The organism is Cytobacillus gottheilii, assembly GCF_001636345.1.
GTDB lineage: Bacteria > Bacillota > Bacilli > Bacillales > Cytobacillaceae > Cytobacillus > Cytobacillus gottheilii.
This window is the reverse complement of the sequence record NZ_KV440945.1, coordinates 3315290-3545975: the sequence shown is the minus strand read 5'-3', so window position 1 is coordinate 3545975 and position 230686 is coordinate 3315290. Positions and strand designations below refer to the sequence as shown.

Here is a 230686-nt window from a genome sequence, read left to right as displayed (position 1 = left end):
GTCGGTCCCAAGGGTTGGGCTGTTCGCCCATTAAAGCGGTACGCGAGCTGGGTTCAGAACGTCGTGAGACAGTTCGGTCCCTATCCGTCGTGGGCGCAGGAAATTTGAGAGGAGCTGTCCTTAGTACGAGAGGACCGGGATGGACGCACCGCTGGTGTACCAGTTGTTCTGCCAAGAGCATTGCTGGGTAGCTATGTGCGGAAGGGATAAGTGCTGAAAGCATCTAAGCATGAAGCCCCCCTCGAGATGAGATTTCCCATAGCGTCAAGCTAGTAAGAACCCTGAAAGATGATCAGGTTGATAGGTCAGAGGTGGAAGCGTGGCGACACGTGCAGCTGACTGATACTAATCGTTCGAGGACTTAACCACAATATATTTCAATGAACTTGTCTGCCATTATCTAGTTTTGAAGGAATAACCTTTCTTCTTAAAATGGTTGTAAAAAATAAGTCAAAACTTATCTTTTTATAAAACCATGAGGGAAGCGAGAAGCAAACAGGTCGAGGAATCGAGTGAGGAAAGGCCGGAACGTACGTAGTTGGTACGTGAGGACCTTGACGAGTGAGATGACGAAGAGATGTGCAGCTGATCGATTTCCGAACAATAGTCTGGTGGCGATAGCGAGAAGGTCACACCCGTCCCCATCCCGAACACGGAAGTTAAGCTTCTCAGCGCCAATGGTAGTTAGGGGCTGTCCCCTTGTGAGAGTAGGACGCTGCCGGGCAACAAGGAAAGCACATCTGCATAGACGTGCTTTTTTTGTAGTAAAATTTTAATTGAAGACGAATATTAATTTTTTAAAGGAAGACAGTCACTTGTGAAAGTAGGACGCCCTAGGCAAATACATAGAAAAGAGTTAGCACTTCAGCTAACTCTTTTTTTTCGTTCATTCAAAAGCATTTAACTTCACAGAAGTTGAATTGTACGAAATGATATAGTATTATATGGGTAATTAGAGTCGCATTTTTCTGACAACTTAGGGGGGATTTATTTGACGAATATAATTAATCTTTTCTCTCAAAAGCAAATTGAAGAAGGTAGAACACCAGGTACAGTAAAAACGTATGTTGGTGTCCTCGAAAAATTCCAAGCTTGGTTAACAGCCAGGGACACAGAACTTAATCACATTTCAAAGAATGATGTTCAATTATTTATGGATCATTTGGAAGAACAAAAAAAGGGTGCAGGCACTATTGAAAAGTATTTTGCAGCCATAAGTGTTTTTGCACGATTTTTAGGAAAATCTGAAATTATGTTAAATATTCATCGTAAAGAAAAATTAAAGGAAAGCGATATACCTGATTCACTTGAGGATAAGGAAGAGAAGAAGATATTATCAGAAGTTGAATTAGATGGTAACCTCCGAAATACAGCAATTGTTTATACTCTATTATACACAGGCATCCGTATTTCAGAATTATGTGCACTAGATCTTAACGATATTGATTTAACTGAAAATAAGCTTTTTGTAAAAAATGAGGATGGACAAATTGAAAGGGGGATTCCTCTTTCATCAGAAGTAAACAAACATTTAAGAAACTATGTAGATTCTATAAATAATCCGAATCGGGAAGCATTATTTGTTTCGAGTGTAAATAAGAGATTATCTACAAGAGCAGTACAATATATGCTGCAGAAATATAATGTGAATCCTCATAAACTAAGACATACATTTTGTCAGAAGCTGATAAATAAGGGGATTGATATTCACACGGTGGCTAAATTAGCAGGGCATAAGGATATCAATGTTACAAAGCGTTATGCTAGTGTATTAGAAGCAAATTTGGAAGATGCAATAAATAGAGCTTTTTCTTAAAAATGATACACTTCGGCACAATTTGTCGTATATATATTGACCATCTATAAATTGTGCCCCAAAACCAATTCTTACTTAATCGGTTCTTTTTGCTCAAACGATAGGTTCTTTAAGGAAAGATGCAACTTTATTTAACACACTATTCTATATATTTGGACTCATTAATGGCAGGTTGATCAGTAATAAATTCTATATGAAGCTAGTCAGGAATATTGTTGGAGTGCTGTGTTGTTTGCTGATGTATTCACAGCCTGTTAACAATGAGCGAGAAGTTGCTGCCACAAGATAGAGATCTATCTTAATATTTGATGAGGAGAGAAGAAAATGAAAATTTATCAAGCCACGAAAGAAGATTTAGAAGAAGTATCCGTGTTATTTAATAAATATCGTTTGTTTTATCAGCAGACCTCAGATTTAGAAGGTGCTTTGGCTTACATAAAAGAACGCTTAGATAACATGGATTCTGTTATCTTTGTAGTGAAAAATGATCGCGGATATGCAGGATTTACCCAACTTTATCCCACATTTTCATCTGTAAGCATGAAGAGAGCCTGGATCTTAAATGATTTATATGTAGATGCAGCTGCCAGAAAACAGGGAGTAGGAGAAATGCTCTTGCAAAAAGCAAAAGACTTTGCTGTTGAAACAGGCGCGAAAAGCATTAGTCTGGAAACTGCGTCAGATAATATTACTGCTCAAAGATTATATGAAAAGAATGGATACATAAAGCCATCACAAATTTTTCATTATGAACTAGATTTGACTGGTAAGTAGCCTTATTTAAAAATGGTTTAATTGTATATTTTAAGAACAAGCTGTCAAATGTGACAGCTTGTTTTGTTTAAGTAGGAGATAAAAATTGTCTCAGCTGTGATTAGGTATTTAGGCATGGTTAACTCTGCCGGTCACCTAAAAAAACCCGTCAATCCAGCCATTCTACATAAAAAAGAGCTGAATCGAATAAAAACCAACTCTCTAAGTGAATAGGAATTTTCTTACTTTTATTGTAAAAAATAATTAATTGTCTATAAGTATTTTATAAAGGGGGATACTATCCAGAGTTATTAAATTGGGGGGATTACTTTGGAAACTCATCATATTCGCTTAACTTCATCTGAAGTGGGCGGTCTATGGGCAAATTATATAGCAGATTCTATGTTTGTATGTGTTTATAAGTATTATTTAGAAAAAGTTGAAGATGAGGAAATCAAAAAAGTCCTTGAACATGCTTTAGATTTGTCCCAGCAGCATGTACAAGTGGTTACAAAAATCTTTAAAGAAGAAGGACATGCTATTCCTCTTGGCTTTACGGAAAACGATGTTCATGTGGATGCTCCAAGGCTTTTTTCTGATGAGTTCTTTTTAATCTTTACGAAACAAATGACGAAAGGGGCTTTAGTTACATACGGGGCCGCTTTGCCACACGTTTTTCGCAATGATATTCGAGAGCATTTTATGTCTTGCATTTCTTCAACAATGGAGTTATTTAATGAAGCAACAGACGTGCTACTTTCCAAGGGCCTCGAGGTTAGGTCTCCATATATACCTTATCTGCGGGAAGCGGATATGGTTGAAAAACAGCATTTCTTAGCTGGCTGGTGGGGAAAACAAAGACCAATAACAGCCTTGGAAATCACCCATCTTTACTCTAATATTCAAACGAATCATATGGGAACAGCAACCATAACTGGTTTCGGTCAAGTGGCAAAGAATAGTGATGTCCGGGATTATTTCAAAAGAGGCAAAGAAATTTCCAAGAATCAAATTCAAGTTATCATTAATTACTTACATGAAAATGACCTGCCGGCACCTGTAACCTGGGATGCAGAAGTTTACGACTCAACCGAATCCCCTTTTTCCGATAAACTAATGCTATTTATGATTTCGATGATGACTGCTGCTGGCATGGGTAACTACGGTACCGCACTTTCAGCAAGTCCAAGGCGTGACATTGCTGCTGATTATGTTCGATTTCAAGGGGAAATTGGACTCTATGCGGAGGATGGGTTAAATCTCCAAATTAAGCATGCGTGGCTGGAAAGGCCTCCACATGCAGCTGACAGAGATCAATTAATGAAATGAAAAAATCATAGTCCGCACATCCTTATAAAAATTTAAAAAAGAGGTTAGACAGATGTGAATCCAAAAGAAAAATTGTTATGGAGCATAGCTTTTCCAGGTTTTGGTCAATTGCTTAACGGTAAGTATCTGAAAGGTTTTCTTTTTATTCTATTGGAATTTATCATCAATGTTCAATCAAATTTTAATCAGATTATTTTCTTTAGTTTTAATGGAGAAATCAATAAAGCAATTGAATATACCGATTACCAATGGCTGATGTTTTATCCTTGTATCTACTTCTTTTCCATGTGGGATGCTTATAAGGATGCAGGTGGAGCAAAGGAACAATATTCCTACTTGCCTTTTGTCGTTCCTGCATTTTTTGTTACGATTGGGCTTATGTATGCAGAGAGGGTAAGGGTATTTGGTGTATGTCTGGGAACCGTTTGGTTTCCGATGTTGTGTGCAATTCCAGGAGTGGTGGTAGGTCTTCTGCTGAGAAAGATATTCAGGAATGTGTAGGAAGCACTGAAATACTGGTACATAAATCTAGGGCATTCGTAAGGTTTAACGTGTCTAATTCGAATGCCAAGATTGGATGAAAAAATGGGTGAAGAAGCATTCATATTTTTTACCATTAAGGATTAAACTTAATTGAATAGCCTTAATTTATATCAGCTGCTTTATATTGATGATACATCAGTCAATGAAGCAGCTGTTTTCTGTCCGCAAAGATATAATGAATGAAATAAAATCCATTTTTATATATAATAATTCCATTATATGGAGTATTTTGTAACCATCTTGAAGTTTAATAAGTGTTGAAGATTAGGAGAGTGGAAAATGGATTTATTTGCAATGTTTTTAATATGGGGGATCCCGGTTTTATTGGTGTGGAGCTTTATTTTAAGTATTCGCCATATGCTAAGAGAGCCTAAAGGGGAGCAATTTTTAGGGCGAACCCTCACGTTTATTGGCTCCATTATTTCTTATACGATCCATTCACTGGCTGCTTGGTTTGGGCTCATTTGTATCATTTTTGGCATTACTGCTTTTACAGTTGGCGGACTTATAACCCCGATCCTATTTATCCTATTTGGTGGATTTTTGGTGCGCAATTATTTTCCGCGCTTTAATATGCCAGAGTAAGGCATGGTAGCTACTATTCTATTAAACTTTGGAGCAGAAAGGTGACTGTTATTGTCTAAAGAAAAGTACAATGAATTATTTAAGCTCGTTAAAAAAACAATAAATGAATGGGACCCAATTGGTGTTTTACCTGATGCTCCCGACGATGAATATGAATTTGAAGTGGCCCAAATTGTCACTTTGCTTGATAAGGTTGATACAGAAGTAGCACTTTCAGAGGGGATTGCAGAGATTTTTAATAAGGCTCTGGGTTGTCATTATACTGTAGAAGAATGTTTGCCAATTGTCAGGGAAATAAGGATTTTAACAGAATAGCTTTTTTACTAAGCTGCCAAGTTAGGCGGCTGTTTTTTTGCGGAATGGGAAGATTACTAGATTCGTAGGAAATAACGGATTCAAATGTTTTTATTTGCAGTGTCTTTCTAGCTTATAATATCTATTAACAGTATATAATCTTTTTTACCAAGGAGAATCACTATGGAAACAGTCTATTTTGCAGGCGGATGTTTATGGGGTGTGCAAGCTTTTATTAAAACTTTACCTGGAGTAAGGTTTACAGAAGCAGGACGAGCGAATGGAACAAGTCAAACACTACATGGTGATTATGATGGCTACGCGGAATGTGTAAAAGCAGAATTTGATCCACAGGTTGTATTGATCACAGAATTAATGGGCTATTTTTTCGAAATTATTGATCCATACAGTTTGAATAAACAAGGCCAGGATGTTGGGAAGAAATACAGAACAGGGGTATATAGTGAAAATCCTGAACATTTAATCGAGGCGAAAACTTTTCTTAGTGAGAGAAGTGATTATGACCGTATTGTGGTGGAGGTACTGCCTCTTACAAACTATGTGAGAAGTGCAGAGGAACATCAGGATCGGTTAGCTCGATGTCCGGATGATTATTGTCATATTCCAGAAGAATTATTAAACAAATATAAGTAAGTAAAGTTGGAGGGACTATACATGATACGATTTGAAAATGATTATGCAGAAGGTGCACATCCGCGGATCCTGCAGCGGCTCATCGATACGAATGAAGAACAGTCACCTGGTTATGGCATGGACGAACATTGTGCAAAAGCCAGAGAGTATATAAGAAAAGCGTGTGACAGAGAGAATGCAGATGTGCATTTTTTAGTTGGAGGCACACAGACAAATACAACGGTTATTTCTTCTATCTTGCGCCCGCATCAGGGAACAGTGGCTGCCGTTACAGGACATATTGCTGATCATGAAACAGGTGCAATTGAAGCCACCGGTCATAAAGTGCTTACTCTGCCTAGTGATGATGGGAAAATTAAAGCAGAGCAGGTAAAAGAATTATACGATGCTCATTGGAATGATGCCGCACATGAACATATGGTTCAGCCGGGATTGGTATACATATCGCACCCTACTGAAAATGGGACGACCTACAGTAAATCTGAATTGGAGGAATTAAGCAAAGTTTGCCGGGAATGTGATTTGCCGCTCTTTATAGATGGTGCTCGCTTAGGATATGGTCTCGTTTCAGAAGACAGTGATTTATCCTTAGCGGATCTGGCTAAACTTTGTGATGTATTCTATATCGGAGGAACCAAATTAGGAGCAATGTTTGGGGAAGCAGTAGTGATCATGAATGATACTCTTAAAAAAGATTTTCGGTATATGATCAAGCAAAAAGGCGGAATGCTGGCTAAAGGGAGATTATTAGGCATTCAGTTTGAAACTCTGTTTGAAGATGGCTTATATTATGAAATATCTCAACATGCAGTTGAAATGGCGATGATGATTCGAGAGGCGCTTGTGGATAAAGGGTATTCATTGCGATATGATTCCAAAACCAATCAGCAGTTTCCGATTTTACCACATGAAGTGTTATCGAAATTAGGTGAAAAATATTCGTTTTCCTATTGGGGAAAAGTGGATGATGGGAAAAGTGTTGTGAGATTCTGCACCAGCTGGGCTACGAAGAAGGAAAATGTTGAAATGCTGATTGAGGATATTAGGAGTTTGTAATATTGGTGTGCAGATAAAGGAAGGATACTCCATTTTGAGCGAATTTTTCTTCAAGGTGGAGTTTTTTTTGCGGTCGGGGAGGCAGTTCTCAGCAGTTGGGTGGGGAACCTGGCTGCAGAAACCCAGTGGGACGAGGAACCTGCCATTTGCTCCCAATTTGAGAATGAGCTTATTCATAAGCGGAGAAACTACCCTTATTTCTAAAATCACGCTAAAAATGACCAAAATAGAGGGAGAAATTCCGACTATTTGCTCAAAAAAGGTGAAAAAGGGCGGTTTTGTGGGAGTTAACCGGAATTTCTCCGCTTATTTGAACCAAAAATAGCGCTAAAATGAATATAAGCGGAAAAGCTCCGCTTATTTGAGTCTGGGTTGAGCCTTAAAGAGATTGGGTCGAGGAACCTGTCCCTAAAAACCCATGTGAATAAAGCGAGCATGTTTATAATAAGCGGAGAAACTACCCTTATTTCTAAAATCACGCTAAAAATGACCAAAATAGAGGGAGAAATTCCGACTATTTGCTCAAAAAAGGTGAAAAAGGGCGGTTTTGTGGGAGTTAACCGGAATTTCTCCGCTTATTTGAACCAAAAATAGCGCTAAAATGAATATAAGCGGAAAAGCTCCGCTTATTTGAGTCTGGGTTGAGCCTTAAAGAGATTGGGTCGAGGAACCTGTCCCTAAAAACCCATGTGAATAAAGCGAGCATGTTTATAATAAGCGGAGAAACTACCCTTATTTCTAAAATCACGCTAAAAATGACCAAAATAAGGGGAGAAATTCCACTAGCATTGCATATGTATCCACAGGCCAAAAATTACCTCCTATTAATTGAAAAAATAGGAGGCTATTTTATGGACGCAAACAAAAAAGTCTCCTAAAGTAGAAGCTGAACCCACGTTATCCGTGACTGCTACTAAAGGAGACTTTCATGGATAACATTATATCAGATCAGAACGTATTTAGTAAATTCCTATCTTTCTTACCGTTTGAAACATTTAAGTGTTCATTTTTAGACAATGGTGTAAAAAAACTGACCACCGCAAATTTAATGAAGATTTGTGTCACCATGCAATTGGGAAATTGGAAATCCTATGAGGAAACAGAAGAACGTATTCGTGCCATGGAAGGGACAGAGGAACTGTTTGGTCTCACTAGTATTAGTGCTTCTCAACTATGTCGACGAGTCAATGCTTTACCTTCCATACTTCCACGGCAGTTATTTCTTGCCGCTGTTAGCCAATTGAGTAAGCTAACAAGTAACGGCAAAGGGATCCCTTCTTTGGGACGTCTTCATCTTGTAGATTCTTCTTCTCTACTTCTTGGACCTACACTCGGAAAATGGACGTATTTTACAAAGCACAGTAATTGTGTGAAGCTCCATACTCGGATTGTCATAACGGATCCTGGTACAGCTTATCCTGACATGGTCATTCCTTCTACAGGTAATGTGGATGATCGTGAAGTTATGCTTGAGCTCGTGACAGATGCTCATGCGACCCATGTGATGGACCGCGGGTATGTGGATTACAAAAAAATGGACTATTGGGTGGAAAACCAGATTCCGTTCGCGATGCGTATCCAAGCTAAGCATAAGGCTAACGTGATAAAATCCTATGAAGCCCCCGATGGGGGCAGGGTTAAGCTAGACGCCTTAGTCGTCATGGGGAGTAACTTCAGATCCATGGAACAACCCCTTCGTCTCGTTGAATTTACGGATGAAGAGGGGAAAGAATACCGTGTTGTAACCAATCGATGGGATTTGACATCAGAAGAAGTAACCGAATTGTACCGGCATCGTTGGATCATTGAACTGTTTTTCAAGTGGATGAAACAGCATTTGCGTCTAGTTAAACTACAAAGTACCCAACCACAAGGAATTTGGAATCAGATTTTCTTTGCGATGACGGCGTACTGTGTCACTTTATATATTCGGTTAGTTGAGAAAACGAAAAAGACTACCTGGAAAGTACTTACCTTACTCCGCATCCATTCCGATAGGACATGGAAAAGTTTTCTCCAAGAGTTACACCGTATACCAAAAAGAACATCGAAAGGAAGACAAAAGAGCCAGCACCCACCAAATGAAATTGAACTTGATGATGCAGGTGTGGCCATTGTAAAACCAGTGGGGGTAAGTACTAGCTCGATGGCAAAATATAAGAAAAAAAGAAAATAATATCCAAATTTTGGGTAACTGGGTTCAATTACAACCCCCCTTGACTTTTTGGCTCAGAACCAAGAAATCAGAATGGGAAAATCATACATAAAAGTAATATAAAACAATCCCGGTGCGCCATTGTGGATATTTTTGCAATGCTAGTGGAGAAATTCCGACTATTGGCTCAAAAAACGTGAAAAAGGGCGGTTTTTTGGGAGATAACCGGAATTTCTCCGCTTATTTAGTCCGAAAATAGCGCTAAAATGAAAATAAGCGGAAAAGCTCCGCTTATTTGAATCCGGGTTGAGCTCCACTCTCTTATTTAAGATGTGTCGAGGGTGCTGTCCCCCTAAAAACTCACAAACCTAGCGAGACAAGGAACCCGTTCCCTTACCACATGACCAAGGAGAGTAGATCATGCAATACCAATATGAACAGATTAACTATCAAGCTGATTTGCCAGTTAATATATTCACTCAAACTGTTGAACGTTTTCCATATCATTGGCATGAAGATACAGAAATTCTTCTAATTCTGGATGGAGAATTGGAGATTCGAATTGACCAGGATCGCTATAGACTTGAAAGCGGAGATATTTTTCTTGTTAATGGGAATGAGCTTCATTTTATTGATTCATATACGGACTATGGAAAAACTCAGGTGTTAGCCATGCAGATGGATAGCCGGTATCTGAAGAATTTGGGCATTGATATGGAACAAAAGCGATTCTACCTAAATTCAAGAGATGAAAAGAATACACCAAAAGGAATTATGGATGATCTAAAATATATTCTTGCCAATATGATGGATTTGATTATTAATAAAAAGAGTCATTACCAGCTAAAGATGAAGAAGTGGTTATTGGAGCTAGCGGTAATTCTGCTGGAGCATTTTGAGGTACAACACAGAACAGACGATGCTCAGCCCGATCATGATAAGAGGCTGTTAGAAATTTTAAAGTATATGAACAAGAACTGCATGAAGGCTGGTTTAAGTTTACAGGATATTGCGGATGAATTTACGCTGAATCCTCAATATTTATCCAGGTATTTTAAGGCCAAGGTAGGCGTGTCCTTTAAAAAGAAATTAGATAATATGCGATTAAACAAATCTTTAATAGCCCTGCAGACAACCGATCAAACAGTCACTGAAATAGCATTGCAATATGGGTTTCCAGATAGCAAAGCGTATTACCGTGTTTTCAAAGAAGTGATCGGGACAACACCTAAAGAGTTTCGCGATGCCTTTAAGGTGGAAGTCGAAAACAACATCGCTAAGGATTATCTTAGTATTAATAGCAGTGAATCACTGGCAAATTTGTTTAAATATCTTCAAAGAGAGCGAAATAACCAAGAGGTATATAAACAAAAGTCGAGGTCTTTTATGGTTGATTTAACACAATCAAAAAGACCAATCCATCATACATTTACGAATTTGCTGACGTTTGGCTATGCTCCACTTGCTTTAAGACATGATTTTAATCAGCAGCTTACGCAGATTCAAAAGGAAATAGGCTTTAAATATGTTCGGTTTCATGGCATTTTCGCCGACCAGATGCACGTATACAATGAAAACGCCGATGGAAGCTATTATTTCAATTTTAATTATATTAATGCAGTTATAGATAATCTGCTTGAAGCAAATGTGAAACCTTTTATTGAAATAGGATTTATGCCAAAGGATTTAGCTTCGACTGAGCATACGATTTTTGTATGGGAAGCTTACGTCTCACCGCCAAAACTAATGGAGAGATGGAAAGAGTTAATGGAAGCATTTGTCCGGCATTTGATTAATCGGTATGGATTGGATGAAATTAGAACGTGGTATTTTGAGTTTTGGAACGAGCCGGAAGTGCCATTCTTCTGGAGAGGAACCAGAGAGGAATTTTTCACCTTATTTGTGGAGACATATGAGTCGATTAAATCCATTGATTCTAAAATTAAAATAGGCGGATTCAGCAGTATTAATTTTGTTAAATACCAATCATGGATTGACGACTTTCATTATGTCACTGCAAAAAAAAATATAGATTTAGACTTTTTCACTTTTCATGTTTATAACCTGGCTCGTAAACCAAACTTTGAACCACAAGCTCATAAAAAGACACCTGTTGAGAATATACAGAGTGTGACAGATTTTAAGTCCATCATGCTTGGTGATGAGCATAATCTTTCGTCGAATATAGACTCTGTTTTGGAGAAAAGCAGCGCCTTACACAAGGATACAAAAGAAGTTTGGATTACTGAATGGAACGGAAACAGCGATAGCCAGGATTTACTTCATGATACATGTTATATGGCGGCGTTTATCGCTAAAACAGCAATAGAAAATTTTGAAAAAGTTAATGGAATGGGATACTGGACGTTTACTGATGTATTTGAAGAGTTTAGCCCAAAAATGTCCTTGTTTCATGGAGGGTTTGGTCTCATGACCTACAATGGGGTTAAAAAAGCAGGATATCATGCTTTCTATTTTCTATCCCAACTTGGCAATGAGCTGATAGCAAAAAGGGAAGATATGATCGTGACGAAAAGAGGCGAAGATTATCAGATTTTAATCTACAACTACAGTCATCCTAACTATTTATATCGCTCTTTCGACTACTCACAATTGTCACAGGAAAGTCGGTATTCTGTTTTTGATGATGAAAAAGTCCAAGCTTTTCAAGTCACTTTAAATGGTATGAATGGCGATTATCGCATGAAAAAGCAATATGTAAACCGCGAGCAAGGCTCCTCCTACGATTCCTGGGTTGATATTGGTGCACCGAGCGACCTAGACGATGAAACGGTTGGTTATTTAAAAGGAAAAGCAGAACCCGGCATAAAGATCGAGGATATAAACGCAAATCAATGTTATACACTTATAACTGAACTACAGCCCCATGAAGTTCAATTCATAGAGTTTAAAAAACATTATTAAATATGTAATCAGACCATTCGCAAGAAGATAAAGCGGATGGTTTTTTTGTTCAATTGGGTACCTGCAAATTAGGTGTATGTCAAAAATCGTAACAATTATTTATATATTCCACCTCCATTAAAAGATAGTTTTAACAGCTTGTTTAAAAATAGGTCATTAATTGGAGCAAGAATTCTATTGTATTGGAATGAACTATATCCTAGGACTCTATATACTTGATTTACCTGCTTCTGCAGGTGCTGCAATGATTTGATAACGTTTTCTAAGTACCGCTTTAATGTGCAAGGAGAAAATAAACTATGTAAAGTAGAGATTTTTCGTAATAATGGAAGCGCTCACTTAAAGGGGAGATTCATTAGAGATGGTTCAATTGATGATGGTAAACTTTTAATTCAAAAGCATGGTTCAAAGTTACCATCGAGTTTGTATTGAAAACAAATTAAAGAGCAAAAAGGCAGGAGGGGTCATTTTGTTAGAATACTTTAAAAAGAGAAAAGCCTGGAAGCAGGAAATATCGGAACAAGTGAAAAAGGATCGTGCAAAGCGCAAAGAAAGAAAGCAGGAGATCTCAGCGCTGCCTGAAGCAGAACAGAAAGCAGCAATGAACAGCGATAAATTGTTGCTAAAAGATCAGAAGCAGCAAAGAAAAGCAGAACTTAAATCTTTAAGCCGCAAAGAAAGAAAAGCAAGGAAAAAAGAGATAAAAATGTACAAAAAAATCAAGAATAGACCGAGACGTATTGCTGGTTGGTCAGTTATTGCTATCTTGCTGCTGACTGTTGGGGTAACTTTAGGACCGACAGCTTTAAGCGCAGTTGAAAATATGACTGGTAAACATATTAACATTGATACCACAAGCACAGAGGCCGTCAAAGCCAGAGAAGCGGCTGATGCCATCTCAGAAGAAATTGCTAATGAAGGAATTGTTTTATTAAAAAATGAAAATAACTCACTTCCATTAGCAGATAAAAAACTTAACATATTTGGTTCCAATGCCTTTAGTTTTAAATATGGCGGGGGCGGGTCTGGTGCAGCCGACCAAACACGTGCAGTTCCTTTATTTGATGCCCTTGAGAATGCAGGAATACAATATAATCAGGAATTATATGATTATTATGCGAGTCTGCCAGAATTAGAAGGAGCAGCAAATGAGGCAGATGCTGGTTTTGTTCAAGTCGTTAAAGGGATGTTAGGCGGTGCAGAGGCAGCTGGTGAACCAGATGTATCGGATGCTGCTTTAGCTCAAGCGAAAGAGTACTCTGAAAATGCAATGATTATTATTCAAAGTGACTCTGTAGAAGCGTCCGATGTAAGCAGTGATCAATTAAAGTTATCTGAGGAGATGCATGCTTTAATTGAGAAAGTAGCTGAAACCTTCAGTAATGTTACGATTGTGGTGAATGCTGGGAATACATTGGAATTAGGAGTTATTGATGAATATCCAAGCATTCAGTCCGTCCTATGGGTTGGAACACCGGGACCTTTTGGAACGGTTTCACTTGCAAAAGTACTATCAGGCGAACTGAATCCATCTGGGCGCATTACGGATACGTATGTGTATGATGTAGGGTCTGCACCAGCAAGTGAAAACTTTGGAGATTATCAATATGAGAATTTAGACAAAGCTTACCTTAATTATGAAGAAGGAATTTATGTAGGCTACAGATTCTATGAAACTTACTATCAAGGCAATGAAGAGGGATACAAAGAAACCGTTCAATTTCCTTTCGGTTCAGGTTTAAGCTATACAACATTTGATTGGAATATAACAGAACAGCAATTAAACAATGAATCTATTCAATTGCAAGTAGAAGTGACGAATACTGGTGAAGTGGCTGGAAAAGATGTCGTTCAAGTGTATTATTCTGCTCCTTATACGCCGGGAGGAATTGAGAAGTCTGCTATTAACTTAGCTTCCTTTTCAAAAACTCAATTACTTGAGCCAGGAGAGTCTGAAGTAGTAACGATCCATTTTGATACTAGAGATATGGCTTCTTATGATATGGAAAATGAGAACTATATTTTAGAAAGTGGAACATACCTAATTAAACTAGGGAAAAATGTCCATGAAATTGACAGTACACTAGACTTTGAATTGGCTGATGACATTGTGTATGAAACAGATGCGGATACAGGAACAGAATACAAAAATCGCTTTTCTGAATCAGGTAACGAACTGACGGTACTTTCCCGTAATGATTGGGAAGGAACATACCCTTCAGATGAAGATGATTCAAAAATGGCTTCAGATAAAGTGATTGAGAGAGTTCAAGGTCATGAGTTTCATGACGATGTGGAAATGCCTGTTACAGGTGCTGACAACGGACTTAAATTAGAAGATTTAAAGGGATTAGATTATGATGATCCTAAGTGGAATGAATTCTTGGACCAGCTCACGGTCGATCAAATGATTGATTATGTAACAGAAGGGGCTTATCATACAGGAGCAATTGACGAACTTGGAATACCGAATACCGTTTTAATGGATGGACCTGCAGGATTCAATTTCTTCTTTAAAAAATTTGAAGCAGGTGCATATCCAAGTGAAATTGTTATCGCATCAACTTGGAACCATGATTTAGCCTACGAGATGGGTGAAGTAGTTGGAAAAGAAGCAAAAGCATACGGAATACACGGATGGTACGCTCCTGCTCTTAACATTCACCGCTCAGCTCAAGGTGGAAGAAACTTTGAGTACATGTCAGAAGACCCTGTATTAAACGGACTGATTGGCGCGAATCTGTCAAAAGGTGCTGTTGACCAAGGGGTTATCGTCTTCATGAAACACTTTATTATGAATGAGCAAGAAACGAATGCACGCTCTGGGATGCTAGTATGGTCTAATGAACAAGCCATGCGGGAATTACACCTGCGTCCTTTCGAAATGACGGTAAAAGAGTCTGGTGTAACAGGTGCCATGTCCAGTTTCTCTTATATCGATGGAAAATGGGCGAATCCAGCATTATTAAATGGAATGTTAAGAGAAGAGTGGGGATTTGAAGGCGTAGTTTCTTCGGATGCGGTATTCGGGTTTATGGAACCACAAAAGGCCATTACTTCTGGCAATGATCTGATGCTGGATATTCTCTCGGTTCCAAACAATCAGAAACAGTTAGAAGAAGCATATGCTGAGCATCCAGAAGCGATTACAGCAGGACTGCGAAATAGCATGCATAACTCACTATTTGCAACACTTCAAACATATTTATTTGACTAAACTTATTTTGATATATAAGGAGAAGGCGGTCTAAGTTCGCCTTCTTACTATTTTGTCTAGAGCGGCGGTGCAGTATGAAATATAAAGACTTAATTAAACAAATGACATTAGAAGAAAAAGCTTCTCTCATGTCTGGAGAAAATTTTTGGAACACAAAGGCAATTGAACGCCTCGGCATTCCATCCATTATGCTAACCGATGGCCCACACGGACTGCGTAAACAAGGCGGGAAGGCTGATCACCTTGGCTTAAACAAAAGCTTGCCAGCCACATGTTATCCTACTGCAGCAACGCTGGCAAATAGCTGGGATAAATCACTTGTATACAACGTAGGACAAGATATTGGCAAGGAAGCAAGCAGTGAAAAAGTAAGTGTCTTGCTTGGCCCGGGTTTAAATATTAAACGCAATCCGCTATGCGGACGTAATTTTGAATATTTTTCTGAGGATCCATACCTGACTGGTGAACTGGCAAGTGAAATGGTAAAGGGAATTCAGGCAAATGGCATTTCAGCCTGCCCGAAGCATTATGCGGTTAATAGCCAGGAACATATGCGAATGACGATTGATGAAATTGTAGATGAACGTTCGCTCCGGGAAATTTATTTAACTGGATTTGAGAAAGTTGTAAAAGAAAGTAATCCATATACGATGATGTCTTCTTATAATAAAGTAAATGGTGATTATGCAAATGAAAATCAGCATTTAACTGACATTTTATATAATGAATGGGGATTTGATGGCGTTATTGTAACAGACTGGGGCGGGAATAATGACCGTGTTGCGGGGTTAAAGGCTCATAATCAGTTAGAAATGCCATCCACTAACGGCATCACAGATAAAGAAATTGTGGATGCCATACATGCAGGAACACTTGATGAATCTATATTAGATGAAGCGGTCGATCAATTGCTGACACTAATATTTATAGTTAGTTTTGAAAATAAAGAACCGGTGCAAGTTGATTATGAAGAACATCACAGCAAGGCAGTTGAAGCTGCCCGTCAATCAATCGTACTTTTGAAAAATGAAAATCGAATCCTTCCACTTAAAGCGGGAACAAACGTAGCGGTGATTGGTGATTTCGCAAAAAATCCAAGATATCAAGGTGCAGGTAGCTCTTTAATAAACCCCTATAAATTAAGCAATTCACTTGATTATTTACAAAAGTCTTCTTTAAATATAGCTGGATATGCGCAAGGATTTAAGCGGATGGGAGCGAGCAGCAGTAAATTGGTGCAAGAAGCAGTAAGTCTTGCTAAATCTGCTGAAGCAGTCCTTTTATTTATTGGTCTTGACGAAAGCAAAGAAGCAGAAGGAGTAGACAGAGAGGATTTAAAACTAGCTCAAAATCAATTAGAACTTGTGGAAGCTATAACTAAGGTAAATAAGAACGTAATCGTTGTACTAGCTGGCGGCGGAGCCCTTGAACTGCCATTTGCAGATCAGGTGCAAGGCATTATACACACGTACCTTGCTGGTCAGGGCGGCGGTGAGGCAGTCGTGGATTTATTGCTTGGCAAATTCAATCCAAGCGGCAAACTAAGCGAAACATTCCCAATACAGTATACTGATGTTCCATCATCGGATTATTACCCTGGAAATCAAGCAAGTAGTGAACATAAAGAAGGCCTATTTATCGGTTACCGTTATTTTGAAACAGCGAATGTACCTGTGCGTTATCCGTTTGGATATGGACTATCTTATACAACATTCGAGTATTCCGATATTGTGATAGATGGCTTACATGTGTCGTTTAATTTGACCAATAGTGGTGATGTGGCGGGAGCCGAGATTGCACAACTGTATATTGAAAAGGCAGATTCGGTCATTTTCCGCTCTAAGAAGGAATTAAAAGCTTTTGATAAAGTCTACTTGGAACCAGGCGAAACGAAGAAGGTATCGTTAACATTAACAGATAGAGACTTCTCATACTATAATCCCGAGATCAAAGATTGGGAGATTGAGTCGGGGAATTACATGATTCAGATTGGCAGCTCTATTCAAGAAATTCATTTAGAGGGCACAGTTGAAATGGCTGGTGCTTCACCATCTGTATTCTTAAAAAGTAGTTACCCTCACTATGCATCGGCGAATGTAAAGCAAATCACTGATTCAGAATTCGAACGTTTACTGGGGAGGGAGCTTCCGTCAAAAAGTTGGGATCCTCATAAAGATCTCGGAATGAATGACACCATTAACCAAGCACAATATAAAAACTGGGTAGGCAAATTATTATATAACTCCATTATGTTCGTCCACCACTTCTTAAAAAAGATTGGAAAACCGCTAACAGCAAACAATGTATACTTTGTGATTAATATGCCATTCAGGCAAATTGACCGCTTTTCAGGCGGGAAAGTGAGTAGAAACAATGTAGAGCGATTGCTGCGATGGATTAATCGATAAGTTGTAAAAGAACTAACTCTTTCGCCAAAGACAGTAGGTTATGGTGGAAGAGTTTTTTTGTTGGAAATGCCGGAGTGATTTTGAGCGTTTTTGAAAAATTAGGGTTGAGCGTCAAAAAGAGTGGGTCGAGGGACCAGTCCCCAGAAATTCTGTGGGTTGAGGAACCTGTCCTTAAACCCGTATGGATAAAGGGGAGCTTGTTTATAATAAGCGGAGAAAGTTCCGTTATTTTAAAAATTACGCTAAAAACAGCCAAAATAAAGGGAGAAATTCCGGCTATTGGATCAAAAAAGGTGAAAAAGGCCGGTTTTGTGGGAGATAACCGGAATTTCTCCGCTTATTTAGACCAAAAATAGCGCTAAAATGAAAATAAGCGGAAAAGCTCCGCTTATTTTCCCCTAGGAAAGAGCGCCAAGAGTGGGTCGAGGAACCTGTCCCTAAAACCCATGTGAATAAAGCGCGCATGTTTATAATAAGCGGAGAAAGTTCCCTTATTTATAAAATTACGCTAATAACAGCCAAAATAAAGGAAGAAATTCCGACTATTGGCTCAAAAAAGGTGAAAAAGGGCGGTTTTGTGGGAGATAACCGGAATTTCTCCGCTTATTTAGACCAAAAATACCGCTAAAATGAAAATAAGCGGAATATCTCCGCTTAATTTCCCCTAGGAAAGAGCGCCAAGAGTGGGTCGAGGAACCTGTCCCTAAAAACCCACCCAAAAACCCACGCCCAAAAACCCAGTGGGTCACTGAACCTGTCCCCAAATCCCATTCTCAATCATCTTCATCCGATAAAAATACCCTCTCATCTCCATCAATTCCTGATATGTCCCGCTTTCAATAATCCTGCCCTGATCCATCACGATGATTTGGTCCATGTGTTCTAAGCCGGTTAGGTTGTGGCTGATGAGCACAATGGTGTTGTCTTTTGCTCCAGTAAATAGTCTGTTCATCACTCGCTGTTGGGTAATGGGATCAACAGACGAGGTTGGTTCATCCAGCAGCAGAAGACTTCCCTTTTTCAGCATCGCTCTGGCGATGGCAAGTCTCTGTTTTTCGCCACCGGAGAGATTTGCGCCTTTCTCCAAAACCACAGAATCCACGGATAAATGGTCTAGTTTTACATATGAAAGAACTTCATTCATTTTATCATCGGAAATATTGTCACCCGCAAGCCTTAGGTTTTCTCGAACACATCCATAAAAGAAGTGATTGCCCTGAAGAACAGGGGAGATGTTCTTCCAGAGCTGATCTTCATCCAGATGGGCTAGATCCTGCCCCTGTATACGAATGGTTCCGCTGGATGGCGGATAGAGTTTTAATAAGAGATGTAGTAATGTCGATTTTCCGGAACCGCTTGGTCCAACAATCGCTGTTTTGGACCCGCTCGGTAATTGCAAAGAAACATCTGTTAGAGTAGGGCGCGCTTCACCTGGAAAACAAAAATGCACGTTTTTACATTCTATTTCCGGGGGACCATCTAGCTCTGTCAATCTGCCATTACTTTTCAGCTCTTGTTGTTTCTCTGCTTCATTGATGATTGAAGACAGCCGTTCGGCAGCATGTCTAGTATCTTCAAAATAACCCGGTACCTCGGTCATTGGAGCTGCCGTCTCAAATACCGTCAAGGAAATAAGAACAAGCATTGCCAAAAACACGCCATCAACCTCCCCGGCAGATACCAGGTAAGCCCCTAAAGCGATCACAGACCAGGAAGTAAGCAGAGAAAACCAGTGATTAACGGCGGAGTTTAATTGTTCTTTTTTTCCCTTAACTTCCTGCTCTTCAATATAAACGTCTGATGTTTGACTCAGCTTCTTTTCTTTAGAAGATAGCCTCTGATAGAGTTTTAAATCTAAAAAGCCATATAAAAATTCGGTTGTATCAGTAGATAGTTCAGTGCGAAGCTGCCGAATTTTTGCTTGGATGCCACGCTGTTTGATGGCAAATATAAAGGGAATACAAAAGCCGGTTATCACCAGCCCTAATAAAAGAATTAATGCAACAGGCCAGGAAAACATAGCAGTGAAAAGAACCGTTGTCAGGAAAACAACGAGCATCACGATCGGCGGATAATACACACGAAGGAAAAAATTCTGCAGGCTCTCTACATCGCCCACAACCCTCGCCAACAAGTCACCGCTGCGAAAGCGCTGAAAAAGGGATGGCGCAAGTGGCTCTAGTTTGGTAAAAAAGTAGGTTCTTACATTACTAAGAATCGTAAAAGTAGCTCTGTGTGAGTAATAGCGTTCCGCATAACGGGCAAAGGCGCGAATGACGGTGAATAATTTTAACAGAGCAACAAAAATGGTCAGGATATAAAGCGGCGGAAGCAGTGCTGCCTTCGAAACGAGATAGCCGCTGTCGGCAAACACAGCAACCGTGGATAATCCAGCCAGTACGCCATAGATAATCGAAATGTACATATCTTTTCGTTCGATGAACATTAATTTGATTACGAATCTTAACTCCGTCATCCGGCCGCGCCTCCTTGATGTTCTTCTACCATCGTCAAATAATCCTTCGTCTGTTCCAATAGCTCTTTATGAGTACCTTTTCCAACTAACGTTCCTTTTTCAAGATACAAAATACAGTCTGCCTGTTTGATGGTATGTAATCGGTGTGCAACGGTAATGATGGTTGCAGTCTGGGCAAGCTCTGCAATCGACTTTTGCAGAATGCTTTCTGTATAAAGATCCAGTCCGACAGTTGGTTCATCAAACAGGATAATGGAAGGTCTTTTTAAAAAGGCACGGGCAAGTGCAATCCGTTGCTTTTCCCCGCCGGATAAGCCTCTGCCAGCTTCTCCAATAGACGTATTTATGCCATTTTCTAATTGCTGTATAAGCTCAGTGAGTCCTGCTTTTTCCAATACAGTGCCAAGCTCGTTTTCAGAAATCTTTTTCTCAGGACACGCAATAAGAATATTATCTTTAATGGTTCCTGAAAAAATATAAGGATCTTGTGATATATAAATAAGCTTGTCGAACCATTCGCGTTCATCATAGGTAAATAGCGGCTCATCATTGACTAATACTTCTCCAGTTGCGGGCTTGTAGATCCCAGCTAGTAAGTGAAGTAAGCTTGTTTTGCCAGCTCCGCTTGGTCCAATGATCGCAATTTGGCTGTTGGGTTCAAATTCTGCGTTAATGCCATGTAAAGAAAAATGATCCTCACCATATGTAAAAGATAGATTATTTAGTACCATGCTGGGGGGACAGGCTGTGTCCGACAGCATTTTATTTCCCCATTTAATAGTCTGGTGGGAGCCTTCAAGCTCATCTATTATTTTCTCCGCAGCAGCCATACTGCCTTTTCCTGCATGAAAGGCACTGCCGACATCCTTCAGTGTTTTATAAAATTCAGGCGCAATCGCTAAGACAAAGAAGGCTGGGAAGAAAGAGATATTTTGATATATGACAAGGCGGAGTCCAACTTCCAAAGCGATTAGTGCAGTCCCTAGCATTGAAATGAGCTCGAGCACAAGAGAAGAGAGGAAGGCGAATTTAAGGACATCCATTGTTGCTGTCCGATAATCAATGCTGCTTTTTTTAATAAGAGCTGCTTCTTCCTTCACTTTTCCAAAAAGCTTCAATGTGACTAATCCTTGCAGGCTATCAAGAAATTTCCCTGCAAGGACAGTGAGTTTCTCCACATGCTGAAGGGCCTTTTTCTCTGTTTTTTTTCCAATGATAATCATAAAGACTGGAATGAGTGGAGCCGTCACAAGCATAATGACTGCTGAAACCCAGTTTTGCCAAACTACGGCTGCTAATAGAATGATTGATACAATGGAAGATAAAATCCGCTGTGGATAATATTTGCTGAAATAAGGGTCAATTTCGTCCACAACATCTGTCACCAGCGTTACTTTTTGACCTGATTGCCCTTTGATCGATGCCTGAACAGGGTTATGGGAATACTGTGTGATCAATGCTTGTCGAAACTGTTTTTTTGCTTGAGATGCCATCGCTATCCCGGTTTTTCCGTGAATATAGGCGCATAATCCTCTTACTGAAAACACAGCTAAAAGAGCTGCTAGTTGTAAAATAACAGCTGAAAACGGCATCTCTTCTAAAAAAATGTTCGTAACGATGGATACAATCAATAATGCCTGCAGTACTGTCATGCAACCTATTACAAACGCCGTAAACGAAAGAGAATACATGCTCCTTTTCTGTTGTTTGGCAAGATCTTTTAGCTGCTTCACCTTTTGTCCTCCTAGCTACCGTACATCATCCACTTTTTTGTCTGTAAGATATCGTTTATCTTTGAGAAATAGTCGCCAAAACCAATAGAATAATGGCACAAGGATTGCCATGCCGATTGCATATCCCCACAGAAGGGAAAGATACATTTGCTTATTTGTCACTGCTTCATAAATCGTCAGATCGGGATAGACAATATAGGGCATATGCGCCCAGCCGTAAGCAAAGCTTGCTAAGCCAATCTGCGCCACCATGAATAGAACTGCAACCCGCGGCTGCCCGACCCGTCCTTTTTTAGATGGCCACCAGAGAGCACTGTATCCAATGGAAAAAACAACGAGGCTTAAGGCAAACAGATGCCATTGTCTGGCCATATTTTCAACCATCCACATCGCTTCCGGCATCAGTGTCATGGTTGCCGCAACAGCCATACTAAGCATGATCGGACCGAGGATAATCGCATTTTTTCGATACACCTCATATGTTTCCATTGCTTTTGCTTCTCTGGCATAATCGCTCAGGAAGAGGGAGGACAGAAACAATTCAGCCGCTAAACCAAACCCGATATGTGCATAAAGAGTTGGGCTGGAAAGCAGTCTGTCATAAAGAATATAATGATTGCCGCCAACAATCTCCACAAACCCGCCAATAATAATCGGAAGGATGCTTAGCATTAAGGCAGGAATGAGCAGACCGGTAATGCCGGAAATGTAAGTAAATAGCTTTGTATACTTTTGCACTGAATAGGAATACACCATAAAGGCACTTCTGATGATCAGCAAAATAAGGACGAAGCTGACCGGAACAATCATGAACGACCCTAACGCAAAAGCTGCATGAGGAAAAAAGCCGACTAAAGCAACAACAAATAAAACTAAAAAGACATTTGTTACTTTCCAGGAAGGATTTAAATACAAGTTCGCTATGCTTGCTGCGGTCGTATCTTTCCGGCCAAAATAAAACATCGACCAAAAACCGGCACCAAAATCAATCGCTCCGCCTAAAGCATATAGGAACAAAAACAGCCAGATCACTACGATGGCAACATTGGCTTCCATTAAGTTTCCTCCCTTCTAAACCGTTGTGGTTTGACTTTCAAATTCTTTTATAAGCGGATTGCGGCGGAAATAATAACGCATCACAAGCGCTGTCACGACTAATAGAAAACCATAGAGCGAAATAAAAATGATAAAGAAGGTTCCAAGATTTGCTGATTTTGTTGCAGCTTCTGCAGTCCGCTGAATGCCATAAATGGTCCAAGGCTGTCTTCCGATACAGGCAAAAATCCAGCCTGTCTCAATGCCGAGCATGGCTAAAGGTCCGCTTGCAACTAAAGGAATGAGCACCCAATTCGGGTATTCTCGTTTTTTAAAAAAGATCCGATAAGCTAACGCACCAAATGATAGCGCAATGAGTGCAGATCCAATGCCGACCATGATGTTAAATAAGGTATGAACAAAAAGTGGCGGCCACTCGTCCCGTGGATATTCATTGAGTCCAACAACGACTCCATCAAGAGAACCGGTTGCCAGATAGCTGAGCATGCCTGGCACTTCAATCCCGCCGACAACTCGATTTGCTTCAGGGTCTGGTGTACCAAAAATGGATAGTGGAGCATTTGACTGTGTTTCAAATAATCCCTCAGCCGCTGCTAATTTAACGGGTACGTTGTTGTGCAAACCAACAGCTGAATGATGCCCATTTGTTGCTGTCCATAGAGATGTAATCGCTCCAAAAATAAGTGCCATCATTAACCCTTTGCGATGATACGTTTTTTCACTTTGTTTCAGGTTCGGTTTTAACAATTGATAAGCGGCATAGGAAGCAACGACAAATGCAGTCGCTGTATAAGCACTACTTGCAACGTGTATAGCTGTATAACCAAAGGCTGGATTTAAGACCGCTTCCCATGGACGTACATCGGTAATATCTCCGTTCACGATACTGAATCCAGTTGGCGTATTCATCCATGACTGGACGTTGGTGATTAAAACAGCAGAAGCCGTAGCTCCAAGTGCGACGAAAAAGACACTGATGATGCGCATTGTCGAACTTAAGCGGCTGGCCGCATACACGTAAATAGAAAGAAATAAAGCCTCAAAAAAGAACGCAAAAATTTCTAACGTAAAAGGCAGGGCAATAACTTGTCCGACTACTTCAATTAAACCCGGCCACAACAAAGCAAGCATGACAGCTACAATGGTGCCAGATGGAATAGCTACCCCAAGTAAAATTGCAACTGCTTTAGTCCACCGCTTTGCAAGAATTCCATAATCATTATCTTTTCTAACGACCCTCAATATTTCAGCGATGAGAATCATCAGCGTAAGCCCAACTCCCAATGTCGCAAAAATAATATGAAAGATAAGGGATGACCCAAACAGCATTCTCGCAAGCAACACATTATCCATCGTTCTCATCCTTTCAAACTTCATTCATATGGTTATTCTTGTTCAGGATGGATATTTTATGCATTGGTTTTTTGCATTGGTTTTGGGAAAGAGGGACTTGAACAGGCGTGATTTTGGTGGAGGAGGGGTGGATATTGAGGGGCGGAGCGGATTATCTAGAGATTATTATAAAACGGGTGGGTCAAACGCTTGGTCAAGCGGTGGGTCAAGGAACCTGTCCCCTCAACCCAAAATAAGCGGAGAAATTACTCTTATTCATGAAATTCCACTGAAAATAGCCCAAATAGACGGAGAATTTCCGGCTATTTCATCAAAATGCGTGGAAATGACTGGTTTTACGGTGTTTAACCGGAAAAACTCCGCTTATTTTAAGCGAAATTAGCTTATTTTTGCATTTAACGGTAAAATCTCCGCTTATTTAAAAGCCCTATTTTCAGTGAGAAGGATGTCTCCTTATAGGTACAGAAGGATTATGAAAAAGAGATAGAGAAGATTTAAGAACCTGTAGAAAGGAGTGGATCTAGAAATGATAAAAGCTGTTTTATTCGATTTGGACGGGACCTTATTAAATAGAGATGAATCAGTAAAAATGTTTATACAAAATCAATATGACAGACTGAATAAATGGCTGGGGCATATACCAAAAGAGAGGTATATAAGAAGGTTTATTGAATTAGACCACCGTGGATATGTTTGGAAAGATAAAGTATATCAGCAGCTAGTCAGTGAATTTAAGATTACTGATATTACCTGGGAGGAACTGCTTCAAGATTACCTAAGTCATTTTAAAAATCATTGCATCGCTTTCCCAAATCTCATTCGTATGTTAGCAGAATTAAAGACTAAAAACCTTGCTTTAGGCTTGATTACCAATGGTAAAGGACAATTCCAGATGGATAACATCAAAGCATTGGGCATAAGAGATTATTTTCAAACGATCCTAATTTCTGAATGGGAAGGGATAAAGAAACCTGATCCTCAACTATTTAAGCGGGCATTGCAGCAACTTAATGTAACACCTAACGAAAGTATATTTGTGGGCGACCATCCGGACAATGATATAAAAGCTGCCCAAAATATAGGAATGAAGGCAATCTGGAAAAGGGATTCTCAATGGAATCATGCTGCAGCAGACGAAATGATTGATGATTTGGGAGAAGTATCTTTTATTATTGAAAATCTAAATTAAGCAGGATTATAAAAATTGTAGGAAAATAACTGTTATCAAAAAATCCCTATATGTTATAATTGGTGTAAAATTACACTAATATCAGAAAGGGGAGTATAAAATGAGGAAATTTCAAAGTGGTATCCTCATACTCATTCTATTTTGTTTTCCATATGTCTATTTTTCTATGTATCAGGATTTTGATAACAGATCAATGCTCGGTTATTTATTTATGATTATAGTGACCTCACTTCTTGCTTTCTTCAGCAAACGATCTAATAATTTGTTCTTTCTTGTATTAGGGAATATCTTGTCAGCTATTATTTCATATATTTATATAAGTGATATGGCAGGAAACGACCGGTGGGAGGGTTATTTTAAGCCGCTTGCTCCAAATGACTTATTGATCTTGGTTAGTTTGTTGAATTTGATTCCTCAATTCTTTGCTATATGGATAGCGAGAGATTCCAAAAATAAAGAGCAGCAGTGAGCTGCCTTTTTTTATTCATTCTAATATGAATAAAGTTCGTACCCCCACCCAGATTTGGGTCAAGGAACCTGTCCCCCTAACCCAAAATAAGCGGAGAAATTACTCTTATTCGTGAAATTCCACTGAAATTAGCTAAAATAGACGGAGAATTTCCGACTGTTCCCTCAAAATCCGGGAAAATGACTGGTTTTACGGTGTTTAATCGGAAAAATTCCGCTTATTTAATCCAAAAAAAGCTTAATTCTGTATTTAACCGGAAAATCTCCGCTTATTTTAATCTGCTGCAGGACCAGGCCCCCAAGCCCCCAAGCCCCCAAACCCTACCCAACAACCCTCCGATAAGTCTCCTCATCACACAAAATAAACAGCTGCGCACCATTAGGAATAGATTCCTGATGCCTCCGCGCGATATCTAAAGAATTCCCATCAGAAAGCAGTACAGCTCCCATATCAAAAAGGTCCATAGCCGCATCACGGTAGGTTTTCCATTGTGGTTTTACAGAGATAGCATAGAGGTTTTCGCCATCTTTGTTGCTGAGCATCTGGTTGAATAGTTTGCTTGAACCATGGTGGAGGGAGGCTTGTGCCATGAGGCGGGAGACAGAATCATTGGAAAGAATAAATTCATCGACATTGGCATGCTCGAACAGGGCGATATGTTTATCTTTTTTGACTTCGACGATGGTATAAATATTGCGGTTGTATTTTTTAGAGATATGTTCGACGCGAGAGGCAGTGAGAAGGGTTTTGCCATCGGCATATTCTGCCTGATCGTTTCGGTCATCGGAAAAGATTGCGACCGATTTCGCTTCAAGAATATTGGCTTTCAGTAACACTTCTTCTTCAGCAGGATTGCCGCTGATAAAATGGACCTGATCGCCTTCGATTGGTGCACGTTCCAGATGGTCAATGATGACGATTTCCTTTTTCGGACCGCTGCTGGTGATTTCCTCAATGACATTAGCTAACTTTTCTTTTGTGCCGCCAATTAAAATATAATGCTCTTTCCCGGAATACTGCAATTTTCCTTCCTCCTTCCATTTGCGGTAAGTGGTGAACCCTTCAAATAGTTTTCCGATAATAATCCCCATTCCGCCGATGCCAAATGTATAAACAAGGAGCATGGTGAAAACCCTGCCGAGATCACTTGTTGGATAATAATCGCCATATCCAACAGTGACGAGAGTTGTCATCGTCCACCATAAGGCATCGATATAGCGGGGAAAAGTCTCAGGCTCCACCAGCTTCATCGTCACGCTGCTGATAAGAATCATCGCAGCAGCCAGCAGAGCCGCATCAATCAGTCTAATTTTCGTTAGCTTCGAAAAGATTTTATGTAGAATATACATGCTCTACCTCCTGATTCCCGCAGGAAGATAATAAGATAGGTTATTGGTGATGGTTTCGCCAATCCGATAACCGATAGCTCCAGGCTTCCCATTTAGCAGAAAGCTGCCGAGAAGCAATTTGCCATTTTGTTTGCCTTTCTCACTCTGAAAATCCATGGCCGGATGCTCGATATATTGCTGATATACGGGGAGATATTCGGTATAAGAGCTTTGCGCATCCGCTAAAACAAGATTTCCGCTACGATTAAAAATCTCAACCGTATCGCCTTCACGCCCAAAGATCGGCTTTTTCACAAAAGGAATGCCATTTTGGATGAAATAATCTGCTTCCAGATAGGTTTGAAGGAAGTACTCTCCAATCCAGCTATGCTCTTCCTCTGTAAAAAAAGGATGATCTTCTTCATGTAAGCCCCAAATAATTGCCTGAACCGCTTTGTTTTGCAGCAGAAAAGCGGAGGGAGGATTAATAACAGTAAGCTTTCCATCCTCAATCAGCTCTAGTAACCAAAGTCCGATCAGATTTCCTTTGTCATCCTCATCTTTAATCAGGTTTTCAATCGGAAACGTTTGGCGATAGAGAATATCGATTTGTTTCCCTCGCTCATCAAATAGCCCCACACCTTTTTCAATGTGAAGCTTATGGAGAGGGGTGAACTTGGAATCTATTCCTTTTTGCAGATATAGAACCGTTTCCCGATCCTCAATATTGTCTTCATGAGCGGTGAACACAATATGAGGTTCTTTCTTTTGCGAGCTTTGTTTAATGCTTTCCTGTACGGCATTTCTTAACTTTGCTTCCATGCCTTCATTCGGATCGATCATCCCAAACTCCCGGCAGATTTCACCGTTAATCGAAAAGAGCTCTTTAATGAAGGTAGGCGTATCTGCATTAATCTCAATGCATTTATAGCTGTCGCCGGAGGGTATCAGATCTAGCCTGGCGACCACGCTCTCAGAATCCATCGTTTTCAAACCAATATAGGAAAGGGTTTCAGCTGGAAAACCCATTTCAAGAAGTGTTTCATTTGGAACTCTGCGAAGAAGGGAGGCGGTTTTAAAGAAAACAGCTCCAATTCGTTCGCTGATCAGCCGAATGTGATCTGCCTCAGCCTGTTCCAGCGGCTTGATATCATAAAGGGCATATTCCTCCCCATAAAGATCGTGCCAGAAGCCTTCGATTTTTTCATAAAATTGTTTTCGTTTTGTTCGGTAGTCAGTAGTATTCACCATGCTTCAAATTCCTCGACATACAGAACATAGACGCCTCTGTCCTCATCGATCTCTGTCGAAGTCACTTTTCTTTTTCCGAGCTGAGGAATGTCGACAATGTCTTTCAGCAGATAGCGCAGAACGTCAAAGTGAGTATCACAAGGAATACGCGAAAGAAGGCGATAATTTTCCCGCACATTTGGGCTTCGGAACTCGATATGTATTCCTTCTCCCCGAAAGCTTTTTTCTTCTTCACCAGATAAATTTCGACCAATCTCTTTCAGAACGAGAATCTCTTCCTTGCCGTCCATTTCATTCGAGATTAATTCATACTGTGACCCGCGCAGGATCAGGTATGTGCAAAGCTGTCTGGCGTAGAATTCGTCTTTTCCAACAGAGGAAGTTTTATATTCATAGAATGGATCATATCGTCCGTTGCCACGGTCAATATAGTAAGTTAATGCGTCCAACACAGGTCCCACCCTTAATTTAGTAAGATAAACACTTCGCGATAATCAGACCGATGGCCAAGGATAAGGAGAGAAGCATCACACCTACCGCCCGATTATCTTCTTCAATCGCCTTCGTAATGCTAAAACGGATTGTCACCAATTCGGCAATCAGGAATACAAGAATTTGCGAGACAATGCCAATTGCTCCCCAAATCACCATATCCATCAGGTCAATCGAATATTCCGCTGCAGCGCCAAGCACAATCGCAAGTCCTAAAACCTTCCCGCCCAAAAACAAGGCAGCAGTTACATTCTTTTCACCAATCAGGCGAAATTCCTTTAACTTCGGGGTGCTCAGCGTAAAAATAATCATGCCTGCAATAAGAAGCAATAAAGCTACCCCTAAATAAGAAGCAAAATTTAAATATAAATTCATCTTTTCATCCTCCTTTTTCTAAAAGCCATTATCCGCCAGAACTTGAAGACCCACTTCCAAACCCTGAACTCCTGTTTTTCGAATCTCCGGCAAACGAAGAACTGCTTTTATAACTTTTATAGGCAGAGCTATTCAGCAATGCATTCTTCCCTTTGTAAAACGTCCCGCCATAAAAAAAATGCCCATAATGCCGGGAATGATCATCATCACATTCATATACACCATCATCCTCATCCCATTCCCAATCATCACAATCCGTATCAGTGGGAGGAGGAGGAACTTCCGCCTGCGAGCTGCAGCCCGAAAGACCGATTGTCAGAGCAGTCGCCGTAATGCCCGCCATGACTAACTTCGTCTTACCCATACTTTCACCTCGTTTCATATTTCATATTATCTTACGGAGGAGGGCGGGAAAAGATTCGGTTTTTTAAGTTAATACAGAAATATTGCATAGGTAAAAAAATACCCCAAAAGGTAGAAGGACTCGCTCACTCTAACCTTTGGGGCAAATAACGTATTAATCTCGGTAAGAAGTAAACCAAGCAGGCTGTCTATTGGTTGATTTACTGCCATTATAAGCGTATGTGAAGGCAATTCCATCTTTACGCAGGTCGTCGATCATACTCGAAAGTTCCTGACCTCCAATTAACCAAAGAGCACCTTGTTTATCCCTCATATCAACAACCTCAAGTCCTTTGCTGATTAAGAATTGTTTAAGGTTGGCTTTTGGAGATAACTCGGCTTTCACTGTATCTTGTACAGGATTAATAACTGTACTATTTTCTTCGGTTGCAGATTCAATTGTAGTTGCTGGAATGCGCTCAACCACAGTGATAACTTCTTCCATTGAGGCAGCTATACTCGATTTTGTTTCTTCCATAGCGGCAATTGGATCAACATCAGAAAAACTTGCAGATGAAGATTCATTTTCTTCTATAGTAGCTGCTTCGCTTTCAGTTATAGAAGACTTAGTTTCCTTTTCATATCCAATTGGCTCAATTTCATAATATTTCAATGTATCCCATAAGGAAGACAGGGCTTTCTCTGGATCGTAATAGTAATCACTGCCTCTTACTCTCCAGAATTTCCAGCCGCATCTTTCAAGGATTCTTTGGCGATTCATATCATAATTGTATTGGTCCGGACCATGCCATTGATCTCCGTCACATTCAACAGCAATTCTGCCTTTATCTCCTTCAACAACCATATCAATTCGATAGTTGGCCACTTCATGCTGTGGGATAACTCTGTAGCCTCTTGCTGTAATTTGATCAAACACAGAACGTTCAAAGTCGCTTTCACAAAGAGCACGGTTGGATTCCAATATTTCTTTTGCTGGGTTTTCACAGTAAGAAATGAGTTGGTATCTTAAGCATTCTTTATTGCGGAAATCGTTGACACTTGGCGTATGGTAAAGCCAGAGTTGATCTTTGGCACGGCTGACTGCAACATTAAATCTTCTTTTATCCTTTTCCGTTGTGACAGCTCTCATAGCCGTTTGTCCAGGAGCAGCTACCATACTCAGGAACATAATATCTCGTTCGTCACCTTGGAATGCATATGCATCACCGCAAATGATGTTTCTTTTCTCAATTTCTTCTGTTCCAATTTCGTCAACTAATAATCGTTCAATTAATTGTGCTTGTCCTTCACTCTGTAAAGAGATGACCCCAATGGATTTATCTTTATATAGCGGATCTTTAATACATGACTTAATTTGTGAAACAATCGCTTCTGCTTCAGGCTGATTAAATACTTTTGATCCAGCACCTTCTCTATAGCCGGTTGGCACATGCACGGTTCTGACCGGTTCCAGACGGTTAGGCGGGTATTGTCTTAATGGAATCAGGGGTGTATTGGTATAACTGATTCTGTTTGAGAATTCAATGATTTCCGGCATACATCTAAAATGTTCCCGTAAAGTAATACGGCCGCCAAAGAGCACATTAGCAAGATCAAAGAATGAGTTTTCGATGTCCAGCATGTCTGCCAATTTAAAGTCATTTAAATATTGGCTGCGTAGATACTGAATGTCTTCACGTTTAATCCCTACATACTCAGGACTAATTTGCTTATCATCTCCAACGACAATCAGCTTTTTAGCAATATACTGAAGAATGACAGCATCTGGACCAGATTGACTTGCCTCGTCAATAATGACAACATCAAATAAGTTTGGCTTCACATCAAAGGTTTCAAACACACGGTAAAGAGGCATGATCCAGGCTGGAATTGCATCACGGCATTCTGACATATGTTTTTGCGCATCGCGCAGATGAACATGTGCATTTTTACCTGTTCCTTTTCCAACTTTCCGCATCGAAGTTGTCCAGGCAAGCAAATGCTGTCGCTGACCCTCTGTCATGGTGCTCAATGTGGAATACCATGCTTTATGTGCACCTAAGTCTGTAATGGTTTTGTGAATTTGCGCTTCTATCTCATTCAGACCCTTTAATAATTCCGTTTCACTGCTTTTAGAAAAATGAATGAGCCATGAATTCACTTTTGCCCAGTTCATTGCATTTTCTAAAACAGTAAATCTCTCAGTCCATATTTGTGCATCAAATGAATGAAGAAGGTCTGCATAAACTTGAGGCAGAATGGCTTTAAATCTCTGTAAAAGCTTGTCACATCGCAAACTCATTTTTCCGTACTGATCAAGTTCAACCACTTTTGTAATGCTATCCTTGTAGTTTACAATATCTCGATTCAAAACTGCGTTTATTAGCTGATCGACCAGTATATGTTTTTCATTTTGATCAACGGAGCGCTGTACCTTTTCAATCAGCTGCTGGAACATATCTCGAATTGCCTTTAGCTCTTCATTTAATGAAATGGCTTTTAAGAAAGACAATATAGCCGTTACATTCTTCTCACGAAGAGGCTGATCCATAATAAATGGTATGTCTGTGTACTCTTGCTTGATTTGATCAATGTGCCCCTTCGCTGCCAGCAGCAGTTTAAATGGCTCAATGATGTCTTCTATATTCGCCATATTTAAAGAACGTGATTGAGCTAGAGTCATCTGAACCTTAAGATGATCAAGGATCATCATTTCCATCTTTTTAAGTGTATGATCCACTCTAACCGTTTCTTCTAATAGACTGACAGACTCGAGTGTGTCACACTTGCGTCCATCAATGCGAACATCTTTCACAATATACCATGCATCTTTTACTGCTTTTGGACGCATCATAGGCAGGCCCATACCTTTACCTTCTTTTAAGTGAGCATGCAGCATGGATACATCTGCAAATAATTGTGAAAGCGGGGTTTCACCAATTCCATGTATTTCAGCTAAGCTATGTTTGGCTGCCAAGTCTTTAACGGACCCAATTGACTGGATCATTTGATTATAAAACTCTTCCCAAGGTCTGAATTTTGAATTCTCCAGGTCATCTATAGCAGTAAATACCCACTCACCATTTAATCGATTAAGCCCTGTGTATACCGCTGATAATTCATGCAGTGTTTGACTTAATGATTCTCGTTTTTCTGAAGTTAAAATGGATAACTGATTATATTCTTCGCTATGAACTTGTCCATATTCTTTTAATTCATCTAATATAACCTTTTCTCGGTTTGCATTTTGAGTAAGAACTTCTTCGTTTTCTAAAACCTCAACAGGTGGAAAAGAGGATTGAATCTGCTCTTGCACATTGTCATCCAAAACCTGCAGCAAGTTAAGCAGTTCAGTCAATTCAGCTTGCGATAGCGGGCACTGAGCATCCATTGCTAGCGTATCTTTTAACCAGCTATAGCGATCGCGCTCTCTCCTAATCTGGTCAGCGATTGTTTGGGCTGTACCCTTATATGCGCCATTTAGGAAATGGTGTTCAAATGTGTCCTTTTCGCGAATAGATCTGAGCTGATGGCGAGTGGATGCTTCCTTTTCTTTCAGTGATTTTAGTTGAGCCGTAAGTCTGGTAATTTCAGATTGAACAAAATCACTATCCCATGTATCCCGATTGTTTGAAATAATTTGCACAACCTTCTCTAAATCTTTAAACGATTTTGTATCGGCTCCTAACAAACTTACGCAAAGATCTTGCAGGTCACTTGGAATTTTATCTTTTAGTACTTTCAAAGCGCGTGCCGTTTCACTTGTAATTAGCACTCTTTGACCAGAGGAAAGAAGATGAGAAATCAAATTGGCTATCGTATGACTTTTCCCAGTTCCGGGAGGACCTTGAACAAGGACACCGTTTCGAGTTTCAAGATTAGAAATGATCTTTCGCTGCTCATCATTCGCTTCAAGCGGAAAATAAACAGTTTGATCCTCCATCTCAAAATTGGCAGAACCTTCAGCTGATAAACCTGCAGAATCCTGATAATCATCCATTTCCTCGAAAATTCTCTTAATCCCGAATGGTATAGCGTCAGCAGATTCTTTCACATTTTCAATAATCTTTGAGCAAGCTTGCTGGAAACCCTTTTCTGTTTTCTTTCTAAGAATCAGAGCTGGGCTGTATAGAATGTCAGGCTGCTTTGGACTATCTTTTTTATTGTTTAATTCTGCTTCCTTATAAGTCCCATTAGCAGATAGTGAAAATACAAATGATCTGCAAATAGAATCAATCAGCTCTTTATTCCAGAAATCCATTTGTAATTCTTCAAGTATGTCCTGAATCGACTTTAATGCAGTATTATCAAGGCGATTCTCGAGTTCAAGCATATCTTGCTCCAGTTCAGCCTTTACGCCTTCAGATGTTGGAAGCACCCTGATCAAGCCATTGTTTGAATCAAATTCAAATGAACAAGAAGTCGTTAAAATATGACGGTGCACAAGCTGGTCATCTGGCGCCTTCCAATTTAACAGACCAGCGCAAGCGATCAATTCATACTGTTCACCAAGCTTTTTTTGCTTTTGATAAACCGAGAATAATTTAGTATAAATGTTTTGAACCTTTTCATACCGTATATATTCTTCTTTCCATGGCTGCCATAGATCAAACATGTAAGTATCATAATTTCGCTGAATATCCGGAAAGTCACTCAAATAAAGATATTGATCCTCACTATCAGAAGTATCATCATCCTCATAATCTGGATTCGTGATTCTGTCCAGCAAGCTTGGTTCAGGATCAATGTTCTCAGGCTTATATGAAGGAGAGATCCAATCACTTAGTGAAATTGGAATAGAAGGAAATTCGGGTCTTACCGGTTTCTTAATTTCAATCCATATATCCTTAGCAGTACTAGTCAGTGGAGAAATACAATCTTTATCATCTGGAATTTCATTGAGGAATACATAATTTTCGTAGTTTTGAATATCCCGAATCAAAGGTGTCTTTAACAATGACAACTCTCTTAAGTAAGTAAATAATCGAACTGTTTTATCTATCTGTAAAGCAGAAGAATCCACAATACCATCCTTCCTATAAATCGCTATATTTTTACAAAAACTGCCTAATACAAATGTATATTATATCATGGGAAAAATGAAATGAATTTATGGGATTGTTTCCAAAAAAGTCTTTTTTATGTGAAGATTTACAGGGGAGTGAGGAATGGTAATGAAGAAGGTATATGATTAAGTGGTTAAGACAGTAATTTTATGTTAAAACAATATAAGAATTTAAAAACTTAAATTACACTGATCTAATTAATTTAAATATACACTTTTTAAAATTGTAATGTTATTAGCAGAGATAATCGCTACCATCATTAGCTGTTTAGAAAAATAGAGGCCAGAACAATAAGTGGTCTGATAATACAAAAAATAGCCATTCCAATCGGAGTGGCTATTCCCTATTCTATTATCTTTTCGGAGCTCTATACCCAGCAGCTTCCGCTTCTTCAACCGAGCAAAACCATACTTCGGCTTTTGTTCGATCATAATAAGTACTTCCAGGCACATGGTAAATGCCGCTTTGATTCCCTTTAATATCACATGCTGGAGCTGGTTCAGATTCAGTTGTAGTAGTTTCTTGAGTTTTTGGTGGTTCTACAGTTTTAGTGGCAGCCACTTCTTTTTGATCCAAATCACCTTTCGTTGTTCCGCTCTCACCGTAAGCCCACAAACCAGTACCTTGATTCCGAGCTTCACGAGCAAACTTTACAAACTGTTCACTATATTTTACGTCTGGAGGATAGGTAGAAGGCTCTGCATATCCATTTAGAACTAAATCAGCATTGAACATTTTTGTTTTAATTTCATTTTCATCCATAACGTTAGAAGGAAGTTCCATCCAAATGATCCGTAATAACCGGTTATATCGATCTGCTTCAGAAACATCCTTTTGCAGCCAAACTTCTTTTCCTTCAAGCTTAGACTTTGTATAATCGCTAGCTTCCTTACCGTACTTTTCAGTTCGAGTTGTTGACTCAGGCGTGTTGACACCAATCAAACGAACCTTACTTCCGTCTGATAGCTCAACTGTATCTCCATCAACCACACGAGAAATGGTTGCAGCAACTAAACCCATTTCCTCTGCAGCTGCCAGTTTTTGTTCTTCAGCCTTCTTTAATGCTTCCTGTTCAGCTTTTTCCTCGGCTTTTTTCTGTTCTTCCAGTTTAGCCTTTTCTTCAGCTTCTTTTTGCGCTATAGCTTCTTCTTCCTGCGCTAATTTTTCTTCTTCTGTTAATTCAGCACTTTCTACTTCTTCACTTGTTTCTTTTACAGGGGTTGAAGCTTGTTCTGTTGAACTAACTCCCATAGAAAGACCAACAATCATTAAAATAAAACCAGAAGCAATTAGAGTTAGGAAGTTTTTCTTAGCAAACCTCTTTTTAATAAGAGTAATAACCAAGTAAAGGAACGAACCCAAAAACAAAAAAAGACCTAATAAAAATAACAGTATATCCACTGTTATAACCCCCTCAATATTATCAATGTAGCATATGAATTTTATATGATGTGTTAGGGTTTGACTATACATTCGACATAATTAGACATTTGGTATATTTTAGAGGGGAATAAATAGAAAAAGGACCGCTCAAAAGAGAGGCTAGGTTTAGTTATTTTCTCTATAAACTTCAACTAAACATTTTTTTCAACACTATAACAACCATTAATATTTAAGTTATAATATAATCATTTAAACTTAATGTCAGAGCAAGCTTTATTTACAAGGAGGACCCATGAAAAAAAACATCCATGTTGTCGGTGCAATCATTATCGATAACGATAAAATTCTATGCGCACAAAGAGGCCCAGGGAAAGCTCTTCCTTATAAATGGGAATTTCCAGGTGGGAAAATTGAGGAGGGAGAATCTCCACAAGAGGCATTAAAACGAGAAATTAGAGAAGAAATGAATTGTAAAATTGAAATAGGAGAGCAGGTCGATCATACGGTGTATGAGTATGACTTCGGAATTGTTCATCTAACGACCTTCAGTTGTAAATTGGTCGAAGGAAAACCGGTGCTAACCGAACATGTTTCAATTGAATGGTTATCAGCGAATGAACTTACTTCACTTGATTGGGCACCTGCAGATATCCCAGCAGTCGAAAAATTATCTGGTACTTTAAATATTAAATAAAATAGAGACAAAGAAGCTACTCACAATTTGTGAATAGCTTCTTTTGTTATAAAAATAAATTGCATCCAAAAAATATGGGTATTAAAATTAATATATGGATCTGAGTCAAATTTTTGGACACAAATAAGTTAACATTTTTTGAACACTTGCCTCAATTATAGTGGGTTGGCCATGACGCTTGACATGGAGCCTCTGCGGGCATATGTTCCCTGCCGAGAAGCCAGATGTCACAACATCGGCATCGCCAGACGAGGCTATCATGCCCGCCACTCCATGTAAAGCGGGTGCACAATCTCAAGTTAGAGATTAAGCGACATGCCGAATGCTGTACTCTACCTCTTGTGGTGTTCGATAGCCGATGCTGCTATGAATTCTTTTGCGATTGTACCAGCCTTCAATGTATTGAAATAGAGCCATTTTGGCTGAATTATAATCTAAGTATCTGACACGGTGGACTTCTTCTTTCTTTAAAATGGCATGAAATGATTCAATACAAGCATTATCGTATGGGCAACCTTTTTGACTGAATGACTGCTTCATGCCTCTTGATAGAACAATATTTGAGAACTCTTCACTTGTGTATTGAGATCCTAAATCCGTGTGGATAATGAGTCCTTCCTTCGGGTTTTGAGTTTCATATGCATTATCTAATGCATGAATCACCAAGTCTGTTGTCATTGTGCGTGAAAATGAATATCCAACAATCTTTTTAGAATGTAAATCCAGCACAGAAGCTAAATAGCACCAACCATCTCTAAGTGTATGGATATACGTAATATCTGCCACCCATTTCTCGTTAATGGTTGTAGTAGAAAAGTCCCTGTTTAATAGGTTATCACGTTCTTCCACCTTACATTTACTTGAATATGGGCGATATTTCTGCTGAATAATGGATCTGATACCTGCCTTAGTCATTAAACGCTGCACTCTTTTTAGGCTCACTAAATAACCTTCTTTTTGAAGGATCTTATGAATCTTTGGAGCCCCATAACGCTGTTTACTTTCTGCGTGAATTTCAATAATTCTTTTGGTTAGCTCTTTATTTTCACGTTCACGATTAGACTCAACAGCTTCAAAAGATTGATAATACGTACTCCTTGGGATTTCTAATACATCACATAGAGTTTGAACAGCATATTGATCCTTATGTTGTTCAATGATGGTGGATAGCTCAGTAATGCTTACTTTCTCGCGAATATGGCCATAGCCTTTTTTAAGATTTCGTTTTCCTCTTGAAGACCGCGCATCTGCTTTTTTAACTGGATGAAGTCATCCGTCGTAACAGAAGTCCCATCCTCCAAGTTCATAGGAGTGAACCTCTTAATCCATTTGTAAATGGTTACTTCAGATACGCCATATTCGCTACTTAAATCTTTTACTGCACTACCTGAGCTATAAAGATCAACCACCATTTTTTTGAATTCTTCATTAAATTTTTTGCTTACATTTTGGTTACCCATAAAGGACACATCCTTTCATTTACATTTTAGTCAAATATGGAAAAACTTAACTAAGATGTGTCCATGAAACTATACTAGCATCAATATATAAATGGTAAACGAATGGAGATTATATGGATAATTTGATTCAAAGCTTAGAAGCATCATTGCATAAGGGATTTATAGATAAACAATTTAATAAATCTGGTGGTTATAAACCAAAGCTATTAGTAAATAATTTTAAGAAAAATGAAAACGTTCTTTCGACATTACTGGAAGAACTTGATCAAAGTAAATCCTTCATTTTTTCTGTAGCTTTTATTACAGAAAGCGGTCTTGCTACACTTAAATCACATTTTCTTGATCTTCACCGAAAAGGTGTAAAAGGCCGTATTCTAACCTCGACATTTCTACAATTTAATCAGCCTAAAGTGTTCAGGGAACTAATGAAGATCAAAAATGTAGAAGTGAGATTAACAGACTTAAAAGGCTTTCACTCGAAAGGCTACATTTTTAACCATGATACCCATTATTCACTTATTGTAGGCAGCTCTAATTTAACTGCACATGCATTAAAGATTAATTATGAGTGGAATGTAAAATTAACATCACTTGAAAACGGCGAAATTGTTCATCACTTTAAAAGCCAATTTGAAGAAGTATGGGAGCAGTCAAAGATTCTAACAGAAGAATGGATTGAGGAATACGAAAAGACATTTTCTCAGACTGTTGAAAACAGAGAGTTAGAAAAAGTTATAGAAATGCCTACCCCATATCAGACGAATGCGATTGAAGAGTCACTAAATATTGCTCCGAATAAGATGCAGCAAGCAGCACTGCAACAAATCGAATCAGTCAGAGCAGCAGGTAATGATAAGGGATTAATTATTTCGGCAACTGGAACAGGAAAAACCTATCTTTCTGCTTTTGATGTGAGGCGTTTTGCTCCTAAGCGTTTGCTTTTTATTGTACATAGAGAGCAAATCTTAAACAAGGCGAAATCAGACTTTAAAAAAATTCTAGGTGGAATAGACGAAGACTTTGGGATCTTATCGGGATCGAATAAGCAAATAAATGCTAAGTACTTATTTGCGACCATTCAAACGATTTCTAAACAAGATACTTTAAATGAATTTGATCCACAGGAATTTGACTATATTCTAATAGATGAAGTGCATAAAGCGGGTGCCCAATCGTATCGAAAGGTGATTGATTACTTCCAACCGAAATTTTTTATGGGCATGACTGCCACGCCTGAACGTTCAGATGACTTCAATATTTACGAACTATTTGATTACAACATTGCCTATGAAATTCGATTACAAGAAGCACTTGAAGAAGATATGCTCTGTCCTTTTCACTATTTTGGTGTTACGGATCTTGATATAAATGGAGAAAATGTGGATGATGCAACCATTTTAACGAAGCTTGTCAATGAGGAACGTGTTAAGCATATTATCGAGAAGATTGAGTATTATGGTTTTTCTGGTGAAGAGGTAAAAGGACTTATATTTTGTAGTCGTAAAAAAGAAGCAGAAGAATTATCAGCAGCCTTGAATGATAGAGGGTTACGAACAGTTGCGTTAACGGGCGATGATTCTCAAGAAGAGAGATCCCTTCAAGTTAATCGCTTAGAAAATGGTCAATTGGACTATATATTAACTGTAGATATTTTTAATGAGGGAATTGATATCCCCTGCATCAATCAGGTTGTGATGTTAAGACAAACTCAATCTAGTATTATATTCATTCAGCAGCTTGGCCGCGGACTTCGTAAACATAAGACAAAGGATTTTGTGACGATAATTGATTTTATAGGTAACTACAAAAATAACTATATAATTCCAATTGCTTTATCTGGAGATAAATCGCAAAACAAAGATAATATCCGCCGACATACGAAGGATACAAGCTATATCAAAGGTGTATCAACGATCAATTTTGAAGAGGTCGCAAAAAAGCGGATATTCAGTGCAATAAACAACAGTAATCTGACAACACTTAAAATCTTAAAGGATGCCTTTACTGAGTTGAAAAATAGACTTGGGAGAACACCATCCCTTTATGATTTTATTGAGCATCATTCTATCGATCCTGTGGTCATTGTTGATAAATATTCTAACTACTATCAGTTTTTATTAAAAATGAAAGAAGAAGTACCAGCTATTACAAATTATGAAGATAAAGTTTTAACAATGCTTTCAATAGAGCTGTTGAACGGAAAGCGTAAGCACGAAATTGTATTGTTGGATTTGCTAATGCAGCACGGCAAGGGAGAGCAAGAGGAATTAATAAATCGTTTAACTAAAGAAGGTTGCAAAATTGATGAAGATACAATTGCATCAGTCAAAAGCATATTTGATTTGTCATTTTTTACGCAAGTCTTTAAGAAGAAATATGGGGACAAGCCAATTGTCACTTTGAAGGATAATTGCTTTTTGTTTAATGAAGAGATCCGTGAAAGTCTTGTAGGGAATCCTTACTTTAAAACAATGGTAATGGACTTATTATTATGTGCAAAAGAAAAAAGTGAAAAATACGATTGCGTTCATTCTCTTACATTGTATGAAAAGTATTCAAGGAAGGATGTTTGTAAACTATTGAATTGGCATAATGACGAAAGCGGCACTATATTTGGATACAAAACCAAACACAGGACGTGTCCCATATTTATTACCTATCATAAAAAAGATGAAATTGAATCGAGCGTAAACTATGGTGATGAGCTTCTAAGTCAGGATGTACTTAAATGGTATACACGTAGCAACCGAACAGTAAATTCAGAAGAAGTGAAAACAATCATTAATGCAGAAGAAAATAATATTGATCTCCATATCTTTGTCAAAAAAGATGACGATGAAGGCACCGACTTCTATTATCTAGGCAAAGCGAAGCCTGTTAAGAATACGGTTCAGCAAGATGTGATGAAAGATGGTAAACCTGTTGTTCATATGAATATGGTTATGGAAGATACTATTGACCAGAATCTATATAGTTATATTGTTGAAGGTAATGAGATTTAAGCCGTAATTAATTTATAATTTTAACTGTATAATACGTAAATATTCTATTGGAGGTTTAAGGAATGCCAACCTACTACAAACTTGTCAGAGACCACATCCCAGAGATCATTGAAAAGACTGGTAAAAAGTTTACGACGAAGATATTAAATAGTACAGAATATATAGAAGAACTTAAGAAAAAGAGCTTTGAGGAACTTGAAGAGTATGTGAATGCAACAAATAAAGAAGAGGCGATTGAAGAATTAGCAGATGTTCTTGAAATTATCCGAGCTCTAGCAGATTACCATGACATTTCTTTTGAGAGGCTTGAAGAGGTTCGACAAGAAAAAGCTAATAAGCGAGGCGGTTTTAAAGAGAGAATTTTCTTAATCGAGGTTGAAGATGAGTGATGTTCAATTAATTACAAACCAGCTTGGTAAATACTTATTAAAGCAGATTGAGACAGCCTCTACTATTTGTATATTGACTTCGTTTACGATGAAGTCAGGTGTTGAATATTTGTCTAATGCATTAAAGGTAGCTGCTGAGCGTGGAGCAGATATTAAGATTTGTACAGGGAATTATTTGTTCATTACACAACCTGATGCACTTGAAGCTTTATTGTCCATTCATGAAAATATTATGATCCGTTTCTGGAAAAGCAATGGGAGTTCGTTTCATCCAAAAGCCTACCTTTTTAATACAAATGACCAAGAAAGTGTTATTGTTGGTTCATCCAATTTATCACTTTCTGCTTTAAGTCATGGTGTAGAATGGAATCTATCGGTAAGTAATCATACTGATACTTATAATGAGGCATTACAACAATTCTTACATATCTTCTATGCCGAACACACTGTCTCCTTAAATAGAGAAACGCTGAAAGAATATCGGTATGAATATGAGGAATACCATAAGAAGCATCCGGATCTAGCAAAAGAGTGGACGAAAACAGAGGAGCAGGATTTAATGCTTCCCTCCGAAATAGATAATAACTTTGAAATGCAAGCAGAGCTAGTTAACGAAAATAAAGAATCATATAGTGTAATTCAGCCGCGTTTTGCACAAATTGAAGCATTAGAAGAGCTGAATAAAACGCTAGATGAGGGATATAATCGGGCTCTTGTTGTCATGGCAACTGGACTTGGAAAAACATATTTAGCGGGTTTTTTTGCTCAACATTTTAAAAGAATCCTTTTCATTGCACATCGAGAGGAGATTCTAAATCAGGCAAAACATTCTTTTAAAAAAATTATGCCTGATAGGTCGTATGGAATTTATAATGGCAAGCAAAAAGAAAGCAACAATAATATAATATTTGCCTCAATTTATACGCTTAGTATGATGCCGCATCTGCAGGTGTTTGGGCCAGATGAATTTGATCTAATTATTGTGGATGAATTTCACCATGCAGCTGCTGCATCTTATAATAGGGTACTCGACTATTTTCAGCCAAAATTTCTTTTAGGTATTACGGCCACTCCAGACAGAAATGACAATAAAGATGTCTATGCAATATGTAATGGAAATGTTGCCTTTCGATTAGATTTTCTTGATGCGATCGAAAGAAAATGGCTTTCTCCATTTAAATATTATGGTGTATACGATGATACGGATTACAGTCAAATTACTTGGCTTGGTAATCGTTATGATGAGGAAGAACTATTGCAGGTTCAGATCCATGATAAAATGGCAGAGAAAGTTCTTAAGGCTTGGCTGGAGAAAAAACAGTCAAAAACAATTGGCTTATGTTCCTCTATTCGGCAGGCCAATTTTTTATCTAATTACTTTAACAAAAGCGGCTTTAAAACAGTGGCTCTCCATTCAAAGCAAATGGAAGTAGGAAGACAGGATGCGATTAAACAGCTTGAGGATGGAAAGTTAGATGTCATCTTCACAGTAGACCTCTTTAATGAAGGGGTCGACATACCAGCTGTAGATACACTATTATTTGTTCGTCCAACTGAATCGTTAACTGTCTTCACACAGCAAATTGGTCGTGGTCTCCGACTGCATAGTGGAAAAAGTCATTGCAATATCATTGATATGATTGGCAACTATCGTAATGCTGATATTAAGCTAAGCTTGTTTGACATTACAGAAAAAGACACAAAAAGAACATTCGAGCCTATGCTGCCAGAATTGTGTGAAATCAACCTTGAGGTAAAGGTTGTTAATTTATTGAAAGAAATGATTAGAAAAAAACAGCCTAGAAAAGAAAAACTATATCAGGATTATAAAGATTTAAAACTTGAATTGGGAAGAAGACCAAGTTATTTAGAATTACATTTAAAAGGGGCATCAGACTCAGTCCAATATCGTCAGGAGTTTAAATCCTATCATGGATTCCTATCCTGGGCTAAAGAATTAAGTGAAGCAGAGGAAAGAGTGTTTGAACGATATAAATATTGGTTTATAGAAGCAGAAAAAACAGGAATGGCCAAGAGCTATAAAATGGTCGTGCTGCTTGCTATGCTGGACAGAGGAATTGGTCATTGGTACGAGAGCATAACACCTGAAGAGGTTGCACCCTTCTTTTATCAATATTTAATGGAAAAAGAATACCGAAAACATATTGATTTCTCAGACAAAGCTTCTAAAAAACTCTGGGAATATGATAAACCGGGACTTAGCAGCCTAATTTCTAAAATGCCTATGTCTAAATGGAGCGGTAATTCGAAAGGATTAATAAGTTTTGACAATGAAGTATTTAAGTTGGAGTTTGAAGTACACAAAATGGATGAAGAAATACTCTACAATTGGACAAGACATATTTGTGAATATAGGTTGCATTATCATTTTGAGAGGAAAGAGCGTCTTGGTGGTTCGTTACTATCGCCATAGAGGTATTCATAAGCAAAAAAACATATACCTTAACATTTATTTAATTTGATAATGGCTATTGATTGCTTAATTTTACTTTCATCTTTATTAGACTTTTTTATCACTATAAAATTTTTTATATAAAATCAACTTCAAAACGCTTCTCTAAATACGAGCAAGCGTTTTTTGCATTACAATCGCAATCTAAATAACGTCATTAAATCATGGGTAATTCTAACTATAAATTGAAAATAATGATAAAATATATAGTAATAATATTGTTCAAATGAACTTTTTTAAAAATCTTGTTACTAGATTAAACGAGGTGATACTATGAAAATCCTACAAAACTATAAATCATTTTTTAAAATGCCTAATCCAGTGAAGATTACTGGTCGAAGCTCTAGTATTACGAATGCCTTTGTTAATGGAATTATTCCATGTATTGAACCATCTGAAACAGAAATTAAGGAAGTTCTTAGTATGTTAGGTATGACGGAATCGATAAGGTGCTCATATTGTGGAGACTCTTTTTCAGAGTGGGATCATTTTAGACCTTTAATTCATAAGAGAAGGCCAACCGGGTATATATCCGAGATTAATAACCTGGTTCCTTCATGTGGGAAATGCAATCAATCCAAAGGAAATAAATATTGGAAAGATTGGATCCAAAGTGACGCCCCACTATCCCCTAAAACCCGCAATGTCAGTCATTTAGATCAGATTATTGCTAGACTAGAAAATTATGAGGCTTGGAGTAAGCCAATAATGATTAACTTTGAGGAAGTTATTGATAAAGAATTATGGGAAGAACATTGGGCAAACTGGGAAAACCTTCTTAATTATATGAAAAAGAGTCAATTGTTATCAGATCGGATTCAAGAGACATTAAAACAAAGTGTACAACCCGGTGCATCGACTATTACATATATAAAGCCTCCAACTGAGCAGAGGGATATACCATTATTAGAAGAGAAAGTCGTAAGAAAAATAGGAGTAATTGTAAGAGATGAGTTAATTGATATTCTGGTTAGTAACCAGTTGCCATTAGAAAAAATACAGCTATTACAAACTTCAAAATACTCTAAACAACAATTAAATCTAAATTTTCCGATGTTATTAGAAGTAGACGAAACAAAAGATCTACAACTACAAAAACTAGATGCAAGAGGATATAGTAGATACTATAAAAAACCCATAAGAATTTATGGGAAGTTGTATTTCCTGTGTTCTCAATGGTATGAAAATAGTAGAGCTCACCTTTTGCGTTGGATTGAATGGAATAAGGTAAGGTAGGAATTAAGTTTTTAATTGCTGTTTAACAATTGAAGTATTTAATCGCAAGGAGGTCCACCATGAAAAGAGTTCCAATAGAAGAAATCAGAAAGAACCCAGAAAAGTTCAATAAAGAGCTGCTAAAGCGAGTCAAAGACAGAAGAAAGCCTCAACTCAAGCTTATTATTGGCGGTAAAAAGTAAGTACTTATAAATAACCGTATTTCTGTTGATAGATCAGAATATACGGTTATTTTTATATAAGAAATCTAGCATTACTGCTGTGTTGTTCCTTAATTTTGCCTGGTAAAAAAGAATCGTACAGCCCATAATAATTCATTTCAACTTAATCTTATGTTACGATACCAATATAAAATCTAATCCAAATCCGCTTTTCAAACAGCGGTAGAGGTTCTAGCACCCCTCTCTAAAAAAACTAAGATGAAGCAGCACTTCGATCTTGGGGTGCTGTTTTTTCTTGTGTTTTAAGGAAGGGGAGTATTTACATGTTAAGAGATGAAAAAGCAATTGTCGTTTTTAGCGGCGGGCAGGATAGTACAACTTGTTTGTTTTGGGCTTTAGAGACGTTTAAAGAGGTTGAGGTTGTTACGTTTAATTATAATCAGCGCCATAAGGAAGAGATTGAGTGTGCGAAGCGGATTGCAGAGGAGCTAGAGGTGAAGCGTCACCTGTTAGACATGCAGCTGTTGAATCAATTAGCTCCAAATGCGCTGACAAGAGATGATATTGAGATTAAAGAGGGAGAAGATGGGGAGCTGCCATCGACGTTTGTTCCTGGGCGTAATTTGATTTTCCTTTCGTTTGCAGCGGTTTTGGCGAGTCAGGTGAAGGCGAAGCATATTATCACGGGTGTATGTGAAACGGATTTTAGCGGATATCCGGATTGCCGGGATGCGTTTATTAAGTCGCTGAATGTGACGATCAATTTGTCGATGGATCAGCAGTTTGTGATTCATACGCCGTTGATGTGGCTGGATAAGGCGGAAACATGGAAGCTAGCGGATGATTTAGGTGCATTAGAGTTTGTTCGTGAGAAGACGCTCACCTGTTATGAAGGAGTTATTGGCGATGGCTGCGGTGAATGCCCGGCATGTAAGCTAAGAAGAAATGGTTTGGAGAAGTATTTAGAAGGAGCTGCTGCACATGACAGATAATTTTTTTGGCTTTCGAATCGTGGAGAAGCTTCAGAAGCTGGATGAAGATATAAAGAAAAGTGATTTAAAGTATCATCACAAGCGCGTTCTTGTCAGCAAGGAATTTACGTTTGATGCGGCCCATCATCTTCATTGCTATGAGGGGAAATGCAAGAATCTGCACGGGCATACATACAAAGTTGTGTTTGGCATTAGTGGTTTTGTTGATGAGGTTGGTCTTGTGATTGATTTTGGGGATATCAAAGAGATCTGGAAAGAGGAGATTGAGATTTATCTGGATCATCGTTACCTGAATGAGACGCTGCCTAAAATGAATACAACAGCAGAGAACATGGTTGTATGGATTTATGAAAAAATGGTGGAATCCTTGAATAAGAGATCGAATCAATATAAGGATTCAGTAGTTGAATTTGTGCGTTTATATGAAACACCTACGAGTTTTGCAGAGGTTAGACGGGAGTGGATGGAAGCTTGAGTAAGGTGCCAGTAATGGAGATTTTTGGACCGACGATTCAGGGAGAAGGAATGGTGATCGGCCAGAAGACGATGTTTGTAAGAACAGCCGGCTGTGATTATTCTTGTTCGTGGTGTGATTCTGCTTTTACATGGGATGGGTCGGGGAAAGATCTCATCCAGCAGATGGAGGCAGAGGAAATTTGGGAAGAGCTTGTAATGCATGGTGGAGATGGCTTTTCTTTTGTGACCATATCAGGCGGCAACCCGGCATTGCTAAAAAATCTTAGTTATTTAATCCAGCTATTAAAATCGAAGAATATTAAAATTGGGCTGGAAACACAGGGCAGTAAGTGGCAGGACTGGTTTATGGAGATTGACGAGTTAACACTCTCTCCCAAACCGCCGAGTTCTGGGATGACAACAGATTTTAATATGCTGGATACCATAATCGGAAAGCTTCAGGCAACAAACACAAGTTTAAAAGTGGTTGTGTTTGATGATGAAGATTATCTTTATGCCAAGAACGTGCATCTTCGGTACCCTGAAGTGCCGTTTTTCCTGCAGGTTGGAAACAGTGATAATCAAACGGCCGACAACCAGCAGCTGTTGGCTCAATTAATAGAGAAATATGAGTGGCTGATTGATAAAGCGATGGTGGATGACGAGCTGAAGGATGTTAAGGTGCTTCCGCAGCTTCATACGTATATCTGGGGCAATAAGCGGGGCGTGTAATTATATTTTTCAGGAAAGAGATACTTCTGCGGGAGTATCTTTTTTTCATATTCGAGATATTAGCATTATGAGATCTTAATACATCGGTATTTATTTTCTCCGATTAGAATAATGTAAAAAGGACTAGGAGGAGAGCGAGATGAAGGCGATTGTTTCGGATAGGTATGGCAGGGCAGATAGTCTTACAGTAAGGGAAGTGGCTATTCCCAGTCTTGAGCGCAATCAAGTGCTTGTAAAGGTTCATGCATCATCCATCAATTTTGGAAATCTTGTACTATTAACAGGCAAGCCGCTGCCTGCCCGTCTTGCATTTGGGCTTTTGAAGCCGAAGTACAGAATTCCAGGCGGGGATGTAGCAGGTATTGTTGAAGCTGTTGGTGAGAATGTGACTGGTTTTCAGATTGGCGATGAAGTGTTTGGAGATTTGTCCACCAGCGGCTGGGGTGCTTTTGCAGAATATGCAGCTGCCAATGAAACATCCTTGGCTTTGAAGCCCAGCAATCTGACATTTGCCGAAGCGGCCGCAGTGCCGATGGCAGGGGCAACAGCACTACAGGCGATCAGGGACAGTGGAGAGTTAGCTGCTGGTATGAAAGTGCTGCTTCATGGAGCTTCAGGGGGAGTTGGAACCTTTGCCATTCAAATTGCGAAAGTGTATGGTGCTGAAGTAACCACTGTCGTGAGTACTCGAAATACAGAGATGGCAAGAACCTTAGGTGCTGACCATGTCATTGACTATCAAAAGGAAACCATAGAGAAGCATGATCAAACCTATGATGTTATTTTTGGTGTGAATGGCGCACAACCTCTTTCCACTTATAGCAGGTTATTAAAAGAGAATGGACAATTTATCCACGTTGGAGGGGAAAGCAGCCAGATGTATCAAACGCTCCTAAAGGGCTCATGGTTATCCATGGTTGGGAAAAAGAAATACAGCACATTTATGCACAGAACAAAGCAGGAGGATTTATTTTTTCTTAAAGAACTAATAGAAACGGAGAAAATACGGCCGATTATTGATCGGGAGTATTCCCTGCAAGAGGTTCCAAAGGCCATTCAGTACTTTGAAAAAGGTCGTTCTCAGGGGAAAGTCATTATTTCTGTTTTAAATGAATGAAAAGCTATGTTTGTTTTGTTGTACTTAAAAAGTGCAAAGTATCTACGTTCACAACTAAACGATACAGGCACCCATTTTTTCGATTTCAATATGATGAATTTGAAGGAGTGATGACGATGCCGTGGCAACAAAAAATTAGTTATTTGATCGGCCAGTCTGTTGGTATTTCAATGGCCAACGGACAGGGAACTTCAGGTATTCTGTGCGGTACATCTAATGGAAAGCTGCTTGTGATTGAATATTTGTATCAAGCACAATTCGCCTTAAAGCAGTACGATTTTTATATGATTCAGGATATTAATGGATTTCCAGTTTGTCAGAACCAGCAGCCCTTATATTAATGAAGCGTCCCTTCTATCGAGGGATTTTTTTGTTTACTGTGCAAAAGAATTAAATCTTTATTAACTCTTAGGAATTCCCGCAAACACTTTTATGAAGTCTCTCTTTTTAAATTTGCAAACAATTTTGTTATCCTTAAATGGAAAAGAACTGCCTAGAGGATAGAGAAGGGAGGCGGATATTTAATGGACATAGAAGAATATAAAACTCGAGCAGAACAGCAGGAGGATTGGGCACCAGGCTGGGAAGCGATTGATATGGTGTTTGATCAGCTTTATGATAATCAAAACCCGGCTCATTATGGAACAGAATTACATAAGCGGGCGATGTTCGGCGGTGATCAGTATTTGGACGGGTTTAGTATCTATGAATCTCGTAATGGCTACAAACACATTCTGACATATGGAATGAGTGAGCTGTATGTGAACGAGGAAGCGTTCGGCGGAGAATGGAGCGGCTGGGGATATGAGATGACGTTCAAGCTGCAAGCTGAATCGGCGGAAGAGTGTTTGTGGGCCTGTGATATGTTGGCCAATCTTGCCCGCTATACGTATACACAGCAGCGATTTTTTGAACCATCGCAATTTGTGGCAGGCAATGGAACGTCTATTCATTACGAAGTGGAATCTGACATCACGGCATTGCTGGTGGTCAATGATACAGAGGCTGAGGGAATCGATTCGGTACATGGCAGAGTAGAGTTTCTGCAAGTAGTTGGCATTACAGAACGAGAACTAGAGCTGCTGAAAGAGGATTTTACATTGGCGGCAAAGCTTGTTGAAGAGATGAAGAAGGATAATCCATATTTGGTGACGGATATGGGGCGGAAGAAATCTTACTTATAGAAGTAATTTCAATAAAAATTGGTTATTAACGATACATAGGGAAGGAGAGTTTTATCATGACAGAACTAGTAAGACGCTTTGAAAATAAGGTTGCACTTGTAACAGGCGGGCGTTCGGGGATTGGGCAGGCAATTGCACGCCGTTTGCGTGACGAAGGAGCAACCGTGATTACGGCGCAGCGCGGGGAGGACAAGGAATTTGACTGGATTTCAGCTGATTTTTTTGATCCTGAAACGCCAGAGCGGATTATCGAAGAGGTAATCGCAAGGACAGGACAGCTTGATGTGCTGATCAATAATGCGGGGATGATGCAGGAGGCAGCGATTGAGGAAATGAGTCTGGAGAATTGGCAAAGAAATCTTACGTTGAATCTGACGGCTCCTTTTCTCATGATCCGGGCGGCATTGCCTTATCTCCGGAAGACGAAAGGCAGTATCGTCAACACCGGATCTGTTGAGGGATTGGCTTCTAATCCGCTGCATGCTGCTTATGGTGCCACTAAAGCTGGACTTCATGGACTGACACGTGCCGTTGCTGTGGACCATGGGCATGAAGGGATACGCTGCAATGCGGTAGCACCAGGCTGGATCGATACGGATTTGAATCTTGATTTAATTGCAAACATGCCTGATCCCGATGCGTTTCAACATAACATTGGGCGAATTCATCCAATTGGCCGCACAGGTTCTCCAGAAGAAGTGGCAGCACTTGTGGCCTTTCTTGCGGCTGAAGAGTCAGGGTTTATTACTGGACAGATCTATCCAGTTGATGGCGGCAGAATGTCCAAGCTGAGTCTGCCATAAATGATGTAATGGAAAAAAACGCTCGCTGAAAGCCAGAATGATTCATGGTTGCTTTCAGGAGCGTTTTTTAAAAAATAAGGAAGTTTTTGAGTGAGAAGGAAAATGGGTGAGAAAAGATAGATGATGCAATACAAGCAGGTTTAGTTATCGGTAGAGAATGCTGTTACTAGTTCAACAGCTGGTGTTTGAGGAAAGTTTTTTTTCCTCATTAGGCAAAAAAAAAGCTGGCAGCCACCAACTTGTTTATAAAACTTATATCTTTTTTACATGCCACTTATGAGACGGAATCGTATTCTGATTTAGCCTTTTTGCCATGTCGTCAGCTTCCGAGTAGTCTTCAAAGGTTTTGCTCGATTGGCTGTTTGAATTCTTTAAATGTTCTGTTGTTCCGCTAATGTTACGTATTAAAACGAACATTGGATCAACTCCTTTTATCCTTATAAATTTAAGGATATGTTAAGCCTAACATAATTCGCGGTAAAATTATAGGAAAATTAGGAAACTTATTCAAATTTTCGACATTTAAAAAAGAATAACGAATAACAGGTGCTTTATCATATAGAATTTTATGACATCAAATGTGATTGTAATGCAGCCACTACTAGAATAAAAAATGCCAGACACCATAGGAAAGGTACCTGGCATTTTTTTAGTTTAATTAAGGTTTTTCGGTCTGAAAATCAACTTCAAAATTTCCATCAGCACAAGTGCTCCGAATGCAAGACCCAATGCTGTCAGGAATTCCTGGAATCCAAATGTGGCTGGAATCGAGAAGATGTCACGCGTGAACGGTAATAGAGTGATTCCGTAAAGTACAAATCCTAATGCAACGGCACCAATTACATATTTGTTGCTGAAAAGTCCTGCTCCAATGGCTGTTTGTGTCGCAGAACGGGCAGCAAATGTCTGCAGGGTACGAGCTAGGATTAGTGTAGAGAATGCCAATGCTACTCCCATTTCTTCTGAATGCTGCAAGCCAAGGTAGTGTGCGATAATAACGGCGATTCCGATTAGAATACCTCTTGTTAACACTGCCCGCAGTGTACCGCCGGCAAAAATACCTTCATCAATATTACGCGGTTTCTTTTTCATGACACCAGGTTCAGATTTTTCCATGCCAAGTGCAATGGCTGGCAGAGAGTCGTTGACTAGGTTGATAAATAACAGCTGAATCGCTGTAAATGGGTTGGCCCAGCCAATGATCACTGCGAACAAGATCGCTATGATGGCGCCCAAGTTTCCAGCGAATAAATAGCCGATCGATTTTTTAATATTATCGAAAACGGTCCGTCCGACACTGACTGCGTTCACAATCGAGACAAAGTTGTCGTCTGTTAATATCATGGAAGAGGCGTCTTTTGCTACATCCGTACCGCTTCCCATTGCAATACCGATATCTGCCTGCTTGAGAGCAGGGGCGTCATTTACGCCATCACCGGTCATGGCAGTAATGCGATTTTTCTTTTGCCATGCACGGACAATCCTGATTTTATTTTCCGGTGAAACACGTGCGTAGACAGAGATGTCTTCTAATTTCCGGTCGAGCTCTTCGTCGGAAAGAGCATCTAATTCCTGACCTGTGAGAGCAATATCATCTTCATCCATCAGACCAATGTCTTTTCCGATTGCCTGTGCGGTCGTTTTATGATCACCTGTGATCATGATGGTGCGGATACCAGCCTGCTTTGCTTGCTCAATAGAACCATACACAGCTTCACGAGGCGGATCCATCATCGCCGTTAAGCCAACTAGTACTAAATCATTTTCATCTTCGTGTCCAATGCCGTGATGCTCCGGCAATTTTTTATACCCATAAGCGAGAACACGAAGGGCTTGCTTAGAATACTCTTCATTCATATCTTTAAACTGCTGCAGAAATTCATCTGTTAATACTTCTTCATTTCCATTGATCAGTACATGGCTGACCCGATTAAACATCACATCTGGACCGCCCTTTGTTAAGATCATCCGAGAGCCATTGATCGTGTAGACAGTCGACATTAACTTCCGGTCCGAATCAAACGGCAATTCTGCTTCGCGTTTGTTTTGATCACGGATTTCCTCAAAATCGTCTACATAGTTAATCAGCGCCACTTCAGTCGGATCGCCAACTTCTTTTCCTTCGTTGTTAATATAGGAATCATTACAGAGGACCATAATGTTGAAAAGCATTTCCTCACTGCTGTTCGGGTTTTCGAGCGGCTTATCTTTATTTCCTTCGCCAGGGATGTAATAGTTTGTCACTGTCATTTTGTTCTGTGTTAGGGTTCCTGTTTTATCTGTACAGATAACACTTGTAGATCCAAGCGTTTCGACTGCCGGCAGCTTTCGAATGATAGCGTGCTGTCTCGCCATTTTATTTGTTCCAACAGATAAAACAATCGTGACAATGGAGGACAGCGCTTCTGGGATCGCTGCTACGGCCACGGCTACTGCGAACATAAGAGACTCTAGGATAGCTGTTGTCATATCAGCTGTATTGCCGCCGAACCAGATTCGGCCTACCTCAACGGCAAAAATGAGAATACAGAGAATAAGGATCGCGATGCCGAGCTTCTTGCTGAACTCATCTAGCTTTCTCTGCAGAGGAGTTTGTTTCTCTTCTGCTGTGGCAATCATGTCGGCAATTTTACCGATTTCGGTTTTCTCCCCAGTGCCTGTCACCACAAAGGTGCCGCGTCCGTAAACGACTAACGAGCTGCTGAATACCATATTGCGGCGATCACCGAGTGGAGCATCTTCGCTGAGCGTATCGGTGTTTTTCTCAACCGCCTCCGATTCGCCCGTCAGCATGCCTTCATTCACCTTTAACGAGCCGCTTTCAAGAATCCGGCCGTCTGCAGGGATATGATCACCTGCTTCAAGGAAAACGATATCGCCCGAGACAAGCTCGCGAGCTGGTATGGTTTGTCTTTCACCGTTCCGGATCACTTTTGCATTTGGTGCCGACATACTCTGCAGGGCTTCAAGCGAACCTTCCGCCTTTTTCGTCTGAACAACACTGATAATTGAATTAATAATGAGCACTAGGAAAATAATTAAAGATTCAACGACTTCTCCAAGAACAAGTTGAACACCAGCCGCAATTAAAAGCACAATGACCATCGAGTCTTTAAATGTCTCTAAAAATAACTTCCAAGTCGGGACTTTTTCCTTCCCTTTAATTTCGTTATATCCATCTCTTTCTAAACGCTTATGTACTTCTTCCTGTGAGAGGCCATTTTCATTCGCCTGCAATTGCTGCAGTACATCTTCCTGATTTTCACGATAAAATTGCATTATATGGCTCCTTTCCTTTCCACTATTATTCGTATCCTATTCCCTTTTCATGCTTTTATTTAAACAGAAAGGGAAGGGATAAAAAAAGAGCAATAAACTAAAAGAATTATTAAGAAAATGTAAAAGGGTGAAGGAGGAATTCGTGTTTCAATAGAAAAGGGTAATAGAACCATTTTATTATGTATTCTGGATGGTGTACCAAATTAAGAAGATTGCAAAGGAAAATAATCGCCTTGAAAATAAAAAAAAAGCACCTTCTAAAGGAGCTTGATTAATTATCCAGTTGGCGTTCAATTTGGTAAACCTTACGTTCGAGTGTATTAATCTTGCTGTTTAAAAAATCATGATCTAAATCTGTTTTCTTTTTTTGATGTTGCAGGATTCCGACACCGTCTTCCGTTTGAGAAACTTCAATTCTGTTTACCGTATCTTCAACTCTTATAAGTCTAGAGTCTATTCCTTTAATGTCTGTATTCATCCCTTTGATATCACTTCGCATAACCTTCATATCACTTTGCATAACCTTCATATCACTCTGCATATCCTTCATATCGCTCTGCATCTGCAGCAGTAGATGATAGATTTTCTCTTCCATTAGGTTCACCTCCTCCTAGAATTCATTATATCGTAATTTGACATGGCCTTAAAGGTTTAATAGGCCGCTGGAGATTTATAACTATTAAGAGCATTAATATCGTATTTAGTCAGTTTTACTTTACAAATATAATCCGATTGTATTTAGAAGATTCTGTTACATCTCATGCGTTAATATGAAATTTTTCATTCAATCCTGTATGATAAAAAATAAAAGGAAAGGTTGATGACAATGAGCAAAACCATCACTTTACCCGACGGAACATCGCTGCCAAGTGTGGGACAAGGCACATGGTATATGGGTGAAAATTCACAAATGAAATCAAAGGAAGTCAAAGCACTGCAGCTTGGCATTGAGTTAGGCATGAATGTCATTGATACGGCGGAAATGTATGCTGAAGGAGGAGCGGAGCTGGTTGTTGGCGAAGCGCTCAAAGGAAGAAAAGACGATGTTTTCTTAGTATCCAAAGTTTATCCGCATAATGCTGGATTGAATTCTATTGAAAGAGCATGTGAAAACAGTTTAAAACGGCTGGGAACGGATCATCTCGATTTATATCTTTTACACTGGAGAGGTTCTGTCCCTTTAGCAGAAACCATTGAAGGAATGGAGAAGCTTAAGAAGGATGGAAAAATTGCGAGGTGGGGCGTATCGAATTTTGATACAGCGGATATGAAAGAGCTATGGAGTACAGAGAACGGCCAAAATTGTATGACCAATCAAGTGCTCTATCATTTAGGTTCTCGTGGAATTGATTATGATTTGGTTCCGTGGCAGCATGAGCATAATATGCCGATTATGGCCTATAGTCCACTCGCACAGGGTGGTTCCTTAAGACAGCAGCTGTTAACAGATCCAGTCATAAAGGAGATTGCAGAAAAGTATAATGCTGAGCCTTTGCAAATTGCTTTAGCATGGACCATACGGGCAGGCAATTGCCTGGCGATTCCTAAAGCAGTGCAGGAAGAACATGTACGGGCAAATGCTGCAGCAGCTGGTATCCCCTTAACTGATGACGATCTACACAGACTTGATGAGGTATTTCCGAAACCTACACGAAAAATGCCTTTGGATATTATTTAAAAGAGAAAAGGTGGCTGAGATCTTCAGCCACCTAGCATTATCTGACCTTCATTTCCGTGTTTAGCATAACTCGGTCTCGTCCTGCATTTTTAGCTCGGTACAAACATTCATCAGCTTCCAGAATCATATCCTTGATGGAAGTAATGCTGTTTCCTTTGTGAACACTAACGCCAATGCTGACTGTTAAAGACAGAGCTTGATTTCGATTTAAGAAAAGCGGATGTGAATGCAGTGACTTCCTCAATTCATTGGCCACATTGAGAACTTCCTGTTCTTTGACATGGCTAGTGACTACTATAAATTCTTCGCCACCATATCTGCCGACAAACCCATAATCCTTAAAGGTATCCACGATTCGATTGGCAACAAAGATAATGGCCTGATCTCCAATCGTATGACCGTATGTATCATTGACACGTTTAAAGTGATCAATGTCAATTAGTAGAATACTAACCTCTTGCTCCGCTTTCTGTGCCTCTTTTACCAGCATATTTGCTTTTTCTAAAAAGTACTTGCGGTTTAATACATTTGTAAGATGGTCGTACATAGCCGACTCTTTAAATGATGTATAATTCATAAGATTGTCCATTAAAACGGTAAATTGATCCTGGAAATAAGGAATCATTTTCTCCTTCTGATAGGGGTCAATTTGATCCTGATCCTCGCCACAGACAATAAGAAGACCTGTATGATTCTCACAAACAATCGGAATAGACAAGAACGTGCCAAATGTATCCTGAACGCCAAAAGAACTGGGCGTGATATCAGTTGCATAGATGATTCTTGATAGATATTGATCGTCAATATGAAAGCTGTCATCAAGAGATAAATCGCCATGCTGAACGATCACTTCCCATGCTGCATTCTTTTTCTGCAAATAGAATCCTTTTTCCAGCTTTGTCAGGTACAAGAGCGTGTAAAGTCCATTTTCCGCCAGCAGAGTATGTTCTTTCACACTGGACATCTGCTTAAAGAAATTCTGCATCAGTGTCTGCATGTAATATTTCTTTGACTCCATCTCTTTTTCAAGCGTGACACGTTTAATCTTGTCAGCAAGACCTAATGAAAGAACAAGGACTTCTACCATTGCGCCAATTTTTGGTGCATATAAGGTCAATGCATTGAGCGGCAGAATCTGATAAGCAGCCATCAGATTGAGTAAGATGCCTATTAACAAAAGCGACCATGCTGCAATATAAAACTTGGCTTCCCGTGTTCGCAGTCGCACTTTTATGACAATTAAGATGACAAAAAGGGCAAAGAGGGTAGCAATAATTGTACTAACCATTGTGGCCATTCCGATAGGTAAAACGAAAGGAATGATTAATGTAAAAGCACAAATGATCGTAAATACATGGACCATTTTATAGAGTCTTGGTGCAATGCCTTTCAGCTGCAGGAAATGCTTCGTAAACAGTAATCCAAACAGCGCAGCAAAAAGAATAAAAAATGAATTAGACCGGAGTGCCCACCAAGGATAATCGCCCCACAGCCACTCAAACGCATATCCATCCCAAATCGCCTGCAGGATCGTAAAACCAGCAATAAACAAGATATAATATAAGTACGTTTTTTCTCTTAGCGAGAGAAATAGAAAACTATTATAAATCATCATGGCAATCATAATGCCGTAAAAAAGACCAAACAGCATTTGCGAATCAGAATGGTTTGCTGAAAATGATACATAATTCCAAAGTGTGATCGGTGCCTGAAAGAAACTATCAGTTTCAATTTTTAAATAATAGGTATGTATGTCTTCAGATGAATCTAGGTGAAGCGGAAAAACGAGATTGCGATGTTTTATGATTCTCTCATCAAATGGCAGGCTGTAGCCGATCGTTTCTTGTAAATTAAGGCTGTCATTATTTTCACTATACAAGGAAACCAAGCTTAAATGCGGCTTTTGAATTTCGAGCAGCAGCTCTTTATCGCGGTCACTTGTATTTTGCATATCGATCTTGATCCAATAATCCAAATCGGCAATATCCCCATCGATATCCGCCTGACTGAAGGGAACAAATTGATCCTGCCTTTCGAGAATTTGATCTGGAGTAAGATCGTTTGAATCAACATACACAAGTATTTGGGAGGTCATGTCCTTTTCCGTAAAATCATTGCCGACGTTCACCGGATTTGCTTCAGCATAAGAGGCTGAAATAGGAAAGAACAATGTAAAAAGGACAATGAGAACAAAGTAGTGATATTTTTTGAAAACTGGTTTCATTGAATTGACTCCCGTTTCATGAAATATTGGTATCATTATAACATGATAGTGTCAAATTTTAGCATATTATTTTAGGCGGAATGTCATGAAAACAGAAACGTATGATCAACTTTTGCCATTATTAAAAACAGGCGATTTAATTTTATTCAGCGGAAAATATGAGATGAGCAAGTTAGTGGAAAAGCTGGAGCACAACAAATGGTCGCATGTGGGGATGGTGGTGCGTCCTGATCCAGATGGTGAGGTTTATTTCTTTGAATCGACCGCCCTTGTAAATCTGGAGGATGAATGGTTTCATGATCATGAGACAGGACCAAAGGTTGTCAAACTGCTGGATCGGCTTAAAACGTACGGCCAGGATGTAGAACCCTACGTGGCACCGGAATATGCCGTGCGCACCTTAACTATGAAAAACAAAATCGATGATCAAAAGCTCTATGACTATATCAAAAGCGTGCATGGAATCCCCAATCCAAGTGAATGGTCAATGATTGAAGAAGTAATTGAAGGCAGAATGTTTCATATTACTTCAAAAAGGAATGATTACACCTGCAGCAAGTTGATCGCAGAAACTTATTTAACATTAGGGATCACGTCGTTTTCCATGCCGTTAAACGGACTAATGCCAAAGGATTTTTCGTCAGCAGGACATATAAAAATAAAAGACGGAGAGTTAGGAGAAGAGATATTGATTCAGTTAGAGGAAGAGGTTGCTACTTGAAATTTTCATTGACAGACCTCTGTCCCATAAGATAATATTAAACTCAATTGCATAACCCGATCGGGAGAGGTTCCTAGCTTAAACCCTCTATAAAAAACTATGGATTGCTGTGTCCATGTGGTCACAGCTTTTTATTTTTTTGATAGAAAGATTGTCTAGGCCTCTCTGTGAAGTTCTGTAGAACTTTGCTGGGAGGTCTTTTTTCGTTCGGTTATCATATAAAACTGTAGCATCAGGAGGAGTATACATGAGAATTTTATTGTATTTATTATCTATTGTTATTGCCAATGTGGTAACAGCTAAATTTGCGCCATTGGCTGTAGGGATTTTCATGATCCCTATGGGTACGCTGTTTATTGGAGCGACCTTTATTTTCCGTGATCTTGTCCAAAATAAATATGGAAGATCAAAGACGTACTTATTTATTTTTACAGCATTAATCCTGTCTGGAATCGTGTCATTCCTGCTTGGAGATACATTGATGATTGTGGTTGCATCCGCTATTTCGTTCTTAATTGCAGAAACAGCTGATACGGAAATCTATACGCGTTTAAAGCTGCCATTTGCATGGCGTGTTTTCTACAGCGGTGTTGTCGGCGGCTTGCTGGATTCAGTTGTGTTTGTTGTAATCGGCTTAAGTCCATTAGGTGCAAACATGCTCCCATGGGAAGCAGTGCCGGCAGCAATTGTTGGTCAAATATTGGCGAAAACGATTATTCAAATGATTGCAGCACTGATTATTCATCGTATTCATACTGGAAAAGAGAATAAGATGGCGTTTTAAGTTTCAGAGGAATCTATTGATCAAAATAGGTTCCTTTTTTATGTCCCCAGAATGCTGTTGTCCCAGAGCAGTGTCGATGCTATGCTTTTAGTAAAAAAAGGAGTTTCATTTATGCCTTTGGAAATCGTTCGCCAGGATCTTACAGTCATGAATGTAGATGCCATCGTCAATGCAGCCAATAAGAAATTGCAAATGGGCGGCGGTGTTTGCGGTGCTATTTTTCAAGCAGCCGGAGTTGAGGAGTTAACAGAAGCATGCGACAAAATCGGGGGATGTGCAGTCGGGGAAGCCGTGATAACCAATGGATTTAAGCTGCCTGCCAAATATATTATCCATACACCTGGTCCCATTTGGAAGGGCGGTATACAGCGGGAAGCAGAATTGCTGCGGAATTCTTATAAGCAATCATTAGAACTGGCACATACATATCAATGTAAGTCCATTGCATTTCCACTGATTTCAACAGGAATATACGGATTTCCTAAAGAAGAGGCTCTGCAAATTGCCATTTCGGCCATCAGCACCTTTTTAATGCAGCATGAAATGCATGTTTATTTAGTTGTATTTGATCAGCAATCGTTTGGCCTGAGTCAGAAGCTTTTTCATTCCATTCAGGAATATATTGATGAGTATTATGTGGAGGAAGCTAGTGCTCTCTATGAGGGCAGAGAAGCACGCTTTGTAACGGAACAACTTAGAGAGCATGATTATGTTAAGCAAAGTGAGGATATTGAAGAAAGCAGTCTAATGCAGTTAATTGATGAACTCGATGAATCGTTTTCGGCACGCCTGCTTCGCCTCATTGACGAAAGAGGAATAAGCGATGTGGATGCTTATAAAAGAGCAAATATTGATCGCCGTCTGTTTTCAAAGATCCGCAAGGAAGACAGTTATAATCCGAAAAAGAAAACCGCTATCGCCTTTGCGATCGCTCTGGAGCTGGATGAAGATGAAACCAATGCTCTGCTGTCAGCAGCAGGATATACTTTGTCACACAGCAGTAAATTTGATGTAATCGTGAAATTTTTTATCACCCAGCAGAAGTATGATATCCATGAAATCAATGAAGCATTATTTCGATTTGATCAGCCTTTGCTCGGTGCTTAGAAAATGTCGCTTTTGAAGCGACCACTTCATTTTGAAAACTTGATATCCTTCCATTATAGATAAGGAGGGTATTAAACATGAAAAACAAAGTAACTGAAGTTGTATTTATTTTAGACAAAAGCGGATCAATGGCAGGGCTCGAGGCAGACACGATTGGCGGCTATAATTCGATGTTGAAAAAGCAGAAAAAAGCTGAAGGAGAGGCGTTTGTAACGACCGTATTATTCAACAATGGATATGAATTATTACATGACCGCGTTTCTGTAAAAAATATAAAAAAACTAACAGAAAGCGATTATGAAGTAAGCGGGACGACCGCATTAATTGATGCGATCGGGTTTTCGATTCAAAAAACTGTTCAAGAGCAGAAGAAGAAAGAGCGTGCAGATCATGTCCTCTTTGTGATTACCACAGATGGAATGGAAAATGCCAGCCGGGAATTCACCTCTGAACAAGTGAAAAAAATGATTCAGCATCAGAAAGAAAAATATGACTGGACCTTTATTTTTCTCGGAGCCAATATTAATGCCGTTGAAACTGCTGGGTACTTTGGCATTGATAAAGATTTTGCCGTGGATTACCATGCTGATGGAGAAGGTACGAAACTAAATTATGAAATCCTGAGCGAGGCAGTATTGAGCGTACGGTATGGTAAAGGGATTGATCCTAGCTGGAAAGAGGGAATTGAACGGGATTTTACTGAGCGGAGTAAATGATAATAGGTTATAAGGTGTCCTGAATCTTTGGTGATTTAGGGCATTATTTATTTTGTGCTTTACTATATAGGGGAGGGGGTAATATAGACAGTTGATGGAATTAGGTAGTTTCGTTTTGAAGGAGAGAGAAGGGGGATTGAATCCTTTCTTTATGTAGAGAAGGACAAAATGCTTGGGCCAGTTTTGTGATGGTGTCTTTCGTCTTTTATAATGTATTGAGTTTTCGTGAAAATAGAGGGAAGAATTCCGCCTATTTAGAGAAATAGCTATATTTTCCTCTAAATAAGAGGAGTTTTTCCGCTTAAATGGACAAAGTCATTAAAATTCGGTTCATTTTTTGAAGATAGCCGGAATTTCTCCCTTTATTTTTGCTATTTGAGGCCTTTATTTCAAAATAACCGGAATTTCTCCGCTTATTCATTCCTAGACCTTTTGGAGAAACAACATGATAAAGGATTGAAGGTCGCAGCTTAGCCGAGTGATGTATGTGCAAACAATAGTAGTATTGAGTTATAGATACGGAGCACTGTATAATCATTAGCATAGAAGATTTCGGGGAGATAAGAGCCGGCAAAGTGCCCGTGGGCAAGTGAAAAGAGAGCTGGCGGGAACTAAAGAGCCGGCAAAGTGCCCGTCAGCAAGCGAAAAGAGAGCTGAGGGGAACTAAAGATCAAGCAAAGTGCCCGTCAGCAAACGAAAAGAGAGCCGAAAGGAACATAAGCGCCAACGCCTACGTAAATTTCCTCCCCAGCAGTATCTACATAAACGTCTAAAAGGAGTAATATCATAATGACAATCCTTGATAAATTAAACCTAACCAAATACAACAATCTAACGGTGCTAAATCAGCCGGAAGACTATGATTTATTTAACGGCTTCAAGACTGAGCTGACCGGAGATCATGATGCGATTTTTATTTTTATAGAGTCTATCAATCAAATGGTTGAGCATACAAATCGTATCATTCAAGAGGGGCAATTAGTTGAAGAAGGGTATTTGTTTTTTGCTTATCCGAAAAAAGGGAATAAGCGGTTTGATACGCACATACACCGTGATGAGATCTTTCCGGCCATGATGGTTGGAGAGGATGGCTATGTGGATGACAGTGATATCAAGTTTGCTCGGATGGTAAGCATGGATGATGTTTTTACGGTGATTGGATTGAAACGTGAAAAGAAGAAAGCGAAAAAATCCTCCGCTGCAAGCCAATGTGTGGCGGATTACGAAGATCAGATACAAGATGTAGAAAAACTGCTGACCGATCATCCTGATGAGTTAGGTTTTTATCAATCGTTAACACCAGGCTATAAGCGGGATTGGGCACGGTATATCTTTTCAGCAAAGCAGCAGAAAACGCGTGACAGCCGACAGGCACAAATGGTCGAGATCTTATCTAAAGGATTTAAGACTGTTGATTTGTACAGGCAGGGCAAGAAATAATATAGAAGAAAAAAGCTTACAGACCTAGATTCTGTAAGCTTTTTTCGTTTCTACTCGGAAATCAATTTGATCTTTTCAACTGTGTTTTCAATTATGGTTTCTATATTTGTGTGACCGTAATAGGAAGCATACATAACAGCATTTCCTTTATGCGCAAACACCATTTTTGTTTTATGCTTATCATAAGTAATCAAAAGATCCAATTCAGGATGAGAGGTTTCTATAAAATCTTCTCGTTCAGTTTGAAAACTTCTGCTTTGTATTAAATCCGAAATTACTGGCTCTGCCAAGGAAGGAAAGCGCAGCTGGTATACTTTTGTATCAAGTGAAGACGAATATTCTTCTCCATATTTCTGAATTTCACCCGGTATGAATCCGTGTTCAGAAGTTTCATATTGCAGGGGGGCAAGAGGACTCCAATTAAAAGAATATTGATTTCCACGATCTACATCGTCATTAAAAAAGACAGGTTCTTCCCTGATAAAATCCGGGTCATTCTCTAAATCTGCTAATCTGATAAACGGTAGGTCGGGGCTGCTTTCCGGCAATGTTTTCGTATCTATTTTTGCCAGCTGAAAAATTGGAATGATTGCAATTAGTCCCATTACGATTGTAAGCAGTATGCCTATAATAATTTGTGTTTGGAATCGTTTTTTCCAAGGTGCATGGTGGTCAATCGGTTTTCCTTCAATTAGGTTTCTGCGCAGTTTGCGAATGGATATGGCTGCTTGAAGTGAAAGGTATGTTGAATAAAGTAAAAACAGTCCAAAAATGACTTGAAAAACTGCGCTCCCCTCGATTAAGACCAGAGTAGGTGTTTCATCAAGAAACCAAACTGCGGCTTGCATTCCGATTAGTAAAAGCATGCCAGTAATCGTTATGATTGTGCTAAAAGTTAACTTAGTATCCAGAGTCTCGATTGTAAAAGCCTGCTCAGCCGGATCGGTATGAAGTTCTGGTGCCTGCAGATCTGCAGGGGACGAAAAGACATGAAATAAATTATAGCTCGTTACATATTCCCAGCCGTTTTCTGCATACATTTGCTTTTGTTCGGATGTTATCTCGTCTCCCGAATTCACTTCAATTCGGTAGCGCATTTTCTTTGGGTCCCCTTTAACAAACTTGGCAAAAGGAATCCCCATCTTTTTAAGAAAAAAACCATGGGCAGCCATGTCTGCAAACCAGCTTTCATGTTCTCCGATTCGCCAATTGTCATTGGGACGCAGCTTGTAGACAGCTTTAGTCATTTTCATCACCACCCTCTAAAATCCTGCTATCTTCAATCATCGCTTTTAATCGGTCATGCTCCAGCCGAAGTGCTTTTTCTCCTTCTGCTGTTATTTCATACGTTTTTCTTCTTCTATCCTCTTCCGTTAAAGAAATGAGTCCATCTTTTTGCATCCTTGAAAGGACACCGTAAAGAGTGCCAGGACCCATATTTACTCGGCCATTGGACACTTCTGCAATCGAATGCATGAGCTGATATCCATGATTGGGACGCATTAACGCCAGAAGAACATAATACATCGCTTCTGTCATTGGTCCGCCGTTATAGGCCATTTCAATCATCCTTTAAAAAGTTATTATGTTACACGTTATATCGTCTAACATAATAGTAAAGGGATTTTTATCCAGTGTCAACCTTAATTGGAAAATAAAAGAAGACATAAAGCGGCGCAGTGAGTCGACAAATTTCGGGGCGTCACTGTGACGCCCCGAAGAACGCCCCGAAGAACGCCCCGAAGAACGCCCCGAAGAACGCCCCGAAGAACGCCCCGAAGAACGCCCCGAAGAACGCCCACAAGAACTTCGTAAGATTTAAAGCAGAAAAAAAGAAGATTTTTGTTATGTATTCCAAATAATGTTTGCCATAGTTTTCAGTATGATAAAGGCACTAAGACAAAGGTTTTTTATTCGGAGGGATATGTAATGGGAATTTTAAAGGTTCAAAATGTAAAGAAGGTTTATAAATCCCGCAGAGGAGCAAGGGTAGAAGCACTCTCTGATATCAGCTTCACTGTGAATAAAGGCGAATATATTGCCATTATGGGAGAGTCTGGTTCGGGGAAAACAACGCTGCTGAATATTTTAGCTTCTTTAGATGAAGTGACAGATGGGGAGGTACTTCTTGAGGGGATGAACTATAAGCATATTCCTAATGATGAATTGGCTGCATTTCGCAGGCAGCATTTAGGATTTGTGTTTCAGGATTTTAATTTGTTAGATCAATTCACCTTGAAGGATAACATTTTCCTACCGCTAGTAATGGCTAACCTTCGTGTAAAAGAGATGAATGCAAAGATTAAGGATATAGCTGCTGCATTGGAGATTGAACATATTTTAAATAAATATCCATACGAAGTTTCTGGAGGTCAGCAGCAGAGAGCAGCTGTTGCTCGCGCATTAATTACATCACCAAGCTTGATTCTGGCAGATGAACCAACCGGTGCTCTTGATTCCCGTTCTGCACAGGAGCTATTGGACTTATTTGCAGCGTTTCATCAAGCAGGCCAAACCATTATTATGGTCACACATAGTGTGTATGCGGCTAGTAAAGCAAGCCGTGTGCTGTTCATTAAAGATGGAAAAATAAATAATGAAATCAAAAAAAATGCTATGAATGAAGACATAACCCAACAGATATTTGATATGCAGTCAGCAGCAGTTACGAGAAGGAGTACCAGTCTATGAATAAAAATTTATATGGTAAATTAGCGCTGACAAACATTAAGAAGAATCGCTTAATGTTTCTGCCATATATTATTACTTGTATAGTTACCATTGCATTATTTTATACAATGAACAGCTTGGTGAATGATACAGCTTTGAAAAACATTCCAGGAGGAAATTTTACGATCGATGTAATGAAATTTGGAAGCTTATTGTTTACAATCCTTTCTTTGTTTTTTTTGCTATATGCGAATAGCTTTATTTTTAAGAGAAGAAAAAAGGAGTTTGGGCTTTATCATTTACTTGGAATGGAGAAAAGGCATGTTAGAAAACTATTGAGGCTGGAAAATCTTCTGATTGCACTGCTGACCATCCTAGCTGGAATAATAATTGGACTAGTGTTTACCCAAGTTGTAGGCTTAGCTATGTCTATGACAATGAAAGCTCCCTTGGCGTCAAACATCATTTCTATATTAGCAATTATAAAAACGATCGGCACCTTTATCATTATTTTCTTCATCATTTACTTATATAACGTAAAACAGATTCACTCTGTTCATATCATAGAATTAATGAAAGGCGGACAATCCGGGGAGCGGGAGCCAAAGGCAAAATATCTGTTAGCTTTACTTGGCTGTATCCTTTTAATTGCCGGATATCTATTATCATTTACTGTTAACAATCCAAAGCTAGATTTAAATGCGATGATAACAGCGGTCGTGTTTGTTGTAGCAGCAACGTATCTGCTTTTTATTGCATTCAGCGTTGTGCTGCTTAAAATGCTGCAAAGAAATGAAAGCTTTTATTATAACAAGGATTATTTTACCCTTATTTCAACTATGCTTTACCGGATGAAACAAAATGCTGTTGGCTTATCAAATATTACTATATTAAGCACAGCAACAATGATTGTGATGACTACAACAATTTCCTTATATTTTGGTGTTAATACGATGGTGAATAATACGTTTCAGTTCGATGTGTCTATAACGAATACAACAGAACATGAAGCGGAGCAGCAGCAACTGCAATCATTTATTGATAATCAAAAAGAGAGGTTTAATGTTGACATCGCATCACTTATTTCTTATCGGGGCGGACAGTTTGCCGCGGATTTAACAGGAGATGGGAAGGAGGATTTTTTCCGTATTCTTCCCTTGGAGGATTTTAACACACTAACAAACGAAAGAATAACGTTAGCTTCCAATGAAGTACTTCTTCTAAAATCTAAAGAAACTGCAGAATTACAAAGCATTAATTTAAATGATGAATCATTTAAGGTGAAAGATAAGGTCGAGGAGCTGCCGTTTGATACATCTTTAGCTGACAATATAGAAGATAGCTGGATTTATGTCGTTGCATCGTTAACAGGTGAGTTTGCGCAAGCTGCAGATTTAGAAAACTCATTGACGATGTATCAGGATTTTAATTTACAAGGAGATTCAAAGCAGGTAAATGAATTTTCCCATGCAATCGCTGATGAGGCTGAAACGATTGGCAATGTGTATGTTGAGGCAAAGTCAATTTACAAAGAAACGGTGTTAGGCAGTTTTGGCGGTTTGTTGTTTCTAGGTATTTTTATTAGCGTCATTTTGTTTGCGGAGACAGCTTTAATGCTTTATTATAAGCAAATTTCGGAAGGGTATGATGATCGTCATCGCTTTGCCATTATGAAAAAAGTTGGAATGAGTGAAAAAGAGCTTAAAAGAACCATTAGCAGGCAGACGCTTATCATGTTTTTGGCTCCGCTTGCAGTAGCTGTCATCCATTTAGCAGCAGTATTGCCTCTTGTGATGAAGATCATTGGGTTCACAGCAGCAATGGATCATACAATGGTTGTGTTAGGAAGTGCTCTTTTTGCAGTAATCCTTTTTACCATTATTTATGGAGTAACATTTCGTTTTACAGAGAAAAACTATCTGAGGATTATCTTGCATTCATCCAAATTGAAACCTTAATAGTGCATAGAAAATGGATTGTCCAATTATCGGACAATCCATTTTCTGCTTATTTATTATTCAATTCAATCGTTTCATTTGTATCTGTGGATCGGGAACTTTGCCCTGTCATGCGTTTATATAGGAATGCCACTTTTTTGGTGAAATTGCCGGTTTCCCAATATTCAGCTGCTTCGGCTTCAACTTTAATTAAGACAACGTTCGGGTCATCGTAAGAAGTTTGCATAATCTTTTCAAGTACTTTGTTCCACAGTTCTTTTTTCTTGTTTATATCCTGAACAATTTCAGCTCTTCCGCGGACAGAAACATAGGATTTTCCGGCATAAGCGACATTCACATCTTGGTCATGCATGATTTCTTCATATTTATCTGTTTCTTTTTTTGTAAAAAACCATAAGTCACCATCAAACTCGACTTCCTGTGTTTTCATCGGACGGGATACAAGACCATCTTCAGATACCGTTGTCAGCATGGCTGTATCGATGTCTTTAATTAATTCTCTTAACGTTTCAAGTTCTTCTTGTTTTAACATGTTGAACATCTCCTTCACTACATTAGTCTCTATAGAGGTAAACTACCCTTTACACAAACTTTTATGCATAAGTCGAGGTTGGTAAAAGGAACTTGCTGAAAAGAAGCGAAATAATAACCATTGAGTTTTTAGGAGGAATATAATGGGATATATTTCTGAGCTGAGGAAGCAGATTGGCAGCTGACCGACATTTTTAGTGAAGTCAAAAAAAACACCCTAACTACCAGAAAGGGCTCGTAGTTAGGGTTATTTCGAAATTTCTTTTCTATTCGGTGCAAGGGGTGGCTGTTCTAGCCATTTGTTTTTGACCATAATGTCAAACCAATCTTTTGTAACTAGAAGGTTCTGTAAAATAGTTGCTTCGTAAGTGGCGATTAGATCGGATCTCATCGATGATGCCAAACCTGCACCATGATAGTTTTGCGCTGCCTGGAATAAGAATCCCGTATGATACATAATTAATTTATCGGAAAATGGAGAATCGTTCGATTGAGTAACTTCCGTTTCCCATGATTTTGGAACAGGCAGATTATCTGCTTGCAGTATTTTTGCAAGTGTTTTGATTTGTCCATCGGCCGTCTTTTCTGAGTCACGCAGAAATTTCTTCACTTCTTTTGCTTGTGCGATCTGACTAAACGCTATAGAGAGCGTTTTGGCCATAATGCTTTTTTTGAGGTTTAAAGAAATACTGATAATTTCAATTGCTGAAAGGGTTCTGCCTTTGCCAAAGAAGCCATCCTTAAAATCCTTACTGGAAATAAAAGTGGGGTGGTCATAGGCATAATATAACGGATCACGCTGAAATAGACCTTTTTCAAGCAAGAGATCAGTTGTTTTGTGATACATATCTTTGGCAGCGTCATCGCATGAATCATAGAATAGTCTTAAGTCTTTTCTGACAGAGACGCCTAATGAAGTGCTGTGCCCTAATAAACCGTGCAAGGTCATGATATTTAAATAATTTAGACAAAATGCATCTGTGAATAATCGCTGTTTACCTGGGAAGAAATCGGTCTCATTAAATCCGATCGGTACAGGAAAACCTTCTTTCTCAATAAAAGTCTTAATTTGTTCCTTCTGACTTTCAAATGTTTGGATCGCTTCATGAAAAATCGCCTTAATTGCTTCGTCCTCAATAATAGAGTACATATACTTATTGACGATATCTGTGGCTGTTCCATTTATGTACTCTCCCCACAAGGAGCCAATCTCAGAGGAGGTAAGCTTCATTTTTTCCATCTCCATATATTCACCTCACCGATAATATTTCCTTATATTGAAAAAATATAATCTTTGCAGAGAGTTTGTTTTCAGCTGAGTTTTTTTAAACTAAGAGCAGTGTTGTATACCCAACCACCCCTAAAAAGAAGGCAGCAAAGCTGCTTTTCCGTTCTTCAGGCAGCTCTTCTTTTAGCACATTCAGCACAATGCCGCCAGCCAAACATGCGGTAAGGAGGGAGATATAGACTTCTTCCAATTTTACAAAGGCGCCGACGGTCCAGCCGATCAAAATGGCAAACGTTAATCCCCAGCGGCCATAATGGTCATAGATATCCTGGTGATCTTTGCGCAAACTATGGTCATTCGTCACGAAATGTACGGCCAGTGCCAAAAAGTAAAAGAACATCCCCCAAACACTTTCGAATTCTTCTCTGACCAATAGGTATCCAATCAGTGCATTGTATAAGAAAAAGGAAGTGATATGAATCCAAAATACACCTGGGCTTGTTTGTTCGTTTTTGCTCGATTTTGAGTTTTTTACCATTTTTTCAAGTCCGTAAAATAAGGCAAGTCCCAGCAGTGCAATAATGTAAGCGTGATTCTCAAGGAATTTAAATAACCCTGGACTTGCTGCTTCTTCAAGAACCTGCTGATGCTTGCTTAAGTCTGGCAGAAGATGAATAAACACATAAGCAACAGCGACACCGCCGGCTGCTGAAAGAAAACGGCTTCTTGGAATGGCTTTAATAAACCTCATATATTTTGAAAAATAGTGAATCAGGGTAAAGCCTAGTGCAAAAATAAAGCTAAGCAGCATTTCCATATGTATAACCTCCCTTGTTTGATACTTTTATAAGTGCTATTCACCAATTGTTTAAAAATCAAACAAAGCAGGGAGAGGAACCATCTTATTTCACCAATCATTAGACAATATAAAACGCCTCCTGGCAAAAGAGAGGATCTATCACTGCCAAGAGGCGTATTTACGTCGACAAAGTTCGAGCTTTTTTCGGGGCGTAACAGTGACTGCTAATACATATCTTCCTCGCGACTGGTTATTTTAATAAAGATATTGAATCAAGCTATGGACTAGGGAGATCATTATGAAGAAGAAAAATCATGTAATTTTAAATGTAGGAATGATTGGATTGTCATGGTTCATCATACTTCTTTTCGGCAAAGAAAGTATTAAAAAGTATTTGCCGGCATCTATCCTAATTTTATTAGTTGAGAATCTACATGCTGCACATGGAAAAAAGCAGAGATGGTGGGTTTTCTATAACAAACCGAAATCGTATTTCTTTGGAGAATTCCCTTATCAAATTGGTCCTTTTCTTATGCTGGCTCTGTGGACATTGAAAAAAACATATGGTGATTTCAAACCTTTTATTCTGCTCAACGCTGCTATAAGTGCTTTCTTTGCATTCCCATTAACATATATGGCAAAACAAATAAAATATTATCGCTTAAATCGGATCAATCATGTCCAGTTTTTCTTCTACTTTTTCTACAAGGCATTCCTATTATATGGTTTTCAATATTTGATTGAACGTGGTTTTCGAACAGGGAAAAGGCAGGAACCTGAGTTATTACCTTTTACTGAATAGCAATAATGAAAACAACACGCCTCCTGGCAGGAGAGATTTCTTTTCACTGCCAAGAGGCGTATTTGTGCCGATAAAATTCGAGCAACTTCCGGGCGTCACTGTGACTGCTTCAACTGCTTCCAAACCCACCCAATCCCCAACATCATAAACATCAATCCTGCCAAATAATACACGTAGGCAAGCTCATATGTACCCAATAGCATAAAAGCAATTAGCGGTCCAAGTGCCGCTCCAACGTCAACAACAATGGTGTAGGCGGTCATGACTTTTACTTTATGTGTTTGACTGGCAGTTTTTACGGCTAAGGTGTCAGCGGTTGTCACAAAAACTGTGGAAAAGAACTGAAATAATAACAGCAGCAGAAGCAGTGGCACAATATTCTGCACAAAGCCTAAGCCGAAAAGCAAAACAGCTCCAATAAGTGCTGGAACAATAATGAATAATACCGGTGTTTTGCTTGAATCAATCCTCTTGCCAATTTTAGGAGCGATAAAAGGGTCCCAGCCCCAGCGCAAGGCTTGGATAATGCCTGCCAGCGTAGCCGCCCCAACCGTCAATCCAGCAGCATTCCACTCAATGTCATAATGCGCTTCAATAGATGTACTGAGGGTAGAGGCAAAAAGCCCAAATATAATGAAACCAACCATCGCACCCGTCACTAAAATAATTCCGCTATCAACGGTAAGCCAGTTTTTTGATGCCTTCACTTGCGCAGGTTCCTCTTGTTCAACTTTAGAAAGTGGAATCAGAATAAATACTGCCGGCACCATAACAAGACCTATAGCAGCAAATAAGGAAGTCACAAACAAAATAGAAGTTTGATCAACAAGTAAACCTCCGCCGAGCATGCCAACAAGTCCGCCGATTCCCCAAAGACCGTTGTATAAGCCGACCAGATTGCCTGTATTATCTTCTGTTGCAGCCTCTGCGACAGTCAGGAATCCGCCAAGGCGCAGAAGGGACCAGGCCACTCCCCATAACAACCGCATGAGGAACAGCAGCCAAAACTCATTGAAAAATCCATAACCTGCCGTGGTGCCAACAGCAATCAGCAATGCAAGCAATACACCTGTTCGAAGCTCAAACCTTTGATAAAACAATCCCACTAATGGATTAATAGGCAGGCGAATAAATCGGTTGATTGAAAGCAAGAGACCAATTTGCCATAGGGAGGTTAGTCCAAACTCCTGCCAGTAGACAGGCAGCGCGATGATCAGCATGGAATCTCCCAGCAGTGCGGCTCCTGTAATTGCGGCGACTCCAATTACTTTCTTTTTAGCTGCAGTCATCGTTTTAGCCATTCGAGGATATGCTGCTTTGCTTGAAATAAAGCCTGGTGCTGATGATTAAAGGAGCTATCATCAATTTCAGAAAGAACTTTTCCATTACTTAATAAAAAAATATATCCATATCCTTGGATATCTGTGCTATCCCTATGGCTGATCCAGCCAGGCATGATTCCGTGACACTCTGCAGCTTCCCCGTTTGGAAAAGAAACGCTGACGCAGCTGTTGAATTGTGCTTTCCTTTTGCTTAAAGGAACATACGCTAGCTTTTCCAACAGCACCTCTGCCCGATCAGCATCACTGCCAGAGGAAAAACGTGCTGTTTTAACGCCGGGATAACCTTCTAAAGCATCAATCGTCAAACCAGAATCTTCTCCTATTATAATGTCTTCTGGAAAATGACTTCTGACCGCTTCCACTTTTAATGCTGCGTTTCCTTCGAACGTAAGAGCTGTTTCTTCAATATCTTTTATTTCACCAGATAGTGAAGTGATCTCAATGGGTACCTCACTCAAAAAACGTTTGATTTTCTTTACCTTGGATGGATTCCAAGATGCAATGATCACTTTCATATATATCAACCTCCTGTTATTCATTGTACTTTTTGAAAAGAGGAAAAAAAGTGTATAATAGTTCTTATTGTTTTTCCCCTTTTATCAGGAGGAGCTGGAATATGAAGCTATTAGAGCATTATGATATCCTTTTTCAAAGCTTAAAAGAAACAAATAATGAGTTAAAGATAACGGTTCAAGACCTTTCAGAGATGCTGTCATGCACCTACCGAAATGCCAAAATCATTCTCCGAAAGTTAGAGGAGCAGAATTGGATTGAGTGGAAGCCAGGGAAGGGGAGAGGGAATCTTTCCAGTATAAAGCTTCTGAAAGATGTGGATCACCTTGTTGTGGACGAAGCGAAAAGCATATTAACACCTTCTTCCATTGATGCAGGAATCAGCCTGTTAAAAAAATATGGAGTAAAAGAATCTGTGCAGCGTGAATTCGTTGATTGGGTGTTTCATACGTACCTCGGCAAACAGCTCGGTCCTGAAGGTGGTAAGCTTTCACGATTGCATTTCCCTTCTTATCGGCCGCTTCCTGTTCTTGATCCGGCAAAAGTCAACAGACGTTCTGAAAATCATATTTTGCGCCATATTTTTAGTACGCTCATTACGTATAATCAGGAAAATGATGAGTTTCTGCCGAATCTGGCTCATCACTGGGAACATAATGAAGACTATACAAAATGGACCTTTTATCTGCAAAAAGCTGTCCTTTTTCATCATGGAAAAGAAATGACAGCAGACGATGTCCGTTATAGTTTTATCCGCCATCGTGAAAATAGATCTGCTTATGAATGGATCCTAGATGGTCTGGAAGATGTACACGTTTATCATCGGTATACAATTCAATTTGTGTTTTCTGAAACTTGCCCATCTTTTCTGCATGTAGCTTCCTCATTAGGCGGAAGCATTTTGCCGGAGGATGTACCGGTAACTAGTGAGTTGCCAGTAGGGACAGGACCATATAAAGTCAGTGATAATACGGAAGATAAATTGGTCTTAACCGTCTTTTCAGACTACTTCTTAAGACGGCCTTTTCTTGACGAGATCACACTATACTTTTTCCCGCAGCTTTATGACAATGCTGCTGATCTGCAGTCGGTTTCCAATTATGAAGATATGAACTTTTACCATTATCCCTATCAGGGGAGAAAGGTTCAGGAATTTAAAATGTATACGATGCTCGATAAGGGAAGCAAGCTGCTTACGTTAAATTTACATAAAGGGATTCTTGCTGAAAATGCCTATGTAAGAGAAGCTATTTTTCATTTTTTATCACCGGAAAAACTAATCGAGGAATTAGGCGGTTCACGCTTTAAAACGGCGTCTCGCATATTAAAAAAGTTTGAAGAAAAGAATCAGGAACGATCTGTATTGGCTGGTAAAAAGGCTCTAGCAGCAAGTGGTTACAAAGGGGAAACGCTTACCTTGATTAGTTATGTTGGAGCAGGGAATGAAGCAGATGCAAAGTGGATTCAGAAGGTTTTACGGAATAAAGGGATAGAATTAGAACTCAAATTTTACACGTATACTGAATTGCATAAGCGAGAATTACACAAAGAAGCAGATCTTCTCCTCGGTGAACAAATCGGTGATGAAAGTGATGTATATACCTATCTTTCAGCATTCAGGGGAAATCACAGCTTGTTAAAACATCATCTCCCGAAAGCTGTGAATGATGAAGATTTACTATCTTTAGAAAATAAAATACTGAAACAAAACGGGCATATTCATCTTTACCGGTTAAATCAATTCGCCTTTTATCACCATGATGTTAAAGGTGTATCATTTAATGCGCTAGGATGGATTGATTTTACGAAATTATGGTATGAAGCCTGAAAAAGAACGAATAGAGAGGAAGACCAAGGATGCCCTTAGTACATGAATTCGGAATTCTTGATGTGTTTGACAAAGAGAAAAAATACATATACTATGAGCCGGAACAATATAACTGCATTTCTGTTGATGATGATTTTATTCAAAATCTTGCAGCAGAACTATCAATCATGAAAACATACTTTCAATCTTTTAAGCGAAAAGAATTTGGTCTGGCTATGTGGGGAATTACGCTGATCCCGCCTGAATCACTGCAGCTTTTTTATGAGAAAGTGACCTCTTCGAAAGACTTTAAGGAATCTGGTGATCTAGCTGATTTAGCAGCCAAAATCCTGCAGGCGATAGAAGAAAAGAAATATATGATTCATTTTGGCGTTTAACGTTAAACAAGAGCAGGGAGATAACTCCCTTGAGATTAAGCGGTTCATTGTATTTTGACCGGATGACATTTTTTATAGAAAAGAAGCCATTGCCTAGAGAGGTGATGGCTTCTTTTGTTTAAAAAAAGGAGACCAAATGAAGGAAAATGCATCTTCATTCCGAATAGGTTAATAGATTGCTTACAAAATAGGAGGGCTCATTTTGCTGCTTTATTTTTAATAAATCCGCTCCAACAAGTGTTTATAAACAAAATAGGAGTGGATCTAAAATGATGTTTAAAACTGATATTAATGGAATTACAGCTGAGATGTTAGGAGGGTTTTTCGTGGACTGGCCAAATCCGCCAAGCTCAGAAACCCATTTACAGCTCTTAAAAAATAGCACAAAAGTAGTTGTAGCTTTAGATGGAAATCAAGTCGTTGGTTTTATAACGGCGATTAGTGACGGAGTTCTATCTGCTTACATTCCGCTGCTTGAAGTCTTGCCTGACTATAAAAACAAGGGTATTGGAACGAAATTAGTAAATATCATGCTTGAAGAGCTTAGGGATATTTATATGATCGATTTATGCTGCGATGATGACGTGGTGCCTTTTTATAATCAATTCAAAATGATGAAAACAAACGGCATGATTGTAAGAAATTACGATCATCAATCTGGAAGTAAAAGGATGGTAACGAAATGAATGTAGAATTGACAAGGTTCAGAGTGAAACAAGGCAAATCAGAACGTGTGGATGAATGGTTTCAGTTTCTGAATGAGCATATGGATGACGTGCTCGTTACACTTGAAGGTGAAAAGATGTACGTCGAAACCATTTTCAGAGAGCTGCTCAATGGTGTGGAGTATTTGTACTGGTATTCTGTCCAAGGAAGCGGGGGAATAGAAGTAGATAATTCTCAGCATTGGATTGACAAGAAGCATTTAGAGTTTTGGGAAGAATGCATTGATGAAACCTTTAAACCGATTGACCTGAGTACAGAGGTTGTCATGATTCCAGAGAAGATAAGAAATTGTATGAAATAACTGTGCTTATCATTTTGAAGCAACATACAGCTGTATTAGAATGGAGAATAGTTATAGTGAGGGGGACATCTTAATGAAGAAGAAAAAGCAATATGAAGTGACATTTATTTTAAATAACGGTGAGATCGGGCATCTCATCGAAGCATCTTCGCTCGTGCGCGCAAGAGACAAGATTATGAAACATTTTGTAGACGATTTAAGCAGTCCTGTCATAGCAATATCGGACGATTTAGTCATTATTAAACAAAATATCCAATACTTTAAAGTTAAGGAATATGATTTCTTCGAAGAAGTTTGAATATAGAAGGTAAAGAACGCGATCCGATTCAGGGCAGCGTCCTTTTTTTCCTATATTTACAAAAAATGAATTGTTATCGTAACAACAATAGTGTATGATACATAGTATAAACCATATAGTGTACAACATACAGCATAAATGCAGTGAGGTGGATGAATGAGCAATCTGTTACTTTCTTTAACAACCGAATTACGAAGAGGCACTTTGACATTAGCCGTTTTAAGTCAATTACAGACACCGCAATACGGTTATTCACTTGTCCAATTACTCGAAGAATCAGGCATCAATATTGATCAAAGTACGCTGTATCCGCTGCTCCGCCGTCTGGAGAAACAGGAATTGGTTACAAGCAGCTGGGATACATCTGAAAGCAGACCGAGAAAATATTATGTTCTCAGTGATTATGGGCAGGAAATTTATACAGAGTTAAGAAAAGAATGGCTGAAAAGTTCCAAGGAGCTTTATGACTTATTAAAAGGAGAGGAAGACGATGCAAAATCTGATTGAGATTTACATCCAGGAAGTCACAAGAAGATTACCGGAAAAAAATCGCAGTGACATTGCATTAGAACTTCGGTCGACAATTGAGGATATGCTGCCTGATGAGTATAAAGAGGAAGACGTAAAGGCAGTTCTCGAAAAACTGGGAAACCCAGTAGCATTGGCGGGTGGTTATCGGGATCGGCCTATGCATTTAATTGGTCCTCGGTATTATGATCTCTATATTTCTCTATTAAAAATGATTTTACCAATTGCGGCTGTTGTATCAATTATTTCAATGGTTGCCAGTTATTTTATTCAATATAATGGGGATGAAAACATTGTAAATATCATTGTTGCCCTTACAACAAAAGGTATCATTACGTTATTGGAAGTTGGGGTTCAAGTCTTTTTCTGGCTGACGATCGTGTTTGCGGTAATTGAAAGGACCGACAAGAGTAAAGAGACAGACCCGTTAACAAACAGTATGACCAAATGGACTGCTGAGGATTTAAAGGCGGTCACATATATACCAAAGAAAAAAGCAATCTCAAAGAGTGAAGTTTTTGGCAGTTTCATATGGATTGCAATATGGGTTAGCTTCTATTTCAATGCAGACCACCTGCTTGGAATATATGAAAACAATGGCAGTGGCTTAGAGTTTGTGCAGCCTGTCTTTCATCAGGATGTACTCATCGGATACTGGCCGATTGTCGTTGCTGTTATTGTCCTCGAAGTAGCTCTGGCATTCTATAAATATGTAAAAGGACAATGGACGAATCGCATGGCGATTTTAAATTTAATCGTCGAAGCAGCAGCGACCATTGTTCTCTTGATCCTATTTATTGATCCAAAGCTTTTCCAGACAGAATTCTTTAATTATATGGCCAACATATTTTCTTACTCAAGCACACAGCTTCAATTTAGTTTCATTAGTATTACATTCGTGGTCGTTCTTGTATTTGCTGTTATCAGTATTATTGATGGATTTCGGAAGGCGAGGATTAAGTAAGAGGGGGATGCCCCTCTTATTTTCAATGCATTAATACAAGTGAACAATACACGCTGGAAAATCAAGGTTGATGTATTCTTCGTTGAATGTTTATAAAGTACTATTTTTCTATACTTTCCTCGAAGCTCTTTATAAGGGTAAAATCAGGTTCACAATTCACAATACACTCTCTTATAACACTTTCTAATTCCTTAGAATCTAACACAGATTTAATAGAGGCATTTAATATTTTTTTAGTCTCAACCCGGTTCCAGTTAAGTTCATAACCATTTCTCATCGCCAATGTTCGAATAAATTCTCGGTGTGAACGACCATTACCTTCTCTAAAGGGATGAATAATGTTCCATTCAGCCAGGTAATGAGCAGCACGACTAGAAAAATCATTTATATTTAATCTTCTTAGATAGTTTTCATTTTGTAATGAATAAAAAACTTCCTTAGAGTAAGTTTCGATATAATGAGGGTAGGCAAAAGGCGTGTTTCCTTTTGATATCTGTACGTCTCTTAGTTTTCCTGCAAAATCATATACGTCTTGAAAAATAAACTGATGGATTTTCTGCATATGTCCTAAATTAAATATTCCAGTAATTGGTTTCTCGTAAAGTTCTCCTAAGCGCTTTGCAGTGAAAACACTTTCGACCCGATCCAGCTTAAGCTGATCCATGATAGAGTAGTTGTTTATTAAGATGTCTGTGCCTGGATAACAATATTTAGACTGCTTACGATTCATTGGTCAATTCCAATACTTTTTTCTCAAATTCTTCATCAGTAATTTCTCCTTGTAAATTGGACCTGACTAAATCCTCTTCTCTTTGTGTTAAATACAACCCCTCAACGGCAAGAGAAGCTTTAGCTGATTTTATAGCTATATCGACCTTCGCTTTATTCATTTAAGGCAACTCCTTTTCTTTAAGCTGTTTTTGTATGTATTCCCTTTTAGCATATGTGATAGAAGGGAAGAGCAAAGTATTAAACTTTCTTACAGAAATTATACCAGTTTTATACTCAACAACAGATGTTGATAAGGTTAATGTTGGACATTATTTTATTGAGACAATTAGCAAATTCATTACTTAAACAAATGAAGTAGAAGTTAAAAGTAATATCGGCAGCAAAGTTAAGAAAGACAAACCCTAGTATTTCAGGCTTGTCATATTTTATAAACATACCCCAGCCGCTCCCCAAGTCTGCTCAATAATTCATTCGTAATCGTCCCGCATGACTCCGCAACGTCTTCTGCTGAAATTTGCTGTGATCCGTCTCTGCCAATCAATGTTGCAATATCGTCTGCTTGCACTCCTTCAATTTCTGAAACATCCACCAGTAGCTGATCCATGCAGATTCGGCCTACAATTGGCGCTTTTTGCGAACGAATGAGGACATGTCCGTTTGCCATATTTCTTGGAATTCCGTCACTATAGCCAATTGTGATGACCGCTGTTTTCATTGTGCTTGCAGCGGTGAAGGCTCTTCCATAGCCGAGCGCTTCCCCAGTGTGCAAGGTCTTTACCATTGCAACTCTAGCTTTAATAGATAATACGGGTTTTAGTTGAGCATTCGTATTAACCCTATCCTTTTGGCTTAGGACTCCATAAAGAGTGATCCCTGCACGAGCATAATCATACTGTAAATGAGGATAATTCAAGATGCCGTAGCTAGCTTGAATATGCTGGTGTCCGACAGGAAGGTGCTGTGATTCAAGCCATTGAATGGTTTGGTTGTATCTATCTATTTGTCTATTCGTAAATGCTATATCGTCTTTATCTAGGCTATCTGATACTGCTAAATGTGAAAAAACACCGGTTATCGTTAAATGTTTGCAGTTATACATTTCTTTCAGCTCTGCAAGCTGTGAAGCATCTGTTCCTAAACGGTGCATCCCCGTATCTATCTTAATCTGAACGCTGATGGATACAGCATGTTTGTTTAACTCCTTTGCATGCTCAAGTCCAATCACTGTCTGTGTAAAGTTGTATTTTTTGATAATCCTAATAGATTGAGCGGGGGTATACCCTAAAATAAGAATATCGCTTTTAATGCCGTTTCTCCGAAGCTCAATTCCTTCAGCTAAAGTGGCAACCGCAAATGAATTTATTCCTGAGTCCGATAGTTCTTTTGCTATTTTTACTGCTCCATGACCATAAGCATTTGCTTTTACCACTGCCATTAGTTTTGTTTTCTCCGGCAATATCCCTTTCAGCTGTCTTGCATTTCCTCTAAGTGCCTGTAAATCAATTTCTGCCCACGCTCTGCTAGTTGGCGGCGGGTTTATCTTTTTTCGTCTTTTCCAGACAATCGTTGCTATTCTTGCCGCAGCAAACGAGAGAAAGCTGACTCCTATAAAATGCACAAGGCTATTTTCAACAAGCCATTTTTCAAGGTTGAAGATTTCTGCCGTTAAACGGACAAGCACAATCATCCACGGATGGATGATATACATAATCGTCGAGATCGAACGAAGATCTTTACTGCTTTTTCCGCGAATTTGCAGCAGGCTTCTAAAGAGAAAATACATTGCTGGAATGAGCATGATATACATACTGTCATGCCGCTGAAGCTCAAGAGCATGCAGAAGCAATCCTTCAAGTATCAGCAAAGATAAAGAGATAACGAAAAACAGAAGATTTCGCTGAAAAGGAATTGCATGATTCCCTTTATAAATCAGCATTCCCATTACTAAAAAGATCGGCACCATAAAAACGCCATTTCTTGTATAATCTGATAGAGTGAAAACCGTCTCATAAAATGCCTCTAAGCTGGAAAACGTCTCCGTCAATTCATAATAGCTATCACCGAATATTCCTATAACATAAAGAATAAGAGAGATGAAAAAAGTGAATTTTAGTCCTATTTTACGAACTAGAAAAGCTACAATCATCACACCTAAAATCAGTCCGGGGAAATACCATAAATGATAGAAGGTGCCATCAAAGACGATATCCTTTATAAATTCCTGTCCCCAATTTGCAGTTTCATAATGACCGGCATACAAATTCAGCGGGAGGTACAGCAAAATGGAAAGAGCATATAATATGGCGATTTTTTTACAGAAAGAAAGAATATAAGCATTATCGCCATTATCGATATATTTATAGAGAAAGTACCCGCTGACCATGAGAAAAAAGGGAACAGCGACCCTGGCAATAATCCGCGTCAGAATAAAATCACCATTCTCTCCATAAGAAAGAAGCGGTGATGTATGGTTAGCAATTACAAGAAAAGCAGCTATTAACCTAAAGGAATCAAGCGACCCTGTTTTGCTCATAAAGAATTTCTCCAAACTGTCACGATAAAGCCGTCCACATTGTTCCCGGAGACTTGGTATAAGCAATTCTCTGGTATTTGAATGATCGTCTCCTGATCTATTGCTCTTACATAAAATATCTCGAAGTTTTTGCCCTTTTCACTAAATGTATAATGCTGGCCATCCTGCGGAAAGTCGGAAAGAAACTGAATGTATTCTTCCAGACAGAAATTATGATGATCCATAATTCTTGCGTGCGGGTACCCGATATAGCGGAAATGCCAAGGTTCGTGTGAGATGCCTGTTATTTCTTCTTTGCCGCTGGAATAGCGCTCAATAAAACCGTATTCTGCTGCTAGTTTGCGAAACTGACCAAAGATGCATGTGTATGGAAAAGAAGGACGAATGAAATCAATTTCATCCGTATTTTCCCCTAAATCAATGGCAAGGCCAGATTCATGCTCGCTGCAGCCTGGATAGGCGACATATTGCTCTGTAAAGGTTCTGCCATTTTCAATGAGAGAATCCTGGAATAATTGTTCTTGTTCTTCTTTGCTTCGAAAACCGCTAACTGGCACAATTTTTCCCCGTGCTTCTACTTTTTCAAGAAGCTGTGTTAATGAGGCTGCGGCCCTTCGTTCGAGTAAAATGGATTCAACGTTTTCAAGACAGGGTACAAGTGCAGGTGAATCGTGGGCTTGTCTTTGTTTTAGTCCGTTATGGCGATTTACAAGCAGTAAATAGCCTTTATACATATCGTTTTTCTGCAGCGTAATATTTCTCATCGCTCCAGCCCCAATTGGATTAGTTTGTCAATGATTTCGGAAAACGTTAATCCAATGCCCTTCATCATATTTGGATAACGGCTGTGATCTGTGAAACCTGGAAAAGTGTTCACTTCATTGAAGACAATCTCGCCACTTGGGGTAATAAACATGTCCACCCGTGCCAAACCAGAGCAGCCAAGGGCATGATAGATTTTAATGCCTGTATCCTTTACTTTTGCTTTCAGATCTTCGTCGATGCGGGCTGGCATATGAATCTTTGAAGTAGTGAGACTGTATTTTTCTTTAAAATCAAAATAGCCAGTTTCTAACTCTATTTCGTCCACTTCACCGACTATGAGGTCATCATTGCCTAAAATAGCACATCCAACTTCAAAACCATCAATAAACTCTTCGATAATAACGCGATCATCATGAGAAAAAGATTCGGCAACAGCACTGGGCAGTTCGTCTCTTTCGTTAACAAGCGTAATTCCGATGGAGGAGCCAGATTTAACGGGTTTAACAAAAAGCGGCAGCTTCAGCTGATCCGTTTCTGCAATGATTTCTTCTATTAACGCAGACTTTGAAAATACTACGGAAGCTGGGGTGCGTACCCCTTCGAGTGCTGCTAATTTATGAGCGCGGTCTTTATCCATGCACAAGGCAGAAGACAAGGTATCGCAGCCTATGTATGGAATTCCAGCTAGCTCTAAGTATCCTTGCAGTGTTCCGTCTTCGCCATTTTTACCATGTAAAACAGGGAAGACCAGGTCAATCATCGTTTTAACAACTTGTCCATTTGTCTCTTCTAATAAATAATTCTCATAGCGATTCGGCGAAAAGATCGCAGGCGTACAGCTTGTTTCATCAGTACACCATGTATCATTTAATATGTTTTCTGCACTGCCGTAATATCGGTACCAGCGTCCTTCCTTTGTGATGCCAATTAAAACTTTTTCATATTTTTCAGGATCCATATGTGTAATGACAGAGTATGCAGATTGCAGAGATACTTCATATTCATTCGAGCAGCCGCCAAACAGAACAGCAACGATCATTTTTTCCATATTGATTTCCTCCTTGTAAATAAAAAAACACTTTTTGTTTCTGTACATACATCGTACTAAAACAAAAAGTGTTATTTTTTCGTTTATTTTCAAGGAAATAATACGTTTTTCTTCTGTAATTCTTACGATTTTCTTACGGTGTAAGTGGAAGTGTGACGATAAATTCAACTGTCTCATTCTCACTCTGTGCAGAGATCGTGCCGCCGTGCAGTTCGACGATTTCCTTGGCGATTGCAAGGCCAAGTCCGGCTCCACCTGATTTTGTTCCGCGGGACGTATCCAATCGATAGAATTGTTCAAAGATGCGCTCCAGCTTATCTTTCGGAATGACAGGACCTTTGTTTATAAAATGAAGGTGTAAATGTTTTTGATCCTTTTCTGAACGAATGATGATGGCGCTATTTTCATAGCTGTAATTAATCGCATTGCGGATTAAGTTATCAAAAACCCGTTCCATTTTATTCACGTCGCAGGAGATTTCCAGATTGTCTTCAACCTCTAATTGGCAGGTTAAGTTCTTTTCTGCGAGTAGGGGATTAAATTCAAAAGTAATTTGCTGCAGCATTCTAGTTAAATGAATATGGCTCATTTCAGGACTTAGCTGTGTCAAATTAAAACGGGTAATCTCAAAGAACTCATTAATTAAATCCTCAAGTCGTTCGGCTTTATCTAATGAAATCGATAAATATTTTTCCCGCAGCTCTTCTGAAATTTGCTGCTCATCCCGAAGCAATGTTAAATAACCAATGACCGATGTTAATGGTGTTTTCAGATCATGAGCCAAATAGACGAGAAGGTCATTTTTGCGCTGTTCTGCTTCTTTTGCCAGCCTTGCATTGCGGATCGAATCCTGCTTGGTGCTATTCATTCGTTCTTCCACTTGCTTTAATTCAGCTGGCAGACGGATATAATCACTATTGTCTGAAGCAAGCAGCCTGCTTGCTTCTACAATCTGATCTACGTACTTGAGCGTTTTTCTCCAAAAATACATAAAGATGCCGACAATCCCGATCATCCATGTGATTAGAATAAAAGTAAGGGGGTTACTGCGAACAGGACTTAACAGGAGATAGATCAAATCATTTGGCTGCCAAACAAAATTGCTATAGATAAAATAAGCCGCAATAATAGATGTCATTAAACCAACTGAAAAAATAAAGATTGCAATGAAAAATTTCGTGAACATCCTGCCAGTTAATCCGCTGCTTGGAGCACTTTCTCTATTCAATGGTATAGCCAACCCCCCATACCGTTTTAATAAACTTTGGCTTTCTTGATGGCTCCTTCATTTTCTCCCGTAAACGGGCAATATGGGCCATCACAGTATTGTTGTTATCAATATATTTCTCGCCCCAGACAGCTTCAAACAGTTCCTCTGAGGAAACCACCTTGCCTTTGTTTTCGCATAAATGCCACAAAATCGAGAATTCGATCGGAGTTAAAGAGAGTGGTTTTCCATAGAGCGTGCATTTACGGGTGTCCTGATTAATGATCAAGCCGGAGAAATCGTGTTCCTTTGCAGCAGCCTCAGGCACAGGGGTGCTGCTGTTATTTGAATTATAGCGTTTATAGCGGCGCAGCTGCGCTTTCACTCTAGCCACCATTTCCAGCGGATTAAACGGCTTTGTTATGTAGTCATCAGCACCTAATGTGAGCCCGGTGATTTTGTCGATGTCTTCAATTTTTGCCGTTAGCATAATCACCGGATAATGGTGATTCTCTCGGATTTTCTGACAGATTGAAAACCCGTCCACATCCGGCAGCATTACGTCTAAAATCGCAAGCTCGAGCTCATGATTCTGTATATATTCAAGTGCCGGCTTGCCTTCATAAAAGACATGGACATCATAGCCTTCATTCTTTAAATAAAATTTTACTAAATCGGCAATTTCCTTTTCATCATCTACAACTAATATAGGATTCATTTTTTTCACCTCAAACAGCTTACTGAACTACTATAGATTAAATCATTTTTAGGAGAATGAGAAGCGTGAGCACAAATTGTTAAAATAGAACTCTTTAAACAAGCCCGTTCCACCTGCGCTGCGGACTCTCGCTTTCCGAGGGGAGGAAGCTGAGCCTCCTCGGCACGCTGCACTGCCCCCCTATTGTTGGACACTCCAACAATAGGAGGCGAACTCATAAATGACACATCTTACCAAGGAAAAGAAACTTCAAATTGCTAAACGTTATTTAAACGAAATGATTAGTTATCGGGAACTAGCGAATCAGGTGGGCGTAGATCATTCCACTCTCCGTTACTGGGTGCTGCTCGTTCGTTACCATGGGGATCAGGCTTTTTCCTTTCCCTATACAAACTATCCTTCTGCCTTTAAAATGAGGGTAATTCAATTTATCACGGAAAAGAATTACTCCATTCGAGAGGCATCCGCGAGATTCCATCTCCCTGATCCATCTATGCTTCGCAAGTGGAAGAAAACGTGGGAGACAGATGGAGTAGATGCCCTTGAACCAAAAGAAAAGAGGCTTTCTATAATGACATCTAATCAGAGGAAAAATAAGGACAAGAGTAACTCTCAGAATCCATCGGTAGAAGAGCTGATAGAAGAATTGGAATACCTTCGTATGGAGAACGCGTATTTAAAAAAGCTGAAAGCCTTAGTTCAGGAAGAACAATCACCAACCAAATTAAAGCGAAAGTAATATATGAACTAAGGAACAACTTCCCGGTGATTAAAATGATCAAAATAGCCAAGATGCCTAGAAGCACTTACTACAGCTTCATAAAAAAGTGGAATCAACCAGATCCTGACCGCAAATGGAAAAGAAGAATTTCATTCATTTACCGCAAACACTCAGGTCGGTTTGGATATCGCCGCATTACGGACGTGCTTCAGGAAAAAGGATATCAGATCAACAAAAAGAAAGTACTTCGAATAATGAGAGATCTAGGGCTTAAATGCATTGTGCGTATGAAAAAGTATAAATCGTATAAAGGGGAAGTTGGAAAAGCAGCTCCTAATATCCTTAACCGTGACTTCCGTGCCCAGAAACCGAACCAAAAGTGGGTGACAGACATTACAGAATTTAAAGTGTTTGGAGAGAAGCTTTATCTTTCTCCGATTTTAGACTTATTTAATAGCGAGGTCATCACCTATACGCTTCAATCAAGGCCGACTTTTGATTTGGTCGATAGGATGTTGGCCCAAGGATTAAAATACGTAAAAGAAAGCGATGAGCTCTTACTCCATTCCGACCAGGGATGGCACTATCGAATGCCCAAATACCGAAGGACACTGAAAGAACATAAGATTACACAAAGCATGTCTAGAAAAGGAAACTGTCTTGACAATTCTGTCATGGAAAACTTTTTTGGGATCTTAAAATCAGAGTTTCTTTATTTACAAGAGTTTGAAAGTATCGAGCATTTTAAAGCCGAGTTAGAAAAATACATCTATTACTACAACCACTTGAGAATTAAATCAAGATTAAATCGGAAAAGTCCAGTAGCTTATCGGGTTAGTACTGAAGTAGTAGCTGCTTAAGCTTAAATATAAGTGTCCAATTTTATGGGTCCAGTGCACACGCCTGCGGGGTCTCACCTTTTCCTCTATTTCCCTCCGGAGTCGAGTGTCCTCCGCTCCATTGCACTCAAGTGAATAAAATAAATTTTATAATCATAAAAAAACCGAATGATTAGAAAGATGATTTCCTAAGCATTCGGTTCTATGCGTGTGTTAAATACTTATGCCTCAGCCTCTTTCAAACGGTTTATATTACTGAAACTGAACCTGAATACTGACAATTTCAGATCTTGTTCCTATCCGCATTGGCGGTCCCCAGAAGCCAAACCCTGAGGTAACAACAGAATGCATTTGCTCCTTCTGTAGATGTCCCCAATCATTCTCGAAAATGGAAGCCGTAATAAGGCTGCCTGGGAATACTTGTCCGCGATGGGTGTGGCCTGAAAGCATTAGGTCTACACCTTCCTGCTGTGCGATATCAAGGTCATATGGCTGGTGCTCCAGCAAAATGACTGGTTTAGAAGAATCGACTTCATTCATAAGTGTGTCTAAGGCCAGTCTGTCTGGATCTGAATAATCTTTGCGTCCAATCAGCGAAAACTGGTCCTGAATGTTTTCTGTCTCATCATACAGAACCGTGATGCCGCTATCCTCTAATGCTTGTATCAGCTTATCCATCGTTCCTTCATGCTTGTCATGATTGCCAAGGGAGGCGTACACGCCGTATGGGGCATCAAGCTCAGATAAGATTTGGTTGATTTCCTGATCAAGAAATGGCTGAACATCATCATCAAAAAGGTCACCAGGGATTAAGATAATATCTGGTTTCAACTCATTCATTTGTTTTACAAGGCGCTCTGCATGATTTTTACCTGATAAAAGACCAAAGTGCATGTCTGCAGCCATTGCGATATGCAATGAATCGAGAGTAGATGAGCGTTTTTCCATTGTAATATCATATGTGCGAACAACAGGACTGTATGTATTAAAAACGCCATATGCTAAAAGTGATATTATCAATCCAATCGTAATCGTCCCTGCCCATACCTGCGTCTTTCGTCTCGGCAGCTTTGTTAAGCGCAGGAGAATGACCGTCAAATGGGCAAGAGGAACCAGTAAGATCAGCAGGTAAAAGCATGCCATCCAATAGGCGCCGGCAATATTTAAGAATGTGATTCCTGACACACGGCCCAGAACAAATGAAGTGGCTGCCAGCGTGATGACTAAAATATAAATCGTTTTAAAACGCCGCGTGGAAGTCTCCGGACGCAGCAATCGATACCCTCTCCAGCCGATATAATAAACAAGCCCGCCGTAAATCAGCAGAGAGAGAAGCATAATAAGAATGAACATGTGCTGTATTAGAACTCCTTTTCTAATTGTTGTTATTCAACAAATGGTTATTGTAGGTTAATCGTAGTATTTTTTTAGTGCAGAAACAAGTTTTAACTAATAGAATTGCAGTAAAAGAAATGTTTTGCATGGAAAAGGGAAAGCACTGGAAATTCGTACAGGAAATGAATAACATATTTGTTGATTTTTAAATTTTGTTATTCTATGATTTACAGAGCAAGAAGCAAGTTAAAAGGGGAGGAACCCGTTAATGCAAATGACGATTGCCCGTGCGATGACGCGCAAAAAAACGATCAAAGCCCAGTTAGAGAAAATTACAAAAGACATTTCCCAGCATGGTGCCATTAATAATAAAAGGCTTCACATATTATCTGATGAAAAAAAGGATATCAAAAAGAATCATCAAGAATCGATAGACAAAGTGAAAGCATTATTTCAGCAGTTTTATGACCTGAAAGATAATTACATAAAGTTAACGGTAGCGATTAATAAGGCGAACCTGGAAACAGACATTGTCATTACAGGAAAGACAATGAAAATTGCCGAAGCTATAGTCTATAAAAATGATATTCAAGCATACTTTGAAAATTTAAAATATGCCTATCAAAAAGCTGTATCAAAGGCCACTGCAGAAGTTGATCAATTTAATAAAAACATGAAAACTGAAGGACTATCAGAACAAGTGAAAAAGGAAGTCCTGGCAGATGTACTCTATTTAGTGCCAATTGAAAAAATGGATGAACTTGATGCGTTTTTGGTTGAGTTTATGACTGAAATTGATGGTACACTGAATGAAGTGAATGCAAGAACATTCGTTGAAGTAGATATCGACTAAGATGGATTAACTTTGCTGGTCTATCGCTGTAAACCACTAAATCCAGTCAATCAAATCTGATTGTTTCCCAAAGAGGAAACGCCAAGATAAGTGTTCAGTATTGAGTGCTTAGTAATCAGTGTTTAACTGTTTAGTGTTTAGTCATAAGTGATTAGTGTTAATGAAATCCTGCCATACAACTTTGAAGGCAACTTCGAGGTACCCTGACTGTCCTTGTGGTTTGATAGGCAGGCTGGTAGATCAGCAAAGCTTTAATACATACAGATTGAATAATAGAGACAATCCTTGAAACTAAATTGTACCCTTTGTAAAGGACATTTTAAAAAAGCCTAAGCTACTTCTAAAAGATGATCTCTGTATTGAACAGGGGTCATCTTTTTTCGGTTCCATTGATATCTATGGTGGTTATAGTAAGTCATGTATTGCTTAATTTCCTTTTGTACTTCCTCTAGTGTCAGGCAGGATTTAATAGAGGTTTCGTCTTTCAGGTGTCCAAAGAAAGATTCAATGGGGGCGTTATCCCAACAGTTACCCCTTCGGGACATTGATTGCCTGATTCCAAGTTTTTTAATCATTTTCTGAAATTGAGGATGGGTATAGTGAACCCCTTGATCCGAATGGATGAGTGAATCTTTAAGTTTTTTAAACCTTTTGTTTTTCTTTAGCTTTTTGATGGTATCTGTGGCTAATTCAATAGTCATTCTGTCAGACACATTGTAAGCAAGAGCTTCACCGCTGGAGCCATCCAATATCATAGATAAATACGCTCTGGAACTTTTTCCATAGTTCAAATAGGTGATGTCTGTTAACAGCACTTTCCCTGGTTTACCCTGATTGAATTGGCGCTTCAGGAGGTTCGGGACCACTGAATGTTCCTGGGTGGCCTTCATAAGACGCCTATATGGATTCGCCCTCCGGAAGGGGCAAACGATGTTATACTTCTTCATGATTCTTCGAATTCTTTTTAAGTTAAAGACAATCTTAAATTGACCCGCCAAAGTCATTTTAATTTGACGCGCCCCTTTCTTTCGATTCTTATGACGGAATGCTTTCAAGATGATTTCTTTCAGTTCTTCATCCCTTGCTTCCCGTTGTTTTCTATGCTCTTGAGACTCGGGAGAGTAGTATTTATAATAGGCACTTCTGGAAATTCCTGCGACCCCACAAAGGTATCTCACCATTTTTTTTAGCTTATATTTCTCTATTACGGAACGAATGAGAATGAACTTTTGACTTGGAGAGAGGACTACTTCTTTAGCCCCCTTTCCGCGAATCGAATCTTTTTTAAAAGTTCATTTTCCGCCTTAAGCAGGTTGATTTGTGCTTCTAGTCGAGCATTCTTATCCTCAAGGGATAACTCCCGTTCTCTAGGTCTCCCGGAATTGCCTTTCCTTGTATCACTGAGCCCTAAAACTCCGTTCATTTTAAAAGCAGCATTCCATCTCTTACTAGCGGCATGAATACGTGTCATACCAATTATATTTGTATCAAATCCAGCCTCTTCAAAGATCTGTCTAGAGAATTTGCCACTCTCCTTCTCAGCGATAAATAGGCGTTTAAATTCATCTGTGTAGGTAATTCCCTTACCACTTACAGCTTTCACAAAAGGATTAATGGATAATTCTTTGATTTCTTTCTCTGTGAATGTTTTTTTACTCATGATGTTTTCCCCGATTCTACTAGTTGTCTATTTGTCATTATACAAAAAAATACCCTATAGGTAGACTTTTTTAAAGTGTCTACTCTATAGGGTACATTTTAAACAGCAGGGGTTGTCTTTTTTGTGTTAAGTATATAAAGGAATTTAGGATTAATAAATCGAATGTACTTGCTGAGGTGCTGTTTTGTGTGTTTAACATAAAACAGCAATAAAAAAATTCAGTAAGCAGGGATACAGATATGAATATAAAAACAAGTAGATTATTAATCCGTCATTTTGATTTAAAAGATTGGCAGGCAGTATATGAATATACATCAGACAGGCAAGTAATGAAATACATACCAGAAGGTGTATTTACGGAAGAAGATGTGAAAGCATTTATAAATAAGAACACTGCTGCTGAAGCTAAATATTTTCCTGTTGTTTTAATAGAGAAGGATCTTTTGATCGGGCATATGGTTTTTCATCAATACTTTGGTGAACATACGTATGAAATTGGCTGGGTCTTTAATCCCAATTATTACAGTAAAGGCTATGCTTCTGAAGCAGCTAAAGCCCTATTAGATTACGGGTTCGGAAAAATGAAACTGCATCGAATAATTGCAACCTGCCAGCCAGAAAACATTGCTTCTTATCGTGTTATGGAGAAGATTGGCATGAGAAGGGAAGGCCATTTTAAAAAATGTATACCAAACGGCTCAGAGTGGTGGGATGAGTATTATTACGCTGTTTTAGCTGAAGAGTGGAGTAAAAGTTAGCACTTACAAGTTCTCGTATGAATTCATTTTTAGTGGAACTAAAATCTAGGATTGAACCAGAAGGGAATTATTCCCTCTGTATTGAATAATATCTACCATATATATTATTTGGAACAATATGGAGGAGAAAAATGACTTTAGCAACTATTTTCAGAAATGCTTTAGGTGTAGTTGGGTTCCCATTAACGATTTGGAACCTGGCTGTAGATCGGAAAAATAAAGTGAAGCCGCCTGGACAGATCATTAAAACTAAATTTTCAGAGGTCCATGCTATTGTGCGCGGCGAAGGACCTGTTACAGTTATTCTAGAAGCCGGGCTTAGTTCAATCTCTATTGACTGGTGCTATATTCAGCCGGAAATTTCTAAGTATGCGCGTGTTATATCCTATGATCGAGGCAGCTATGGCTGGAGCAGGACAAATAGGAAAACACTGACCTCTTTAGATAGTGTAGAAGAAATTAAAGATATTCTTCGTGAACTTAAAATCGATCCGCCGTTTATCCTGGTTGGCCACTCTTTTGGCGGTCTTGCAATGCGCCTATTTGCAAGTATGTATCAGGATGAAGTCGCAGGGTTAGTACTAGTTGATGCCGCCCATGAAAATCATTATGTCTTAAATCAAGAGAATGAAAAGCGTATCAAGCAATTTAGCAGACTTGTCACCTTTGCGCATATCACTTCATTGATTGGAATTCCGAGATTACTGAAACAGATGATTGGGCGTAAAGTTCTTTCGAATGAGTTTGATGCTGCACTAAAATATACTGGCTACACGGTGGGGGCATACCAAACTGTCTACCGTGAATTCAGGGATAGTTCTATATCAGCTGAGCAGCTTTTGAATAGCCAGCCTCTGAAGTCAGATCTTCCGGTTATTGTAATCAGTGCAAAAAAACAGCCTGAAAACTGGCGGAAAAATCAGCAGCATTTAATCAATCTCACTGCTGACACTGAACATATTGAGCTGGATATGGGTCATTCAGTACATCTGGAAGCTCCTGATGTCGTAAATGAAAGTATCCTGAAAATCATAAGAACCAAAAAAATAAATCAAAAGCAAAATATGATGACAATCTAGATCACAGTCGAACACACCAAAAAATTAATCTCATCTGAAGGAGTATGATTAGGATGTCTCATGCTAAGGATGTTCTGGCAGATCAATTATTAGCAAATGCAAATGATCGCAGCTGTTATGTTTCATTTTTAGAATCAACTGCGAACATAACAGAAGAAGACGCGTTTTGGAAACCAGACAAAGAAAGCAACAGTATTGCTGAAATAGTCCAGCACCTTCTATATTGGAATGAAACATGGCAAAAGAGATATAAAAAATCACATATGGATGCAGTTCCGCCGCTGCGTGACAATAATGAAAGCTTTGTTATTAAGGAAGATCGATCATTTGCTGACTTAAAAGCGTGCCTTCTAGCAGTTTTGCTGCAATGGCAGGAGCTGCTGACAGAGGAGATAATGGATCAAGAGGTACATGGCTTTCCTGTGAATGCAAAGTGGTGGGGTATTCTGGGAAACTTGACCACACATAATGCTTACCATATTGGACAGATTGTTTATATTCGAAAGCTGCAGAAAAGCTGGGACAGGAAATTTTCTTAAAAACAATCATCACAAATATTTAAGAGCCATCATGGCTGTTATGATGATACAAAAAAGCATGGAGCCAATTCACAGGCACCATGCTTTTTAAAAACAAAATAATAAGGAATCTTAAAGACCTTTTATGAGACGAGTTTCAATCCAACTGCAGCACTTAAAACCATGCCGATGAAAACGAGTCTTTTCCAGTCTCTTGATTCACCATAAAAAATCATTCCTAAAATCGCTCCGCCAGAAGCCCCGATTCCTGTCCAGATAGCATATGCCGTCCCCATAGGAAGTGTTTCCATAGCTAAAGCAAGAAAAATAAAGCTTAATCCAAACCCTAGAAACAATAAGAAGAGTGATTGCCAATTACGATCCTTATGCAGTTTGTTGATCATCGCAACACCCCACATTTCACATAATCCCGCTAAGATTAAAAAAATCCAAGCCATTAGGAGTCACCCTCTTCCTGTACTTTGTTTGTTGTCACTAATTTCAGACCGATAACACCTGCTAATAAAAGTAAAATTAAAAGTACTTTTTCAATCCTAAATGGTTCTCCAAAAAAGAGAATTTCAGATAATGTTGTTCCAGCTGTTCCCAGACCAACAAACACTGCATATACCGTTCCTACGGGAAGCTTTCGCCCAGCCATAATCATTAAATAAAAGCTGATTCCAATCGCAACGAGAGTTCCAGCCCATGCCCAGAAATCATTAGCATGCTTTAAGCCGATCACCCAAAATACTTCAAAAAAAGCTGCAATAAATACTTTAATCCAGTCTTTATTCATGCAAAAGACACCTCCAATGTTAATATCTCCAAAAAACAAAAAAGCCCAGGAGATAACTGTTACGCAGTTTCTCCCAGGCTTTTATCCTTCCGTGGCACAGCAAGAGCTGTGAGTTTTCTCTCGGACCAGACCAGCATTAAGCTGCGGAACCCTAGAAAACATTTTTGATATGCAGTTACCTCATATTATACAAAAATTTCGCATGAATTCAAGAATTACCTCTTGGAACATTGTGTAAGTTTGTGAAGCAAAAAAATCTGTATCAACGAGTTTTGACATATGACAGAAAGCATTTAGGGGATTTCGAATTCTTTGAATTTGCCATCTTATTGAAATATAATAACAGACAGATGGAGTATTTTAGAATGAGGGATGAATTCAGTCACGACGATATTTTTACAAAAGAGGTTTTAAAATGAAGAGCAAAAGAATATTACTTATTTTACTTGCATCGTTTGTCATGCTATTAGCAGCCTGCCAGGACTCATCGGAAGAGACAGGTTCTAATTCAGACACACAATCAGAAGAAAACAGCGGATCAGAACAAACTCCTGAAAATTCCGATTCGGCTGCACCTGATGAACAAGATGAATCTTCTAATGAGCCATCGGACGAAACACCTGCTCAAGATCCATCAAATTCTGCTGACAATAGTGATAGCGAAGAATCAGAGAGTAAAAAAGAAGTATATCTTGCGAAGTTAGATGAGATTGATCAAGAGATGACGGAAATGATGGAAAACTCGACTGCTTCCAACACAGTTGAAATGAAAAAAGAAGCTTCAGACCGATGGGAAGCCTGGGATGATGCACTGAACGAAATCTATGCTGTCCTTGAAGAGCAGCTCTCACAAGAAGAAATGGATGCATTAAGAATAGAACAAAGAAGCTGGATTGAACACAGAGACGCAACGGCGAAGGAAGCTTCCTTAAAATATGAAGGCGGCACACAGGAAAATGTAGAATATACCGCTGTCATGGCAGATGTAACGAGAGAAAGATGCTATGAGCTTGTGAATGAATATATGAAGTAATGGAAATAACGAGGCTGGGACATAAGTATTTAACACTCTCATAGAACCGAATGGTTAGGAAGTCATCTTTCTAATCATTTGGTTTTTTTAGGATTATAAAATATATTTTATTAACATGAGTGAAATGGAGCGGAGGACACTCGACTCCTGTGGGCAATAGAGGAAAGGGTGAGACCCCGGAGGAGCTTGGTCCGAGGAGGCTCAGCTTCCTCCCCACGGAAAGCGAGTGTCCGCAGCGCAGGTGGAACGGACTTGTTTATATATCCAAACCAAGATATTTAATATTCGTGTTTTAGAAATATCTGCTGCTGGAGTAGTCCTAGTCTCATATTTTAAGTAAAATTGATGTGAAGTTTAAGCTTTAAAAATTGCATCTCATTACCAATTCTTGATAATATTAATCAGTAAGTAATATTTAGAAACACGAACTATACGTTAGGGGGATGCAAATGCCAGCAAATCTGCAAGATACAACCACATTACATAATGGTGTCAAAATGCCTTGGTTGGGCCTAGGGGTATTTAAAGTTCAAGACGGAGATGAAGTTATTCAAGCCGTTAAAGCTGCCATCAAAAATGGATACAAAAGCATCGACACAGCAGCCATTTATCAAAATGAAGAAGGTGTCGGCCAAGCGATTAAAGAAGCTGGTGTTCCACGTGAAGAACTATTTATTACATCAAAGGTCTGGAACGGCGATCAAGGCTATGAAGAAACATTAAAAGCCTTTGATACGAGCTTAGAAAAATTAGGTTTGGAGTACCTGGATTTATACTTAATCCACTGGCCAGTTCCTGCTCAGAACAAATACATAGAAACATGGAAAGCATTAGAAAAATTATATAAAGATGGACGAGTTCGTGCAATCGGTGTAAGTAACTTCAAAGAGCATCATTTAGAGGACTTGCTGAAGGATGCTGAAATTACACCAATGGTGAACCAGGTTGAGTTCCATCCGCACTTAACACAAGTGGAATTGCGCGATTTCTGCAAAAAGCATAACATCCAGCTGGAATCATGGTCACCATTAAAGCAAGGCCAGCTTTTAGATGAGCCTACAATCATGAAAATTGCCGAAAAATATGGCAAAACTACAGCTCAAGTTATTATCCGCTGGAATCTGCAAAATGAAGTCGTAACCATTCCAAAATCCATTAAAGAAAACCGCATCATCTCAAACGCAGATGTATTTGACTTTGAATTATCTCAAGAAGATGTGGAAACTCTTAACGGACTAAACAAAAGTGAACGTGTTGGATCCGATCCAGATGAAATGAATCGAGTGTAACAAAAAAGGCAGCTTCGGCTGTCTTTTTTTGTGCCCAAATAGAGGAAGTGATTGAAAAGTCTTTTGAAATGATCGAAACCCACCCAAGATTGACCGAAAGTGCAAATACCTCTTGCATTACTACCCAACCTTTAGTATTATCGTTTCATAGCTAACGATTAAGAAAATTTGAAGGGAGTGATGTGTATTTATACATTTAATGAGGATGGCGATCTACTGCAGGAAGAGAAAGATACAATCAGCCAATTGTCTAAGATTCCTCTGGATTCCCTTAATTTAAACGCTGTTTCAGTTGTGACAAACATTTATCGAGTGGCACAGGGCTTGAAAAATGAAATGGAACGAGAAGTGCTTTCTAAGCACGGTCTTTCCTGGACTTCATTTTCTATCCTGTATGATTTATGGATCTGGAAGTCAGTTGAAACGAAAAAATTAGCAGAATTAAATGCGGTCTCAAAGGCTACGATTAGCAATATTACGAAAACCTTAGAGAAAAAAGAGTATTGTTACCGGAAAACGGACCCAAGAGATCGGAGAATAACCTTTCTGGCGATCACGGAACAAGGGAAAAAAGTAATCGAAGAACTTTATCCGCAATTTCATCAGAGTGAAGTGAAAATTGCCTCAAGCTTGAGTGAGGATGAGCAAAAGACTGCGGCAGAATTATTAAGACGAATGATACGAGATAATCAATATTAAATGTGATGATAGGAAAAGCAGTAGGATTTATTGTCCTGGTTCAGAGAGTCGATGGTGCTGAGAATCGATACAGTGATAAATCCGAATTACATTCCTTGAGCTTTCTTTTGTATATTTTTATGCAAAAGGACGGACGATCCGTTATATCGCAGAGTGGAAGACTGTAATCTTCAAAAAGGGTGGTACCGCGTAAACCATACGTCCCTTTATGAATGTTACGGTCTTTATTTTTTTTTAGGAGGATGAAAGCAATGGTGAGCAAATTAACGCAAGAACAATTAGCGGAAGTAAAAAGGCAAATGAACATCTACACACAAGGTACAGCAGATATTATTCCAACAGAAGAGCTGGAAATGAAAGTGGCAAAGTCAATCCTGGAAAATCAGCCGCTAAAAATTAAATTAGGTTTAGATCCATCTGCGCCAGATGTGCATTTAGGTCATAGTGTTGTTTTAAACAAATTAAAGCAGTTTCAGGATAACGGGCATATCATTCAGCTGCTGATTGGCGATTTCACAGGTAAAATCGGCGACCCAACCGGCAAGTCGGCTGCCAGGAAACAATTGACGGATGAAGAAGTGAAACATAATGCAAAGACCTACTTTGAACAATTCGGCAAAATCATGGATATGGAAAAAGTAGAGCTGCATTTTAATTCAAAATGGCTTTCTAAACTGAACTTTGAAGATGTTATCAATCTGGCTGGAAAAATTACTGTCGCAAGGCTGATGGAAAGAGATGACTTTGAAGAACGAATTGCTTTAGGCAAACCAATCTCCCTCCATGAATTCTTTTACCCGTTAATGCAAGGCTACGATTCTGTTAAATTACAGTGTGATATTGAGCTTGGCGGGACAGATCAGCATTTTAATATTCTGATGGGCAGACATTTTCAAGAGAAGTTTGGATTGGAAAAGCAAGTGGCGATGTTAATGCCATTATTAGAAGGACTTGATGGTGTTGAAAAAATGTCAAAGTCAAAGAAGAATTACATTGGCATTGATGAAAAGCCAGAAGAGATGTACGGGAAAGCTATGTCAATACCAGATGAATTGATGATCAAATACTTTGAGCTTATTACAGACTTCTCTCCAGAAGAAATTGCGAGCATAAAAACGGACATCACATCAGGTTCCCTGCATCCAAGGGATGCGAAAATGCTGCTGAGTAAAACCATCGTAAGAATGTACCATGGTGAGGAGGAAGCTGAAAAAGCAGAAAATCACTTTGTTTCTGTATTCCAGAAAGGAATTTTGCCTGATGAAATTCCTGAAAAAGAGTGGAGCGGCGATCGGAAGCTTTCAATTGTTGACTTGCTATTAGAGCTGCAGTTTTTCCCGTCTAAAAGTGAAGCCCGCCGAATGATCGGCAATCGTGGGGTGAAAGTGAATGGGGAGACAGTTGAAGATTCTGGAATGCAACTGGAGATCATAGAGGGCCTCATTGTACAGGTCGGAAAGCGGAAAATGGTGAAGGTTAAGCTGAAAAAATAAAAACGAGGGATGTGAGTCCCTCGTTTTTTACTCTTTAATTCCTTCTGTCTCTTCAATCCAAAAGGAACATTTATACTCCAGGGAACCAGCCTGGTGTATGAATAATTGCATTCCATAATGGATCTGGAACAACAAGTTCTTTCTGGCGATCTTTATCGATCTCCGTCACAATTTCATCTTCTTTTCCAGCTTCTACTTTTTGTACCCAATCTGGATCGATAATCAGTTCTCTGCCTAATGCTAAAAGCGGAACGCCTGTTGCGAATGCTTTCTTTGCATCCTCTGCACTATAAATAGAACCAACCCCAATTAAAGGAACACGATTATCGATTTTTTCTAATAAGTAATGGATGCGTGTTTTCGATAGATCATCAACACCGCGTCTTGGTGTTGAATGGAAGTCCTGAAGAGAAACATGCAAGTAATCTAAACCTTGATCTGATAGTTTATCAACAAGAGCAAGCGTATCATCCATTGTAATCCCTGGTGTTTCCGGCTCTTCTGGCGAGAAGCGGTAGCCTACAATGAATGGAGATTTAGCATGTTCTTTTACCACACTTTTTACCTTTTCTATGACAGCAAGAGGGAACGTCATTCGTTTTTCAAGGCTGCCGCCAAAGCGATCTTCTCTGCGATTTGAATGCGGGGAGAAGAATTGCTGAATCAAGTAGCCGTTTGCTCCGTGAATTTCAACCCCATCATAGCCAGCTTCAATTGCGCGGCGAGTTGTTTCACCAAAAGCCTCAATCATTTCTTCCACTTCAGCCTCAGATAAGCCGCGTGGAACCGGATTTCCTTCACCTTCTGAAGGAATATTGCTCGCACTTACCACATCTCCATTTACTAAATCAGGAGGGCATTGTCTGCCGCCATGGAAGATTTGCAGAATGGCTTTTGCGCCTTGTTCTTTAATGCCTGAAGCTAGTTGCTTTAAGCTTGGGATAAAATCATCACTATAGCCAGCAAATTCCCCAGGAAACCCTTGGCCATTTGGCGTGACATTTGTACAAGCCGTAATGACCATTGATACGCCAGATGAGCGGCGTGCATAATAGTCTACTTCAGCATCCGTAACAGTTCCATCCTGATTGGAAGAAAAATTCGTCATTGGTGCCATTACTACACGGTTTTTCAGTGTTATGCCATTCGGCAGGGTAAAAGAAGATAACAGTGAGTTGTTTTCATTAGTCATACTTTTTTAATCTCCTTAGTTGGTTTTTTTAAGACGGTATAGAGGTAATCATATGTAAAAACATTAAAACTGTAAAAGAATCTGCTTGCTTAGCTTTTCCAATCTGTTGAGTGCTAACCAGCAGACTGAAGGTGAAATCTCTAGTCAGTAAGTTCCAGCTAAGAATTTTAGTTTTTTTTCTTCAAATGGGGATTACTATTATGGAGTGTAATGCTTCAAAAGCCTTATGTGACGAGGTTTTGAATAGTATGTGATAAAAATCACAAAATATGTTGATTATTTCACAAAGATATCTTATAATGAGTTCATAAGGTTGATTGTGAAACAAATCACAAATAATATGTGAAGTTTTTAACAAACATAAACTCTAGGAGGAACACATAAATGAAAATTGCTGTTATTGGATGTACACATGCTGGAACTGCTGCGGTATCAAATATGGTGAAGCTTTACCCAGAAGCTGAAATTACAGTTTATGAAAGAAACGATAATATTTCCTTTTTATCTTGCGGAATTGCCTTGCATGTTAGCGGCGTTGTGAAAGATCCAAACGGTTTATTTTACAGTTCTCCAGAAGAATTGACGGAGCTAGGCGTTAAGATGCTGATGAAGCATGAGGTAGTAGATATTAATGTAGAAGAGAAAAAAATCACAGCAAGAAATCTGACAGAAGACAAAGAAGTGACAGACACATTCGATAAGCTTGTCATGACGACTGGATCTTGGCCTGTCATTCCGAAGATTGAAGGCATTGATATGGAAAATGTTCTTCTTTGTAAAAACTTCCATCATGCGAACACAATCATTGAAAAAGCGAAGGAAGCACAAAATATTGTCGTTGTAGGGGCAGGTTATATTGGCATTGAGCTTGTAGAAGCATTCGAAATGAGCGGGAAAAATGTAACGCTTATTGACGGTGAAACAAGAATCTTAAGCAAGTATTTAGATGAATCTTTTACAGAAATTGTTGAAAAGGACTTTACTGACCGCGGCGTTCAGTTAGCGCTGGGTGAAACCGTTAATCGTTTTGTTGGGGAAAATGGCAAAGTATCTGCTGTTCAAACAGCGAATGGTCAATACGAAGCAGATCTTGTGATTCTTTGTATCGGATTCCAGCCGAACACTGGCCTGTTAAAAGGGCAGATTGATATGCTTGCAAACGGCGCGATTAAAGTCGATGAGTATATGCGCACGAGCAATGAAGATGTATTTGCTGCTGGGGACAGCTGTGCGATCCGCTATAACCCTACAGGTGAATATGCTTATATCCCGCTTGCAACAAACGCGGTGAGAATGGGAACGCTCGTAGCTAAAAACTTGGTAAAGCCAACTGTTCGCTATATGGGAACTCAAGGTACATCAGGTATTAAAATATATGATCAAAACATTGCAACAACAGGCTTAACAGAAGCATCAGCTCAACGTATGGGATTGAATGTGAAAAGTGTCACAATTGTTGAGCATGACCGTCCAGAATTTATGCCAACCTATGAAGAGGTACAGCTGAAGGTTGTGTACGAAGAAGATTCAAAGCGTATTGTTGGAGCACAGGTTATGTCTAAAATCGACGTGACTCAATCAATCAACACATTATCAGTTTGTATTCAGAATAAGATGACAATGGATGAGCTTGGATTTGTTGATTTCTTCTTCCAGCCTCATTACAACAAACCTTGGAACTTCTTGAATCAAGCGGGGCTGCAGGTGATCTAATAGCAGTTCGTTTTGAAAGCCGAGTACGGATAGATATTCCGTGCTTGGCTTTTTTGTTGTGTAGGTGTGGGCGGATTGGAATTTGGCGGATAAATCAAATTAAAGGCGGATATATTTTTTTACGGCGGATATTTCCTAATTAACGGCGATATCTGCTATTTCAATTACTATGATCCGCATAATTCATGCTGGTTTCTATCGTTTTTTATGGTATTCGATCTTTTCTTCGCTATTTTTCCACTCTTTTCATTTTATTGCTCCAAAAAAGGAATAACACCTTTAACATTGTGGAAAATGATAGTATAAGAATTTTGATAGGGGTGTTACCATGGAAAAAACACTATACGAAAAAGTTGGCGGAGAAGAAGCAATTTCAAAGGTAGTAGATTATTTTTATAACGAGCTGGTACTTAAAGATGAGTCAGTCAATCACTATTTCAAACATACTGATATGGATAAGCAGCGCCAGCATCAGGCAAAGTTTATCAGTTTTGCTTTAGGAGGACCAAATCAGTATTCCGGAAGATCCATGGCAAAAGCGCATGAAGATATGGATATACAGCCGGCACATTTTGAAGCGATTGTGAGACATCTTCATGATGCACTTGCACACTTTGGCGTCGAGAAAGAAGATATCAATGAGGCGCTGAGGAAAGTGGCGGCATTAAGAGAGGATATTATTCATAAATAAGTGCCTTGAAAAAATAAAAAAGGTGGCGGATCCATTTCATTTCCGCCGCCTTTTTATGCAATTTACATTAAAGTCTCTTTAAAAATACGTAGCTGACCTTATCATATTCCATCTTATCTTCATAAAACCGATGTGCATCCTTTCTTTGCAGACCAGAAGAGAGGGAGACGATATTAAATCCTTTTTCATTTGCCCAATCATGTACATAGTTTAATAGTTTTTCACCATACCCTTTGGAACGGTGAGAAGAATCTGTTACTAAATCACAAACCCATATGGATTTTCCGTTGTATAAGGTAATCATCGGCATAAATCCAGCAAGAGCTGCGATTTTGTTATTTACGTATAAGGCAGCTAATGTATACTGTTCCTTTTCTGCTGCTTCCTCTACTAACTCAAGGTATTGCTCCTCTGTTAAATGAGTTCTTAATTGCTTCATGACGGGATAAGCTTCCTGCCATTCTTTTTGAGTGGTTAGTTCCCGGATGGATATACTGTTTTCATTTGTCATCTGCACACCTCTTTTTTCTCAGCGCGTTTTTTAGTGCAGTTAGCTTCATTAAAAAAGGCTGATGTATTTATGAAAATTATATAGCATTTCTATATGAATCTTCCTAACAATTACATTATTTTAAAAACAGCTCTTTGATTACTGAGAATTTTCCGTATCAAATTACAAGAGCACCTAATTTTGTTATTATTTAATTATTAGTAACAATTTCCAAGTGGAAAGCTGAAAATGTATATCTAGGAGGGCTAGCTATGAATTTTGTCATGAAATTTGGCGATACGAATTTCATAGGTGTTGCAAATACGGAAGAATATAAGTCGTTTGTCAGCGAAGATTGGGATGTTGATGATTTACTCTTTAAGCATATTGCCGAAGAAATGAAAAATGGATATATCCTCTTCTTTCAAATGACAGCAGAGGGAATTGAGCACTCCTGGAATGTTGAGGTATTAATTGATTCAGAAGAAGAGAATATTGAACAATCTTGTTTCCGTAAAGCTTCGGGTTTTATCAAAGTGACACACGAGCAGCTGTTCTTAGTTGATTATGATTGCATTACGATGGCAGCACAATTTGAAAATCATAAAGTGCCAGACCAAAATTGTTCTCAATATAGGATTGAAATTCCTAATGGGGATTATCAGGTTGAAGTTTTTCAATATTATAATGTTGATGATGATGAATATACTGGCACCAATCAAAAGGATATCCTGCTGCATTTTCGTAAAGCAGATCAATTCCAAGATATTGCAGATAAGACTTTTTGGTATACATATTAAGTTGAAAAACCTGGTGAAATAGTAGTGAAAACCAATTTATCCTGGGGGGAGAATAAATTGTACTATAAAGAATACGGTGCCGAACATTCGAAAATGATTGTTTTTATTCACGGGGGCGGAGTCAGCGGCTGGATGTGGGATCAGCAGGTAGCTTATTTTTCCCAGCGTTATCACTGTATGATTCCAGATCTGCCCGAGCATGGAAAAAGCAGAGGAGATGGGTTGAAATTCTCGATTGATACTGCAGCAGATCAGCTGATTGAATTGATTGAAGAAAAAAGAAAAGGAAGAACGGTGGCAGCAGTTGGGTTTTCTCTAGGTTCACAAGTGTTGATATCTATGCTGGGAAAAAAGGAAGATCTAATTCAATATGCAATGATTAATAGTGCTTTGGTCAAGCGAATTCCTTTTGCCAACATGCTGAACCAAACCATGATCATGGCTTTGCCGCTGGTAAAGAATCGAACATTTGCTAAAGCACAAGCTAAAGCGCTTGATATAAGTGATGTGTATTTTAATCAGTATTACCAGGAAACACTTCAGATTAATAAACAAGCTTTTATGCGAGTCATGAATGATAATGCCTCATTTACGCTCCCTTCATCGTTCCATACATATCCACACAAAATATTAGCTACGGTTGGTGAAAAAGAGAAAAAAATAATGAAGGATTCAATGAAAGAGATGACACACAGCAATCCGAATGTTCAGGGAATCATTTTTCCTAAGATTGGCCATTCAGCACCTCTTTCTGCTCCTGACCTTTTTAATAGACTTTTAGAAGAATGGATGGAAAACAATACGATTATAGATGAAATAAAAAAAGAAGCATAAAAGAAATGAGGCTACTAAATGCAAGTTGACCAATTCATGGAATCAAATTTTTCTGGTTTAGCACTGAGACCGCCGCTTTTTTACCATTGGGATGTTGGCATCCGATTTGAATTAGGGGTGGATTATGAATTTGACAACATTTATGAAAATTGTCCATATATAAGAGGTGTGTACGACAGAGCAATCACCTTGTTTAAGACGGTACATTCTCCAGCAGATGATTTATTTATGGTAGTGGATGTACATGATTATGCTGAAGGAGAAGTGTTTAAGGGGAAGTTAAGTACTTTTTCTAAGTATATAAAAAAGAAATCTGTTCTGTATAAGTTACAGGAGAATACTATTCCTTTTGTTTTTCCGGAAGATGATGAAGATGGGGAGTATAAGACCTATCGATTTACATTAAAATGTAAAGCTGAAGATATAGCTTACATTCCTTTGTTAAAGGCGATCTGTAATCAGGATATGGCATTACAGCCAAAAATATTTCATTATGTTTATTTTATCAATATGACTAAAAAAACAATCTTTCACGTTTATGATGATCGCGGCTGTGATCTGCTTGCAGCAAGTCCACAAACCATTCGGGGCATCTATGAAAGCTATAATGAATGGATATTAGATTATGACCGGGAGAAAATAGATCAGGTTTTTGCAGAATGAGGCTGGGACATAAGCAACTAACACACCTATTGAACCGAATGGTAAGGAAGGCATCTTTCTAATCATTTGGTTTTTTATTTATAATTATAAAATATATTTTATTTACATGAGTGAAATGGAGCGGAGGGCCCTCGACTCCTGCGGGCTGCAGAGCAAAGGGTGAGACCCCACAGGAACGAAGAGACGAGTAGGCTCAGCTTGCTCCCCGCGGAAAGCGAGGGTCCGTAGCGCAATGGAACGGTCTTGATTTAATACCGAAACTAAGATATTGAATATTCGTGTTTTAGAAATATTAATTTCGATTTGTCCCATCCTCTTTAAACGCTGGAATGCGTTAACCTGGCGTTTATGTATATATGTAATAAAAAATGCCTTTGTAAGGTATTCTTGGAATGTCATAATAAATAGCTTCAAGCAAAACGGGTATGGTAAATTTATCTTGTGGAAAGGAGATATCATAATATGGAAAAAATCATGATTGTTGAAGATGATCAAAAAATTGCCGAATATTTAAGTTCATATATAGAAAAGTACGGCTATCAAGTAAATATCGCCGCAGATTTTGAAAAGATTATAGACACTTTCCGGGAAGTAAAGCCCAATCTTTTACTGCTGGATATTAATCTGCCAAGTTATGACGGCTATTATTGGTGCAGGCAGATTCGAAAGGAATCCATTTGCCCTGTGATCTTTATTTCTGCGCGGACAGGCGAGATGGATCAAGTGATGGCGATTGAAAATGGCGGAGATGATTTTATTACAAAGCCATTTCATCCGGATATTGTCATGGCGAAGATCCGCAGCCAAATGCGCCGTGCCTATGGCGAGTATGCGGCTAAATTTGAAGAAAGAGTTTTATCGGAGGCCGGTCTTAATTTGTATCCTGAGCGATTGGAACTTCAATTCAAAGGCAGGAAAACGACATTAACCAAAAAGGAAAACGATATTATTGAACATCTGCTTGAACGCTATCCGCGCGTGGCCGGACGGCAGGATTTGCTGGAAAAGCTATGGGATGATCAAGTTTATGTGGATGAAAATACGCTCAATGTCAATATTACCCGGGTTCGGAAGAAGTTTGAGGAAATTGGGATTACGGATGCAGTTGAAACCGTGAGAGGGGCAGGATACCGGCTGCGCATTACTTGGGATGAGGGGCAATCATGAAGTTATTTCTGCGCGAGCACCTGCTCTTAATTGTGATTCAGGTTTTTCAATGTATGGTCGTTCCTGTTCTCTTCTGGCTGGATGGATACCGTGGGATTGGTGTAGTCATTTATGCTATTTTTCTATCCATAATACTTTTATCAGGATATTTGATTTATCAATATGGTAGCAGAAGGAAGTTTTATCAGCGTCTGCAGAATTCAATGGAAACATTGGATGCTTCTCTAGAAACGACCGAACGTTCACCTATTTCAGAGGCGCTTGATCAGTTGCTTCTATCACAATATCAGTTATATCAGGAGAAGCTGCGAAAAGCTGAGGACCAGCAGGATGAGCATTTATTATTTATGGATCGCTGGGTTCATCAGATGAAGACACCGCTTTCGGTCATTGAGTTAACAGCCCAAAGCTTAGATGAACCTGAATCTTCAAGTATTCGCGAAGAAACGGACAGAATGCGGAATGGATTAAATACGGTGCTTTATATGGCAAGGCTCCGTACAATTGCAGAGGATTTTCACATTAAGCCAGTTGTACTGTCTAAACTGATTCATGAGGTTAATCAAGATAACAAACGTTTTTATATTCGTAATGCGGTATATCCGCAGGTTAAAGAAGAAAGACCAGGAATTACCGTCGCAACAGATGAAAAGTGGCTGTTCTTCTTACTAACGCAACTTATACATAATGCCGTTAAGTACTCTTCTGGACAAGCAGGAAATATTGAGATCTCGATCTACGAAGAGTTAGGAGAATGTGTTCTCGAGGTAAGGGATTTTGGAATTGGAATTCCTATAGCAGATCAGAAACGGGTTTTCAGTAAATTTTTCACCGGGGAAAATGGAAGAAAATATCGTGAATCAACGGGGATGGGGTTGTATTTAGTAAAAGAAGTAGCTGATAGGCTTCAGCATGAGATTGTGCTGGAATCTGTTCAAGGAGAAGGGACGGTCATCCGCATTATTTTTTCACCTACACAAAACCTTACATCAATGTAAGATTCGTGAAAGCATAATCGATCGTATAGCTCACCAGATACAGGCTATACTTCAACTAGAAAGAAATTGAGAGGAGATTGGTTATGCTTAAACTTACAAATTTGGGCAAGGTTTACGAAGGAAAAGTAGCGTACCGTGCTTTAACGGATATCAATTTAGAAATAGACAAAGGCGAGTTTGTGGCGATCATGGGACCGTCTGGAAGCGGGAAAACGACGCTATTGAATATAATTTCAACGAACGATTCACCAACAACAGGCAATCTAGAAATCGAGGGGAAAAATCCGCATCGATTAAAGAAAAATGCGCTGGCAAAGTTCCGCAGAAATGAATTAGGCTTTATTTTTCAAGATTTTAATCTTTTGCATACCTTAACAGTGGAAGAAAATATTGTGCTGCCGCTCACATTAGACGGTGCTTCTGTAAATGAAATGAAGGAAAAAGCAGGGAAAATGGCTGAAAGCCTTGGAATCACACCGATTATGAATAAACGGACATATGAAATATCAGGCGGGCAGGCACAGCGTGTAGCTATTGCCCGGGCAATGATTCATCAGCCTAAGCTGCTGCTGGCTGATGAGCCAACAGGGAATCTGGATTCAAAGGCTGCCAAGGATGTTATGAATATGCTGGGGAACATTAACAAAAAGGAAGAAACGAGTTTGTTAATGGTAACTCATGATCCGCAAGCGGCGAGTTATTCTGACCGGGTCATCTTTATTCGTGACGGGAAACTTCATTCAGAGATCCATCGTGGGGAGAGCAGGCAAGCTTTTTTCCAAAAGATCATTGATATGCTTTCGCTGATGGGAGGCAATGATCATGACTTTTCGTCAGTTCGCATTTAATAATGTGCTCCGCAATAAAAGGTTGTACATTGCATACTTCTTAAGCAGCATGTTCACGGTTATGGTGTTTTTCACCTTTGCTATTTTTGCCTTTCACCCTGCCTTTTCCGGAGGAGATATTAATAGAAACATCATTTTCGGAATGGCAGTTGCAGGCGGAATTATCTACGTATTTTCTTTCTTTTTCGTTTTGTATTCGATGAGTTCTTTTTTGCAGTCGAGAAAGAAGGAATTTGGTTTGTTAATCATGATGGGGGCTTCTGATCGGCAAATTCGCCTGATGGTCTTTCTGGAAAATATCCTGATTGGCTTTTGTGCAACAGTCGGCGGAATACTGGGAGGATTGATCTTTGCCAAGTTTATTTTGCTTATTGCAGAAAATGTTTTAATTATTGAAGAATCCCTTCATTTCTATTTTCCTGCTATGGCGATTGCTGTAACATTTGGAAGCTTTCTGGTACTCTTTTTTCTTATATCGATTTTTGTTTCCTTTATTCTTCGTACGAATAAGCTGACCGATTTGATTAAAGGAGATAAGAAATCTAAGGGGGAGCCGAAAGCTTCTGTTTTCCTCTCCATTATAGCTGCGATTCTTTTAATTGCTGGATATGTGACAGCTGTACTGGTTAAAGGGATATTCGTTGTATATGCGATGATACCCGTAATTTTGGTCGTCGTAATAGGAACGTATCTCTTGTTTACACAGTTAAGTGTTTTTATCATACGTCTATTGAAAAAGAATAAATCAATCTTTTGGAAGAAAACAAATATGCTTCTTTTTTCAGATCTTTCCTTTCGCATGAAGGATAATGCAAGAACATTCTTCTTAGTAGCGATCATCTCAACAGTTGCCTTTAGTGCGATTGGTTCATTATATGGTTTTCAGTCTATCCTTACTAAAGATGTAAAGAATTCCACATTATACGATGTTACGTATAGTCCATGGGGCGATGATACGAAAGAAGTCATTCAGCAGGATATTCAAAAAATAAATGCAATCTTGGAAGAAGATAATATTGAGGCTGTTAGTGAAACAATGGATGAGGAAATTTTTAATATCTCTGAACAGATTAGCTCAGTACAGATTGTAAAAGCCTCTGATTACAATCGCTTTGCCGCATTAACTGGAAAAGAGGAGCTTCACCCTGCAGAAATGGAAGCAATTGTTGTGGGTCAGAGTGAGGCCATCTTAACGGAAGACACAAAAGTGGACGAAATGATGATGCAAGAAGAGATCCAAATTCGAGACGGTCGAGAAATTATCCCAAGCTCTATTATTCAATCTGCTGTGCTAGATATATACAATCCGTATTATGTTGTTAATGACAGTATCTATGGGCAGCTGGGAGAGCCGGTTAGAAGTGATGTAAGTGCTGTATGGGCAGCTAAAGATGCACAGGAAGAACAGATCATCGAAGTGGGAAGAAAACTGAATGAACAATTGGAGCATAAAGCCTATTCTATTGATTATTCTATTTATGAAATCAATAAAACGTTTGGACCGATTCTTTTTATCGGCCTGTTTATTGGAATCGTGTTCTTCGTTTCTGCTGGGAGTTTCCTGTATTTCCGCTTGTTTACGGACCTGGATGAGGAAAAAAGAAAATTTAAAGCTATCGCTAAAATTGGTTTGACTCAAAAGGAACTGAAAAAGGTAGTCAATCGCCAAGTGGCACTGCTCTTTTTCTCGCCGATCGTGGTTGCACTCGTTCACGGAGCTGTGGCACTTACAGCATTATCACATCTTTTCAATTATAATCTGACGACTGAATCAGCCCTCGTATTGGGGAGCTTTACAGTTATTCAAGTGATCTATTTCTTAATTGTTCGTTTTATTTATGTGAGACAGGTGAGAAGAACCATCTTATAAAAAAAAAGGAGCTTATAATTGTTGAACCTTCAATAGTTATAAGCTTTTTTTATACGATCAAATGTATAAATGAATAACAGAGTGGAACGCTCGCAGTAATGTAGTATAAGTGTTATTTTCATTCGGTAGCTTTTCTTTATCTGCAAATGAAACCTGCATGGCCGTTTATCCGTAAGAATAGTCATGCAGCCGTGAGATAACATAGAAATCTAATTTACTGAAGGGATGAATAGAATGAGAACGGATCAACCTGTAACTCCCGAAAATTTTGGTGAAATGTTTCTTTATGGAAATCCGGAAGTCATCTATGAACAATGCAGTAATGAATTTAAAGAACTAGTAAGCTTCCAGCAATTTAGTGAGCTATTGAAATCTTTTAATAGCAATGTTGAAAGCTTTCATCTTGAATCTGCTTCGCATCTTGGATTTGTCACACAATATGTGTGGATTGATGAGCGCAAGGAAAAGGCAATAAGTGTTGCATTTGACTCTTCTGATATTATTCAAAGCCTTTTAATAAAGCCTTATAATACGTTTCCAGAAACTGATAACACATACTCAAAGAATAAATATGTGATGCCCATTAATGAAGAATGGTTTGTATTCTGGGGCGGAACGAATGAGTTTATCAATTATCACTATTTATACGAATCTCAGCGTTATGCCTATGATTTAGTCATGATGAAGGAACATGTTACATATCAGGATGATCCAGCGAGGAATGAAAACTATTATGCCTTTGGCAAAGAGGTAACAGCGCCGGCAGATGGTAAAGTGGTAAAAGTTGTTAACCATATTATCGATAATATTCCAGGTGAAATGAATGAAAAAGAGGCAGCAGGCAATTATGTCGTTATAAAACATGAGCATGAAGAGTACAGTATGCTGGCTCATTTTAAGGAATCTTCCATCCTAGTTGAAGAAGGCGAAGCTCTGGAACAAGGTCAAATTATTGGACTTTGCGGAAATTCAGGCAATTCTTCAGAAGCACATATACATTTTCAGGTGATGGATACGCCAGATCTATTTAACTCCAAATCACTGCGCATTCAGTTTGCGGGTGGTGAGGAACCTACTCAAGGGGATTTTGTAACAGAATAATAGATTAAACCAAGTAGGGGGGAGGAAAGAATCCTCCCTTTCTCTATATTTACTAAAAAGGTTAATAACATAATGGAGAGTGTGTTTTCTTCCCAGAATATAACTGTTAAAATAAGTTGTAAAAGGAATAAAAGGAAGGTTCTTCATGCCTTTATATAACAAGCTTGTCCGAGATAAAATACCAGCTATTATTAATAACACAGCGAAGGATTTTCATACAAAACGGTTAAGTGAAGATGAATACATTATTGAGTTGAAAAAGAAATTAAATGAGGAAATCAGCGAATATCAAATAGCTGGGGATAATCAAGACGCCTTAGAGGAACTGGCAGATGTTTTGGAAATCATCCATAGTCTTGCGATCGTCCACGGTGCCGACATAGACGAAATTGAAAAAATTCGTCAAAAGAAGGCAGAAGAAAAGGGAAGTTTTCAGGAACGGATTTTTCTTATAGATGTAGAGGATTAAGATAAGTAAATAGATAAGAAAAAAATATTTAAATCGCAAGGCATCCGGGGCATTTTGGAGGAAACGCAATGAGTCATAAATTAAAGGTAGGAGAACTAAGAGAAACATATATAACCGACGAGGAAATATGGAGAATACTCACTGTCGTGTTATCAAGCAAATCTGTAAAATCTTCTACCTATAAGTATGCTCTAATTAAAGCATTAATTGAGAATTTATATATGGTCAATGACAATTTTGAGTTAACTTACAATCAATTAGCCTATTCTTTTACAAAGATTTATTGGAACTTAATTGTTCAACATAAATTAATCCACCAAAATAGAGGGAAAACGGCCAGAGTTGTGACGCTGATTAAGGAAACACAGACAAATCATGCCATTCCTGATGAAATGATCTTCGATAAAATCAGCGATGACTTGCAAATCAAACTCGTAAGCAAAATTAAGTCAACAATGAAAGAAAATGTTTACGGTGCGCTTTATGGAGATACAAGGGGAAGTTTTTATTCGTTTGATCACCGGCAGGAAATCCTGAGAATAAGTCCAGCTGTACATGGATTTATGCTGAATTATCAAAGGCTTATAGTGAATCTGACGAACTATCATTTGGCAGCAATGATTGAACAGCTGAATGAAGTTCCAAGCATAAATTATCTGTTAGGCAAGGTTGAAAGCATTGCCAAGCGGTCTTCTCTGCGTCCATTTGAAAGAATCCTGTTAGAGTATTTTAGTGCGGATTGTTTTTATTGTTGTAAGCCGTTAACCGGGATTACAAGAGAAACACATGTGGATCACTTCATACCTTGGTCTTTTGTGCAATCAGATCAAATTTGGAATCTAGTACTATCCTGTAATAAATGCAACACTTCAAAAAGTGACAAACTGCCAAAAAGAGATTATCTTGAATTCATTATTGAGCGGAATCATGAGCTGAATGACAAGAAAGAAGATCAAGTGGTAACAAACTGGATGGAGAATTATAAATCGAAAAAAATGATCATGCTTTATGATTATTCGATTAAGAATGGATTTGATACGATTTGGACTCCATCATAATAAGTAAATACCCAGAACCAATACAATAAAATGGACTATTAGGAGCAGGAAATATGATAAGAAATGTATGGAGTGACCGGAATGAAAGCTTGCCAGCGTTAACACCTAAAAAGGTGCAGGAAGCAGAAGTTAAACTAGGAGTAAAATTGCCGAAATCTTATATTGAACTATGCAGCATTCAAAATGGCGGCTATCTGGAGTATGATGCCTTTCCGACACTTGTTCCAACAAGCTGGGCTGACGATCATGTTTCAGTTGATCACATTAGAGGCGTTAATGAAGATGGGATTCTGGACAACCAATACTATATAGACGAATGGGGACTTCCAAATCATATCGTTCTGTTATGCGGAGACGGCCATTCATGGGTTGCGCTGGATTATAGAGAAACAAAAGAAAATCCACCAATTATATACGTAGATGCAGAATACACAGATGAAATATTTATACTTGAACTCGCCTCTGATTTTGAATCATTGATTAATGGTTTATTTATTTATGAAGACAATGAGTAAATACAAAAAGGACCAATTAGGTCCTTTTTATAAATAAGATAAATTTCCTGCTTATAGGAGTAAAGCGCATTATGCTACCCCTTGGGCAGTTTTGTCTTACTCTTTTTTATATAGAATAGAAATCTATTAACGAGTGGTATCCGGCATAATCCAAACCACTTCGCATAGGCGAACAAAAAACGTTGAATCGCGCTCTTGAAGGGCAATATGATCTGGTTTAACATCGATTACACTGCCTGAAATTCTTCCTCTAGATGTTTCAATAACAGCTCTTTTTCCAACTAGGGAGCTTGCTGCATTATACACAAATGGCTCCACCACGATTACTTGTTCAGGCTGCTGCATCATGTTCATAGGCTGCATGTTTTGACGGTACATATTTTCATCTCCTCAGATTTTTTCTTGTTTACTCAGGCATAATCCATACGATTTCACAAAGGCGGATAAAGAAGGTTGATTCAGCTTCTTGAATGGCGATGTGATCAAGTTTTGCATCAAGAACTCTACCTGATACGCTGCCCCGAGATGTTTCTACAACTGCACGTTTTCCAACTAAAGAACTGACCGCAGCGTACACATAAGGTTCGACAACAATTACTTGCTTCGGCTGCATCGTTGTTTCCATCTGTCTTGGGTAAAACATCTGTGTATAAGGGTTGTTCACTTGAGATCCTCCATTATGGTCTTATTTATTATGAATACATTCACAACATATTCAGCTTCAAGGGTATTTGCCCTGGTTATATACCTATATTTGAATAATTTCCTAGGCGCTTTTATTGCTAGTTGAATTCCGAAAAAAATTTTTGACGATTCTAATCTTTTATATTATTATTTCACTATAAAGAAGAAAACGCTTTACTCATACAACTCAATGATCTCAGGGTGTTACTTATACAAGGCATAACCTGAATTAATCTAGATAGGACTAGGACTCTAGTTTTATTTGAGATTGATTCAGGTTTTTTGATTATAAGAATGAAATAACGAAGATTCGGCACTCTATTCTTGAGGAAAGGAGCGATCGTGTGAAGTTAAAAAAGGCTTTAAATAATAATGTGATTTTGGCTAAGACAGAAGATCACCGTGAAGTTGTTGTCTTTGGCACTGGCATTGCTTTTAAACTGAAGCCGGGCGATCCTATTGATGAATCAAAGGCAAGTAAAGTGTTTACCTTGCAAACAAGTGACTTATCACTGCAGATGGCGAATTTATTAAAAGAAATACCTGTTGAATACGTTGAAATTACACAGGAAATCTTAGATTATGCCAGAAAGAAACTAAACGTTTCAATCAGCGACTATACATTGCTCACGCTCACCGACCATATCTATTATGCGATTTCAAGATATAAAAAAGGCGAGAAAATTGTAAACGTTCTATTATGGGAAGCTAAGAAGTTTTATAAATCAGAGTTTGAAGTTGGATTAAAGGCTTTAGAAATTATAAAAGAAAAAACAGGCGTGGCCTTTAATGAAGATGAAGCAGGTTTTATTGCCATGCATTTAGTTAACACGCAGGTTGAAGGCAATGAAATTGATAAAACATTAAAGATGACCAAGATTGTCCAAGACATATTAGGCATTATTAAATATTATTTTAAAATGGAATTTGATGAAGATTCCTGGAATTATGGCAGATTGGTTACTCATTTAAAGTTTTTTGCACAGAGAATCCTATCAAAGGATCGAATTGAGGAACAGGATGATGATCTATTCATTCAAGTTCAGCATAAATATCCAGAAGCATTTGAATGTGTGAAAAGAATTGAAACATATGTGAAAAATGGTTTTGGCATGCAAATCACTCATGCAGAAATGGTCTATCTTGTTCTGCATATCTCCCGTGTTACATCACGCGGAGGAAAATAATTTAATGATGAATACAGGGTGTTACTGAAAAGGCATAACCTGTGATGTTTCAAGGCTGATACCAGTCTTGTTTATACATCCAGTGTTATGCCTTTTTTTATATTATAAATATATATTAGGGGGTTTACCACAATGGCTGATTACAAACAATTAGCACAATCCATTGTCGAAGGTGTCGGCGGTGAAAACAATGTAGACAGCGTTTATCATTGCATGACAAGACTTCGTTTTAAACTAAAAAACGGAAATAAATTAAATAAAAAGGATCTTGAGCAGTTAGATGGTGTTGTATCTGTGCTTTATAGCAATGGACAGCATCAGGTTGTCATTGGAAATCATGTTGCAGAAGTATATAAGGCGATTACAGATCAATATAACATTGACAGTGCTGCTACTTCTTCCAGTCAGGAAAGTGAAAAGAAGACTAGTAATCCGATTGCCCGCCTGTTCAACATCATGTCGAGCATTATTACGCCGATCGTACCAACTCTAGCCGGTTCAGGTATGCTGAAGGCCCTTCTTGTTATCTTCACAACCTATTTTGGGATGTCAGAAGAAAGCAGTACGTATCTGATCTTAAGTGCAGCATCTAACGCGGTATTTTACTTTTTCCCGCTAGCTCTAGCTGTATCGGCTGCAAAAACGTATGGAGTTAATACATTCGTTTCATTAGCGATTATGGGTGCACTGATGGAGCCGAAATTTACCGGATTAATGCAGGAAGTTGGAGATATCGTTGATTTTGCCGGATTGCCAATTGTATTAATGAGTTATAGCGGTCAAATTATCCCGGCTATTTTGGCTATTTGGTTATATTCTTATTTAGAAAAGTTCTTAAACAAAGTTATTCCAAAAGTTATTCAAATGTTTGCTGTTCCAATGATTTCATTATTAGTTATGGTTCCTCTTACAGCAGGTCTTATTGGACCGTTTGGCGTTTATGTAGGTGATGGAATCGCTACAGGTATTGATATGATGAGTAACACAAGCGGTATGTTAACAGGTGCGATTATTGGCGCAGGCTGGACATTCCTTGTTATGTTTGGAATTCACTGGGGCATTGTACCAGCGATGCTTCAGAACTTAACTCAAACAGGGTTTGATACCATTCGTCCGCCAGTAGCAAATGCAACATTTGCACAAGCTGGTGTAGCATTTGGTGTCTTCCTGAAAGCAAAAGATAAGAAACTTAAATCATTAGCACTTTCATCTTTAGCTCCAGCTCTATTAGCAGGTGTAACAGAACCAATCGTGTATGGATTATCGGTGCGCTTAAAACGACCAATGATTGCAGCTGTTATCGGAGGAACGATTGGCGGAGCGTTTGCAGGCGCGATGAATACAACTGTTATGGCATACGTATTCCCGGCTCTGACAACATTGCCAGCCTTTATGACTGACACGTTTGCTTATTACATTATCAGTATTACCATTGCCTTTGTTCTCACAGCAGCACTTACGTATATTTTAGGATTTGATGAAGGAACACCAGCTAGTGATGATAAAGTAAAACCACAGACTCAGAATAATAAAATAGATAGTAATCGCTCTGTTGTAAAATCACCAATGAGCGGAAAAGTCGTTCCTTTGAAAGAAGTGAATGATCAGGCTTTTTCAACTGGTGCAATGGGGCAAGGTATAGCTATTATCCCTGCTCATGGAAAAGTGTTTGCGCCCGTAACAGGTACAGTAACGACTTTATTCCACACAAAACATGCTATTGGCTTAACAGCAGATGATGGCACAGAAGTTCTCATTCACGTTGGTCTTGATACAGTAAAACTGGATAGTCAGCATTTTACAGCTCATATCAATCAGGGCGACATAGTGCAAGAAGGGCAATTATTAACAGAGTTTGATATTGAAGCAATTGAAAAAGCAGGTTATGAGCTGACAACACCAATAATCATCACAAATTCTAATGATTATTCAGATGTAATTGAAACAGAGCAGTCTGCTGTTTCAAACAATGATGTGCTTTTAACAGCAGTGAAATTGTAAAATAATGAAGTTTAGGAGCTGATCCATATGAAACCGAATCAATCACACTTCCCAAAGAACTTTCTCTGGGGAGGTGCAATAGCTGCCAACCAAGCGGAAGGCGCTTGGAATGAGGATGGAAAAGGTCCTGCGATAAGCGATGTTATTCGAAATGGGATCGTTGGCGGGACATTTGATGGAGAAGTGATAGATGGTCATTATTATGCAAGTCATGAGGCTATCGACTTTTATCATCATTATAAAGAGGATATTGCTCTTTTTGCAGAAGCAGGCTTGAAATGCTTCCGTACATCCATTGCCTGGTCTCGTATTTTTCCAAATGGGGACGATGAACAGCCGAATGAAAAAGGATTGCAATTTTATGATTCGCTTTTTGATGAATTATTGAAAAATGGAATTGAACCAGTTATTACGATTTCACATTTCGAAATCCCTTTAAACTTAATAACAAAATATGGCGGCTGGACAAACCGCAAGCTGATTGATTTTTATGAACGCTATGCGGTTACGATCTTTAAGCGTTATAAGGACAAAGTGAAGTATTGGATGAATTTTAATGAAATCAACCATTTTCACACAATTCCATTAGCAGCTGGCGGCATCCTCATTCAAGATGAAGAAACAAAGCTGCAGGATATTTATCAGGCGTCACATCATGTATTTGTGGCGGCTGCCAAAGCAGCAAAGCACTTGAAAGAGATTCGTCCTGATGCTATGATGGGCGCCATGCTTTCACTAAGCCCAATTTATCCGCATACATGTCATCCAGAGTCGGTCTTTGAATCCTATCAGCTTAGAAGAAGATCATTGTTTTACTCTGATGTGATGATTCGCGGAACGTATCCGACATATGCAAAGCGGATTTGGGATGAGCATCATATTAATGTGCAGATGGCTGATGGTGATTTAGAGCTTATCAAAGAGAACACAGTCGATTATCTTGGCTTCAGCTACTATCGCAGTTCAACCCATGAGGCAGGCATGAAAATCCTCGGGAATACGGGAGGCATTATCGGTAAAGACAACCCGTATCTGCAAAAAACAGATTGGGGCTGGCCAATTGATCCTCTTGGCTTGAGATATGTCTGCAATGAATTGTATGATCGTTATGAAATTCCGCTCTTTATTGTTGAAAATGGCTTTGGCGGAAAAGATGAATTTGATAAAGATGGCAAAATTATTGATGATGAAAGAATCAATTATATTCAAAAACATTTAATCCAGCTTAATGAAGCTATAAAGGATGGCTGTGACATTATCGGTTATACATGGTGGGGACCCATTGATATTGTCAGTGCCGGAACAGGCGAAATGAAAAAAAGGTATGGCTTCATTCATGTTGAAAAAGATAATGACGGTAAAGGAACACTGAAACGGTCAAAAAAGAAAAGTTTCCAATGGTACCAGCAAGTGATCAAGACAAACGGCCAATCGTTATTTGAATAAAGGAGGACATTATGGAACACAACAAAAAAGCACCATTTACAAAAGATTTTTTATGGGGGGCAGCTTCAGCAGCTTATCAGGTAGAAGGAGCTTGGGATAAGGACGGCAAAGGACCTTCTGTATGGGATGTATTTGTCCGCAATGAGGGTGTAACCTACAAAGGCACCAATGGAGATGTGGCAGTAGACCATTACAATCGCTACAAAGAAGATGTCGCATTAATGGCCGAACAAGGATTGAAAACATATCGTTTTTCCATTGCATGGAGCCGGATCTATCCAACAGGAAACGGAGAGGTCAATGAAAAAGGGCTTCAATTTTATGATGATTTAATTGATGAACTGTTAAAATATAATATTGAACCAATGATTACACTTTATCACTGGGATATTCCGCAAGCTCTGATGGATCAATATGGCGGCTGGGAATCTAGACAGGTGATTGAGGATTTTAATGAATATGCCATTACTCTCTATAAGCGTTATGGAGATCGTGTGAAATATTGGATCTCCTTAAATGAGCAGAATTATTTTATCAGCTATGGCTATGAAACAGCACTTCATCCCCCGGCTGTCAAAGACCGCAAGAGAATGTATGCAGCGAATCATATTGCTAACTTAGCGAATGCCAAAGTGATCCAGTCTTTCCGCAAGTATGTGCCAGATGGCAAAATTGGACCTAGCTTTGCATACAAGCCTTATTACCCAGTTGATTCGAATCCGCAAAACATACTGGCATTTGAAAACAGTGAGGATTTAAATAATTATTACTGGATGGATATGTACGCTTGGGGACGCTATCCAGTGACGGCTTGGAAGTTCTTAGAGGAAAATGGTTTGGCTCCAGAGATTGAAGAAGGCGATTTCGAGTTATTGGCATCTGCAAAACCGGATTTTATGGGTGTAAACTATTATCGTACAACAACCGTAGAAGAGAATCCGAAAGATGGCGGTGTTGATATCGGTGTTAAAAATGTAACAGGGAAAAAAGGCTCCACGAAACATTCTGGCATGCCTGGAATGTTTAAAACAACAAACAATCCTCATGTAGAAAGCACAAACTGGGATTGGGATATTGATCCGCAGGGACTGCGTATTGGTCTGCGCAGAATTGCGACGCGCTATCAGCTTCCGGTACTCATTACTGAAAACGGCTTAGGAGAATTTGATGCACTTGAAGAAGGCGATGTTGTTAATGATGATTACCGGATCGATTATTTAAAATCACATATCCAGGCAATCCAGGATGCAATGAGTGATGGAGTTGAAGTACTTGGTTACTGTGCATGGTCATTCACAGATCTGTTAAGCTGGCTAAACGGCTATCAAAAACGCTATGGCTTTGTTTATGTTAACCGAGATGAAGATGGCGAGAAGGATCTGCGAAGAATCAAGAAAAAAAGCTATCATTGGTATAAAGAAGTGATAGCTGAAAACGGAGAAAATCTCTAACCGATTAAGGAGGATACCTAGTGGAGGAAGAAGTTTTGCTTCCCTCTTTAGGTATTCTTTTGTGTTTTTTAGGCTGCAGTGAATTTTAAATTAGCTATTGAAGGAGATGGGTTATATCTGTAAAATAGTTATCATTTAAGAAAAGATAGGAAAATACCTAAAAGTGTGAGAAGGAAATGAACTTTCTTCGGCTTTAGGTATTTTATTTGTTTATAAGAATGAAGTTTTATAGTCCACGGGTAAGCTTTACTTTAAACAGGCAAGTCTTATGGAAGGAAGTCTGAACATGAAAAATGCAGTATTGTTTTTAGGGCAAATCTTAATCCTTTGGCTCATTTATATTTGCTCTCAGTATGCCGTTTCGTTATTGCACTTGCCGATCCCCGGCAGTGTGTTGGGAATGCTGCTTTTATATTTTGCTTTATCCAAGAAAATCATCTCATTAAAATTAATTGAAAAAGGTGCACTTTTTTTAACAAAACATCTGACCTTCTTGTTTTTGCCTTTTGTGATCGGGCTGATGTCTTATGGTGATCTAATCAAAGCAAGTGGGATTCAGCTGCTTGTAATGATAGTGGCAAGTACGCTAATTGGCATGATTGCTACAGGTGCTGCATCGCAGTTTTTATCAAAAAAAGAGAGGGAGGTTGTGAAGGAACATGAACATTCTGACGCTGTTTAGTTTATGCCTGACTGTTGCCGTATACATAGCAGCAAGAAAATTCGCAGAAAAATTTCCATCTCCATTTACGATTCCTCTAGTAACAGCATCTGCTTTTATAATTATTTTTTTCTTATTATTTGATATTTCGTATGAAGAATATGGAACAACCAAAAGCATTATTACCTATATGCTTGGACCAGCAACAGTAGCATTGGCAGTTCCAATGTATATGCACCGGGAGATCATAAAAGAGAAGTTTTGGAATGTCTTGTGTGGAATCCTGATCGGTACTTGTACGACTATCTTTGCTGCAGTCAGTCTTTCAAAAGTGCTGCATCTCTCAGAGACCATTCAAACTGCCTCAGCTGTTAAGGCCATTACAACGCCAGTTGCGATAGATACAGTGAAAATTTTAAATGGAGATCCTACCTTAGCTGCTACCTTTGTTGTCGCTTCTGGAATTACCGGGGCCATAACGGGCTCAGCTATATTAAATTTTTTCCGTATTCATGATCCGCTTGCACGTGGTCTTGGGATGGGGACAGTCTCGCATGGAATCGGTACAAGTCAGGCGTTAAATGAGGGCAGTCTCCATGGAGCTGCTGCGAGTGTTGCGATGAGCGTCGCCGCCATTATGACATCCATTTTACTGCCGCTGGTTTATCGTTTGTTTGTATAATTTCTTTAAGCTTTCAAATTGTCTGCATATGTCAGACGGGTTGAAAGCTTTTTTGCGGAGATGTTTTTACATTTTCAATAAGAGAGTGCTTTAGCCATTCATTACGAGTATAATTATGGTAAATAAAATGACCATTTTGGGAGTCTATAGATGAAAAAAACGTATTTGATTTGGTTAGCCTTTCATTGCATTGTCTGGATTTTTACCTTCATTGACTTATACCCGTTCTTAAATGAATGGCAAATTGGCAGTGTTTCTTTCTTTTTACTGCTGGTATTTATTTTGCCTCTCTTTAAGGACAGGGAATGGCTGCAGACTGCCATTTTTAGTGTGCAAGGTGTTTTAAGCATATTTATTTTCTACCCTGATGGTGATGGGTTTCCACGGTATATGCTCCTAATACAAATATTAATTATGGCTGAAGCTGTCTTTTACTTATCGCGTCTAAAAAGTATTCTTATTATTGCAATTATAAGCGGGGGAGCATATTTTACTTTTTTGCAGATACAGCTTACTGCAGGAAGTCTTGCTTGGTATGGCCTCATCTATTTACTTGTGATTTGTGCTCTCCTTTATTATCAAACATTACATAGAAAAGTTTCTGAAGTGCAGGAGAGAAACGATGCCCTGCAGCATGAGTATCGCAGAATGAAAAGACTGCTTGTTACAGAGGAAGAGCAGACTAGAAAAGATGAACGAATGCAAATCGGTCATGAAATTCATGATTCAGTTGGGCATAAACTAACAGCGCTAGTCATGCAATTTGAAGTGTTCCGGTTAAGTGCTGAAGAAAAGGATAAAGAGAAAATTACCGCATTAAAGGAGCTTGCACAGCAGAGTCTGGAAGAGACGAGAAGAGCAGTAAGATCCTTCAAAGACAGAGAAGTAGGAGGACTGCAAGGTGTCATTCGGCTCATCCGCAAATTAGAATTAGAAAGCTTTATGAAAATAAATTTTATTGTAAAACATGGCGCCTTTGCTGCTCCGCTAACAGGAGAACAATCCTTTGCCATATACCGGGCTGTGCAGGAAGGTCTTACCAATATCATGAAGCATGCACATACAAAGGATGCACAGGTGCTCTTTGAGTCACCAGGCGGCAGCATTTTCCGCTTTGAGGTATCGAATGCAACAGCCGGGAAAGTTTATTTTGAAGAAGGATACGGTTTAAAGGCCATGAGAGACCGTCTTGAGAAAGTCGGCGGTATATTAGAGGTAGTAAACAATGAAAGAGAATTTATGATAAGAGGCGTTATTCGATTGACTGATCGGAGTGGGAGAAATGATTAAAGTAATGTTAGCAGAAGATCAAGTGATGGTGCGGCAAGGGTTAAAAGCCATGATCGAAACGGATCTGGAAGTGAAAGTAAAAGGAGAAGCAGGGAACGGGAAGGAAGCGGTTGAGTTATGCGAAAAACATCATTTTGATGTAGCGATACTGGATATCCGCATGCCTGAGATGGATGGAATTGAAGCAGCAAAAATCCTCAGGATGAGATTCCCGCAAATGAAAATTCTCATGCTCACAACGTTTGATGACGAACAGTATGTAATGGATGCCTTAAAACTAGGCGTCAGCGGCTATATGCTTAAAAATGGAGATACAGAATCACTGTTGAGAGCCATTAAAGACTCAGTAAAAGGCGCCCTTTCACTGGAAGGGCAGGTTGCGGCCAAAGTCGTGCCTGCACTGCTGCATAATGAACAGGATCAATCCGTACATCCCGACTTAACACCAAGAGAAAGAGGCATCTTAAAATGCATTGGCGAAGGCTTAAACAATAAGGAAATCGCCGATCGTTTAGGATTATCTGTTGGCACGGTTAAAAATCAGATCAGTCATATATTGGATAAATTAGAACTAAGAGACCGGACACAGCTGGCGATTTATGCGATTCGAAGCAGGCTTGTATGAGATTTTTGTATTTGGATGGAATTAGGTGCTCGCTGGGTTGTGTTTGATGGGAAAACGGGTTCGTTTGATAGGAAACTGAAAAATTTTGATAGGAAAGCGGGTTCGTTTGATAGGAAACTGAAAAATTTTGATAGGAAAACGAGTTTGTTTGATAGGAAACTGAAAAATTTTGATGGGAAAACGGGTTCGTTTGATAGGAAACTGAAAAATTTTGATAGGAAAACGAGTTTGTTTGATAGGAAACTGAAAAATTTTGATAGGAAAGCGGATTCGTTTGATGGGAAACTGAAAAATTTTGATAGGAAAGCGGGTTTGTTTGCTCGGATGTGAAAAATTTTTATTAAAACTCGACTGGAAAACAAGGAATACTCGGAGAAATTTTATAAAAAACCTATGATCATCCAAATTTTTGCCCAAGAAACACAAAATTAGACTCTGCATTACGGCAAAACACGATGCAAAAAAGAAAAAATGACTAAAGTAACAATGTCCTTTTCCTTGAATGACCAGGGTCAGTATTGACGCTGGTTTTTTTATTTTATACTTAGAAATATCAAGAGCAGCAAGGCTGTTGCCCAATTGATGCCAATGCCTAACAAAGCCATATAAAGGAGGAAGTTAGATGCTTGAGACGGTTGATTTAAGCAAATCATTTAAAGGAAATAAAGCCGTGCAAAACGTTAATTTATATTTAGATCAGGGTGAATCAGTCGGTTTATTGGGTCCAAACGGAGCAGGGAAGTCAACAACTATTTCAATGATGTCTACATTATTAAAGCCGACCAGCGGTGAGATTAAATTAAATGGGGCCAATACGCTTGGTAAACCAGATGAACTTCGCAAGGTATTAGGCGTTGTTCCACAGGAAATTGCCCTATATCAGGAGCTTTCTGCTTATGAAAATTTACGCTTTTTCGGCTCCATCTATAATTTGAAAGGGCAGAAGCTGGAGAAACGAATTCAGGATGCTCTTGAAATGGTTGGGCTGAAGGATCGCCAAAAAGGAATCGTCAAAACGTTTTCGGGCGGCATGAAGCGCAGAATTAACATTGCGGCGGCACTTCTGCATGAGCCGGAAATTCTCATTCTTGATGAACCAACCGTAGGAATTGATCCTCAATCACGGAACCACATCTTAGAAACAGTCAAAAATCTGAATAAAGAGAAGGGCACTACTATTCTATATACAAGTCATTATATGGAGGAAGTTGAACAGCTCTGTGACCGACTGTACATTATGGATCATGGTGCCGTCATTGCTGCTGGAACAAAACTTGAGTTACTCAGTATTTTATCTTCCGAGGATACAAACAAAGTAGAGTTGAACCATTTAGATGAATCGTTTATTCAAGAAGTAAAGGATATGGAAGGAATCAGCAAAGTCGAAGCCTCCAATCTTCAATTGAAAATTATTGCGAAAAAGGGCAGTAATCTTATTAGCAACCTCGTTCATCTCGCTGAGAAACATCATGTGCAGATCGTTAATTTCCATACAGAAACACCAAGCCTTGAGGATGTCTTTTTACATTTAACCGGGCGCACTTTAAGAGACTAGGAGGGAGGGGCATAATGAGTCATTTTATTAAAAAAGATTTGTTAATTTTCTGGCGTGATCGCAAGGAAACACTTATTGCACTGCTGCTCCCGATTTTACTTATTATCGTGTTGAATTTTGCTCTTTCTGGAGTTATGAGTGACGATGAAGATAATCAATTGGATTTGCACTTGGGGATTGTAAATCAGGACGATCAAGAGGTAGCCATGACGGTTTTACAGGAAAAGCTGGTCAATGAGGCATCTTTTACAGAAGCGAATGCTCTAGCTGTTTCAGAAAGTATGTATGCATTGCAGCCTGTGGATCAATTGTTTGCCTATTTTAATAGTGAAGAAATAAAAGACTTTGTGACTGTTCAGAAACTGGATGAGGATGAAGCCAATCAAAGAGTTGAGGATGGCGAACTGGACGGTATTCTTGTGATACCAGAAGGGTATACAGCAGAAACGCTATATTCTTCGATCACAGGCGAAGCTCCGGCAGCCCAATTGCGTTATAAGCTGGAAAACAATACAAATGAAAATAACATCTTATTTAATGTAATTGATGGGTTTATCGACCAATTGAATTATCAGTTTGCTCTTTCAAAGGTTGAAGGGTCTGAAAACGCCATTGTGCATGCGCCGCAAGGAGGGGTTGAGACAGTTGAGACTCATACACCCTTTACACTTACTGTTGCACAATATTATGCAGTAACCATGGGGGCGCTTTTTGCTTTGTTTTTAGCAGCAACAGTCGCGATCAAAACGGGTGAAGAAATCAGACAGCAGGTTGTAAATCGAATATATATATCGAATGCACATCCAACACAATTTTTAATGGGGAAGATGGTCTCAACCTTTTGTTTAGCTTGGGTTCAGCTATTATTCGTGCTTCTCACCTCCAATTTCCTATTAGATGTGTTCCCTGACCGTTCCGCTTCATTTTGGGCAGGTTTAATGATCATCATTACGTTAATAGCTTTATCCATTGCCGGCCTATCTGCCGCTTTTACTTCTCTTTCATTAAGAGTGAAAAATATTGATGCTGCAAATGGTTTGTTTATGTTTGTGGTCATCATATTAGGAGCAATCGGGGGCGGTTTTGTTCCAGTCTATATTTTGCCAAACTGGCTTCAGCAAATAGGGGAATGGACCCCAAATGGACTTGCGCTAGTGATCTATACAGATTGGGTGCAAAATGAAACAGTATCTTCTATTTTACTCTCTAGTCTGCTGCTTGTAGGATTCTTTCTGCTTCTTGTCGTTATTGGAATCCTGCTGTATCCGAAAAGGGGGAATGCGAAATGATGAGGTCTGTTATATGGGCACAATTTGCAAAGGATCGGCGAGTGCCCTTATTCTTAATTTTGTTAATAGCAGGCAGTGTTTTGGCCACTGTCATTTTTACTGGCGGTGCTAACTCCCCCTCTTCATTTGCTATTTATAGTGAAGAAGCAAATGCTGATCAAATTGAAAAGAAATGGGAGAAGCTGCTAAATACTGATGATTCTTTGCAATTTAGCATTGCCGATTCGGCTCAGGTTAAAGAAGATTTGGAAAAAGGGAATATTGATTCAGCTGTAAAATTAATGGAAAATGATTATAAGATCATCACGAGTGATGAAATAACAGATGTTTCATATATGCAGCAGCATGTTCATTCTGTGTTTCAGAGAGAAGCGGAGATCAGTGCGATTACAGATTTAGAAGGAAATGAACTGACAAGAGAAGATGTGGAAAAGTATTTGCAAGCAGGTCCTGTTCAAATGGAAAAGGTCGGGCTAAATAATGAAGAGATGACAGACTATAACATGCGGACACAGTTAATGTTTGCTTTTACTCTCTTAATTGCTATCTTTATACTTGGCTTTAGAGTGAATAATGTAACACATGATAAGGTATCCGGTGTTTGGGACCGGATGATTCTTGCACCGATCAGCAAAACCAAAATGTATACAGGATACATCTTATATAGTTTCTTTATCTCCATGTTTCAGATTGTGGCCGTACTATTGTTGTTTAAATACGTGCTGAAGTATGATCTTGGAAATCAGTTTTGGCTGATCATACTCGTATCTGCTCTGTTTGTATTCAGCATGATCAGCATCGCCATGCTGATTACTGGATTTGTAAAAACACCAGAACAGTTCTATGCGATTTATCCATCCATCATTCCGCTGATTCCTCTGATTAGTGGATCCTACATGATGCCAGGAACGATTTCTAATCCAATACTGCTGTTTGTCGCGGATCTATTTCCAATGGCACATGCAATGGATGCCATCATGAATGTAATTTTTTATGATGCTGGGCTGGCTGACATAACGATGTCATTGCTAGTCATGCTTTTAATTGGGATTGTTGGAATGGGATTAGGGATCAATTTGGTTGAGCGGAGGAGCAGGTGATTTATAGAAAAAAACGGGAGGGCATTGTGTGCCATCCCGTTTTCTCTTTAATTCGTTTTAATGGAAGCTTGTTTATTTGTTTTTTTATTCGTATAGTATAGCTTGTTTTGATCGATGAAAAGATCGATTGAATGTACTTTATTCATAGGTTTAGCGTGTTTGCCTGCTAGTGTTGCTTTATACAAATATCCGCCATTTGAATAGTTGCTGAAGTAAATTTTGTTGTGCGTGATGGCAAAATAAGGTGCTCGTGCATTGATCAGCTTTGTTTTTCCTGTACCGTCCTTTTTCATGCGGTAAAGCTTGTCCTGATCTTTACTGTTAGAGTAATAGAAATAGTTTCCCATCTCTTGCACAGATTGAAGCTCTTGAAAGTAAGTATATTTGGTGCTTGCCGCTGATGGATATTGCTTTTCATTCCAGACATGATCTCTTCTCAATGTCTTAGCGTCTACAAGAAAATATTTATAGCTTACTTGATCATCCTGATTTGGGACAGGATCATTCCAAGTGGAGTCAACATAATAATAGTGTTGATCTACTTTTACCATATTCCAAGCATGTGGACCGCCGTTAGCTGTTCCTGCTATATTTTCGTTCTCAATACCAGCACGATCTAATAGCAGCTGCATCGTTTTAGCGTAGCCTTCACAAACAGCAATTCCATCAACCATTAAACCATAAGGTGTATACGAGCTGTCAGGAACTGTTCCTTTCTGATAGTTTGTCCAGTCATAAGCTGTATTTAAAACAATATAATCGTGAATCGCTTTTACTTTATCAAAATCTGAATCCTTTGGTTGGATTGTTTCTTTTAATATGGAATGAATCAGCTTTTCTTGTTTGCTAACCATTGTTTTGATTTGGGATACAGGGTATTTGTAGCTGATTTTAATCTTACCGTTTGAATATATCAGTGTATTACTGTGCTGAAAATAAAAGATTTCAGGATGATCTGCTAACACGTCATTGATGACTTCGCCAACTTCTTTGTATGAAAATGATTGAGAAGGGTATGTGGCAGTTGTTTGATAGCTTTTAAAGGAATTCAGCAGATTCTGGTAGGTTTCTTGATAAGCTGAATCTTTCTTTTCTGCTGCAAGAGCAGAGGAGCTGATCATTGTGAGGAACAGAAATGCAAAACATACGGAATACAAGGTCTTTTTGACCATGGTCAATCTCTCCTTTACGATTAGTTTCTAAATAGAAATTAATTACGGTAACCCAGCTGTCATAGCTTGCGCCTTAGACCTGTGGCTTTGCGTCTCAATCTTTCAATTGATTTGCCGTTATGAGTATTATAGTCTATTACTATTTGTAAATAAAGGAGTATTAGGTTTAAAATACTAGTCTAATAGAAGTATTTATGTAAAACTTTTATTAAATGTTGTGGATTTATTAAGGTTTAATTAAACATTTGTTAAAGAAAAATGAAAAACCTGTTGACGATAGAGGATAAATATACTAGAATAATAAAAGTAATCAGCGGGATTATTCGACAAAATTCGATAAATTTTGCAGGTTCTATTTTGAGCTTAATAACATATTATTTTTATATATTGCGGATGTAGTTTAGTGGTAAAACCTCAGCCACGAGCATAGCATCCTTGAAACATCTGCGAGTTGCCTCGACACATTAGCTTCTCGAATGAGCTGGCAGAGAAAGAGGCATGACATTTCGTGAGATTAAAATTATTTTAAAAAGATTCATTATAATGCGGGTGTAGTTTAGTGGTAAAACCTCAGCCTTCCAAGCTGATGATGAGGGTTCGATTCCCTTCACCCGCTCCATACATAACCAACGCAGTGTTCCGTTTCTATAAGAACGAAATGTTGCGTTTTTTCATGTTTAAAAAAGTGTTTTCATTAAATGTGTGAAAAGGGTCCATTTAGGAGATATGTGCTTAGAAGCTAAGGAAATGTGAAGTTTAACGAAAGTTATCCGCCGTCAGAAAATTTTATCCGCCAATTTTGGGCTTTTATCCGCCGTTAAAAAAATTTATCCGCCAAAAACCATCTTTTATCCGCCAAACGCAAAAACACACCGCCTATCCCGTCGCTCAGCACAAAAAAACGCCCGCCTGCTCAGCAGCAGACGGAACGCACTCCATAATATCAATCAATTATGCGGACCTCACCAGTACCCCCATGCACTTGAAGGAACATATCCTTCAAAGAAACAGTCATTTCTTCCGCTTCTTCAACTGTAATAGATGGGCGATGAAAGACAATTTGCAGCGCATTGACGGTTTCTTCTGTGACAGCCGTTCTTTCTGAATCCACGAATGGGCTGCCAAATGGACCGGCTTCATCTGCTGCGACAAGTAATCTGTGGACAGAGTTTTCCCGACCGTTTAAACCGATATAGGATTCATTCTCCTCACCAAGTCGAATTTGGACTGGACCAGAAAGCTTGTCTGCATCATAAATTCCGATCGGCACTTGATATTTTAACGAAAAGAAATTATTCAAATCAATCGCACTATGAACAGATTGCAGATAGTTTTGCTTTATTACTCGTCTGAAAAGTGCTTCGGCGGAATGCCGATAGCGGTTAGGATCCTTTCCGCAAGCTTTAAAAATCTGACGCCATTCCTGAATTGCTTCGATCTCGGTGACTTTTTTATCCTCATAATCGAAATAGAGCGACTCCTGAAATAATTGCAAGCGGCCTTTTACCATTTGCGGAGATTTGCCAACTTGAATATCATGGTATGTAATCACGCCGATTTTAAAATGAGGGATTAATGTGCTCAATTCAGGTGAAATGTTAATTTCCAATGTTTCCACCTCCAAAATAGATTAGAAATAGTTTATCATAAGAATAATGATTTTTTCATTAAAAGGTAAGTGAGTTGGTGTACTGCATGAAAGTAGAAGAACTGAAACAAGATATTATACAATACAGCCAGTCAATCGGGATTGATAAAATCGGCTTTACAACAGCCGATACCTTTACTGGTTTAAAAAATATATTAATGAAGCAAATTGAACTGAATTATCAATCCGGCTTTGAAGAGCCTGACCTGGATAAAAGAGTTACGCCTGCATTGCTTTTGGATCAACCCCAATCGATTATTTCAATCGCTCTTGCCTATCCTTCTAAAATGAGGGAGCGGGTTGCTGGGAAAAAAGGGGAAAGAAGGGGCATTTTCTGCCGGGCGTCTTGGGGAGAAGATTATCACCATATCTTACGGAATCGTCTGCAGCAGCTGCAGGACTATATCGCTGAAAAAGTGCCGGATGCCCGATTTAAATTTATGGTCGACACGGGTGAGCTTGTCGATCGAGCGGTTGCTGAAAGAGCGGGAATCGGCTGGACTGGAAAGAATTGTTCCATCATTACACCAGAATTCGGTTCCTATGTATATTTAGGAGAAATCATTACGAACATTCCGTTTGCACCGGATAAGCCGATTGAGGATCGTTGCGGTACGTGCACGAAATGTATGGATGCCTGTCCGACTGGGGCCTTGGTGAATCCTGGTCAGCTGAATGCTCAGCGCTGCATTGCTTTTTTAACACAAACAAAAGGCTTTATGCCGGATGAATTTCGGGAAGAATTGGGCAATCGCATCTATGGCTGTGATACATGCCAAACCGTTTGCCCTGAAAATAAAGGCAAAGATTTTCATTTCCATCCTGAAATGGAGCCTAATTCAGAAGACGTAAAGCCGCTGTTAAAGCCTATTTTAAAAATGAGCAACAAGGAGTTTAAGCAAAGATTTGGGCGCATGTCGGGCTCGTGGCGCGGAAAGAAACCAATTCAGCGTAATGCCATACTTGCTCTTGCCCATTTTAAAGATGAAACAGCCGTTGATGATCTGAGTGACTTGATGTTTACAGATCCGCGTCCAGTTATTCGCGGCACGAGTGCGTGGGCTTTAGGAAAGATTGGCGGAGAAAAGGCGAAGCAGGAATTAGAAAAGGCTCTAACAACCGAGCAGGATCCAGAAGCTCTGGATGAAATGCAAAAAGGACTTTCTTTTTTATAAAGATTTCTTTGAAAGTGTCTAGTTCCTGAAGATCATGGAGCTGCAGGCTTTTAAATATTTTAATTGAGATGAGAGGCATGTCCTCTCATTTTTTTATTGTGAAAATGACTTTTCCTTCATAAGTATAAAAAGAAGGGAGAGATGCACAGTGAGAGACCAATTACAGAAACATTTAGAGAATATGGTTGGGTTATATGTATCATCTGAAAGGCTCTCTAATTCAGCGGATTTAAAAGTTGAACGTAAGCTAGGCGGCCTGCAGCGCAGGAATGCTGAAATCGTTAAAGCGAAAGCAACAGGGGCGATTATAAAAAAAGAACAAGGAGAAAATGAAACAGAGCTCGTGCAATATCGTGCTCATTTCCAATACTTAATTAAACAAAAATCCTCCTTATATATAGAAGAAGAGATGGAAGAGCGGGAGGCTGAGTTTTATAAAGGTGTGCTTGTTGATGATAAAGTGATTGAGCCGGATTATGAAATGCCAAGCATGCTAAATGATCTTCAGGAAAGCGGAGAAGCTGATGTAAGGCTGAAATTTCATTATGATCGTTTGAAGGCCGTTCAATATGCTGAAACATGGTGGAATAGCTATAACCCAGCCTATAAAAGCTTTGATGTTGACTGCACAAATTATATTTCTCAATGTCTGCATGCTGGCGGTGCGCCGATGAGAGGCTATCCGAATAGAGGAAAGGGATGGTGGATGCAAAACAATAATTGGAGCTACAGCTGGACGGTAGCGAATGCCATGCGCTGGCATTTGCCTGGTTCAAACGCGGGGCTTCAGGCGAAGGAAGTAGCTGCTCCAGAGCAACTGCTGCTTGGAGATGTCATCTGTTATGACTTCCAGGGGGATGGCCGTTTTGACCACACTACGATTGTGACAGGAAAAGACGCTGATGGAATGCCGCTCGTGAATGCTCACACCACTAACAGCCGAATGCGGTATTGGGCTTATGAGGATTCCACTGCATATACACCGAACATAAAATATAAATTCTTTTCTATAAACGATCAGAACTAGAAGTTTAAAATTTTTCTTTCAAAGTGATATAATGAATCAGACATATTTTTAGAGGTGAAAGACATGGCACTACATATTGTACTCTATCAGCCAGAAATCCCGGCAAACACCGGCAATATTGCCCGTACTTGTGCAGCGACAGACACAACACTGCATCTGATTCGTCCGCTTGGCTTTTCAACAGACGATAAAATGCTGAAGCGTGCAGGACTTGACTACTGGGAATTTGTAAATATTGTTTATCATGATTCATTAGATGATTTTTATAAACAAAATGAAGGCGGAGAGTTCTTTTATTTAACTAAGTTTGGCACACAGCCACACTCCACATTTGATTATAGTGATCAGGACAAAGATTACTTTTTTATTTTCGGGAAGGAAACAACTGGCCTTCCAAAGGATGTTATCGAAAGCAACAAAGATCGTGCGCTGCGCATTCCGATGAATAATAATGTCCGCTCGCTGAATTTATCCAATACAGCTGCCATCCTCATTTATGAGGCGCTAAGACAGCAAGATTATATTCATCTAAAATAGACCTGAGCATTTGTTCAGGTCTTGTTTATATCCTTTTCGAGGAAATCCTTATTAAAAAAGAGAGGGACATGACCCATGAATGAAACAATTAAATTACTTCAAAATCACCGCTCTGTTCGCTTCTTTGAGGACAAGCCATTATCAGAAGAACAAATCAAAGCGATTGTTGTCTCTGCACAGGCAGCTTCAACTTCCAGCTTTATTCAAGCGTATTCCATTATCGGAGTGACAGACCAAGACAAGAAAGACCAGCTTGCTGCACTAGCTGGCGGACAGGAATATGTAGCAAAAAATGGTCATTTTTTTGTATTTTGCGCTGATCTGCATCGGCATGAGCTTATTGGGGAGCTTGAAAAGAAGGATGTTTTGCCAACCATCGAAAGCACGGAAAAATTCATGGTTTCACTGATTGACGCAGCTTTAGCAGCACAAAATGCTGCCATTGCAGCAGAGTCCATGGGTCTTGGCATTTGCTACATTGGCGGTATACGTAATAATTTGGAAGCAGTTTCTGAATTATTGAAAACACCGAAACGCGTTATTCCGTTGTTCGGCATGACGGTAGGCTATCCGCAAAAAGAGAATGAGCAAAAGCCGCGATTGCCTTTTGAACATATTTACCATGAAAACGAATATAACCAAGACACCGAAGCCTATAAAAAGCAGCTTTCTTTATACGATGAGATCATCTCTGAATATTATAAGGAGCGTACAGATGGAAAGAGATCGGACACATGGACAGGCCAGATGGCTCAAATGCTCGAAAAACAAACAAGAATGTATATGAAGGAATTTGTGAAGAAGCAGGGGTTTGATTTGAGATAGTTTATAAACTATTATTTGGTGAATGGAGTTGTGAAAGCAGAGGGAATACACCACTGTAAACCAGTATCTGGTAAAAGGTGTCTCGAAAACAGAGGAAACACCTCACTAAAAACCAGTAATTGGTAAATGTTGTCGCGAAAACAGGGGAAACACACGTCTGTAAACCAGTATCTGGTAAAAGGTGTCTCGAAAACAGAGGAAACACCTCACTAAAAACCAGTAATTGGTAAATGGTGTCTCGAAAACAGAGGAAACACCTCACTAAAAGCCAGTAAATGGTAAATGGTGTCTCGAAAACAGCCGAAACACCCCACAAAAAACCAGTAAATGGTAAAAGGTGTCTCGAAAACAGAGGAAACACCCCACAAAAACCAGTAATTGGTAAAAGGTGTCTCGAAAACAGCCGAAACACCCCACGAAAAACCAGTAAATGGTAAAAGGTGTCTCGAAAACAGCCGAAACACCCCACTGAAAACCAGTAAATGGTAAATGGTGTCTCGAAAACAGAGGAAACACCTCACTAAAAACCAGTAATTGGTAAATAGTGTCTCGAAAACAGCCGAAACACCCCACGAAAAACCAGTAAATGGTAAATGGTGTCTCGAAAACAGAGAAAACACCCCATTAAAAACCAGTAATTAATAAACGGTGTGCCGAAACCGCTACGATCGCTCTAGTGTAATCCAAAAGTAAATGAGTACTGGAACCCAATAACCTTACTCTCAAAAAATAAAAAACTGCTGGCACAAACGCCAGCAGTTTTTTACTTTTTATTAATGCCTGGTTTATCGTCGTATCCTGCTGTGAAAATAGCAACAAGGAAAGCAGCCATGACACCAAGAATAATAATTGTACCCATGTTATGTATCCTCCTTTTTATGAAACATTCCACAAGCATATGAGTTTATTATATCCTATTGCAGGAAAACTGTGAATGTCATGTGTGAAAATTTTGTAAGTGTTTACTTTTCTTTGAGAATAAAGCTCTATTTCCCTCTGTTCCAAAGGGTTAAACAGCTATTATTGTTTGAACATTGTAAAAATTACCTGCTAAAACAATCCCTTGTTCGCGCATGTTCGATAAACAGGGCGCATACAGTATATTAATCGTCTCTGATAATGTGACAGGGGGAGGTCCATATGGATATTCTAAAAAAAATTGAGATGTATCGCCACGAAGAGGAAAAGCTGAAATGGGAAGGGACTTTCGGTGAATATTTAGAAATTATAAAAGAAAAGCCATGGGTTGCCCAGTCCGCACATTCACGTGTTTATAATATGATTAAAGACGCGGGAATTGACGATGTTAAAGGGCAGAAAAAATATCAGTTTTTCAGTGATCAATTGTTTGGTCTTGAGGAATCACTGGAAAGACTTGTAGAGGAATATTTCCATCCTGCTGCAAAAAGGCTGGATGTACGCAAACGGATTCTTTTACTGATGGGACCTGTAAGCGGAGGTAAATCTACTTTAGTGACTATGTTAAAAAGAGGGCTGGAAGCCTATTCCCACTCAGAGCGGGGAGCGGTCTATGCCATAAAAGGCTGCCCAATGCACGAAGATCCGCTCCATTTAATTCCGCATCATTTACGCAAGGATTTCCTTGACGAATATGGCATTCGGATTGAAGGGAATTTATCACCTCTTAATATGATGAGACTGGAAGAGGAATATGGCGGCAAGATTGAAGATGTAATGGTTGAAAGGGTCATTTTCTCAGAAGATCGGCGCGTTGGGATCGGAACATTCAGCCCATCAGATCCTAAATCACAGGATATCGCTGATTTAACAGGCAGCATCGATTTTTCAACGATTGCCGAATATGGTTCAGAGTCCGATCCGCGTGCTTATCGTTTTGATGGAGAACTGAACAAAGCAAACCGCGGTATGATGGAGTTTCAGGAAATGCTCAAATGCGACGAGAAATTCCTATGGCACCTATTATCTTTAACACAAGAAGGAAACTTCAAGGCAGGACGATTCGCCCTCATTTCTGCGGATGAATTGGCTGTGTAATCATCACTACTAAAATATATGTAGAGTTTGATTTAAATATAACCAAAAAGAAAAACCACTCCTAAAAAGGAGCAGTTAATTAGTTAAAGAATTTATGATTACCTTTGTATTAATATAGGCATTTAAGTTAAATTTGCCTTTGCCTGTTTTTTCAAGAATTACATAGTCGAAAATTCCTCTTAGTATTTCATTCTTTTCGCCTCTGGAAAGGTCTCCATTCATATATAAATCATAAAGACTTTTAAATCCTCCTTGTATTTCTTCTATATTGATGCTATCCATTTTTTCGCTAGCCATTTCTTCTTGAATTAAAGATAACTGCTTTTCCTTTTCATTTTGTTCTTTAAGTAATTCTTCTTTTTCAACATCATACTCTTCTTCAGTAATTCGTTCCTTTATTAACTGTTTTCTTAAAATGGTTAGTTCTCTTTCAATTTGTTTAAGACGATTTTCTAACATATTGATTAAATCAGCAGGATTTCCTTTGTCTTGAATTTTTTCAATATCAATTAATTCTTTTAACCGTTCTTTAAGAGTTGAAGAGTCTAAACTAATAAAGTCTTCTTGTAATATTCGTAAAAGTTCGTCTTCAATTGCTCTATACTTTATATAAACCTTACAAGGAAGACATTGCATAAACTCCTTTTTATATGAAGAAGTTGTTCCATCTTTCTTTACATAATTTTGAACTGAATATTGTCTTTGCATTTTATTTCCGCAAGACGAACAAATAATCAATCCTGCTAATGGTTGTGGTTCGAAGTCCAATTTCACTTTTGGGCTACTTTTGTTCTCTTCCATTATTTCCGCTGCTAAATGAAACTGTTCTTCAGAAACAATAGGATCATGTGCATTTTCTGCTTTTATCCAAAACTGTTCTGGTAACTTTTCTTTTTTTCCATTTCTTATTTCTGTAGTTCTAAATAAAACAGTTCCGATATAAACTTGATTTCTTAACATTCGCCTAACAACTATCGGCTTCCACTTTTTACCCTGTGGAGAAGGAATTCCCTCGGTGTTTAACTGATTGCATATTGCATTATAGCCTTTTCTATCAGTTTGACTTGTATATGCATTATAAACCTTCTTTACAACCCATGCTGTTTCATCGTCTATTTCTAAAATCTGCTTTTTAGGATTGAACTTATAGCCGAAGGGAATTCCACCGCCTCCAGTCATCCATTTCCCCCTGGAAGCATATGTGTATCTTGCTTCACGCATTCTTCTAGTTATTTTTCCATATTCTAGATTTGCAAAAAACATATGAAACTTTAAATATTCTATATCATTAAAATCAGAAGGATCATATATTTGGCTTGGAGTAATAACATATAAAACTTTATCTATAAGTATTTTTTCAACAATTCCCATTTGTTCGTAATTTCCCCGACCTAAACGGCTAATATCTTTAACAAAAATAGCATATGAACGAGCAGGGGCTTGTCTTATTTTTTCAAGAATGTTTTTAAAAACGGGTCTTTCTTCCACCGCATCAGCGCCGCTTCCTATTTCTTCGTAAATATCCCAATCATAATAGTTATAATAGTTTTCAAGACTTTTTGTTAAAGTGGTTCTTTGTTCTGTTAAAGTGTCATCTTCTGTTTTTTGTTCCCTTGCAATATCTTGCCTTGAACGTCTTATATACCCGAAAATATACTGAACTGATTCAGGTAACTTATCCATAGAAATCCACTCCCTAATTTTAGTATGTGGTTATTTCTATTATACTACTAAAAACGCAACTGTAGCACATACTAAACTTATTGTTTAAAACAAATTTAAAGTGTTTATTTGTTATTTTTAAATACTCAAAATATTAATCTTTTCAAAACTATTTGCTTTAAAAAAGGAATATTACTATTAATGTGTAAATGAAAATTATAAGAGGTGAATAACATCTCTTATTTATCTTTCTAGTGTGTAATATGTGTGCAAATACTTTAAATAGCAATTCGTATTGAATTGCTATTTAAAGCAGACAAATTTTAAGAAGTTTATAAGATTTGCAATTGAATATAAGGAAGGGGTGAGAAAAAATGAAATTTTATGGAAATGAAGTTAACGGAAAATTAGTGCATGTGAAGCAGGTCTACGGTTCGAAATTTAATGTTGTTGATTATGGCTATATAGACTTTTTAGGTGATAGACAATATAATATTCAACTTTATTATGTTTTGAGGAAGTGGGAAAACGGAAGGTATGTCTTTAAAAAAACTACATCTGAGGGGAAAGCCAATGCTTTGCTACTTACTGGTTGGGAACTAATCAAAGAAATCGGAACCAATTATGTACATGAGCAATTTGCAGAAATTATTGTAATAGATACAGTGATTGAATAACAATTTTGATATGTCATCAAAACAAGCCTTATTTGGGGGTCGTATAACTTGGATTATTTTTGTTATTAACCGTTAATAATAAATATGAATGATTATTAATGATTAATAATTGCTATTAATCATTAATAATGGTTCATAAGCAGTCTTAAGTAAGACAAATCATTACTAAATAATCATTAAGTGAGATTTTTTTCAGGGTAATCTGAAAAAAATTGCTATAGAGAGTAAATAGAAAGGAGAATAACCTAAAAAAATGAATAAAACAGGATATACGAGAATAAATTCTTCTTATTATTATTTTGGTAGGTAAACAGCCTAGAATCGCATAATTTGGGGGATTTTCAGCAATCCCCTAAATGCCTAAAATAAAGGTTTTTAATTTGCTGTTGCCAAAGTAAAGATAAGGACAAAAGAAAAATAGCCGGCTCAAAAGGTAATTAGTATCCGTATGGTGCTGCTGTTATCAAAAGGCATGCTATTTGTAACAGTAGCAGCCTAGTACCTAATCAAATCCAAATATCTTTACTTTTAAATTTAATAGTAAATAGTAATGGGGTAGTGATATGTTCGTTAAACATATTACTACCCTATTACTTGTTAGAATGAAAAATCTTATAAACTTCTTAATTTTTGGGAAAAAAAGATTGCTTAAAAATTACTAGGAGAGGGAAACCAATGTAATTGACTAACAGAACCATAGATTTTTTATTTATTGTATGAGTTTCAAATTACCTAATGTTTGTTGAATCAAACTGGACCGCGCTAAACTGAAAATATTCAAGTTAAATCAGTAGGGGTGATTCTAATGGATAAATTTGAAGCACAAAAATCAAAAGTCTATTTAGGTATTGTCTGGGGAGATAGTGATAATAAATTGAAAAAGTATCAGTTAACCAAATATGCTGCAAAGAGAAATTATGATATGAAACTTTCTCAGATTGTTCACATGGATTTATTAGATTTAGTGCTAACTGATTTTGGAGTTGATCAAATTGAACAAGTGATAGTTCATAATATCAGTGATTTTAGTGATATGACAGAGTTTTGTATGTTATACCAGATTTGTAAGGAGTTAGGGCTCCCGTGGGTTGTAGCAACTCAAAATATTCGGAGTGAAGACTTTAAAACGGATATTGATTTCAGAGCATTTATCAATTTTTAAATAGGAACATTTGTTCTTGTATTTTGTTATGTAATTAGTATAATGAAATTAAAAAGAGAATAGGAGGTTATAAAAAAGATATAGCGAAAAAACGCTATATCTCATTAAAATACTTAATTTCAAAATGTTCTGTTTTTACTAATTGTTTTACTAATTCTCTATCAAAATCATTTTCTAAAGGCTTGTTAATATAAATATAGTCGAGTTCAGATACTGGAGAATTTAGTAATTCCATTAATTCTATGCCCTCATTATGCCTATCAATAAATACACCTTTAATTATATGGTGGACTTCTAATAACTGAATCAATTTATTGATACGGCTAACAGCAAGTTCAGAGGTTTCTTTTTCACTTTTTTGATAATAAATTGCTATTTTCATCACTTGTTTCACCCTTTCTTGTAGGGTATTTAAAAAAGTAACTTAATAAGTTTAACACATTTGTCGATTCAAATACAAAAAAATATGTTAAAATTATTTACTAGGACAAGTTGAAGGGAGATAAAATTATGTTATATAAATTCATTGACTTGTTCGCAGGTATCGGTGGGATTCGTCTAGCGTTCGAAGAATATGGTCAATGTGTCTTTTCGTGTGAATGGGATGTAAGAGCACAAGAAACCTACCATGCAAACTTTGGAGAAACTCCAGTTGGTGATATTAGAATTGTTGATGAAAAAGAAATTCCTAATCACGATATACTTCTTGCGGGATTTCCTTGCCAACCATTTAGTATAGCAGGTGTTTCAAAGAAAAACTCTTTAGGAAGAAATCATGGATTTCTTGATGAAACTCAAGGGACACTATTTTTTGATATTGCCCGAATAATTAAGGAAAAACAGCCACAAGCCTTCTTATTAGAAAATGTGAAAAATCTAAGAAGTCATGATAAAGGAAAAACATTTAAAGTAATAAAGAATATTTTAGAAAATGAGTTAGGATATACGGTTTATGAAGAAGTCTTGAATGCAAAGGGACTTGTTCCGCAAAACCGTGAACGTATATATATAGTTGGATTTAAAAAACCTTTAAAGTTTGAATTTCCAAAAATTCCAAAAGAAGGACCACCTCTACGTTCTATTTTAGAAGAAAATGTAGAGGATAAATATACTCTTTCTGATAAGTTGTGGACGTATTTACAGGCTTACAAAGAGAAACATGCTAAAAAAGGGAATGGTTTTGGATATGGACTTGCGGATATAGATTCGTATAGTAGAACATTATCTGCACGGTATTATAAGGATGGAAGTGAGATTCTTATTCCCCAAGAAGGAAAAAATCCAAGAAGATTAACACCAACAGAATGTGCCCGCTTGCAAGGATTTCCAGATACGTTTAAGATTGTAGTTAGCAACACTGCGGCTTATAAACAATTTGGAAATAGTGTAGCAGTTCCAGTCGTGCGATTGATTGCTGAAAAAATGATACAAGCAATTGAAAACGATGAACTACTACTAGTTGAAGAAAAAAGGGTGATGGCACATGCAGGGAAATGAAGCACTATCTAGTGCGATTGAAGCGGCCAATCAAAATGGTCGCTTTTTTTGTAAGTTTATTTCGGCTAATGACGTAGGGATAAATGGAGCACATCAGGAAGGGGTTTATTTAAATAAGAAGTCTTGGGATATGTTCTTTCATGAACCAATTCCTTCAATAGGAATTCTAGATAGACAAGTAAAAATACATATAGACGATTGGGAACCATTTGAAAGCAGGGTTGTTTATTATACTTCTAAAAAGGAATTCCGTATAACTCAGTTTTGGACAAATACACCCTTCGAAAAGAATGAAGCAGTAGGGGCACTAATTGCTTTTATACCTGTTTCTCCTGACGACTATAAAGTATATTTATTTAATACAGAAGAAGAAATCGAGGAGTTCATTGATACATTTTCATTATCACTTCTGAATAACTTTGCAATTTACAATAATATAAATGGACAAGAAATAGAAGTGGTACAAACATTAGAAGATATAATTAACCAGTCAATTGAGGGAATTGAAAATTTTCCAACAACTGCTGAAATGTCGCAAATGTCTAGAGACATATTTATAAACTTTCACAAAAAGAAAGTGATCATACCTGATAAAGATTTATTAAATTGGGTGGATACTGAATATACCGTTTTTAGAATGTTAGAGAAATATATTTATAGAAATGAATTGGTAAAACCATTCATGGATATAGAACCTCTAATTGAATTTGCAAATATGGCGTTGAATAGAAGAAAAAGTCGTGCAGGCAAGAGCCTAGAAAATCATGTTAATTATATCTTTACTTCTGCCAATCTCCCTTTTAATAATCCGGGAAGAACGGAAGCAAAAAAGAAGCCTGACTTCTTATTTCCATCAACCGAGGAATATAAAAATATAGATTATCCTGATAATAAATTGATTATGCTAGGGGCAAAAACAACGTGTAAGGATCGGTGGAGGCAAGTTTTAAATGAGGCAAATAGAATTCCTCATAAACACCTATTAACATTGCAGCAGGGTATATCCAAAAATCAAATGGATGAAATGCAGGAAGAGAATTTAACCCTTGTTGTTCCAAAGCCGTTACATGGTTATTATCCAAAAGAATATCAAGAGCGATTATGGACGTTAGAGCAATTTATACGATTTATAAAAGAGAAGTATTCTGATTAATATACTTGAAGCCTCGTGGTACTCTTTTTAAGTGAAAATATTGGAGTGAAACTTATGTTTGAACCAAAGCAGGTTTATATTACAAAAGGGGTTCAAGAAAGTGTAAAACCAGAGATAATTACTGGTATGATGGATTCTATTATGGAATTCAAAAAGAATATTGTGGTAGATTATCTTCAAGTTTTTGATATAGCGGTATCTCAGAATGGAAAAACAACATATGTAGAGCATAGCCAAGAAGAGCCACCATGTAGGAAACAATTAATGATATCGAACATAAGTAATAAGTTTGTTGGACAAATTTTCATTATCGATGACGGAAATTGTATTACAGTAATGTTGGCTGAAGAATATTAAAATCTGAGGTGATTTATGCTTTGTGAATGTGGTGGTATTTTTAATGTGATTCGTGTTGAGGAATACCCAGATAATGTTAATGATAAAATTAACTATGATCGCCTTTGCGATGTCCAGTGTCTGAGGTGTGGCAAAGTATTGTATTCTCAGGCATATGATTTTGGGAAAAAGTTAAATGTAGTTAAAGATTTAAAAAACGATTAAATTGAGATACAAGAGGCTTAGTTCTAATTAAATAGAACTGAGCCTTTTGTTTGTAATAACTTCAATATTTAATATTCTACTAAAAATATGAATTTCATAGTATTTGTTCGTAACAGAAAAAATTAAACCTATGTATATTCTCAACTAGATAATAAATATTTGAGGAGGAAATGTTATGGAATTTTTCGAATTCACTTTTAATGTAGGTGATACTTTTGAGCATAAGTATAATGCGATTGAGAAATATGTTAATAGAAACATCAAAAAGAAAAGAAAATTGGAATGGAGGCCGAGGATAAACATACAAGTCGTTAAGGATAGAACTACAGTTCACCTTGAAAAAGACTTATATGACCTGAATAGGGTGTATAACCAAACTCTTTATATACAAGTTTTAGGTGGCGTAACACTGTATAATCATGTTTCACTTAATTTAAAATATCAAGCCGATGAAAAAAGTTGGTTAGTAACATATGTTAATAACTCTCCATTTGCAGGTTGGAGAAACTTATCGTGAGTAATACTTGAATTATTGAGATGCTATGCAGACTGGAAACTGATTCTGCTGAAGAGGTGAGTGAGTTATTAAAGGCCTTGATCAAGTATTTACGGGTTAATTTGTATTATAAAGTTTAATATGTACTATCTTCAAGCCTCTTCAGTGCCTTTTCGTATGCTGCTTTTCTTTCTCTTTCTTCCCAATCAAGATTTTGCAAAATTCGTTGCCAATAGATATTTCCTTCATCTGCATAAGTTTTTGCGGTTTCTCTCCAAAGATATGCTTCGGCTTCTTCAAGAACAACATAATATCGACTAGAGATTTTTAAATGAGGCATACCATCATCTTTCATTAGACTATAAATTGTAGAGGGACTTGTACGAAAATGATTTGCTGCTTCTTTTATAGTTAGGACAGTTCTGCCATATTAACTTTCTTTCTCTTTTTTATCATAGTTTTTTATCTCATTTAAAAAATTGGCAAGTTCCTCTCTAATTATTTTCCGTAATATTTCATCAATCATAGTCGGTGTCTCCTTTTTATGAAAATTAGCGATTTCAGCCTAAACGCTTTTTACATCCCAATGATTATCTGGATTAGTCCAACCAAATTTTTTATAATTCTCGATTGTTTCTTGAATCTCATTTTTATCAAAAATTATTCGAGTTTTAACTTCCCTATGAGGCATGGCCCTTGATAGTGTTAATTGCCGTATTATAGAAGTACCAATGCCAGTTAATGAGGATAGTTCTTTGATAGTTAAATATTTCTTTGCCGAATCGTCTTTATTGTTAAACAAATTGTTTATAACATTGGAGATTTCATCTCTAATGATAATTTCCAGAAGGCATTCAAATGAAGGATTGTTTAACTGTTCATTCATATAATTACCTCCTCCATTAAACGCTTTTCCATTCTAGATTACCAATCCTCAAGTTGTCACTTTTATCTTCAAATAAAACAACTGCGAAATGGTGTTTTTTGTAGAAGTGAATTAATCTTTCGAGATGGTCACTATCAACTTTGGAGATCCAGCCAGTGATGCTATTTATATTCCTCTCTCTTGCAATTTTAATTAATGTGTTCAAAAGAATGCTTCCGTAACCATGACTAGTAAGATGCTCTTCAATCTCTATATCTGCTAGAGAAATATTAGTAAAGTCCTCATTAAAGAATGCTTTTAAGACAGGATCAGGACGTAGAATACCTTTATTAGTTATAATTCTTATTCCAAGGAAAATCATTTTTTCTTCTTCCTTAGGGGTTTCTTCATAATAATGTCTATATAGAATTAAAGAATACTTCCCCTTTGCTATGGTTGAAATTATTTCAAATCCTCTACTTTTTAAAATTTCTGTCTGGTACTCTACCTCAAAATCAATATCATTTCTTCGAATTAATGGTGAAATAGTATTTCTATTAAATAATTGATTAAATAAATTCATTCGAAACCTCCTGTAGTTATACGGAATATATGTTCGTATTTGTTGTGTATTATTATATAATCTATGGTACAATTAAACTGAAAAATTTTACAAATTATTGAAGTTATTTAATAAAGAACGGGGTGTCTGGGAATTTAAGACACCGTTAAAAATATAAAAATTGACTTTGTTAAGCAATATATTTGTGTCATAGAGGTGAAAAGATTGATTAACTATATTATTGTGCTTTTAGTGTTATTGATAATAGGTTTTTCTTTGATTGTTCGTGTTGGTCGTACTCAATCAAAAAATTTAGAAGAAGCGTACGAGTACCTTAATAAGTTTCGTGAATACGGTAATAGTCTAATCAAAGACAATGAGGATTACCAAGTCTATGAATGGCTAACAATGAGAGGTCCAAAAATGCAAGCCAAGGTTGGGGAATTAGGAATTGCAAAGGGTTTTATTCCTCCGTTTTCAAACATTCAATATAACACATATCAGATTATCGTAAATGCACTTCCTACTTTAAGAGATGAAGCAAGAGACCCAATGAGAAGTTATAATAGCCTTCAGAATAAAATAGTCCATAATTACCTCACAATGATTGATGATGTGCTATTAAGATACATAGGAAGGTTAGAAAATAGACTTGAAGATGTTAGGACACAATTAAAAAACCCTTTTATCTGGTTAAGAGAGGGTGTTCAATTTTTTGTACAAATACCAATTCTCCTTCTATATTGGAGTGGACTAATTAAATATACTACTTACTATCGCTTTTCTAATAATTTCATAATTAAATTTATAAACTTCCTAATAATATTGATAGGATTAGGTAGTTCAATTATTACTATAGTGACAGGGTATAATCCTTTTATGGAGATTTTCAACAATATGTAGAAGTAAGAAATGGGAATTAGTGAGGTAAGTTTCATTAAACTTTTAATATCCTATTGGAATATTATTTAGCCATTAAATGAAAGGAATGTGGTGAGATGTCTGAAATACTTAAAGAATTATCGCTTATGGCAGCAGACCATAAACTTGTACCCTTCTTGGGTTCAGGTTGCTCTGTACCACAATTAAAATATGATTGGGATTCAATTATTACCGCTTTAGCAAAAGAAGTAAATACGGAGGAGACAGACCATTTAAAAGTGGCACAGAAATACGTTGATTGTTATTCAAAACAACAGTTGTGTGACTTTTTGAAACAAAGGTTTTATATTGAGAACTTCTCAGACAAATTAGGCTATGCGCATTTAGCCGTAATGAGTCTTGGAACGGGCGTTATATATACAACAAACCAAGACAACGTTATGGAAAAATGTTTTGAAAAGTATGGACGAAAATTTAAACTTATAAAGTCTATTGAGGACTTTTCGAATTCTAAGCCCGGTGATCGTTTGTATATAAAATATCATGGGGACTTGTCTTTACCAGAATCAGTTGTATTTTCGCAACAAGATTATGAAAAAAGAATGCAAGATACAGATCATTTCTTAAATATCAGATTGAAATCAGATTTATTGGCAAAGCGATTATTCTTTATTGGTTACAGTTTAAGAGACAAGAATATACATGAAATTTTAACGGAAATTCAAAACGTTTTTAAAGGTAAAATGCCGAAATCTTATATGCTTGTATATGAACATAGTAAGGAAATAGAAGAACGCTGTAATCAATTTGGAATTCATTTGATAAATCCATTAATTGAATTTCCTGAATGTAAAACTAACCAAGAAGCCTTTGAGAAGTTTTTACAAGAGTTTGTTACCCAAACAATGCTGCAGAAACATGAACAACAAATCAATGATATCTTTAGACCTTTAGTTCCTGCTACACAAAGAGTGGTATCTCCATTGGAGATAGAGTCCCTCGATAGAATAGTTGATAGAGATGAATTTAAAGATGCTTGTTCAAAGTTTAGAGCAATAATGGATCAATCATTGATACCTAAAGATTTGGAAAGTGAAGTTTTAAATATCTTTAGAAAGTTAATAGTTAAATGCTCAAATGAAGCAGAGTCAGAAGCATTGAAAAGTGCTGCATTTAACCTATATATATCTGATAAGAAACTCAGGGTGGAACTCGTGATATTACTTATGACAACAGCAAATGTGAGAGAAAACGAGAACGATATATTCAATCGTTTACATATTCATGTTAAAGGTGTTCCTGAAGATATTTATATATACGCAGTGGCTTTTGCAACTGAAAGACTATTATCTTGGGGTAGAAAAATAACTGATAGTTTTAGGGTGCATGTAACGTCTTGGGTTGAAAGAAGTTTAGATTTTGAAGAACTAGATGAAGATACTCAAAAGTTCATTAAAGGATATTTAGATAAAGCATGGGAAGGATCAACTATATATGAACACCCAATAAAAAGACAACAAAGATTAAAAAAGTCTGGTTTCCCTAGATTGGGTCGAAATAATTCAAGTGATCAAATCTTATCAAGGATGATGGAATCATTGCCAAAGTCATTCAATAAGCCATTTGAGGACTAGATTTACTATAATTAAACCAAACCATGTAATTGCATTTGGTTAGTTGTAACTATTTGAGATTTGCAAATTTATTCTAATAGTGGGGTATCTCCTACCTCTTTTTTGAAATAAGAAAGTATAATTCTCTTCTTCAACTAATGGGGCGGGTTAGCAATATAGTAATTTATTGGTAGTAAGTAGGAGTATGATGAATTATGTCGAAGTAGTAATAAATAATAATTTACGGCAATAAATCGAAAGGAGGTATTAGACAGTGGTTAAATTATGGTTCAACTCTTCAAATTAATATATTTTGAGGAGGAAAAATGAATGACGATAAATTTCAATAATAGTAAAAATATAAATAGAGAACAATTAGAACGATTATATAATGATGTAGAATGGTATGCTTATACAAAAGATTTAGAAGTTCTTCAACTGGCAATAGAACAGTCATTAGAAGTTATATCTGCTTGGAATGGTGAAGAATTAGTTGGGTTAATTCGTATTATTGGTGATGGATTAACAATTATCTATATTCAAGATATTCTTGTGTTAAATGCGTATCAAAATCAAGGAATTGCTTCTCAAATGCTTCAACAGGTTCTGAAGAAATATAAAAATGTTCGCCAAAAAGTTTTATTAACAGAAGAAGCCCCTGATGTAAGACATTTTTATGAAAAGAACGGTTTCCAATCTTGCGATAAGGGTTCTTTAGTAGCATTTGCAAAGTTAAGTTAGAGAGATTCATTCAAAGATTTATATAGTCATTTAAGAATAAAATACAAAAAGCGTAGCATCAATAATATGGTGCTACGTTTTTTTGAAGATTCATCAACTATCTTGAAAGTTTGTGAAAATAAATACTTAAAGTAACGGAGGAAAAAGTTGAACAAGGGAATCATCGAAATATGGTTTTTTTCAAGATATTAGTGAAGTTAACTTGAAGATGATTCAGATGCGCGTTAAGTTTTCAGTAAATGAAACTTAACAGGAGTTGATTATTATGCACAATCTTAATGAAGAAGGGATATATGAAGGTGAAATTTTAAATCTTGAAGACGGAAATTTAGAATTAGATATTACATTAACAAGTGAGGGTAGTGGAATTTCTGAATTAGATAATACGATTATCTTTATAACCCGCAAGTGCAATCCGGTAAATATTTTTGTTATTAGATTTGGTAAGTTAGTTTTAATGAGAATGAATGGTACCAATGATTTTTTAGGTAATAACGGCATATATAGTTTATCTATTAAGGATTATTTTTTTATTGGCCCGAAAAAACAAACTGTACTATTCATTAGTGTTAAAACAAAAGTAAATATGTGTAGCATTGAGTGATTTCAATATGTCTATGATAAAAAAAGCAAAACAGCATACTATGAAATAAACGCTGTTTTGCCTTTTATTTATTCTCCCTCTAGTTCAGTAAGTAAATTGATTGCCCTCTGTGTTGTGGCGATATTTTGCTGTAAGTAGGATTTTAGTAAGGATATTTTTTCAGACCTCTCTAATTGTGTATTTGTCTCCAAATTATCAATAATATGCTCATTAGTAAAATTATAATCTCCATCGTTAAAAAGTTGTATGTTCTCTTTTAATAATTGAAGTTCAGCAATATTAAAATTAGGGCTTTTTGGTGTTTCAAATACACTTAAGCAAATTTCAACCAAAGTATTAATTGTCGCAATGAATTGCTCTTTTTCTTCACCATTAAAATCTTCTAATGTACGCCCATTACATATTGTATTAAACACTAATCCGAATAAAAGAACATGCCTAGTCTCTTGGTTTGTCAGTGTATAGTTATTTCTATCACTAAAATACATAATAACTTTTTCTTTTGCAAACTCTTCAAATTCATCTAGAAACTCATAATCCCAAGTATCAAGAAGGTAGTCCGTATTTTGTACCAAATAGTCAACAGAGGTATTAAAGATGTTTGCTAAATCAATAATGTCTTCTAACGAAGGGCGTCTTACGTTAGTAAGATATTTTTGAAGGCTAGACTTTGCAAAGCCAAATTCTTCTAAGAGTCTATCTTTATCAACCATCCCGTTAATATCCAATAGATGATTCAATCTATCACCAATCATTAATCTTTCATTATTCAAAATAATTCCCCCTTTTTTTATCAATTCTATCCTGTTTTGTCGTTTTTGTAAAATAAAAAATCTGTTTGGTCTTTACAAGATGTGTAAATTCATCTATGATGATATCAGAGGTTAGTTAAATCTAGTCTCAAAAAATAAGGGTGCCATCAGAATACTACATCAAAATATATCCCTTCCAATAAGGGAGGATATAAAATGACAAAGACAAAACAAATGGAAAACTTTAAAACAGAGGATTTAGGATTATTACAAACAGAAAAGAACGATTGCAGCACTTTAGAAGTGGTGGATAATAGAACTTTTCTTAGTAAATTAAGTAATAATGAGATTCTTAAAATGGTGGAAGAAAAGAAAATGGGGGCGATAAAGCATAAAATTGAAGGGTGGATGGAGATTAGAAATCAAATTCCTAGTATGGATTCTTTTGAATTCGAAGATATACCACCTTTTATGGACCGTGATAGCAAAAAAAATCTTTATATTAAAAGGGATCTACTAGTAGATTATATCCTTAGTAAATATCACATTTTTGTTGTAGAAGATGTTTTATATGTTTATGAAGAGGGATATTACAAGCGTAGTAGTCCAAAAAAAATAGGGATGTTAATAAAAAAAGAACTGCCAAATGGCTATGATCTTTTTAACCCTACTTTAGATAAATATATTACACATTCTATTATGAAGGATGAAAGAGTAGTTGCACCAGTAGAAATTCTTTCACTGGAAGTGCGATACATTAACTGTAAGAATGGCTTGTTTGATACGGTTGAGCGAAAACTGATAGAACATACCCCATCTATATTTACATTTTCACAATTAAAAGGAAACTATGATAATAGTAAAAAATCTGTTATCTTTGAAAGTTTTTTTGAAACGCTAGTTCCTGATCAAGACAGCCGAAGAACAATTTGGGAAATAGCAGGTCTAGGGTATAGTTTGTATAATGTGAAAAATGGACATCTATTGATGAGTGGTGATTCAGATTCTGGAAAATCAGTATTATTTAAATCATTGTTCACATTACCTCTTTCAGGGGATATGATGGTTGCAACCTCTTTTGAACAACTTACTAAAAAGAATAGTGAGTATGTCGTAACGCTACGTGGGAAAACAGTAAATGTGGCAGGGGAGATGTCACCATCAACCATTGGAGATTTAAGTCAATTTAAAAGTCTCTGTGATGGGGAACCGATTAACACCCGTGGATTGTATGAAAATGCAACGGAGTTAATTAATACTGCGACATTTGTATTTGCTTCAAATTTACCGCCTATCATGAATGAAGCATCCGCTTCTATTAGTAACCGTATCAATTACATCTATGTTAAGAAAAACTATCAAAAACATGAAAAAGACGAGTTGTTGCTAAATAAGATATTCTTATTTGATATTGATTATATTATCACTAAAGCAATTAATTCTTTAGGAGATGTATTGGATAACGGTATGAAGGTTTTTGTAAGCGAAGAAATAAAGAAATGTAGTGCTAGATTTACTAAGTCAACAGACAGTGTTGTTTCATTTGTGGAAGATATGTGTGTTACTAACGAAGGTGCTTATATTTCACCATCGCTATTTACGGATATTTACAATGCCTATTGTTTAAATGAATTAGACCAAAAATCTAAAAGGAAGCGTGAGACAACAAATATCATACGTCAACGTTATAAGGTTGAAACAGGTGAAGACCGTGATATTCGTATTCCTAAAACTAGATTCAAGGGTTGGAAAGGAATTATGATTGACCCAGCGAAAGTTTTGGAATTTGATTGGTATTCAAAATTAGATTCTGAACTAAAAGAAAAACTAAGAGATGAAAGATTTAATTTACTAGAGGTTAACTAACTGAGAAGAAAGTGAGTTGTTGATTACATCCCACTTTCTCTCGTTTATCCATGGGAAATCCCGTTTTGGAAATTAATAATGGATAGATAAACCCTTGATATAATTGGTTTTGTACAATTAAATCCTTTAAATCCCGTTTTTTTCGTGAAGATTAATTATTAGTTATTAGTTATTAGTTATTAGTTATTGAACCATTTTAAATATTATTTTTATGGTCTTGTAAAACAGGATTTTCAGGATATTACTAATTATATTCATTGGGAAGCCAGTATTATCAATAATTTAGATAATCCCGTTTTGAAGATTCTATGTGGGATTAATCCCATTTTAACAGGAATTTCAACTTTTTAACGTATTACTTTTTACAATAATAAAAATAAACAGACTATCGTATCTCAAAACACTACATCAAAACACTATATACATAGTCTCCAATTGGAGGCATATGTTATGAATGAACTAGCAAAAACATTACAAGAAATAAATCCCTTTGAAGCGCATATAGTGGCTTCAAGGGGAGGGATTGAAATAAAAGATACTTGTATTCCAGAGAAAGAGAAGACAATTACCCAACAAGTTGAGGAAATAAAAACGCTTGAAGGTAGTCATGGAACAATTAAGATATTCAAACAATCCCGTGAAGTAAAAGAGACAGATCAAGATATCCATTCATTAATTGCAAAAGTGCTGTTAATGAAACAAAAACGATTAGCCAGTGGAGAACAAAACTCTTCAGTTCAGTAGTACAATAATTGAAAAAGTATTTTCAACAGCAAAATAGTGACAGTTAAACAGTTACTACAATCACAACTATTATTTTGACTTATAAAAGGACTTAGTTTGCTTTATGAACTAAGTCCTTTTGTCATTATTTTGGAATTTGAATATTAAACTAACGCACTCTTTATTGAAAAGGATTAAAATTTCCCCCGTTATATTTTGAATTTAATCCTTATTTAACATTAACTACAAATTTATCTCCAGGAAAGTCACCATCATTTTCAGAAAAAAGGATTTCCTTAATATTATCAGCGCCAGTTCCCTTATTAACAGCAATTACATCTGTCCCCACATTTTTACCACCTGGGCGAAGGTCTGCTGGAGAATAAGTATCATATTCAGAATTGGGTTGAAAAGCAAGTGGAACTATTTCCTTACCATTTCCATCATAAATTCTGCATTGATTTAATGATAAAAAATTCGCTTCTTTGTCCCCAATATTTTCCACAGAAAGATCCATTGCTATATAATCATAGCGCTCATCATCCCCATCAACAAGTCTAACATTATCTACCATTACTTTTAATGTGGCTTTAACATTACCATCTCTACCTAAGCGTTTATTATATGTAAATTCCTCTCCTAAAGAAATAATATGTTCCTTATTCTCACTTAGTTCCTGTTCCTTATTTCCGAGTATTTCCTGTTCACTATTTTTTTGTGGTGCCGTATTTGTTTCTTCGTTACAACCTATCAATAGTAAAATCATAAAAAGTCCAACAAATAATTTCGCTTTCACAGAATCGCACTCCTTATACCGGTAAAATTGTGTATTTTTAACTTCCGTAGATTAGTATACACTAATACATGGAAAATTACATTTTTTCTAAATATTAGGTTACATACAATCACCTTTAATTTAATTTCTCTGATTTTATCAATGAATATGAATTTAGGATTGTATCTATAATCCTTGTCTTTAAGCAATATTACGTTGTGTGATTTCTAAATCATGATGAGAATAGACTGCTAATTTAAAGGAGATATATAATTTTCTTTTTAGTACCAGAAACTGATTGAATACTGATAATTAAATTTTACTGGCTTTAATATGTATAATTTATCAAGGATATTGTAAAACTACTGAAAAACACATATTTTTATATTTTAGTAGATATGATACCACTATCAATGAATTAATTGTTGCCCATACGAATGAAACAGAGTATCGCTCATTCATCTCTAATAAAAAGAATGAGGCGCTTCATTCCAGAATCATCGTCATGCCGATTCCATATAACCTAAAAGTAACGGAAGAAGAAAAAATATATGAAAAAATGATTCGCGAAAGTGATGTATCTGAAGTGCATATTGCTCCGCATACATTAAAGGTTGCAGCCATGTTTACGATTTTAACGAGACTCAAAGACCCGAAAAAAGGGGATATTGATTTAGTTAAGAAGATGCGCCTATATGATGGTGAAAATGTAGAAGGCTATGCGCTTGCAGATGTAGAAGAATTGAAAAAAGAGCATAGTGATGAAGGAATGAGCGGCATTGATCCGCGTTATGTGATCAATCGAATCTCATCGACCATCATCCGCAAGAATATTACGTCTATCAACGCACTGGATGTCCTGCGTTCTTTAAAAGAAGGGCTTGATCAGCACCCTTCAATTACAGCGGAACAAAAGGAAAGATATTTAAACTTTATCTCTCTGGCCAGGAAAGAATATGATGACATTGCGAAAAAAGAAGTGCAAAAAGCATTTGTGTATTCATACGAAGAGTCTGCAAAAACATTAATGGAAAACTATCTTGATAATGTTGAAGCATACTGCAATAAAGTAAAACTTCGTGACCCGCTGACTGGTGAAGAAATTAATCCAGATGAAAAATTAATGCGGTCGATTGAAGAGCAAATTGGTATTTCGGAAAATGCGAAAAAGGCATTCCGTGAAGAGATCCTCATCCGAATCTCGGCTTATGCCCGCAAAGGAAAGCGATTTGATTATAATTCACATGATCGTCTTCGTGAAGCGATCCAGAAAAAGCTCTTCGCTGATCTAAAGGATGTCGTGAAAATCACCACTTCTTCAAAGACACCAGATGAACAGCAGCTGAAAAAGGTAAATGAGGTAGTCGCACGCCTTATCGATGAACATGGCTATAATTCATCATCTGCAAATGAACTTCTCAAGTATGTGGGAAGCTTATTAAATCGATAAAAAGCTTATGTTTGAGGCTGTCCTGCTCAAGGGTAAAGAATACTTGAGGTGATAGCATGAAAAAGTATGAGCTTGATAAAAACTTTAAACCGCGCAATAGTTCAATGGCTGAGAATGTGGAAGAAATGAAGAACCTCGGAAACCAAATGGAGAATCTACGCACTAACAAGGAATTAAAGGAAGATCAAAAAGTGCCTGACCCCGTCCAATATAAAGAAGCAGATAAAAACCTTCGCCGTTCGTAAGCGAAGGTTTTATTTTCCCTAAAATAATATTTAGGCTTGTCCAAAATAGATTTTCATGTACTATTGTCGAAATAATTTGTAAATTATTTTGTCTCATTGCATATGATGAAGTAATACACCATTTTTAATATGGTCAAGAAATGTTAAGATAGCTGTTATTACTGCCTTCTATGGTGAAATATCTTATTTGACACTCGGAATATAGTATGTAAGCAGCATATTAAATGTGCATGAAAAGTGAAGAAATTTTTAAGCAATTGTACAGCAGGTTTACGAAGTGTTTGCTCCATTTTTTCGCCAGTTTAAAAAGGAGGGATTTAATGTGAACGAGGCCAATAACCATCAGTTTGTGATTTCCCAGGAAGATTGGACCCTCCATCGCAAAGGTCATGATGATCAGCAGCGTCATCAGGATAGAGTACAGGATGCGATTCGCAATAATTTACCTGACCTGATCACCGAAGAAAATATCGTCATGTCGAATGGGAGGGAAGTTGTCAAAATCCCGATTAGATCATTGGATGAATACAAAATTCGCTATAACTATGACAAGAATAAGCATGTTGGTCAAGGTGACGGTGAAAGCAAAATTGGTGATGTGGTTGCCCGTGATGGTTCTCAAAGACAAAAAGGTCCAGGCAAAGGTCAGGGTGCAGGAGACCAGGCGGGAGAGGATTACTTTGAGGCTGAAGTTTCCATGATGGAAATTGAAGAGGCACTCTTTCAGCACTTAGAGCTGCCTAACTTGAAGAAAAAAGAAAACCAAGAGCAGCTCGTTGAAAATATTGAATTTAATGACATCCGCAAAACGGGGTTAATGGGCAATATTGATAAAAAACGCACCATGATGACGGCGTTTAAACGAAATGCGATGGCAGGCAAAGCTTCTTTCCACCCGATTTATCAGGAGGATTTGAAATTTAAGACTTGGAACGAGGTTGTTAAACCAGAATCAAAAGCCGTTGTGCTTGCGATGATGGATACGAGCGGTTCCATGGGCATTTGGGAGAAATATATGGCAAGAAGCTTCTTCTTCTGGATGACCCGTTTCCTGCGCACTAAATATGAAACAGTGGAAATCGAATTTATTGCCCATCATACAGAGGCAAAAGTGGTCTCTGAAGAAGACTTTTTCTCTAAAGGGGAAAGCGGAGGTACCATATGTTCTTCCGTTTACCGAAAAGCACTCGAACTCATTGATGCAAAATATAACCCAGCTCAATTCAACATCTATCCATTTCACTTCTCAGATGGCGATAATCTTACCTCAGACAATGCCCGCTGCGTCAAACTCGTCGAAGAACTTATAAAAAAATCCAATATGTTCGGATATGGGGAAGTTAACCAATATAACCGCCATTCCACTCTTATGTCCGCCTATAAAAATATTAAAAACGAACATTTCCGCCATTATATTTTAAAGCAAAAAGCGGATGTATTTCATGCAATGAAAGCCTTTTTCAGCAATAATGAAGAGAATAAGAAGTATGCTTAAATAGAGTTTTATCTAAAGCAAATCCCATATTACTAAACCCGGCAGATCAGCGGTCTGTCCGGGTTTTATTATTGTTCACCTTACTTTTTACCTTGTCATGCAATAACTCTCTTAAAATGGGGTACAGGTTATAAAGTAAACAATTTTTACAGTGAAGGATGTAAAACCGTCCAACTGACAAATTCTATTATTAATTGTTATAAGGGTGATATGATGTTTTTTAATGATTGGGAAACGGTAGGCAGGACGATTTTAATTGGGGTTTTTGCATATGCTGGACTGGTTCTGTTCCTAAGAGTTTCAGGAAAACGGACACTTTCAAAAATGGATGCTTTTGACTTGGTCGTTACCGTTGCACTTGGATCGACGCTGGCAACAATCCTGCTAAGTAAGGATGTGTCCCTTGCAGAGGGACTCTCGGCATTCTTTATCTTGATTGTATTGCAATATTTTCTTGCTTTCTTTTCGGTAAGATCTGGGATAGTAAGAAGCCTGATTAAATCAGAACCAGCATTTTTATATCGAGATGATCATTATCTTCATGATGTGATGAAAAGGAAAAGGGTGCTAAAGGTAGAAATCCTCCAGGCTGCAAGGTCCAATGGCATATCTTCGATGGGGCAGGTAGAAGCGATAGTGCTAGAAGCAGATGGAAGTATTTCTGTAATTCAAAAAACAGATAAAGCTGGAGAGTCTACGCTTGCGAATGTGAAATAGTCGAAAATCAACCCACTTAAATTCACAAATACAGCCTTCCTATATGAAATAAGAAGGCTGTTTATAGTTGTTTTATGATTGAAAGTTCTACAGTTGGCATACGGTAATGAACTTAAGTCCGATCATAGGCTTTCGGAGGTGATTCCATCCAGCCGTGATCAATGAGAATGTTTGCCCCATCATCAACAAACAATCCAACATTCATGAGGTTTCGCCCATACATTAGAGCGATATCCCTTCGTCCATTTACTGCTATAGAGTTCGCAAATGATCTTATTTTAATAGAAAACATATCTACCTTATGAAAGAGCATAATTTTATCTGAAAAAGGCGGGTATGTGGATGTTGTAACTAAATGATCAAGATGAGATGGTGTCTGCAAATTTTCAACATGCAGTTTCTCCATGAATTGCTTCACTGATTTTTCGGTCATGTCTAACCCGCGTTTAAACAAAGCTTTAATCTTTTCATCTCTAACCACCTGGTAAAACCCTAATAATAATGTTTTGCTTGTTGTGTTATTTTCAATATTGTCATAAAGGTGAGAGATTTCTAAAGCATGAAGAGGTCGTATGTCTCCGATAAAACCTGCCAAGTAATTTTGTTTCTGAATAAAATCGTTGTTTTCTGGAATAGGAATCATAGGTGGTCTTGCTATTAATTTTTTTTCAGCTAAGACGGTATTAATTTGATCTAATAACGCCACGGCACAATTGTTGCAATAAGTAAAAAACTGATTGATATCTTTCCTCATAATTAAAGGAATCGCAACGGCATAAATGCTCATTCCCGCCTTGGAAGCATATTTCAGGTAGTGAACATAAAATGTATCATCATAAAGCCTCGGAGCACCATAGTTAACGTCATCTTCTGTAAATCCTTTCGGGATCGGGAAATGACTTTTCTTAAAAAAATATTCGATCCGCTCCATGAAATCCTTCGTCAAAGCAATTCCATTTTCCAGCAGAATTTTAATATCTTCATCGTCACAATGGTGAAGAAAATAAGTGAGGATTTGCTGAGACATGCTGTTGCCTGTATAAGTAGCCCAAAGCTTACCCATTTCAACCGCTGTTAAAGGTGCATTTTCACTTAATGAGTCTGAACTTAAATGAATAGGCTTTAAAATATCCATTGGATTTAAATCCATAATAAATCCCCTTTTGTAGATTTTTTGTTAGGATTACCGATGGATTATTATTTATTCCTGTAGCTTCCTTTACCTTTAAAAATTTTATATACTTTCCTGTATTTGCAAACCTTAGTGCCATTATTCTTATATGTAGCAAGCACGTGTCCCTTCGAAAATTCTATATCCTTATACCCTCAGCTTCCAAGCTGGTATCAACGAATTGAATTTAAAAAAGTAGCTCATAATGACATGAATAACTGTATATAATGCCAAAGTTGTCATGTAGGTAATGAGCCAGATATGAAAGGGTTCTTTCAGAAATAAGTAGAGCAGGGTCATGCCAACTGGAAATGGAACGAGAACAATTAACCAAATCGGTGCTCCAAGCTTTTCAGTTATGAAACCTAAGGATACGACGGAAGCGCCAATAATAATAGCCGCTAATATCGTGATGTTATTTTTCAAAAGGATGCTTCCAATAAAATAAGATGAAGCAGTAAGAAAAATGGCTAGAAGAAAGTTAAAGAAATAAGTCATATAATCACCTCGAAAATAATGATATGTAAATTTTACCATAAAAATCAAGGTTGAATTGTATTGGTACTGTAAATTTACGATAAAAAAGAGTCCTCTCAGACTCTTCATTTTCTATTCTTTTCAGTTAAATAACTACGGTTTTCCGACAAAGTAAGTGATATGCTGAAAACGAATATGATAATTCAAATGGTCAATGGTCAGTTGAATATGATCAATAGCCACCCCGGTTAATATGCCTTCTAGTTTTTCATTAATTGTCACCACTTTAATTTTTCTTCCGATATTCATAAGCAGGTGATCTAAAAATACAGGCTCTGTACTCATGGTTGAGTTTGGTGATAATTGATTCATTATGACTGGAAGGTTGTTTGAATATTTATATTGTCCGGGCGGTACGCTTTCGGTTTGGTTTCGATATAAATAAGGATACAAGCCATATTCCCCCTTTATTATTACTTTATGTAAAGAGGAGTATAAACCGTGCCTGTCACAACCTTAAACTAAGCTTATTTAATTACTTTATCTAATGCTGGCAGAAGTTCGTTAAAAAAGGGCTTGACGACAAAGTCTTTTGCTCCATTTTGAAGAGCTTCAATGATTATTTTTGATTGGCCCATCGCTGAGCAAATGATTACATTTGCGCGGGAATCAATCCGCCTAATTTCTTTTAAAGCAGTCATTCCGTTAATTCCATCCATTGTTAAGTCAAGCAAGACAATATCAGGTGACATTCTTTTAAATAACTTAATGGCTTCTTTTCCATTTGCAGCTTCTCCAATGACAGTGTAACGGTCACTTGAAATTGCTTTTTTAAGCAGCTGGCGCATAAACATTGAGTCATCAGCAATTAATACTTTATAATGCATCATTTCTTTTTACTCCTTTTTTACAAGATCAGTCATCTTGGTAACCCGGCTGCCTTAGCAAATCTGTGCCTTAGGTCCGTGGCTTTGCGTCTTTTACTTTCGTAAAATTTGCCGTTATAGGTATTTTAGCACGTGTTTTCTATTTCGACAATTTGCGACTTTTTTCTTATTACGAATATTTGAAAAGATTTGCCTTCAGTTAAAATAAAAAAAGCCGTCTTTCGACAGCCTTGAAAAATCAGCAAAGAGCATGAGTTACTTCAATGGTATTATTCTTAGGAGAGTTTACTTTATCCGAAACGACAAAAGCATTCATGTGGTTATCCTCAAAGGGGACAAGGAGTTTGTTTAGTTCAGTGGCATTCCTATTGTTTGGGTTTAGCCATGTTTTTTCAACCTCTGGATTAGGGCTCATAAACGGGTTGGAGGCTGTTTACGGATGGAAGAAGACTTAGTTTTAAAAATTTATAGGGATGTTTTTTATTTTGGATAATAAATTAAAGGTTCCGTAAGATCTTCATATCCACTTCTTTTATAAAATTCGATGGCTTCATCACTTGGCCAAACAAGCACAAATTCATATTTGTTTTCCTTGGTCCAATCATGGATAGCATGTAAGAGTTTGCTGCCAATTCCCTTTTGCCGATATTCTGGAAGTGTATATACATTTGTCATATAGGCGAAAGGGTACGTGATTCTCCCTGGACGGGGAACCTTGTGGATGCATTCAATATAAATATGAGAAAGAATTTTCCCCTGCTCCTCTGCAATCCAAATAAACCACTGCTGATTGAGGAGTGCTCTTTCTAAAAAGGAGCGGCATTCAGTCTCAAATTCCTGAAAGGATGAGCTTTTTTTGCTTTCATCATGTTCAATAGTGAAGTCCCATCTCATTTGAATTAACTGTTGGATATCATCTGCATCAGCTAGTCTGATTCTCATTGTATTCTCCTTTCTTGTTGAAAAAATTATTCTACAAGCTGAGATGAATATCCTTTAAAAAACAGCCAAGGTTATTAACCCTGGCTGTTTAGTTCATATGGCTTTATGATTTTTGGCTGGATACTGCTTTTATTGCCGATCATAATTCCGGCTAAGATGATTAATACACCCGTCCATTGCAGGAAGCCGACATGTTCTGATAAGACGGCTGCTGATAATACCACTGCAACGGGCAGTTCGGATGCCGTTAAAATCGTTCCCAGACCTGGTCCTACATGCGGCATGCCAATAGAAAATAGCAGCGGCGGCAGTACGACCCCAAATATACCTAGTAAAAGTCCATATGGAGCTAAACTAAACAAAACGGGTGGATCGAATATAAAGAGCGGCGGAAATAAAATAAATACCGTAATCATGCTGCCTGTTGCCAATAAGGCACTTTTCTGAATGGCAGGCAACTCCTTGCCAACAACTCCGCTAAGAAAGATGAATAATGAGAATGTCACGGCAGATAACAGTCCCCACATAGCACCTTCTCCTGATATGGACTGAATGTTCCCTGAGATTAGTCCAGCAGCTAAAAGCGATCCTGCAAGCAAAATAATGATAGATATAACTTTTAATTTTGAAGGTTTTCGTTTATAAACGATCCATTCAATTAATGTGCCAATCCATATAAATTGGAATAAGAAAATAATAGCGAGTGAAGCGTTAACTGTCTGCAGACATTGATAGTAAAAAACGCCTGTTAATCCGGTCGGAATGCCAGCACCCAGTAATTTACCTGCTTGAAGCATGGTAATTTTTATTTTTTTTGCAAATAACGCGATAGTCCAGATAATGACAGTGCCAAAGAATACTTGGCTCCCAGACACCTGCGGCATCGTAAAGCCTGCTGCATAGGCAAGCTTAACAAATGTAGACAGTATACCGAAGCTGCAGCCTCCCAGGAAAACGAGTAAAGCATAATGCCAGCTTTTCATATAAATCTCCTTCTTTCCAGTAAAATAAAAAAGCCACACAATTGCCCGTATAGACAATTGTGTGGCGAAAAGTAGAGTATCTCTAGAAAAATCCACAAACAAATAATTTTAGTATGAAATTACCGTTAAGTATCATAGCGCAATTTAAACATTAATTCAAGTGGTTATGAACTTTTTTTATATTACAGAAAGTGAAAAGGAGGAAAACAGAAGAAAGGCTCAAAGTAGACGTTCATTTTAGTAAATGCAGCTAAAATGAACGTCTGTGTCCTTTCTATGACTAGCCAATCGGCAAATTTTCTTAATTATCAGGACTATCAAGTGCCATTTCAATAATGGAAATGATAAGTGCGAGAACCATTCCTGTTACAGCAGCAATTTCAATAGAGTCCATTAGTAAATTGATAACAGATATGATTGCCCAGTTGATCAGAACGGAAAAAAGAAGTATGCCGGCACTAAATGAAAATTTCCCCGTTATTCCTGCTGCTTTCATTAAAATATTAAAAGCCTTTAGAACGATATCACCAATAATGCCAAGCAGAAAATAAAAGAGAACGAAAAGGAATAGGGAAAAAAGGGATTCATAATGAATACCCAGGATATTAAACAGCCCTAATATACCAAAATAATAACCAGCGACCACAAAACCAACGGCACCAAGCAATAATAAGCTCATTGTAACGATTATAAAAAACTTCGTAGATTTTGATTCTTCTTTAAAAGGGCGGTTTGGCTCTGACATCGAAACATCCTTTTTGTTAAGATCATATTTTTAAATAATATACGGAAAAAGGTGTCAATTGGTTTCATTAGACTGTAATACTTTGTACGACCAGCGGTTATTTTTTGTACCAGGAATCATCTATCCAAATAAAAACCATTCAACCCGACGATTGAATGGTCAAAAACTTCTTATGCTTTTACGTCGATTGTGCCGCCGAGATTTGGATGCGGGGCTTCAATCATTTTCAGCAGCTGGGCACTGTTGCACTCAGCTGTGTCTAATGCCTTTTTGGTTAAGAGAATGCCTGCTGACTGGGATGCGGATGATTGACTTAAGGCCATAGATAATGCTGCGATATCCAAAATTTTCACCCCTTTCTCTTGTATCGGAAAGGGAGAAGAAAAATGAAGGAAAAAATGCAAAAAAAAAGCACAGAGCCCAAGTGACTCTGTGAATAGGAATAAGATCAATGGCTTACCAACCAAATCTTATACGTAAACTATACTTGAAAAAGCGACAAATTTCTACTGGTAATTGTCGGTATTTGTCGTATTGTGTCGAAATGTGAAATAGTATTGATAAATCTAACTCCACTTATTTTTTATTTACCCAGAATCAGATGTTTTTATTACAGGAAATTACTGCTATATAATAAAGGCAATGAAGAGGTTTTAAACAGAAGGAGGAGTCATAATTGGAACAGCGTGTAGCAGATTTAGGCAAGGGAGTTTATATAATAGACTTAAATGACTTAAACCAGTGGGGTAGAACAGGAGCATACGTGTTAACTGGAGGGGACATCACAATTATTGAAACAAGTGCGAGTCCTTCTATCCCATTTTTAAAGCAGGGGTTAAACGAATTAGGGATTGGGTTAGAAGATGTGAAAAATATCATTGTAACACATATTCATTTGGATCACGCCGGAGGTACGGGTCTCTTTTTGCAGAACTGCCCAAATGCCACAGTATATGTGCATCCGCGCGGCAAGCGCCATTTAGCTGACCCCGAACGCTTAATTAAGGGAGCTAAGGCAGTCTATGGTGATGACTTTGATCGTCTTTTCGATCCAATTGTACCAATTGATGAACAAAGGCTGATCAGTAAAAACGATGGAGAAACTTTGGATATTGGCAATGGCAGAACGCTTACGTTCTACGATACACCAGGACATGCAAAGCATCATTTTTCCATTCACGATTCTCTCAGTAATGGTATTTTTACTGGAGATACAATTGGTGTATGTTACCCGCAGCTTTTGAAAAAAGGATTGGAGCTATATTTGCCATCAACATCGCCAAGCCAATTTAATGAGGAAGATATGCTGCGTTCTGCTGAGCGCTTGCAGGCGCTTAAACCAGAACGGATTTATTTTGGTCATTATAGTATGACGGAAAATCCGCAAAATGTGTTCCAGCAAATAGCTTATTGGCTGCAGCAGTTTATGGAATTAGGGAAAAGGGTAATGACGGAAAATCCTGAAATAGATTTCCCGGGAAAAACAAATCTTCTGTCTGAAAAAATGCTGGAGCTTGTTACGGATGAAATCGCACAAAAAGAGGTTTCAATACAGTCTGAGGTTCTGCGTTTATTAAAATTAGATATGGATGTAAGCGCAATGGGAATCATTGAACGATTGAGTAAGGCACAATAGTTGCTAACTGCGAACAGATGAATGGCTACTGTGATGAAAGTATGACTATACTTAATGAATATCCAATTATGCAGGTACTCCAATCGCGGAGGTGAGATTATGGAAATGAATGATATACTAAATCATTTGCGAGAAAGAACGCCTGTTATTCTTGGCAGTGAGAAATTCTATAAATATTCCGTTCTGCTGCCACTAGTGAAAAAAGAGGATGGTTTGCATATTTTATTTGAGGTGCGCTCATTAAAAATGAGAAGGCAGCCTGGGGAAATTTGTTTTCCGGGCGGTAGAGCTGATTCTGCTGATCGAGATGAGGCTTACACAGCCATACGTGAAACATCTGAAGAGCTGGGGATCGAGGAAAGCTCGATCACTAATATTTTTCCGCTGGATTATATGATTTCTCCTTTTGGTACCATTATTTATCCTTATGCTGGTTTTATTGATCTTACTTCAACTGTCTTAAGTCCTAACCATCTTGAGGTGGAAGAGGTCTTTACAGTGCCCCTGCAAAAACTGCAGGAGCTAAAGCCGAAGGTATATAAAGTGAATTTCCGGGTGGAGCCTGAAGCCAGCTTTCCGTTCTCTTCCATAGCAGGCGGAGAGAATTATGACTGGCAAACACGGGCCATGGATGAGTATTTTTATTATTGGGACGATAAAGTGATTTGGGGATTAACGGCGAGAATTCTGCACCATTTCCTGGAGATCATTCAAAAGAGCCAGTAAAAAGGGGGGAGTGATATGCTTCCCCTAGTTTTGAGTTGGAGCGTAAATAATGAGGCAGCTCTCTTCATAAATAAACGGAGAAATTCCGGTTAAACGCAGAATGGAGCTCATTTTGGGGTAAATAAGCGGAGATTTTCCGGTTATGCTTAGAAAAAACCGTTATTTTCATATAATTTTGGGGAATAGTCGGAATTTCTCCTTCTATTTTTGCTGTTTTCAGTGCTTTTTCTCAAATAAGGGAAATTTCTCCGCTTATATTCATCAAAAGCTAACCAAACAACAGCACCCATGAAAAAAAGGCTTAGTGAAGTCTCTAAGCCTTTTGATAATGCAATTTTGTAACCTCATGAGACTGTCTATGCTGTACCGTTCAGCACCTCACAAGTAAATCTGTTAGTCTTATTGAGATGGTGTCTTTGTCTGCTGTGTTTGAAGAATTGTACCGTTTAATAAATCCTTCATTTGTACGGTTACAATTTTAGCGCCGATTTGGACGTGGACCATGTTATCAAAAACAGCAGTCACTAACCCATTTAATGATACATTTGTTCCAATGTTTACATTTTTCTTTTCGGATTTATTTAATTTGCTGTTTGTCATCATCGCACCATCCATTCTATGAGTTTATAAAGTAAGGGTAAAATAAATAACAGCAATATTCTTATACAAGAAATATTTCCTGTTTATAGTAAAATAAACTTATATTTTAAAAAAGTCCAGCTAACTGCCTGTTTTTTTTATCGACAATTTTTTGACAAACCAGTATGAAATAAAGATCCTTAAAACACTATATGTAGAAGCGTTATACAATTTGCTGAAAGATGTTTGAAAATGAAAGCTGAGGGGGAGATTTTAAATGAGTAAAGTAATTGGCTTTATAGGATGCGGCAAAATGGCACAGGCCATAATAGGTGGAATTCTGTCAGCTGACGGTGCTGATCACAAACAAATCCTATTTAGTGCAAAATCACATAAGACAAAAGAGCATGTACAAGAGACTTATAGGATTATGGAGAAGGAGAACAAAGAAGTTGCTGCACAGTCAGACATTCTATTTCTTGCCATCAAGCCGGATTTGCATGGAAGTATTATTGAAGAAGTGAAGGATGTCATTCGACCTGAAACCATCATTGTGACAATGGCTGCAGGAATTACATTGCCTTATGTACAAGAAGCATTTGGATTTAATGTAAAGGCAATACGTACTATGCCAAACACACCATCCATGGTTGGAGAAGGAATGACAGCAATGACACGCAATGAATATGTAAATGATGATGAAGCGGAAGAAGTGAAAAAGCTGCTTTCTTCATTTGGCAAGGTGGAAGAAATAGAAGAAAACCTAATGGACACTGTACCTGCAATCAGCGGTTCTTCTCCAGCTTATGTTTATATGTTCATTGAAGCACTTGCTGATGGCGGTGTAAGAGGCGGTTTGTCTAGAGACCAGTCTTATAAAATGGCAGCACAGGCTGTTCTCGGTGCAGCAAAAATGGTATTGGAAACAGGAATGCATCCGGGCCAGTTAAAAGATCAGGTTTGTACACCAGGAGGAGCAACGATCGAAGCAGTAGCAGAGCTTGAGCAGAATCAATTCAAAGGGGCTGTGCTATCTGCTATGGAAGCATGTATGAATAAGACAAAAGGAATGTCAGAATAAAAGGAGAATGTATTTGCATTTCAGCTAATACAATACAGTAAAGTTGGGTTTATAGCGAATTTGTCCAGTTTTTTTGGCTGACTGATTTGCTCATTCTTATAATTCCGACTTGACTGATCAGATTACATGTTTTATAGTTAATCAGTATTTGAGGTACATATTAATAGGAGGTGTGAAGATGGAGACAGGTTTATTAATTTTGAATATTGCTATTATGCTATTGCTTATTTTCGCTTTATTTTACATGCAAAAGAAACATGTTTCTTTCTCAAAGAGAGTTTTTACCGCTTTAGGTTTAGGAATTCTGTTTGGTTTTATTTTGCAATTCGCCTATGGAGCAGGTTCAGATATTATTGCTCAAAGTGCAGACTGGTTTAATATTGTCGGGAATGGTTATGTAAAATTCCTGCAGATGATTGTTATGCCGCTTGTATTTATCTCCATTTTGGCTGCTTTTACTAAATTAAAACTGACCAATAACATAGGGAAAATCAGTGTGCTGATCCTAGGATTGCTTGTTGGAACGACAGCAGTTGCTGCAGCAGTCGGCATTGGATCTGCTTTTGGATTCGGACTTGAAGCTGGTCAAATTACAGCAGGTGATGCTGAGACAGCACGCGGAACGATGCTGGAAGAACGTTCAGTGGAAATGGAAGGAAATACTCTGCCGCAGCAGATTCTAGAATTGCTTCCGGCTAACCCGTTTTCTGATTTAACTGGAGCAAGATCCACTTCAACAATTGGTGTTGTTATCTTTGCAGCCTTTTTAGGAATTGCTTATTTAGGAGTTAGAAGAAAAACACCTGAGCATGCAGAGTTATTTGCTAAGATTGTAGATGCGTTCTATGCGGTAATTATGCGAGTAGTTACGCTGATTCTCCGATTAACTCCATATGGCGTGCTTGCGATTATGACTAGAACGGTTGCAACAAGTAACTTTGATGCCATTCTCAGTCTCGGTAAGTTTGTGATTGCTTCATATGTTGCTTTAGCGGTTATGTTTATTATTCACTTATTGTTAATCACGTTTGCGGGCTTAAACCCATTGACTTATCTAAAGAAGGCATTCCCAGTTTTAACATTTGCGTTTACTTCTAGAACAAGTGCTGGTGCACTTCCATTAAACATTAAAACTCAAAAATCTTTAGGTGTTTCTGAAGGTGTCGCCAACTTTGCCGGCTCATTTGGATTATCAATCGGCCAAAATGGGTGTGCTGGAATTTACCCAGCGATGCTTGCCATTATGATTGCGCCAACAGTTGGAATCGATCCATTTACACCTGGATTTATTTTTACAGTCATTCTGATCGTGGCACTATGTTCGTTTGGTGTAGCAGGCGTCGGCGGCGGAGCAACATTCGCAGCCATCCTCGTTCTTTCAGCACTAGACTTGCCAGTTGCTTTAGCGGGTCTTCTTATTTCCGTTGAGCCTCTTATCGACATGGGCCGTACAGCTGTCAACGTAAGCGGATCAATGACATCAGGTATTCTTACAAGCCGAATTACTGGTGACATTGACAGCAGCACATACAACGATATGAATGCAAAAATTGAAGCAGAAGCATAAGAAGACAAAAAACGTCCCAGCCTAATCTGGGGCGTTATTTTACTGGTGTTTTCGAAGAGTATAATTATCAGCATTGGAAGGAGATTCTGCTTTCACAAATCGGCTTGCTAATCAGCAAGCTATTTCTAACATTTTGGCACACAAGCCAAAATGTTTTTTTATTTTAGCAGCATTTGAAAAACAAAGAGTTACAATTTTGAGACTCATTTTATGTTTTTGAGACTGCTATATATCTCTTATTTTGAAAAAAAATTTAAGTTTTTATATTTACTCCTATAATAATTATTGTAACTGTGAGGATGTTTTATTGAATGCGTATAGAAGGAATGTCGAAATATCTGTTCAGTAAAATCCTTTTCTTTGAGTCATTTCAATGTGGCTATGTTTTTATCTTGTATTCTCTAAATAACCTTTTTAAAACGTGTGGAATGAAGCGGAGGGCACTCGACTCCGGAGGGCAATAGAGGAAAGGCTGAGACCCCGCAGGCGTGCCGAGGAGGCTCAGCTTCCTCCCCTCGGAAAGCGAGTGTCCGCAGCGCAATGGAACAATTACCTCTTATTGCTCAACTAATTATGAAAACGAAGAATTCAATATTAGGTGTAAAGTCCTCATTTATTGTCGATAAAAAAACATTCCAAATCACTTTTCTGGAATAATAAGAATAGTTACTATATTTAAAAAATATTGACTATTTTGTTAACTTGAAAATATAATGAAAACGAAACTTGAGTTTCATTTTTTGAACAGAAATCACCTCATGCATTTCAGGAAAGGGGGAGCGAAAGATCGAGCAAAATATCAAAGCGGTTGAAAAGGCATTTCAGCTGCTCGAACTCATTGTTGAGCATCCACGAAGTTTTATGGACCTAATTACCCTGATGAAAAGCAACAAAGCAACCATCCACCGTTATGTTTCCACCTTAGAGTCACTTCAGTACATCGAAAAAAATGAAAACGATGATTATCAAATTTCTTACAAATTCCAAACGTTAGGCACCAAAGTATTTTTCGAACTAAAACTGTTTGATATGGTCAAACATCAGTTGGAAGAACTTTCGGTCAAAGTAAATGAAAGCGCTATTATTTCTACTTATCGCCATGATACGGTCTTTTATTTAGGCAAAGTTGAAAGCCCTTCCGCACTGCGCATTGTAGTGGATTCAGGGAAAACAGCACCGTTATATTGTGTAGCGAGCGGCAAGCTTTATTTATCCCAGTTAAGTGAAACGGAACTGGAAGATTACTTGTTGAGGCAAAAGCTATCGAAAATAACAGATAATACGATTACAGATCAAAACGTCTTCAGAGAAGAAATCAGGAAAATCAGAAGCCAAGGCTATGCGGTGGACCATGAAGAATGGGAGGAATATTTGCGGGGAATTGCTGTCCCAATTTATGATCACACCGGAAAAATTGTTGCATCTTTGTCTATCGCGGGGGTTTCTTATCGATTCACTCCGGAGAAAGTGGAGTTTGCTGTATCAGAATCGTTGATTGTAGCAGGCAAGATTTCCAATCTATTAGGCTATAAAACAAGGAGGAGTATCGGGAAATGAAAAATAAGAAGAGGTTTTTATTTATTTTGTTAAGCGTTATCTTTTCGCTGATTTTAAGCGGATGCGGAAGTGAATCAAGTGCAGGCAGCAGTAATGATAAGCATAATTTAAAAATGTCTGTGACGGTAAGTGACAGCTCTACCTGGTATAAGGCGGCTGAAAAGTTTGCAGAGGAAGTAGAAGCTGAGACAGATGGCCGGATTACCATTGATATCTTTGCGAATGAACAGCTTTCAGGCGGAGATTCCGGCAAGGCTGTAGAGTCATTGGCAAAGGGGACAATTGATTTAACATACAATTCAACGATCATCTATTCAATCCTGAATGAAAAGCTTGGCGTGTTAAGTGCACCATTTTTATTCAGCGATCTGGACGAAGTGGATGAGAAGCTAAATGGACCTGGCGGTGAAGAGATTAAAAAGATTCTTAGAGATTTTGGAGTCGAGCCTCTGGGCTTTGGGCAAAACGGTTTCCGTCAATTAACTAACAGCACGAAAGAAATTACCTCACCAGATGATTTAGCCGGATTAAAAGTTAGAATTCCCGGAATTAAAATGTACACAGATTTATGGACTGAGTTTGGCGCTAACCCTTCTACAATGACATTCTCTGAAGTCTTTACTTCCCTGCAGTCTGGAACGATTGATGGGCAGGAAAATCCAATTGACGTTATTCATTCGTCAAAGCTGAATGAAGTACAGGATTATATGACAATGTGGAATTATTCTTACGATCCGCTCGTTCTTGGAATGAATAAAAAGTTATTTGATTCTTTAAGTGAAAGTGATCAGGAAATTATTCAGACAGCAGCAGCTAATGCTAACGAGTTTCAGATTGCTGAAGCTAGAAAGCTTGAGGAAGAGCAAATTAAAAGCCTAGAAGAAGCTGGAATGCAATTGTATTACCCATCAGAGGAAGAAATTAATCAGTTTAAAGAAGCAGCTCAGCCAATTTATGACCAATATGAGTCTATCTGGGGAGAGGATCTTTTGAAAGCCTTCCAGGAAAATGAATAGAAGGATGTGTTAGTCATGTCTACACTGCTGGCTAAGGTTGAAAATGGCGTCTTAATCTTAAGTGCATCCATCATGTGTTTAATTGCTTTCTTAAATGTCATTTCAAGATACTTTTTTGGCAATTCACTCGCTTTTACAGAAGAAATCACGATTAATTTGTTTGTCCTGCTAACTTTTGTTGGAGCAGCTGTAGGAGTGAGAGAGAAGGCACACCTTGGTTTTACGCTCGTATTTGATAAAGTGAATGAGTCATTAAAAAGGGCACTTGTTCTGTTTTCAGGATTGATCGTTATCATTGTGTTTGCGTTATGTGCTTATTATGGAGCGATGATGGTTCAGTTTCAAATGATGACGAATCAGATGACGCCTGCTTTAGGGTGGTCACAATGGGTATTTACAATCGGCTTTCCTGCTGGCTGTGTGTTATGTGTCATTCGGGCGATTGAATCCATGGTAAAAGAGTTAAAAATTTTAAAAACAGAAAGTGACTGATGGAAATGGAAGCGATTATTCTTTTTGGTTTGTTTTTTCTGCTGCTGCTCCTTAGAGTGCCGATTGCCATTTCACTGGCAGCAGCATCCATCGTGACATTAATAACCTCTATGGGTTTCTCATCCATCGAAATTGCAGCAGATATTATGTACACCAGTGTAGCGAAGTTTACGCTTCTTGCGATTCCGTTCTTTGTTATTGCTGGCGTCATTATGGAATATGCGGGAATTTCAAAGCGCCTGATCCATTTGGCTGATGTCTTTGTGGGACATCGAAAAAGCGGCATTATTCTTGTCACTGTCATGACGGCGATCTTTTTTGCCGCTATATCAGGATCCGGGCCAGCGACGGTAGCCGCAATTGGCGGTATTTTAACACCTGCACTAGTTAAGAACGGCATGAAAAAGGAGTCAGCAGCTGCACTCCTGGCAAGTTCAGGCTCAATTGGCATTATCATTCCGCCAAGTATCGCACTCATTGTCTTTGCGGTCGTAGCTGGCGATCAAATTGCTGTTTCGATTGGAAGACTGTTCATTGCTGGAATTATCCCGGGTATTCTTTTAGGAATAGCGCTTATCGCAGCGGCTTTATATGTAAAGAAAAAAGATATGAGTGAAAGGGCCTTAACAGATTCAGAGAAACATATTGAACAGGAAATCTCTGCAGCCGCAGAAAAGGTTCCATTACCAGAAAAAATGAAAGCGCTTTATGATGCGATTTGGGGTTTGCTTATTCCCATCATTATACTAGGCGGAATTTACGGTGGAATTTTTACTCCGACTGAATCCGCTGTAGTTGCAGTCTTTTATGGATTATTTGTGGGCGTGTTTGTCTATAAAGAGCTGAAGTTGAAGGATATTAAAAAAATCCTCATTGCTTCTTCCGTTCAGACTGCCACAGTCATGTTTATTGTAAGTGCAGCATCTGTTTTTGCTTATTTAATTACGACAGAGCAGATTGCACAGCAGATCGCTGATGGATTGTTAGGGCTCACTGATAATAAGTATATTATTCTCTTGCTGATTAATCTTCTTTTACTTATTGCTGGAGCTTTTATGGATGCTATTTCTGCTTTCTATATTTTTGTTCCAATTCTTTTGCCGGTTATGCTGTTTTTAGATGTCGATCCAACTGTATTTGGACTTATGATGACTGTCAATCTTGCCATTGGTTTGTTTACACCGCCGGTTGGCGTCAATCTCTACGTTGCTTCTGGGCAGGCAAATGTTACCTTGAATCAGATAACAAAGAGAATCATCCCATTTTTTATCGCATCAGTTGCTGTACTGCTTCTGATCACATATATCCCGGCAATTACAACATTTTTACCGGATTTATTAGGAGTTAAATAGGAGGTTTTTTAGATGAAAGTTAAAGATTGTGTAGCGATTGTAACGGGTGCGTCAAGAGGAATTGGGGCAGGATGTGCGAAAGTATTGGCGCGGGAAGGTGCACATGTAGTTCTTGTCGATTTAATGCCAAGTGAGGAAACAAAAGCAGAAATTAAAGAATTAAATCCTGCTGTGCAGGTATTTTCATATGAAGTGGATATAAGAGATCAATCTGCCATTCAAAATCTGGTTAAAGATGTGCATGAGAAATTAGGAAGGATAGATATCCTAGTTAACAATGCCGGAACATGCAGCAGACTGGATTTAGAAGAAATGACCGAAGAAATGTGGGACCGTGATATGGATACGAACTTAAAAGCAACTTTTTTCCTGACACAGGCCGTGATCTATCCGTATATGAAGGAGCAGCAGTATGGGCGGATTGTCAATATCAGTTCAATTTCGGGCTTAGTTGGCGGACATATTTCAAGCTACGAGCCAGGCAGTACGAAAGGAAGATCCGGCCCTGGCTATGCGGCTTCTAAGGGTGGTGTAATTGCTTTTACGAAATGGGTTGCTAAAGAAGTGGGACCGCTTGGTATTGTCTGCAACAGCATTGCTCCAGGAGCAGTTGAAACAGCCATTACTAAAGGGATGGCCTATAACCTGGACAGTCAGGTTGTCAAAAGAATGGGCACACCTGATGATATCGGCGAAGCCGTTTTATATCTTTCTTCAAAAGAAGCAGGGTACACGACGGGTCAGGTTCTAAAGGTATGCGGGGGCGCTGCCATTGGTTAAAGTACCTGTTCAGCGCACATCACGATCTGTATTTGATCAAAAAAGAGGCATCATAATGGGCTATCTTGCTCCTGGAGAAGATTTGCTGGGCGGATTAAAAAAGGTTTGTGAACGGCATGGAGTAAAATCAGGCTCGATTTCATGCATTGGCTCGCTTTCAAATATAGAGATCGTGCAATTGGATTATAACGATGGGGAAATGGCATATTCAAAACCGATTCAATGGAACACCCCTGTTGAATTGCTTTCAGGCAATGGATTTATTGGGGTAGATGAACAAGGAGATCTTGATATTCATTTTCACGGTGTCTTTGTAGATCATCGCAAAAATGTCTCTGGCGGGCACTTCTTAGAAGGAAAAACAATCGTAGCGATTACGCTCGAGTTCACCATTATAGTGGCTGAAGGCATTCAGCCTGTAAGAGAGACCTATCAGCCATCAGGGTTTTCACTGTTTAACTTTTATGATGAAAGTGAGGCGTAATCATGCAAACGATCGCTGATTTAGCAGGGAAAGTATTTAAGCGTTATCCGGATAAAATAGCTGTTAAAGATGCTTATCGAAGTTTAACATATGCCCAGCTGCAAACGAGAGTCTTTCAGTTATATGCAGCATTAAAAAAAGCCGGCTTGAAAAAAGGCGACCGTATAGGCGTTTTAATGTCTAATCGGCTGGAGCATATTGAGCTTGATTTAGCAGCGGCTTACGGCGGTTTTATCAAAGTTCCTCTTAATTACCGTTTACATGAAAGAGAAGTTGAATACATTTTAGAGAATGCTGATGTGCAGATTTTAATAGGTGAAGAAGAGCTGATTGAAAAGGTAACACGCAGCTGCCAGTGTGTATTTATTGGTCATGATTATGAAGGCTGGTTATCTGCAGAAGAATCTTTACAGCCGGAGATGGATGTGGAGGAAGACGACTTATTTGCGATCATGTATACATCTGGGACAACGGGCAAGCCAAAAGGAGTTATGCTTTCACATCGCAATATGATTTCAAGTGCTCTTTCATTAGCACTTGTCTGTGAGATCACAGCAGATGATGTTGTTGGGCATGTTGCTCCTTTGACGCATGGAAGCAACTTTTTATCACATATTTCATGGCTGTTCGGCTTAACTCAAGTGGTATTTGATAAATTTAATCCTTCTGAGTTTTTGAATGAAGTAGAAAAAGAGAAGGTTTCTTTTATCTTTATGGTGCCAACAATGGTAAATCTAATGATTCAGAGCCCTGATTTTGATGCAAAAAAACTATCAAATATTAAATCTATTAATATGGCAGGGTCTTCGATAGCTGCAAGCAAATTAAAGCAGGCGATTGAGAAGGCAGGACCTATTTTTATTGAGACATATGGCCAGGTAGAAGCTCCTATGACCATTACGGTGATGCCGAGACAAGAGCTTATTAACAGGCTTGAATCCTGCGGTACAGCAGGTCCGTTTGTTGAAATGAAGCTGGTCGATGATCATGGTGCAGAGGTGCCTCAAGGAGAAATTGGCGAAATCATCTGCAAAGGTCCATTGGTTATGCAGGGCTACTGGAAAAATGACAAGGCAACAAAGGAAACATTAAGAGATGGCTGGCTTTACACAGGTGATTTAGGCTGGTGTGACGAGCAAGGCTATCTGCATATTGTCGACCGCAAAAAGGATGTCATCATCAGCGGCGGTTTAAATATATATCCGAGAGAAATTGAAGAGGTCATTAATAAGCATGTAGGCATTAAAGAAACTTGTGTTCTTGGGATTGCAGATGAAAAGTGGGGAGAAATGGTCGTTGCTTATTGTGTTTTAAATGAAGGGCATTTTGTCGATGAAAATGAATTACTTCTGCTGTGCAAGGATCATCTCGCAAGCTATAAAAAGCCTAAACAGATTCATATTGTTAAAGAATTGCCGAAAAGCAGTTATGGGAAAATTTTAAAAAGGGAGCTGCGGGAACAGGAGGGGAGCGGAGTACAATGAACAAAGTGAATGTATCTGGACTTGGAATCACGAAATTTGGCACACATGAAGGAGAGACATTAAAGAGCCTGCTATTGGATGCCTGTTTTCAAGCCCTCAAGGAAGCTGATTTCCCCAAAATAGATGCAGTCTATGTTGGAAACTTTATGTCCGGGTCTCTTGGCAATCAGGAAATACTAGGTGCGATTGTGGCAAATGATCTTAGTTTAGGAGCTATTCCGACCGTTAAAGTAGAGGGAGCCTGTGCATCAGGAGGGATTGCCTTCCGCCAGGCATTCTTGATGATTCAAAGCGGAGAATATGAAAATGTGCTGGTGGCTGGCGTTGAAAAAATGAAAGGTGCTCCTACAGAGGTCATTACAAATGCCATTAATGCTGCAATGGATAATGATTCAAATGAAAAGCACGCTGGACTAACATTCCCAGGATTTTTTGGAACTGTTGCAAACCGGTATTTTTATGAAACAGGAGCAAGCAAAAAGCATCTGGCATATGTAGCACTTAAAAACAGGGAATACGCGATTCATAACCCAATTGCTCAATTTACAAAACCTGCGACCATGGAGGACTACATGTCCGCTCGGATGATCACAGAACCGTTAGGCTTATTCGATTGTTCCCCGACAAGTGATGGTGCAGCAGCGATCGTTCTTTCAAAAGGTGAAAATGGAGTTATTGTCCGCTCTTCAGGTCAGGCATCAGGTACGACTCAGATGCAGGAAGCTTCGGACCTTTTAAGCTTGCCTGCTGTAAAAGAATCGGCACGGCGTGCGTATGAAAAAGCAGGTTTGGGTCCAGAAGATATTGATGTGGTGGAGCTGCATGATTGTTTTTCAATGACAGAGATTCTATCCATTGAAGAACTTGGTTTCTTTGCAAAAGGAACAGGCTTTGAGGCCGTTGAGCAAGGCCTCACCAAACATGGCGGAGTAGTTCCGGTTAATACGAGCGGCGGGCTGCTCTCAAAGGGACATCCGATTGGTGCAACAGGTCTGGCGCAAATTTATCACATTGTTTCACAATTGCGCGGAACAAGCTGCAACCAGGTTGAAGGAGCACGAATCGGTCTTGCACAAAACCTGGGCGGAACTGGCGCTTATTCGACCGTTCATATCTTTGAGGGGGTCAAATAGACATGGCAAATATACAAGTGTTTGAATGCACAGGCTGCCAAAAGCAATTTGTTCAGCGAAAATGGCTTTGCCCGGTCTGTAAGGGCACTTCTTTTAAGAAGGCAGAAGAAGAGGGTGCTGGTAAGGTCTTTTCTTTCACAAGAATTCATGTTACTTCAAAGGAATACGCACACCTTGCTCCCTATACCGTCGTTTTAATTGATACACCGAGCGGCCTCAGGATCACCGGACGATTATCTGAAGAAGTGCAGATTAACGATGAAGTGAAATGTGTTGAACAGGACGGAGACGCCTACATTTTTGAGAAGGTTTAAGGGATGAAAGTGAAGCATTTCAGCTTTTGGGCTGGAGTGCTTTTTTTATGGAAGCAGGGTGACTGTTTGGGTTTGGCGGATAAATCGGTGTTTTTGGCGGATATATGAAAATAACGGCGGATATTTTTCAAGGACGGCGGATACCAGATTTCTACCATCATAAAACACTAAATTCACATAAATGATCTGCCAAAAGACAAAAAAACGGACCTGGAACAAACCAGGCCCGTCAAATTAATGCGGCAGAAATGCCAATTGGTATAAAAACAATACAGCAAAAACGTAAACAAGCGGATGAACCTCTTTCCATTTTCCTCTTGCCACTTTTAAAATCGGATAGCTGATAAAGCCAAGAGCAATTCCAGTAGCAATACTTGAAGTGAGCGGCATGCTCAAGATAATAATAAACGCAGGAAATGCCTCGTCGATTTCTCCCCATTTGATAGAAGCGATGCTTCCCATCATAAGGCTTCCGACAATAATTAATGCTGGTGCTGTAATAGCGGAAATACCTGAAACCGCGCTGACAAGCGGTCCAAAGAAGGCAGCTAAAATAAACAGAACACCAACTGTTAATGATGTAAGACCTGTACGCCCGCCGGCAGCAACTCCTGAAGTCGATTCAATATAAGCTGTAGTTGGGCTAGTTCCAAACATCGAACCAATAGTCGTAGCGACAGAATCTGATAATAGTGCTTGTCGTGCGCGCGGCAGATTATTATTTTTCATAAGTCCAGCCTGCTGTGCAACCCCAACCATTGTTCCAGTTGTATCAAAAATCGTTACAAGCAAAAATGAAAAGACAACGGCATATAAACCATGCTGAACGACTTCTCCGATTGCATCAATCGGGTTGAAAACAATGATTCCCTCAGGAAGAGAAGGCAGTGCCATAATTCCCTGCTCAAATGAAAGCTGTCCAGTAAAGTAGGCGATTAATCCAGTTGCAATCATTCCAAAGAATAAAGCACCGTTCACATTTAATGCCATTAAAATCAATGTAATGGCCAATCCTACTAAAGCAAGGACAGATGAAGATGATGTCAGATCTCCTAATGCCACTAAGTTTGTAGGGTGACTAGTAATCAGACCAGTTAAACGCAGGCCGATGAAAGCAATGAATAACCCAATTCCTGCAGTGATTCCGTGTTTTAGATTATCAGGAATCGCTTCAATTAATTTACTGCGAAAAGGTGTTAACGATAGGATGATAAAAATAATCCCTGCTACAAAAACAGCTGCAAAAGCTGTTGCATAATCAATATTTCCATGAGTACCGACAACAGAATAAGCAAAATATGCATTTAATCCCATACCAGGTGCAATGGCAATTGGGTAATTTGCAAATAAAGCCATCCAAATGGTACCTGCTGCAGCGGCAATAATCGTTGCAATAAAAACTTGCTCAAAAGGAACACCGGCATCTGCTAATATGCCCGGGTTTACAACAACTATATAAACCATAGTCAGGAACGTTGTAATACCAGCCATCATTTCAGTTTTTACAGATGTTCCATTTTCCTTTAATTTAAACATAAGATAATCCTCCAATGAAAAAAGACAGTTTGTGTTCTAGTATGCTCAAAAAACGAACGTTTAAAGACACAAAGTATATATTATTCGTTTAATGAGCAGTTTTCAAGTCTAAACTGCATATTTTTAATGAATTTAACATAATCTAACCAAATCTTTGTGAAAGTTGATATAATATTCTGAAATATAGATCTTTAATAGATTGGCAGAGGAATTAATTTAAGCAGGTGCTGATGTATTAGCGATACTTAGCTTTTAGCACCACAGTCATTTACAGAGAGTAGGGGGAGTATTAAATGTATTCATATTTACGGACATTGAGCCTGCCTGAACAGGCAGAATACCTGACCCAAATGCTTGTAAGACAGAAAAGTTATACTTTAACATATGGTGAAGTGGAAAAGGCTGAATGGATTGCAGATTTGATCGGGCAGTTTCCCTACTTCAGTGATCACCCTGAAAACGTATGGATTTCAGAAATCAAAGAAGATTCCCTTTCACGCAAAAATGTTTTTGCTTTTTTGCCAAGTAGTAAAGAAGTAAAAGAAACGGTGGTTTATCATTCTCATATTGATACAGTCGGAACAGAGGATTATGGAGCTATACAGGATATTGCCCACGATCCTCAAGGGTTAAAAGAATTCTTTTCATCTTCACCCAATGACCCAGAGCTTGAAGAAGATGCGGCTTCAGGACAATGGTTATTCGGAAGAGGAGCTTTGGATATGCAAAGCGGCATCGCTGTCCATCTCGTTAATCTGCTCTACTATTGTGAAAATAGAGAAGAAGTTCCTGGAAATCTGCTGGTAATGTTTAATCCTGATGAAGAGGGAGAACATGCGGGCATTCGCTCAGCACTTTCTGAGCTGATCTCATTAAAGGAGAAAAAGGGTCTGCATTATGTGGCTGCTATAAACAATGATTTTATATCCCCTTTAGCAGATGGAGATGAAACGAAATATATTTACACAGGGGCAGCTGGGAAATTACTTCCGAGCTTTGCGGTCTTTGGAAGAGAGTCACATGTAGGTGAAAGTCTTCTTGGAGTAGATTCAACCTTAATTGCAGCAGAATTAAATACAAGAATCAATCAAAATTTTCATCTTACTGAAAAGCTCTCTGATGAGCTTGTTCTGCCGCCCAGCTGCTTATATATGAGAGATGAAAAAAAGAGGTATGATGTCCAGACAGCGGTAACAAGCAGGATCTTTTTTCACTATTTTATATACGAAAAACCTCTTCAAACCGTTACGGATGAGCTAGTAAAAATAGCAGCGGAAGCATGTACAGCGATTGAAAAGCGGCTTGAAGATACGTTCGAGTTATATAGAAAGACAAATAATCTTCCGAAAAGAGATGTCAATTGGGCAATCGAGGTTCTAACGCTCAAAGATTTATTGGACAGACTTAACAGGGAAGGAATTGAAACAGAAGAGATCATAAGCGAGACACTCCATTTATGCCAGTTGGCAAAAATGGATGCCAGAATGACTGCTTTTGAAATTGTGGAAGCATTGCAGCACGCCGATCCAGAAAAGAAGCCGCGCGTCATCTTGTTCTATGGAACACCTTTTTTACCGTCTAATTCATTGTCAGAGTCAGAATCAAAAGGCAATAGCTTAAGATCCAAATTAATGAACATCCTGGAGCAAACATCAGCTGAAACAGGGGAAACCTTTAAGGTAAGAAAATATTTCCCCTATTTAGCCGACGGAAGCTTTATGTCATTTCAAGGAAGCGAGGAAGATATAAGCACATTGCGGAAAAACTTCCCTGCTATGGACGCTCTCTTTCCTCTGCCTCTTAAAACAATGACACAGCTGAATATCCCTTCTATTAATCTCGGTGTATTCGGCAAAGGCGGTCATAAGTGGACCGAACGTGTGTATAAGCCATATACGTTTCATACTTTACCTAAGCTGATTCGTGATTTTACTAATAGTATTTTGTGATTGTTTATTTTCTTAAAAATCTCCTTGATAGCAGCAGTCCTGCCACAAATAAAAATAGAGCAAAATAGGCAGGAAGCAAGTGGATAAAAGAAGTATAGCCGATGATAAAATGGGTTGAAATCCCTGCAGCAAAAGCAGGGATTCCCCCAATCAAAAGTGTGTTCCATACCCAGCTTGCTCCTTCATGAAATCCCCACAATGAAATCATTAGTACGAGCAGTCCAACGCTAAACAAGGCGCTGCCAAACCCGGCGCGGTCATGTGCTATGACAGGAATCAGCTGTTCATTTAACATGCTGAGCTGTTCTGGTGTCATACAGATAAAAGTTAAATCTGTGCTTACAAAAACATTTGATACGCCAATGACTGAGATCACAATTCCCCCTATGACAAATGAAAATCCAAGTACAACAAAGCATAGCTGCCCCCAGAGGGCTGTTTTCCATGCTGCTGTATTTTTTCTGTTTTTAGACAAGGGAGATTGCCATGCTTCCTTCGTTTTTTTTGACCCAAGGATAAAAAAAGGCAAGAGGATCAGCCAAAGTAATCCATGCAGCCAATCGAAGTACCCAAACCCAATGAATAAGAGAATACCAAGAAAACCAGCAGTGCCTGCAATAATGACAGCTTTTCTTGCCCAATGGATGTTGTTTCTGACAGCATGTTTTGCCAGCTGCATATACAGAAACCCTCCTGAAATCATTGTTCCGGCAAGTGTCATCCGATCATGTGCCATGAATTGGATGATTTTCGGGTTAACGAGCAAAAGCTGTTCTCTTGTCATGCCCAAAAAAGTTTCATCATAAGGTAAAATCACTCTGCTCATACTGAACAGCAAGGCAATAAGTCCGCCAATTAAAATGCATAACCCAAAAAGCCAAAAATAAATCCAGCCAGATTGCTTTCCATCAGAAATGTCTTCTTTGCTTTCATCTGCAAGTGCCTCGTTGATGCGCTTTGGAAGTCCTGGACCTGATATAACATACCCTTCTGATAGCATCATAAATCTGCAGCCGGCATGATAAAGTTTTACAGCGTCATCGGGCTCATGAATGCTTCCTGAAACCATGATGTTTGTATAGCGCTGTAAATTCTGAACATCTTCCAGAAGAGATTCAATTGAACCATGCTGATCTGTATCAATCAATATCATTTCATGTTTTGTTAAGTGATCCCATTCTATGATGCTAATATCTTCAGCCTTTATAGCGGGAATAACGGGACATGGAAGGGATGCAGCCATCCTGCTGATTTCCTCGAGATTGCAGCCATCCCCATCGGCTTCGATCACAAAAGCGGCTGCAAACTCTTCTAATCTATGAGCCATTTCACGGAGCTCGTTTTGCTTTTCAATTGCGTTTCCCCGGGGATGGCGAAGCCGGATTAATAATGGAATATCCATTGTATGCTCTTTTAACTGTGTGATGGTTTGACTTAAGCCAATTGAATAGGTTTGTGATGGTAAATATAAGGATTTTCGATCTTCTGAAAATAAAGGCATTTCTTCTGCTGCATCCTGATGAAGGGAAACCGGGCCAATTTCTAAGAAGCCAAAACCAAGCTGATTAAATGCCGATGTGCCAAGTAAATGCGGATCAATTCTTCCGCTTAATCCGACTCTGCTTTTCAGCTGGTATTTAAAAAATGGTTGCTCTAGAGAAGCTGATGGTTTTAAATGTCCTAAAAATTCAACAAGCCTGCTGCCGAACGGAAGATGAACCATCGTATTCATTGCATTGTGAATAAAAGCTCTTCCGGTTTGAGCAGGAAGGCGAGATAAGAAAGGTTTAAAAATTGTATGATAAGACCAATCAGGCATATGATCACCTCATTCTTACAATGACGTTATATTTGTAACGGCTTTAAAACTTTATGAAACTATAAATATTTTATCATGGTGAGAATAGGAAATTACAGAGCATTTGAAGGAGAAAGCTTTATAATAAAATATCAACACTAGAAGCAGTACAGAATTCTCACTCGGAGTGTACAAGACTTTTAAAATATCCCTCATGAACATAAGCATGGAAGGTTTGAACGGGGGATTGGGTAAAACAGAAAAACCCCAGAAAATCTTCTGGGGTTTGTTAGCGCATTATTGGTGCGGATTTGGAAGTTCAAAGATGGCTTGCTCGCCTTTGAATGCTTTTTCGCCGCTTTCAAGATAAAATGGACCAAATTCCATCGTAAATTTTTTATAGATGGAAAATTCATCTTTTCTGAATAAAAAGACATGATATTTCTCTCCAGCTTCTCCTGCAGCTATCTCACGCGGGTCTCGTGGCTCAGCTTGTGCAACGTTTAAATATCTTGCTCTGCTGTCATCCACATCAAGCATCGTACCTAAATTAGAAATATTAACTGCAGAATCAGACTGATTATCAATGTTCAATTTAACGGTTAGGGCAACAATTCCGCTGTCACCAAAATCAGTGAACATGGATGCATTCGCATCTGTCGGAACAACATCGGTGTATTGGACCCCTTCAAGTGTTACTGTTACGTCACCGATTTGCTTTGTCTCATTTATTCCTTCTTCTTCAAAGAGGATGGTCTTATCAGCCCAGTTATCTGTTGTGAGGCGATCCTGGTAAAGAGAAGGCTGATCAGCAACAGCAGAAGCCTGCTCACCAGCATAGACGAAATCATAGGCTGGTGAATTTTCAAGATTGCTGCCGGAGTAATCCTTATTATCAGCTATTCCACCCTCAATAATATATTTAGGAGTTACTGTTTTCATTTTTTCAAATTCTGCTTCTGTTAAAATAAACGTTATCAAACCCGTTACTTTTTCGCCAGCTTCATATAAGCTGATTTCATCTTGATTCTTTCTGAGCTTTTGAATCTGCTGGTCTTCAGGTATTAAATTTTTGCTTTCTGAATTTATATAATCTAACTCATTTTCGAGTTGGATTTTATGGAAGTTATTATAGTATAGATTTTTATCTGTTGTATTTTCGAGTGTCACTTCTGCCGAAACAACATACCCATTTACTTCATCATTAAAATAAGAAGCGTAATCCTGATTCATATCTGTGATTTTAGTCATTTCATATTGATTCACGGAAATGTTAAAGCCATCTAAACTATGGGTATACTGTGGTGATTCGTTTTTATAGATGCTTTCAATAGTGCCTTCCGTTTCTTCTAAGAGCGGATTTAAATATTCACTTGTCTGACTGCTTTCCTCTGTTTCTTCTTGTTCTGCTGGTTCAACTTCCTCTGTTTGTTCAGATTTTACTGTTTCCTCAGTTTCGTTTGCTGCTGATGTTTCCTCATTGCTGCCATTTCCACATGCAGCTAATAATAGTGCTGTTGATAACATAGAAACTGCCAAAATTTTTGTTTTCACTGTTTACACCTCGTTATGTAATTTTTTTCTGTTCATTATAAGGGAATTAATACACTTTTTTCAATTAAAATACATAAATAGTAAATTATTACTATGGTAATAAAAACATAATGATAATGAAAATAGGTATAAAGAAATAACATCTGTTAAATAGAGAATGATAGATAATAGGATCTTATGAAATAACTTTGCAGTCTTTATAACTTAAATAAGTTGTTTACAAGGCATAAGTTGATTTGTGATAAGTGTCACAAACTTTTCGGAAATGGTTGCTAAATCATCATTATTTTAGTTATATACTCAAACTGAAAAATAAAGATAGCGTTATCATTGGGAAATTGAAAAAGAGGGGGAGTAACTGATGAAATTAAGATATCCGTTATTCATATTTATGGTTCTTCTAATGCTCAGCGCGTGCGGCAATGAAAACGAGAATACTGCAGCTCCTGAAAAAGAGCAGCCTGAAACCGAAACAGCTGGTGTCGATGAAGAGTTAGAAAATGCAAAAGCGATGTTTGAGCCGTTAGGTGAAATGCCAGTACCTGCTGATAATGAAATGACAGATGAGAAGGTTGAATTAGGAAAAACACTTTATTTTGATCCTAGATTGTCTGGAAATAATAAATTGAGCTGTATGACATGTCATGCTCCAGGTGCAGGTTATGGAGATGGACTGGAAACATTTTTTGGATTTGAAGGCGCACAAGGGAGCAGAAATAGCCCCACTATTATCAATTCGGGCTATTATCCTGAATACTTTTGGGACGGCAGAGCAGGAAGTCTGGAAGAACAGGCACTCGGACCGATACAATCTGAAGTGGAAATGAATCAGGACATTGATGAACTTGTTATTGAACTTAATGGTGTGCCAACATATGTAGAACAATTTAACACTGTTTTTAATGATCCGATCAGTGCGAATAATATTGCGAAGGCAATCGCTGCATTTGAACGAACCATTGTCATCTCAGATACAGCCTTTGATCGCTATTTACAGGGTCAGGAGGATGCAATTAGTGCAGATGCACAAGAAGGTATGAAGCTTTTTGCCGGAAAAGCAAGCTGTATTACCTGCCATGCCGGCCCAATGCTCTCTGATTATAGCTATCATAATCTTGGAATGACAGGTGATGAAGGAAGATACGAGGTAACCAAAAACGAAGAAGATAAAGGGAAATTCCGTACAACGGGTTTAAGAGGTGTAGCTCATACGGCACCATTTATGCATGATGGCAGCTTTGCCACTTTAGAAGATGTGGTAAATTATTATAACGACGGCGGAGGAGATCATGTAAACAAAAGTGATCTGATCAATCCATTAGGCTTAACAGATAAAGAAGTACAGCAGCTTGTTGCTTTTATGGAAAGCTTAAGCGGTGAACTGCCTGAAGTTGAAACACCTGAGATACCTTAAATGTTATTACTGGGAAAGTCGGAATTTATTTTCCGGCTTTTTTAATTGGAGAGTTCTCTTTAAAGTAAGGGCCAATGAATATTTCTTAAAAGGTGTGTATGTCAGAGTTAGGGCGTGGGAGTAATCCCAAAAAACGTGTGGGTCAAAGTTTAGAGGAATAACTGCGGGCAAGTCATTCCCGGAAAGTGCGGTAGCCACAGATTTCAGGAATTACCCAAGGCGAGTTATTCCCGAAAAGAGGGGAAGGCACAAATTTCAGGAATTACCACGGGCGAGTCATTCCCGAAAAGCAGGGGAAGGCACAAATTTCAGGAATTACCACGGGCGAGTCATTCCCGAAAAGAGCGGAAGCCACAGATTTCAGGAATCCCCCAAGGCGAGTCATTCCCGAAAAGAGCGGACGCCACAGATTTCAGGAATCCCCCAAGGCGAGTCATTCCCGAAAAGCAGGGAAGGCACAGATTTCAGGAATTACCACGGGCGAGTCATTCCCGAAAAGCAGGGAAGCCACAGATTTCAGGAATCCCCCAAGGCGAGTCATTCCCGAAAAGAGCGGACGCCACAGATTTCAGGAATCCCTCAAGGCGAGTCATTCCCGAAAAGCAGGGAAGCCACAGATTTCAGGAATCCCCCAAGGCGAGTCATTCCCGAAAAGCAGGGAAGGCACAGATTTCAGGAATCCCCCAACGTGAGTCATTCCCGAAAAGAGCGGACGCCACAGATTTCAGGAATCCCCCAAGGCGAGTCATTCCCGAAAAGCAGGGAAGCCACAGATTTCAGGAATCCCCCAAGGCGAGTCATTCCCGAAAAGAAGGGAAGGCACAGATTTCAGGAATCCCCCAACGTGAGTCATTCCCGAAAAGAGCGGACGCCACAGATTTCAGGAATCCCCCAAGGCGAGTCATTCCCGAAAAGCAGGGAAGGCACAGATTTCAGGAATCCCCCAAGGCGAGTCATTCCCAAAAAGAACAAGAAGCACAGATTCCAGAAATATCTAAGACCAAAAAACCTCGTAAATATCCAATAAGAAAAATTCTCCCCGGCCACCGGTTTTCGGAAACCCTAGTTCATTTCCGAACAACGTGTATCGCTGCTTTTTTTCATAAAACATTGCCTGATCCAGATTTTTCTGATAATATATTCTTCTTCTCACGCGTTTTGCTATTCTTAAAAGCATTTGCACTTAAAGCTTAGGATGATTAGAATTCCCGGGCGAAGTGCTGTGTGCTTTTTCTTTCTCCATTGCGGCTGAAATTAATCTTTGGAGGTAAAAAGAATGTCTCTTCAGAACCACCCCGATTACGAAACAGAACTGCAGCGATTAGAATTTACTAAACGGTATATTGAAGCTGTTGTGAAAACAGCTGAATCCAGTAAGGAACAATTTCAGGAAAATATGAAAGAAGCCTTTTCGGATACCGATTGGCTTGAATCCAGTTTAAGCTATTCTTCCCTGTTAACCAATGCAAGGTTTTTTGAAATGTCTAAGGATGAGTTGAAGTCTTTAAAAAAAGCCAGAAGAACGCCTTATTTTGCGAGGATTGATTTTAACCGTGATGGTGGAGGAGAAAAGGAAGTTCTATATCTTGGCAAAACTTCTTTATATTCTCGGGAAAGCCAGGAGCAAATCATAGTGGATTGGCGCTCACCGATTGCAAACCTTTATTATGAGGGCAGACTTGGACCAGTCCAGTATGAATCCTATGAGGAGAGTTTTTCTGGTGATTTGTCGTTAAAGAGACAATTTATGATTGAAGACGGGTTCATGCAGGAAATACGTGATATTGACTTAACCACAACAGATGAATTATTGCAGGAGTCTTTAGCTAAAAGCTCAAGTAATCGCCTCACCGAAATTATTACCACGATCCAGGAAGAACAGAATAAAATTATCCGAGCTGATTTGAACAAGCCCATAATTGTTCAGGGAGGAGCGGGCAGCGGCAAAACGACGATTGCGCTGCACAGGATAAGTTATTTTATTTACCAATATAAAGAGAATTTTGCTCCGGAACAGCTGATGATCATTGCCCCAAGCGGATTGTTCCTGCATTACATATCTGAAGCTCTGCCAGAACTTGGAGTGGAAAGAATCCGCCAGACAACCTTTCAGGACTATGTCAAACTTTGTATTGATCTGAAAATGGAAATACAAAAGGACGATAAGCTGATCAGGATCATTGAAGATAAGGATTCACAGTCTTCAAAAGTAATTCAGCAGCTGTCCGCCCTTAAAGGATCGGATGTATTTCAAACTATTCTAACCAATTATTTAATAAAAATAAGCAAAACCTTTTATCCAGCTGAGGATTTCTATGTAGATAAATTTCGTTTATTCAGCCGTAAAAAGTTTATAAAGCTTTTTAGAGATGACTATCATTATTTGCCTCTTTACCGCAGGCTTGAAAAATTAAAGGGAATCCTGCAGAATGATGTGCGATTAAAGAAGAAAAATATGCTGGAAAAGATTCAAACCTACTATGATGTAAGGATTGAACGGGCTCTCTATCGCGGCGATGATCCGGAAAAAAGGCGACAGTATGTAATTGAAGCTATGGATAAAAAAGAAAAGAGAGTGGGTGAGATACAGTCTGCCATTAAAGGGGCAGTCAGAAACTATATGAAGCCTTTCCCTAAAAAAGATCTGCGTTCTTACTATCGCGAATTATTTCAGAATGCAAAAGAACTTCATTCACTTTCAGACGGAACCTTATCTATGGAGGAAGCAGAGCTGCTTTGTGACTACAATCAGCAGTTATTTAAGAAAAATGAGTATGAACGGGAGGACTTAGCACTCCTATTATTTTTACAGGTTCATTTATATGGTCTTGAAAAAGAACACCGAGCCAAAAACATAGTGATTGACGAAGCTCAGGATTACAGCTTTATGGAGCTTTTATCCTTAAAAAAAGCGGCAGATACAGATATGTTTACATTAGTTGGAGATCTGGCTCAAGGCATTCATTCTTATCGAGGTCTTTCTTCATGGGAAACGGTGATTGAACATATTTTTCCCCGTGCAACCTATACGGAATTGCAAAAAAGCTATCGAACGACTGTAGAGATTATGGAAGAAGCCAATACCCTTCTCGAAAAACTCCCGGTTTCTTTTCCGAAGGTAGTTCCTGTTGTCAGGCACGGAGAGGCACCAGCTTTTTATCGACGAAAAGAAGGCAAGTTTTTTATAAAGCAGCTTGAAGAAAAATTGCAGGAACTGAAGAATGAGCATTTTAAAACCTTTGCGATTATTGGCAAAACCAGGACAGATTGTGATCAGCTATATCAGCTTTTCAAGGACTTTTCTAATGAACGTGTAAAATTGCTGCAGGAACAAGAAGAAATACCAAAGGACGAGGCAGTTATTGTTCCTTCATATTTAGTTAAAGGATTGGAGTTTGATGCAGTCATTGTTTTTTCTCTGGATGAAGTGTACTCAGATGCCTCCCCGCTGGATATTAAGCTTTTATATGTAGCCATGACACGTCCGCTGCATCGCTTATATTTTTATGGATTACATTCATCTGATTTTTTGCTTGAAGAGGTTTAGGACAAATTTTTGGCCGGGAATATCCTAACTAACTGGCTAACGCCGTTCAAATAAACGAGCGATTGCAAAGAGCAATCGCTTTTTGTTTTTGTGAGGGAATATTTAAGCAACCAACAATAAAACGTTTTCATCTAGGTCCTTTTCAATCACTATTTTATTAATATGTTTCAGTTTTTGAATGCGGGGTATTTAACTTGTACAAGCAGAAAAAACCACATGTGGAAAAGGAAAACTTTCTGCTAGTTGTATAAGTTACACTATATAACAAAAACTATTCAAAACGAACAAGGAGGAATTATAATGTTAAGCTTTCTTTGGGCATTAATTATAGGTGGTATTATTGGTTGGGTTGCCGGCCTAATTACAGGAAGAGACGTACCAGGCGGAGTTATTGGTAATATTATTGCCGGATTCATCGGGGCATGGCTTGGATCATTAATCTTAGGAGATTGGGGTCCAGTTGTTGCAGACTTTGCCATCTTACCAGCTCTAATTGGTGCAATTGTACTTGTGCTAGTTGTTAGCTTTGCAATGAGAGCATTTAGAAAATCTACTGACTAATATTTACATGCAGATTGAAATAGAAAAGCCTTCCTAATAATGGGAGGCTTTTCTGTGTTTATTGATCTTTCATATAGGCACAAAATTCCTTTGGCGGCGGGCAGGTTACATCAACCTTTTCGAGTGTAAAAGGATGTGTAAAGGTTAGTCTCGCTGCATGCAGGGCTTGTCTTGAAAATATCGGTTTGCCTCCATAAAGAGTGTCTCCGGCCAAAGGGTGTTTCATATGACTAAGATGTACACGAATTTGATGAGTTCTTCCTGTATCCAGCTGACATTGAATAAACGTAAGTTTTTCTTTTTCAAAAAATTGAAGTGCTGAAAAATGGGTGATGGCATCCTGACCTTTGGGTGAAACCCGTCTTCTTGTTGGATGATGCCTGTCTCGTCCAATAGGCTCGTGAATAGTTCCGCTCAATTTCTTGAGATGACCATGGACTAGAGCTGAATAGGTTCGTTTGATTTTTCTTTCTTCAAGCAGCTTATCGGCAATGACTCCTGCCAATGAATGTTTGGCAAAAAGAATGCATCCGGACGTATCCTGATCAAGGCGATGTATATGTCTTACATTTCTCTGAACTCCTTGAGAAAGAACATGAAATGCTGCTGCGTTAGCAAGTGTATTTTTTTGTCCTGGTTCATTTGGGTGCGTATCTCTTCCAGCAGGCTTATTAAAAATAATAAAATGTTCATCCTCAAACAGAACTTCAATTGGCATATATTCTGGGAGCACTTCAGATGCCTCTTCTCCAAATACTTTCATCATCAGCAGATCGCCTGTTTGTAATGGTTTTTCCCATTGAGCTATTTCTCCATTCATTAATACATGCTTTTCCATCCGCATAAAATGAATTTGTTTTTTCGAAGCTTTCCAAATATTTCTGAATAGATGGTCCACTGAGACTTGATTCCATTGTTCTGGAATGGTAATTTCATACCATTCTCCTTTTACCTTGGTTGTTACCATAATTTACTCCTAACTTTGGAAGATAAAATCAGGTTCTTCCACCATATAATGAATTATATCCCATGATTTCGTAAGGGTATAACTAGATATTTCCAAAAATCTGAGTTTAGCTTTAATGGAATAGATAATTGCTAATATTTTACTTATGCGTGGGTATAATTACCACCCTGTTACCAGCTTAGAATATGCTATTCTTATTATATATTACGAAATTATTACAGGTGTTTAAAGGTGGTTTTTTTCGGTGAAGGTTGTATTTGCATCTACTCCAGATCAGGAACAGCGTATTGCCCGGCTCATTCAGAAATTTTACGCAGATATTTTTCCGAAATATTTTACTGATGAGGAGATTAAAGAATTTGAATCATTGAAGGTGCTGCACACATCCACCCGCCATTTTGAATATTTTGGCACGCTGAGGGAGGCGTATCAAGTCATATGCGGGCTGGAAACGATTTACTCTATATTGGAAATGGCAGAAATTCATGAAAAGTATGAGGATATGTTTAGTAGAAACGTTGAAATCCTGGAAAGATTTGAACTTTCCTTCCCCTTCCATTTTAGCCAATTCAGCCATGAAAAAGAAGCTAACACAGATACACGATTTAGTGTATATACAAAAGCGGCAAATGAATGGCTTGTTTAACCTGCAATGCTAAAAAAATCCTGCTGAAGCACTCATCAGCAGGATTTTTTATGCTTAAAGTTACATTGAATTCTCGTTAAACCAATCCTCAAAAACAGCTTCTTCTCTTAAACCAGTAATTCTTGCAGCTTCTTCGCCATCTTTGAATTGGATAATCGTAGGTGTTTCAGAGATATTAAAGTCATCCCAGCCTTGTTCAAATTCAAGCAGATTATATTGAACAAGATCAATCCCCATATCGTCTGTTAAAGGAGCCACAATCGGAGTGGTTTGCTGGCAATACTGACAGGTTGGGCTATAAAAATATACTGTTGCATCTTCGCCATTCTCCAATTTATCCCCAAGTGCTTCGGGCAGGATGATATTTTGATAATTAGGATCGTCAAGCTGAGCTAATGTTTCCGGCTCAAGTGTATCTTTCTGATAGACATTATCTTCTGGTGCTTTATTCTGCATATACGTTAATACGCCAACTCCACCGAATAAAACCAGCATAATGGCTAGAAAAATAATGATTTTTTTCATTTTTAATTTTCCTCCTTCGATTGTTTCCAAATCAAAAAGCTGCATACAAAAATGATCATAAAAGCAATAAGAGCTAAAAACGGAATTGTTATAAATCCGAACCAATTTATATATTGGCCTGTGCATGGCACTCGTCCGCATGAAGGGGCGGCATCCTGTAAAAAGGGCAGCTTCTGCAGAGCGTAATGATAAAGAGAAATACAACCGCCAATCGCTGATAAAATCATGGAATATAAAGCTATTTTATAATCCTTTTTTACAACAGCGATTCCTAAAATGACCGTGAATGGATACATGACGATCCGCTGATACCAGCAAAGCTCACAAGGCTCATACTGTCTGATTTCTGAGAAATACAGACTGCCAAACATGGCAATAATAGATGCTGCCCAGGCAATAAAGAGGGTGTTCTCCCTTTTGTCTTTAACAGACTTGTTCATACTTGTCTCCTTTTTGACCGGCTGTCTTGATTCATTTTTTACATAATTGAAGAATGATTAAATGAGCCGCAAGATGCAAAAACAGCCTTAAATTTGGTGATAAAACCTGGTTAAAATTCCTTGCTGTAAAAATTATAAGGTCCACCTGTTTTAAAGTAAACGAAACTGTCTCGATTAAAAGATAATTTTCCAATTCAATTATAGATTTTTTATGAAATTCATATGCTAGAAATAGAAATAATAGAAAATGATGTTAGATTGCTGAGAAAAGAGGGTATAGGAAATAATTGATTATACATAGAACAGATGTTTAGCAAAGAAGAAAATCAATTGTGTATATAAAAATAGGGAGTGTTATGTTTGAGTGAGCTTGATTTAAGTCGATTTGAGAAAAAGATGATTATTCGAAATATGCAAAGAAATGATATACCGGAGATTATCAGTCTTCAGGGAAAATGTTTTCCGGGAATGGACCCGTGGAAAGAGGAACACTTGGAAAGTCATTTGAGCATCTTTCCGGAAGGGCAGTTTGTGGCAGAATACGATGGTGAAATTATCGGTTCATGTTCGAGTCTTATCATCAATTTTGATGAATATGATGACCGGCATACATGGGCAGATGTGACGGATAATGGCTATATTACCAATCACAACCCAGATGGCTATAATCTATATGGAATTGAAGTCATGGTGCATCCCGCTTATCGCCGAATGAAGATTGGGCATCGGTTATATGAAGAACGAAAAGAATTAGTTCGGGCCCTGAATTTAAAAAGCATAATCATTGGCGGCAGAATCCCCAACTATCATAAACATGCTGACCAAATGAGCCCGAGGGAATATGTGAATGAGGTCTCTTTGCATATTATTTATGATCCAGTCCTTTCGTTTCAGCTTCTAAATGGGTTTTCGCTGATGCGGATTAACCCTAATTATCTGCCTGATGATATGCAGTCCAATAAATATGCTACCTTAATGGAATGGAATAACGTTGATTATCGCCCTACATCAAAACGTTTTTACAAAACAAGTTATCCTGTACGCATCTGTGTTGTTCAATATATGATGCGTCAAATAAATTCATTTGAAGACTTTGCGAATCAGGTGGAGTATTTTACTGATGTTGCTTCTGATGCTGAATCCGATTTTGCTGTATTCCCTGAAATTTTCACGACACAGCTGCTGTCCTTTTTAGATGAGAAAACGCCTAGCCTTGCGATCAGAAAATTAACAGAGTTTACCGAGGACTATATTCAGCTCTTCACGGATTTAGCCGTCCGTTACAATATTAATATTATCGGCGGCTCTCATTTTGTAAAAGAAGATGACGATAAGATCTACAATATTGCGTATTTATTCCGCCGGGATGGAACCATTGAAAAGCAATATAAAATTCATATTACACCGAATGAAAGAAAATGGTGGGGAATTAGCGAGGGCGACGAAGTAGAAGTCTTTAATACAGACTGCGGGAAGATCGCTATACAAATCTGCTATGATATTGAATTCCCAGAGCTTGCCCGTATTGCCACAGATAAAGGAGCAAATATCATCTTTACACCATTCTGTACTGACAATCGGGAAGGGTATTTACGAGTACGCTATTGTGCACAGGCACGTGCCATCGAAAATCAAATCTATACCGTAATTTCTGGTACTGTCGGCAATTTGCCTCAAGCTGATAATATGGATATCCAGTATGCGCAATCCGGTATATTTTCTCCATCTGACGTGGAATTTGCCAGAGACGGAATTATTGGTGAAGCCAACGCAAATATCGAAATGGTTCAGATTGGTGATGTAGACCTGGAAGTTTTAAGAAGACAGCGTCAGGACGGTACGGTCCTTCACTTAAAAGATCGCCGTCATGATGTTTACAGAATTGAATATAAAAAGTAAAATTAAAACAGAAATGCATGTTTAATCCTTTTGGTTCTGTCATGAATTGTCACAAATTCAGGGACAGATTCAAAAGGATTTCTGTTTGTTTTAGCGAATGTAATAAGCATACATATGGATTTTTTTTAGGAGGCTGATGGTGAATGACATGGAAAGAGAAAGCTGAACGCTGGAGTCAATTTGAGCAAGTACAGGAAGATTTAAAGCTTGAACTCCAAAATTTAAAACAAGATGAAAAGCTTTTAGAAGATGCCTTCTATAAGGAATTAGAATTCGGAACGGGTGGCATGCGCGGTGTTATTGGGCCTGGCACAAACCGCATGAATATCTATACCGTTCGCAAGGCTTCAGCAGGATTGGCTGCATACATAGAAGAACAAGGATTAGAAGCCAAGCATCGCGGAGTAGCAATTGCTTACGATTCCAGACATATGTCGCCTGAATTTGCGATGGAGGCTGCGAAAACATTGGCAACCCGCGGAATCCAGACCTATGTTTTTGATGGGCTAAGACCAACTCCAGAGCTGTCTTTTGCAGTCAGATATTTGCATGCGTTTGCAGGTATTGTTATAACAGCTAGTCATAATCCGCCTGAATATAATGGCTATAAAGTTTACGGACCAGACGGTGCACAGCTTGGTCTTGCAGCAGCAGATGAGGTCATCGGCAAGGTTAATGAAATTGAAAATGAACTTACGATTGAAGTAAATGATGAAAATGAGTTAAAAGAACAAGGACTCATTACCATGATCGGTGAAAATATTGATCGGGCCTACAATCAGAAGCTTATGACGATTTCCGAGCATCCGCATCTGGGAGAGGATTCTGATATAAAGATTGTCTTTACGCCGCTTCATGGCACTGCGAATAAACCTGTTCGCAATGGTCTCCAATCTCTTCACTATAAACATATTTATACGGTTAAGGAACAGGAACTGCCTGATCCTAATTTTTCAACTGTAGCTAGTCCAAACCCTGAGGAAAGGTCTGCATTTCTCCTTGCCATTGAGGAAGGGAAACGCGTGAATGGTGATATATTAATTGCCACGGATCCAGACGCTGACCGTATCGGTGTTGCGGTGAAGGTGCAGGATGGAGAATATACGCTATTAAGCGGAAATCAAACTGGTGCGTTATTGCTGCACTATGTACTGACGCAGAAAAAGGCGAAAGGAACGCTTCCAGACAATGGCATCATGATGAAAACAATCGTTACTTCAGAGCTTGGAAGCAAGGTAGCAGCCTCCTTTGGAGTGAAATCAGAAGATGTGCTGACAGGCTTTAAATTCATTGCCGAAAAAATAAATGAATATGAAGGTACATATAAATTCTTGTTTGGATATGAAGAAAGCTATGGTTATTTAATTGGTGATTTTGCGCGGGATAAAGACGCTGTGCAGGCAGCACTGCTAGCTGTAGAAGCAGCAGCCTTTTATAAGAAGGAAGGCAAATCACTTTATGATGTTCTTATAGAAATATACGAGACACATGGATACTACATGGAAGGACTTGAGTCTTTAACTTTAAAAGGAAAAGAAGGTGCTGAAACCATTCAGCAAATTTTATCATCATTCCGTTCTGAGCCTTTAACAGAATTAGAAACTATAAAGGTAAATGCAGTTGAGGATTATTTAACAGGCATTCGTACAGAATTGGATGGAGCAGAAAATCAAATATCGCTGCCAAAATCAAATGTTATCAAATACTTTTTTGAAGATGGCACATGGATTTGTCTTCGTCCATCCGGAACCGAACCAAAGATTAAGTTCTACTTTGGCATCACGGCAGACTCCTTTGAAGCCAGCAGTGAGAAATTAGACAAGATAAAAGAGTCATTTATGAAGAATGTTGAAAATAAATTGCAGGTATTAGCAAAATAATTGGGTGTCCAATAGTCATCATTTGACTATTGGACGCTTTTTTGTTTTTTTTTCAGCCCCATTTTTGCAGCAATCTACGACTTTTGATGTATAAAATTCCTCCTAATTTCGAACGCAAGCGGTACAGAAACGTTTTATAATGGAATTAGCTATAACAGGGGGAGTTATGATGAAAGAGAAAAGAGATCATGAATTACAAACCTTAAAGGAGATTGCTGAGCTTTTAAACACTGGCACTGATGTAGATTCTCTTCTCAAAAATGTTCTCGAAAGGCTGCTTCATATTACTGAGCTCGAGACAGGATGGATTTTTTTAATTGATGAGGATGGAAATCATGAGCTGGCTGCAGCTGTGAATCTGCCAAGGGCGCTGGCGCGAAACAACACTGCCCGAATGTGTTCAGGAGACTGCTGGTGTCTTAATAAATATAAAAATGGCCATCTGTGTGAGGCTACAAATATTATGGGCTGCAAACGAATTGAAAAAATACTGGCTGAAAAAGTGGAGCATACAAACGGGCTTACACATCATGCATCTGTACCGCTTCGTGCCGGAAACGAACGGTTTGGCATTCTAAATGTAGGAACACCTGAAAAAACGACTTTTAATGACGGTGAGCTTGCACTGTTAGAGTCGGTTGCATTTCAAATTGGAACAGCATTGAAGAGAATACATCTTACACGGCTTGAGCAGGAAGCTGCACTATCAGCTGAGCGTAATCGTCTTGCCCGCGATCTTCATGATTCTGTTAATCAATTGCTGTTTTCCTTGAGTTTAACAGCAAGAGGAGGAGCAGAGATCGCAGAAAACACAGAAACAAAAGAAACATTTACATATATTCAAGATTTAGCACAGGAAGCCTTACAAGAAATGAGAGCTCTGATCTGGCAGCTAAAACCGCATGGACTTGAAAATGGCTTAATCTCTGCTCTAACGACCTATAGTGAAATGATTGGCATAAGGCTTCATACTACAGTGCAAGGTCTTATATGTTTGTCAGAACAGATGGAAGCAGCATTATGGAGAATCGGCCAGGAAGCACTGGCAAATAGCAAGAAGCACTCTGGAGAGAGTGATGTTTATTTAGTATGTGAAGTAGATTCAGAAAGTATCTTTTTTCAGATAAGAGATGAAGGTACAGGATTTCATTACGATCAAAAAGCATTGATTCCATCACTTGGCTTAAAAAGCATGAAAGAGCGTGCTGAACAGATGCAAGGTTCCTTCCAGCTGAAAAGCTCACCAGGTGATGGAACAGACATTATCATTACATTGCCCTTGTCATAAGGAGTTGAAAAAATGGCCATTCGGTTATTAATTGCAGACGATCACCATATTGTCAGACGCGGTCTGGCGTTCTTCTTAAAAACACAAAAAAACATTGAAATCATCGGAGAAGCTTCAAACGGACAAGAAGCAGTTTCGATGGCCGAGGCTTTTCAGCCAGATGTTATTTTAATGGACCTTGATATGCCTGTCATGAATGGCATTGAGGCTACGAGGGAAATTACTAAGAGATCATTGCCCTCTAAAATCATGATCCTTACGAGCTTTTCTGATCAAGACCATGTAATCCCTGCCATTGAAGCAGGCGCAGCTGGATATCAGTTAAAAGATGTTCAGCCAGATGTGCTGGTGCAAGCCATTGAAAAGCTTGTAAAGGGAGAAAATGAAATTCATCCAAAAGCAACTGCACATTTGCTTAAACAGCTTAGCCAGCGTCAATCAGAGCAGAATGAATTAAATGTCCTTACCAAAAGAGAAAAGGATGTATTGCGGGAAATTGCTGCAGGCAAAAGCAATAAAGAAATCGCAGCAGCTCTTTTTATTACAGAAAAAACAGTCAAAACACATGTCTCCAACCTCCTATCTAAGCTTCAGGTAACAGACCGCACACAAGCAGCACTGCTGGCGGTGCGGCTTGGAATACATAAGTATTAACGCAAGAAAAACACGAGCAGCAACGCTCGTGTTTTTTTGGTGGAATTCGCCTATATAGAATGTGCTTCTGTATGTTCAAGAATATGTTCCGCAGACAATTCATTGGCATGGTCAATATATCTCAGTAAAGAATATAAGTTTCTTTCTACTACTGTGTAGTCTTTTTCAAAATTATAAGCATGCAGGAAATGCTCAATTTTTTTTGAAAGAAACTGATCGTGTGTACGAACCATTAATATTAACAAGTTATCCCATTCAGAACGATGGGTGTAATACAAGGCGCGGTCATAATCAACTTTATTCATCATCTTGCCTCCTCTTTCAGGAGTTGATAATAGTGTATGTCAACTTAATGTTTTATTTCTCAGTAAATGTTGGTCATCCATGTTTACAGGGCTTTTCAACTTTTACCTGTATAAGCTTTTTGTTTTTGCGGAAGGTAAAAATGAAATGAAAGAGGAAGGATTTTTTCATGAAACGAATTGTGCTAATACTATTTGCTTTATTCTTTTTAACGGGAGGCATAGCGGCAAAAGTTGCTATTATTAATCCTTATGTTCCATATCATTACGATATTTTGAAACAAGATTTGAAAAAGATGAAAAAGCAATACCGTTTTATCAAGGTTAAGAAGTTCGGCAAATCATCATTTGGGCGGAATCTTTATGCTGTAAGACTAGGCGAAGGAAAACATAATATTCTTATTGTTGGTTCCCATCATGGGCGTGAATGGCTGACAACAAGCTTAACAATGAAAATGATGGAGGATTATGCCTATGCCTATCAGCAGAAAAAAGGGATTGGAGGATATTCATACAGCCTCTTAGACGAGGTCTCTATCTGGTTTATTCCTATGCTGAATCCTGATGGAGTCGTCCTGCAGCAGGAAGGAATAGATGCTTTTCCAAAAGGTTTTCATGCAAGACTGCTTGAAATGAATGATGGCCGTTCTGATTTTACAAGCTGGAAAGCGAATGGAATTGGAATTGATTTGAATAGGCAATATCCTTCAGGCTGGGATGAATTGCAGACGGGATCTGAAAAGCCTTCCTGGCAATTTTATAAAGGAGAGCATCCAATTGAAGCTGCGGAAGTAAAAGCGCTTGTTCGTTTTGTGAATAAAATAAATCCAGAGCTTGCAGTGGCATACCATTCTTCCGGGCAGGAAATTTTCTGGGATTATCATAATGATGCTCATTCTGCAAGAGATCGGGCTATTGCAAATGAAGTAGCAGAATTAACAGGATACCCATTATCTGAGCCCTCCGCTGAAGCTGTAGGAGGTGGCTTTAAAGACTGGTTTATAACAGAATTCCGCAAACCAGCCATGACCATTGAGATATGCAGGCTGGTCGAAGATCGTGCTCCGCCCATAAGCGAGCTCTATGAGGAATGGGAAAGGAATCAGCATGTCGGCATCCTCCTGGCAAATGAAGCGAGAAAAATGATCGAAAAGGAAAATCGTTGACATAAAAAATACATTTTTTGAAAAAATAAAGGCAATGACAAACATATGGAGGTACGCATGAAACGATTATCCGTCCTGTTATTAGCACTTTTTTTCATAATAAATGCAGCTCTTCCTGTCCATGCGGAAGAAAAGCCGGATTATGAAAAATACGGAAGAATTGCAACAGTTGTTGTGAAAGAGGATTATCCTGGCGAGGCAGTAGTAGAGTATAAATACGGCGGCCGCAGAAAATTGACGGAAGAAGAAGTAATGGACACTTTTGTCTTCATTGTAAAAGAGAACGGTAAAGACAAAACCATTCTAGTTAAAGTCACTCATTTGCTTAGTGATAATAAGTCGTTAAGCCTGACCGTTGAAGAACAGAAATAGGGATTGTTTGTTTCCAGCGAATGTTTTTTCAATGTAATTCTGCTGAGATTGCATGAAAGGGCATTCGTTTTTCTATATTTGTAAACCGCCTCACCAGCAGCCTTGCTTGGTGTTTTTTTTTGGTCTTTTTAATGCAATAAGAAATGGATTTTAAAAAATGTTTCTGCTAGTCTAAAGATATGAAGAGATGGCGGGGAGGCAGACCTGGTGGCGAAAGAGAAAATACTCGTTGTTGAAGACGAAGTGAAAATTGCGCGCTTGCTTGAATTGGAACTGGGATTTGAAGGATATGAAGTGACCAAGGTGTTTGATGGTTTAGATGGATTGGAAAAATTCAGAACAGAAAACTGGGATTTAATCCTGCTAGATGTGATGCTGCCGGGACTAAGCGGAATTGAACTGCTGCGCAGAATCAGAGCAGGGAATAAATCTACACCTGTGCTCCTTCTTACGGCCAAAAGTTCGGTGGAGGATAAAGTTTCTGGACTTGATTTAGGTGCAAATGATTATATTACAAAGCCTTTTCAAATTGAAGAACTGCTTGCAAGAGTCCGGGTTGCACTGCGCAACAAACAGAGTGAACAAAATGAAGAACAAATAGATACTTTAGAAATAGAAAATTTGAAAATCGATGAAAAGACAAGAGAAGTGATTAGAGGGGATGTACAAATTGAATTAACACCGCGGGAATTTGATCTTTTATCATTCCTGCTTCGCAATAAGAGACAGGTGCTGTCCAGAGATCAAATATTAGAGGCTGTATGGGGCTACGATTTCATGGGTGATACAAATGTGGTTGATGTGTATATTCGCTATGTCCGCAAAAAAATTGAACCAGCAGGAGAGCCCTCCCTTATTCATACGATCCGGGGAGTAGGCTACGTCATAAAGGAGCCAAAATGAAGCTTCGAAATAAAATCAACTTGTACACATCTGTATTATTTGCCTTCCTTATTATTGTCATGAATGCTGCTCTTTTCTTTCTGTTTTCAAAAATGATTGTAGACAGTGAACTGGATACTGCAAGGGATGAGTTAGAAAACCTGGCGCAGGAGATTGACCAATCCCTAGGACAAATACCTCCAGCAGATCTGCTTAGGGCATATGCTCCTTTAGATGGGGTTATTCAAATAGTGCAAGATGTTAATGGTGATTTGAAAAGCACGATAGGCTCAAATTCAGAAGAAAACCGGAAATTATTAGACGAGATGGATGAACAATTTTATCAGTCAGAACAAACGGAAGAATTGGTTCTTGGCAATCAGCATTATGCCTTTTCGTCTATTCCCATTATTTTACCGGATGGAGAAGTTGCCAATCTGCAGACGGTCAAAAGCATTCAATCAGCCATTAATATCCTGCAGCTGTTTCGGATTGTTCTTGTCATTGTGACATTGCTGACACTTGTTCCTGTGTTAATATCAAGCAGAATCTTGAGCAGTTTTATCATGAATCCAATCATTTCAATGATTGAGACGATGAAGGAAATCAGGGAGAGCGGACAGTTTAAACAGCTTAAGCTAGAGGGGAAATCGAAGGACGAACTTCATATAATGGGAGATACGTTTAATCACATGATTACTTTATTGGAAAATAATTATGAAAAGCAAAAACAGTTTGTTTCCAATGCTTCCCATGAATTCAAAACCCCTTTAACCGTTATTGAAAGTTATGCGAGTTTATTAAAACGAAGAGGCTTACAAGATCCGGCTTTATTCGAGGAATCTGTTGAAGCGATTCATTCTGAAGCCATAAGAATGAGAGAAATGACTGAACAGCTGTTATTGCTGGCAAAGCACCATGAACAATGGAATATTGAATGGAACGACATTCAGCTGAGACCTTTTTTGCTTCAAACTGCTAAGGCGTTTGAGCAAGCCTATAACCGAAAAATCTCATTTAATTGTGACGAGACTTCCATTGTGCGTACAGATGAGCAAAAGCTCAAACAGCTGCTGTTTATCTTTCTGGATAATGCGAGGAAATATAGTGATGATGACATCATTCTTTCATGTGAAAAAAAGAACCAGAAAGTACTTATCCATATTCAGGATTTTGGTTCAGGCATCGGTGAAAAGGATTTGCCGCGGGTATTTGAACGATTTTATCGGGTGGATGAAGCAAGAACAAGGCAAAATGGCGGTACTGGTCTCGGACTTTCACTGGCAAAGGAAATGGCAGATGTAATGGGCATCCAGCTGGAGCTTAAAAGTGAAAAAGGGGCTGGTACCACGGTCACTTTAATGTTTAATTAAGGAAATTCTCATCCATTTCTCATTTTTCTGTTTCATAATGTGGAGAGAAGGATGGAGGGGGAAATAGATGAAAAACAAATGGATATGGATCCTAACTGTATTGGTTTTGGCTGGTTTTATCGCAGGTTTTTTTCTATTTAATCAGGAAAAAGCAATGACAATGGAAGAAGCCAAAACACTTATTGCGAATCGTTATACAGGCGAGGTAATCAATATTGAAGAAATGGACGGAGAGTTTATTGCCGAGATGAATCGCGATACCGGAAACTATCAGGTTGCCATTGATGCCTTCAATGGAGAAACAAGATCCCTCGAAAAAACAGGAACGAACGAGAACACAGATACTCCTGAAAAAAGCGATGAACCAGTTGAAAAGGAAATCTTAACACAACAGCAGATTAAAGATCAGCTTAAAGCAGCAGGTCATAAGGTGACTTCTGTTAAAAGCAGCACATCAAATGAGAATAAACTGTATGTGGCTGAAGTGGAAAAGGGAGATCAAAAAAGCCAGCTTGAAATAGATGCTGTAACAGGCGAAATTCTTAAGACAACTCCTTTAGAAGAGACGACTACAAAAATTTTAACAGAAGAGCAAGCGAAAGAAATTGCCCTGCAAACGGTTAATGGCTCTATTGATGACGTTGATTTTGAATCCATCAATGACCAGCCCTACTACCTAGTGGAAATTGAGACAGAAGATGATCAAGAAGCCGTCGTCCAAATCAACGCGATCACAGGCAAATACACTATATCATGGGAAGAAGATTAAAGATTGGCCAGGGGAATGGGATTCCCTTGGTTTTTTTGATTCTGCTTCGAGTGGAGGAGGGGTGTATCAATGGCTTTAACGATCCATCTTGATAAATTTCATGGACTTCGGTCTGGCAGATAACTCCGAAAAATAACGGGCGACTATCCATCTTATCAAACTCCTCTTGAATTAAATTCAGCAGATAAAAAAGCAAATTCATTAATTTTGTGCCTCTTTTTAGATATAAAACCTGCTAAAATCGCTATCCGCCAGCATTTTTACTCCTAAATGAGTAAATTTCATTTCTTTCTCATCATTTTCTAATGTTATTCTACCGTTTCTTTAAGATAAGAAGACTATATTGATATTGTAGAAAACAAATTGAAGGAGGAAACAAAATGAAAAAGAAAATTTGGATTGGTGCACTTGCAGGGTTAGTTGTATTAGGAGGAGCAGCTGCAGCTGGCGCAACACAAAAATCAGCTGAGGAGCAGGCAACAAAAGAAATGATTACTTTGGAGAAGGCGAAGGAGCTGGCCTTAAAAGAACAGCCAGGTGTAATTGAAAGCATTGAACTGGAAAGCAATTTAAAAGGACGCTACTATGACGTTGATATTGATAACAATGATGACCGCATGGATTATGACGTGGATATTGATGCATATACTGGCGAAGTTTTATCTGTTAGAGAAGATCGTGATGATGACGATGATTTCGATGATCAGGATGATGATCATGTACAAAACAGTCAAGCAAACTCTTCAGCATCAGGTCAAAGCACACAAACTGCTGATCAAAAGATCTTATCTGAAAAAGACGCCATTGCCATTGCAGAAAAAGAAACTAACGGCAAAGTAAAGGAAATGGACTTGGATAGCGATGATGGCACAATGAAGTATGAATTCGAGTTGCGCACAAAAAATGGCGAAGCAGAAATTGAATTAGACGCAGTAACAGGCGAAGTATTGGAACTGGAATTTGATAACGATAATGACTAATTTCCGGCAGGCTGTTAAACAGCCTGTTTTTTTATGCAGTAATGAATTTAAGAGACATCTATAAAAATATGAGCATGAATCATCATTCCCCGTCCCTGCTCATAGATTAGGATAAGGACTTAAAGGGGGAGTGGCAAATGCAAGTGGAGGATGCGAAAGCACTCGAATATGCGATACATGAGATTACGGAAATTGCCAGCGGGTTTGGTCTCGACTTTTATCCGATGCGTTATGAAATTTGTCCGGCAGATATTATTTATACATTTGGAGCCTATGGAATGCCAACTCGTTTCTCACACTGGAGCTTTGGCAAGCAATTCTTTAAAATGAAGCTTCAATATGATCTTGGACTTTCAAAAATATATGAACTTGTAATCAATTCCGATCCATGTTATGCCTTTTTGCTTGATTCAAATTCACTTATACAAAATAAGCTCATCGTCGCGCACGTCTTGGCGCACTGTGACTTCTTCAAAAACAATGTTCGCTTCCAGAATACAAAGCGCGATATGGTTGAAAGTATGGCAGCAACAGCTGAAAGGATTCGCTTATATGAAGTTGAACATGGCAGAAAAGAGGTTGAGACATTTTTAGATGCGGTTCTTGCCATTGAGGAGCATATTGATCCTTCCTTAATGCGGCCAAGGTTTGCGTGGAGCACAGAAGAAAGTGAATTTGAAAGCTCTGATAGCATAGCGGCTTCTCCATATGATGATCTATGGGGTTTAGATGATCGCGGGCCAAAGCAGGAAAAAATAAAGAAAAAACGCAAATTTCCGCCTCGTCCTGAGAAGGATTTAATGCTTTTTATTGAAAGCTATAGCCGTGAATTGACAGATTGGCAGCGCGATATTTTAACCATGATGCGCGAGGAAATGCTGTATTTCTGGCCGCAGCTTGAAACGAAAATTATGAACGAAGGCTGGGCTTCCTATTGGCATCAGCGGATTTTAAGAGAACTTGATTTAACAAGCTCAGAAGCAATTGAATTTGCAAAATTAAATGCTGGTGTTGTGCAGCCATCCAGAACGGGCATCAACCCTTATTATCTAGGCTTAAAAGTGTTTGAGGATATCGAAGAGCGCTACAATCATCCTACTGAGGAAATGAAGCGGCGTGGAGTTCAGCCAGGTTCAGGTCGGGAAAAGATGTTTGAGGTGCGTGAAATTGAATCCGATATTTCCTTTTTACGCAATTATCTAACAAAAGACCTTGTCATGAGAGAGGATATGTATTTATTCCAAAAGCAGGGCAAGGATTACAAAGTAGTTGATAAACAATGGGAGAACGTGCGTGATCAGCTGGTTGGCATGAGAGTAAATGGAGGCTTTCCTTATCTAACGGTAACGGATGGCGATTATCTGAAAAATGGCGAGCTGTATATAAAGCATTGGTATGAAGGCATTGAACTTGATCTGAAATATTTGGAAAAAGTACTTCCATATATCCATCAGCTATGGGGGAGAAATGTCCACATGGAGAGCATGGTGGAAGGCAAGGAAATGGTATTTTCTTATGATGGAAAGTCTATCCACCGCAAGTACCTATAAAGGCATCTCTATAGAATTGAAAAGCCGCAAAATTGCATGGAATTCCGTGCGTTTTGCGGCTTCCTTGTGCTTAATAATTAGTAAACACTAGTAATAGTTTAGTGTATCGCCTTTTTCTTAAATCTGCCGCCGCGCACCTCAGATATATTGGCAACTGCCAAAAACGCATTGGGGTCTAATTCTTCTACAATTGTTTTTAATTTTGCTTCCTCAAGCCGTGTAATCACGACAAAGATCACTTTTTTATTGTCCCCTGTAAAAGCGCCTTCGCCATTTAAATATGTGACTCCTCGGCCAAGCCGAGCTATAATTGCTTCTCCTATTAATTGGTGATTCTCACTAATGATCCATGCTGATTTTGATTCATCTAAACCTTGAATCACAACATCAATTGTTTTAAAAGCAATAAAGTATGTAATAATCGAGTACATCGCCCGATCCCAGCCAAATACGAAACCAGCTGTCACAAAAATAAAGACATTAAAAAACATGATTATTTCGCCAACTGAAAACGGAAGATTTTTATTAAGTAAAATGGCAAGAATTTCTGTGCCATCCAGGGATCCGCCATAACGAATGACAATGCCAACGCCAATTCCTAAGCTGATGCCGCCAAAAACGGTGGCTAATAACAGGTCACTCGTGAAGACAGGGACATTATGGAGCAGCAATGTGGTGAGAGAGAGAACGCCAATGCCGAGCAGAGTAGAAAGAGCAAAGGTTTTTCCAATTTGTTTATAACCTATATAGAAGAAGGGGATATTCAGAAGAAATATAAAAATCCCAAGCTTTATATGTGTTAAGTGAGACAATATAATCGATATGCCTACAATACCACCATCCAGAATTTGATTTGGCACTAAAAACTCTTCAATGCCAATTCCCATAAAAATGGCTCCAATAATAATAAATATAATTCTCTTAAAGACTTTCCCTTTCGATGTTGCTCTGTGCAACTGCTGATTGTTCATTTCTTCAGGAGTCAATTCCATCAGCAAACCTCCTTTCCTATCCTATCTATTTTAGCACGATTAGAAAAAATAAAATGAAAATTCTGTCCAGTATCTGTATAAAATGACTTATTATAAATGATTATCTCTGTCCTTATCTGGGAAAAGGAGACTATACTCTCAAATCTACTGTAAAGGATGTGAATAAAAGTGAACCGTGCAATTACTTTTGGAAAAAAGCTGTCTGCAGAATTAAAAGAAGATCGTGCAACAGGACTTGCAGCAGAGCAGGCTTACTATTATATGTTGGCAATATTCCCGTTGTTGATCTTAATGATCTCTATTTTGCCATATTTATCTATTGATCCGCAAACGGTGCTCACATATTTAAGCAGTATTTTGCCTGGAGATACGTTCAGCTTAATTGAGGAAAATGTTATTAATATTATAACGGTGCCAAATGGAGGGTTACTGACCTTCGGGATCATCGGTACACTTTGGTCGGCATCCAATGGAATGATGGCCTTTATTCGTGCTATGAATACGGCATTTGATGTAGAGGATTCCAGATCTTTTATCATAGTTAGGCTTATATCAATTGGGTTAACGCTTGGTTTAATCCTTGCTATTGTAACCGCAATGCTGCTTCCGATATTCGGGAATGTCATTGTCGACTTTATTGGACAATTCATTTATATCCCCAATAATATGGAAGTTTTGATCAATATTTTACGCTATGTCATTGCGATTGTTGTTATGGCAACTGTACTGGCTTGTCTTTATAAATTTGCGCCAGACAAGCATTATCCATTTAAGGAAGTATTGCCTGGAGCTTTTGCAGCGACAGTTATTTGGCAAATTATCTCCTTTGGTTTATCCATTTATGTTAATAATTTTGCCAACTACTCAGCCACATACGGAAGCCTTGGTGGTGTAATTGTGCTAATGCTTTGGTTTTACTTAACAGGCTTGACCTTTGTTCTTGGGGGAGAAATTAACGCCTTGCTTCACAGAAGGAAAAAAGGACAAGCCATGAACAAAGCAAAAACAGCTGCAATGTAAATGACTTGGAGACATATACCGCTCCATTTTGACAATTGAACACATAAAAAAAGCGAGGACTGTTCCTCGCTTTTTTCTATTCACAAACGTTTTATAGTTTATGGATAAAAGGAATTTTAATTTTCCACCACTTGGTAATGGATTTAGGTGTCTCCTTCACGCTGGAAATAAGCGATGTAAAAACACCTTTTTTAAATTCAAAATCCTTCTGCAGCTCTTGCTGCTGCATTTTAAGTGCGTCAGTTTCATGCTTCAGTACATTCATCTTATGCTGCAATCGGCTATTTGTCTCATTCAGTCGTTCAATACTTGGCTGTGCCTCTTTCAATGTTTTTACTGCCGAAATGATAAAATAAACAATTGCAAGCACAATTACAGCGATACTTGCATACACAATAAACATTCTATCCCTCCCAAAGTTGTCGGATGTGTTGGCATCATTTAATGGATAAACTAATTGTATTCTTTTTTTACCCTTTAAGCATGAAAAATAACAACTGTTAAAAAATATAGTCAAGTTTGCATTAGAAATCCGACAATTATTATTATTCTTTCACAAAAAAGATTGAACAATCTGTTTGTGTGGTACATAATATATATGAGCATATATTCATATACGAAAAAAGGAGGGAATTCGATGGGACATTCACACTCACACTCACATTCACACGGTCATTCACATCATCATCATTCAACCAACAATAAGAAAGCCTTGCTTACTGCCTTTATATTAATTGCCGGCTTTATGGTCGTAGAGGTGATTGGAGGGCTGGTTACAAATAGTCTCGCACTTTTGTCAGATGCAGGACATATGCTTAGTGACGCGGCGGCTTTAGGGCTGAGCTTTTTAGCGATCAAGCTGGGTGAGAAAAAGGCGACCATAAGCAAATCCTTTGGGTATAAACGCTTTGAAATCATTGCAGCTTGGGTTAATGGTGTTACACTCTTAATTATCTCACTTTATATTTTTTATGAGGCTTATCACAGGCTTCTTGACCCGCCAGAGGTTCAAAGTCTTGGCATGCTGACGATCTCTGTTATCGGACTTATTGTGAATATTATTGCCGCATTTATTTTAATGAGCGGTGATAAGGACCATAATTTAAATGTCCGCAGTGCATTCCTGCATGTTATTGGTGACTTGCTTGGTTCTGTTGGTGCCATTACAGCTGCATTGCTTATGTATTTCTTTGGCTGGGGAATAGCGGATCCGATTGCAAGTATTATTGTCGCAATCTTAGTATTAATCAGTGGATGGCGAGTCATGAAGGATTCCTTTCATATTTTAATGGAGGGAACCCCAGAGGATTTGAATCCCGAAACAATAAAAAACGCACTCTTAAAGATTGGCCAGGTGGCCGATGTGCATGACTTGCATATATGGACAATTACTTCTGGTTTTCCGGCGTTAAGCTGTCATGTCGTCTTAACAGGTGATCAGGGGCATGATGCTGTACTGAAAAAGGCTCAAGGCATATTACATGATGAATATGGCATTGAGCACAGCACAATTCAGGTTGAAGGGAAGACAGAGGGATGTCCAAGTCATCATGGCACATGTAATTAATGCTGTGCATGATCGATAGTTTGCTTTAAAATGCTTAAGACGTGTTCATCATCATGACTATAATAAAGGGTCGTTCCCTCTCGGCGGAACTTCACTAAGCGCAGGTTTTTAAGGAAGCGCAGCTGATGTGAGACCGTTGATTGCAGTAATGATAGTTTCTCGGCAATATCATTAACAGAAAACTCTCCCTTCGAAAGCAAATGCAGGATTCGCAGGCGAGTAGGATCTGACAATGCTTTAAATGTCTGAGAAACAATAAATAAAGTTTCTTCATCAAAATCGTCATCAAGTAAAGAGTATGGCTGTTCATTTGTCATTGCAGAACACACCTCCTAATTATTGATATTATAATCCTGATTAGGCTCTTACAGCAAAGAAAACCACCGGTTAAGGTGGTTTTTTTGATGGAGCAGAAGAAATTATTCTTCTTTAATGCTATTTTTTATTTCGCCCATTAGCGTTTTCATTTCCTGGTGAAGCTTGTCATCCGTCAGATTAAGCTTTTCCTTCATCTCTTGAAAGCTTTTTCCGTCTTTTTTTAATTGAATGATTGTATTGAAGTCTTCACCTGAAGACTTAGACATGGCTGCAGCTGTAATGATAAAGTGCAGGCTCATATTTTCTTCTTTTATTAATGCTTCAAGATCAGCTTCATTTTTACCTGTATAAACGGATAAAGTTTTGAGAACCTCCGTCTGATGCTTCTTGAGAAATCGTCCCTTTGCTTTATAATGCTGTTTCATTTTCTGTAGATCTACACCGAATTGCTGTGCTGTTTTGTCCCAAGATGAACCGTTCTTTTTATATGAAGCTAATACATCTTCAACTTTTGCCTGCGAAAATTTTGCTATAAACGATGCTTTATAGATTTCTTCTTTGCTGTAGCCCTTATCTATTAAGGAATCAACCAGTTCTTTATCCATAAAACGATGTCCATGATGATCTCCTTCTCCGCCTTCCTGAGCTAATGCACTTCCTAATGAAGGGCAAAGAAGAGTGAAAATCGACAAGAATACTATAAGGATTTTTTTCATATTTGATCTCCTTTATCGTTAATAAACTTCAAACTTTAGCTTGTCCAAAAAAAGGCAATTCATGAAGGTAAACTTGAAAAAGAGAGAAAGTGAAGAAATGAGCGTATAAAAATTGAAAAAATGATATTATTTCGCTTTAATGTAACTATACCTAAACGTAATGACTGAATGTGCCATAGGATGGTGGATATGAAAATACTAGTAGTGGAAGATAATCAAAGTGTTTGCTCTATGCTCGAAATGTTTTTTATGAAAGAAGGATATGAGGGAACATTCATACATGATGGGCAATCCGGTTTTGAGCATTTTAATAAGGAAGCATGGGATTTAATTATTTTGGATTGGATGCTGCCAGTGATGGATGGTGTGACGTTATGCCGTAAGATTCGGGAGCTTAGTAAAGTGCCCATTATTATGCTGACTGCAAAAGATAGCGAATCAGATCAGGTGCTGGGACTTGAAATGGGGGCTGATGACTATGTGACAAAACCGTTTAGCCCGCTGACATTAATGGCGAGAATTAGAGCCGTCACCAGAAGATTTAATATGGACACGGAGGAAAAAGAGGAAGATAAATACATCACAACGGCTCATTTTAAAATCAGCAAAGAAACAAGAGAAGTTTATTTTAACGGTAATTTGCTTGGAAATTTAACACCAAAAGAGTTTGATCTTTTGTATTACTTTGTGAAAAATCCTAAGCAAGTATTTACAAGAGAGCAGCTGCTCGATAAGGTGTGGGGTTATCAATTTTATGGAGATGAACGGACAGTTGACGTTCATATTAAACGATTAAGAAAAAAGATCGGCACAGCACGCCAGCCGTTTATTCATACAGTATGGGGTATAGGCTATAAGTTTGATGAAAGTGCGGATGATCATGAAAGTTAAATATTTTTATCAGCTGCTGATCAGCCATATTATTATTCTGATTCTAGCTTTTTTGCTGCTTAGTCTGCTGTTTTCACAATTCCTGGAGAACTATATTTTTGAAAATAAGGTAGAAGAACTGGAATCCTATGGTAAGCAGATCCTGACTGATCTGACAGTTAGAATCGAAGGAACAGAAGAGTTTTTAAATGAATATAGCGAGATTCTTGAAGCCCGTAATATTCAGTATATTTTATTTGATCGAAAGGGAAGAGTTCTTTATCCAGAACTGCAGGAGCCGGTTGTCCTTTTATCTGAACAAGAATGGCTGGAGCTTTCCGCGGGAAATGGCATTTCAGTCCTCCATGATATCAAACGCTTTGATCAGGAGGTAACACTTGTTGCACTGCCTTATATGAATGGTGATCAGCTCATTGGTGGAGTTATTCTTCTTTCCCCGATCAGCGGCGCGATTCAAATGATTAGCCAGCTTAATAAATTTCTGCTTTATACGATCATTATTTCTTTGACTGCTACCATTCTGTTAAGCTGGTTCCTTGCGAAAAACTTAATTAAACGGATTCGGGACCTTAGAGATGCTACTTCTATGATTTCATCCGGCAATTATGATGTCCATGTTCCTCATGTGCACATGGATGAGATTGGCCAGCTGGCAAAGGATTTTAATGAAATGGCCGCAAAGTTAAAAAAATCGAATGAAGAAATCGATCGGCTGGAAAACAGAAGAAGAAAATTTATAGCGGATGTTTCACACGAAATGAGAACTCCGCTCACGACGATTAGCGGATTAGCTGAAGGAATCCAGAATAATCTCATTCCTGAGCAGGAAATGGAAAAGGGGATGATTTTAATTGATCGCGAGGCGAAAAGGCTGATTCGGCTGGTCAATGAGAATCTCGATTATGAGAAAATCCGATCCAATCAATTACAGCTTCATAAGATAAACGTGAATCTGCTCGAGACCTTTGAGGTTGTAGCTGATCAGCTCCTTCTTCAGGCCGAAGAAAAAAACAATACAATTATAATTGAGGCAGAGCCGCAAACAACAGTTGTAGCGGATTATGATCGTTTAGTGCAAATCCTTGTAAATATATTAAAAAACAGCATTCAATTCACTGAAAACGGAGAGATTTATTTAAGGTGCGAGGAAAGCGATCATGCAACAAATATCATGATAGAAGACAATGGGATTGGAATCGATCCTGAAGAAGTAGAAATGATTTGGGAAAGATTTTATAAAGCGGATGTTTCGAGGACAAGCAATTCTTTCGGAGAATTCGGCATTGGATTATCAATTGTCAAACAGCTGGTGGAACTGCACGATGGGAAAATTGAAGTGAATAGTGAAAAAGGGATGGGTACAACATTTTTTATTCAGCTGCCAAATGTATCTTGAATACCTAAAATGGAAACAAAAAATCTCGGCCAATAGCCGAGATTTTCTGCTTCATTCAATTATGGCATAACTTCTGTTTCTGTTAATGCGACCGGTTTTGTCTGCTGCTGCGGCAGAGCTTGAGGAGCCTGTTCCAATATTTCAGGAAGACGGTTTACTTCAAGGTATTTAATGTGATGGTCTTCCATTTCCATCACTTTAAATCGATATGAACCGTGGGTAATCACGTCACCTTCTTGTGCTTCATAATTCTCCGTTAAAATCCAGCCGCCAATAGTATCAACATCTTCATCATTGATATCGATTCCGAGCATGTCATTGATCTCGCTGACAAGCACTTTTGAATCGATGATAAAATGATCTTCCTTAACCGTTTGAATCATTGGGATTTCGTCATTGTCAAATTCGTCGCGAATCTCTCCAACGATTTCCTCAATAATATCTTCCACGGTTACAAGACCTGATGTACCGCCGTATTCATCCATTAAAATAGCTAAATGAATGCGTTCTTTTTGCATTTTTAACAGCAGGTCATGAATTGGGGTACTGTCAATTACACGGATAATTGGACGAATATAAGGCTCAAGTGTTTTCACCGCTGTATTCTTTTTTGCAATTAAGTCGGTCATGACTTCCTTCATATTAATCATGCCAATAATATGGTCTTTATCACCATCGATAATAGGATATCTTGTGAAGTTTTCTGTTTGTGCCGTCTGAAGGACGGTTTCTACATTGTCTTCCTTTGATAAGGAAATAATTTCTGTCCGCGGAACCATAATTTCTTTTGCAATTCGATTGTCAAACTCAAATATTTTATTTACATACTTGAACTCTGATTGGTTAATTTCCCCGCTCTCATAGCTTTCTGAAAGAATGATGCGAAGCTCTTCCTCGGAATGGGCAAGTTCATGTTCAGATGCAGGCTTTAATCCGAATAATCCGGTTAAAAAGCGTGCAGATCCATTTAAGAACCAAATAAATGGATACATGATGCGATAGAACCAAATAAGTGGATGTGCAATAATTAATGTCACTGCTTCAGCCTTTTGAATCGCCAGCGTTTTCGGTGCAAGCTCTCCAACTACAACATGAAGGAATGTAACAATTAAAAATGCACATGCAATAATGAGTACATGTGAAACATCATCGGATAAACCGAAAAACTGGATAATTGGACTAAGCAATACTTCAAAAGTAGGCTCTCCAAGCCATCCGAGTGCTAAGGCAGTAATGGTTATCCCTAACTGACATGCTGATAAATACTCATCTAAATTGGTAATTAATTTTTTTGCGGCTATCGCTCTTGTACTGCCTTCTTCAATTAATTGATCGATTCGTGAGCTTCTAATCTTCACAATGGCAAATTCCGAAACTACAAAAAATGCCGTCAAAGCAATTAAAGTGGCGAAAATAACCAAATTAAATATGTCCAAATAAGTTCCCCTTCTCCCGTGTTAACGGGCAGGGTGTCACCTCCTGATTAATGGAAAAATAAGGTTAACTCGTTAGACTGACAAGTGATTGCAGCAATGCAGATCCTTCCAGTGAAAGCTTTTTAGAAAAACCGTTTTTGTTTTTCTCATCCAAATTCTTAATGAGCGGCATAAGGACGGATATTTCATTTTGAAGCTGTTTCATTTGCAATGTTACTGCATCGATTTGCATTTCAACTTCTACAGTGCGAATTTCCCTATTTGTCCTCATTTCTAGTTTTCTCTTAATCTCCTCTAAAGGAATATGCATTTTTTTGCATTCCTCAATAAAGCGTAAATCAACTAATACTTCTTCCGAATAAAATCGATAATTAGACTTTGAACGCGTCGCTTGGATTAGACCTATAGATGTATAGTAGTCTATTGTTCTTTTAGAAACATTTGCGATTTCTGCTAGTTCACCGATGCGATATAATGCCCCATCTTACCACCTCAGCTTATCATTAGTTGTAATTATTATACGTTACTAAAAACCATACAGTCAAACGTTCCAGTTGGAAAAAATGGATATATAAAAGTATATGAAATTTGAATAAAAAAATGATTACGAAATATTCTGATTTTAATGGTGGTCATTTGATTTGTTAAGTATGTGGGGAAACAGATTGATTTTAGAGTGAGGAGGGGATATGTGGCAGATAAAAAGAGCAATCCTCCCCATAATGAAATGTCTTATTTTTTCATATGGGAAGATCGCTGATTCTTATTGTTACTTTAAACTTTCAAACCATTCACGGTACAGCAAGCCATATACAGCAAGATCATGAAAATCATCGTAAAGAAATTCAGCATCGCGAACAATTCCTTCTTGTGTGAATCCAAGTCTTTCTGGTATAGCCCTGCTCTTCGTGTTGCCGATTCCGCAGCGGATTTCAATCCGGTTTAACTTAAGTTCTAAAAAGCTGTAGTTTACTATTGCCTGTACACTTCTTGTCATAATCCCTTTGCCCTGGAAGCCCTCACCCAGAAAATATCCAATGCTTGTCTGTTTATTATGCCAATCGATTTGATGAAGGCCGATCGAGCCTGCTAATTTTCCTTTATACCGAATGCCCGCATTAAAGCCATTATTATCGGCAAATTGCTTTAGCCACATTGGGATAATCGAGTTGTATTGAACAGCAGATGTGGTGTTATCTACCCACGGAAGCCATTTTCGCAAATGCTGCCGGTTAAAATCAACTAAAGCAAATAATTCCTCGGTATGCTGAAGCTGAAATAATTGCAGCTCTAATTCTTCGTCAACTTTTAACGTAAACATGATGATTCCCCCTCCTGAATTAACATCATCATAACGAATGTATGAAGAAAAAAAAAGATTATTTTCAGTATTTTAAAAATAAACAAGCTTAGTAAAGGGATTACAGACTGGATGTATTTGTATAGTGTATTTTATTTTGTTGGCGGCTTAGTTTCAGCTATACTATAAAAGGGTATAAATACGAAAATTAGAAGGATTTTCCTTAAATGGTTTTCAGCTCGAAAATGAATGATGGAGGAAGACATACATGAAATTAACAACTAAAATAATCATTGGGTTGATTGCTGGAGCAATTGTTGGGATTATATTAAATTTATCTGCGCCAGACTTATTTTCCACCCTTGATACGTATTTATTTAATCCTTTAGGAACCATCTTTATTAACCTTATTAGTATGCTTGTCGTTCCTATCGTTCTATTTTCTATTATTCTAGGTGTGACGGGATTAGGTGAACCCAAAAATCTTGGAAGAATAGGGGTTAAAACGGTAAGTTATTACTTAATTACGACAGCCATTGCCATCATTATTGGTATAGGATTTGCTATGATTTTTAAACCAGGTCTGATTGGAGAATTTAATACGGCAGATGCAGAGTATAGTACAGAGGAAGCACCGCCTGTTAGTGAAACATTGATTAACATTATACCGAGCAATCCTTTTGAAGCACTTACCTCAGGTAATATGCTGCAGATTATTGTGTTTGCCGTATTAGTAGGATTTGCTTTAACTAGATTGGGAGAGAAAACAAAGGGAATTGTGAATCTCATCGAGCAAGGAAACGAAGTTATGATGTATTTAGTTGGCTTGGCGATGAAGGTAGCACCTTATGGTACATTTGGTTTAATTGCCTCAGCAATAGGCAGTCAAGGCTTTTCCGCAATAAAGGCAATGGGTGTTTATATGCTTGTCGTTTTAGGCGCCTTATTTGTTCATGCAGCAGTAACATATGGCTCGTCTGTATACTTTCTTGGCGGAATGAGTCCACTTAAGTTCTTTAAAGGGTTTTCTCCTGCAATGGGAGTTGGCTTTAGTACCTCAAGCAGTAATGCAACATTGCCGCTATCAATGGAAACGGCGCAGAAAAAATTGGGTGTTCCTGAACCTATCAGCAGTTTTGTACAGCCGCTTGGAGCTACCATTAATATGGATGGAACGGCTATTATGCAAGGTGTGGCAACAATTTTTATTGCACAGGTATACGGATCAGATTTGTCATTAACGCAATTGATGACCGTTGTTTTAACTGCTGTATTAGCAAGTATTGGGACTGCTGGTGTTCCAGGAGTAGGTTTGATCATGCTGGCAATGGTTCTGCAATCAGTAGACCTTCCAGTTGAAGGAATTGCTTTAATTATTGGGATCGACCGTTTGCTTGATATGGTTAGAACCTCTGTGAACATTACAGGTGACGCTGCCTGTGCGGTAGTGGTAGCTAATACAGAGGAGAAAAGGTTACAGAAGAAAGCCTAAAGATTAAAAGACAATATGATGATGCCATTCTATATTGAAAGTCAAAAAGCTTGCCGCTCGGCAAGCTTTTTTTGATCTGATAATCAGTTATGGTTCCTTTTAGCAATCGGAAGCAGAATGCTAAACACTGTTTTGCTTGTTTCTGATGTACATGTAAGGGTGCCGCGGTGCTTTTCAATAATTTCCCGGCAAACAAAGAGACCCAGCCCAGTTCCAAGTGTTTTGGTTGTAAAGAAGGGCTCGAATATGGTTGAAACAAGATTGTCAGGGATTTGCGGCCCGTTATTCTCAATATCTACCTTAACTTTGTCATCGACCTTTAAAGTTCTGATTTCAATAATGGGATTTATTCTGTCAGGGCTTAAAACATCAATTGCATTAAAAATAATATTAATAAATACTTGTCTTATTTCGTCTTCATAGCCTTCAAGATATATATCTTCAGCAAGCGCCTGTATTGTTTTTACCTTGCCATCAAGTATACTCGGATAAAGAAAGATCAGTACTTCTTCTATTAAATCGTTTAAAGAAAAAACGATCTTTTCTTTTCCTATTAGTTCTTTTTTAGAAAGAAGCAGGAATTGGGAAATGCGGAAATTCAGCTGCTCGATTTCATTTGAGATGATATCTAAATATTTCATATCAGAATGTTCTGCCTTTAGCAGCTGGATAAAACCTTGAATTGAGGTAAGCGGGTTTCTGAATTCATGGATAAAGCTTGATGTCATTTGTCCAAGCAGTGTCAGCCGATCTTTATGGGTAGAATCGATAAACTGTGTTTTTTCTTTAATTATGTTATTTTGAGTTTCACTATAATGGGATACGGAATAATATAAGAATTGGTCAAAGCAGGAATTTAATCGATCTACAAACAGCTGCAGTTCATCAAGTTCTAATTGTAATGTTAAGGCAAATTTTAATATGACTGCTCTTCCGCAATTCACATTGAAAACAAAATCACCAATGTTTATATTGGCTTCTACGCGCTGATGTGCAATTTTTAAAGCAAAAATGCTGATCTTTTCATTGAGAACATGTTCTTGATCTAAAAGTGACTCAATAAATAATTCAAACATATCGTTTCCGTTCATGAAGATCTGCTGTGCATGAGGGTCATCGGTTTTCGTTTTAAGTTGTTTCATCCAATCACTTAACAGTTCTTGTTTATTCGCTTGCAAACAACGCAGGACAGTTTCTTTTGTGACAGTTTGCATGAAGGCCTCCATAATTTAGTGATTTTCGTTTATTTACTATAATAGATTCGCTTACAAACACTAAATTCCTTTTTAGGAGAAATAGAAAAATCGTAAAATCGGTATTTCGAATCATATGAATAAAGATATTTAGAATTTGAAATAAAATAGGATTTCGTTTTATAATAGAGATATCACGTGTAAATTTACACGAAGTAAAAAGGACTGAATCGATATTGACTCGAGAAGAAATTATTATGAAAGTATCCGAAAAATTACGGCTCATTCGAACTGAGGCTGGCTACACCCAAGACAAAATGGCTGAGATCATCGGTGTTTCAAAGAAAACCCTCGTGCAAATTGAAAAAGGCAGAGCTGAAGCCGGATGGTCTACAGTTGTAGCTGTATGTGCACTTTTTCGCGAAACCGAAACAGTTAGATTCTTATTTGGAAACGAACCATTGGAAGTCCTTGAAACAATTGCAAGAGAAGGAATTGACTACAGAAAAGAAAAAACAATGGGCGGAAAAATATGGTGGCGTGAAATGGAGAAGAAAAATGGTCTAATTCTTCAGCAAAACATTATTAGTCAGCATTTCCGTATTATTGATCAAGACCACTTTCGAATTTATAGCAGTTTTGATGAACAATCTTCTAAAGAACGATTTCAGGAAGCAGTGAAAGAGTACTTATAACCTTATAACTGATTCATTGCGGTTTGAGATGAATAGAAGAATTGTAGAGATGCTAAAAGAATGATGAGAAAACAATTGATAAGCGGCTGCGGCTGCTTTTTTTTATTTTAGGAATCTATAGGTGCCTATAAGTTTAAATTACATGAAGCCATAAAAAGAAAACACCTCTTTAGAGATGCTTTCTTTTTTATCAATCTATTTATTGTGCAACTAAAACAGAGCATGGTGCATTTTTTAATATTTTTTCACTTGTGCTGCCAACAAATAATTTTTTTAATCCGCTTTTTTGAGAACTTCCAGTTAAAATGAGATCTGCATTTTTTTCAGCTGCAAATTCGCAAACGCTTTCTGCAGGGTCTCCGCTTAACACTTCATAGTCTGTTTTGGCATGAAGACCAGCTGTGATTTGTTTCGCGTTAAAGAGGGCCTGATCTGCACTATTGCTGACTTGGGCATGGGTGTTGGGATAAATATCTTCATATCGATCCTCTGCAGGTGGAATAGGCATGCCTTCTAAACCAAATCCGTTTGCCCGGAGCGGCTGATAACCAGGCTGTGAATCTAAAGTTGTATTTGCTACCTTTTCTTCGAAAACGTGAGCAATATATAATGAACATTCAGGATTGCCTTTTACAAGATTACTTGCCATTTTCAGTGCATTTTGGCTTGCAGTTGAATCGTCATATGCGACTACTATACAGTTTAATTGTTCATTCATGGCCATCACCTTCCTTAGCAATTTTAATAAGAATTAAATCTGGATTGAGTTATAAGATGTATTGCTTTTGAGAGAATGTTTACTGTGGGACTGCTGACAGATGTCTGCTATGCTTTGCAGGTGTTTTTCTGAACTGCTGCCCTCCACAATAATTTTTACAATACTTCCAGGAGTGACGGTTAATAAGAAAGATACCAGTTTAGGCAGGTTTTTAACCTGAGTCAGTTTATTTCCGCTATATAAGAATGCTGAGCCATTGAAGCTTTTGCTTTTTTGATATAGATCTAAAATTGTTTTCATAGATAATTTGTTTTTTATGATTACTGATGCTGATTCGATTTTATTCATGATAAAAACTCCTTTTAATGATGTAATATCTGATCACTTTGCTTTGTTATCTGAAAAATACCCGTGGAAAAAACAAAGTAAACCGTTCAAAGGAAAATGTGATAATAGGACTAAAATCGTTACATTAGTCCTAAATTGTACGACAATACTGTTTTTTTGTTACAGAGCTAGGTGGATTTCTACTTTAAGGCAAGCGTTTTCCTGCCGGTGTATCGCACTAATTCATTTATGTCAGCAGACATAGTGTCATGGAAAAAATCATCTCAGGAAAAATGTAAAAATAAAAATGAACTTTTGTCCGACTTATTCGTCATATAGATAGAGTGAAGCAGAAGCGGGGGATTTGGATGGAAGATAAGGTATTAATAAGAAAAGCTAAAAGAGGTGACCAGCAATCCCTGGCAGTGCTGCTGCATACACATTATCCTTTCCTTTTTAAATATTGCATCAAGCTTACAATGAACAAGTATACAGCCGAAGACCTAACACAAGAAACAATGGCAAAGGCGATCGAGAAGATTTCCTTATATAAAGGTGAAGCAAAGTTTTCTTCATGGCTGATTACAATTGCTACAAATGTATATGTAGATAGCAAACGGAAAAACAGCCGATATCAGTTATGGAGACAGGAACAGATCCATCAACGCCAAATGAGATGGCAGATCGAATACCATAATGAAGACTGGAATGATACGATGCAGGTACTTGGCACTCTTTCAGATAACATGAGAATACCGATCATATTAAAGCATTATTACGGCTATTCTTACGCTGATATTGCTGAGATGATGAATAAATCCGAAGGGACCATAAAATCAAGGGTACACAATGGGATCGAAGCGATCAGAAAGGAGCTGAAGGCAGATGGAAGAGAATCAAAATAGGCAAGATGTGGACCTGAAAAGAATAGAAGAAGAGCTTGTTCGCGGTCTGAGCGGATTAGATAATAGTGTTGAGGAAGAAAGCAGGGGTTTAGATTGGTTTGAACGGTATACTGCGCATCAAATACAGCATATTAAGAAAAAGCAGCATCGGGACAATTGGCTCTTTGCCTTCATAGGATTAACCGTTCTTTGCTTCGTCCTATTCACGCTGTATAGCAGTCCAAAGATTTTTATTCTGATTCAAATAGCTGTTTTCCTGCTCATACTGATCTATGGCACCTTGTCTAGTTCCCGGAAAAGGGGGAGACAGTTATGAATACCGAGGTTGAACATTCTCTACCCGTTATTATCTGTGCGGCAGTCATATTGATTTGTCAAAGCGTCTTTTTGTTTAGAGATGCAAGAAAAAACGGACATAATTATTGGTTTTGGGGAGTTATCGGCATGATTCAAGCTCCAGTTCCATTGCTGGTATATATATTTTTTATTAAAAAGCAATGGAGGAAGGACGATAAAAGGTAAAGGAAATGGTGCCTATGCAGAGAATGAAACAATGGCTTTTATGGTTAGCACTCTTAGGACAATTGGTTTGTTTTGTTATGTTATTTATTCATATTTGGACTGCCATTATTTTTTATATCCTATACTTTGCTGCTGTCATTATATTAATAATCGTTTTAATAGCAGAGCGTAAAAAAGAAAAAGAGGAGGACGATCAAAATGATTATCACAACTACTGATACAGTACCAGGCAAGGTCATTAAAGAATGGAAAGGGTTTGTCAGAGGAGGTACCATTCAGTCAAAACATATCGGAAAAGACATTCTTGCAGGATTAAAGACGATTGTTGGCGGTGAGATTTCGGAGTACACTGAGATGATGGAGGAAGCGCGTCAAAAAGCAATTGGACGAATGGTGGAAGATGCGAGGAGCAAAGGTGCAAATGCGATCATTGGTATGCGTCTGCAGACAGCGGGGGTTATGCAAAATGCTGCCGAAATCATTGCTTATGGAACGGCGGTATATGTGGAAGAAGGGTAATACTCTAAAAAGTGTAAATACGGACTTCTGACTGTTGACAATTATCAGAAAAAAATGGTAATCTTCAAGAGCACTAATATTTTTACAAAAAAGGAGGAGAGAACAATGAAAATGAAAAGACTAGTATATAAATCCAACTTCATACATTGTTCATATCCGAATTTCGCGTAAACTTCTGGCAATTATACGTGAGGTATGAGCAAATCGCTATACCTCCTAAGATGAGATGCATGCTCTTTTTGGGTATGCATCTTTATTTTTGCCTAAATTTAGTGACTCGAAATAAAAGGAGCTGGCGGATGATGATTTGGAACAGACAAACCCAACTGAATTTTAAAAAGGTGTTGCTGGATGGAGGGTAGCTTCGGCTTACTGAAAGAGAAAGCAGGTGTAAATTATGTTTGATGTATTAGGAAAGCTAGGCTGGTTTTTTAAACAGTATTGGAAGCAATATACAATAGCAATTGTATTGCTGATCATTGCAAGTGTCTTAGAGGTCATTCCTCCCTTTTTGCTGGGAGAAATTATTGATCAGATTACGTCTGGAGAATTTACCAGAGCAAATCTAATGCAGTATGTTTATATTTTTATTGGCATTATTATAGGCGGATATATTTTAAACTTTATTTGGCAATACCGTTTATTTCGCGGTGCTATTGATTTAGAAAAGATTATGCGCCGAAAGCTGATGCTTCAGTTTTTGAAGATGACACCTACATTTTATGAAAAAAACCGGACTGGTGACTTAATGGCCCGGGCAACGAATGATTTAAATGCTGTTTCTCTGACAGCTGGCTTCGGTATTATGACATTAATTGACTCGACTCTTTACATGGGAGCCATTATTTGTGCAATGGGTTTCTTAATTTCATGGAAGCTGACTTTTTTCGCGATGCTGCCTGTCCCGATTATGGCGGTACTTATTCAGTATCTTGGAAAGCTTGTACACGAGAGGTATATGCTTGCTCAGGATTCGTTTGGTGTGCTAAATGACAATGTTCTTGAATCTGTTGCAGGTGTCCGGGTTGTACGCGCATATGTGCAGGAAAAGAAGGATGAAAAGAACTTCGCTGACATGTCGGAGGATGTATACCAAAAGAATATGGATACTGTGAAAATCAATGCACTTTTTAATCCAATAACGAAAATTGGAACGGGTATCAGTTATGTTGTGGCGATTGGTTATGGAGCTGTTCTCGTATCAGCAGGAGAGCTTACAGTCGGCCAGCTTGTTACATTCAATGTTTACTTAGGAATCGTTGTTTGGCCCATTTTTGCCATTGGAGAACTGATTAATGTCATGCAGCAGGGAAATGCATCGCTTGATCGTGTGCAAGAAACGTTGAATTATCAGGCAGATGTTCGTGATAGCGTATCTCCGATTGCTGTGAAAAGCCCTGATTCAATTGGTTTTACATCATTAATGTTCCAGTATCCAACAAGTCAGGTGAAAAACCTGCAGGAAATCTCATTAGCCTTGAAGAAGGGTGAAACACTTGGAATTGTTGGCAAAACAGGTGCTGGAAAAACAACTTTTTTAAGACAATTGCTCCGTGAATATCCAATTGGAGAAGGCAGACTAAGTATTAACAATGTGGATATAGCTTCACAAACGAAAGATCAAATCCTGGATTGGATCGGCTATGTGCCGCAGGATCATGTTTTATTTTCAAGGACGATTAGAGAAAATATCCTTTTTGGAAAAGAAAATGCTTCTGAAGAGGAAATTAATAAGGCGATTCACCTTGCTCACTTTACTAAGGATTTAGAAAATCTGCCTGATGGATTAAATACCCTTGTAGGAGAAAAAGGTGTCTCTTTATCTGGTGGTCAAAAGCAGCGTGTTTCCATCGCACGCGCATTAATAAAAGATCCAGAAATTTTGATCCTTGATGATTCGTTATCTGCAGTGGATGCAAAGACAGAGACGAGTATTATCAAAAATATACAGAGCGAACGAAGTGATAAAACAACGATTATCACCACACATCGTCTCTCCGGAATACAGCATGCAGATTTAATCATTGTTTTGGATAACGGGCAAGTTATTGAACAAGGTACACATGAAGAGCTCCTGCAGCAAAAAGGCTGGTACAAAGAGCAATATGACCGCCAGCAGCTAGAAGGAGGCGAGGCATAAAATGAGCACAGGTAAACAATTATTTCAATATGCCATGTATTTTAAGAAACCGATTTTTTTAGGATTGTTTTTCTTATCGATCGCAGTTTTGACAGAGCTTGCAGGTCCGTTTATAGCTAAATATATTATTGATGAGCATATGGTAGTGGGGGATCTGCAAATTGAACCGATTGCTTGGCTGCTGTCCTTATATTTTGTATTAGCACTGGCAACAGCACTGCTCAGATATTTTATGTATATTTATCTTCAGATGGGCGCTAATAGGATTATTCAAAAATTGCGCAAAGACGTTTTTGGACACATCCAAAAGCTGCCGATTCAATATTTTGATCATCTTCCCGCTGGAAAGGTGGTTGCACGTGTTACGAATGATACGGAAGCAATTCGAAATTTATATGTTCAGGTGCTATCCAATTTTGCAACTAGTGCAATATCGATTTTGGGCGTGTATGCAGCGTTATTCATACTGAACTGGAAAATGGCTTCCATATCTTTGGTCATGATCCCGATTGTTTATTTATGGATGATTCTTTATCGCAAATATGCAGCTGAATATAATGATATCATTCGGACAAAAATTGCTGATTTGAACGCCATGATTAATGAATCGATACAAGGAATGACGATTATTCAGGCTTTTCGCCGCGAAAAACAAATGACAAAAGAATTTGATGAGATGAATGAATCTCATTATGAAAATCAGCGAAAGCTGCTGTTTTTAGATTCAGCTACTTCATTTAATCTAGTGAATACGATCCGTCTGATTATGTTTATGATTTTTATTATCTACTTTGGCACACAGTCTTTTACAGCTGGGGAGGTTGCATCGGCCGGAACCTTGTATGCCTTTGTTGACTATTTAACTCGACTATTTAATCCTATAACAAATGTCGTTAACCAGTTTTCACAGCTTGAACGGTCATTAGTAGCCGGGAACCGTGTGTTTGAAGTTTTGCAGCTTACTGGAGAAAATGTGTCAGAAAAGAATATTCCTCGATACGACGGCCATGTCGTTTTTGAGCATGTTTCTTTTGCTTATAAAGCTGACAACTACGTTTTGAAGGATTTATCGTTTGAAGCGAAAAAAGGAGAAACAATTGCACTTGTGGGTCATACAGGCTCAGGAAAAAGTTCAATTATGAACCTGCTATTCAGATTTTATGATCCATCAAAAGGGAAGATCATGATCGATGGGATAGATATTACGTCCATGCCAAGACAATCCATCCGCAAACATATGGGGATTGTGCTACAGGATCCATACCTTTTTACAGGAACCATTGCTTCTAATGTCAATCTTAATGATCCGACGATTTCAAGAGAAAAAGTAGAAGCTTCATTAAAAGCAGTTGGTGCCGATCGTGTGCTGGGACACTTGGAAAAAGGCATTGATGAACCGGTTATTGAAAAAGGAAGCACGTTATCGTCCGGTCAGCGGCAGCTCATCTCATTTGCAAGAGCATTGGCCTTTGATCCAGCTATTCTTATTTTAGATGAAGCAACCTCCAATATTGATACAGAGACAGAAGAAATCATTCAGCATGCTATGGATGTCTTAAAGCAAGGACGTACGACATTTATCATTGCACATCGTCTGTCAACGATCAAAAATGCAGACCGAATAATTGTGCTCGAAAAAGGTGTCATTAAAGAACAAGGTACTCATGACGAGCTTTTAGAGAGTGGCGGCATTTATCAGCAAATGTACGAAATGCAGGCAAAATCATTATATAAGGAATCTGCTCTCGGCATTCGTTCATAAAATGTTCAAATAAAGGACACAGAATCGTACTGACATGTATGAAAATCCCCTTCTAATGCGTGGTATGTTAAAAAGGAAGATTCCTTTTAAAGGGGGATAACATAAATGGAAGACTTTTCAATTACACTAGCAATAGCAAGCATTATGATACTTGGTTATTTTATTGGCTATGCTATTGCGAAAGCATAACTGTCTGCGGGGTTTCCGTGAGGCAGTTTTTTTTATGGGTTATGGGTTATGGGGACAGGTTCCTTGATCCATGTGGGATCTAAGGGACAGGTTTCCTGACCCATAACTAATTTAAACACCACCTTTTTTCATTTTAACTGGCAAATATGTTTATAAACGTTTAAATATGGGGGAAATGAATATATTAGGGTAGTAGAAATTTAAGGAGGGACAAAGGAAACATGAGTGAATATAGAATTGAAAGAGATACACTTGGAGAGATCAATGTTCCAGCGGATAAATATTGGGGTGCCCAAACGCAGAGGAGCAAGGAGAATTTTAATATCGGCATTGAAAAAATGCCATTGGAACTAATCTATGCTTTCGCGGTTTTAAAGAGATCAGCTGCAATCGTGAATGAAAGATTAAGCGGATTGTCAAAAGCAAAGAGTTCGGCCATTGTAAAAGCTTGTGATGAAATCCTGGAAGGAAAATGGGATACGCATTTTCCTTTATCAGTATGGCAAACAGGAAGTGGAACACAAACGAATATGAATATGAATGAAGTAATTGCGAAAAGGGGAAATGAAATTTTAGAAGCAGAGAAAAGTGATGAGCACATTCATCCGAATGATGATGTCAATATGTCACAAAGCTCGAATGATACTTTTCCGACGGCTATGCATATTGCTGCATACAAAGGGCTTTCAGAAAATCTCCTGCCTGCTTTGCACGATCTTAAACAAACCATCAAATTAAAAGAAGAAGCATATCAATCGATCGTTAAAATTGGGCGCACACATTTGCAGGATGCGACACCACTCACATTAGGACAAGAAATCAGCGGCTGGCGCTGCAGTCTTGAGAAAAATCAGCACATGATTTCAGATGCTTTAAAATACTTACAAGACCTTGCGATTGGCGGGACTGCTGTAGGAACGGGAATTAATGCACATAAACAATTTGGAGAAGAAACAGCCAAAGAAATTTCCAGTTTTACTGGTTATCCTTTTAAATCCTCTGATAATAAATTCCAGGCTTTGACGAGTCATAGTGAAACGGTGCAGGCTCATGGCACACTAAAGGCACTGGCGGCTGATCTTATGAAAATAGCCAATGATGTTAGGTGGCTGTCAAGTGGACCGCGCAGCGGAATTGGTGAATTATCCATCCCTGCCAATGAACCTGGCAGCTCCATCATGCCAGGGAAAGTAAACCCGACACAGAGTGAGGCATTGACGATGATCGCCAGTCAGATCTTTGGAAACGATGCAACCATTGGTTTTGCTGCGAGTCAGGGGAATTTTGAATTGAATGTTTTTAAGCCGGTAATCATTTATAACTTTATTCAATCCGTCACTCTTTTAGCGGACGGAATGACCTCTTTTAACAAAAATTGCATGGTCGGCTTGGAAGCAAATGTTGAAATGATTCAAGAGCATGTCCAGAATTCACTTATGCTTGTCACAGCATTAAATCCTCATATTGGATATGAAAAAGCAGCGGAGATTGCGAAGCTGGCATTTAATGAAGGGACTACGTTACGGGAAGCTGCACTAAAAACGGGTTATGTTAATACAGCAGAATTTAACCAATGGGTTGATCCGCAAAAAATGGTTTAATATTGGAAATGGCCCCCTTTATAAGGGGGCCAAGCCATAATATTAAATTTTTTACAAAATGTAAATGATATTAGAATGAACCGCCGCCAAGTTGTTGTTCAGCCATTTGCACAAGGCGTTTAGTGATTTCACCGCCGACAGATCCGTTAGCGCGTGAAGTTGTTTCAGCACCTAAGTTTACACCGAATTCTGAAGCGATTTCGTACTTCATTTGGTCAAGTGCTTGAGATACTCCTGGTACTAAAAGTTGGTTTGAGGAATTGCTTCTGCTTGATGTTTGGTTTGTCATTTTTGATTCATCTCCTCATGAATTTTTTTGTTTGATGGTTGGGTTAGCTGGACTTGCACCAGCGCAAGATCTCTTGCTCCATCTAGTGGGTTAACCCATCGGTATAAGTTGCTGCGGTGTGTGTGACCCGCTGTTTGTACTAACTATTATGTTTGATTCTGAGAAGTTTATGCGAAATAAATACAGTAATTTTTTCCATCTGAAAAAACGTACTTTTTACATAACCTATCATTACCTATAACGTTAGAGAGGATGGGAACAATGGGAGTCTGTTCAATATGTAATGGTTTTAGAGAGCTTCATGAATTATGTAATAAATGCGGCAAAGAGATGAATGATCATGGCAAGATTATGGATTATTATGATGACTATAGTGCGTACATGCCGACAGATCTTATGAAAATGGAGGATGGCTACCAAAATGATTATAGAGATCAATTGTGTCCGCATTTGCTGACATGTAATCATTGCGGAAGTGAAAGCGTGAAGCTTTTGGAGGAATAAATTGAGAGCTCAGAGAGGGGATAGGTGGGTCATACATTGAGCTGCTGTAAATGGAAAAGGAAATAAGGCGTATGAATTTCTCATACCCCTCATTAGCTTGGTGTGGATATTGTCATAAAGGAAATAGTCGCGAACTAAGCATATCATGCCACTGGTTTCTATTATCTGGAAAATACTGTCGTGTTTATGCGTTTATCAGGCCACGAATTACCGTTATCTGGATAATACTGTCGTGATTAAGCGTTTATCAGGCCGCGAATTACCGTTATCTGGATAATACTGTCGTGATTAAGCGTTTGTCACGCCACGAATTACCGTTATCTGGATAATACTGTCGTGATTAAGCGTTATCAGGCCACGAATTACCGTTATCTGGATAATACTGTCGTGATTAAGCGTTTATTACGCCCCTAATTACCTTTCTCTGGAAAATGTTGTCGTGATTAAGCGTTTATCACGCCCCTAATTACCGTTATCTGGAAAATACTGTCGTGATTAAGCGTTTATCACGCCCCTAATTACCTTTCTCTGGATAATGCTGTCGTGATTAAGCGTTTATTACGCCCCTAATTACCTTTATTTGGATAACGCTGTCTACTTACGCATATATCATCCACAATTCCCCTTTATCTGGTTTCCGCGGCCGCATTCCAAATCACAACACCCCCATATTTATCAGCAGGTTAAATTCTATTAATTAGCCATTTGCTCTCCTAATCATATCAATCCACTGCGGTGCCTCAACCCCCGGGTTATCTAATGGAAATTCGATCGCTGTATACGCTGGAAAATGGAGTTTTAAATGTTCAAGATCCACCGGTTTATTAACCCAGCCTTCATTCGTTTTTGCTGCAGTTTTTAAATGAAGATATTCGATCCAGGTGCTTAGTTCCTGATGGGCAGCACTCCAGTTTTCATCTTGTACAGTCCAGTTGCCAACGTCAAAAGTCATCCGGATAGACGTTTCTTCTTGCCATTGAAAAAAAGACAAGATCGAATTCAGCGTTCCTCCATAAGGAGTTTGATCATTTTCTACTAACACCTTGATTGAACTTGGCAGATTTGATGCGATCCATTCTTTAAACCCTTTTGCATCAGCATGTTTTGCGTCAAATTTTCCTAGTGAAAACTTTATGTGAGTTGCATTTAGAAATTCTGCTTCTTTTAATGCACGTATCGCATCCGGATTTAGAGAGAAAGGGTCTTGCCATAACTCTACTGGAACAGAATAAATGACAGCATCAAAAACCGCCATACCAATCTCCTGTTTAAATAACCTTAAATCCTCCGAGATATTCTCCAGTCGCTCCCGGCGAATTTCAATGCCATCAGCACCAAATTCCTTTATCATAGCCACTTGTTCTTCTATTGAAAGTTGTTTAGTAAAAATGAGTGTTGGCAGAATTACTTTTGTCACGATCGAACCTCCCAGGCAATTTAACAACTAAATCGATTTAGTTGATTCATCATAACATGGATGTAAACGCTTATCTATAATTGTGTGACGGTTTTGAAAATAAAAATACTATTTTTAAATTACGGGTTGTAAAACGCTTACATTTATTTTATAATTTCACTAAACCGATTTAGTAAACCGATTTAATTTTCATATAGCTAGGAGAAACGGAATGAAGAAAGTTACAATTGCAGATGTTGCAAAGCATGCAGGTGTTTCAAAAAGCACGGTATCTCAATATTTAAATCAGCGTTTTGATTATATGAGAGAAGATACAAAAATCCGTATTGAAGAAACGATTAATGAACTCGGCTATAGACCCAATATTTTAGCAAGAAGTTTAAAACAAAAATCGACTACCACGATTGGTGTGATCGTCGCGAACATCTTGCATGTTTTTTCAACACAGGTAATACGGGCAATTGAAGATGTTTGCAATGAGAAGGATTTTCACGTAATTATTTGCAATGCAGATGATCAGCCGGAAAAAGAAAAGAAGTATATTGATATGTTAAGAGCCAAGCAAGTTGATGGCCTCATATTGTTTCCAACCGGGAAGAATATTGAGCAATATCAAGAGTTAATCTCTGAGAACTATCCTGTAGTATTTATTGATCGCCTGATTAATGGACTGCAGACAGATACTGTATTGCTTGATAACGAGAAAGCCTCTTTTCTGGCAGTAGATTCATTCGTAAAGCATGGCTATTCAAAAATTGCCGTTTTATCTCCGCCAATAGAGCCAGGCGTTACACCAAGGGTGGAGCGATTGAGCGGATATAAGAAAGCGTTAGAGCACCATCAGCTTTCCATTCGGGAAGAATTTATTGTGAGTGGAAAGACGACAGACATGCAGAGTCTAATACACCATTTATTTCAGCTCAGTGAACCGCCAAAAGCAATTTTGGCGACAAATGACCGCAGTTTAATGGAGCTTCTGTCTTATGTGAAGAAAAATAAGCTAAGTATACCTGAAGACATCGGGCTGATTGGAATAGATGATGTTTCTTTTGCAGATATCTACAATCCAGGTCTGACGACAGTGGCTCAGCCTGCTTTTGAAATGGGAGAGAAGGCTGCAGAGCTTTTATTTAAAAGGATTCAGCAAAAAGAAGAGCCAAATCAAGCAGAAATTTATCGTTTTGAACCAACGTTAATAGAAAGAGAATCATTATAAATTTTAGAGGTGAACATGATGAAAAGAATCATTGATACGATTGCTGGTGAAATTTCTGGCGTATTAGCACAGATTGACGAAAAGGAAGCAACACAGTTGGCAGATGTTCTGCAAAACGCAAAGAGAATTTTTATTGCGGGCACAGGTCGTTCGGGGCTGGTCGGGAAAGTATTTGCCATGAGGCTCATGCATAGCGAATACCCTGTTTACGTAGTCGGTGAAACCATTACACCAAGTATTGAAACAGGAGATGTGCTGCTGACGATTTCCGGTTCCGGGAGCACCGGCACATTAGTGCAATATGCTAAAAAAGCAAGAGAAATTGATGCAAAAGTAGCGTTAGTAACGACGAACAAAGATTCGGTTATTGGAGAATTCAGCGAGTGTACAGTTGTGATTCCTGCTGCAACAAAAAAACGTCTTGCCACAGAGCCAGAGACGATTCAGCCGCTTGGAAGTCAATTCGATCAGGCAGCACATCTGCTTTTAGATGCGATTGTGGTTTATCTGCTTGAGCAGCAGCCTGAGGGAAAAAGCCATAAAAGTCTAAATCAGAAACATGCAAATTTAGAATAGTTTGGTAAAACAATGACGACAAGGGGGAAAGAAACATGCTGAAACACAAATTTACTTTTCTATTACTTATTAGTATGACCATTGGTATTTTGGCTGCATGCAGCAGCAATGAAGTTGATGGCGATGGAGACGGCAAAATAAAAATTATCGCTGCTCATAATCAAACCTCTCCAGATAATCCTTATCAGGTTGGAATGCTAAAGTTTAAAGAAGTAGCTGAACGTGAATCAAACGGAAGTATAGAAGTTGAAGTCCATGCTGGGACAATTGGGACAGAAGAATCACAGCTGGTTGAGAAGCTTCAGTTAGGTGCGGCGGATGTGGTTCTTGTTTCTCCTGGATTTATGACTCAAACCGGAATTAGGGAAGTTGATTTATTCTCTGCTCCATATCTGTTTACCAGTTATGATCATTGGCTAAATGTCGTGGATGGTGAGATTGGAAAAGAGATGGGAGATATTATCAATGAAAAATCCAATAATTCTTTTAAACTGTTAGGCTATTGGTCTGCTGGTGTCCGTCATTATTATGGCAAGAAACCGCTTAACGCTTTAGAAGACCTTCAAGGTGTTTCAATAAGAACGCAAACGTCTGGTGTTGTTTCTGATTTCTGGGAAGCAACTGGAGCCATTCCATCAGGGATCTCTTGGGGAGAACTATATCAAGGATTACAGCAGGATGTTGTTGATTCATCTGAAAACGCTTACCCGTTTTTTGTGCAGCAATCTCACCATACGACACCAAACGGAAAGTATATCACGGAAACAGGTCATGACTATACAACTAGGTTTCTATTAATCAATGGGGAGAAATTTGATCAATATTCAGAAGAACAACAAGAAATTCTTTTAAAAGCAGCGGAAGAATCGGTGAAAGCTGAGCGTGATGCAACAAATGCCCAAGATGTAGAGTATAAGGAAAAAGCTATTGATGAAGGTGCGACTGTTAACGAAATAGATACACAGCCTTTTATTGATATCGCACGACCCATTCTAGAAGATTTTGCAAAGGAAATTGAAGTAGAAGAGCTGCTGCAGAAAATTGTTGACCTGGAATAATCCAAAGGGGGGATCGGGATGAAACGTTTTGTTCAGACACTTGAAAAAATCCAAATGACACTCGGAATTGTCTTCTTAACGGTGTTCTTTGCAGTTATCTTATTGCAAATTGTTACAAGGCATTTAGGCATATCGATACTATGGACAGAAGAAGTCGCTAATTATTCGTTTATTTGGGCCATGTTTATGGGTGCAGCCGTTATGGTCAACCGTCGTGAACATTTTAATTTTGATTTTTTCCAGAGAAAATTAAAAGGAAAAAATAGAGTCTTTCTTAATATCTTTAATGATCTTGTCTTAATTGCTTTTAACGTTTGTATTTTCTTTTTGGGAATCATTGTTGTAAGGGAATTTTGGAATTACACATGGGCAACATTCCCTGAAATGCAAATGGGCTACATTTGGCTTGCTATCCCTGTTATGGCAGGAACCATGCTGATTTATTCTTTTTCACATCTGCTGAATCACATCCAATCTCTTAAAGAGAAGGAGGTTAGAGCGTAATGGGATTTTTACTGCTTGGCTTATTTATTATTTTAATGCTAATTGGTGTGCCAATTGCTTTCGTCATAGGGATCGTTGCGCTTCTCGGCATAACAGGAATTCCATACACTCCTGAAGCCACTGTACCAATGAAGATGGTCAATGGTCTTGATTCCTTTGTTTTGTTAGCGGTACCATTATTTATTTTGGCAGCCAACTTAATGAACTCAGGAAAAATTTCCGAAAAACTGATTAATCTGGCACTCGCGATTGTGGGACCAATCCGCGGAGGTCTGGCGCATGCCAATATTCTTGTTTCCATGATGTTTGCAGGTGTCTCAGGTGCGGCCCAGGCCGATACAGCTGGAGTAGGGAAAATTCTTATTCCCAGTATGCTTAAAAAAGGCTATGACAAAGAAACGGCTGTTGGTGTAACAGCTGCCTCTTCTACGGTAGGAGTTGTTATACCGCCAAGTATTCCAATGATTATTTTTGCTGGTTTAACAAACGCTAGTATTGGTGCACTGTTCCTTGGCGGGATTGTACCAGGAATTTTAATTGGTTTAGGCATGATGCTTTTTGTCTATATACTTGCTGTAAAAAGAAATTATCCTCGTTCACAAGCAGTCGAGTTTAAAAAATTTGCGAGGCTGTTCCTTGAAGCGATTCCGGCCCTGCTGACACCAATCATCATTATTGGAGGAATCGTAACGGGCTTTTTTACAGCTACAGAGGCTGCTGCAGTAGCCTCACTGTATACTTTACTAGTTTGTATGTTTTATTATAAAACGCTAAAAGTAAAAGATTTGCCGAAGATTTTAATGGATACACTTGCATTAAGTTCATTGTCTTTATTTGCTTTAGCTT

General features: G+C 38.4%; 221 protein-coding genes, 1 tRNA gene, 2 rRNA genes, 3 pseudogenes, 4 riboswitches and 1 other annotated feature (2 of these 232 cut by a window edge). Of the genes and pseudogenes, 152 read left to right on the top strand and 75 right to left on the bottom strand.

Annotation, left to right across the window (positions count from 1 at the left end; genetic code table 11):
- The 15 genes from A6754_RS17115 to A6754_RS17035 form a co-directional block, all read left to right on the top strand.
- Positions 1 to 369: ribosomal RNA gene (locus A6754_RS17115) — 23S ribosomal RNA — on the top strand (it extends 2565 nt beyond the left edge of the window).
- Between the two features lie 238 nt (positions 370 to 607).
- Positions 608 to 724, top strand: a 5S ribosomal RNA gene (gene rrf, locus A6754_RS17110).
- A gap of 267 nt (positions 725 to 991) precedes the next feature.
- Positions 992 to 1816 (top strand): tyrosine-type recombinase/integrase, encoded by an 825-nt coding sequence (locus tag A6754_RS17105; RefSeq protein WP_257298387.1) that lies wholly within the window; start codon positions 992 to 994, stop codon positions 1814 to 1816.
- Positions 1817 to 2140: 324 nt separating this feature from the next.
- Positions 2141 to 2590 (top strand): GNAT family N-acetyltransferase, encoded by a 450-nt coding sequence (locus A6754_RS17100; protein WP_066448590.1) that lies wholly within the window; start codon positions 2141 to 2143, stop codon positions 2588 to 2590.
- Positions 2591 to 2899: 309 nt separating this feature from the next.
- Positions 2900 to 3898 carry a DUF3231 family protein gene (locus A6754_RS17095; protein ID WP_257298385.1) on the top strand — a complete coding sequence of 333 codons (999 nt, stop codon included), beginning with the start codon at positions 2900 to 2902 and terminating at the stop codon, positions 3896 to 3898.
- A gap of 54 nt (positions 3899 to 3952) precedes the next feature.
- On the top strand, positions 3953 to 4399 hold the full coding sequence (locus A6754_RS17090) for a hypothetical protein (RefSeq protein ID WP_066448588.1): 447 nt from the start codon (positions 3953 to 3955) through the stop codon (positions 4397 to 4399).
- A 321-nt stretch (positions 4400 to 4720) separates the two neighbouring features.
- Complete coding sequence (locus tag A6754_RS17085) at positions 4721 to 5026, top strand: hypothetical protein (protein WP_066448583.1); 306 nt, start codon at positions 4721 to 4723, stop codon at positions 5024 to 5026.
- A 51-nt stretch (positions 5027 to 5077) separates the two neighbouring features.
- Positions 5078 to 5341: a DUF1871 family protein gene (locus A6754_RS17080; protein ID WP_066448582.1), complete on the top strand. Its 264-nt coding sequence runs from the start codon at positions 5078 to 5080 to the stop codon at positions 5339 to 5341.
- A gap of 162 nt (positions 5342 to 5503) precedes the next feature.
- Positions 5504 to 5974 carry a peptide-methionine (S)-S-oxide reductase gene (locus A6754_RS17075; protein WP_066448580.1) on the top strand — a complete coding sequence of 157 codons (471 nt, stop codon included), beginning with the start codon at positions 5504 to 5506 and terminating at the stop codon, positions 5972 to 5974.
- Between the two features lie 21 nt (positions 5975 to 5995).
- Complete coding sequence (locus A6754_RS17070; protein WP_066448577.1) at positions 5996 to 7030, top strand: threonine aldolase family protein; 1035 nt, start codon at positions 5996 to 5998, stop codon at positions 7028 to 7030.
- Positions 7031 to 7958: 928 nt separating this feature from the next.
- Positions 7959 to 9206 carry an IS4 family transposase gene (locus A6754_RS17055; RefSeq protein WP_066442575.1) on the top strand — a complete coding sequence of 416 codons (1248 nt, stop codon included), beginning with the start codon at positions 7959 to 7961 and terminating at the stop codon, positions 9204 to 9206.
- A 399-nt stretch (positions 9207 to 9605) separates the two neighbouring features.
- Positions 9606 to 12110 carry a GH39 family glycosyl hydrolase gene (locus A6754_RS17050; RefSeq protein ID WP_066448568.1) on the top strand — a complete coding sequence of 835 codons (2505 nt, stop codon included), beginning with the start codon at positions 9606 to 9608 and terminating at the stop codon, positions 12108 to 12110.
- A 469-nt stretch (positions 12111 to 12579) separates the two neighbouring features.
- Positions 12580 to 15327, top strand: coding sequence for a glycoside hydrolase family 3 protein (locus tag A6754_RS17045; protein WP_066448566.1), 2748 nt, complete (start codon positions 12580 to 12582; stop codon positions 15325 to 15327).
- A 74-nt stretch (positions 15328 to 15401) separates the two neighbouring features.
- Positions 15402 to 17735, top strand: coding sequence for a glycoside hydrolase family 3 C-terminal domain-containing protein (locus A6754_RS17040; protein WP_066448563.1), 2334 nt, complete (start codon positions 15402 to 15404; stop codon positions 17733 to 17735).
- Between the two features lie 80 nt (positions 17736 to 17815).
- Positions 17816 to 18091, top strand: a complete 276-nt coding sequence (locus A6754_RS17035) for a hypothetical protein (RefSeq protein WP_156495816.1) — start codon at positions 17816 to 17818, stop codon at positions 18089 to 18091.
- Between the two features lie 389 nt (positions 18092 to 18480).
- On the opposite strand, the gene cydC is transcribed toward A6754_RS17035, so the two are convergent.
- The 4 genes from cydC to A6754_RS17015 are packed head-to-tail and all read right to left on the bottom strand — an operon-like array spanning position 18481 to position 24353.
- Positions 18481 to 20211, bottom strand: coding sequence for a thiol reductant ABC exporter subunit CydC (cydC, locus tag A6754_RS17030; protein WP_066448559.1), 1731 nt, complete (start codon positions 20209 to 20211; stop codon positions 18481 to 18483).
- On the bottom strand, positions 20208 to 21944 hold the full coding sequence (cydD, locus tag A6754_RS17025) for a thiol reductant ABC exporter subunit CydD (protein WP_066448552.1): 1737 nt from the start codon (positions 21942 to 21944) through the stop codon (positions 20208 to 20210). The genes cydC and cydD overlap by 4 nt, the downstream gene beginning before the upstream one ends.
- 15 nt (positions 21945 to 21959) lie before the next feature.
- Positions 21960 to 23000 carry a cytochrome d ubiquinol oxidase subunit II gene (locus tag A6754_RS17020; protein ID WP_066448548.1) on the bottom strand — a complete coding sequence of 347 codons (1041 nt, stop codon included), beginning with the start codon at positions 22998 to 23000 and terminating at the stop codon, positions 21960 to 21962.
- Positions 23001 to 23015: 15 nt separating this feature from the next.
- Complete coding sequence (locus A6754_RS17015; protein WP_082851720.1) at positions 23016 to 24353, bottom strand: cytochrome ubiquinol oxidase subunit I; 1338 nt, start codon at positions 24351 to 24353, stop codon at positions 23016 to 23018.
- 58 nt (positions 24354 to 24411) lie between these two features.
- On the opposite strand from A6754_RS17015, the gene A6754_RS17010 reads away from it, so the two are divergent.
- From A6754_RS17010 to A6754_RS17000, 3 genes are all read left to right on the top strand, one after another.
- A complete protein-coding gene (locus tag A6754_RS17010; RefSeq protein WP_066448543.1) occupies positions 24412 to 24735 on the top strand; it encodes a hypothetical protein in 324 nt (107 codons plus the stop codon).
- 144 nt (positions 24736 to 24879) lie between these two features.
- On the top strand, positions 24880 to 25542 hold the full coding sequence (locus A6754_RS17005) for an HAD family hydrolase (RefSeq protein WP_066448538.1): 663 nt from the start codon (positions 24880 to 24882) through the stop codon (positions 25540 to 25542).
- A 100-nt stretch (positions 25543 to 25642) separates the two neighbouring features.
- Entirely contained in the window at positions 25643 to 26011 is a 369-nt protein-coding gene (locus A6754_RS17000; RefSeq protein ID WP_066448534.1) for a hypothetical protein, read from the top strand.
- 320 nt (positions 26012 to 26331) lie between these two features.
- On the opposite strand, the gene A6754_RS16995 is transcribed toward A6754_RS17000, so the two are convergent.
- The 7 genes from A6754_RS16995 to A6754_RS22490 form a co-directional block, all read right to left on the bottom strand.
- A complete protein-coding gene (locus A6754_RS16995) occupies positions 26332 to 27360 on the bottom strand; it encodes an ion channel (protein WP_066448531.1) in 1029 nt (342 codons plus the stop codon).
- A 3-nt stretch (positions 27361 to 27363) separates the two neighbouring features.
- A complete protein-coding gene (locus tag A6754_RS16990; RefSeq protein ID WP_066448528.1) occupies positions 27364 to 28590 on the bottom strand; it encodes a glutathionylspermidine synthase family protein in 1227 nt (408 codons plus the stop codon).
- Complete coding sequence (locus A6754_RS16985; RefSeq protein ID WP_066448524.1) at positions 28584 to 29039, bottom strand: RNA helicase; 456 nt, start codon at positions 29037 to 29039, stop codon at positions 28584 to 28586. Before A6754_RS16985 ends, A6754_RS16990 begins: the two co-directional genes overlap by 7 nt.
- Positions 29040 to 29058: 19 nt before the next feature.
- A complete protein-coding gene (locus tag A6754_RS16980) occupies positions 29059 to 29457 on the bottom strand; it encodes a DUF350 domain-containing protein (RefSeq protein ID WP_066448522.1) in 399 nt (132 codons plus the stop codon).
- A 28-nt stretch (positions 29458 to 29485) separates the two neighbouring features.
- The gene (locus A6754_RS16975; RefSeq protein ID WP_066448521.1) at positions 29486 to 29821 is read right to left on the bottom strand and encodes an aminotransferase yhxA; all 336 of its coding nucleotides are present in this window, start codon (positions 29819 to 29821) and stop codon (positions 29486 to 29488) included.
- 153 nt (positions 29822 to 29974) lie between these two features.
- The gene (locus A6754_RS16970; protein ID WP_156495815.1) at positions 29975 to 34756 is read right to left on the bottom strand and encodes a PDDEXK-like endonuclease domain-containing protein; all 4782 of its coding nucleotides are present in this window, start codon (positions 34754 to 34756) and stop codon (positions 29975 to 29977) included.
- A 460-nt stretch (positions 34757 to 35216) separates the two neighbouring features.
- Complete coding sequence (locus A6754_RS22490; protein ID WP_257298365.1) at positions 35217 to 36266, bottom strand: thermonuclease family protein; 1050 nt, start codon at positions 36264 to 36266, stop codon at positions 35217 to 35219.
- A gap of 274 nt (positions 36267 to 36540) precedes the next feature.
- On the opposite strand from A6754_RS22490, the gene A6754_RS16960 reads away from it, so the two are divergent.
- Positions 36541 to 36942 (top strand): (deoxy)nucleoside triphosphate pyrophosphohydrolase, encoded by a 402-nt coding sequence (locus tag A6754_RS16960; RefSeq protein ID WP_066448510.1) that lies wholly within the window; start codon positions 36541 to 36543, stop codon positions 36940 to 36942.
- Between the two features lie 306 nt (positions 36943 to 37248).
- Here the strand turns inward: A6754_RS16960 and A6754_RS22485 are convergent.
- Positions 37249 to 38402, bottom strand: a protein-coding gene (locus tag A6754_RS22485) for an IS3 family transposase (RefSeq protein ID WP_371806967.1) whose coding sequence is annotated in 2 segments (ribosomal slippage) — positions 37249 to 38150 and positions 38150 to 38402 — 1155 coding nt in all. Because the reading frame shifts where the segments join, the coding sequence is not laid out codon by codon here.
- A 113-nt stretch (positions 38403 to 38515) separates the two neighbouring features.
- On the opposite strand from A6754_RS22485, the gene A6754_RS16945 reads away from it, so the two are divergent.
- From A6754_RS16945 to A6754_RS16895, 12 genes are all read left to right on the top strand, one after another.
- Complete coding sequence (locus A6754_RS16945; protein WP_066448502.1) at positions 38516 to 41404, top strand: DEAD/DEAH box helicase; 2889 nt, start codon at positions 38516 to 38518, stop codon at positions 41402 to 41404.
- Between the two features lie 62 nt (positions 41405 to 41466).
- Positions 41467 to 41793: a nucleoside triphosphate pyrophosphohydrolase gene (locus A6754_RS16940; protein ID WP_066448498.1), complete on the top strand. Its 327-nt coding sequence runs from the start codon at positions 41467 to 41469 to the stop codon at positions 41791 to 41793.
- Complete coding sequence (locus A6754_RS16935) at positions 41786 to 44227, top strand: DEAD/DEAH box helicase family protein (protein WP_066448495.1); 2442 nt, start codon at positions 41786 to 41788, stop codon at positions 44225 to 44227. Before A6754_RS16940 ends, A6754_RS16935 begins: the two co-directional genes overlap by 8 nt.
- A 312-nt stretch (positions 44228 to 44539) precedes the next feature.
- Positions 44540 to 45502, top strand: coding sequence for an HNH endonuclease (locus tag A6754_RS16930; protein WP_066448493.1), 963 nt, complete (start codon positions 44540 to 44542; stop codon positions 45500 to 45502).
- Positions 45503 to 45561: 59 nt separating this feature from the next.
- Positions 45562 to 45684, top strand: coding sequence for a hypothetical protein (locus tag A6754_RS23255; protein ID WP_257298358.1), 123 nt, complete (start codon positions 45562 to 45564; stop codon positions 45682 to 45684).
- 302 nt (positions 45685 to 45986) lie between these two features.
- On the top strand, positions 45987 to 46655 hold the full coding sequence (gene queC / locus A6754_RS16925; RefSeq protein ID WP_066448490.1) for a 7-cyano-7-deazaguanine synthase QueC: 669 nt from the start codon (positions 45987 to 45989) through the stop codon (positions 46653 to 46655).
- Positions 46645 to 47130, top strand: a complete 486-nt coding sequence (gene queD / locus A6754_RS16920; RefSeq protein ID WP_066448485.1) for a 6-carboxytetrahydropterin synthase QueD — start codon at positions 46645 to 46647, stop codon at positions 47128 to 47130. The genes queC and queD overlap by 11 nt, the downstream gene beginning before the upstream one ends.
- The gene (gene queE / locus A6754_RS16915; RefSeq protein ID WP_066448481.1) at positions 47127 to 47843 is read left to right on the top strand and encodes a 7-carboxy-7-deazaguanine synthase QueE; all 717 of its coding nucleotides are present in this window, start codon (positions 47127 to 47129) and stop codon (positions 47841 to 47843) included. The genes queD and queE overlap by 4 nt, the downstream gene beginning before the upstream one ends.
- A gap of 139 nt (positions 47844 to 47982) precedes the next feature.
- Positions 47983 to 48960: an NAD(P)-dependent alcohol dehydrogenase gene (locus A6754_RS16910; RefSeq protein WP_066448478.1), complete on the top strand. Its 978-nt coding sequence runs from the start codon at positions 47983 to 47985 to the stop codon at positions 48958 to 48960.
- Between the two features lie 116 nt (positions 48961 to 49076).
- On the top strand, positions 49077 to 49301 hold the full coding sequence (locus A6754_RS16905; RefSeq protein WP_066448475.1) for a hypothetical protein: 225 nt from the start codon (positions 49077 to 49079) through the stop codon (positions 49299 to 49301).
- 183 nt (positions 49302 to 49484) lie between these two features.
- The gene (locus A6754_RS16900; RefSeq protein ID WP_066448471.1) at positions 49485 to 50144 is read left to right on the top strand and encodes a suppressor of fused domain protein; all 660 of its coding nucleotides are present in this window, start codon (positions 49485 to 49487) and stop codon (positions 50142 to 50144) included.
- 56 nt (positions 50145 to 50200) lie between these two features.
- Entirely contained in the window at positions 50201 to 50947 is a 747-nt protein-coding gene (locus tag A6754_RS16895) for an SDR family NAD(P)-dependent oxidoreductase (RefSeq protein WP_066448466.1), read from the top strand.
- 252 nt (positions 50948 to 51199) lie between these two features.
- Here the strand turns inward: A6754_RS16895 and A6754_RS22830 are convergent, their stop codons facing one another.
- The 3 genes from A6754_RS22830 to A6754_RS16885 form a co-directional block, all read right to left on the bottom strand.
- A complete protein-coding gene (locus tag A6754_RS22830; RefSeq protein ID WP_156495813.1) occupies positions 51200 to 51364 on the bottom strand; it encodes a hypothetical protein in 165 nt (54 codons plus the stop codon).
- Positions 51365 to 51601: 237 nt separating this feature from the next.
- Positions 51602 to 54226, bottom strand: a complete 2625-nt coding sequence (locus tag A6754_RS16890; protein WP_066448463.1) for a cation-translocating P-type ATPase — start codon at positions 54224 to 54226, stop codon at positions 51602 to 51604.
- A gap of 271 nt (positions 54227 to 54497) precedes the next feature.
- Positions 54498 to 54821, bottom strand: a complete 324-nt coding sequence (locus tag A6754_RS16885; RefSeq protein ID WP_066448461.1) for a hypothetical protein — start codon at positions 54819 to 54821, stop codon at positions 54498 to 54500.
- A 225-nt stretch (positions 54822 to 55046) separates the two neighbouring features.
- Here A6754_RS16885 and A6754_RS16880 point away from each other — a divergent pair, with 225 nt between their 5' ends.
- Positions 55047 to 55904 carry an aldo/keto reductase gene (locus A6754_RS16880; RefSeq protein ID WP_066448458.1) on the top strand — a complete coding sequence of 286 codons (858 nt, stop codon included), beginning with the start codon at positions 55047 to 55049 and terminating at the stop codon, positions 55902 to 55904.
- A gap of 37 nt (positions 55905 to 55941) precedes the next feature.
- Here the strand turns inward: A6754_RS16880 and A6754_RS16875 are convergent, their stop codons facing one another.
- Positions 55942 to 58128, bottom strand: a complete 2187-nt coding sequence (locus A6754_RS16875; protein ID WP_066448451.1) for a diguanylate cyclase — start codon at positions 58126 to 58128, stop codon at positions 55942 to 55944.
- Positions 58129 to 58213: 85 nt separating this feature from the next.
- Here A6754_RS16875 and A6754_RS16870 point away from each other — a divergent pair, with 85 nt between their 5' ends.
- The 5 genes from A6754_RS16870 (at position 58214) to A6754_RS16850 (ending at position 62896) form a co-directional block, all read left to right on the top strand.
- Positions 58214 to 58849, top strand: a complete 636-nt coding sequence (locus A6754_RS16870; RefSeq protein WP_066448449.1) for a C40 family peptidase — start codon at positions 58214 to 58216, stop codon at positions 58847 to 58849.
- Positions 58850 to 58909: 60 nt separating this feature from the next.
- Positions 58910 to 58956, top strand: a riboswitch (PreQ1 riboswitch).
- Positions 58957 to 59096: 140 nt separating this feature from the next.
- The gene (locus A6754_RS16865; RefSeq protein WP_066448447.1) at positions 59097 to 59633 is read left to right on the top strand and encodes a VUT family protein; all 537 of its coding nucleotides are present in this window, start codon (positions 59097 to 59099) and stop codon (positions 59631 to 59633) included.
- Between the two features lie 111 nt (positions 59634 to 59744).
- A complete protein-coding gene (locus tag A6754_RS16860; protein ID WP_066448443.1) occupies positions 59745 to 60740 on the top strand; it encodes a macro domain-containing protein in 996 nt (331 codons plus the stop codon).
- A 77-nt stretch (positions 60741 to 60817) separates the two neighbouring features.
- Positions 60818 to 61456, top strand: coding sequence for a vWA domain-containing protein (locus A6754_RS16855; protein ID WP_066448440.1), 639 nt, complete (start codon positions 60818 to 60820; stop codon positions 61454 to 61456).
- 789 nt (positions 61457 to 62245) lie between these two features.
- Entirely contained in the window at positions 62246 to 62896 is a 651-nt protein-coding gene (locus tag A6754_RS16850) for a YdeI/OmpD-associated family protein (RefSeq protein ID WP_066448433.1), read from the top strand.
- Positions 62897 to 62946: 50 nt separating this feature from the next.
- Here the strand turns inward: A6754_RS16850 and A6754_RS16845 are convergent, their stop codons facing one another.
- Both A6754_RS16845 and A6754_RS16840 read right to left on the bottom strand, forming a co-directional pair.
- On the bottom strand, positions 62947 to 64143 hold the full coding sequence (locus tag A6754_RS16845; RefSeq protein WP_066448431.1) for a DUF2812 domain-containing protein: 1197 nt from the start codon (positions 64141 to 64143) through the stop codon (positions 62947 to 62949).
- Complete coding sequence (locus A6754_RS16840; protein WP_066448429.1) at positions 64136 to 64456, bottom strand: PadR family transcriptional regulator; 321 nt, start codon at positions 64454 to 64456, stop codon at positions 64136 to 64138. Before A6754_RS16840 ends, A6754_RS16845 begins: the two co-directional genes overlap by 8 nt.
- A 369-nt stretch (positions 64457 to 64825) precedes the next feature.
- Here A6754_RS16840 and A6754_RS16835 point away from each other — a divergent pair, with 369 nt between their 5' ends.
- The gene (locus tag A6754_RS16835; protein WP_066448426.1) at positions 64826 to 65587 is read left to right on the top strand and encodes an ABC transporter ATP-binding protein; all 762 of its coding nucleotides are present in this window, start codon (positions 64826 to 64828) and stop codon (positions 65585 to 65587) included.
- On the top strand, positions 65584 to 67524 hold the full coding sequence (locus tag A6754_RS16830) for an FtsX-like permease family protein (RefSeq protein ID WP_066448423.1): 1941 nt from the start codon (positions 65584 to 65586) through the stop codon (positions 67522 to 67524). Before A6754_RS16835 ends, A6754_RS16830 begins: the two co-directional genes overlap by 4 nt.
- Positions 67525 to 67573: 49 nt before the next feature.
- On the opposite strand, the gene A6754_RS16825 is transcribed toward A6754_RS16830, so the two are convergent.
- The 3 genes from A6754_RS16825 to A6754_RS16815 form a co-directional block, all read right to left on the bottom strand.
- Entirely contained in the window at positions 67574 to 68065 is a 492-nt protein-coding gene (locus A6754_RS16825; RefSeq protein ID WP_066451697.1) for a pyridoxamine 5'-phosphate oxidase family protein, read from the bottom strand.
- Positions 68066 to 68302: 237 nt separating this feature from the next.
- Entirely contained in the window at positions 68303 to 69301 is a 999-nt protein-coding gene (locus A6754_RS16820) for a DUF3231 family protein (RefSeq protein WP_066448420.1), read from the bottom strand.
- Positions 69302 to 69380: 79 nt separating this feature from the next.
- Positions 69381 to 70100: a ZIP family transporter gene (locus A6754_RS16815; RefSeq protein ID WP_066448417.1), complete on the bottom strand. Its 720-nt coding sequence runs from the start codon at positions 70098 to 70100 to the stop codon at positions 69381 to 69383.
- Positions 70101 to 70380: 280 nt separating this feature from the next.
- On the opposite strand from A6754_RS16815, the gene A6754_RS16810 reads away from it, so the two are divergent.
- Positions 70381 to 70884: a hypothetical protein gene (locus tag A6754_RS16810; protein WP_066448415.1), complete on the top strand. Its 504-nt coding sequence runs from the start codon at positions 70381 to 70383 to the stop codon at positions 70882 to 70884.
- Positions 70885 to 70979: 95 nt separating this feature from the next.
- On the opposite strand, the gene A6754_RS16805 is transcribed toward A6754_RS16810, so the two are convergent.
- Together A6754_RS16805 and A6754_RS16800 are read right to left on the bottom strand one after the other, a co-directional pair.
- Positions 70980 to 72185: an MFS transporter gene (locus A6754_RS16805; RefSeq protein WP_257298339.1), complete on the bottom strand. Its 1206-nt coding sequence runs from the start codon at positions 72183 to 72185 to the stop codon at positions 70980 to 70982.
- Complete coding sequence (locus A6754_RS16800; RefSeq protein ID WP_066448406.1) at positions 72170 to 72742, bottom strand: non-canonical purine NTP pyrophosphatase; 573 nt, start codon at positions 72740 to 72742, stop codon at positions 72170 to 72172. Before A6754_RS16800 ends, A6754_RS16805 begins: the two co-directional genes overlap by 16 nt.
- Before the next feature lie 101 nt (positions 72743 to 72843).
- Between A6754_RS16800 and A6754_RS16795 the strand changes: the two genes are divergently transcribed.
- From A6754_RS16795 to A6754_RS16765, 7 genes are all read left to right on the top strand, one after another.
- Positions 72844 to 74568, top strand: coding sequence for an ABC transporter substrate-binding protein (locus A6754_RS16795; protein ID WP_066448405.1), 1725 nt, complete (start codon positions 72844 to 72846; stop codon positions 74566 to 74568).
- A 29-nt stretch (positions 74569 to 74597) separates the two neighbouring features.
- On the top strand, positions 74598 to 74945 hold the full coding sequence (locus tag A6754_RS16790) for a short-chain dehydrogenase (RefSeq protein WP_066448403.1): 348 nt from the start codon (positions 74598 to 74600) through the stop codon (positions 74943 to 74945).
- A 269-nt stretch (positions 74946 to 75214) separates the two neighbouring features.
- On the top strand, positions 75215 to 75631 hold the full coding sequence (locus tag A6754_RS16785) for a GNAT family N-acetyltransferase (RefSeq protein WP_066448401.1): 417 nt from the start codon (positions 75215 to 75217) through the stop codon (positions 75629 to 75631).
- Positions 75628 to 75972, top strand: coding sequence for a DUF6176 family protein (locus A6754_RS16780; RefSeq protein ID WP_066448399.1), 345 nt, complete (start codon positions 75628 to 75630; stop codon positions 75970 to 75972). The genes A6754_RS16785 and A6754_RS16780 overlap by 4 nt, the downstream gene beginning before the upstream one ends.
- A gap of 73 nt (positions 75973 to 76045) precedes the next feature.
- Positions 76046 to 76270, top strand: coding sequence for a hypothetical protein (locus tag A6754_RS16775; RefSeq protein ID WP_066448397.1), 225 nt, complete (start codon positions 76046 to 76048; stop codon positions 76268 to 76270).
- A 156-nt stretch (positions 76271 to 76426) separates the two neighbouring features.
- On the top strand, positions 76427 to 76777 hold the full coding sequence (locus A6754_RS16770; RefSeq protein WP_066448394.1) for a PadR family transcriptional regulator: 351 nt from the start codon (positions 76427 to 76429) through the stop codon (positions 76775 to 76777).
- Positions 76761 to 77762: an HAAS signaling domain-containing protein gene (locus A6754_RS16765; RefSeq protein ID WP_066448392.1), complete on the top strand. Its 1002-nt coding sequence runs from the start codon at positions 76761 to 76763 to the stop codon at positions 77760 to 77762. The genes A6754_RS16770 and A6754_RS16765 overlap by 17 nt, the downstream gene beginning before the upstream one ends.
- Positions 77763 to 77862: 100 nt before the next feature.
- On the opposite strand, the gene A6754_RS16760 is transcribed toward A6754_RS16765, so the two are convergent.
- From A6754_RS16760 to vanR, 7 genes are all read right to left on the bottom strand, one after another.
- Entirely contained in the window at positions 77863 to 78492 is a 630-nt protein-coding gene (locus A6754_RS16760; RefSeq protein ID WP_066448389.1) for a Fic/DOC family protein, read from the bottom strand.
- Entirely contained in the window at positions 78482 to 78652 is a 171-nt protein-coding gene (locus A6754_RS23045) for an antitoxin VbhA family protein (protein WP_180320239.1), read from the bottom strand. Before A6754_RS23045 ends, A6754_RS16760 begins: the two co-directional genes overlap by 11 nt.
- A 260-nt stretch (positions 78653 to 78912) precedes the next feature.
- On the bottom strand, positions 78913 to 81027 hold the full coding sequence (gene vanT, locus A6754_RS16755; protein ID WP_066448386.1) for a serine racemase VanT catalytic subunit: 2115 nt from the start codon (positions 81025 to 81027) through the stop codon (positions 78913 to 78915).
- Positions 81024 to 81791 (bottom strand): D-alanyl-D-alanine carboxypeptidase family protein, encoded by a 768-nt coding sequence (locus tag A6754_RS16750; protein ID WP_066448384.1) that lies wholly within the window; start codon positions 81789 to 81791, stop codon positions 81024 to 81026. The genes vanT and A6754_RS16750 overlap by 4 nt, the downstream gene beginning before the upstream one ends.
- The gene (vanG, locus tag A6754_RS16745; RefSeq protein WP_066448381.1) at positions 81788 to 82840 is read right to left on the bottom strand and encodes a D-alanine--D-serine ligase VanG; all 1053 of its coding nucleotides are present in this window, start codon (positions 82838 to 82840) and stop codon (positions 81788 to 81790) included. Before vanG ends, A6754_RS16750 begins: the two co-directional genes overlap by 4 nt.
- Before the next feature lie 133 nt (positions 82841 to 82973).
- On the bottom strand, positions 82974 to 84068 hold the full coding sequence (gene vanS / locus A6754_RS16740; protein ID WP_066448378.1) for a vancomycin resistance histidine kinase VanS: 1095 nt from the start codon (positions 84066 to 84068) through the stop codon (positions 82974 to 82976).
- Positions 84061 to 84765: a VanR-ABDEGLN family response regulator transcription factor gene (gene vanR, locus A6754_RS16735; RefSeq protein WP_066448376.1), complete on the bottom strand. Its 705-nt coding sequence runs from the start codon at positions 84763 to 84765 to the stop codon at positions 84061 to 84063. The genes vanS and vanR overlap by 8 nt, the downstream gene beginning before the upstream one ends.
- A 220-nt stretch (positions 84766 to 84985) precedes the next feature.
- Between vanR and A6754_RS22480 the strand changes: the two genes are divergently transcribed.
- Positions 84986 to 86346, top strand: a protein-coding gene (locus A6754_RS22480) for an IS3 family transposase (protein WP_371806966.1) whose coding sequence is annotated in 2 segments (ribosomal slippage) — positions 84986 to 85451 and positions 85451 to 86346 — 1362 coding nt in all. Because the reading frame shifts where the segments join, the coding sequence is not laid out codon by codon here.
- A 231-nt stretch (positions 86347 to 86577) separates the two neighbouring features.
- Here A6754_RS22480 and A6754_RS16720 read toward each other — a convergent pair.
- The gene (locus A6754_RS16720; protein WP_066448369.1) at positions 86578 to 87678 is read right to left on the bottom strand and encodes a metallophosphoesterase; all 1101 of its coding nucleotides are present in this window, start codon (positions 87676 to 87678) and stop codon (positions 86578 to 86580) included.
- Between the two features lie 250 nt (positions 87679 to 87928).
- On the opposite strand from A6754_RS16720, the gene A6754_RS16715 reads away from it, so the two are divergent.
- Positions 87929 to 88513 (top strand): hypothetical protein, encoded by a 585-nt coding sequence (locus tag A6754_RS16715; RefSeq protein WP_066448367.1) that lies wholly within the window; start codon positions 87929 to 87931, stop codon positions 88511 to 88513.
- A gap of 329 nt (positions 88514 to 88842) precedes the next feature.
- Here the strand turns inward: A6754_RS16715 and A6754_RS22475 are convergent.
- Positions 88843 to 90211 (bottom strand): annotated as a pseudogene (locus A6754_RS22475) (IS3 family transposase).
- Between the two features lie 201 nt (positions 90212 to 90412).
- On the opposite strand from A6754_RS22475, the gene A6754_RS16700 reads away from it, so the two are divergent.
- The 3 genes from A6754_RS16700 to A6754_RS16690 all read left to right on the top strand — a co-directional run bounded on the left by A6754_RS16700 (position 90413) and on the right by A6754_RS16690 (position 92549).
- Positions 90413 to 90931 carry a GNAT family N-acetyltransferase gene (locus A6754_RS16700; protein WP_066448357.1) on the top strand — a complete coding sequence of 173 codons (519 nt, stop codon included), beginning with the start codon at positions 90413 to 90415 and terminating at the stop codon, positions 90929 to 90931.
- A 131-nt stretch (positions 90932 to 91062) separates the two neighbouring features.
- Complete coding sequence (locus A6754_RS16695) at positions 91063 to 92010, top strand: alpha/beta fold hydrolase (RefSeq protein WP_066448354.1); 948 nt, start codon at positions 91063 to 91065, stop codon at positions 92008 to 92010.
- 53 nt (positions 92011 to 92063) lie between these two features.
- Entirely contained in the window at positions 92064 to 92549 is a 486-nt protein-coding gene (locus A6754_RS16690) for a DinB family protein (RefSeq protein WP_066448352.1), read from the top strand.
- Positions 92550 to 92671: 122 nt separating this feature from the next.
- On the opposite strand, the gene A6754_RS16685 is transcribed toward A6754_RS16690, so the two are convergent.
- Complete coding sequence (locus tag A6754_RS16685) at positions 92672 to 92986, bottom strand: DMT family transporter (protein WP_066448350.1); 315 nt, start codon at positions 92984 to 92986, stop codon at positions 92672 to 92674.
- Positions 92986 to 93327: a DMT family transporter gene (locus tag A6754_RS16680; protein WP_066448347.1), complete on the bottom strand. Its 342-nt coding sequence runs from the start codon at positions 93325 to 93327 to the stop codon at positions 92986 to 92988. Before A6754_RS16680 ends, A6754_RS16685 begins: the two co-directional genes overlap by 1 nt.
- A gap of 68 nt (positions 93328 to 93395) precedes the next feature.
- A riboswitch (guanidine-I (ykkC/yxkD leader) is annotated at positions 93396 to 93493 on the bottom strand.
- Positions 93494 to 93742: 249 nt separating this feature from the next.
- Between A6754_RS16680 and A6754_RS16675 the strand changes: the two genes are divergently transcribed.
- The 4 genes from A6754_RS16675 to tyrS all read left to right on the top strand — a co-directional run bounded on the left by A6754_RS16675 (position 93743) and on the right by tyrS (position 97841).
- Complete coding sequence (locus tag A6754_RS16675; protein ID WP_066448345.1) at positions 93743 to 94360, top strand: lysozyme inhibitor LprI family protein; 618 nt, start codon at positions 93743 to 93745, stop codon at positions 94358 to 94360.
- A 449-nt stretch (positions 94361 to 94809) separates the two neighbouring features.
- Positions 94810 to 95649, top strand: a complete 840-nt coding sequence (gene pgoN / locus A6754_RS16670; RefSeq protein ID WP_066448343.1) for a glyoxal/methylglyoxal reductase — start codon at positions 94810 to 94812, stop codon at positions 95647 to 95649.
- 180 nt (positions 95650 to 95829) lie between these two features.
- Entirely contained in the window at positions 95830 to 96348 is a 519-nt protein-coding gene (locus A6754_RS16665; RefSeq protein WP_066448340.1) for a MarR family winged helix-turn-helix transcriptional regulator, read from the top strand.
- Positions 96345 to 96557 (top strand) — a binding site (T-box leader). Its footprint overlaps the gene before it by 4 nt.
- Before the next feature lie 33 nt (positions 96558 to 96590).
- On the top strand, positions 96591 to 97841 hold the full coding sequence (gene tyrS / locus A6754_RS16660; RefSeq protein ID WP_066448338.1) for a tyrosine--tRNA ligase: 1251 nt from the start codon (positions 96591 to 96593) through the stop codon (positions 97839 to 97841).
- A 70-nt stretch (positions 97842 to 97911) separates the two neighbouring features.
- On the opposite strand, the gene A6754_RS16655 is transcribed toward tyrS, so the two are convergent.
- Complete coding sequence (locus A6754_RS16655) at positions 97912 to 99033, bottom strand: NADH-dependent flavin oxidoreductase (RefSeq protein WP_066448335.1); 1122 nt, start codon at positions 99031 to 99033, stop codon at positions 97912 to 97914.
- Positions 99034 to 99417: 384 nt separating this feature from the next.
- On the opposite strand from A6754_RS16655, the gene A6754_RS16650 reads away from it, so the two are divergent.
- Both A6754_RS16650 and A6754_RS16645 read left to right on the top strand, forming a co-directional pair.
- The gene (locus A6754_RS16650; RefSeq protein ID WP_066448331.1) at positions 99418 to 100746 is read left to right on the top strand and encodes an FAD-dependent oxidoreductase; all 1329 of its coding nucleotides are present in this window, start codon (positions 99418 to 99420) and stop codon (positions 100744 to 100746) included.
- 328 nt (positions 100747 to 101074) lie between these two features.
- Positions 101075 to 101437 carry a group I truncated hemoglobin gene (locus tag A6754_RS16645; protein ID WP_066448329.1) on the top strand — a complete coding sequence of 121 codons (363 nt, stop codon included), beginning with the start codon at positions 101075 to 101077 and terminating at the stop codon, positions 101435 to 101437.
- Positions 101438 to 101504: 67 nt separating this feature from the next.
- On the opposite strand, the gene A6754_RS16640 is transcribed toward A6754_RS16645, so the two are convergent.
- The gene (locus A6754_RS16640) at positions 101505 to 101948 is read right to left on the bottom strand and encodes a GNAT family N-acetyltransferase (RefSeq protein ID WP_066448326.1); all 444 of its coding nucleotides are present in this window, start codon (positions 101946 to 101948) and stop codon (positions 101505 to 101507) included.
- Between the two features lie 263 nt (positions 101949 to 102211).
- Between A6754_RS16640 and A6754_RS16635 the strand changes: the two genes are divergently transcribed.
- From A6754_RS16635 to A6754_RS16585, 11 genes are all read left to right on the top strand, one after another.
- Entirely contained in the window at positions 102212 to 102727 is a 516-nt protein-coding gene (locus A6754_RS16635; RefSeq protein WP_082851833.1) for a hypothetical protein, read from the top strand.
- Positions 102728 to 102784: 57 nt separating this feature from the next.
- Positions 102785 to 103561: an alpha/beta fold hydrolase gene (locus A6754_RS16630; protein WP_082851717.1), complete on the top strand. Its 777-nt coding sequence runs from the start codon at positions 102785 to 102787 to the stop codon at positions 103559 to 103561.
- A 36-nt stretch (positions 103562 to 103597) separates the two neighbouring features.
- Positions 103598 to 104224, top strand: a complete 627-nt coding sequence (locus A6754_RS16625; RefSeq protein WP_066451688.1) for a DUF3885 domain-containing protein — start codon at positions 103598 to 103600, stop codon at positions 104222 to 104224.
- A gap of 462 nt (positions 104225 to 104686) precedes the next feature.
- On the top strand, positions 104687 to 105391 hold the full coding sequence (locus A6754_RS16620) for a response regulator transcription factor (protein ID WP_066448314.1): 705 nt from the start codon (positions 104687 to 104689) through the stop codon (positions 105389 to 105391).
- The gene (locus A6754_RS16615) at positions 105388 to 106389 is read left to right on the top strand and encodes a sensor histidine kinase (protein WP_066448307.1); all 1002 of its coding nucleotides are present in this window, start codon (positions 105388 to 105390) and stop codon (positions 106387 to 106389) included. The genes A6754_RS16620 and A6754_RS16615 overlap by 4 nt, the downstream gene beginning before the upstream one ends.
- An 83-nt stretch (positions 106390 to 106472) precedes the next feature.
- On the top strand, positions 106473 to 107237 hold the full coding sequence (locus A6754_RS16610; RefSeq protein ID WP_066448301.1) for an ABC transporter ATP-binding protein: 765 nt from the start codon (positions 106473 to 106475) through the stop codon (positions 107235 to 107237).
- Positions 107212 to 109107 (top strand): ABC transporter permease, encoded by a 1896-nt coding sequence (locus tag A6754_RS16605; protein ID WP_066448298.1) that lies wholly within the window; start codon positions 107212 to 107214, stop codon positions 109105 to 109107. The genes A6754_RS16610 and A6754_RS16605 overlap by 26 nt, the downstream gene beginning before the upstream one ends.
- A gap of 234 nt (positions 109108 to 109341) precedes the next feature.
- Entirely contained in the window at positions 109342 to 110208 is an 867-nt protein-coding gene (locus tag A6754_RS16600) for a M23 family metallopeptidase (RefSeq protein ID WP_156495811.1), read from the top strand.
- 145 nt (positions 110209 to 110353) lie between these two features.
- Positions 110354 to 110677, top strand: a complete 324-nt coding sequence (locus A6754_RS16595) for a nucleoside triphosphate pyrophosphohydrolase (RefSeq protein ID WP_066448293.1) — start codon at positions 110354 to 110356, stop codon at positions 110675 to 110677.
- A gap of 68 nt (positions 110678 to 110745) precedes the next feature.
- On the top strand, positions 110746 to 111735 hold the full coding sequence (locus tag A6754_RS16590; protein WP_066448291.1) for an HNH endonuclease: 990 nt from the start codon (positions 110746 to 110748) through the stop codon (positions 111733 to 111735).
- A 53-nt stretch (positions 111736 to 111788) separates the two neighbouring features.
- Positions 111789 to 112250 (top strand): SMI1/KNR4 family protein, encoded by a 462-nt coding sequence (locus A6754_RS16585; protein WP_066448289.1) that lies wholly within the window; start codon positions 111789 to 111791, stop codon positions 112248 to 112250.
- Between the two features lie 126 nt (positions 112251 to 112376).
- Here A6754_RS16585 and A6754_RS16580 read toward each other — a convergent pair whose 3' ends face one another.
- Together A6754_RS16580 and A6754_RS16575 are read right to left on the bottom strand one after the other, a co-directional pair.
- Positions 112377 to 112628 carry a DUF2642 domain-containing protein gene (locus A6754_RS16580; protein WP_066448283.1) on the bottom strand — a complete coding sequence of 84 codons (252 nt, stop codon included), beginning with the start codon at positions 112626 to 112628 and terminating at the stop codon, positions 112377 to 112379.
- Between the two features lie 28 nt (positions 112629 to 112656).
- Positions 112657 to 112914, bottom strand: a complete 258-nt coding sequence (locus A6754_RS16575; protein WP_257298301.1) for a YuzF family protein — start codon at positions 112912 to 112914, stop codon at positions 112657 to 112659.
- A 364-nt stretch (positions 112915 to 113278) separates the two neighbouring features.
- Between A6754_RS16575 and licT the strand changes: the two genes are divergently transcribed.
- From licT to A6754_RS16515, 12 genes are all read left to right on the top strand, one after another.
- On the top strand, positions 113279 to 114121 hold the full coding sequence (gene licT, locus A6754_RS16570) for a BglG family transcription antiterminator LicT (protein ID WP_066448281.1): 843 nt from the start codon (positions 113279 to 113281) through the stop codon (positions 114119 to 114121).
- A gap of 132 nt (positions 114122 to 114253) precedes the next feature.
- Positions 114254 to 116122, top strand: coding sequence for a beta-glucoside-specific PTS transporter subunit IIABC (locus tag A6754_RS16565; protein ID WP_066448279.1), 1869 nt, complete (start codon positions 114254 to 114256; stop codon positions 116120 to 116122).
- Between the two features lie 27 nt (positions 116123 to 116149).
- Positions 116150 to 117568 (top strand): glycoside hydrolase family 1 protein, encoded by a 1419-nt coding sequence (locus tag A6754_RS16560; RefSeq protein ID WP_066448273.1) that lies wholly within the window; start codon positions 116150 to 116152, stop codon positions 117566 to 117568.
- Between the two features lie 11 nt (positions 117569 to 117579).
- Positions 117580 to 119019: a glycoside hydrolase family 1 protein gene (locus tag A6754_RS16555; protein WP_066448270.1), complete on the top strand. Its 1440-nt coding sequence runs from the start codon at positions 117580 to 117582 to the stop codon at positions 119017 to 119019.
- Between the two features lie 286 nt (positions 119020 to 119305).
- Positions 119306 to 119701: a CidA/LrgA family protein gene (locus A6754_RS16550; protein ID WP_066448267.1), complete on the top strand. Its 396-nt coding sequence runs from the start codon at positions 119306 to 119308 to the stop codon at positions 119699 to 119701.
- On the top strand, positions 119679 to 120362 hold the full coding sequence (locus tag A6754_RS16545; protein WP_066448264.1) for an LrgB family protein: 684 nt from the start codon (positions 119679 to 119681) through the stop codon (positions 120360 to 120362). Before A6754_RS16550 ends, A6754_RS16545 begins: the two co-directional genes overlap by 23 nt.
- A gap of 150 nt (positions 120363 to 120512) precedes the next feature.
- The gene (locus A6754_RS16540; protein WP_066448260.1) at positions 120513 to 121652 is read left to right on the top strand and encodes a sensor histidine kinase; all 1140 of its coding nucleotides are present in this window, start codon (positions 120513 to 120515) and stop codon (positions 121650 to 121652) included.
- Entirely contained in the window at positions 121645 to 122277 is a 633-nt protein-coding gene (locus A6754_RS16535) for a response regulator (RefSeq protein WP_066448259.1), read from the top strand. The genes A6754_RS16540 and A6754_RS16535 overlap by 8 nt, the downstream gene beginning before the upstream one ends.
- 15 nt (positions 122278 to 122292) lie before the next feature.
- A complete protein-coding gene (locus A6754_RS16530) occupies positions 122293 to 122607 on the top strand; it encodes a hypothetical protein (protein WP_066448258.1) in 315 nt (104 codons plus the stop codon).
- Positions 122608 to 122899: 292 nt separating this feature from the next.
- Entirely contained in the window at positions 122900 to 123832 is a 933-nt protein-coding gene (locus tag A6754_RS16525; RefSeq protein WP_066448257.1) for an ABC transporter ATP-binding protein, read from the top strand.
- Positions 123833 to 123846: 14 nt separating this feature from the next.
- Positions 123847 to 125121 (top strand): ABC transporter permease, encoded by a 1275-nt coding sequence (locus A6754_RS16520; protein ID WP_066448253.1) that lies wholly within the window; start codon positions 123847 to 123849, stop codon positions 125119 to 125121.
- The gene (locus tag A6754_RS16515; protein WP_257298290.1) at positions 125118 to 126221 is read left to right on the top strand and encodes an ABC transporter permease; all 1104 of its coding nucleotides are present in this window, start codon (positions 125118 to 125120) and stop codon (positions 126219 to 126221) included. Before A6754_RS16520 ends, A6754_RS16515 begins: the two co-directional genes overlap by 4 nt.
- A gap of 47 nt (positions 126222 to 126268) precedes the next feature.
- Here the strand turns inward: A6754_RS16515 and A6754_RS16510 are convergent, their stop codons facing one another.
- On the bottom strand, positions 126269 to 127393 hold the full coding sequence (locus A6754_RS16510; protein WP_066448250.1) for a DUF5050 domain-containing protein: 1125 nt from the start codon (positions 127391 to 127393) through the stop codon (positions 126269 to 126271).
- A gap of 43 nt (positions 127394 to 127436) precedes the next feature.
- Positions 127437 to 127519, bottom strand: a riboswitch (cyclic di-GMP riboswitch).
- A 419-nt stretch (positions 127520 to 127938) separates the two neighbouring features.
- On the opposite strand from A6754_RS16510, the gene A6754_RS16505 reads away from it, so the two are divergent.
- Positions 127939 to 128012: transfer RNA gene (locus tag A6754_RS16505), tRNA-Gly, on the top strand.
- A 324-nt stretch (positions 128013 to 128336) separates the two neighbouring features.
- Here the strand turns inward: A6754_RS16505 and A6754_RS16500 are convergent.
- Entirely contained in the window at positions 128337 to 129002 is a 666-nt protein-coding gene (locus tag A6754_RS16500; RefSeq protein ID WP_066448247.1) for a B3/B4 domain-containing protein, read from the bottom strand.
- Between the two features lie 86 nt (positions 129003 to 129088).
- On the opposite strand from A6754_RS16500, the gene queG reads away from it, so the two are divergent.
- From queG to A6754_RS16475, 5 genes and pseudogenes are all read left to right on the top strand, one after another.
- On the top strand, positions 129089 to 130216 hold the full coding sequence (queG, locus tag A6754_RS16495; protein ID WP_066448243.1) for a tRNA epoxyqueuosine(34) reductase QueG: 1128 nt from the start codon (positions 129089 to 129091) through the stop codon (positions 130214 to 130216).
- A 148-nt stretch (positions 130217 to 130364) separates the two neighbouring features.
- Positions 130365 to 131243, top strand: coding sequence for an amidase domain-containing protein (locus A6754_RS16490; RefSeq protein ID WP_066448239.1), 879 nt, complete (start codon positions 130365 to 130367; stop codon positions 131241 to 131243).
- 63 nt (positions 131244 to 131306) lie between these two features.
- The gene (trmL, locus tag A6754_RS16485) at positions 131307 to 131780 is read left to right on the top strand and encodes a tRNA (uridine(34)/cytosine(34)/5-carboxymethylaminomethyluridine(34)-2'-O)-methyltransferase TrmL (RefSeq protein ID WP_066448232.1); all 474 of its coding nucleotides are present in this window, start codon (positions 131307 to 131309) and stop codon (positions 131778 to 131780) included.
- Positions 131781 to 131855: 75 nt separating this feature from the next.
- Positions 131856 to 132605 (top strand): oxygen-insensitive NADPH nitroreductase, encoded by a 750-nt coding sequence (nfsA, locus tag A6754_RS16480; RefSeq protein WP_066448230.1) that lies wholly within the window; start codon positions 131856 to 131858, stop codon positions 132603 to 132605.
- 1140 nt (positions 132606 to 133745) lie between these two features.
- Positions 133746 to 134618 (top strand): annotated as a pseudogene (locus A6754_RS16475) (protein prkA); the annotation flags it as partial.
- A gap of 78 nt (positions 134619 to 134696) precedes the next feature.
- Here the strand turns inward: A6754_RS16475 and A6754_RS16470 are convergent.
- Positions 134697 to 136304 carry a recombinase family protein gene (locus A6754_RS16470; RefSeq protein WP_066448224.1) on the bottom strand — a complete coding sequence of 536 codons (1608 nt, stop codon included), beginning with the start codon at positions 136302 to 136304 and terminating at the stop codon, positions 134697 to 134699.
- A 353-nt stretch (positions 136305 to 136657) separates the two neighbouring features.
- Between A6754_RS16470 and A6754_RS16465 the strand changes: the two genes are divergently transcribed.
- Both A6754_RS16465 and A6754_RS16460 read left to right on the top strand, forming a co-directional pair.
- On the top strand, positions 136658 to 136960 hold the full coding sequence (locus A6754_RS16465; protein WP_066448222.1) for a hypothetical protein: 303 nt from the start codon (positions 136658 to 136660) through the stop codon (positions 136958 to 136960).
- An 805-nt stretch (positions 136961 to 137765) separates the two neighbouring features.
- A complete protein-coding gene (locus A6754_RS16460; RefSeq protein ID WP_066448220.1) occupies positions 137766 to 138122 on the top strand; it encodes a hypothetical protein in 357 nt (118 codons plus the stop codon).
- Between the two features lie 94 nt (positions 138123 to 138216).
- On the opposite strand, the gene A6754_RS16455 is transcribed toward A6754_RS16460, so the two are convergent.
- Positions 138217 to 138504 (bottom strand): hypothetical protein, encoded by a 288-nt coding sequence (locus A6754_RS16455; protein ID WP_066448218.1) that lies wholly within the window; start codon positions 138502 to 138504, stop codon positions 138217 to 138219.
- Between the two features lie 128 nt (positions 138505 to 138632).
- Here A6754_RS16455 and dcm point away from each other — a divergent pair, with 128 nt between their 5' ends.
- The 4 genes from dcm (at position 138633) to A6754_RS16430 (ending at position 141850) form a co-directional block, all read left to right on the top strand.
- Positions 138633 to 139619 (top strand): DNA (cytosine-5-)-methyltransferase, encoded by a 987-nt coding sequence (dcm, locus tag A6754_RS16450; protein ID WP_066448213.1) that lies wholly within the window; start codon positions 138633 to 138635, stop codon positions 139617 to 139619.
- On the top strand, positions 139606 to 140772 hold the full coding sequence (locus A6754_RS16445; RefSeq protein WP_066448210.1) for a type II restriction endonuclease: 1167 nt from the start codon (positions 139606 to 139608) through the stop codon (positions 140770 to 140772). The genes dcm and A6754_RS16445 overlap by 14 nt, the downstream gene beginning before the upstream one ends.
- Before the next feature lie 54 nt (positions 140773 to 140826).
- The gene (locus tag A6754_RS16440; RefSeq protein WP_066448207.1) at positions 140827 to 141129 is read left to right on the top strand and encodes a DUF960 family protein; all 303 of its coding nucleotides are present in this window, start codon (positions 140827 to 140829) and stop codon (positions 141127 to 141129) included.
- Positions 141130 to 141508: 379 nt separating this feature from the next.
- A complete protein-coding gene (locus tag A6754_RS16430; RefSeq protein WP_066448199.1) occupies positions 141509 to 141850 on the top strand; it encodes a hypothetical protein in 342 nt (113 codons plus the stop codon).
- A gap of 115 nt (positions 141851 to 141965) precedes the next feature.
- Here the strand turns inward: A6754_RS16430 and A6754_RS16425 are convergent, their stop codons facing one another.
- The 3 genes from A6754_RS16425 to A6754_RS23250 all read right to left on the bottom strand — a co-directional run bounded on the left by A6754_RS16425 (position 141966) and on the right by A6754_RS23250 (position 143277).
- The gene (locus tag A6754_RS16425; RefSeq protein WP_082851715.1) at positions 141966 to 142238 is read right to left on the bottom strand and encodes a helix-turn-helix domain-containing protein; all 273 of its coding nucleotides are present in this window, start codon (positions 142236 to 142238) and stop codon (positions 141966 to 141968) included.
- 156 nt (positions 142239 to 142394) lie between these two features.
- Positions 142395 to 142715: a helix-turn-helix domain-containing protein gene (locus A6754_RS16420; RefSeq protein ID WP_066448189.1), complete on the bottom strand. Its 321-nt coding sequence runs from the start codon at positions 142713 to 142715 to the stop codon at positions 142395 to 142397.
- A 16-nt stretch (positions 142716 to 142731) separates the two neighbouring features.
- Positions 142732 to 143277 carry a GNAT family N-acetyltransferase gene (locus tag A6754_RS23250; protein WP_066448187.1) on the bottom strand — a complete coding sequence of 182 codons (546 nt, stop codon included), beginning with the start codon at positions 143275 to 143277 and terminating at the stop codon, positions 142732 to 142734.
- 204 nt (positions 143278 to 143481) lie between these two features.
- Here A6754_RS23250 and A6754_RS16410 point away from each other — a divergent pair, with 204 nt between their 5' ends.
- The 4 genes from A6754_RS16410 (at position 143482) to A6754_RS16395 (ending at position 147096) form a co-directional block, all read left to right on the top strand.
- Positions 143482 to 144159 (top strand): hypothetical protein, encoded by a 678-nt coding sequence (locus A6754_RS16410; RefSeq protein WP_066448185.1) that lies wholly within the window; start codon positions 143482 to 143484, stop codon positions 144157 to 144159.
- Between the two features lie 95 nt (positions 144160 to 144254).
- Positions 144255 to 145772 (top strand): SIR2 family NAD-dependent protein deacylase, encoded by a 1518-nt coding sequence (locus A6754_RS16405; protein WP_066448183.1) that lies wholly within the window; start codon positions 144255 to 144257, stop codon positions 145770 to 145772.
- Between the two features lie 309 nt (positions 145773 to 146081).
- Positions 146082 to 146492: a GNAT family N-acetyltransferase gene (locus tag A6754_RS16400; RefSeq protein ID WP_066448176.1), complete on the top strand. Its 411-nt coding sequence runs from the start codon at positions 146082 to 146084 to the stop codon at positions 146490 to 146492.
- Positions 146493 to 146757: 265 nt separating this feature from the next.
- Positions 146758 to 147096: a hypothetical protein gene (locus A6754_RS16395; RefSeq protein WP_066448173.1), complete on the top strand. Its 339-nt coding sequence runs from the start codon at positions 146758 to 146760 to the stop codon at positions 147094 to 147096.
- A gap of 68 nt (positions 147097 to 147164) precedes the next feature.
- Here A6754_RS16395 and A6754_RS16390 read toward each other — a convergent pair whose 3' ends face one another.
- The gene (locus tag A6754_RS16390; protein WP_066448171.1) at positions 147165 to 147869 is read right to left on the bottom strand and encodes a helix-turn-helix domain-containing protein; all 705 of its coding nucleotides are present in this window, start codon (positions 147867 to 147869) and stop codon (positions 147165 to 147167) included.
- Between the two features lie 195 nt (positions 147870 to 148064).
- Between A6754_RS16390 and A6754_RS16385 the strand changes: the two genes are divergently transcribed.
- Both A6754_RS16385 and A6754_RS16380 read left to right on the top strand, forming a co-directional pair.
- Positions 148065 to 149714, top strand: a complete 1650-nt coding sequence (locus A6754_RS16385) for a phage/plasmid primase, P4 family (protein ID WP_066448168.1) — start codon at positions 148065 to 148067, stop codon at positions 149712 to 149714.
- Between the two features lie 450 nt (positions 149715 to 150164).
- Positions 150165 to 150458 (top strand): hypothetical protein, encoded by a 294-nt coding sequence (locus A6754_RS16380; protein ID WP_066448166.1) that lies wholly within the window; start codon positions 150165 to 150167, stop codon positions 150456 to 150458.
- Positions 150459 to 150666: 208 nt separating this feature from the next.
- Here the strand turns inward: A6754_RS16380 and A6754_RS16375 are convergent, their stop codons facing one another.
- Positions 150667 to 151233: a DUF4352 domain-containing protein gene (locus A6754_RS16375; protein ID WP_066448164.1), complete on the bottom strand. Its 567-nt coding sequence runs from the start codon at positions 151231 to 151233 to the stop codon at positions 150667 to 150669.
- Between the two features lie 391 nt (positions 151234 to 151624).
- Between A6754_RS16375 and A6754_RS16370 the strand changes: the two are divergent.
- From A6754_RS16370 to A6754_RS16355, 4 genes and pseudogenes are all read left to right on the top strand, one after another.
- A pseudogene (locus A6754_RS16370) lies at positions 151625 to 152662 on the top strand (protein prkA); the annotation flags it as partial.
- Positions 152663 to 152718: 56 nt separating this feature from the next.
- Positions 152719 to 152907: a hypothetical protein gene (locus A6754_RS16365; protein WP_066448160.1), complete on the top strand. Its 189-nt coding sequence runs from the start codon at positions 152719 to 152721 to the stop codon at positions 152905 to 152907.
- 322 nt (positions 152908 to 153229) lie between these two features.
- The gene (yhbH, locus tag A6754_RS16360; protein WP_066448154.1) at positions 153230 to 154402 is read left to right on the top strand and encodes a sporulation protein YhbH; all 1173 of its coding nucleotides are present in this window, start codon (positions 153230 to 153232) and stop codon (positions 154400 to 154402) included.
- Positions 154403 to 154615: 213 nt separating this feature from the next.
- Positions 154616 to 155119, top strand: coding sequence for a DUF421 domain-containing protein (locus A6754_RS16355; RefSeq protein WP_066448151.1), 504 nt, complete (start codon positions 154616 to 154618; stop codon positions 155117 to 155119).
- 112 nt (positions 155120 to 155231) lie between these two features.
- Here the strand turns inward: A6754_RS16355 and A6754_RS16350 are convergent, their stop codons facing one another.
- The 8 genes from A6754_RS16350 to A6754_RS22470 all read right to left on the bottom strand — a co-directional run bounded on the left by A6754_RS16350 (position 155232) and on the right by A6754_RS22470 (position 160668).
- Positions 155232 to 156269 (bottom strand): DUF3231 family protein, encoded by a 1038-nt coding sequence (locus A6754_RS16350; protein ID WP_257298273.1) that lies wholly within the window; start codon positions 156267 to 156269, stop codon positions 155232 to 155234.
- A 168-nt stretch (positions 156270 to 156437) separates the two neighbouring features.
- Positions 156438 to 156716, bottom strand: coding sequence for a hypothetical protein (locus A6754_RS16345; RefSeq protein WP_257298271.1), 279 nt, complete (start codon positions 156714 to 156716; stop codon positions 156438 to 156440).
- Between the two features lie 204 nt (positions 156717 to 156920).
- On the bottom strand, positions 156921 to 157220 hold the full coding sequence (locus A6754_RS16340) for a DUF2642 domain-containing protein (RefSeq protein ID WP_066448144.1): 300 nt from the start codon (positions 157218 to 157220) through the stop codon (positions 156921 to 156923).
- 74 nt (positions 157221 to 157294) lie between these two features.
- Positions 157295 to 157657, bottom strand: coding sequence for a response regulator (locus A6754_RS16335; protein ID WP_306806928.1), 363 nt, complete (start codon positions 157655 to 157657; stop codon positions 157295 to 157297).
- A 33-nt stretch (positions 157658 to 157690) separates the two neighbouring features.
- A riboswitch (cyclic di-GMP riboswitch) is annotated at positions 157691 to 157777 on the bottom strand.
- Positions 157778 to 158134: 357 nt separating this feature from the next.
- Positions 158135 to 158596, bottom strand: a complete 462-nt coding sequence (locus A6754_RS16330) for a GNAT family N-acetyltransferase (RefSeq protein ID WP_066448141.1) — start codon at positions 158594 to 158596, stop codon at positions 158135 to 158137.
- A gap of 74 nt (positions 158597 to 158670) precedes the next feature.
- Positions 158671 to 159579, bottom strand: coding sequence for an EamA family transporter (locus A6754_RS16325; protein ID WP_066448138.1), 909 nt, complete (start codon positions 159577 to 159579; stop codon positions 158671 to 158673).
- Between the two features lie 301 nt (positions 159580 to 159880).
- Positions 159881 to 160324, bottom strand: a complete 444-nt coding sequence (locus A6754_RS16320) for a YrvL family regulatory protein (RefSeq protein ID WP_066448135.1) — start codon at positions 160322 to 160324, stop codon at positions 159881 to 159883.
- A 170-nt stretch (positions 160325 to 160494) separates the two neighbouring features.
- Complete coding sequence (locus A6754_RS22470; protein ID WP_082851713.1) at positions 160495 to 160668, bottom strand: YjfB family protein; 174 nt, start codon at positions 160666 to 160668, stop codon at positions 160495 to 160497.
- Positions 160669 to 161000: 332 nt separating this feature from the next.
- Here A6754_RS22470 and A6754_RS16315 point away from each other — a divergent pair, with 332 nt between their 5' ends.
- Both A6754_RS16315 and A6754_RS16310 read left to right on the top strand, forming a co-directional pair.
- On the top strand, positions 161001 to 161960 hold the full coding sequence (locus A6754_RS16315) for an MBL fold metallo-hydrolase (protein ID WP_066448131.1): 960 nt from the start codon (positions 161001 to 161003) through the stop codon (positions 161958 to 161960).
- Positions 161961 to 162059: 99 nt separating this feature from the next.
- Positions 162060 to 162686 carry an NUDIX hydrolase gene (locus A6754_RS16310; RefSeq protein WP_066448128.1) on the top strand — a complete coding sequence of 209 codons (627 nt, stop codon included), beginning with the start codon at positions 162060 to 162062 and terminating at the stop codon, positions 162684 to 162686.
- A 399-nt stretch (positions 162687 to 163085) separates the two neighbouring features.
- Here the strand turns inward: A6754_RS16310 and A6754_RS16305 are convergent, their stop codons facing one another.
- Positions 163086 to 163286: a hypothetical protein gene (locus A6754_RS16305; RefSeq protein WP_066448125.1), complete on the bottom strand. Its 201-nt coding sequence runs from the start codon at positions 163284 to 163286 to the stop codon at positions 163086 to 163088.
- A 256-nt stretch (positions 163287 to 163542) separates the two neighbouring features.
- On the opposite strand from A6754_RS16305, the gene proC reads away from it, so the two are divergent.
- The 11 genes from proC to A6754_RS16250 all read left to right on the top strand — a co-directional run bounded on the left by proC (position 163543) and on the right by A6754_RS16250 (position 174525).
- A complete protein-coding gene (proC, locus tag A6754_RS16300) occupies positions 163543 to 164346 on the top strand; it encodes a pyrroline-5-carboxylate reductase (protein ID WP_066448123.1) in 804 nt (267 codons plus the stop codon).
- 178 nt (positions 164347 to 164524) lie between these two features.
- Positions 164525 to 165913 carry an L-cystine transporter gene (locus A6754_RS16295; RefSeq protein WP_066448121.1) on the top strand — a complete coding sequence of 463 codons (1389 nt, stop codon included), beginning with the start codon at positions 164525 to 164527 and terminating at the stop codon, positions 165911 to 165913.
- Between the two features lie 750 nt (positions 165914 to 166663).
- Positions 166664 to 167470 (top strand): IclR family transcriptional regulator, encoded by an 807-nt coding sequence (locus A6754_RS16290; protein ID WP_306806940.1) that lies wholly within the window; start codon positions 166664 to 166666, stop codon positions 167468 to 167470.
- On the top strand, positions 167467 to 168486 hold the full coding sequence (locus A6754_RS16285) for a DctP family TRAP transporter solute-binding subunit (protein WP_066448116.1): 1020 nt from the start codon (positions 167467 to 167469) through the stop codon (positions 168484 to 168486). Before A6754_RS16290 ends, A6754_RS16285 begins: the two co-directional genes overlap by 4 nt.
- A 15-nt stretch (positions 168487 to 168501) precedes the next feature.
- Positions 168502 to 168978 (top strand): TRAP transporter small permease, encoded by a 477-nt coding sequence (locus tag A6754_RS16280; RefSeq protein ID WP_066448113.1) that lies wholly within the window; start codon positions 168502 to 168504, stop codon positions 168976 to 168978.
- 5 nt (positions 168979 to 168983) lie between these two features.
- Positions 168984 to 170330 (top strand): TRAP transporter large permease, encoded by a 1347-nt coding sequence (locus A6754_RS16275; RefSeq protein ID WP_066451676.1) that lies wholly within the window; start codon positions 168984 to 168986, stop codon positions 170328 to 170330.
- A gap of 12 nt (positions 170331 to 170342) precedes the next feature.
- Entirely contained in the window at positions 170343 to 171110 is a 768-nt protein-coding gene (locus A6754_RS16270) for an SDR family NAD(P)-dependent oxidoreductase (protein ID WP_066448110.1), read from the top strand.
- Positions 171103 to 171594 (top strand): PPC domain-containing DNA-binding protein, encoded by a 492-nt coding sequence (locus A6754_RS16265; RefSeq protein WP_066448101.1) that lies wholly within the window; start codon positions 171103 to 171105, stop codon positions 171592 to 171594. Before A6754_RS16270 ends, A6754_RS16265 begins: the two co-directional genes overlap by 8 nt.
- 2 nt (positions 171595 to 171596) lie before the next feature.
- On the top strand, positions 171597 to 173078 hold the full coding sequence (locus A6754_RS16260) for a class I adenylate-forming enzyme family protein (RefSeq protein ID WP_066448100.1): 1482 nt from the start codon (positions 171597 to 171599) through the stop codon (positions 173076 to 173078).
- Complete coding sequence (locus A6754_RS16255) at positions 173075 to 174211, top strand: thiolase C-terminal domain-containing protein (RefSeq protein WP_066448098.1); 1137 nt, start codon at positions 173075 to 173077, stop codon at positions 174209 to 174211. Before A6754_RS16260 ends, A6754_RS16255 begins: the two co-directional genes overlap by 4 nt.
- 2 nt (positions 174212 to 174213) lie before the next feature.
- Positions 174214 to 174525, top strand: a complete 312-nt coding sequence (locus A6754_RS16250) for a Zn-ribbon domain-containing OB-fold protein (protein ID WP_082851712.1) — start codon at positions 174214 to 174216, stop codon at positions 174523 to 174525.
- Positions 174526 to 174759: 234 nt separating this feature from the next.
- Here the strand turns inward: A6754_RS16250 and A6754_RS16245 are convergent, their stop codons facing one another.
- Positions 174760 to 176061, bottom strand: a complete 1302-nt coding sequence (locus A6754_RS16245) for an NCS2 family permease (protein ID WP_066448094.1) — start codon at positions 176059 to 176061, stop codon at positions 174760 to 174762.
- Positions 176062 to 176354: 293 nt separating this feature from the next.
- Here A6754_RS16245 and A6754_RS16240 point away from each other — a divergent pair, with 293 nt between their 5' ends.
- Positions 176355 to 178010: a M20/M25/M40 family metallo-hydrolase gene (locus A6754_RS16240; RefSeq protein ID WP_066448092.1), complete on the top strand. Its 1656-nt coding sequence runs from the start codon at positions 176355 to 176357 to the stop codon at positions 178008 to 178010.
- A gap of 4 nt (positions 178011 to 178014) precedes the next feature.
- On the opposite strand, the gene A6754_RS16235 is transcribed toward A6754_RS16240, so the two are convergent.
- Both A6754_RS16235 and A6754_RS16230 read right to left on the bottom strand, forming a co-directional pair.
- Entirely contained in the window at positions 178015 to 179829 is a 1815-nt protein-coding gene (locus A6754_RS16235; RefSeq protein WP_066448088.1) for a dihydroorotate dehydrogenase, read from the bottom strand.
- Between the two features lie 276 nt (positions 179830 to 180105).
- Entirely contained in the window at positions 180106 to 181362 is a 1257-nt protein-coding gene (locus A6754_RS16230) for a DUF5068 domain-containing protein (RefSeq protein ID WP_257298252.1), read from the bottom strand.
- Between the two features lie 361 nt (positions 181363 to 181723).
- On the opposite strand from A6754_RS16230, the gene A6754_RS16225 reads away from it, so the two are divergent.
- From A6754_RS16225 to A6754_RS16215, 3 genes are all read left to right on the top strand, one after another.
- Positions 181724 to 182776, top strand: coding sequence for a cytochrome-c peroxidase (locus A6754_RS16225; RefSeq protein ID WP_156495810.1), 1053 nt, complete (start codon positions 181724 to 181726; stop codon positions 182774 to 182776).
- Positions 182777 to 184052: 1276 nt separating this feature from the next.
- On the top strand, positions 184053 to 186323 hold the full coding sequence (locus A6754_RS16220) for a HelD family protein (protein ID WP_066448074.1): 2271 nt from the start codon (positions 184053 to 184055) through the stop codon (positions 186321 to 186323).
- 300 nt (positions 186324 to 186623) lie between these two features.
- On the top strand, positions 186624 to 186884 hold the full coding sequence (locus tag A6754_RS16215) for a GlsB/YeaQ/YmgE family stress response membrane protein (protein ID WP_066448072.1): 261 nt from the start codon (positions 186624 to 186626) through the stop codon (positions 186882 to 186884).
- Positions 186885 to 186942: 58 nt separating this feature from the next.
- Here the strand turns inward: A6754_RS16215 and A6754_RS16210 are convergent, their stop codons facing one another.
- Positions 186943 to 187851 carry an RluA family pseudouridine synthase gene (locus A6754_RS16210; protein ID WP_066448070.1) on the bottom strand — a complete coding sequence of 303 codons (909 nt, stop codon included), beginning with the start codon at positions 187849 to 187851 and terminating at the stop codon, positions 186943 to 186945.
- A 244-nt stretch (positions 187852 to 188095) separates the two neighbouring features.
- On the opposite strand from A6754_RS16210, the gene A6754_RS16205 reads away from it, so the two are divergent.
- Positions 188096 to 188497 (top strand): YhcU family protein, encoded by a 402-nt coding sequence (locus A6754_RS16205; protein ID WP_066448067.1) that lies wholly within the window; start codon positions 188096 to 188098, stop codon positions 188495 to 188497.
- Positions 188498 to 188557: 60 nt separating this feature from the next.
- Here the strand turns inward: A6754_RS16205 and A6754_RS16200 are convergent, their stop codons facing one another.
- Together A6754_RS16200 and A6754_RS16195 are read right to left on the bottom strand one after the other, a co-directional pair.
- Entirely contained in the window at positions 188558 to 189022 is a 465-nt protein-coding gene (locus tag A6754_RS16200) for a thioredoxin family protein (protein WP_066448064.1), read from the bottom strand.
- Between the two features lie 2 nt (positions 189023 to 189024).
- Positions 189025 to 189462, bottom strand: a complete 438-nt coding sequence (locus tag A6754_RS16195) for a disulfide formation protein C (RefSeq protein WP_066448062.1) — start codon at positions 189460 to 189462, stop codon at positions 189025 to 189027.
- 360 nt (positions 189463 to 189822) lie between these two features.
- Between A6754_RS16195 and A6754_RS16190 the strand changes: the two genes are divergently transcribed.
- From A6754_RS16190 to A6754_RS16175, 4 genes are all read left to right on the top strand, one after another.
- Positions 189823 to 191361 carry a carbon-nitrogen hydrolase family protein gene (locus A6754_RS16190; RefSeq protein ID WP_066448059.1) on the top strand — a complete coding sequence of 513 codons (1539 nt, stop codon included), beginning with the start codon at positions 189823 to 189825 and terminating at the stop codon, positions 191359 to 191361.
- Between the two features lie 143 nt (positions 191362 to 191504).
- Positions 191505 to 193241 (top strand): phospho-sugar mutase, encoded by a 1737-nt coding sequence (locus tag A6754_RS16185; protein WP_066448056.1) that lies wholly within the window; start codon positions 191505 to 191507, stop codon positions 193239 to 193241.
- 166 nt (positions 193242 to 193407) lie between these two features.
- Entirely contained in the window at positions 193408 to 194529 is a 1122-nt protein-coding gene (locus A6754_RS16180; protein ID WP_066448046.1) for a GAF domain-containing sensor histidine kinase, read from the top strand.
- Between the two features lie 12 nt (positions 194530 to 194541).
- Entirely contained in the window at positions 194542 to 195183 is a 642-nt protein-coding gene (locus A6754_RS16175) for a response regulator (RefSeq protein ID WP_066448044.1), read from the top strand.
- A gap of 50 nt (positions 195184 to 195233) precedes the next feature.
- Here the strand turns inward: A6754_RS16175 and A6754_RS16170 are convergent, their stop codons facing one another.
- Positions 195234 to 195488, bottom strand: coding sequence for a YhdB family protein (locus A6754_RS16170; protein ID WP_066448038.1), 255 nt, complete (start codon positions 195486 to 195488; stop codon positions 195234 to 195236).
- 167 nt (positions 195489 to 195655) lie between these two features.
- On the opposite strand from A6754_RS16170, the gene A6754_RS16165 reads away from it, so the two are divergent.
- The 7 genes from A6754_RS16165 (at position 195656) to A6754_RS16135 (ending at position 202577) form a co-directional block, all read left to right on the top strand.
- On the top strand, positions 195656 to 196651 hold the full coding sequence (locus A6754_RS16165; protein ID WP_066448035.1) for a M14 family metallopeptidase: 996 nt from the start codon (positions 195656 to 195658) through the stop codon (positions 196649 to 196651).
- 57 nt (positions 196652 to 196708) lie between these two features.
- Entirely contained in the window at positions 196709 to 197023 is a 315-nt protein-coding gene (locus tag A6754_RS16160) for a DUF3889 domain-containing protein (protein WP_066448025.1), read from the top strand.
- A 207-nt stretch (positions 197024 to 197230) separates the two neighbouring features.
- A complete protein-coding gene (locus A6754_RS16155) occupies positions 197231 to 197926 on the top strand; it encodes a response regulator transcription factor (RefSeq protein ID WP_066448023.1) in 696 nt (231 codons plus the stop codon).
- Entirely contained in the window at positions 197923 to 199278 is a 1356-nt protein-coding gene (locus A6754_RS16150) for a sensor histidine kinase (protein WP_066448021.1), read from the top strand. The genes A6754_RS16155 and A6754_RS16150 overlap by 4 nt, the downstream gene beginning before the upstream one ends.
- A 67-nt stretch (positions 199279 to 199345) precedes the next feature.
- Positions 199346 to 200047 carry a PepSY domain-containing protein gene (locus tag A6754_RS16145; RefSeq protein WP_066448019.1) on the top strand — a complete coding sequence of 234 codons (702 nt, stop codon included), beginning with the start codon at positions 199346 to 199348 and terminating at the stop codon, positions 200045 to 200047.
- Between the two features lie 380 nt (positions 200048 to 200427).
- The gene (locus A6754_RS16140) at positions 200428 to 201027 is read left to right on the top strand and encodes a PepSY domain-containing protein (protein WP_066448016.1); all 600 of its coding nucleotides are present in this window, start codon (positions 200428 to 200430) and stop codon (positions 201025 to 201027) included.
- 137 nt (positions 201028 to 201164) lie between these two features.
- The gene (locus A6754_RS16135; RefSeq protein WP_066448013.1) at positions 201165 to 202577 is read left to right on the top strand and encodes a SpoVR family protein; all 1413 of its coding nucleotides are present in this window, start codon (positions 201165 to 201167) and stop codon (positions 202575 to 202577) included.
- 98 nt (positions 202578 to 202675) lie between these two features.
- Here A6754_RS16135 and A6754_RS16130 read toward each other — a convergent pair whose 3' ends face one another.
- Positions 202676 to 203569, bottom strand: coding sequence for a YitT family protein (locus tag A6754_RS16130; RefSeq protein ID WP_066448011.1), 894 nt, complete (start codon positions 203567 to 203569; stop codon positions 202676 to 202678).
- 168 nt (positions 203570 to 203737) lie between these two features.
- Between A6754_RS16130 and A6754_RS16125 the strand changes: the two genes are divergently transcribed.
- The gene (locus A6754_RS16125; protein ID WP_066448005.1) at positions 203738 to 204589 is read left to right on the top strand and encodes a YihY/virulence factor BrkB family protein; all 852 of its coding nucleotides are present in this window, start codon (positions 203738 to 203740) and stop codon (positions 204587 to 204589) included.
- Positions 204590 to 204680: 91 nt separating this feature from the next.
- Here A6754_RS16125 and A6754_RS16120 read toward each other — a convergent pair whose 3' ends face one another.
- Entirely contained in the window at positions 204681 to 204992 is a 312-nt protein-coding gene (locus A6754_RS16120; protein WP_066448001.1) for a DUF948 domain-containing protein, read from the bottom strand.
- Positions 204993 to 205226: 234 nt separating this feature from the next.
- Here A6754_RS16120 and A6754_RS16115 point away from each other — a divergent pair, with 234 nt between their 5' ends.
- Positions 205227 to 206156, top strand: a complete 930-nt coding sequence (locus tag A6754_RS16115; protein WP_066447999.1) for a cation diffusion facilitator family transporter — start codon at positions 205227 to 205229, stop codon at positions 206154 to 206156.
- Here the strand turns inward: A6754_RS16115 and A6754_RS16110 are convergent.
- On the bottom strand, positions 206153 to 206473 hold the full coding sequence (locus tag A6754_RS16110) for an ArsR/SmtB family transcription factor (RefSeq protein ID WP_066447994.1): 321 nt from the start codon (positions 206471 to 206473) through the stop codon (positions 206153 to 206155). The two genes, A6754_RS16115 and A6754_RS16110, sit on opposite strands and share 4 nt — an antisense overlap.
- A gap of 102 nt (positions 206474 to 206575) precedes the next feature.
- Positions 206576 to 207190: a hypothetical protein gene (locus A6754_RS16105; protein WP_066447991.1), complete on the bottom strand. Its 615-nt coding sequence runs from the start codon at positions 207188 to 207190 to the stop codon at positions 206576 to 206578.
- A gap of 189 nt (positions 207191 to 207379) precedes the next feature.
- Here A6754_RS16105 and A6754_RS16100 point away from each other — a divergent pair, with 189 nt between their 5' ends.
- Positions 207380 to 208081, top strand: coding sequence for a response regulator transcription factor (locus A6754_RS16100; RefSeq protein WP_066447989.1), 702 nt, complete (start codon positions 207380 to 207382; stop codon positions 208079 to 208081).
- Entirely contained in the window at positions 208071 to 209477 is a 1407-nt protein-coding gene (locus tag A6754_RS16095; RefSeq protein WP_066447986.1) for an ATP-binding protein, read from the top strand. The genes A6754_RS16100 and A6754_RS16095 overlap by 11 nt, the downstream gene beginning before the upstream one ends.
- Before the next feature lie 59 nt (positions 209478 to 209536).
- On the opposite strand, the gene A6754_RS16090 is transcribed toward A6754_RS16095, so the two are convergent.
- From A6754_RS16090 to A6754_RS16080, 3 genes are all read right to left on the bottom strand, one after another.
- Positions 209537 to 210913, bottom strand: a complete 1377-nt coding sequence (locus tag A6754_RS16090) for a hemolysin family protein (protein WP_066447984.1) — start codon at positions 210911 to 210913, stop codon at positions 209537 to 209539.
- Positions 210914 to 210977: 64 nt separating this feature from the next.
- Entirely contained in the window at positions 210978 to 211379 is a 402-nt protein-coding gene (locus A6754_RS23445) for a MerR family transcriptional regulator (RefSeq protein ID WP_082851710.1), read from the bottom strand.
- A gap of 303 nt (positions 211380 to 211682) precedes the next feature.
- Entirely contained in the window at positions 211683 to 212234 is a 552-nt protein-coding gene (locus A6754_RS16080; protein WP_066447975.1) for a GNAT family N-acetyltransferase, read from the bottom strand.
- Between the two features lie 247 nt (positions 212235 to 212481).
- On the opposite strand from A6754_RS16080, the gene A6754_RS16075 reads away from it, so the two are divergent.
- The gene (locus A6754_RS16075) at positions 212482 to 213705 is read left to right on the top strand and encodes a dicarboxylate/amino acid:cation symporter (RefSeq protein WP_066447972.1); all 1224 of its coding nucleotides are present in this window, start codon (positions 212482 to 212484) and stop codon (positions 213703 to 213705) included.
- Positions 213706 to 213788: 83 nt separating this feature from the next.
- On the opposite strand, the gene A6754_RS16070 is transcribed toward A6754_RS16075, so the two are convergent.
- On the bottom strand, positions 213789 to 214919 hold the full coding sequence (locus A6754_RS16070; protein WP_066447969.1) for a histidine kinase N-terminal domain-containing protein: 1131 nt from the start codon (positions 214917 to 214919) through the stop codon (positions 213789 to 213791).
- A 215-nt stretch (positions 214920 to 215134) separates the two neighbouring features.
- Here A6754_RS16070 and A6754_RS16065 point away from each other — a divergent pair, with 215 nt between their 5' ends.
- Positions 215135 to 215593: a helix-turn-helix transcriptional regulator gene (locus tag A6754_RS16065; RefSeq protein WP_066447965.1), complete on the top strand. Its 459-nt coding sequence runs from the start codon at positions 215135 to 215137 to the stop codon at positions 215591 to 215593.
- Between the two features lie 199 nt (positions 215594 to 215792).
- On the opposite strand, the gene A6754_RS16060 is transcribed toward A6754_RS16065, so the two are convergent.
- A complete protein-coding gene (locus tag A6754_RS16060) occupies positions 215793 to 216311 on the bottom strand; it encodes a universal stress protein (RefSeq protein WP_066447963.1) in 519 nt (172 codons plus the stop codon).
- Between the two features lie 33 nt (positions 216312 to 216344).
- On the bottom strand, positions 216345 to 216659 hold the full coding sequence (locus A6754_RS16055) for a hypothetical protein (RefSeq protein WP_066447960.1): 315 nt from the start codon (positions 216657 to 216659) through the stop codon (positions 216345 to 216347).
- A 347-nt stretch (positions 216660 to 217006) separates the two neighbouring features.
- Between A6754_RS16055 and sigY the strand changes: the two genes are divergently transcribed.
- From sigY to fumC, 8 genes are all read left to right on the top strand, one after another.
- Positions 217007 to 217543 carry an RNA polymerase sigma factor SigY gene (sigY, locus tag A6754_RS16050; protein WP_066447957.1) on the top strand — a complete coding sequence of 179 codons (537 nt, stop codon included), beginning with the start codon at positions 217007 to 217009 and terminating at the stop codon, positions 217541 to 217543.
- Positions 217524 to 217859, top strand: coding sequence for a YxlC family protein (locus A6754_RS16045; protein WP_066447954.1), 336 nt, complete (start codon positions 217524 to 217526; stop codon positions 217857 to 217859). The genes sigY and A6754_RS16045 overlap by 20 nt, the downstream gene beginning before the upstream one ends.
- Positions 217856 to 218065, top strand: a complete 210-nt coding sequence (locus A6754_RS16040) for a sigma-Y antisigma factor component (protein ID WP_066447950.1) — start codon at positions 217856 to 217858, stop codon at positions 218063 to 218065. The genes A6754_RS16045 and A6754_RS16040 overlap by 4 nt, the downstream gene beginning before the upstream one ends.
- 14 nt (positions 218066 to 218079) lie before the next feature.
- On the top strand, positions 218080 to 218283 hold the full coding sequence (locus A6754_RS16035; protein WP_066451670.1) for a hypothetical protein: 204 nt from the start codon (positions 218080 to 218082) through the stop codon (positions 218281 to 218283).
- Positions 218264 to 218584, top strand: a complete 321-nt coding sequence (locus tag A6754_RS16030; protein ID WP_066447948.1) for a YbjQ family protein — start codon at positions 218264 to 218266, stop codon at positions 218582 to 218584. Before A6754_RS16035 ends, A6754_RS16030 begins: the two co-directional genes overlap by 20 nt.
- A 397-nt stretch (positions 218585 to 218981) precedes the next feature.
- A complete protein-coding gene (locus tag A6754_RS16025; RefSeq protein ID WP_066447946.1) occupies positions 218982 to 220724 on the top strand; it encodes an ABC transporter ATP-binding protein in 1743 nt (580 codons plus the stop codon).
- A 1-nt stretch (position 220725) separates the two neighbouring features.
- A complete protein-coding gene (locus A6754_RS16020) occupies positions 220726 to 222486 on the top strand; it encodes an ABC transporter ATP-binding protein (RefSeq protein WP_066447941.1) in 1761 nt (586 codons plus the stop codon).
- 410 nt (positions 222487 to 222896) lie between these two features.
- A complete protein-coding gene (gene fumC / locus A6754_RS16015; protein WP_066447939.1) occupies positions 222897 to 224276 on the top strand; it encodes a class II fumarate hydratase in 1380 nt (459 codons plus the stop codon).
- A 70-nt stretch (positions 224277 to 224346) separates the two neighbouring features.
- Here fumC and A6754_RS16010 read toward each other — a convergent pair whose 3' ends face one another.
- A complete protein-coding gene (locus A6754_RS16010) occupies positions 224347 to 224565 on the bottom strand; it encodes an alpha/beta-type small acid-soluble spore protein (RefSeq protein WP_066447930.1) in 219 nt (72 codons plus the stop codon).
- Positions 224566 to 224826: 261 nt separating this feature from the next.
- Here A6754_RS16010 and A6754_RS16005 point away from each other — a divergent pair, with 261 nt between their 5' ends.
- A complete protein-coding gene (locus A6754_RS16005) occupies positions 224827 to 225069 on the top strand; it encodes a hypothetical protein (RefSeq protein ID WP_066447926.1) in 243 nt (80 codons plus the stop codon).
- A gap of 697 nt (positions 225070 to 225766) precedes the next feature.
- Here the strand turns inward: A6754_RS16005 and A6754_RS16000 are convergent.
- The gene (locus A6754_RS16000; protein WP_066447925.1) at positions 225767 to 226486 is read right to left on the bottom strand and encodes a sugar phosphate isomerase/epimerase family protein; all 720 of its coding nucleotides are present in this window, start codon (positions 226484 to 226486) and stop codon (positions 225767 to 225769) included.
- Positions 226487 to 226697: 211 nt separating this feature from the next.
- On the opposite strand from A6754_RS16000, the gene A6754_RS15995 reads away from it, so the two are divergent.
- The 5 genes in view from A6754_RS15995 to A6754_RS15975 are tightly spaced (at most 35 nt apart) and all read left to right on the top strand, a layout consistent with a single transcriptional unit that may run on beyond the window.
- Positions 226698 to 227702: a LacI family DNA-binding transcriptional regulator gene (locus A6754_RS15995; RefSeq protein WP_066447922.1), complete on the top strand. Its 1005-nt coding sequence runs from the start codon at positions 226698 to 226700 to the stop codon at positions 227700 to 227702.
- Positions 227703 to 227717: 15 nt separating this feature from the next.
- Positions 227718 to 228278, top strand: a complete 561-nt coding sequence (hxlB, locus tag A6754_RS15990; protein ID WP_306806927.1) for a 6-phospho-3-hexuloisomerase — start codon at positions 227718 to 227720, stop codon at positions 228276 to 228278.
- A gap of 35 nt (positions 228279 to 228313) precedes the next feature.
- On the top strand, positions 228314 to 229336 hold the full coding sequence (locus A6754_RS15985) for a TRAP transporter substrate-binding protein (RefSeq protein ID WP_066447916.1): 1023 nt from the start codon (positions 228314 to 228316) through the stop codon (positions 229334 to 229336).
- An 18-nt stretch (positions 229337 to 229354) separates the two neighbouring features.
- The gene (locus A6754_RS15980; protein ID WP_066447915.1) at positions 229355 to 229840 is read left to right on the top strand and encodes a TRAP transporter small permease; all 486 of its coding nucleotides are present in this window, start codon (positions 229355 to 229357) and stop codon (positions 229838 to 229840) included.
- Positions 229840 to 230686 carry the 5' portion of a TRAP transporter large permease gene (locus A6754_RS15975; protein WP_066447912.1) on the top strand. It continues 440 nt past the right edge of the window, so the window shows 847 of its 1287 coding nt (coding positions 1-847); it begins with the start codon at positions 229840 to 229842; the stop codon falls past the right edge of the window. Before A6754_RS15980 ends, A6754_RS15975 begins: the two co-directional genes overlap by 1 nt.

Excerpts from the sequence above, each read along its gene's own strand:
- A6754_RS16460 (WP_066448220.1), top strand. The coding sequence starts at position 137,766 with ATGGATAAATTTGAAGCACAAAAATCAAAAGTCTATTTAGGTATTGTC.
- queD (WP_066448485.1), top strand. The coding sequence starts at position 46,645 with ATGACAGATAATTTTTTTGGCTTTCGAATCGTGGAGAAGCTTCAGAAG.
- A6754_RS16780 (WP_066448399.1), top strand. The coding sequence starts at position 75,628 with ATGAATGTAGAATTGACAAGGTTCAGAGTGAAACAAGGCAAATCAGAA.
- A6754_RS16560 (WP_066448273.1), top strand. The coding sequence starts at position 116,150 with ATGAAACCGAATCAATCACACTTCCCAAAGAACTTTCTCTGGGGAGGT.
- A6754_RS17010 (WP_066448543.1), top strand. The coding sequence starts at position 24,412 with ATGCATTGGTTTTTTGCATTGGTTTTGGGAAAGAGGGACTTGAACAGG.
- A6754_RS16200 (WP_066448064.1), bottom strand. The coding sequence starts at position 189,022 with ATGAAAAAAATCATTATTTTTCTAGCCATTATGCTGGTTTTATTCGGT.
- A6754_RS16335 (WP_306806928.1), bottom strand. The coding sequence starts at position 157,657 with ATGATGCATTATAAAGTATTAATTGCTGATGACTCAATGTTTATGCGC.
- A6754_RS16715 (WP_066448367.1), top strand. The coding sequence starts at position 87,929 with ATGCAAATGACGATTGCCCGTGCGATGACGCGCAAAAAAACGATCAAA.
- A6754_RS16975 (WP_066448521.1), bottom strand. The coding sequence starts at position 29,821 with ATGGGTAAGACGAAGTTAGTCATGGCGGGCATTACGGCGACTGCTCTG.
- A6754_RS16145 (WP_066448019.1), top strand. The coding sequence starts at position 199,346 with ATGAAAAACAAATGGATATGGATCCTAACTGTATTGGTTTTGGCTGGT.
- A6754_RS16080 (WP_066447975.1), bottom strand. The coding sequence starts at position 212,234 with ATGTTTACGTTAAAAGTTGACGAAGAATTAGAGCTGCAATTATTTCAG.
- A6754_RS16610 (WP_066448301.1), top strand. The coding sequence starts at position 106,473 with ATGCTTAAACTTACAAATTTGGGCAAGGTTTACGAAGGAAAAGTAGCG.
- A6754_RS16990 (WP_066448528.1), bottom strand. The coding sequence starts at position 28,590 with ATGGTGAATACTACTGACTACCGAACAAAACGAAAACAATTTTATGAA.
- A6754_RS16225 (WP_156495810.1), top strand. The coding sequence starts at position 181,724 with ATGAAATTAAGATATCCGTTATTCATATTTATGGTTCTTCTAATGCTC.
- A6754_RS16020 (WP_066447941.1), top strand. The coding sequence starts at position 220,726 with ATGAGCACAGGTAAACAATTATTTCAATATGCCATGTATTTTAAGAAA.
- A6754_RS17050 (WP_066448568.1), top strand. The coding sequence starts at position 9,606 with ATGCAATACCAATATGAACAGATTAACTATCAAGCTGATTTGCCAGTT.
- A6754_RS16910 (WP_066448478.1), top strand. The coding sequence starts at position 47,983 with ATGAAGGCGATTGTTTCGGATAGGTATGGCAGGGCAGATAGTCTTACA.
- A6754_RS16130 (WP_066448011.1), bottom strand. The coding sequence starts at position 203,569 with ATGGAATTGACTCCTGAAGAAATGAACAATCAGCAGTTGCACAGAGCA.
- vanT (WP_066448386.1), bottom strand. The coding sequence starts at position 81,027 with ATGAGCAAAACAGGGTCGCTTGATTCCTTTAGGTTAATAGCTGCTTTT.
- A6754_RS16380 (WP_066448166.1), top strand. The coding sequence starts at position 150,165 with ATGAATGAACTAGCAAAAACATTACAAGAAATAAATCCCTTTGAAGCG.
- A6754_RS16010 (WP_066447930.1), bottom strand. The coding sequence starts at position 224,565 with ATGACAAACCAAACATCAAGCAGAAGCAATTCCTCAAACCAACTTTTA.
- A6754_RS16790 (WP_066448403.1), top strand. The coding sequence starts at position 74,598 with ATGCCCTTAGTACATGAATTCGGAATTCTTGATGTGTTTGACAAAGAG.
- A6754_RS16655 (WP_066448335.1), bottom strand. The coding sequence starts at position 99,033 with ATGACTAATGAAAACAACTCACTGTTATCTTCTTTTACCCTGCCGAAT.
- A6754_RS16030 (WP_066447948.1), top strand. The coding sequence starts at position 218,264 with ATGATTATCACAACTACTGATACAGTACCAGGCAAGGTCATTAAAGAA.
- A6754_RS17100 (WP_066448590.1), top strand. The coding sequence starts at position 2,141 with ATGAAAATTTATCAAGCCACGAAAGAAGATTTAGAAGAAGTATCCGTG.
- A6754_RS16280 (WP_066448113.1), top strand. The coding sequence starts at position 168,502 with ATGTCTACACTGCTGGCTAAGGTTGAAAATGGCGTCTTAATCTTAAGT.
- dcm (WP_066448213.1), top strand. The coding sequence starts at position 138,633 with ATGTTATATAAATTCATTGACTTGTTCGCAGGTATCGGTGGGATTCGT.
- A6754_RS16800 (WP_066448406.1), bottom strand. The coding sequence starts at position 72,742 with ATGAAAGTGATCATTGCATCTTGGAATCCATCCAAGGTAAAGAAAATC.
- A6754_RS16685 (WP_066448350.1), bottom strand. The coding sequence starts at position 92,986 with ATGGCTTGGATTTTTTTAATCTTAGCGGGATTATGTGAAATGTGGGGT.
- A6754_RS17015 (WP_082851720.1), bottom strand. The coding sequence starts at position 24,353 with ATGGATAATGTGTTGCTTGCGAGAATGCTGTTTGGGTCATCCCTTATC.
- A6754_RS16310 (WP_066448128.1), top strand. The coding sequence starts at position 162,060 with ATGGAAATGAATGATATACTAAATCATTTGCGAGAAAGAACGCCTGTT.
- A6754_RS16585 (WP_066448289.1), top strand. The coding sequence starts at position 111,789 with ATGATAAGAAATGTATGGAGTGACCGGAATGAAAGCTTGCCAGCGTTA.
- A6754_RS22830 (WP_156495813.1), bottom strand. The coding sequence starts at position 51,364 with ATGTTCGTTTTAATACGTAACATTAGCGGAACAACAGAACATTTAAAG.
- A6754_RS16680 (WP_066448347.1), bottom strand. The coding sequence starts at position 93,327 with ATGAATAAAGACTGGATTAAAGTATTTATTGCAGCTTTTTTTGAAGTA.
- A6754_RS16805 (WP_257298339.1), bottom strand. The coding sequence starts at position 72,185 with ATGGCTAAAACGATGACTGCAGCTAAAAAGAAAGTAATTGGAGTCGCC.
- A6754_RS16350 (WP_257298273.1), bottom strand. The coding sequence starts at position 156,269 with ATGGATTTAAATCCAATGGATATTTTAAAGCCTATTCATTTAAGTTCA.
- A6754_RS16075 (WP_066447972.1), top strand. The coding sequence starts at position 212,482 with ATGAAATTAACAACTAAAATAATCATTGGGTTGATTGCTGGAGCAATT.
- A6754_RS15980 (WP_066447915.1), top strand. The coding sequence starts at position 229,355 with ATGAAACGTTTTGTTCAGACACTTGAAAAAATCCAAATGACACTCGGA.
- A6754_RS16095 (WP_066447986.1), top strand. The coding sequence starts at position 208,071 with ATGAAAGTTAAATATTTTTATCAGCTGCTGATCAGCCATATTATTATT.
- A6754_RS16270 (WP_066448110.1), top strand. The coding sequence starts at position 170,343 with ATGAAAGTTAAAGATTGTGTAGCGATTGTAACGGGTGCGTCAAGAGGA.
- A6754_RS16305 (WP_066448125.1), bottom strand. The coding sequence starts at position 163,286 with ATGACAAACAGCAAATTAAATAAATCCGAAAAGAAAAATGTAAACATT.
- sigY (WP_066447957.1), top strand. The coding sequence starts at position 217,007 with ATGGAAGATAAGGTATTAATAAGAAAAGCTAAAAGAGGTGACCAGCAA.
- A6754_RS17020 (WP_066448548.1), bottom strand. The coding sequence starts at position 23,000 with ATGGAAGCCAATGTTGCCATCGTAGTGATCTGGCTGTTTTTGTTCCTA.
- A6754_RS16320 (WP_066448135.1), bottom strand. The coding sequence starts at position 160,324 with ATGTCAGAGCCAAACCGCCCTTTTAAAGAAGAATCAAAATCTACGAAG.
- A6754_RS16055 (WP_066447960.1), bottom strand. The coding sequence starts at position 216,659 with ATGAATAAAATCGAATCAGCATCAGTAATCATAAAAAACAAATTATCT.
- A6754_RS16295 (WP_066448121.1), top strand. The coding sequence starts at position 164,525 with ATGGAGACAGGTTTATTAATTTTGAATATTGCTATTATGCTATTGCTT.
- A6754_RS16820 (WP_066448420.1), bottom strand. The coding sequence starts at position 69,301 with ATGGAGATGGAAAAAATGAAGCTTACCTCCTCTGAGATTGGCTCCTTG.
- A6754_RS16855 (WP_066448440.1), top strand. The coding sequence starts at position 60,818 with ATGAAAAACAAAGTAACTGAAGTTGTATTTATTTTAGACAAAAGCGGA.
- A6754_RS16845 (WP_066448431.1), bottom strand. The coding sequence starts at position 64,143 with ATGACTAAAGCTGTCTACAAGCTGCGTCCCAATGACAATTGGCGAATC.
- A6754_RS16100 (WP_066447989.1), top strand. The coding sequence starts at position 207,380 with ATGAAAATACTAGTAGTGGAAGATAATCAAAGTGTTTGCTCTATGCTC.
- A6754_RS16895 (WP_066448466.1), top strand. The coding sequence starts at position 50,201 with ATGACAGAACTAGTAAGACGCTTTGAAAATAAGGTTGCACTTGTAACA.
- A6754_RS16045 (WP_066447954.1), top strand. The coding sequence starts at position 217,524 with ATGGAAGAGAATCAAAATAGGCAAGATGTGGACCTGAAAAGAATAGAA.
- queC (WP_066448490.1), top strand. The coding sequence starts at position 45,987 with ATGTTAAGAGATGAAAAAGCAATTGTCGTTTTTAGCGGCGGGCAGGAT.
- A6754_RS16720 (WP_066448369.1), bottom strand. The coding sequence starts at position 87,678 with ATGTTCATTCTTATTATGCTTCTCTCTCTGCTGATTTACGGCGGGCTT.
- tyrS (WP_066448338.1), top strand. The coding sequence starts at position 96,591 with ATGAAAGCAATGGTGAGCAAATTAACGCAAGAACAATTAGCGGAAGTA.
- A6754_RS16160 (WP_066448025.1), top strand. The coding sequence starts at position 196,709 with ATGAAACGATTATCCGTCCTGTTATTAGCACTTTTTTTCATAATAAAT.
- A6754_RS16595 (WP_066448293.1), top strand. The coding sequence starts at position 110,354 with ATGCCTTTATATAACAAGCTTGTCCGAGATAAAATACCAGCTATTATT.
- A6754_RS16445 (WP_066448210.1), top strand. The coding sequence starts at position 139,606 with ATGCAGGGAAATGAAGCACTATCTAGTGCGATTGAAGCGGCCAATCAA.
- A6754_RS16825 (WP_066451697.1), bottom strand. The coding sequence starts at position 68,065 with ATGTTCAACATGTTAAAACAAGAAGAACTTGAAACGTTAAGAGAATTA.
- A6754_RS16430 (WP_066448199.1), top strand. The coding sequence starts at position 141,509 with ATGGAATTTTTCGAATTCACTTTTAATGTAGGTGATACTTTTGAGCAT.
- A6754_RS16645 (WP_066448329.1), top strand. The coding sequence starts at position 101,075 with ATGGAAAAAACACTATACGAAAAAGTTGGCGGAGAAGAAGCAATTTCA.
- A6754_RS16215 (WP_066448072.1), top strand. The coding sequence starts at position 186,624 with ATGTTAAGCTTTCTTTGGGCATTAATTATAGGTGGTATTATTGGTTGG.
- A6754_RS16240 (WP_066448092.1), top strand. The coding sequence starts at position 176,355 with ATGTATTCATATTTACGGACATTGAGCCTGCCTGAACAGGCAGAATAC.
- A6754_RS16115 (WP_066447999.1), top strand. The coding sequence starts at position 205,227 with ATGGGACATTCACACTCACACTCACATTCACACGGTCATTCACATCAT.
- A6754_RS16405 (WP_066448183.1), top strand. The coding sequence starts at position 144,255 with ATGTCTGAAATACTTAAAGAATTATCGCTTATGGCAGCAGACCATAAA.
- A6754_RS16365 (WP_066448160.1), top strand. The coding sequence starts at position 152,719 with ATGAAAAAGTATGAGCTTGATAAAAACTTTAAACCGCGCAATAGTTCA.
- A6754_RS17085 (WP_066448583.1), top strand. The coding sequence starts at position 4,721 with ATGGATTTATTTGCAATGTTTTTAATATGGGGGATCCCGGTTTTATTG.
- A6754_RS16900 (WP_066448471.1), top strand. The coding sequence starts at position 49,485 with ATGGACATAGAAGAATATAAAACTCGAGCAGAACAGCAGGAGGATTGG.
- A6754_RS16765 (WP_066448392.1), top strand. The coding sequence starts at position 76,761 with ATGCAAAATCTGATTGAGATTTACATCCAGGAAGTCACAAGAAGATTA.
- A6754_RS16640 (WP_066448326.1), bottom strand. The coding sequence starts at position 101,948 with ATGACAAATGAAAACAGTATATCCATCCGGGAACTAACCACTCAAAAA.
- A6754_RS16150 (WP_066448021.1), top strand. The coding sequence starts at position 197,923 with ATGAAGCTTCGAAATAAAATCAACTTGTACACATCTGTATTATTTGCC.
- A6754_RS16995 (WP_066448531.1), bottom strand. The coding sequence starts at position 27,360 with ATGTATATTCTACATAAAATCTTTTCGAAGCTAACGAAAATTAGACTG.
- A6754_RS16040 (WP_066447950.1), top strand. The coding sequence starts at position 217,856 with ATGAATACCGAGGTTGAACATTCTCTACCCGTTATTATCTGTGCGGCA.
- A6754_RS16515 (WP_257298290.1), top strand. The coding sequence starts at position 125,118 with ATGATGAGGTCTGTTATATGGGCACAATTTGCAAAGGATCGGCGAGTG.
- hxlB (WP_306806927.1), top strand. The coding sequence starts at position 227,718 with ATGATGAAAAGAATCATTGATACGATTGCTGGTGAAATTTCTGGCGTA.
- A6754_RS17000 (WP_066448534.1), top strand. The coding sequence starts at position 25,643 with ATGAGGAAATTTCAAAGTGGTATCCTCATACTCATTCTATTTTGTTTT.
- A6754_RS16905 (WP_066448475.1), top strand. The coding sequence starts at position 49,077 with ATGCCGTGGCAACAAAAAATTAGTTATTTGATCGGCCAGTCTGTTGGT.
- A6754_RS16105 (WP_066447991.1), bottom strand. The coding sequence starts at position 207,190 with ATGAAAAAAATCCTTATAGTATTCTTGTCGATTTTCACTCTTCTTTGC.
- A6754_RS16605 (WP_066448298.1), top strand. The coding sequence starts at position 107,212 with ATGACTTTTCGTCAGTTCGCATTTAATAATGTGCTCCGCAATAAAAGG.
- A6754_RS16520 (WP_066448253.1), top strand. The coding sequence starts at position 123,847 with ATGAGTCATTTTATTAAAAAAGATTTGTTAATTTTCTGGCGTGATCGC.
- A6754_RS16815 (WP_066448417.1), bottom strand. The coding sequence starts at position 70,100 with ATGGAAATGCTGCTTAGCTTTATTTTTGCACTAGGCTTTACCCTGATT.
- A6754_RS16700 (WP_066448357.1), top strand. The coding sequence starts at position 90,413 with ATGAATATAAAAACAAGTAGATTATTAATCCGTCATTTTGATTTAAAA.
- A6754_RS16875 (WP_066448451.1), bottom strand. The coding sequence starts at position 58,128 with ATGAAACCAGTTTTCAAAAAATATCACTACTTTGTTCTCATTGTCCTT.
- A6754_RS16355 (WP_066448151.1), top strand. The coding sequence starts at position 154,616 with ATGTTTTTTAATGATTGGGAAACGGTAGGCAGGACGATTTTAATTGGG.
- A6754_RS16770 (WP_066448394.1), top strand. The coding sequence starts at position 76,427 with ATGAGCAATCTGTTACTTTCTTTAACAACCGAATTACGAAGAGGCACT.
- A6754_RS16385 (WP_066448168.1), top strand. The coding sequence starts at position 148,065 with ATGACAAAGACAAAACAAATGGAAAACTTTAAAACAGAGGATTTAGGA.
- A6754_RS16555 (WP_066448270.1), top strand. The coding sequence starts at position 117,580 with ATGGAACACAACAAAAAAGCACCATTTACAAAAGATTTTTTATGGGGG.
- A6754_RS16255 (WP_066448098.1), top strand. The coding sequence starts at position 173,075 with ATGAACAAAGTGAATGTATCTGGACTTGGAATCACGAAATTTGGCACA.
- vanR (WP_066448376.1), bottom strand. The coding sequence starts at position 84,765 with ATGAATCCTATATTAGTTGTAGATGATGAAAAGGAAATTGCCGATTTA.
- A6754_RS16930 (WP_066448493.1), top strand. The coding sequence starts at position 44,540 with ATGAAAATCCTACAAAACTATAAATCATTTTTTAAAATGCCTAATCCA.
- cydC (WP_066448559.1), bottom strand. The coding sequence starts at position 20,211 with ATGACGGAGTTAAGATTCGTAATCAAATTAATGTTCATCGAACGAAAA.
- A6754_RS16850 (WP_066448433.1), top strand. The coding sequence starts at position 62,246 with ATGACAATCCTTGATAAATTAAACCTAACCAAATACAACAATCTAACG.
- A6754_RS23045 (WP_180320239.1), bottom strand. The coding sequence starts at position 78,652 with ATGAATAAAGCGAAGGTCGATATAGCTATAAAATCAGCTAAAGCTTCT.
- A6754_RS16170 (WP_066448038.1), bottom strand. The coding sequence starts at position 195,488 with ATGAATAAAGTTGATTATGACCGCGCCTTGTATTACACCCATCGTTCT.
- A6754_RS16650 (WP_066448331.1), top strand. The coding sequence starts at position 99,418 with ATGAAAATTGCTGTTATTGGATGTACACATGCTGGAACTGCTGCGGTA.
- A6754_RS16210 (WP_066448070.1), bottom strand. The coding sequence starts at position 187,851 with ATGGTAACAACCAAGGTAAAAGGAGAATGGTATGAAATTACCATTCCA.
- A6754_RS16830 (WP_066448423.1), top strand. The coding sequence starts at position 65,584 with ATGAATAAAAATTTATATGGTAAATTAGCGCTGACAAACATTAAGAAG.
- A6754_RS16665 (WP_066448340.1), top strand. The coding sequence starts at position 95,830 with ATGTGTATTTATACATTTAATGAGGATGGCGATCTACTGCAGGAAGAG.
- A6754_RS23250 (WP_066448187.1), bottom strand. The coding sequence starts at position 143,277 with ATGAATTTATTTAATCAATTATTTAATAGAAATACTATTTCACCATTA.
- A6754_RS16180 (WP_066448046.1), top strand. The coding sequence starts at position 193,408 with ATGATGAAAGAGAAAAGAGATCATGAATTACAAACCTTAAAGGAGATT.
- A6754_RS16175 (WP_066448044.1), top strand. The coding sequence starts at position 194,542 with ATGGCCATTCGGTTATTAATTGCAGACGATCACCATATTGTCAGACGC.
- A6754_RS16110 (WP_066447994.1), bottom strand. The coding sequence starts at position 206,473 with ATGACAAATGAACAGCCATACTCTTTACTTGATGACGATTTTGATGAA.
- A6754_RS16940 (WP_066448498.1), top strand. The coding sequence starts at position 41,467 with ATGCCAACCTACTACAAACTTGTCAGAGACCACATCCCAGAGATCATT.
- A6754_RS16890 (WP_066448463.1), bottom strand. The coding sequence starts at position 54,226 with ATGCAATTTTATCGTGAAAATCAGGAAGATGTACTGCAGCAATTGCAG.
- fumC (WP_066447939.1), top strand. The coding sequence starts at position 222,897 with ATGAGTGAATATAGAATTGAAAGAGATACACTTGGAGAGATCAATGTT.
- A6754_RS16880 (WP_066448458.1), top strand. The coding sequence starts at position 55,047 with ATGACAATGAGCAAAACCATCACTTTACCCGACGGAACATCGCTGCCA.
- trmL (WP_066448232.1), top strand. The coding sequence starts at position 131,307 with ATGGCACTACATATTGTACTCTATCAGCCAGAAATCCCGGCAAACACC.
- A6754_RS16135 (WP_066448013.1), top strand. The coding sequence starts at position 201,165 with ATGCAAGTGGAGGATGCGAAAGCACTCGAATATGCGATACATGAGATT.
- A6754_RS16060 (WP_066447963.1), bottom strand. The coding sequence starts at position 216,311 with ATGAATGAACAATTAAACTGTATAGTAGTCGCATATGACGATTCAACT.
- A6754_RS16550 (WP_066448267.1), top strand. The coding sequence starts at position 119,306 with ATGAAAAATGCAGTATTGTTTTTAGGGCAAATCTTAATCCTTTGGCTC.
- A6754_RS16420 (WP_066448189.1), bottom strand. The coding sequence starts at position 142,715 with ATGAATGAACAGTTAAACAATCCTTCATTTGAATGCCTTCTGGAAATT.
- A6754_RS16470 (WP_066448224.1), bottom strand. The coding sequence starts at position 136,304 with ATGGATAAGTTACCTGAATCAGTTCAGTATATTTTCGGGTATATAAGA.
- A6754_RS16865 (WP_066448447.1), top strand. The coding sequence starts at position 59,097 with ATGAGAATTTTATTGTATTTATTATCTATTGTTATTGCCAATGTGGTA.
- A6754_RS16795 (WP_066448405.1), top strand. The coding sequence starts at position 72,844 with ATGAAGCTATTAGAGCATTATGATATCCTTTTTCAAAGCTTAAAAGAA.
- A6754_RS16600 (WP_156495811.1), top strand. The coding sequence starts at position 109,342 with ATGAGAACGGATCAACCTGTAACTCCCGAAAATTTTGGTGAAATGTTT.
- A6754_RS16775 (WP_066448397.1), top strand. The coding sequence starts at position 76,046 with ATGAAGAAGAAAAAGCAATATGAAGTGACATTTATTTTAAATAACGGT.
- A6754_RS16325 (WP_066448138.1), bottom strand. The coding sequence starts at position 159,579 with ATGAAAAGCTGGCATTATGCTTTACTCGTTTTCCTGGGAGGCTGCAGC.
- A6754_RS16005 (WP_066447926.1), top strand. The coding sequence starts at position 224,827 with ATGGGAGTCTGTTCAATATGTAATGGTTTTAGAGAGCTTCATGAATTA.
- A6754_RS16235 (WP_066448088.1), bottom strand. The coding sequence starts at position 179,829 with ATGCCTGATTGGTCTTATCATACAATTTTTAAACCTTTCTTATCTCGC.
- A6754_RS16530 (WP_066448258.1), top strand. The coding sequence starts at position 122,293 with ATGGAATTAGGTGCTCGCTGGGTTGTGTTTGATGGGAAAACGGGTTCG.
- A6754_RS16935 (WP_066448495.1), top strand. The coding sequence starts at position 41,786 with ATGAGTGATGTTCAATTAATTACAAACCAGCTTGGTAAATACTTATTA.
- A6754_RS16070 (WP_066447969.1), bottom strand. The coding sequence starts at position 214,919 with ATGCAAACTGTCACAAAAGAAACTGTCCTGCGTTGTTTGCAAGCGAAT.
- A6754_RS16330 (WP_066448141.1), bottom strand. The coding sequence starts at position 158,596 with ATGAGAATCAGACTAGCTGATGCAGATGATATCCAACAGTTAATTCAA.
- A6754_RS16620 (WP_066448314.1), top strand. The coding sequence starts at position 104,687 with ATGGAAAAAATCATGATTGTTGAAGATGATCAAAAAATTGCCGAATAT.
- A6754_RS16120 (WP_066448001.1), bottom strand. The coding sequence starts at position 204,992 with ATGTTTATTGTGTATGCAAGTATCGCTGTAATTGTGCTTGCAATTGTT.
- A6754_RS16455 (WP_066448218.1), bottom strand. The coding sequence starts at position 138,504 with ATGAAAATAGCAATTTATTATCAAAAAAGTGAAAAAGAAACCTCTGAA.
- A6754_RS16835 (WP_066448426.1), top strand. The coding sequence starts at position 64,826 with ATGGGAATTTTAAAGGTTCAAAATGTAAAGAAGGTTTATAAATCCCGC.
- A6754_RS16760 (WP_066448389.1), bottom strand. The coding sequence starts at position 78,492 with ATGAATCGTAAGCAGTCTAAATATTGTTATCCAGGCACAGACATCTTA.
- A6754_RS16785 (WP_066448401.1), top strand. The coding sequence starts at position 75,215 with ATGATGTTTAAAACTGATATTAATGGAATTACAGCTGAGATGTTAGGA.
- A6754_RS16695 (WP_066448354.1), top strand. The coding sequence starts at position 91,063 with ATGACTTTAGCAACTATTTTCAGAAATGCTTTAGGTGTAGTTGGGTTC.
- A6754_RS17055 (WP_066442575.1), top strand. The coding sequence starts at position 7,959 with ATGGATAACATTATATCAGATCAGAACGTATTTAGTAAATTCCTATCT.
- A6754_RS16545 (WP_066448264.1), top strand. The coding sequence starts at position 119,679 with ATGAACATTCTGACGCTGTTTAGTTTATGCCTGACTGTTGCCGTATAC.
- A6754_RS16535 (WP_066448259.1), top strand. The coding sequence starts at position 121,645 with ATGATTAAAGTAATGTTAGCAGAAGATCAAGTGATGGTGCGGCAAGGG.
- vanG (WP_066448381.1), bottom strand. The coding sequence starts at position 82,840 with ATGGAAAAAATGATCGTTGCTGTTCTGTTTGGCGGCTGCTCGAATGAA.
- A6754_RS16260 (WP_066448100.1), top strand. The coding sequence starts at position 171,597 with ATGCAAACGATCGCTGATTTAGCAGGGAAAGTATTTAAGCGTTATCCG.
- A6754_RS16165 (WP_066448035.1), top strand. The coding sequence starts at position 195,656 with ATGAAACGAATTGTGCTAATACTATTTGCTTTATTCTTTTTAACGGGA.
- A6754_RS16945 (WP_066448502.1), top strand. The coding sequence starts at position 38,516 with ATGGATAATTTGATTCAAAGCTTAGAAGCATCATTGCATAAGGGATTT.
- A6754_RS16510 (WP_066448250.1), bottom strand. The coding sequence starts at position 127,393 with ATGGTCAAAAAGACCTTGTATTCCGTATGTTTTGCATTTCTGTTCCTC.
- A6754_RS16690 (WP_066448352.1), top strand. The coding sequence starts at position 92,064 with ATGTCTCATGCTAAGGATGTTCTGGCAGATCAATTATTAGCAAATGCA.
- A6754_RS17070 (WP_066448577.1), top strand. The coding sequence starts at position 5,996 with ATGATACGATTTGAAAATGATTATGCAGAAGGTGCACATCCGCGGATC.
- pgoN (WP_066448343.1), top strand. The coding sequence starts at position 94,810 with ATGCCAGCAAATCTGCAAGATACAACCACATTACATAATGGTGTCAAA.
- A6754_RS17040 (WP_066448563.1), top strand. The coding sequence starts at position 15,402 with ATGAAATATAAAGACTTAATTAAACAAATGACATTAGAAGAAAAAGCT.
- A6754_RS16870 (WP_066448449.1), top strand. The coding sequence starts at position 58,214 with ATGAAAACAGAAACGTATGATCAACTTTTGCCATTATTAAAAACAGGC.
- A6754_RS16195 (WP_066448062.1), bottom strand. The coding sequence starts at position 189,462 with ATGAACAAGTCTGTTAAAGACAAAAGGGAGAACACCCTCTTTATTGCC.
- A6754_RS16580 (WP_066448283.1), bottom strand. The coding sequence starts at position 112,628 with ATGTACCGTCAAAACATGCAGCCTATGAACATGATGCAGCAGCCTGAA.
- nfsA (WP_066448230.1), top strand. The coding sequence starts at position 131,856 with ATGAATGAAACAATTAAATTACTTCAAAATCACCGCTCTGTTCGCTTC.
- A6754_RS16615 (WP_066448307.1), top strand. The coding sequence starts at position 105,388 with ATGAAGTTATTTCTGCGCGAGCACCTGCTCTTAATTGTGATTCAGGTT.
- queG (WP_066448243.1), top strand. The coding sequence starts at position 129,089 with ATGAAAGTAGAAGAACTGAAACAAGATATTATACAATACAGCCAGTCA.
- A6754_RS16035 (WP_066451670.1), top strand. The coding sequence starts at position 218,080 with ATGCAGAGAATGAAACAATGGCTTTTATGGTTAGCACTCTTAGGACAA.
- A6754_RS23255 (WP_257298358.1), top strand. The coding sequence starts at position 45,562 with ATGAAAAGAGTTCCAATAGAAGAAATCAGAAAGAACCCAGAAAAGTTC.
- A6754_RS16590 (WP_066448291.1), top strand. The coding sequence starts at position 110,746 with ATGAGTCATAAATTAAAGGTAGGAGAACTAAGAGAAACATATATAACC.
- A6754_RS16980 (WP_066448522.1), bottom strand. The coding sequence starts at position 29,457 with ATGAATTTATATTTAAATTTTGCTTCTTATTTAGGGGTAGCTTTATTG.
- A6754_RS16400 (WP_066448176.1), top strand. The coding sequence starts at position 146,082 with ATGACGATAAATTTCAATAATAGTAAAAATATAAATAGAGAACAATTA.
- proC (WP_066448123.1), top strand. The coding sequence starts at position 163,543 with ATGAGTAAAGTAATTGGCTTTATAGGATGCGGCAAAATGGCACAGGCC.
- A6754_RS17005 (WP_066448538.1), top strand. The coding sequence starts at position 24,880 with ATGATAAAAGCTGTTTTATTCGATTTGGACGGGACCTTATTAAATAGA.
- A6754_RS16220 (WP_066448074.1), top strand. The coding sequence starts at position 184,053 with ATGTCTCTTCAGAACCACCCCGATTACGAAACAGAACTGCAGCGATTA.
- A6754_RS16285 (WP_066448116.1), top strand. The coding sequence starts at position 167,467 with ATGAAAAATAAGAAGAGGTTTTTATTTATTTTGTTAAGCGTTATCTTT.
- A6754_RS16275 (WP_066451676.1), top strand. The coding sequence starts at position 168,984 with ATGGAAGCGATTATTCTTTTTGGTTTGTTTTTTCTGCTGCTGCTCCTT.
- A6754_RS16250 (WP_082851712.1), top strand. The coding sequence starts at position 174,214 with ATGGCAAATATACAAGTGTTTGAATGCACAGGCTGCCAAAAGCAATTT.
- A6754_RS16885 (WP_066448461.1), bottom strand. The coding sequence starts at position 54,821 with ATGGAAGAGAAAATCTATCATCTACTGCTGCAGATGCAGAGCGATATG.
- A6754_RS15985 (WP_066447916.1), top strand. The coding sequence starts at position 228,314 with ATGCTGAAACACAAATTTACTTTTCTATTACTTATTAGTATGACCATT.
- A6754_RS16635 (WP_082851833.1), top strand. The coding sequence starts at position 102,212 with ATGAAATTTGGCGATACGAATTTCATAGGTGTTGCAAATACGGAAGAA.
- A6754_RS16540 (WP_066448260.1), top strand. The coding sequence starts at position 120,513 with ATGAAAAAAACGTATTTGATTTGGTTAGCCTTTCATTGCATTGTCTGG.
- A6754_RS17075 (WP_066448580.1), top strand. The coding sequence starts at position 5,504 with ATGGAAACAGTCTATTTTGCAGGCGGATGTTTATGGGGTGTGCAAGCT.
- A6754_RS16625 (WP_066451688.1), top strand. The coding sequence starts at position 103,598 with ATGGAATCAAATTTTTCTGGTTTAGCACTGAGACCGCCGCTTTTTTAC.
- A6754_RS16395 (WP_066448173.1), top strand. The coding sequence starts at position 146,758 with ATGCACAATCTTAATGAAGAAGGGATATATGAAGGTGAAATTTTAAAT.
- A6754_RS16185 (WP_066448056.1), top strand. The coding sequence starts at position 191,505 with ATGACATGGAAAGAGAAAGCTGAACGCTGGAGTCAATTTGAGCAAGTA.
- A6754_RS16960 (WP_066448510.1), top strand. The coding sequence starts at position 36,541 with ATGAAAAAAAACATCCATGTTGTCGGTGCAATCATTATCGATAACGAT.
- A6754_RS16440 (WP_066448207.1), top strand. The coding sequence starts at position 140,827 with ATGTTTGAACCAAAGCAGGTTTATATTACAAAAGGGGTTCAAGAAAGT.
- A6754_RS16565 (WP_066448279.1), top strand. The coding sequence starts at position 114,254 with ATGGCTGATTACAAACAATTAGCACAATCCATTGTCGAAGGTGTCGGC.
- A6754_RS16675 (WP_066448345.1), top strand. The coding sequence starts at position 93,743 with ATGAAGAGCAAAAGAATATTACTTATTTTACTTGCATCGTTTGTCATG.
- A6754_RS16465 (WP_066448222.1), top strand. The coding sequence starts at position 136,658 with ATGAAATTTTATGGAAATGAAGTTAACGGAAAATTAGTGCATGTGAAG.
- A6754_RS16750 (WP_066448384.1), bottom strand. The coding sequence starts at position 81,791 with ATGAGAAATATTACGCTGCAGAAAAACGATATGTATAAAGGCTATTTA.
- A6754_RS16860 (WP_066448443.1), top strand. The coding sequence starts at position 59,745 with ATGCCTTTGGAAATCGTTCGCCAGGATCTTACAGTCATGAATGTAGAT.
- A6754_RS16245 (WP_066448094.1), bottom strand. The coding sequence starts at position 176,061 with ATGTTTAAATTAAAGGAAAATGGAACATCTGTAAAAACTGAAATGATG.
- A6754_RS16810 (WP_066448415.1), top strand. The coding sequence starts at position 70,381 with ATGAAGAAGAAAAATCATGTAATTTTAAATGTAGGAATGATTGGATTG.
- A6754_RS15995 (WP_066447922.1), top strand. The coding sequence starts at position 226,698 with ATGAAGAAAGTTACAATTGCAGATGTTGCAAAGCATGCAGGTGTTTCA.
- A6754_RS16840 (WP_066448429.1), bottom strand. The coding sequence starts at position 64,456 with ATGGCCTATAACGGCGGACCAATGACAGAAGCGATGTATTATGTTCTT.
- A6754_RS16025 (WP_066447946.1), top strand. The coding sequence starts at position 218,982 with ATGTTTGATGTATTAGGAAAGCTAGGCTGGTTTTTTAAACAGTATTGG.
- A6754_RS16140 (WP_066448016.1), top strand. The coding sequence starts at position 200,428 with ATGAAAAAGAAAATTTGGATTGGTGCACTTGCAGGGTTAGTTGTATTA.
- A6754_RS16525 (WP_066448257.1), top strand. The coding sequence starts at position 122,900 with ATGCTTGAGACGGTTGATTTAAGCAAATCATTTAAAGGAAATAAAGCC.